Source organism: Streptomyces sp. NBC_01190 (assembly GCF_045039895.1).
Taxonomy (GTDB): domain Bacteria; phylum Actinomycetota; class Actinomycetes; order Streptomycetales; family Streptomycetaceae; genus Actinacidiphila.
The window spans coordinates 1696136-1926821 of record NZ_CP108580.1 but is presented as its reverse complement, the minus strand read 5'-3'; the positions used below and the strand labels follow the sequence as shown (position 1 = coordinate 1926821).

Below are 230686 nucleotides of genomic sequence, written 5' to 3'. Positions count from 1 at the left end.
CAGGATCACCTGCTGCCGCGCCGAGGTGAGGATGTCGGCGGACTCGGCCATGAAGTGCACACCGCAGAACACGATGTACTCCGCCTCCGGCCGGGCCGCCGCGTCCCTGGCCAGCTTGAAGGAGTCGCCGGTGACATCGGCGAACTCGATGACCTCGTCACGCTGGTAGTGGTGGCCGAGGATGAAGACCTTGCCGCCGAGGCGGGCCTTGGCGGCTCGGGCGCGCTCCACCAGGTCCGGGTCCGACGGCGCGGGCAGGTCTCCTGGGCAGTCCACCCCGCGCTCGCTGCGGGGGTCGGACTCCCGGCCGAGCAGGAGCAGTGCGAGCGGCGTGGGCTGGACGTCCAGCGTTTCTGTGGTGGTCACGGGCCCGTAGCCCTTTCTTTGGGACGCAGACCTTTTCGTCTACTTGACGCTATCTATGATAGCCCGTTTGCGTCAGATTGACGACACCGGTCGGGGGTGATGTGACGCATGCCGCGTGGCGCCGCGTTCTCGCCAACCTCAGCGAAGCCGAGAAGAGGCAGGAGGACCCGGCGGCCGCCTGTGGACAACCGTGGAGCGAGCGCGCGGGGGTGTGCGAGCATGGAGAGGCACGAGAGAGGCACAAGTCGGAGCAAACGCTCGATACGGCGCTCGACACACCCGCGCGGTATTGCGGGAATGAATCCGAGAGGGCCCTGGTTAGGCACGATTGACCAGCAGTCCGTACACCCCGGGAGAGAAGCAATGACGGTTCAGGACGAGACCACCACCAGCGACGGCATCCTCCTGTCCGCCGCCGCCGCCGAAAAGGTGAAGACCCTGCTCGAGCAGGAGGGTCGCGAAGACCTGGCGCTGCGGGTCGCGGTCCAGCCCGGCGGCTGCTCGGGCCTGCGGTACCAGCTCTTCTTCGACGAGCGGGCGCTCGACGGCGACGTCACCAAGGACTTCGGCGGCGTCAAGGTCGTCACCGACCGGATGAGCGCGCCCTACCTGGGCGGCGCCTCCATCGACTTCGTGGACACCATCGAGAAGCAGGGCTTCACGATCGACAACCCGAACGCCACCGGCTCCTGCGCCTGCGGCGACTCCTTCCACTGACGCTCGGGCTCCACCGGGGCCCGGGGCCGGTCAGGCCCCGGGACCGGTGAGCCGAAGGCGCCGGCGGCACACACAACGGCGCGGCACAACGCACAGGAAAGCGGCGGCACCCCCACCAGGTGCCGCCGCTTTTTGTGCGACAACCGATCACTGTCCCATGACCGGCTGCCCGTCCGAAGCGTCCACAACGGTCCGGTTACCCAGCGGCAGCGCCAACACCACCTTCTGGGTGAAACTACGGGCGATCATCGGACACATCTGGTGCTTGCCCTTGGGTACGGCCGTCACGGTCACCCGCACCTGAGCACCGGTCTCCGCGGCGGTCGTCGTATACGTGCTGCACAGACCACCCTCGAAGGTGACCGAGAGGGTGGCCCCGTCCGCCTGGTAACCGCTGATCGGCACCTTCTGGCCGGGCCGGCCGGGCTGACCGCCGGGCAGCGGGTTGGGCGGCTGCGCCGGTACGGCCGGCTTGCCAGGACCGCTCGGCGGCGTCGGGTCGACGGGCCGCATCGGGCCGCCCGGGTCGACCGGCACGCCGGGCCGTACGGGGGAGGGGCCGCCGGGGGCATCGGCCCCCGGACCGCCCGCGCCCGGACCGCCCGCGCCGACCTGGATGTACGCCGGGTCCACCGCCACCGCGGCCACCACCGTGGTGAGGTCCACGCCGGCCGGCGCGGTGGCGAAGAGCCACGACGGCACCAGCGTCTGGGCGCTCGACACGAACTGCGTCGACAGCCCGAACGTCGCGCCCCGCACCTCGACGGGATGGCCGCCCCCCGGCACACACGGCAGGGAGGTCGGCAGGGTCTTGTCCGTGCCGGGCCCGATCGGTGAGATCGGGGGCGCCGGCCGCGGCGCCACGCAGGACGACACGCCGTGGTCGGGCTGCTCGCCCGCCGAGGCGTTGAGCTGCCTGAACGCGGTCTCGGCGGCCACCACCGGATAGCTGGCGCCCTTGACGAGCGGGGCGAGCCGCCCCTGGCCCATGGTCAGGGTGCCGTCCGGGCCCACCTGGGCCGTGGTGGCCCAGCCATGGGTGGGCAGCCCGCCCACCACCGGATCGGCGGACACCATCCGCCGGTCGCCCACCGTCTGCGCCGCGTCGACCCGCGCGCCGGAGAGCCCTAGCCCGGCGAAGAGCGGAGCGGTCACCGCCTCGGCCCGCCCGGCCGACACGGGCGAGCTGCTCGCCGTATCGCCGGGGGCCGCGTTCCCGGGAGTCGTGGCCCCGGGAGCGGTGTTCGCGGGAGTCGTGGCCCCGGAGGCCGCGTTCCCGGACGACCGGGAGCTGCTGGAGCCGGCCGGGCCGGTGCCCGGCACAGGGCCTGGCACCGCCGCCGCCCCGTAACGGCTGTAGGTCCAGTCACCCGGCGCCGCCCGGCTCACCATCAGCACCGGGCCGCCGCCCGCCGTGGTCACCGTCCACGCCCCGGGCCCTGACACCGCCGGTCGTCCGCTCATGCCGAGCAGCTCGGCCAGCCGCTGGACCCGCGCCTGGTCCACCTGGCCGGTCGCCCGGTACACGGCTGCCGACCGCGGGCCCTTCGGCAGCGCGCCGGTGAGCTGATAGCCGGCCCCGCCCGCCGTGGTGGCGCCCGGGGCCGAGTCCACCGCCGGCCGGCCCCGCCCGTCGTCAAGCCGCAGCGGCGCCGGCCGGCTCGACGCCGCCCCGTCACCGCCGTCGTGGGCCGCCGCCACCCAGTACGCCCCGCCGCCACCGGCCAGCAGCACGGCGGCGGCCACCAGGCCCACCGTCAGCCTGGACCTGTGCCCGGCCCGGCCTCGGTCGGCCGCGCGACCGGCGCCGCCTTCCTGATCGCTGTGCGCGTGGTGCTGATCGTGCGCGCCGTGCTGACTGTGCTCGACGCCGTCGTTGTCGCGTTCGCTGTTCACCGCGTCCTCCTTCGGCTCCGTATACCGTCAGGTGCCGATAGGACGTGGCGACTCCGGATCCGGTTCCCTCGAAGTTCCCTCGAACGGATTCGAAGGACGAGCCAATCGGACGCGGTGGGCGGCCACCCCGGAGATCAGAAACGAGTCAGGCGGCTCAGGGGAGTAAGGCGACTCGTTTGGGGCGACATCGGGCGACTCAGTCGCCGTACTCCGACATCCCGTCCACCGCCCGCACCGAGGAAGGTGGCACAGTGATGCCGTGCAGACTGCCGGCCGGGACCACGGCCTGGACCTTCGGGGCCGGGCTGGTCCAGCGCTCCGCCATCTGCCGGCAGTCACCGATCAGCTCCGCCAGTGAATCCGGGTCGGTGAGCGGGGCGGCCGCGGCCGAGGCCTCCGCGGCGGTCGCGGACGTCGCGGCAGCCGGTGCGGCAGCCGGCCCGGAGGGGGCGAGCGGGACTGGCGGATAAGAGCTCATGACTCGACACTAGGTACGAGCCAGGACACGCAAAAGCCCTACTATCAGGTAGTTTCGCCGTGTCGTAGCCATCATCCCGCCGCGTCCATCACGCTTCCCAGGAGCCTTCGTCGTGCGTATCGCCGTCAGCGGATCCATCGCCACCGACCATCTGATGACTTTCCCCGGCCGGTTCGCCGACCAGTTGGTCGCCGATCAGCTCCACACGGTGTCGCTCTCCTTCCTCGTCGACGCGCTCGACGTGCGGCGCGGCGGGGTCGGCGCCAACATCTGCTTCGGGATGGGCCAGCTCGGCACCCGGCCCGTGCTGGTCGGCGCGGCCGGCAACGACTTCGCGGAGTACCGGGCCTGGCTGGACCGGCACGGCGTGGACACCTCCTCGGTCCGTATCTCCGAGGTGCTGCACACCGCCCGCTTCATCTGCACCACCGACCGGGACCACAACCAGATCGGCTCCTTCTACACCGGCGCCATGAGCGAGGCCCGGGAGATCGAGTTGCAGGCGGTGGCCGAACGGGTGGGCGGCCTGGACCTGGTGACCATCGGCGCCGACGACCCGGAGGCGATGATCCGGCACACCGAGGAGTGCCGCTCCCGCGGCATCCCCTTCGCCGCCGACTTCTCCCAGCAGATCGCCCGGATGGACGGCGACGACATCCGGGTCCTGGTGGACGGCGCCGCCTACCTCTTCAACAACGAGTACGAGAAGGGTCTGATCGAGTCCAAGACCGGCTGGTCGGCCGAGGAGATCCTGGACCGGGTCGGCACCCGGGTCACCACGCTGGGCCCGCAGGGCGTGCGGATCGAGCGCAAGGGTGAGGCCACCATCGAGGTCGGCACCGCGGAGGAGGAGGCCAAGGTCGACCCGACCGGCGTCGGCGACGGTTTCCGGGCCGGCTTCCTGTCCGGCCTGGTGTGGGGCGTCGGCCTGGAGCGCGCCGCGCAGATCGGCTGCATGCTCGCCACCCTGGTGATCGAGACGCTCGGCACCCAGGAGTACGAGCTGCGCAGGGGCCGCTTCATGGAGCGCTTCACCAAGGCGTACGGCGAGGACGCGGCCGCCGAGGTCCGCAAGCACCTGCCGGTCTGACCCGCCGGGGCCGGCCCACTCGGGCCGGCCCATTTTTCCGGTGCGGGAACCTGGCCGCCTAGGCCGTGTCTGGCAAATAGCGTCGTCCGCCCGCAGGGCGGGGCCCGCGGCGTCTGGTGCGTGCGCTCGCAAGGCGGAGGGTCGTCCTCGTAGTGGGCCTACTCGGACGACCCCGACAACGCAGCGAGCGTGCGTGCCAGACGCCGCGGGGCAGGCGGGATTTGTCAGACACGGCCTAGGCGCGGCGCCGGACGAGGTAGGCGGTGCCGCGTTCGGCCGGGCGTTCGCCGACGTACTCCTGTTGGCGCATCGCGCACCACGCCGGGATGTCCAGCCGGGCGGCCTCGTCGTCGGACAGTACGGTGATCAGGCCGCCGACCGGCACCTCGCCGATGACCCGGGCCAGGTCGATGACCGGGATCGGGCAGAGCTTGCCGAGCGAGTCCACCAGCAGACCGGCGGCCGGCTCCGTACCGCCCGCATCGCCGGGAGCGGCGGCGTCCGCCGTACCGCCGCCGGAGGCGCTCCCCGCCGCCGGCGCCCACGCTCCCTCCGGCGCCCCCAGCCGGCCCCGCACCTCGCCGACCACCCCCGGCAGCACCGCCAGGAACCGCGCCACGTCCTCCTCGCGCGTCCCCATCGGCAGTGACACCCGGACATTGCCCTCCGACAGCACTCCCATCGCCTTGAGCACATGGCTCGGCGTCAGCGTGCTCGACGTGCAGGACGAACCGGACGAGACCGAGAAGCCAGCTCGGTCCAGGCCGGTCAGCAGCGCCTCACCGTCCACGTAGAGGCAGGAGAAGGTGACCAGGTGCGGCAGGCGGTGCCGGTCGTGGCCCACCACCTCGACACCGGGGACGAGTTGCGGCACCCGGGTCCTGATCCGCTCCACCAGCGCGGACAGCCGGGCCGCCTCCGCCGCCGCCTCGGCCCGCACCGCCCGCAGCGAGGCCGCCGCCGCCACGATCGCCGGCAGGTTGGCGAAACCGGGCGCGCGCCCCGACTCCCTCTCGTCGGCGGGCTCCTGCGGCGCGAACCGCGTGCCCTTGCGCACCACGAGCAGCCCGACCCCGGGCGGGCCGCCCCACTTGTGCGCGCTGCCCGCGAGCAGCGACCAGGCGCCCGGCACCGGGCCCCACGCCAGCGACTGCGCCGCGTCCACCAGCAGCGGCACCCCGGCCGCCCGGCAGGCGTCGGCCACTTGGGCCACCGGCTGCACCGTACCCACCTCGTGGTTGGCGGACTGGAGACAGGCGAGCGCGGTGTCCTCGCGCAGCGCCGCCGCGAAGACCCCGGCGTCCACCAGACCGGTCCTGTCCACCCCCACCGAGGTGGTGTCGTACGGTTCGGCCGCATGGAGTACCGCCGAATGCTCCACCGCCGAGTGCACCAGATGGCGGCCGGTCCTGCGGCGTCCCGCGGCGGCCCCGGCCACCGCGGCGTGCAGTGCGCGGGTCCCCGAAGGAGTGAAGACCAACTCGTCCGGGCGACATCCGACGGCCTCGGCGGCGGCCTCCCGGGCCGCGTCGAGCAGCAGTCGGGCCCGGCGCCCCTCCCGGTAGAGCCTGGCCGGGTCCGCCCACCCCTCGTCCAGCGCGGCAACCAGTGCCTGACGTGCCACGGCGTGCAGCGGAGCGGCCGAGGCCATGTCGAAATAGGGCATGCCGGCACGCTACAACCCGGGCCCCGGGGAAGGCGGACAGCCGGCGGGTAGGGCCGCCGATGACCCCTGGCGAGTGGACTTCCCTACCTTCCGGGTGAGCCCCGGCGCGTTGGACCCCCTCCCCGCGTGGCCCCAAATAGCGTCCAGTAGGGTTTGGTCCGCATAAACATCCACACCTAATTAGCCCGCGCGCGGGCCGACCGACCAGCAGACGGCCGGAACACTCGTAACGCGCGGCCGAGACTCTCGGGAAGGCGCTACGTGAGTCCCAACGGCTCCGACCGCTCGTCGCGGCGCCCGATGCGGCGATGGCTGCCCCAGGCGCTGGCCGCGGGCCTGGTCCTTGCGACCGCCTCGGGTTGCTCCTACAAGGACTATCCCCGCCTCGGCATGCCCACCCCGGCCACGGAACAGGCGCCCCGGATCCTCGCCTTGTGGCAGGGCTCCTGGGCGGCCGCACTGGTGACGGGCATCCTCGTCTGGGGTCTGATCCTGTGGAGCGTGATCTTCCACCGGCGCAGCCGGACCAAGATCGAGGTTCCGCCGCAGACCCGCTACAACATGCCGCTCGAAGCGCTCTACACCATCGTCCCGATCATCGTGGTCTCGGTGCTGTTCTACTTCACCGCACGCGACGAGTCGAAGCTGCTGGACACCTCCAAGCATCCGCAGCACGTCATCAACGTGGTCGGTTTCCAGTGGAGCTGGGGCTTCAACTACGTCGAGAACGTGGACGGCGACCCGGCCACCCCGACCGGTATGCCGAAAGAGCTCTCCGAGATCCCGGCCAACAAGCTGCTGATGCCGCGCGGCGCCGAGGGCGTCTACGACTTCGGCACGCCGGCCAGCAAGAACCCGCAGACCGGCAACCCGGGGCCGACGCTCTGGCTGCCCAAGGGCCAGACGGTGCGCTTCGTGCTCACCTCACGTGACGTCATCCACTCCTTCTGGGTGCTGCCCTTCCTGTTCAAGATGGACGTCATCCCCGGCCACACCAACGTCTTCCAGGTGACTCCGAGCCGGCTCGGCACCTTCCGGGGCAAGTGCGCCGAGCTGTGCGGCCAGGACCACTCGCGGATGCTCTTCAACGTCAAGGTCGTGACGCCCGCCCAGTACCAGCAGCACCTCAAGGACCTGGCGGCGAAGGGCCAGACCGGTTACCTCCCGGCCGGCATTGCCACCACGGGCAACGCGAAGAACTCGGAGCCCAAGACCACATGAGCATTCTCAACGAACCGACGGGGGCGGCCCCCGTCGAGGACGACTCCTACGCCGACGAGATCCCGGTCCGGACCAGGAAGCCCGGTTCTGTGGTGATCCAGTGGCTGACGACCACCGACCACAAGACCATCGGCAGCCTGTACCTGGTGACGTCGTTCGTCTTCTTCCTCATCGGTGGCGTGCTCGCGCTGATGATGCGGGCCGAACTGGCCAGGCCGGGCAATCAGTTCCTGTCGAACGAGCAGTTCAACCAGGCGTTCACGATGCACGGCACCGTGATGCTGCTGATGTTCGCCACCCCGCTGTTCGCCGGCTTCACCAACTGGATCATGCCGCTGCAGATCGGCGCGCCCGACGTGGCGTTCCCGCGGCTGAACATGTTCGCCTACTGGCTCTACCTGTTCGGATCGCTGATCGCGGTCGGCGGCTTCGTCACCCCGCAGGGCGCGGCCGACTTCGGCTGGTTCGCGTACTCCCCGCTCTCCGACGCGGTGCACTCGCCCGGCGTCGGCGGCGACATGTGGATCATGGGTCTGGCGCTCTCCGGCTTCGGCACCATCCTCGGCGCGGTCAACTTCATCACCACGATCATCTGCATGCGCGCGCCCGGTATGACGATGTTCCGGATGCCGATCTTCTGCTGGAACGTGCTGCTGACCGCCGTGCTGGTGCTGCTGGCCTTCCCGGTGCTGGCCGCCGCGCTGCTGGCCCTCGAAGCCGACCGAAAATTCGGGGCCCATGTCTTCGACTCGGCCAACGGCGGGGCGCTGCTGTGGCAACACCTCTTCTGGTTCTTCGGCCATCCAGAGGTGTACATCATCGCGCTGCCGTTCTTCGGCATCATCTCCGAGGTCATTCCGGTCTTCAGCCGCAAGCCGATGTTCGGTTACATCGGTCTGATCGCGGCGACCATCTCCATCGCCGGCCTCTCCGTGACGGTGTGGGCGCACCACATGTACGTCACCGGCGGAGTCCTGCTGCCGTTCTTCTCCTTCATGACCTTCCTCATCGCGGTACCGACCGGTGTGAAGTTCTTCAACTGGATCGGCACGATGTGGAAGGGCTCACTGAGTTTCGAGACACCGATGCTCTGGGCCATCGGCTTCCTGATCACCTTCGCCTTCGGTGGTCTGACCGGTGTCATCCTGGCGGCGCCACCGCTGGACTTCCACGTCTCCGACTCGTATTTCGTGGTGGCCCACTTCCACTACGTGGTCTTCGGCACCGTGGTGTTCGCGATGTTCGCCGGCTTCCACTTCTGGTGGCCGAAGATGACCGGCAAGATGCTCGACGAGCGGCTCGGCAAGATCACCTTCTGGACGCTGTTCTTCGGCTTCCACGGCACCTTCCTGGTCCAGCACTGGCTGGGCGCGGAGGGCATGCCCCGCCGGTACGCCGACTATCTGGCCGCCGACGGCTTCACCACGCTGAACACCGTGTCGACCATCAGCTCCTTCCTGCTCGGTCTGTCGATCCTGCCGTTCCTCTACAACGTCTGGAAGACCGCCAAGTACGGCAAGAAGGTCGAAGTCGACGACCCGTGGGGCTACGGCCGTTCGCTGGAGTGGGCGACCTCCTGCCCGCCGCCGCGGCACAACTTCCTCACCCTGCCGCGGATCCGCTCCGAATCCCCGGCGTTCGACCTGCACCATCCGGAGATCGCCGCGGCCGAACTGCTCGCCTACCCGCCGAGCAAGTCGCTGGCCGGCGCGCCGAGCGGCACCAGCACGTCGGGTGACGAGGACATGGAGGAGGGCAAGTGAAGATCCAGGGCGTGATGTTCCTCGGCCTGTCCGCCTTCATCCTGGTCGTCGCCATTCTCTACGGCTTCTGGTCCAAGGAGCCGACGGGTACCACCGCGCTGTTCCTGGCGTTCGCGCTGACCTTGATGATCGGCTTCTACCTGTCGTTCACCGCTCGCCGGGCGGACGCCGGAGCCCAGGACCGGGAAGACGCCGACGTCGCGGACGACGCCGGTGAGCTGGGGTTCTTCTCCCCGCACAGTTGGCAGCCGCTCTCCCTGGCGACCGGCGGCGCGCTGGCCTTCCTGGGCATCATCTTCGGCTGGTGGCTGCTCTTCTTCTCGCTGCCGATAATCGTCTTCGGCCTCTTCGGCTGGGTGTTCGAGTACTACCGCGGGGACGACCGCACCCAGTAGCACGGTTCAGCGTTACGTTTCTCGCCGACAGGGGCGGGTCCGGCACCGTACAGGTGACCAGGCCCGCCCCTTCGCGTACGGCGCGGAGACACGCCGTAAGGAACACCCGTTTGCCCGCTTTCGCACCCGTTCGGCGCGCGGAGCCAGGCAGGCGTTCATAGCGTGATCGCATGAGTTACCTTCGCTTGAGTCATGGATCCCGGCGCCGGACGGCGCTGCGCTGCGCGCTTCTGGTCGCGCCCCTCGCGGTGGGGCTCACCGCCTGCAACGGCGACGGCAATCCACTGGCCGCGCCGCCCTACGACGCCCCCGCCAAGGTGGTGTTCGGGGCCACCGGCAGCGGCAAGGCGGACCCGGGCAGACCACTGGACGTGTCGGTCAAGGACGGCAGCAAGATCACCGACGTCACCGCCACCGACGCGGCGGGCCGCGCGGTACGCGGCGAACTCAGCGCGGACGGCAAGCGCTGGCACTCCACCGCCGCGCTCGCGGCCGGCTCGCACTACACCGTCCGGGTGAGTACCGAGAACTCCGACGGGCACCCGGGCCGCAAGGTCGTGGGCTTCGACACCACCTCGGCCTCGGCCGGACTGCATGTCACCTTCGGCCCCAAGGCCGGTACCTACGGCGTCGGACAGCCCCTCACCGCCACCCTGAACAAGCCCGTCAAGGACCGCGCGGCCCGCGCCGCGGTGGAGGGCAATCTGAGCGTCGCCTCGACGCCCGCGGCCGCGGCCGGGTCCTGGTACTGGGTGGACGACAAGACCCTGCACTACCGCCCCCGGGTGTACTGGCCCGCCAACGCCAAGATCACCGTCAGCAGCAACCTCAGCGGGGTCCGCGTGCAGAAGGGCCTCTTCGGCGGCGTCGACAAGCCGCTCACCCTGCACACCGGCGACCGCGTCGAGGCGATCACCGACGCCGCCACCGACCACATGACCTTCAAGGACAACGGCAAGGTGGTCAAGACGCTGCCGGTCACCACCGGAAAGCCGGGCTTCGACACGCGCAACGGCGTCAAGGTCATCCTGGAGAAGGAGGCGTTCCTCCGGATGACCAGCCAGAGCATAGGCATAGCCGCCGGCAGCGCCGACTCGTACGACCTGCCCGTCTACTGGGCCACCCGGGTGACATGGAGCGGTGAATTCGTGCACGCCGCGCCCTGGTCGGAAGGCTCCCAGGGCTCCGCGAACGTCAGCCACGGCTGCACCGGAATGAGCACCGAGAACGCGCACTGGTTCTTCGACCATGTGCGGCAGGGCGACATCGTCCGGGTCCTCAACAGCAAGGGCCCCACCATGACCCCCTTCGACAACGGCTTCGGGGACTGGAACCTCACCTGGGCCCAGTGGCAGAAGGGCAGCGCCCTGGGAGCCGGGGGCGCCGGAAGTGCCGGGGGTGCCAACGGAAGCAGCAAGACCGACCAGGTCCAGCCGCCCGCCTTCGACCCGGCCCGCCTCCACCCGCAGGACGTCTGACCGCCCCGCGCCCGCTCCGCCGCCGGCGTCGAGAGGCCGGCGGCGGAGGCGAGAGACACCTCAGCGGGTCGCGACCACCGCGGTGTCCGGCACGACCCGGCGGCGCAGCAGCGTCGCCAGCGTCTCGCTCAGCGCCACCGGGTCCACCGGGTGGGTGACCGCGGCGTCCGCCCGGCTCCACGTGGCCAGCCACGCGTCCTGCGGGCGGCCGATCAGCAGCAGGACCGGCGGGCAGCGGAAGATCTCGTCCTTCACCTGCCGGCACACCCCCATCCCGCCCGCCGGATTGGCCTCGCCGTCCAGCACACAGACGTCGATGCCGCCGCGCTCCAACTCCTCCAGGACCGCGGGGAGCGTCGCGCACTCCACGTACTCCACCGGGGGCAGGTCCGCGGCGGGCCGGCGGCCGACGGCGAGCCGGACCTGCTCCCGGGTGTTCGCGTCGTCGCTGTAGACCAGCACGGTGGCAGTCGCCTGCATCCTGGTGCCTCCTCGTCGGGCGTGCTCGTGAACGCGTTCTCAAGTGACTCGGATGCTACTCCCGCCGACCCCTCGCGGAGGAGGGTTCCGACCACCGGAAGATCCTCGCGGGAGGCCGCCCGACGCTCCGTCATCGCACCTCGCGCTGGGCCGTCCGGAGGCGGTGCCGGGCGGCTGTCCTCCGTTCGGGCGACCTGGTCACTAGGCCGGGCGGGTCCCGCTCAGGCATTGACACACCAAAGGGGACCCCCCGGAGTCAGCGCCAGATAAGGGACCGACATAATGTCGGACGTGGCGACAGCAACAGCAGTAGAAACCGGGCACGCGCACCCGTCGGTCAACCGGCCGAACCTCACCAGCGTCGGGACCATCATCTGGCTGAGTTCCGAGCTGATGTTCTTCGCGGCCCTCTTCGCGATGTACTTCACGCTCCGGTCGGTCACGGGTGAAGTCTTCTGGAAGGAGCACGCGCACGCGCTGAACGTGCCGTTCTCCGCGACGAACACCACGATCCTGGTGCTCTCCTCGTTCACCTGCCAGATGGGTGTCTTCGCCGCCGAGCGCGGTGACGTGAAGAAGCTCCGCTCCTGGTTCATCGTGACCTTCATCATGGGCGCGGTGTTCATCGGCGGGCAGATCTTCGAGTACACGAACCTGGTCAGGAAGGACGGGATCTCGCTCAGCTCCGACCCGTACGGTTCGGTCTTCTACCTGACCACCGGCTTCCACGGGTTGCACGTGACGGGCGGTCTGATCGCGTTCCTGCTGGTGCTCGGGCGAACGTACGCGGCCAAGCGCTTCACCCATCAGCAGGCCACCGCCGCCATCGTCGTGTCCTACTACTGGCACTTCGTCGATGTGGTCTGGATCGGTCTCTTCGCCACGATCTACCTGATCAAGTAGCCGGTCCCGGGCTCCGGGCAGCACCGGTCGGTCCGCGCCAGACACACCCAAAGCATCGACAAGAGATCCTGACACTCGGGGTAATCCGTGAAAAAGCTCTCCGCACGACGGCGCCACCCGCTGGCGGCGCTAGTCGTCCTATTCTTCGCGCTCGCGGCCACCGGGGGGCTGTACGCGGCGCTCGCGCCCGCGCCTGAGGCGCGGGCCGACGACTCGGCTCAGTCTCTTGCCATCGATCAGGGCAAGAAGTTGTTCTCCCTCGGCTGCGCGAGCTGCCACGGCATGTCGGGCCAGGGCAGCTCCGACGGCCCGAGCCTGGTCGGGGTCGGCGCCGCCGCGGTCGACTTCCAGGTCGGCACCGGCCGGATGCCCGCCCAGCAGCAGGGCGAGCAGGTCGTCGCGCACCCCGTGATCTACACCCAGGCGGAGATCGACCAACTGGCCGCGTACATCGCCTCGCTGGGTCCCGGCCCGGCCATCCCGGCCAAGAGCCAGTACAGCCCGTCCGGCGCCGACGTGGCCAAGGGCGGTGAGCTGTTCCGCAGCAACTGCTCCCAGTGCCACAACTTCGTCGGCAAGGGCGGCGCGCTGTCGGCCGGCAAGTTCGCGCCCAGCCTCAAGGGTGTAACGCCCAAGCACATGTACGAGGCGATGCAGACCGGCCCGCAGAACATGCCGTCGTTCCCCGACAGCACGATGCCGCAGGACACCAAGGCCGACATCATCGCGTACCTCAAGGCCGTCGACACCGCTCAGAGCCCCAACCCGGGCGGCTTCACACTGGGCAACCTCGGCCCCGTGTCCGAGGGCCTGTTCGGCTGGGTCTTCGGCGTCGGGACCCTGTGCTTCATCGCCATCTGGGTCGCCGCACGGACCACCAAGGCCAAGAAGTCATGAGCGAGACTGGACCCCACAACGACGTGTCAGAGAACCTGCCGAGCGAACACGGTGCCCACGGTGGCGGCGTAGCGACCACCAAGGACCCGTTCGCCAACCCCGGACTGCCGCCCCACGAGCACCGCCGCCAGGACATCGACGACAAGGCCGCCAAGCACTCCGAGCGAGTGGTGGCCGGTCTGTTCGTTCTCTCGATGCTCGGCACCCTCGGGTTCATCGCGAGCTTCGTGATCTTCCCGGTCGACAAGATCGTCTACATCTTCCCGATCGGCCACGTCAGCGCGCTGAACTTCTCCCTCGGCCTCACCCTCGCGGTGGCGCTCTTCTGCATCGGCGCGGGCGCCATCCACTGGGCCCGCACGCTGATGTCCGACGAGGAGATCACCGACGAGCGCCACCGGGTGGACGCCGACGACGAACTGCGCGAGAACGTCAGGCAGCAGTGGATCACCGGCGCCAAGGAGAGCGGCTTCGGCCGCCGCAAGCTGATCCGCAACACCATGCTGGGCGCCCTGACGCTCTTCCCGCTCACCGGCCTCTTCGTCCTGCGCGACCTGGGCCCGCTGCCGGAGAACAAGCTGCGGCACACCCTGTGGTCCAAGGGCAAGGTGCTGATCAACGTCAACACCAGCCAGCCGCTGCGGCCCGAGGACATCGCGGTCGGGTCGCTGACCTTCGCGCAGCCGCCGGGGATCCAGGAGTCCGACGACGACTTCCAGGAGCAGATCGCCAAGGCCGCCCTGATGATCGTGCGGCTCAAGCCGGAGGACATCAAGGACAAGCGCGAGGCCGACTGGGGCCACGAGGGCATCGTGGCGTTCTCCAAGATCTGCACCCACGTCGGCTGCCCGATCAGCCTGTACGAGCAGCAGACACACCACGTGCTCTGCCCCTGCCACCAGTCGACGTTCGACCTCTCCGACGGTGCCCGGGTGCTCTTCGGCCCCGCGGGCCACCCGCTGCCGCAGCTCCGGATCAGCGTCAACGCTGAGGGCAACCTCGTGGCGCTCGGCGACTTCGACGAGCCCGTCGGCCCTGCTTTCTGGGAGCGCTGATGAGTACCACCACCGACACCTCCACCCGGCGCCGGCCGACCAACCCCGGCGAGCGGGTCGCGGAGTGGACCGACGGGCGGCTCGGCCTCTACAAGCTGGCCAAGTCCAACCTGCGCAAGGTCTTCCCGGACCACTGGTCCTTCATGCTGGGCGAAGTCTGCCTCTACAGCTTCACGATCCTCATCCTCACGGGTGTCTATCTGACGCTGTTCTTCCACCCGAGCATGACCGAGGTCGTTTACCACGGCTCCTACACGCCGCTCCAGGGCGTCCGGATGTCCGATGCGTACGCCTCCACGCTGCACATCAGCTTCGAGGTCCGCGGCGGTCTGTTGATAAGGCAGATCCACCACTGGGCGGCGCTGATCTTCATCGGCGCGATGATCGTGCACATGATGCGCGTCTTCTTCACCGGCGCCTTCCGCCGGCCGCGCGAGATCAACTGGCTCTTCGGCTGGACGCTGCTCTTCCTGGGCATGTTCACCGGCTTCACCGGTTACTCGCTCCCGGACGACCTGCTCTCCGGTACGGGTGTCCGCTTCATGGAGGGCGCGGTCCTCTCCACGCCGATCGTCGGCACCTATCTGTCGATGTTCCTCTTCGGCGGCGAGTTCCCCGGGCATGACTTCGTGAGCCGGTTCTACTCGGTGCACATCCTGCTGCTGCCCGGTCTGATGGCCGGTCTGCTGGTCGCCCACCTGATCCTGGTGTTCTTCCACAAGCACACCCAGTTCCCGGGCGCGGGCAAGACCGAGAAGAACGTCGTCGGCGCTCCGCTGCTGCCGATCTACACCGCCAAGGCGGGCGGCTTCTTCTTCGTCGTCTTCGGTGTCATCGCGGCCGTCGCGGCCATCGCCACCATCAACCCGATCTGGGAGATCGGCCCCTACCGGCCGGACCAGGTGTCCACCGGCGCGCAGCCCGACTGGTACATGGGCTTCTCCGAGGGCCTGGTGCGAGTGATGCCCGGCTGGGAGATCAGAGGGTTCGGACACACGCTGGTCCTCGGTGTGTTCATCCCGCTGATGATCTTCCCGCTGGTGCTGGTGGCCATCGCCGTCTACCCGTTCATCGAGTCCTGGGTGACCGGCGACAAGCGGGAGCACCACCTGCTCGACCGGCCGCGCAACCGTCCGGTGCGCACCGCCTTCGGTGTGGCCTGGCTGACCGAGTACTTCGTGCTGCTGGTCGGTGGTGGCAACGACATCTGGGCCACCCACTTCCATCTGTCGATCAACTCGATCACCTGGTTCGTCCGCGGCAGCTTCTTCATCCTGCCGGTGATCAGCTTCTGGGTCACCAAGCGGCTCTGTCTCGGCCTCCAGCGGCGGGACCGCGACAAGGTGCTGCACGGCCGGGAGACCGGCATCATCAAGCGGCTGCCGCACGGTGAGTTCATCGAGGTGCACGAACCGCTCTCGCAGCAGCAGCTCTACGTGCTCACCGCGCACGCCCAGCCGAAGCCGATCGACCCCGGACCCGAGGTCGACGAGAACGGTGTCGAGCGGAAGATCAGTCCGGTCGCGCGGGTGCAGGCGAAGCTGTCGCGGGGCTTCTACGGGGAGCACAGCCAGATTCCGAAGCCGACGGCGGAGGAGTACGAGGAGATTACGAGCGGGCACGGTCACTAAGCCGCTCGCGCTGGCGTCACCAGAAAACCGGGCCGGGCCCGGGCACCCCATAAAGGGTGCCCGGGCCCGGCCCGGGGCGTTTGCCCGCTGTCGGTCGGTGGTCCGCCGCGGGTCGTTGGGGGCTGGGCGCGCGGTTCCTCGCGCCCCTACGGGGCGCCCCCTTGCGGGGGCTGGCTGGATAGGGTGGGCGGGCTGAGAGTGTGGCCCCCCTTTTTAGGTTCCAGGTTTTTCAGGAGCGTGACCCATGAGCGTTGTGAACCCCGCCGGAGGCGACCCCACGGCTCCGCGCTCGTGGCCCGACGTCCTGAGCACGCTGCTGGCCCGGCAGGATCTGAGCGGCGACGACACCGCCTGGGCGATGGACCGGATCATGCGCGGCGAGGCCACCGACGTGCAGATCGCCGGATTCGCGGTCGCGCTGCGGGCCAAGGGGGAGACCGTGGACGAGGTCTCCGGCATGGTCCGGGCGATGTACGAGCACGCCAACACCATCGAGGTGCCCGGGCCGACCGTGGACATCGTCGGCACCGGCGGCGACCGCTCCAAGACGGTCAACATCTCCACCATGTCCGCCATAGTGGTGGCCGGCACCGGCGCCAGAGTCGTCAAGCACGGCAACCGGGCGGCGTCCTCCGCCAGCGGTGCCTCCGATGTGCTGGAGAAGCTCGGCGTCAATCTGGACCTCACCCCCGAGCGGGTGGCCGAGGTCGCCGCCGAGGCCGGGATCACCTTCTGCTTCGCGGTGCGCTTTCACCCGGCGTTGCGCCATGTGGCCATCGCCCGGGGCGAGTTGGGGGTGGCCACCACCTTCAACTTCCTCGGCCCGCTGACCAACCCGGCGCGGGTACGGGCCCAGGCCACCGGTGTCGCCGATCTGCGGATGGCGCCGATCCTCGCCGGCGTCCTCGCCGAACGCGGCTCGTCCGCCCTGGTCTTCCGGGGCGACGACGGGCTGGACGAGCTGACCACCACGGCCACCTCCCAGGTCTGGGTGGTCAGGGAGGGCAAGGTCGAGCAGCGTGCCTTCGACCCCCGTGACGTCGGCATTCCGCTGGTGCCGCTGGAGGCGCTGCGCGGCGCCGACCCGGCGCACAACGCCGATGTGGCCCGCCGGCTGCTGGCCGGCGAGACCGGTCCGGTCCGGGACGCGGTGCTGCTCAACTCGGCGGCCGCGCTGGTCGCACTCAACCCCGGCAGCGGCACTCTGGAGTCCCAGCTCGCGGCCGGCCTCGAACAGGCCGCCACCTCCGTCGACTCGGGGGCGGCCGCCGCCGTACTCGACCGCTGGGCGGCGGCGACCCACGCCTAGCCGTACTTTTTCCCCCGGCTGTTCGGCCGGCTGTTCCGCCGGCCCGGCGGTCGGCGTCTGAGCCGATCGCCGGGCCGGGGGACCCGGCACCCCGTGCGAGGCGCTGTCCGTGTGGTGGACGGCGCCTTGCGCGCGCACGGGCATATGGCAGAATCCCTGGCAGGTCACGAGTGACAGCGCAAAGGCCCCGGCTCGCTGTCCGGCAACCCTCCGTCCGAGGTGGGGTGCCCCGGGTGAAGACCAGGCTGTGAGCAAGCAAGGCTCATAGCAAGCCGGACTTGGGGAGTTCTGTCATGACTGTGTTCAGCCCTGCCACCGATACCGCCCGCGAAAGCCGCGACGCCCGCGATAGCTGTCCGCCGCTGCCGGTGCTGGGACACGATGTGCGGGTCCCGCTGGTCACCGGCGGCGAAGTCGGCTACGCGGCACTCGACTACGCGGCGAGTGCCCCCGCCCTCCAGCGGGTCTGGGACGACGTGGCCGCGTACGCGCCGTACTACGGCAGTGTGCACCGGGGGGCCGGCTATCTCTCCCAGCTCTCCACCGATCTCTTCGAGCAGAGCCGGGCCACCGTCGCCGCGTTCCTCGGCTGCCGGCCCGACGACGAGGTGATCTTCACCCGGTCCACCACCGACAGCCTCAACCTGCTGGCCGCCGTGCTGCCGGCCGGCACCCAGGTCTTCGTCTTCGACAGTGAGCACCACGCCTCGCTGCTGCCCTGGCAGCGCGCCGAGGGCGCCCAGGTCACCTGGCTGACCGCCCCGCGCACCCCGGAGCAGGCCGTCGCCGCCCTCGACGTGGCCCTGCACGGCGCCCCCAAGGGGCCCAAGCTGGTCTGCGTCACCGGCGCTTCGAATGTCACCGGCGAGGTGTGGCCGGTACGGAAGCTGGCCGCCGCCGCCCACCGGCACGGCGCCCGGATCGTGCTCGACGCGGCCCAACTCGCCCCGCACCAGCCGGTGGACATCGCCGCGCTCGACGTCGACTGGGTGGCCTTCTCCGGCCACAAGCTCTACGCGCCCTTCGGCTCCGGCGTGCTGGCCGGCCGGCCCGACTGGCTGCGGGACGCCGAGCCGTATCTGGCCGGCGGCGGGGCAAGCCGCACGGTCGCCCGCCGCACCGACGGCGGCCTCGACGTCGAGTGGCACACCTCGGTCGCCGCCCGCCACGAGGCCGGCTCGCCCAATGTCATCGGTGCCTACGCCATCGCCTCGGCCTGTCGCGCGCTCACCGAGGCCGGTTTCGACCGGCTCATCGCCCGGGAGCGGCAGTTGCTGGCCCGGCTGCGGGCGGGACTGGCCGATATCCCCCAGGTGCGGGTGCTCTCCCTGTTCGGGGCTGACTCGGCCCGGGTCGGTGTGCTCTCCTTCGTCGTCGACGGCTGGAACAGCTCGCACTTCGCCGCGGCGCTCTCCGCCGAGTACGGCATCGGGGTCCGCGACGGCCTCTTCTGCGCCCACCCCCTGGTCCGTACGCTGCTCGGCGGCGAGCCGGACGAGCCCGGTGCCTGCGGAGCCCCCGACGCCGCGCCGGGCGAACGCTCCCTCAACGCGATCCGGGTGAGCTTCGGCGCGGGCACCCCCGACGAGCACATCACCCGCTTCGTCTCGGCGGTGACCACCCTGGTCAGGGACGGCGCCCAGTGGAACTACCGCACCGAGAACGGCCGCTGCGTCCCGTCCCGCGACTGACGACTCGGGACCGGCGGCTCAGCGCCCTCGGGGCCGCCGGTCAGGAGTCCAGGCCGATGGCGAAAGCCGCCTCCAGATCGTGCTGCGAGTAGGTGCGGAACGCCACATGCGTGTCCGTCGCCCGCACGCCCGGGATCTTGCTGATCCGGCCGGGGATGATGTCCGCGAGATCGTCGTGCTGGGCCACCCGGACGAGAGCGACGAGATCGTAGCCCCCGGTCACCGAGTAGACCTCGCTGACGCTGTCGAGCGCCGCGATCGACTCGGCGATCTCCGGAATCCGGTCGACAGACGTCTTGATGAGCACGATCGCGGTGATCACGGCTGGATATCTCCTTGGGTGGGCCCGATGACGAGGCTCACCTTACGCCGTGGCCGATAGCAGACCCATGCGCAGAAGAAGCCGAAGGCGAAGCCCACCACGTGGGCGAGATAGGCGACGCCGGGACCGCCGTGCGCGGTCCTGGCCGCCAGCCACTGGAGCACGAACCAGAAGCAGAGCACCGTCCACGCCGGGAAGCGCAGCGGGACGAAGAGGAGAAAGGGGAAGACACTGGTGACCCGGGCGGTCGGACAGAGGTAGAGGTAGGCGCCGAGCGCGCCGGAGATCGCCCCCGACGCGCCCACCAGGCTCCGGGTGTCGTTCGGGTGGCCGAGCGCGAAGCCGTAGGTGGCGAGGTAGCCGGCGGCCGCGTAGAAGAGGGCGAAGCGCGGCCGGCCCATCCGGTTCTCGACGTTGTCGCCGAAGACCCACAGGAAGAGCATGTTGCCGATCAGGTGCACCCAGCCCGCGTGCACGAAGAGCGCGGTGAGGACGGAGAGGAACGGCACCTTCGGATACGGGCCGGGGACCGGGCAGCCGGCCGGCAGATCGAGCCGGGCCGGAGGCAGCTTTCCGTGGAGGAGTTCGGCCGGAATGACTCCCCAGCGATCGAACCAGACCGCCTGCGCACACAGGCGCCCGGCGCCCGGCGCCACGCCGAAGCCGGCCGCCGGGCCCAGCACGAACGTCAGGGTGCACAGCCCGATCAGCGTGTACGTCACGACCGGCGGGCGATGCGCCGGCCCCACCGGGTCGAACTCGGACACCGGGCTGTTGTCGGACACCGGGATGACCATGGACCGATGATGACGGAACGGCTGTACCGGCCAAAGGTCGCCTCGCCGCAGCGCGGCGGACCGCTGAGGCCGTAGGGTAACCGGGACACACGCCCGTAGCCATACCCGTATGCCCGCGGAGAGCGACCGCCGAGCCGTGCGGAAGGTGCTGACCGCATTGACTCCCGTAGCCGGGGACAATGGGAGGACAGCAGCGGCGGCCGGAGGGATCGAAGGGGGCCGGGAGGGCGCCGAGGAACCGGACGGGAGTGACTGGTGGACGGTATCGGCGACGTTCCCGACGCCGCGGCGAGCGAAGGCGGTGCGGGCGAGCCCGCGCTGGACCGACCGCTGCCCGAAGGCGTACGGCACCGGGTCGTCGCCATCGCCGCGGACGCCTTCGGCGGCTTCACCTTCGGCGATCTGCCGGTGTCACTGCGGCCCTATGCCCGCTTCACCCCCTCCCGGCGGGTGCGGTACGCGGCCACCGCGCTCGCCGCCGCGCTGGAGTCCGACGCGGCCTTCCGGCTCAAGGTCGCGGGCAAGCTGCGCGAGGCCCAGCCCGAGCTGACCGGCGCCCTCGACGGCGGCACCCCGCCACCGGCCGCCGACCCGCTGGACGTGGCCGCCGCCGCCTATCTGCTGCGGCCCCCCGGCTGGGCGAAGCTGGTCGCCACGGCCGGCGAGGAGGCGCAGCGGGCCGACGCCGAGCGCGCCGACGAGGAGACGCTGCGCGAACTCGACCGGCTGCGCCACGAGGTCGAGACCCTGAACGCGCAGGCCCGGACGGAAGCGGTCAGGGCCCGTAGCGAACTCGACACCGTCCGTAAGGAGGGCGACGCGCTGCACCGCAAGCTGCGCGCCGCGCACAGCGATGTCCGCCGCGCCGAGGCCGCCCAGCGCAAGCTCCAGGCCGAACTCGACGAGGTGCGCGCCGCCGCCGACCGGGAGCGGGCCGCCGCCGAGTCCGAGGCCAGGCGGCTGCGGGCCCGGCTCACCGAGTCCGAGGCGGTGCTGGAGGCCGGGCGCCGCGCGGTGCGCGAGGGCCGCAGCGTCGAGGACGTCCGGCTGCGGCTGCTGCTCGACACGGTGCTCGACGCCGCGGCCGGGCTGCGCCGCGAACTCGCGCTGCCGCCGCGCGACACCCTCGGGGTCCGGCCGGCCGACACCGTGGACGCGGTGGCGCCCGGCCACTTCAGCGCCCGGGACATCGCCACCCGCGCGCTCTCCGAGACCGATCCCCAACTCCTGGACCAGTTGCTCGCGTTGCCGCAGGCGCATCTGGTGGTGGACGGCTACAACGTCACCAAGACCGGCTATCCGTCGATGCCGCTGGAGAAGCAGCGGCTGCGGCTGCTCGGCGGTCTCGCGGCGCTGGCCGCGCAGAGCGGCGCCGAGGTCACCTGTGTCTTCGACGGCGCCGATCTGGACATGCCGGTGCTGCTCGCGCCGCCGCGCGGGGTGCGGGTGCTGTTCAGCAAGGCCGGTGAGACCGCCGATGAGCTGATCCGGCGACTGGTGCGCGCCGAACCGCCGGGCCGGCAGATCGTGGTGGTCTCCGCGGACCGCGAGGTCGCCGACGGGGTGGCCAAGGCCGGCGCGCGTCCCGTCGCCTCCACGCTGCTGCTGCGGCGGCTGGCCCGGGTCTGACCAGCGTCGGCCGCCGCACGAGGCGGCGGCACGCCGGGCGCCCCCGGGCACCCCTCGGCACCCTCCCGAACACCCTTGCCCCGTCCCGCTGTTCACCACCGCCGCACGCGCCCCCGCGTCAACTCAGCGTCGACCCGCCCTCACCGCCCGTACGACCAACGTAAAGAAAGTGCGAAACGGTCGAGATTTTGCCTACAAAGATTTGAACCGATCACAGGAAGGTCACTAAGGTCAGGCGTCGAACCTCCGCGCAGTCGATCATCCAACCCGGATGGCGCTCGGGGACCGCCCGCCAGTGAACCGGTAGGCGGCTGAAGGAAGAAGGAGCTCGCCTTCGTGGCGTCCCACCGTCGTCCCAAGCCGGCAACCCGCACGCGCGTGACCGTGCTGACCGCGACCGCCGCAGCAGCGGTCGCCCTCTCCGCGCAAGCCGCGAACGCCGCCCCCGCCAAGCCCACCATCAAGGACGCCAAGACCAAGGTCGACGCCCTCTACTCGCAGGCGGAGCAGGCCACCGAGAAGTACGACGCGGCGAACGAGAAGCTGCATACCCTCCAGAAGGACGCGTCAAGCCTCCAGGACCAGGTCGCGCGGCAGCAGCAGCACCTCAACCAGCTCAGGGACGGTCTCGGCGCCATCGCCGCCTCCCAGTACCGCAGCGGCGGCATCGACCCGACGATCCAGCTCTTCCTCTCGGCCAACCCGGACACCTACCTCCAGCAGGCCACCGCGCTCGACCAGCTCGGCGCGCTCCAGGCCGGCGCGATGGAGCAACTCCAGGACGCCAAGCGGGAACTCGACCAGTCCCGCGCCGAGGCCACCGCCAAACTGGCCGACCTGCAGAGCACCCGCGCGGAACTCGCCAAGCGCAAGAGCGAGGCCAAGGACAAGCTGGCGCAGGCGCAGCAGGTGCTCAACACGCTCACCGCGCAGCAGCGGGCCGACATGCAGCTCCAGGACCAGATCGCGGCCAACCGGGCCAGCTCCCGGGTGAACCTCGGCGACGCCAAGGCCGCCACCGGGCGGGCCGGCGCCGCTTTCGCGGCCGCGCAGAACGAACTCGGCAAGCCGTATGTCTACGGCGCCACGGGCCCCGGGTCCTTCGACTGCTCCGGCCTCACCTCCTACGCCTACGCGCAGGCCGGTGTCTCCATACCCCGGACCTCGGAGGAGCAGGCCAACGCGGGCACCCGGATCTACTCGGAGTCCCAGCTCGGCGTGGGCGACCTGGTCATCTTCTACGGCGACTTCCACCACGTCGGCCTCTACGCGGGCAACGGGATGGTGCTGCACGCGCCGAAGCCGGGGGCCGTGGTGCGCTACGAGTCCATCGCCGACATGCCCTTCGAGTTCGGCGTCCGGATCTGAGGCGCCGAGTCCGCTGAGCCGTCCAGCCGCTGAGTCCGCTGAACCGGCTCGGCCCCCGGCCCGGGCAACGGGCCGGGCCCGGCCTACGGCGTACGGGTGACGGCATCCGAGGACGGCCGCCGGTCCGGCCGGTGTGACCTGCGAAGCGACCGATATCGGTCGTACGTACGGCCCGACGGTCTTTGTACTCTCCGCCATCGCGCGGCTACTGTCTGCCGCTGTGGCTTCCCATCGACGCTTTCCGCAGCCGGGTCTCGCGGCCCGCACCAGTCGCGTCACCGTGCTCTCCGCGGCGGCGGCGGCCACCGCGGCCCTGTCCGGCGGCGCCGCACAGCTCGCCGCCGCCGACCCGTCCGGCACCGCCCCGGGCCACACGGTCCAGCCGGACCGGCTCGGCCGGCTGGACCGGTTCTACCAGCAGGCCGAGCGGGCCACCCAGAAGTTCGACGCCGCCCAGGAGCACACCCACACGCTCCGGGCCGAGCTGACCTCGCTCCAGGAGCGGGCCGCCGCCGCGCAGCAGCGGGTCAACGACCTCCGTAACGAACTCGGCACCCTGGCCGCCTCCCAGTACCGCGCCGGCGCCATCGACCCCTCGCTCGCGCTGCTGCTCTCCGCCAGCCCCGCGGACTACCTGGACCGCGCCGCCCTCCTCGACCGGCTCGGCGACCAGCAGGCAGGCCGGCTCCGGCAGCTCCAGGACGCGGAAAGCCTCCTGATGCGGCAGCGCGACCAGGCCGCGGGCAAGCTGGCCCAGCTCCGGCAGGCCACGGCCGTGCTCCAGCAGCGGAAGAAGACCGTACAGCAGGCGCTCGCCGCCGCCCAGCGGATCCTCAACGCGTTACCGCGGGACGAGCGGGCCCACTTCGCTCCCGGCACGGCCGACCGGGCCTCCCGGGACCGCCCGCTCCCGGAGCTCGCCGATCTGCCGGCCTCCTCCGGCCGGGCCGCCCTCGCCGTCGCCGCCGCCCGCCGGGCGGTCGGCGCCCCCTATATGTGGGGCGGGGTCGGCCCCAACGCCTTCGACTGCTCCGGCCTGATGCTCTACGCCTACCGCCAGGCCGGCGTCTGGCTGCCGCGCACCTCCCAGGAGCAGATGAACGCCGGCCCGCACGTACCGCTCGACCAGGCCCGCCCCGGTGACCTGGTGATCTACCGGGGCGACGCCAGCCACGTCGGCATGTACGTCGGCGGCGGCCTCGTCGTGCACGCGCCCTACCCGGGCGCGCGGGTCCGGTACGACCCGGTCGGCATGATGCCGATCACCGCGGTCACCCGTCCGGCCGGTTGACCCGGCGCGGCTCCCGGGGCCGTACGATCGGGCGCGTGCCCACGGTGACCGCGCCGCGCTCCAGGGCCGCCGGCCGGGTCTGGGCGGCGGCCCTCATGGTGTGCGCGGTGGGCGGGGCGCTGCTCGGCGGCTGCGCGCCCGGCCGGCCCGGCCCGCCCGCGGCGGCCACCGCCACCACAACCGACAGCGCCACCGCCCGCGCACTGCGAGCCCTGCTCGACCAGCGGGCCGCGGCCCTGCTCCACCACGACCGGGCCGCCTTCCTGGCCGGAGTGGACCCGCGCGCCGAGCGGTTCAGGGCCCGGCAGACCGCGATGTTCGACGACCTCGCCGCCGTACCGCTCGCCGCCTGGTCGTACACGCTCGTCAGGACCGGTGCCTTCGCCCTGCCGGCGGCGGCCGACGGCACCCCGCGCGAGGCCGCCGAGGTGCGGCTCGGCTACCGGCTGACCGGCTACGACACCGAGCCGGTGGCGTCCACCGCCTATCTGACCCTCGCCCGGCGCGGCGGCCACTGGTACGTCGCCGGGGACGACGACGGCGTGCCCAGCGGCCACCGCACCGCCGTCCAGCTCTGGGACCAGGGTCCGGTCCACGTGGTGCGCGGCGCGCACAGCCTGGTGCTCGGGCTCGGCGACCCCGCGACGCTGCGCGGCTACGCTAAGGACGCCGACCGGGCGGTGCCCGAGGTGACCCACGCGTGGGGGACCGGCTGGCCCGGCAAAGTCGTCGTCGAGGCCCCCGCGACGCTCGACCAGGTCGCCGCGCTGCTCGACGCGCGAGCCGGCGACTACCGGGACATCGCCGCCGTCACCACCGGCGAACTCGGCGGCGACGCGCGGGCCCCGGCCGACCGGGTCATCATCAACCCCGCCGCCTTCGCGCAGCTCTCCGCCTTCGGCCGCCAGGTCGTCCTGACCCACGAGACCACCCACGTCGCGACCCGGCTCGCCACCACCACCCCCACCACCCCGCGGTGGCTCTCCGAGGGCATCGCCGACTGGGTCGCCTACCGCGACTCCGGCCGCACCGCGCCCGAGATCGCGCCCGAGCTGACGGCCGACGTCCGGGCCGGCCGGGTCCCCGCCGCGCTGCCCTCCGACGCCGGCTTCGCCGCCACCGCGACCGGCCTGGCCCAGGCGTACGAGGACGGCTGGCTCGCCTGCCGGATGATCGCCGACCAGTGGTCGCCCGGCACCCTCACCGCCTTCTACCGGGCGATGGCCAAGGGTGGCACGGTGGACGCCCGGCTGCGCGCGGCGGTCGGGCTGAGCCTGCCGGAGTTCACCGCGCGCTGGCGGACCTACGTGGAGGGGGAGTTGGGATGAGCGAGCCCGAGCGGGCCAAGGCGGCCGACAGGGCTGCGGGGGCGGAGGGGGCTGACGGCGCGGACCGGGTCGAGGGCGCCGACCGGGTCGACGGCGCCGATCCGGTTGAGGGCGTCGGCAGCGCCGAAGGTGCCGCTGACTTCACGCCCGAGCAGATCGCCCGCGGCCGGGCGCTGCGGCGCGGGGTGCTGCCGGTGGCCGCCGGCTCCTCCGCGGTGTCGCTCGCGCTGCCGCTCGCCCTCGGCCTCACCTCCGGCGGGGCGCGGCTGATCGGCGCCTTCGGGGACGGCTGGGCGGTGCGGGTGGTGGGCGCCGGGCTGACCCTGGTGCTGCTGCCGCTGCCGCTCACCCTGCCCCTCGCCGCCAGGGGCCGGGTGGTGCGGGCCCGGTTCGGCCTGGTCACCCAGGGGTGGGCCGGCTGGGCGCTCGACCAGGTGCGCGGTCTGCTGGTGTCCCTGCCGCTGATCCTCGGGGCGCTCTTCGCGGTGTACGCGTTGGCCGGCACCGCCCGCTGGTGGTGGGCCTGGGCGGCGCTCGGCGCGGCCGGCGTCACCTTCCTGCTCTCCTTCGCCGCCCCGCTCGTCTTCGAGCCGCTCTTCAACACCTTCACCCCGATGGAGCCGGGACCCGCCCGGGACAACCTGCTCGCGCTCGCCGCCCGGGACGGCGTGCCGGTCCGGGAGGTGCTGGTGGCCGACGCGTCCCGGCGCACCACCGCCCTCAACGCCTATGTCTCCGGCTTCGGCCGCACCCGCCGGATCGTCGCCTACGACACGCTGCTCAGCACCGCGTCGCCGCGCGAGGTGGAGTTGGTCGTCGCCCATGAACTGGGCCACGTGGTGCACCGCGATGTGCCGCGCGGTACCGCCTTCGGCGCGCTGGGGGCGGCCGCCGGGGTGTGTGTGCTGGCCGCCGTCGTCACCTGGTCGCCGCTGCTCGACCTGGCGGGCGTGGCCCGGTTCGCCGATCCGCGCTCCGCGTGGCTGCTCGCGGCGGCGGCCTCGGTCGCCGGCGCGATCGTGGGTCCCGCGGGCCGCGCGCTGTCCCGCCGGATCGAGCGCCGCGCCGACCTGCACGCGCTCGATCTCACCGGTGACCCGGCCGAGTTCATCGCGATGCAGCGGCGCCTGACCGTCGCCAACGTCGGCGACCCGGCCCCGCCGCGGCTGCCGCACCTGCTGCTGTCCACCCACCCCACCCCCGCCGCCCGGATCGCCGCCGCCCGCGCCTGGCGCCCGCCCGGAACCTGATCTGCGGTCAGGCGGTGGTGAGCGGGCCGCCGAGCGCCTCGGCCGCCGCCCCGGCGCCCGGGGCGGCGCTGCCCCGCGGCGGGACCGTCGCGCTCCACAGCCGGCGGCAGGCGAGCACGGACGCGGCCACCAGCAGAGCGTTGCGCGCGCCGAGCAGCGACACCCCCCAGCCGTCGCTGCGCGTCACATGGGCGAAGAACACCGGGAACTCCAGGGTGGTGAGGAAGACCGCCGCCAAAGTCAGCAGCACCGGCAGCCGCTGCACCGTCCCCCGCGCCGTCAGACACAGCGCGCCGACCCCGACCAGCCACACCATGTACTGCGGGCTGATCACCCGGGACGTCGTGGTGAAGACCAGCAGCGCGGCGAACCCCGCGTCGTACGGTGTCGCGGCGGCGAACGTACGGGCCCGCAGCCGCCACCACACCAGCCAGCCGCAGGCCGCCGCGCTCAGCGCGAGCGCCGCCGCGCTGACCGCGCCCACATACGGGCCGAGGAACTCCACCGAGCCGTAGTGCATCGTGGCCCGGCCGCGCCAGCCCAGATGCCGCCCCAGGTGGAAGACGAGCGCGCCCAGGGACTCCACCTCGGTGCCGCGGTCGCGCTGGCCGGCGAGGAAGGAGAAGGCGCCCCTCATCGTCACCGCGAAGAGCGCCGCCCCCGCCGCCGCCGTGCCCACCGCCGACAGCCAGGCCCATCGGGCGGCCCGGCCGCGCGGCGCCCCGATCAGCAGCAGCACCGGCCACACCTTGAGCAGCGCGCCGATCCCCGCGAGTACGCCCGCGACGGCGGGACGGCGCCGGAGCAGCAGCAGCGCGGGCACCGCCACCGCGGTCACCATCACGTCGTAGCGGGCGTAGACGATCGGACCGGCGAGCGCGACGCCGACCACCCACACCCACGCCCCGGCCGGTCGGCCCGGCCGCCGCCCGGCCAGGAGCAGCGCGGCCAGCACCACGGCGTCCGCCAGCAGCGCCAGACAGAAGAAGGCCGACGCATAACCGAGGAACGGCACCGCGGCCGGCGCCACCAGCGCCGCCGCGGCCCCCGGCGGGTACTGCCACGTCACGTCGCCGACCGGGAAGGAGCCGCCGCGCAGCACCGGATACCAGCCCGCGTAGACACCGGCCACGTCGTGCAGGACGACCTGGCCGGGAAAGCGGACCACCTGGAAGACGCAGAGCAGCAGCACGGCGCGCGTCGCCGCCCACCCGGCGACCGCCCGGCCCAGCTCGCCGATACGGGTATTCCTCACGTCACGCATCATGCTGGCCGCGGGCGCCGCGGCCCCGGACGGACGCGGCCCGCGCGGCCGGCCGGGTGAACCGGGCCCGCCGGGCGATCCGGGCCTCCGGGGGCCCGGAGGGTAGTGTCGACGGCGATGGACAAGACCCTGATCGTCACCAACGACTTCCCGCCCCGGCCCGGTGGCATCCAGTCCTTCGTGCACAGCATGGCGCTGCGCCTGGACCCGGGAAAGGTCGTGGTCTACGCCTCGACCTGGCAGGACGGCGCGGAGGCCGCCCGGTTCGACGCCCAACAGCCCTTCCCGGTGGTGCGGGACCGCGCCAAGATGCTGCTGCCCACCCCCCGGGCGACCCGCAGGGCCGCCCAACTGCTGCGCCAACACGGCTGTACCTCGGTGTGGTTCGGAGCCGCGGCGCCGCTCGGCCTGATGGCGCCTGCGCTGCGGAAAGCGGGCGCGCGGCGACTGGTCGGCACCACCCACGGCCACGAGGCGGGCTGGGCGCAACTGCCGGCCGGCCGCCAACTGCTGCGCAGGATCGGCGAGGGCACCGACACCCTCACCTATCTCGGCGAGTACACCCGCGCCAGGATCGCCGCCGCGCTGACCCCGGCGGCGGCCGGCCGGATGGTCCAACTGCCACCCGGCGTCGACGAGAAGACCTTCCACCCGGGCTCAGGAGGAGCGGTGGTGCGGGCGGCGCTCGGCCTCGGCGACCGGCCGGTGGTGGTGTGCGTGTCACGGCTGGTCCCGCGCAAGGGGCAGGACACGCTGATCCTGGCGATGCCGCGGATCCTGCGCGAACAGCCGGGCGCGGCGCTGCTGATCGTCGGCGGCGGACCGTACCGCGGCGAGCTGGAGCGGCTCGCCGAGCGCACCGGGGTCGCGGCGTCGGTCGTCTTCACCGGCGCGGTGCCCGCCGCCGAACTGCCGGCCCACTTCGGGGCCGGCGACGTCTTCGCGATGCCCTGCCGGACCCGGCGCGGCGGGCTGGACGTCGAGGGCCTCGGCATCGTCTACCTGGAGGCGTCCGCGACCGGCCTGCCCGTGGTGGCCGGCGACTCCGGCGGCGCCCCCGACGCGGTCCTGGACGGCGAGACCGGCTGGGTGGTCCCCGGCGGTTCCCCCGAACTCGCCGCGGACCGCGTGCTCACCCTGCTGCGCGACCCCGAACTCCGGCGCCGGATGGGCGATCGGGGCCGCCGCTGGATCGAGGAGTCCTGGCGCTGGGACCTGCTGGCCGACCGGCTGCGGCGGCTGCTGTGACCGCGGCGCGGCCCGGCCGGCGCGCTCAGCGCGCGTAGAGGAGTTCGATCTCGTCGGCGAAGTCGGCCAGCACGACATTGCGCCGCAGCTTCAGCGACGGTGTCATATGGCCCGACGCCTCGGTGAACTGACCGGTCAGCACGGTGAACCTGCGGATCGACTCGGCCCGGGAGACCGCCTCGTTGCCGGTGTCCACCGCGCGCTGGACCGCCGCCAGCAGGTCGGGGTCATCGGCGAGTTCGGCCGCGGTGCGGCCGGACTTGCGGTGCTGCTCGGCCCAGCGCGGCAGGAACTCCTCGTCCAGGGTGATCAGCGCGGCCACGAAGGGGCGCTGATCGCCGACCACCATGCACTCGGCGATCAGCGCGTTCGCCCGGATCCGGTCCTCGATCATCGCGGGCACGACGTTCTTGCCGCCGGCCGTCACGATGATCTCCTTCTTGCGGCCGGTGATGGTCAGATAGCCGTCCTCGTCGAGCGAACCGAGATCCCCGGTGTGGAACCAGCCGTGGGCCATCGCCTCGGCCGTGGCCGCCTCGTCGTTCCAGTAGCCGGAGAACAGGTGCTCGCCGTAGAGCAGCACCTCGCCGTCGTCGGCGATCCGTACCGTGGAGCCGGGCAGCGGCTGGCCGACCGTGCCGATCTTCGTCCGGTCCCAGGGGTTGAAGGAGGTGGCCGCGCACGACTCGGTGAGCCCGTAGCCCTCCAGGACGGTGAAGCCGATCCCGCGGTAGAAGTGGCCGAGCCGCTCGCCGAGCGGGGCGCCGCCGGAGATCGCGTGGGTGGCCCGGCCGCCGAGCACCGCCCGCAGCTTCGCGTAGACCAGCCGGTCGAAGAGCCGGTGCTCAAGCCGCAGCCGCAGCGCGGGACCCGACGGGGTGTCGAGCGCCTTGCTGTACGCGGTCGCGACGGCCGCCGCCCGGTCGAAGATCCGGCCCTTGCCGCCGGCCTGGGCGGTGGCCCGCGCCGTGTTGTAGACCTTCTCGAAGACCCGCGGCACCCCGAGGATCATCGTCGGCCGGAACGACTGGAGGTCCTCGGTCAGCGACGTGACGTCCGCCACGTGCCCCAGCCGGATCGGCGCCATCACGGCGGCCACCTCCACCAGCCGCCCGAAGACGTGGGCCAGCGGCAGGAAGAGCAGGATCGAGTTCTCGCCGGTGACGAAGAGCGGGCGGAGCCGCTCCACCGCGTTGCCGCACTCCGCGAAGAAGCTGCGGTGGCTCAGCACGCAGCCCTTGGGGCGGCCGGTGGTGCCCGAGGTGTAGACGATGGTGGCCGGGGTGTCGGCGCTGGCGTGGCCCGACCGCTCGTCGAGCACCGCGTCGGAGATGTCGGTGCCGGCCGCCCGGAGCGCCGCCACCACACCGGTGTCGATCCGCCAGACGTGCTTGAGCTGCGGCAGCCGCTCGCGTACCGCCTCCACCACGCTCTCGTGGCGCTCGGACTCGACCACCACCGCGACCGCGCCCGAGTCACCGAGGATCCACTCCACCTGTGCCGCCGACGAGGTCTCGTAGACCGGGACGGTGACCGCCCCCGCGCTCCAGATGGCGAAGTCGAGCAGCGTCCACTCGTAGCGGGTCCTGGAGATCAGGGCCACCCGGTCGCCCGGCTGCACCCCGGAGGCGATCAGACCCCGGGCGGCGGAGCGGACCTCGGCGAGGAAGCCGGCCGCGGTGATGTCCGTCCAGCCGCCGGCGGGGTCCTTGCGTCCTATGACGGGGGTGTCGGGATGCTGAGCGGCGTTGCGCCGGATCAGGTCCGTCAGGTTGCCGTCCGCGGGGACCTCGTACAGGGCCGGAAGGCTGAACTCACGCAAGGCGACTGCTCCTCATCGGTGCCACGGCGCACCCGGAGGGAAGGTGATGGACGGCGTGGACGTTACCCATCGGTAAGGCTCCGGCGGTAGAGGGGCCACAGCAGATGTTTTCAGCATCACACAGCAGGCGGAAACGCTGTAAGCGCTTCGCGCACAGTAGTCCAAGAGCCCGTGGTCGCCGTGCCGGGTCGGCGATAATGTGGACCTATGCGGGTGCATGTGGTGAGTGACGTCCACGGAGCGACCGAGGCGCTGGCCCGGGCCGGTGAGGGCGCCGACGCCCTGGTCTGCCTCGGCGACCTGGTGCTCTTCCTGGACTACGGCGACCATTCCCGGGGCATCTTCCCCGACCTCTTCGGTGTCGCCAACGCCGACCGCATCGTGGCACTGCGCACCGCCCGCCGCTTCGACGAGGTCCGTGACCTCGACCGCGAACTGTGGGCGGGACTCGACCGACGGGCCGTCATCGAGGGCGCCGTCCGCAAGCAGTACGCCGAACTCTTCGCCGCCTTCCCCACCCCGACCTACGCCACCTACGGGAACGTCGACATCCCCGGCCTCTGGCCGCAGTACGCCCGGCCCGGCACCACCGTGCTGGACGGCGCCACCGCGCGGATCGGCGACCGCGTCTTCGGCTTCGTCGGCGGCGGCCTGCCCACCCCGATGCGCACCCCCTACGAGGTCACCGAGGCCGACTACGCCGCCAAGGTCGCCGCCCTCGGCCCGGTGGACGTGCTCTGCTCGCACATCCCGCCCGCCGTCCCCGACCTCTGCTACGACACCGTCGCCCGCCGCTTCGAGCGCGGCAGCCAGGCGCTCCTCGACGCCATCCACGCGACCCAGCCGAAGTACGCGCTCTTCGGCCATGTCCATCAGCCGCTGGTGGCCAGGACCCGGATCGGCCGTACCGAATGCGTCAACGTCGGCCACTTCAACCACACGCACACCCCCTGGGTGCTGGAGTGGTGAAGGGCTCCGCCCGGCGCCGGCCGGCCGCCCCGGTGCGGGCCGCTGCCGCCCCGCGGCGGGTGCGGACCGGCGCGCCGGGGGCGCGGTAGCCTTCACCCGCAGCCAGCAGCACCGTTTCAGGAAGGCCAGGGCGATGGCGGAACACACGACGTCGAGCATCACGATCGAAGCGGGGCCGGACGCCGTCATGGGGGTCATCGCCGACTTCGACCGCTACCCGGAGTGGACGGGTGAGGTCAAGGAGGCACAGGTCCTCGGCCGCGACGAGGACGGCCGCGCCGAGCAGGTCCGCCTGCTGCTGGACGCCGGCGCCATCAAGGACGACCACACCCTCGCCTACCGCTGGATCGGCGCGCACGAGGTGCGCTGGTCGCTGGTGAAGTCCCAGATGCTGCGCACCCTCGACGGCTCCTACGCGCTCGCGCCGGTGGACGGCGGCGCCCGTACGGAGGTCACCTACCAGCTCACCGTGGACGTCAAGATCCCGATGCTGGGCATGATCAAGCGCAAGGCGGAGAAGGTCATCATCGACCGGGCGCTGGCGGGGCTGAAGAAGCGGGTCGAGTCGGGTCCCGAAGCGGCGGCGGCAGAGCCCGGCGCGAGCGGTTCGGGTGCCGATCCGGCGCCGGGCGGCACGGCGGGCGAGCCGGTGGCGCCCGGCACCGATGACGCGGCGGACCCCGCCGGGACGGCCGGCAAGACCGGCGAGTCGGTCTGACCGCGTGGCCTCGGTACGCACGCTGCTCGTCACCGGCGCCCCCGGCGCCGGCCGCACCACCGTCGCCGCCGCCACGGCGACCCGCGCCGCCCGCGCCGGCGACCGCGTTCTCCTGGTGACCGGCGACCGCGAGGGCGTCGAGGCGCTGCTGGCCGCCGGGTCCGCCCGGCGCGGGCCCTCGGGCGGCGCGGGGGCCGCCGGGGCGGCCGGTCCCGGGCATCCGGACCGGTCGGCCGCCACCGGGGCCGCTGGGGCCCGTGCAGGGGCGCCGCCGGGCGCCGGAGAGCCGGCGGGTGCGGTCTCGCGCGGCCCGGGGGCTTCTGAGGGCGCTGGGGACGCGGGAATGGCGGGTTCGGGCCGGCGTGGCCGGGCGGGCGGACCCGGATCCGGGCACGCGTTCGTGACCGGGGTGGTCGGGGCGCAGGTGGTCGGCGGGGTCGACGGGCTGTATGTCGCGGTGGTCGACAGCGCGGACGCCTTCAGAGACGGCATGCTCGACCTCCAGGACCGGCTCGGCAGCGTGCTGGGGCTGCTCGGGGCGGCGCCGCTCGACCCGGAGGAGCTGACCGCGCTGCCCGGCGCGGAGGCGCTCGCGCTGCTGCGGGTGCTGCGCCGCGCCGAGGTGACCGGGGACGGCTCCCCGTGGGACCTGGTGGTGGTGGACCTGCCACCGGTGCGGGAGGCGATCTCGCTGCTGGCCCTGCCGGAACAGCTCCGCCGGTACCTGTGGCGGCTGCTGCCCGCCGACCGGCAGGCGGCCCGCGCGCTGCGGCCGGTGCTCGCGCAGCTCGCCGGGGTGCCGATGCCCGCCGAGTGGGCGTACGCGGCCGCGGCCCGCGCCGATCGCGAACTCGCCGCCGTCCAGGCGGTGATCGAGGCCCAGGACACCGCCGTGGCGGTCGTGGTCGAGCCCGGTCCCGCCGCCGAGCGGACGCTGCGCACGGCCCGCACCGGACTCGCGCTCCACGGCCACCGGCTCGCCGCCGTCGTCGCCAACCGGCTGCTGCCCGCCCCGGCGCCGTCCGCCACGTCGGCGACCCCGGCGACCGACCCGTTCCTGGCCGGCCTCTCCAGCCGCCAGCAGGACCATCTCAAGGCGCTCGCCGACCAGTGCGCCGCCGACGGCGTACCGCTGCTCGAACTCCCGCACCTGGGGCGCGAACCCCAGGACCCGGCCGAGCTCGCCGTCGCCGTGCCGGCGGCCGAGGACCGGCCCGCCGAGCCCTGGACGGTGACCGAACGGCTCGCCGACGAGGGGCAGTTCGTCTGGACGCTGCCGCTGCCCGGCGCCGGCCGGCAGGGCCTTGACCTGGTCCGCCGCGGCGACGAACTCGTGGTGGACGCCGGTGGGTTCCGGCGGATCGTGCCGCTGCCCTCGGCACTGCGCCGCTGCGCGGTGGCGGGCGCGGCGCTGCGGGACGGGGCCCTGCGGGTGCGCTTCGCGCCCGATCCCGATCTCTGGCCGCGCTGACCGGCCGCACCGCGCCGACCCGCCCCGGGTGCCCTGACCCGGTTCCCGCGCGGGCCGTTCGGCGGGCCGGTCGGGTAACGTCGAAGGGGAGCCGAGGCAAAAAGAGCGGCAAACACCCGGAGCGCCCGTTTGGAGCGGATCATGAGCGAAGCCACGGACCGTCCTGACGCCGACGCGTGGGCCAAGGCCAGCGCGGAGGACATCGCAGCCGAGCACGCCCGCCGGCGGGCCGAGGGCGGCCAGGGACCGGGTGGCGCGGGGAGCGCGGGGGAGGAACTGCGCCGGCTCGCGGAGGCCGTCGGCGACGCCGTCACGGAGCGGCTGGGGGCGCTGGGGAACCCGGCCGTCCAGATGGCCGCGGAGAGTGTCATCTCGCAGGTGCGTTCCGTTGTCGAACCCATCGTGGAGCGCAACCCCGACGTCTTCGACCACCTCAGCGCCGCGGGGGCCGAACTGCTGGCCGCCTACCGCTCCGCGGTGACCCGGGCGGAGGCCCGCTGGACCTCGGAAGACAGCACCAAGCGTTCAACCGCTGAACACATCGACCTCGACTGACCCCTCCTCCGGTACGGTTCTCTTAGCGGGGATCGACCGAAAACTGAGGGACACATGGGACTCACCATCGGCGTCGACATCGGCGGCACCAAGATCGCGGCCGGAGTGGTCGACGAGGAAGGCTCGATTCTCGAGACCGTCAAGGTGCCGACACCGTCGACTCCCGAGGGCGTCGTCGACGCCATCGTGGAGGCAGTGCGCCAGGTCAGCACCGGTCACTCGATCGAAGCCGTCGGCGTTGGCGCCGCCGGCTACGTCGACGACAAGCGGGCCACCGTCCTCTTCGCGCCCAATATCAACTGGCGGCACGAAGCGCTCAAGGACAAGGTCGAACAGCGCGTCGAACTACCCGTGGTGGTGGAGAACGACGCCAACGCGGCGGCCTGGGGCGAGTATCGCTTCGGTGCCGGACAGGGCCACTCGGACGTGATCTGCATCACGCTCGGCACCGGTCTGGGTGGCGGCATCATCATCGGCAACAAGCTGCGGCGCGGCCGCTTCGGGGTGGCCGCCGAATTCGGCCACATCCGGGTGGTACCCGACGGTCTGCTCTGCGGCTGCGGCAGCCAGGGCTGTTGGGAGCAGTACGCCTCCGGGCGCGCGCTGGTCCGCTACGCACGGCAGCGGGCCCACGCCACCCCGGAGAACGCCGCGGTGCTGCTCGCCCTCGGCGACGGCACCCCGGAAGGCATCGAAGGCCGGCACATCAGCGCGGCCGCCCGCCAGGGCGACCTCGTGGCCATCGACTCCTTCCGGGAACTGGCGCGTTGGGCCGGCGCGGGTCTGGCCGACCTGGCCTCGCTCTTCGACCCCTCGGCGTTCATCGTCGGCGGCGGGGTGTCGGACGAGGGCGAGTTGGTGCTCGACCCGATCCGCAAGTCCTTCCGCCGCTGGCTGATCGGCGGGCAGTGGCGGCCGCACGCCCAGGTCCTCGCCGCGCAACTCGGCGGCAAGGCGGGTCTTGTCGGGGCAGCCGACCTGGCCCGACAGGGCTGACACAACCGGTGGAACGGATGGAGCGGACGGAGACGGGGCGTACGGAGTGACCGTGGAGAATCTGCCAGGCTCGGTAACCGAGCCCGACGGCTCGGCGATCGTCCGTGTGCTCAGTTACAACATCCGCTCCATGCGTGACGACACGGCGGCGCTGGCCCGGGTGATCCGTGCCTGCGCCCCCGATCTCGTGCTCGTCCAGGAAGCCCCGCGGTTCTTCCGCTGGCGCAAGGCGGCGGCGCGGCTCGCCGGGGCGACCGACCTGGTCTACGTCACCGGCGGCGCCTCCGCCGCCGGGCCGATGATCCTGTCCTCGCTCCGGGCGCACGTCGAACGCGCCGAGGACGTACTGCTGCCGCACACCCCCGGGCTGCACCAGCGCGGCCTGGCCACCGCGGTGCTGCGGATCGGCGGGGCCCGGCTCTCCGTGGTCAGCGCCCACCTCAGCCTCGACGCGGCGGAACGCTACGAGCAGGCAGGACTGCTGCTCGACCGCCTGGGCGGGCTCGGCGAGCCCTGCTCGATCGTGGGCGGCGATCTCAACGACCGGCCGGACGGCCGTTCCTTCGGCCGGCTCGCCGAGCGGCTCCAGGACGCCTGGGCGACCAAGCCGTGGGGCGGCGAGTTCACCTCGGTCCCGGAGCGGCCCTACCAGCGCATCGACGCGGTCTTCGCCTCCCCGGGGATCGAAGTCCTCGGCTGCGGCGTCCCGCACGCCCTGCCCGGCGTCACCCGCGACGACCTGCTCGCCGCCAGCGACCACCTCCCGGTCCTCGCGGCGCTCCGCGTTCCGGCAGCGGTCTAGGCCGTGTCTGACAAATCCGTCCCCCAGCTACCGCTGGGAGGTGCCCCCAGCCCCGCGGCCTCTGGCACGCACTCCCCCAGCTAACGCTGGGAGGTACCCCCAGCTGCGTTGTCGGGGTCGTCCGAGTAGGCCCACTACGAGGACGACCTCCCCCAGCTACCGCTGGGGGTGCCCCCACCGCCCTTGCGATCTGGGGGTACCCCCGGACGAAGTCTGGGGGAGCACCAGACGCCGCGGGCCCCGCCCTGCGGGCGGACGACGCTATTTGTCAGACACGGCCTAGCTCCGGCGCGATCTCCGCGCGACCCGCCACCGGACGGTGCCCGAGAGGCGCCCCGGCGCCGGGTGGTGCGCGGCGGACCGAGGAATCAGACCACCGCGCCGCCGCCGGGCAGGTCGTCGTCGTCCTCGCCGGTGCGCATCCGGGCCACCAGGGTGGCGAAGCCGCCGAGGAAGCCGCCGAGGCCCACCAGGACCACCCACCAGGTGAGTTCCATCTGGAGCAGGATGAAGGCGAGCAGCAGCAGCGGGCCGCCGATGACCGCGACCCAGGCGAACTTGGTGGTCACATCGGCGTCGGGCAGCGGTGGCGGCTCCGGCGGGACGAAGTGCTCGTCCTCGTCGTCCTCGGCCAGCTCGTAGTTGCGCGGGCCCGAGATGACCGGGTGCACGACGATGGTGCGGCTGGCGGGTGGCGGCGGCGCCGCCGGGTCCTTGCCGTCCCGGCTGTCCTTGGCATCCGTGACGTCCGTGACATCCGTGACATCGCCAAGGTCGCCGATGTCGCCCAGCTCACCGAAATCGCCGATATCACCGACGTCGGTGATATCCCTGCCGTTCTTGCTGTTTTTGCCGTTCTTGCCGCTCTTGTCGTTGTTGTCGGTGCGCGGCGTGACGTTCTCCGCCTCCGGCCAGGACGGTTCGACGCCCGGCTCCGGCTCCGCGTCGTACCCGGCGATCAGCGCGGCCCACGCCGCGTCGTCGTCGAGCGGCGGCCGGGCCGGCTCCTCCTGCGGGGCGGTCCCCTCTTCCTCGCGGTCAGCCACCGGCCGTACCCCCTTGGACCTTCGTGCCCGCCGAAGCGGACAGCCGCTGCACGAAGTCGTAGGACTCCGCGAAGATCTGCGGTGCGTCATGGTCGAGCGTCGCCACGTGATAGCTGCGCTCCAGCACCCGTTCGGTGACGTCCGTGGACGACACCCTGCTCAGCACCACCGCCGAGTTGGCCGGGTCCACCACATGGTCCACCCTGCTGCGCAGCAGCAGCAATGGCTGGGTCACCTGCGGCAGCGCCGCCCGGACGATCCCCCAGAACTTGCTCAGCGAGTGCACGGCTTGCAGCGGCGTGCGGTCGTACCCCATCTCATCGCCGCCCTCGGCCGCGATGTCGCTCGCGATGCCCGCGACCGACGGCACGAAGTGCCTGATCAGCGGGACCGCTCTGATCGCCGGGGTGTCGGCCCGCACCGACGGATTGACCAGCACGAGCCCGCTGATCGCGGTCCCGTGCTTCTCCGCCAGCCGCAGCGCCAGCGTGCCGCCCATCGACAGACCGGCCACGAAGACCCGCGAACACCGGTCGGAGAGCGCCAGCAGTTCCCGGTCCACCTCCGCGTACCAGTCCTGCCACCCGGTGATCCGCATGTCCTGCCAGCGGGTGCCGTGACCGGGCAGCAGCGGGACGGAAACGGTCAGGCCGCGCGCCGCCAGGTACTCGCCCCAGGGGCGCATGGCCCGCGGGGTGCCGGTGAAGCCGTGGCAGAGCAGGACGCCGGTCTCGCCGCCGTCATGGAAGTACGGTTCGGCTCCGGGCATGAGCGGCACCGTTGATCTCCTGTTCGCACGCGCGTACGGGGGTACACGCAGGGTCGGGAGTTCAGCGTACGCGGACCCGATACCTGGCGGTAAGCCCCGTCGGCGGTGCCGGACCGCGGCTGTGCTCGCTCCGCACCGGTCCGCACCGGTCCGTCGCGGTCCACGCGTCCACCGGACGCGTGGACCGCCGCGGACCGGGCAGCCGCCCTTGGCGTTAAGGTCAGTGCGTCGGCTCACAGGAGGATCGGTTGTTCTACGGCGCGATGAAGATCGTTCTCGGTAATCCCATCAAGGCCGCCTTCCGGCCCTGGGTGGAGGGCATCGAGAACATCCCGAGCGAAGGCCCCGCCATCCTGGCGAGCAATCACCTCTCCTTCTCCGACTCCTTCTTCCTGCCGGCCGTGCTCGACCGCCAGGTCACCTTCATCGCCAAGGCGGAGTACTTCTACTCCCCGGGTATCAAGGGCAAGTTGACCGCCGCCTTCTTCCGGGGCGTGGGCCAGGTCCCGGTCGACCGCTCGGGCGCGCGCGGGGCCGGCGAGGCCGCGGTGAAGAGCGGTCTCGCGGTGCTGGAGCGCGGTGAGCTCTTCGGCATCTATCCCGAGGGCACCCGCTCGCCCGACGGGCGGCTCTACCGGGGCAAACCCGGCGGTCTCGCCAGGGTCGCGCTCGCCTCCGGCGCACCGGTGATCCCGGTGGCGATGATCGACACCGAGAAGGTGCAGCCGCCCGGCACCGTACGGCCGAAGCTCTCCATCCGGCCCGGCATCCGGATCGGCAAACCGCTGGACTTCGAGCGCTACCGCGGCATGGAGAGCGACCGCTTCATCCTCCGTTCGGTCACCGACGAGGTGATGTACGAGATCATGAAGCTCTCAGGACAGGAATACGTCGACATCTACGCCACCGCCGCCAAGCGCCAGATCGCCGAGGCCGCGAAGGCGGCGGCCGAGAAGGACCAGGAACAGAAGCGGACCGGAAAGACCGGCGCCGACGACAGGACGCAGGAGCGATCGGGTACCTGACGGCGGGCGGGGCGGGACCGGCCGACGCGGGGCGACACGGGGGGCGCCGCCATGAGCACGAAGATGTCCGTGGAACAGCCGCTGTGGCGCGCCCTGCTCGCCTACCGCGTCCTGACGTGCGGCTATGTCGCCGCCCTCTACGCGCACTTATACATCGGCTCCGGTGACCACGCGATCGGGGGACTGCGTCATCCGCTGATCGGCGCCCTCTATGTCGCGGTGCTCATCGGGTGGTCGCTGGCCACCCTCGGCCGGCTCAGGAACGCCGAGCGCTGCACCTGGGCCTTTCTCGCCGTCGATCTCAGCGTGGCGCTCGGCGGCATCCTGCTCACCCGACTCGTCGACGACCCGGCGCGGATCGAGTCGGGGGCCTTCACCCTGCCGTCGATCTGGACCGCGGGATCGGTGCTGGCCTTCGCCGTGAAGGGCGGGTGGCGCTGGGCGGCGCTGGCCTCCGCGCTGGTCGCCGCCGCCGACCTGGCCGAACGCGGCACCCCCGGCCGGGAGACCCTGCACAACCTGGTGCTGGTGTGGATAGCCAGCCTCGCCATCGGCTGGGTGGTGGACATCGCCCGGGTCAGCGAGCGGACCCTGGCGCACGCGCTGCGGATCGAGGCGGCCACCCGGGAGCGCGAGCGGCTGGCCCGCGACATCCATGACGGGGTGCTCCAGGTGCTGGCGATGGTCCAGCGCCGGGGCCGGCAGGCCGGCGGCGAGGCCGCGGAACTCGGCGCGCTCGCCGGTGAGCAGGAGGCGGCGCTGCGTGCGCTGATCAGCGGCGTCCCACCGGCGCCGGCGGCCGCCGGGGACCCGGCGGCAGATGCTCCCGACGGTGGAGCCGCCCCCGGGCCGCTGGATCTGCGGTCGCTGCTCGCCGCCCACGCCTCCGCCGGCGTCACCGTCTCCTCGCCCGCCACCCCCGTACTCCTCGACCCGGCGGCCGCCGCGGAAGTGGCCGCCGCGGTGGCCGCCGCGCTGGACAACGTCCGCCGGCACGCGGGCGCCGGGGCGCGGGCCTGGATCCTGGTCGAGGAGGAGCCCGACGCGGTGCTGGTGACCGTGCGGGACGACGGCCCCGGCATCGCCGAGGGCCGGCTCGCCGCCGCCGAACGGGAAGGGCGGCTCGGGGTCGCCCAGTCCATCCGGGGCAGGCTGCGCGACCTCGGCGGAACCGCCGAACTCGATTCGGTGCCCGGACAGGGCACCGAGGTCGAACTGCGGCTGCCCCGGCGGCCCGCCGGATCCCACACGACGGGCGTTTCCGCTACGGCCGGCGCGTCACACGGACCGGACCAACGACGTACCCGGACCCGGATCGGGACGGTAGGCACCGAGGAGAAGGGCGGCGGCGAACGATGACGGTCGGTACAGCCGGGGAGAGCGGCACTGAGAAGCCGGTGACGGTGATGGTGGTGGACGACCATCCGATGTGGCGCGACGCGGTCGCCCGGGACCTCACCGAGGCGGGCCTGCACGTGGTGGCCTCGGCGGGGGACGGCCCGGAGGCGATCCGCCGGGCCCGCGCCGCCCGCCCCCAGGTGCTGGTCCTCGACCTCAATCTGCCCGGCGTCTCCGGGGCGCGGGTCTGCAAGGAGGTCGTCGGCCACGACCCCGCCGTACGGGTGCTGGTGCTGTCCGCCAGCGGTGAGCACGCCGACGTTCTGGAAGCGGTCAAATCCGGGGCCACCGGCTATCTGCTGAAGTCCGCGGGCCGCGACGAGCTGGTGGACGCGGTGCGCAGGACCGCGGTCGGCGATCCGGTCTTCACCCCGGGGCTGGCCGGCCTCGTGCTGGGGGAATACCGCAGGCTGGCGGCCGAGCCGCCGCGCCCGGCGGCCTCTGACGGACCCGCGGCGCCCCGGCTCACCGAGCGCGAGACCGAGGTGCTGCGGCTGGTCGCCAAGGGGCTGAGCTACAAGCAGATCGCCGAGCGGCTGGTCATCTCGCACCGGACCGTGCAGAACCACGTGCAGAACACCCTCGGCAAACTCCAGCTCCACAACCGCGTCGAGCTTGTCCGATACGCGATCGAACGGGGTCTTGACGTGAGCACCGAGGTGCGCGGGGACGGCGACATGTGACCCAAGTCACGCTAGCTTGGCGGAGGTTGCACATCCGGCACGGCTGGCTTGCGACGAAGGGAAGCACCCATGCGGGTCGGAGTTCTCACCGGCGGCGGGGATTGCCCCGGCCTCAACGCGGTGATCCGCGCCATCGTCCGTAAAGGCGTCCAGGAGTACGGCTACGGCTTCATCGGATTCCGGGACGGCTGGCACGGCCCCCTCGAAGGGGACACGGTACGGCTCGACATCCCCGCCGTCCGCGGCATCCTGCCCCGCGGCGGCACCATCCTCGGCTCCTCGCGCACCAACCCGCTCACGACGGAGGGCGGCGTCCGCCGGCTCAAGGAGAACCTGGCGAGCCACGGTGTGGACGCGCTCATCGTCATCGGCGGCGAGGACACCCTGGGAGTGGCCGCCGAACTCCACGCGCGGCACGGCGTCCCCTGCGTCGGCGTCCCCAAGACGATCGACAACGATCTGTCCGGCACCGACTACACCTTCGGCTTCGACACCGCGGTCAACATCGCCACCGAGGCCATCGACCGGCTGCACACCACCGCCGAGTCGCATATGCGGGTGCTCGTGGTGGAGGTGATGGGCCGGCACACCGGCTGGATAGCGCTGCACTCCGGGCTGGCCGGCGGCGCCAACGTGATCCTCATCCCCGAGCAGCGGTTCGACGTGGACCAGGTGTGCGCCTGGGTGCGGAGCCGCTTCACGATCCGGTACGCGCCGATCGTGGTGGTGGCCGAGGGCGCGATGCCGCGCGACGGCGACCTGGTGCTCAAGGACGGCACGCTGGACTCCTTCGGCCATGTGCGGCTGTCCGGGATCGGCGAATGGCTGGCCAAGGAGATCGAGCGGCGCACCGGCAAGGAGGCCAGGACCACCGTCCTCGGGCATGTCCAGCGCGGCGGCACCCCCAGCGCCTTCGACCGCTGGCTCGCCACCCGCTTCGGGCTGCACGCCATCGAGGCGGTACGCGACGGGGACTTCGGGAAGATGGTCGCGCTGAAGGGCACCCGGATCGTCCGGGTGGAGATCGCCGACGCGGTCGCCGCCGTGAAGACCGTCGACCCGGCCGACTACCAGGAGGCCGCGGTCTTCTTCGGCTAGCTAGGGCCTGTCGTCAGCCCGGTGGTGTCCGGCCTTCGGCGGGTCGGCGGTCAGCCGGAACATTACGTGTCATTCTCTTGGCCGTGCCGTGACCGACATGTCTTGCCGCAGACGATCTCGGGGTCCTATCCTCCCTGCACCCGGCTTGTCCGGCCGCTTCGTTTACCCCTTGAGCACGTCGAAGGAGCGCCCGGTATGGCGGGTGTGGCGAGCGGGCGCAGCGCGCCCGTACTGGCGGTCGCAGGCGGCACCGCATCCGGCAAGTCCACGCTTGCCGATGCGCTGGCGCTGCACCACCACGAGAGTGTCGGTCTGATCCATCTGGACGATTTCTACGTCCCCGCGCACGATCCGCTGCGCGGGGTACGGACGCTGAGCGTGACCGGCGCGGAGACGCTGGACTGGAACCATCCCGGCTCCATCGACGAGACCGCGGTGGCCGCCGCGATCGACGCGATGGCCGGCGCGGGTTCCTACCGGCTGGTCGTGGTGGAGGGCCTGTTCGCCCTCACCCTCGCGCCGGTGGTGGCCCGCGCGACCTGGCGGATCTATGTGGACACCCCCGACGACATCCGGCTGGCCCGCAAGATCCTGCGCAAGATCGCGGTGCAGCAGGATCCGGGTGTCTCGCTGCGCAACTACCTGACGCACGGGAGGGACCGGCATACGGAGTATGTCGCCCCCTCCCGGGACCGGGCGGATCTGGTGCTCGACGGCACCGTCTGCGAGGCCGAACTGCTGGCCGGGGTGCGCTGGCTGGTCGGCCCGGTCCTCGGCGGGCCGGCCGCCGTGAGCACGGTCGGTGCGGTCGGGCCGCTCAGTGCGGTCGGTCCGGTCGGCGCGGAACCGGTCGGCGCGTGACCGGCCGGCCGCTGACCGGTCGGCGCGTCGGCGGTCGGCGCGGAACCGCCCTCAGCCGGCGCCGACCACCGCGGCGAGCAGCTCGGCGACGATGGCCGGACCGCCCAGCGTCAGCACCGACTCCGGGTGGAACTGGACGCCCGCGAACCCCGGGCCGCGCAGCGCGTGGATGTCGCCGGTGCCGGGGTCGCGGCTCAGCTCCACCTGGCGCAGGTCGAGTTCCGCCGCGGTGGCCGCGTCGCAGCGGGCGGTGAAGGTGTTGTAGAAGCCGACCGTCTCGCGGCGGCCGAAGAGGTCGACGCTCTCCTGGGCGCCCTGCGCCGGATTCGCCTTGCGGACCAGGTCGAGGCCGAGTTCGGCGGCGAGCAGTTCATGGCCGAGACACACCCCGAGCAGCCCGTGGCGGTGGCCGGCCATCAGCTCGGCGGCCAGGGCCCGCAGCAGACGCATCTTGGGGTCGGCGGTGTCGGCCGGGTCGCCGGGTCCGGGGCCCAGCACCACCGGGCCCGGGTGGCTCAGCGCCGCCTCCCGCAGTCCCGGCTCGTCGTAGCGGCGCACCGTCACCGCGTGCCCGACCGAGCGCAGGACATGGGCCAGCATCGCGGTGAAGGTGTCCTCGGCGTCCACCACCAGTGCGGGCCGGGCCGCCGGGTCCACCGGGTGCCCGGTCTGCATCCGCAGCCAGAACGGGGCCAGGTCGGCCCGGCGGGCGTCAAGGGCGGCGCGCACCCGGATGTCGTCGGCCAGCTTGGGCCTGGGCCCCGCCGCGGCCCTGGCCGGCGCCGGCCGGACGCCCAGCGCGGTGAGCACCCCGGCGGCCTTGGCGTAGGTCTCCGCCACCTCCGAGCGCGGCTGCGAGCGGCGCACCAGCGTCGCCCCCACCGGCACCTTCAGCTCACCGCCGGGGGAGATGTCGGCGGTGCGGATCAGGATCGGCGAGTCCAGCGTCTGGGCGCCGCCCGCGTCCCGCCCGATCAGCGCCAGCGCGCCCGCGTAGTAGCCGCGGCCGCCGGGCTCGTAGCGCTCGATGACCCGGCAGGCGTTCTGCACCGGGGAGCCGGTGACGGTCGCGGCGAACATGCTGTCCCGCAGCACCTCCCGTACGTCCTTGGTGGACCGGCCGCGCAACTCGTACTCGGTGTGCGCGAGATGGGCCATCTCCTTCAGCCGCGGTCCGACCACGACCCCGCCGAGGTCGCAGATCGTGGCCATCATCTTCAGCTCCTCGTCCACCACCATGGTCAGCTCCTCCACCTCCTTGGGGTCGTTGAGGAAGGCCAGCAGCGATCCGGCGGTGGGCCCTGACTCCGGATAGCGGTAGGTGCCGCTGATCGGGTTCATCACCACGGTGCCGCCGGACATCCGCACATGGACCTCGGGGCTGGCACCGACCAGGGTGCGCGCCGGGGTGTGCACGACATACGTCCAGTAGGCGCCGCGTTCACCGCGCAGCAGCCGGCCGAACAGGGCCAGCGCCGCGTCCGGGCCGAAGTCCGGCACCGAGCCGCGGAAGGTGCGGCGGATGACGAAGTTGGCGCCCTCGCCGCGGCCGATCTCGTCCTCGACCACCCGCCGCACGATGCCTTCGTACGCCGCGTCATCCACGTCGAAGGCGCCGCCCTCGACCCGAACCCGCCGGCCGGGGAGCGCGGGCAGCACCTCGGCGAGCGGAAGCGCGTACGACTCCTCGGGCCGCAGCACGACCAGCGGGGTCCCGTCGTCGCGGACGTCGAAGCCGCGCTCGTGGATCTGCCGGAAGGGGATCAGGGCGAGGGCGTCGACCACCGGGGCCCCGGGAGCGGCGGGTGCCCCGGGTGCGGCGGCGGGCAGCGCGATGTCGGTGAGCCGGCCGGCCTCCTCGACGGGGCCGATCAGCACCTCGACGACACCCTCGGGGTGGCCGGGCGTCCTGCGGTGCAGCAGGGCGAACGGCGGGCAGCCGGGGGCGAGCAGGCGGGCCGTCAGATCGGCGGCGGTCGGCTGGGCGGGGGGTTGGGCGGGGGTGCGGGGCACGGCGGGTTCCTTCCGGGGAGTCCTGGGGGCAGCCCGGCCGGAAACGCCGAAGGCCGCCCCTTGGGGGCGGCCTTCGCGATGTTCGGTACGCGCGATCAGTGGGCCGCCGGAGGAGCGGTCCACCACCAGTTCCGGTTGGGCGTCTGGTGCGTCGGCGTGGTCATGGGCAGACCCTACCGCACGGGAAAGGCGAATCAGCGGTCCGAGCGGTCCGGAAGGTGGTCACAGGATGATGCTGTACTGGTTCCATCCGGTGCTGATGTTCAGGCCGCCGGAGAACGGCTTGGTCGCCACGCCGGTGCCCCGGTAGAGCGTCAGGGTGCCGCCGCTGCTGCGGGAGACCATGTCGGGCTTGCCATCACCGCTCACATCGCCGGTACCGACCAGCGCGGTGGCCGACTGCCAGCCGGAACCCACCGTGATCCCACCGGAGTAGAGCGCGGTCGCCTTGCCGGTGCCCCGGTAGAGGACCAGGTTTCCGGAGGTGTCGCGGGCCAGCAGATCGGGCTTGCCGTCGCCGCTGACGTCGCCGAGGCCGACCAGCGTGTTGTTCTTCTGCCAGCCGGAGCCGACCTGGACCCTCGCGCTGAACGGCGCGGTCGCGCTGGTCGTCCCCTGGTAGAGCCAGAGCTTGCCCGCGGTGTCGCGGGCCAGGAAGTCCGCCCTGCCGTCACCGGTACCGTCGCCGATCCCGGTGACGATGTTGTACGTGCTGCCGGAGCCGATCTTCACCGGTGTGGTGGCGAAGGGGGCCGACGGGTGGCCGCTGCCCTTGACGTACCAGAGGGTGCCGCCGGTGTCCCGGACCACCAGGTCGCCGGTGCCGTCCGCGTTCAGCGTGGTCAGCGGGGTCATCAGGTTGTACTTCTGGTAACCGGTGCCTATCCGGTAGCGGGAGAGGAACGCGGTCGGGCCCGTACTGCCGTCGCCGGTGCCCTGGAGCTGCCAGAGGGCGCCGGAGGAGTCACGGCCCACCACGTCGTGCCGGCCGGCGGTCGGCAGCGGGGCGAGCGAGGTCGCCGTGGCCACGTCGGTGGTCTTCACATAGGCGAGCCGGTGGTTGTAGCGCACCGGGTAGAACTGCGTGGTGCCGGTCACCAGGGTGTGGTCGCCGGGCGCGCTGTTGTCGAAGTTCTCGGCGTAGAAGTAGTCGCCGCTCACCGCGGGACCGGCCGGCACATAGCTCTGGCCCGCCGGGATGGAGTAGCTGGTCAGGCTGTCGTCGTTGTACGCCTGCACCGGCACGTCCGTGCCCGCGTACGCCGCCGACTCGGGATAGGCGCGGCCGTAGACCGGGATGGAGGTGCGGCCCGCGACCGGGGTGAGCACCGTCTGGGCACCGCTCACCGAGCTGAACTGGCCGCCCGGGTTGTAGAACCAGCCCTTCTTGCCGCCGTACCAGATCGCCGTCCAGTTGGTGGTCTGCTGCGCGACCACATAGCGGCCGCCGGCCACCACCTTGTCGCCCCAGTCCGGCCCCTCGGTGGTGCCGGCCGAGCCGTTGGTGTGCACATAGGGGTCGTTGAGCAGCGCGGCCGTGGTGGACGGCGACGCGTAGAGGTAGCCGAAATTGGTCGGATGCGCCGCCTGGGCCACCCCGCCGTAGCTGACCGCCGGCTGGTTGGCCGTGGTGTACGGCGGCACCACCCGGATCACCTGGCCGGCCCGCAGCGGGGCGCCGGCCCCGCCGGCCCCGGTCGCCGCGCCGAGCAGCGAGAAGTAGTGGTTCCAGTCCCAGTAGGGGCCCGGGTCCCAGTGCATGCCCGCCACATAGGTGTTCAGCGGGCCCGGCACCTCGTCGTGGCCGAAGACGTGCTCGCGGTCCAGCGGGATGCCGAGCCTGGTCGCCAGGTACTTCACCAGTTGCGCGGAGGAGTCGTACTGCGGCTCGGAATACCAGCTGCCGGCCTTGATCGCGTAGCCCTCGTGCTCGATGCCGACCGAGTGCATGTTGGTGGTCTTGTTGCCGGCGTGCCAGGCGGTGTCCTTGAGCGGCACGAGCTGGGTGACCAGGCCGTCCGAGGCGCGGATCAGATAGTGCGCGCTGGCGAAGGCGGTCGGGTCCTGGAAGCTGGTGATCGCCCCGGCGTAGGTGCCCTCGGTGTCGTGGATGACGATGGAGTCGATCTTCACCCCGTCGCCGGCCCCGTTGGTGCCGTCCGGCCGGTTGGTGACGTCGTAGTTGCCGTAGTTGGTCTTGTCGGTGCCGTTCTGCTTGAACGCGGCCGGTACGAAGTTGCAGTGCAGTGTGGTGGGGCACTGCGGCGTCGGGGTGGCGGCGGTGTCCGTCGGAACGGCGGTGGCCAGCGGGGCGTCGGCGACCTTCACCTCGCGCACGCCGGGCGACGCGGGCAGCTCGATCCGCTGGCCGTCGTCGGTGGTCCGGGCGGCGCCGCTCTGTATCGTCGCGAACACCCGGTCGGCGAAGAGCTGGGCGCCCTGGGTGTCGGTCGACTGGCTGTAGCGGGCGACCGCCGGGTACCAGCGGCCCGCGTCGTCGGGCAGCGAACCGTAGGCGTCCTTCTCGTACCGGGCGAGCAGCGCCGCCGCGCCCCGCACCGACTCCTTGCTGTCGTCGCGCAGGTCACCGCTCGACCGGTCGATCAGCTTGGCGGCGCTGTCCAGCGTGTGCAGCCGCGGGTCGGAGGTGTCGACCGCGCCGGCCTTCCTCAGCAGCGCGGCGTCCGGATGGAAGCGCTTGGTCCTGGCCGGGTCGCCGCTCTGGTTGAGCTCGTCGGTCGCCACGGCGGCGCTGGGCGCGGCCACATCGCCCGGGTTGACCTGGGTCAGCCCCATCACGTTGTAGTTGCCGGTGGTGCTCGGCCTGCCGTCGTGCGCGTCCCAGAGCGTCTGCCGGTAGGACACGGCCATCAGCACGCTCTGCGGGACCTTGAACTCCTTCGCGGCGGCGGCGAAGTCGCCCTGGAGCGCACTTGCGCCGGTCGCCTTGGCGTCGGTGCCGGAAGAGGGCGAGGCGATCGCGATCGTGCCGTAGGTGGCCGCGCCGGCCAGCACCACGGCGGCGGCCCCGTAGGCGATCAGCGATTTACCCCGGCGATGCCTGCTGCGTCTGCTGTGCGACATACGGGTGCCCCCCACGGGTCTGTGGCGCTCACTCGCGCCCCACCTCGGACGTTTGATTGTTCTGCCGTCGGCGGAGTCCGCCGGGAAGCGATGACGCTAGCAGCCGGCCCCACGGTTCCCGCGGCGGGGCACGTCTGCCCCACCGTCATGGCGGGCACTGTTCATCCGGACGCCATGTCTCACCCACTGGGCGGTCGCGCTGAGCGGTCCGCGCGACCCCGTAATCTTGGGGGGTGACCGTGAACGCAGAACTCCACCCCGGTGGCAACACCTGGCAGTCTCTTCCCGCGGCGCAGCAGCCCGAGTGGCCCGACCCCGAGGCTCTGCGCGATGTGCTCGCCGAGCTCTCCTCCTATCCGCCGCTCGTCTTCGCCGGCGAGTGCGACCAGTTGCGCGCCCGGCTGGCCGCTGTGGCCAAGGGGGAGGCGTTTCTGCTCCAGGGCGGCGACTGCGCGGAGGCGTTCGACGCCGTGGGCGCCGACCAGATCCGCAACAAGCTGAAGACGCTGCTGCAGATGGGAGCGGTGCTCACCTATGCCGCCTCGGTGCCGGTGGTGAAGGTCGGGCGGATCGCCGGCCAGTACAGCAAGCCGCGCTCCAAGTCGACCGAGACCCGCGGCGGGGTGACCCTGCCCACGTACCGCGGCGACTCGGTGAACGGCTTCGAGTTCACCCCCGAGGCCCGGATCCCCGACCCGCAGCGGCTCAAGCGGATGTACAACGCCTCCGCGTCCACCCTCAACCTGGTGCGGGCCTTCACCACCGGCGGCTACGCCGATCTGCGCCAGGTGCACGCCTGGAACCAGGACTTCGTGAAGTCCTCCCCCTCCGGCCAGCGGTACGAGGCGCTGGCCCGGGAGATCGACGGCGCGCTCAACTTCATGGCGGCCTGCGGCAGCGACCCCGCCGAGTTCCGGACGGTGGAGTTCTACGCCTCCCACGAGGCGCTGCTGCTCGACTACGAGTCGGCGCTGACCCGCACCGACTCCCGGACCGGCAATCTGTACGACGTCTCCGGGCACATGGTGTGGATCGGTGAGCGCACCCGGCAACTCGACGGCGCGCACATCGAGTTCGCCGCCCGGATCCGCAACCCCATCGGCATCAAGCTGGGCCCGGGCACCACCCCGGAGGAAGCGCTCAGTTACGTCGAGCGGCTCGACCCGGACCGCGAGCCCGGGCGGCTCACCTTCATCGTGCGGATGGGCGCGGACAAGGTGCGCGACAAACTGCCGACGCTGGTGGAGAAGGTCACCGCGTCGGGCGCGCGGGTGGCCTGGGTCAGCGACCCGATGCACGGCAACACCTTCGAGGCGGCCTCGGGCCACAAGACCCGGCGCTTCGACGACGTGCTCGACGAGGTGAAGGGCTTCTTCGAGGTCCACCACGGCCTGGGCACCCATCCCGGCGGTATCCACGTCGAGCTGACCGGTGACGACGTCACCGAGTGCGTGGGCGGCGGCGACGAGATCTTCGTGGACGATCTCCACCAGCGGTACGAGACGGCCTGCGACCCGCGGCTCAACCGCAGCCAGTCGCTCGACCTGGCGTTCCTGGTCGCGGAGATGTACCGGGGGCAGTGAGCGGCGTCGGCGCCCCGGTGCGCCGGCCGGGAGTCGTGGATCACCTCGGTCCGCGCCTCCCGCCGCTTTCCGCGGCGGTGTCCGTTGCCCCCGGCGCCGGCCCGCGGCTTCCGGGACCCCTCTCAGCCGTCCCGCAGCTCCTTGAGCAGCTTCACGTCCGCCGCCTGGCCCTCCGGACCGCCCGGCGTCTCGATCACCAGCGGTACGTTCGCCGTCGCCGGGTGCCGCAGGAGCGCGCCGAACGGGTCGGGGCCGATCCGCCCCACCCCGATGTTGGCGTGCCGGTCGAGATGCGAGCCGCACCCCGCCGTGGAGTCGTTGGCGTGGATCAGCCGCAGCCGGCCGGGCCCGGCCACCGCCTCGATCTCGTCCAGCAGCCGCGCCGCCCCGCCCGGTGCCACCAGGTCGTGCCCGGCCGCGTACACATGGCAGGTGTCCAGGCACAGCCCCACCCGGGGATGCCCGTCGAGCGCCGCCAGATACGGTCCGAGCTCCTCGGCGAGCGAGCACAGCGAGAAGCCCTGGCCGGCCGTCGACTCCAGCAGCAGCAGCGGGTCGTCGTCGTGCGTCAACTCGTCGAGCAGCGGCCGTACCCGCTCGCCGAGCTGGGCCAGCGCCACCTCGCGGGCCCGGCCGCCGGTCGCCGAGCCGGTGTGCACCACCACGCCCAGCGCGCCGATCGCGCGGGCCCGGCGCAGCGAGTGCCGCAGCGAGAGCACCGAGAGATCGACGGTGGCCTCGGTGTGCGAGCCGAAGTTGATCAGATAGGGGGCGTGCACATAGGCGGGCAGGTCCCGTTCGGCGCAGGCGGCGCGGAACAGCTCGTCCTGCCGGGGATCGCCCGGCGGGGTGGCCCAGCCGCGCGGGTTGGCCACGAAGACCTGGACGGCCTCGGCGCCGAGCCGGGCCGCATAAGCCAGGCCCTTCGCCGCCAGGCCTCCGGCGACCGGCACATGGGCGCCGACAGGATTGCGTACCGGCATCGGGTCAGCGCACCCACAGGGTGACGGTGGTGCCCTTGGGCGCCTGACCGCCGCCGTCCGGCGACTGGCTGAAGACCGTCTGGCCGAAGAAGAGGTTGATCACCCGGGTGTCGAAGCCGGCCGCCTTCAGGATCCGCTCGGCGTCGCCCTGCTTCTTGCCGGTCACCTCCGGCACGTCGAAGAGCTCCTGGCCCTTGGAGACCGTCAGCGTCACCGTGTCACCGGCGCCGAGGTCGCCGGTCGGGGAGATCGCGGCGACCGTGTCCTTGTCGGCCTGGTCGGAGAAGACCGGGTCGGGGGCGACCACCACCTTCAGCCCGGCGTCCGTCAGATCCTGCCTGGCGTCGTCCACCGGCTCGCCGACCACGTCCGGCAGATCGACCGGCGCGCCGCGCGAGACGGTGATCGCCACCGGGGTGCCGGGGGCGCGCTCGGCGCCGCCCGCCGGGTCGGTGGAGATCACCTGGCCGCCCGGTACGTCGTCGCTGAACGCCTTCTTGACGATGCCGGGAGCCAGACCCGCGCTCTTGAGTTCCTGCCGCGCGGCGGCCAGCGCGCGGCCCTTGACGCCGGGCACCCGCACCTGCCGCGGGCCCTTGGAGACGGTGAGCGTCACGGTGCCGTTGCCGCGGACGCGCTTGCCCGGAGCCGGGTCGGTGCCGATCACGCTGCCCCGCGGCACGGTCAGCGAGAAGTCCAGCCGCACCTTGGTGTCGAGACCGGCCGACGACAGCTTCCGCTCGGCGTCGGCCCGCGGCAGCGCGAGCACACCGGGCACCCTGGTGAACTGGCCGTCACTGACGTACCAGACGCCCGCGCCGATGCCGAGCAGGGCGAGCAGCACCAGCGCCACGGCGATCGGCCCGCGGCGGCCCGGCCGGGGCCCGCGCCGGCGTTCCGGGGCGCCGGGCGGCGGGGGCGGCGGCATCACGAGCCGGCTGGTCCGGTTGAGCTGGGTGGTGGTGTCGTCACCCCCGCCCGTGCCGAAGTCGGCCCCGGTCCCGTACGGCGGCGTCGCCGTCGGCAGCGGGAGGACCCCGGTCGGGTCCTCCGAGCCGGCCGCGGCCGGGGCGGCGGCGCCGAGCACGGCGCCGGGCCGGTCGGTGGGCGGGCCGTCCAGTTGCCCGGCGGTCAGAGTGCCCCGCACCGCCCGCACCTCGGCCAGCAGCTCCACCGCGTCGGCCGGCCGCGCCAGCGGATCACGCTCGGTGGCCCGGGCCACCAGGCCGTCCAGGGCCGGCGCCAGGCCGGGAAGCGCGGCGGACGGCGCCGGCATCGGCTCGTTGAGGTGCTGGTAGATCACCTGCATCGGGGTGCCGCCGCCACGCGGCTTCCGGCCGGTCAGCGACTCGTAGAGCACCACACCGCACGCGTACACATCGGTGCGCGGGTCCACGGTGCCGAACTCGATCTGCTCGGGAGCCAGATACGAGACGGTGCCGAGCAGCGCGCCCGCGCCCGTGACGCTGGTCTGGGTGTCCACCGTGCGCACCAGGCCGAAGTCGGCGACCTTGACCCGGCCGTCATCGCCTATCAGCACGTTCTCGGGCTTCATGTCCCGGTGGATCAGCCCGGCCCGGTGCGCGGCGCCCAGCGCGGCCAGCACGGGTTCGAGGATGTCCAGAGCGGCCCGCGGTTGCAGCGCGCCGCGCTCGCGCAGCACGTCCCGCAGGGTGCAGCCGGCCACGTACTCCATCGCCAGATAGACGTAGGTGCCGTCCGTGCCCTGGTCGAAGACCCCCACCACGTTCGGATGCGCCAGCCTGGCGACCGCCTTCGCCTCGCGGATGAAGCGCTCCACGAAGCCGGTGTCGGCGGCGAGCCCGGGGTGCATGACCTTCAGCGCGAGCACCCGGTCGAGGCGGGTGTCCACGGCCCGGTAGACCGTGGCCATCCCGCCGACCGCGATGCGGCTCTCGACCCGGTAGCGCCCGTCGAGAACCTGTCCGACAAGAGGGTCATGCACGCTGGTGTCCACGACGCCCGATTCTACGAGCCCGGCCGCCGTGGTCCCCTGGTCCGTCCCCGCACTGTGTCCTCCTCGTGGCGTTCCGGAACCAATCCGTGACGTGCCCGCCGCCGGGCGGCGCGGGCACGGGCGGCGGGTCAGAACGCCGGGCGTTCCGGGTCGAGCGCGGCCGTCCCCGCGGCGGGGGAGGAGGCGAGGGCGTGGTGGCGCGGCGGGATCCGGCCGGCCCGGTGGGCGAGCCGGCCGGCCGCGACCGCGTGGCGCATGGCGCGCGCCATCAGCACCGGGTGCCGGGCGCGGGTGACGGCGGAGGCGAGCATGACGGCGGCGCAGCCGAGCTCCATCGCCTGGGCGGCGTCGGAGGCGGTGCCGGCGCCCGCGTCGAGGATGACCGGCACGCCCGCCCGCTCGGTGATGAGCTGGAAGTTGTGCGGATTGCGGATCCCGAGGCCGGAGCCGATGGGCGAGCCGAGCGGCATGATCGCGGCGCACCCGACATCCTCCAGCTTCCGTGCCAGCACCGGGTCGTCGCTGGTGTACGGCAGCACCGTGAAGCCGTCGTCGACCAAGGTCTCGGCGGCGTCGAGCAGTTCCACCGGATCGGGCAGCAGGGTGCGCTCGTCCGCGATGACTTCCAGCTTCACCCAGTCGGTGCCCAGCGCCTCCCGGGCCAGCCGGGCGGTCAGCACCGCCTCGCCCGCGGTGAAGCAGCCGGCGGTGTTCGGCAGCACCCGGATGCCGTGCCGGGCCAGCACCGACAGCACGGACCCCTTGGTGGCCGGGTCGAGCCGGCGCATCGCCACCGTGGTCAGCTCGGTGCCCGAGGCCAGCAGCGCCTCTTCCAGCACCTCCAGGCTGGGCGCCCCGCCGGTGCCCATGATCAGCCGGGCGGCGAAGACTGCGTCGCCGATCCACAGCGGGTCGTCGCCGCCCGCCGCGGTCCCGGCCGGCCCGGTGATCTCGCTGGTCGCGGTCATCGCTCAGCCCCCCTGCGCGGCGGTGAGGATCTCGACCCGGTCGCCGTCGGCGAGCACGGCGGCCGGCCACCCGGTGCGCGGCACCACCGCCTCGTTGAGCGCGGCGGCCACCCCCTTGTGGGCGGTCGTCAGCGTCGCGACCAGCGCGGCCAGGGTGCACGGCGCGGTCAGCTCCCTGCGTTCGCCGTTGAGCAGCACGGTGATCGTCATACCGACTGCTCCTGCCGTACGAACCGGGCCGCGGTGAAGGGCGCAGCGTAGTCCGGGAGTTCGCCGGAGGTCAGCAGATCGGCGAGCGCGTCGCCGGTGACCGGGGTGAGCAGCACACCGTTGCGGTGGTGCCCGGTGGCGAGCAACAGCCCGTCGAGCGCGGTGGGGCCGAGCAGCGGGGCGTTGTCGGGGGAGCCGGGACGAAGCCCGGCGATCATCTCGGTGAGCGGCAGTTCGGTGATGCCGGGCACCAGCTCATGGGCGTCCCGCAGCAGTTCGTAGACGCCGCCGGCGGTGACCGTGGTGTCCCAGCCGAACTCCTCGCTGGTCGCGCCGAGCACCAGCTCGCCGTTCTCGCGCGGCACCAGATAGACGTGGCTGCCCCGTACCACCGCCCGGACCGTACGGGACAGGAAGGGCCCGTGGCCGGCCGGTACGCGCAGCCGCAGGATCTGGCCCTTGACCGGGCGGACCGGCGGCAGCACCTCGTCGGGCAGGCCAGGGAACCGGCCGCTCTCGCTGCCCGCGGCCAGCACCGTGCGGTCGGCGCCGATCACCCCGCCGTCCGCCAGCAGGGCGCCGGTGACCGTGCCACCGCCGTCACCGGATCGGATGACCCGCACCACCGGCGAGCGGTGGAAGGCCACCCCGGCGAGTTCGGCGGCCCGCAGCAGCGCGGCGGCGAGCCGGCGGGGATCGACCTGGTGGTCGCCGTCCACCCGCAGGCCGCCGCGGACACCCGGCGCGAGCAGCGGTTCCAGCCGGCGGCACTCCCGGCCGCTGAGCCAGTGCGCCGACAGGCCGAGGGTGAGCTGGAAGGCGTGCAGATCGCGGAGCTGGGCGCGGTCGTCGGCGTCCAGGGCGACCGCGAGGGTGCCGCAGGGGCGGAAACCGGTGTCGAGGCCGGTCAGTTCGGTGAGCTCGGCGACGAAGTCCGGGTAGCGGGCCGCCGAGGCGAGGTTGAGGTCGAGCAACGCCTGCTCGCCGTACTGGAGTTCGGTGACGGCCGCGAGCATGCCGGCCGCGACGTGGGTGGCGCCGCCGCCGGGGTCGGGGTCTGCGACCGCGGCCGACAGACCGCGCTGGGCCGCCCGCCAGGCGGTGACCAGGCCGATCAGCCCGCCGCCGATCACCAGGACGTCGTGTCCTCGGGTGCGTCGGGCCCCGTGCACAGGGGTGGACATCGTGAGTGCGTCTCCCTTCGCCGGCATGACCCGGATCAGGTTCTTACGGTCGGCGACCGCCCAGTCGCCCTCTCAGCCCGGTACGCCCGGGCTCCCGCGCTTCTCCCGGCACCTTATCGCCTCGCCCCCGCGGCCCCCGGCGGGCCCGGCGGCCGGGCCCGGCGGCGCACGGCCGGAAACTCCGATCGGCCACGGATCGGCCGTCCCCGGAGGACCGCGGAGGAATACGGTGGGCGGGTGAGCGACGACGTGGTGATCGTGGGGGCCGGGATGGCCGGGGTGCAGACCGCGGTGGAGTTGCGGCGGCAGGGGTGGCGCGGTGCGATCACCCTCCTCGGCGACGAGCCGCACCCGCCCTACGACCGGCCGCCGCTGTCGAAGGCGGTGCTGCTCGGCACCGAAGGCACCGAACCGGTGGACATCCGCTTCGATGTGGACTTCGACGCGCTGGGGGTCGAACTGCGGCTCGGCGTGCGGGCCGGGTCACTGCGGACCGAGGCGAAGGAACTGGTCACCGACGGGGGCCCGGTGCCCTACGACCGGCTGGTCCTGGCGACCGGCGCGCACGCCGTGGCGCTGCCCGGCACCGCGGGCGTGCCGGGGGTCTATCCGCTGCGCACCCTGGACGACGCCTCGGCGCTGCGCCCGGTGCTGGCCGCGGCGGTGCCCGTCGTCGTGGTCGGGGCCGGCTGGATCGGCGCCGAGTTCGCCACCGCGGCCCGCCAGGCCGGCTGCGAGGTGACCGTGGTCGAGGCGGCCGACCGGCCGCTGGCGGGGGTGCTGCCCGCGTCCGTCACCGCCCCCATGCGCGGGTGGTACGCCGAGGCCGGGGTGCGGCTGCGGACCGGCACCGCGGTCGCCGCCGTGGAACCCGGCGCGGTGCTGCTCGCGGACGGCAGCCGGCTTCCGGCCGGGGCCGTGGTGGTGGGGATCGGCGCCCGCCCGGCCGGCGCGTGGCTGGCCGGCTCCGGGGTCCGCCTCGACCCGGCGGGCGCGGTGCTCGCCGACGACCGGCTGCGTACCAGCGCCCCCGACGTCTTCGCGGTGGGCGACTGCGCCTCCTTCCCGTCGGCCCGCTACGGCCGGCGGCTGATGATCCACCACTGGGACAACGCGGTGCAGGGGCCGCGGACCGCCGCGGCCAACCTGCTGGGCGGCGACGAGCCGTACGATCCGGTGCCGTACTTCTGGTCCGAGCAGTTCGGCCGCTTCGTGCAGTACGCGGGCCACCACACGGCGGGCGACACGATGCTGAACCGCGGCGACCCGGCGGACCCGGCCTGGTCGGTGCTGTGGCTGCGGGACGGCGTCCTGGTGGCGCTGCTGGCGGTGGGCAGACCGCGGGACATGGCGCAGGCCCGCAAGCTGATCGCCAGGTCCGCCGCCCTCGACCCGGCCCGCGCGGCGGACCCGGCTCTGCCGCTCAAGGAGACCGCCGGCTGATGCCCCGGTCGGCGTCGTGACGCGGCGGTTGTCGGTGACAGGTGGCACGCTTGGCTCGTGACTGTTTTCTCGTCGGTTGACGCACACATTGACGCTCTTGTCCCCTCCTGGCTCACCCTGCCGGAGGTGGCCGAGCGTCTCGGCCTCGAAGTGACCCGGATCCGGCCGCTGATCAAGGAAGGGCAACTCCTGGCGGTCCGCCGCGGTGAGAACAAGGTGCTGATGGTGCCGGGCGACTTCCTCGGTGAGGGGAAGATCATCAAGGGGCTGTCCGGCACCCTGACCGTCCTCAAGGACGACGGGTTCACGGACGATGAGGCCCTGGAGTGGCTCTTCACGCCCGACCCGACCCTGCCCGGCACCCCCGTCCAGGCGTTGCGGGAGAATCGCGGGACCGAGGTGAAGCGCCGCGCCCAGGCGCTCGCCGTGTAGGCCGCGATCCGCGCCCCGGCCGCCGCCGGCGGCCGGGGCACCCTGGGGGAGCCATGACCCGGCAGACCACCACCGAGCGCCGGCGGCTCGCCGACGCCCGGCTCTACCTGTGCACCGACGCCCGCGTGGAGCGCGGTGACCTCGCCGCCTTCGCGGACGCCGCGCTCGGCGGCGGGGTGGACATCATCCAGCTCCGCCACAAGGGCATCGAGGCCCGGGAGGAACTCGCCGCGCTGGCCGTGCTGGCCGAGGCGTGCCGGCGGCACGGCAAACTGCTCGCCGTCAACGACCGGGCCGACGTGGCGCACGCCGCGGGCGCCGACGTGCTCCACCTGGGGCAGGGCGACCTGCCGGTGCCCGCCGCCCGCGCCCTGCTCGGCGACGAGGTGCTGATCGGCCGCTCCTGCCACGCCGAGGCGGAGGTCCGCGCCGCGGCCGCCGCGCCCAATACGGACTACTTCTGCGCCGGCCCGGTCTGGCCCACCCCCACCAAGCCGGGCCGTACGGCCCCCGGCCTCGACCTGGTGCGCTACGCCGCCGGGATCGGCACCGACCGGCCCTGGTTCGCCATCGGCGGGATCGACCTGGGCAACGTACGGCAGGTGCTGGACGCGGGCGCCCGGCGGATCGTGGTGGTCCGGGCGATCACCGAGGCGGCCGACCCCGGCGCCGCCGCCGCCGAGCTGGCGAAGGCCGTCCGCTCGCACCAGCCGTGAACCGGACGGGCCAGTGGTGAACCGGACGGGCGGCGGGGGCGGCCGCCCAGGACCGGCCGCCGCGATGTCCGCGGAGTGGACGTTATCCGGCCGGAAGACGGCGCATCGCCTCGTGTGGTCACCCACGGTCGCCGCCTGCGGTTAGCCTGCATACATGGCCCTGGGTACTCCCTCCACGCGCACCGACCGAGCCCTCACCATTCGTGAGCTGCTCGCTCGCGGGGAACGCTCGTACTCCTTCGAGTTCGCCGCGCCCCGGACGGAGAAGGGTGAGCGGACGCTGTGGAAAGCGATCCGCCGGATCGAGGCGGTGGGTCCGACCTTCGTCTCGGTCACCTACGGCGCCGGCGGCTCCTCGCGGGACGGCACCGTCCGCGCCACCGACCGGATCGTCTCGGACACCACGCTCACGCCCTGCGCGCACCTGACCGCCGTCAACCACTCGGTCGCCGAGCTGCGCAACATCATCGGCCAGTACGCCGACGCCGGGATCCGCAACATCCTCGCCATCCGCGGCGACCCGCCCGGCGACCCGCTCGCCGACTGGATCCCGCACCCGCAGGGCCTCACCTACGCCGCCGACCTGGTCCGGCTGATCAAGGAGTCGGGGGACTTCTGCGTCGGCGTCGCCGCCTTCACCGAGATGCACCCGCGCTCCACCGACCCGGCGGCCGACACCCGGCACTTCGTCGACAAGTGCCGGGCCGGCGCCGACTTCGCGATCACCCAGATGTTCTTCGACGCCGAGGACTACCTCCGGCTGCGCGACCGGGTGGACGCGGCGGGCTGCGACGTGCCGATCATCCCCGAGGTGATGCCGGTTACCAACGTCCGGCAGATCGAGCGTTTCTCGCAGCTCGGCAACGCGCCCTTCCCGCCTGACCTGGCCGCGCGCATCCTGGCCGTGCGGGACGACCCGGCGGCGGTCCGGGCGATCGGCATCGAGTTCACCACCGAGATGTGCCGGCGTCTGATGGCCGAGGACATTCCCGGGCTCCACTTCATTACTCTTAACCACTCCACCGCATCGCTGGAGATCTACGAGAACCTCGGGCTGCATCAGCGGGCGGCGTGACTCCCAGATGAGGAAGTGGGCACATGGGCTACTCGGTGCTGTATGTCGCGTTCGGCATCGTCGCGCTGTGGCTGCTCGGTGAGGTGCTGCTCCAGTACAAGGCGCGGCTGCGGTGGCGGCTGCTCGCCTTCACCGGGTTCATGGGAGTGGTCGGCGGCGTCGCGCTGCGCCAGGTGGTGGTGATCGTCCTCGGGGCGCTCGCCTTCGGCGCCGGGCAGAGCCTGGTCACCCTCTCCTACAAGCGCGGCTTCTCCACCGGCTGGGCGGTCGGCGGCCGGCCCGGCTCCAGCCGCCGCCGCAGGGGGCACGGCGCCGCCGGCCCGGAGCCGGTGCTCGAAGTCGGCCCGGTCGAACCGGAGTCGGCCGCCGCCGGGGCAACCGGTATCCCTGGCAGCTCCGGCGCCGCCGGCGCCGCCACGGCCCGCGAGCGGGACGCCGAAGTGCTGGCCGCCCAGCGGGCGATCGCCGACGAGAGCGAGACATCGGTCTTCCAGCCGGTGCCGATGCACGACGACAGCGGCGAATACCCGCTCTACGACGGCCAGTCCTCGTACACCCCCGATCCGTACACCAGCGGTGGCTACGAGGGCTACGGCGCCCAGGGCTACCCGAGTTGGAACGGCGAGCCCCACCCGGCCGCGGCCGGCTACGACCAGCAGCAGTCGGGCTGGGGCTCAGGACAGGCCTACGTGGGGCAGGGCTACGGCTACGAGCAGGGCCAGGGCGGCTACCAGGACCAGCAGCAGCCCGCCGCGGCCTCCTACGACGGCTACGGCAACGGCTACGGCGGCTACGACACGTACGGCCCGCAGGCCGGCGGGACCGGTGACTGGACTCCGCAGCCGCACCCCCAGCACACCGAACCCGCCCACCAGGGCGGCCCTTCGGGCCCTTCGCAGCAGGGCGACGGCTACGGCTACGGGGCCTACGACAGCTACGACCCGCAGGCGCAGCCGTACATCCCCCAGCAGCAGAACCAGTCCCCCTACGAGCAACACGCCCAGCAGCCCCAGCACGACCAGCACAGCCAGCACGACCAGCAACCCCAGCACGACCAGCACGCCCAACCCCAGTACACGGCCGAACCGTCGGAGTACGCGGACCCGTACGACCCCTACCGGTACTGACCGGCCGCGCCGCCGGGCCGTCGGCGCCTCACCGGCTCAGCCGGGGCGCGGCCACCGCCGGCGCCTCACCGCCGGGCCGCCAGCAGCGACGGCAGCCGGGCCGCGGCGGTGCCGAGGCCGCTCGGGGTGAGCCCGCGCGCCGAGCCGGAACCGCCGGGCGCGAGCGCCGCCACCTGCGGGAAGTCCCGCAGCAGCGTCGCCTCCTTGTACCGGTCGCAGCCCTCGTGCCAGGTGAGGATCCCGGCCAGCCAGTCCCGCAACTCCTGGGCGTAACCGGCCAGTACCGTACGCGCCGCCGCGTCCAGGTCGAACTCCTCGAAGAGGGCGGGCAGTTGAGCCTCGGTGATGTGCTGGAACTCCCGCATCCTGGCGGCCATCAGATCGCCGACCACCCCCATAGCCTCCTGCGGCCCGCAGTCCAGGAAGTTCTGCACCACCAGCACCGCGTTGTGGATCTCGCCCTCGAACTCGATCTCCTTCTGGTATGAGTACACGTCGTTGATCAGACAGGCGAAGTCGGCGGCGGCGGTCTCCATCGCCCGCACCGGACGCGACCGGTAGATCTCCTCGGACAGCGCGTTCCCGTGGCCGAGCCGGGACAGACTCATCGTCAGGTCCGAGCCGAAGGTCATCCGGCGCATCTCGATGTAGTCCACCGGGTCGGGGACCCGGTTCTGCTTCTGGTTGGCCAGCTCCCACAGCCAGCTCTCGCACATGTCCTCGATCGAGGTGCGGAACTTGCGGCGCGCGCCGTGCCCCATCGGGCCCGCGGTGCGGCGCCACAGGTCGGCGAGCGAGCGCTCCAGCGCCGTCAGCGGCGGCGGCATCGCGCTCGCGTCCGCGTCCAGCGGCATGAACAGCCGGAACCGGTCGGTGGTGAGCCGGGCCGCCGTCAGGTCGCCGCCGCGGCCGAAGACGACCGGGTAGTAGTCGTCGCCGTACGTGCCCCAGGTCAGCCAGTCGGTGGTCAGGTCGAGGCCGTCCGGCTCGGCGCCGGGATGGATGCCGGCGGCGCACAGCGCGAAGTCGTACCCGACGAGCTTCTGCTCGTTCCACAGCCCGCCGGGCACCGGGAAGCCCGGTTCCGGGTCGAGCAGGCCCATCCGCTTGGCCCACGCCCTGTTGTGCTGCCGGGCGGCGTCCAGATGCGGGCTGAGCGTGGTCTCGAACGGCATCGGGATCGCCGCCCGCTCGACCCAGCCGACCCGCTGGTACGGGAGATGGCCGAAGGAGCGCGCCCGCTGCGGCATCGTCGCGGCGAGCGAGCCGAGGATCCGCGCGGCCGACGTGCCGAGGCCGGTCGGACCGTTCAGCACGCCGGTGGCTCCGGGGCCCTCGGTCGCGCCGTTCATGTACCGGCCGGAGCGCAGGTGCCATTCATGGCCGCCGGACTGCCAGTCCTGGAGCCCCTTGACGTAGGCGAAGACGTCCGCCCGCTCCTCCGGTCCGAGGCCGTACTGCCGGAAGAGCGGCTCCACCTCGGTGAGCGCGGTGTGCTCGAACTGCTGGAGCCGGGAGGTCAGCAGGTCGTTGACCCGGTCGGCGGCCTCCTGGGTGCTCAGCCCCAGGAAGTGTTCGAGCACCAGCACCGCGTTGGCCAGCTCGCCCTCCTCCTCGGTCTCCCGCTGGTACGAGAAGAGGTCGTTGCGCAGGTGCACCCCGTCGGCGAAGGTGTCGCGCAGCACCCGCATCGGCCGGCTGGCGGCGATCGCGTCGGGGACCTCGGCGCCGGCCGCGTGCTCGATCAGATTGGCCGACCAGGGGGCGCCGCCCACCTTGCGGCGCATCTCGATGTACTCGATGGGGTTGGAGATCCGGCCCGCGCTGATGTTGGACAGCTCCCAGAGGGACTCCTCCAGCAGATAGTGGGTGCTCTCGTGGAAGCGGCGCCGCCACCCTTCCGACATCACCGGCACGGTCCGCGCCCACAGGTCCGCGAGGCCCGCCTCCACCTGGTTGGTCGGCTCGGGCACCGGCCGGCCGAGATCCACCGGCATGAAGGCGGTCAGCCGGTCGAGGTACTCCTTGGCGCCCGCCATGTCCTGGGTGCGCTTGAAGATGTCGAGGAAGTGGTCGTCGAAGAAGAACACCCACACGTACCAGTCGGTGACCAGGTCGAGTTCGGGACCCGACGCGTCGGGGTGGGTGTAGGCGCACAGCAGCGCGTAGTCGTGGGAGTCGAAGTCCGACTCCTCCCAGATGCCGGACCCCTCGATCATCATCAGGTCGCGGGCCCAGGCTTTGGAGTGCTCTCGGGCCCCTTCCAGGTGGGGATTGAGCCGCGCCGGGTACGGCACGTAGAACCGGGGCAGTTCAAAGGGCTGCGGCATTCCGTAGGGCCTTCCGCTCGGCGATCACCAGCCGGTCCGACGCTAGGCGGGCCCTGGGCGTACCGGCGGTGCGCCCAGGGCCAAACCCTCCGATCGGTTGAATTAGGGCGATCCGCCGATTAAGGATCTTGAGTGCGGGTTGGGGCGCCGGAAGCGGCGGGGGCCTGGTATCGAGACCGGCCGGTCCCGGGCTGTCCGGGGGCCGGGCCGTTCAGCGGCTGCCGCCGGGGCCGCCCGCGATCAGGTCCGCGACGATCGCGCCCGCCATGCCGGCGTGCGGCAGTCCGCCGCCCGGGTGGGCCCAGCCGCCGACGACGTACAGACCCGGCAGGGCGGAGCGGTTGGCGGGCCGCAGCAGGGCGCCCTCCGCGCCGGCCAGCGCGGGCGCCGGCACCGAGCCGCCCGGCGCCCCGGTCTCCCGCTCGGTGTCCGCCGGTGTCCGCACCCGGCGCCACAACTCCCGCTCGCGCAGGGACGGTACGGCCGCCTCGGCCACCGCGACCATCCGCGCGGCGAAGCCCTCCGCCGCCCCGGGGGCGGCCCAGTCCACCGTCCCGTCGACGGGACGGCCGCCGCCCGGCGCGTGCCTCGGCACGGTGGCGGTCAGCGTCAGCGCCTCATGGGCGTCGTCCGGGCGCAACTCCGGGTCGTCCGGCCGCAGTACGGTCACGGTGATCCGGCCGGCCAGCGGATCGCCGGCGTCAGCGGCCGCCGCCCCCAGCGCCCCGCGGTGTCGGTCCCCGGGCGCGAACACCCAGTCCAGGGCGCCCTCCCGGTCCGCCGCGTGCACCACCGTACGGTGGGCGGTGCCGGCCGGGCGGGCGCCGCGCAGCGCCATGTGGACGGTGCAGCGCCCCGGTTCGCCGCTCGGCCCGGGACCGGCCGCCGGGCCGCCGGGACCCGCGGGCAGCACCCCGGCCGCGATCAGCGCCGGCAGCGGCGCCCCCGCCACCACCAGATCCGCCTCGGACCGGCTGCCGTCGGCCAGTTCGACCCCGGCGGCGCGGCCGTCCTTCGCCAGCAGCCCGGTCACCGCCACACCGAACCGGAACTCCACCTGCCGCGCCAGGCACCGCTCGTACACCGCGTCGGCCAGCGCCCGCAGCCCGCCGCGCACGTACCAGACCCCGAACGTGGCCTCCAGATAGGGCAGTACGGCCGCTGAGCCGGGCACTGTCCGCGGATCCAGGCCGTAGTCGACCGGGTAGCTCTCCAGCAGCGCGGCGAGCCGCGGATCGCCCAGCTCGGCGGCGGCCACCCGGGCCAGCGAAGGGGCGCCGCGGCGGAAGAGACCGCGCCGGGCGACCGCCGGATAGGGATCGGCGGCCGGCACCGGGGCGTTGCCGACCGCCTCCTCCAGCAGCGGGCGGCGGGTGGCCTCCCACGCCTGCCTCGCCCTGGCCAGCACATCGCTCCAGCGCACCCCGCTGCCGGGCCCGAAGGCCGCGTCGAGCGCCTCGATCACCCCGGAGCGGGACGCGTTCGGCAGGGACACCTCGGTGCCGTCGGCGAAGAGATGGCGGCTCGCCGGGTCCGCCTGGGTCAGCCCGACGGTCGCCTCAAGGCTCTCCCGGCCGGTCTTCACGAAGAGATCCCGGTAGACGGCCGGCAGCAGCAGCAGACCGGGCCCGGTGTCGAAGGCGAAGCCGCCCTCGGCGAACCGGCCCACCGCGCCGCCGTGGGAGGCCGCCCGCTCGTGCACCACCACCTGGTGGCCGCCGGTGGCCAGCCTCGCCGCCGTCGCCAGCGAGCCCATACCCGCGCCGATCACCGCAATCCGTGCCATGGCAGGGACTGTAGCGGCGGAATGGCCCTCAGGTCGGCGCCGGGGTGCCCCGCCCCGGGTCGGCCCCGGGACCGGCCCGGCGCTCGCGGCGGCGGCGCAGGAAGCGGCGGATCCGCGAGAAGAGGAACCCCACCACCGTCAGGCCCAGGGCGAGCAGCACCGCGGCGATGATCGCCGCGGGCACCGGGTGGAAGAGGGCGAAGACGATGATCCCGGAGACGCCCAGATCCTCGGCCAGGCTCACCACGATGTTGCTGAACGGCTCCGGCGAGGTGTTGACCGCCATCCGCGTCCCGGCCTTGACGAGATGGCTGGCCAGCGCGGTGGAACCGCCCACCGCGCCCGCCGCCGCCTCGGGCAGCGAACCGTTGTGCCCGGCCAGCAGGGCCGCCACCACCGCGCCGGCCACCGGCCGCACGACGGTGTGCACGGAGTCCCACGCGGTGTCCAGATACGGGATCTTGTCGATCACCGCCTCGCACAGGAACAGCACGGCGGCGACCGCGATCACCTCGGGCCGCTGCAACGAGGCCGGCACCTCGTCGGTCACACCGGTCGCGCCCAGCACGCCGAGCAGCAGGACCACGGCGTAGGAGTTGATCCCACTGGCCCAGCCGCTGGTGAACACGAGCGGAAAAACCGACATGCCAAGCACTCTATGGGCCGGGGGCGCGCCAACGGCTCTCCGTTGCCTGGCTGTTGCCGTCCTGGTGCCGAGCCGCGGCGGTCGCGCCCGGCCCGCCCGCCGCGCTTGCCGCGCTTGCCCCGGCCGGTTCCGCGGGGCGGCCGGGCAGCAGCCGCGACAGCGCCTCATGCACCTCGTCGATGCTGCGCTCGGGCTGGAACGCCTGCCAGTCGAGCGCCGCCACCAGCACCATTCCGAAGAGCGCGGCGGCGGTCAGCGGCGCGTCCACCTCGCCGGCGAGCTCGCCCGCCGCCACCGCCTCGACCAGGGCCTTCTCCACGACGGCGACCGCCTCCTGCCGGACCCCCAGCAGGGTTTGCCGCCAGGCGCGGTTGGGCCGCCACAGCTCGGCGACGTAGAGCTGGGTGTACGACGGGTGGCGGACGATGAAGACGAGGCCGGCCCGGATCATCGCGTCCAGCGCGTCCACGTGCGAGCCGCCGCGCGCCTCGACCCCGGCGGCGGCCCGGCGCAGCGCGTCGGTGAGCAGCGCCACCCCGTGCCTGAGCAACTCCTCGAACAGGTCGTTCTTGCTGGCGAAGTTGTAGTAGACGGTCCCCTTGGCGACCCCGGCGCGCTCGGCGATCTCATCGACCGTGGTGGCGGAGAAGCCCTGCTCGGCGATGAGGGTGACGGCGGCCTCGTAGAGCTTCTGCCGGGTGGCCTGACGTCGTGCGGTGGTCATGACCTTGATTCTGCCTGGCCGAGCGGGGGCGCGTTTCCGGGGCAATTTTGCGGCATGTCGCGGTTTGTACGTGGAGGGTGGGCGTCTGTGCAGGTCAGCGGCGGGTCAGTGGCGGATCGGCGGCGGGTCAGTGGCCGGTCGGTGGCCGGTCGGGGCCTGGCGGGAGCTGATTGTCAGTGGTCGCCCGCACTATGGGCAGACGGAGACAAGGAGGTTCGTCATGGCAGTCCCGCTCAGCGACATCCATCCCGTACTGCGCCGCGTCGCGGCGTCGCCCGCCGCTCTCGACCTGCTCACCCAGGCACACCTCGGCCTTGAGGAGGCCGCCGCGCTGGAGGCTCCGCACGAGCGGTACGCCACCGCCCATCTCGCCGCCCTGCGCACCGCGGCCGCGGTGCTCGCCGTCCGGGCCCAGCCCGAGGAGACCACCAAGCGCCGGCGGCGCATCCGCACCGCCTGGGAGGTGCTGCCCGAAGTCGCCCCCGAACTCGCCGAGTGGGCCGCCTTATTCGCGGCCGGCGCGGCCCGGCGGGCCAGGGCCGAGGCGGGCATAGCCGGCGCGGCCACCGCTCGCGACGCGGACGACCTGGTCCGCGCCGCCGCGATGTTCCTGCGCCTGGTCGAGCGAATCCTCCTCCTCCTCCAGCCCGAGCAGGGGCGGCCGCCGCTGGGCCGGGTCTGACGGGCAGCGTCGGCCGCCCGGCGGGCGGGGCCCGCGGCGGCCGAACGGCCTCTGCCCGGACTCCTCCGGGGGACACCCGCCGGGCGCCGTCCGGGCGCACCGCCGGATCGCCCGGCGGGGCACCCGACGTGAGCTGGGGGAGTGCGGGCCCGGGTGTTGTGGGGCCGGGGGCGCCTCCCAGCGGTGGCTGGGGCGGGATTTGTCAGACACGGCCTAGAGTTGGCGGCGTCCTAGCTCTGTTCGTCGTGCATTGCCGTCCGCGAGGAGACCCGTCCGTCATGTCCCGTCAAGGAGGGGTGGACCCGTTGGGGCCACGAGCCGGTCTGCGTACCGCTGTGGTCTGGGAGGTGCTGCGGGACGTGCTGGAGCGGCGGGCCAAGGCCGCGGACCGGGAGGCGCTCGATGTGCTGGACACCGGCGGCGGCACCGGCGTCTTCGCCGTCCCCGTCGCCAGGCTCGGCCACCGCGTCACCGTCGTGGACCCCAGCCCCGACGCGCTCTTCGCGCTGGAGCGGCGGGCCGCCGAGGCGGGGGTCACCGACCGGGTCCGGGGCGTGCAGGGCGACACCCACGGACTGCTGGACGTCATCGAGCCCGCCGACTACGACGTGGTGCTCTGCCACGGCGTCCTGGAGTACGTGGACGACCCGGCGGAAGCGCTGCGGAACGTCACCGGGGCGCTCCGGCCGACCGGCGCCCTCAGCCTGCTCGCCGCGGCCCGCGGCGGCGCCGTGCTGGCCCGCGCGCTCGCCGGGCACTTCGCGGAGGCCCGGCACGCCCTGGGCGACCCGCACGGCCGCTGGGGCGAGGGCGACTCCCTGCCCCGGCGCTTCACCGCCGACGAGCTGACCCGGCTGGTCGGCGAGAGCGGGCTGCGGGCCGCCTCCGTGCACGGGGTGCGGGTCTTCGCCGACCTGGTGCCCGGCGTGCTGGTCGACACCGAGCCGGGCGCGCTCGACGCGCTGCTGCGGCTGGAGCTGGCGGCGGCCGAGGAGCCCGGCTTCCACTCGATCGCTACCCAGCTCCACGTGCTCGCCGAGCGCGGCTGACGCCACCCCTCGCGAGCCGCCCCGACCGGCCGGTCAGGGGAGTGGGTCACAGGGCCCCCACCGCCGTATTCCTGACCGTATGCTGGCATGACGCGGTGGCTGACGGGGAAGGAGAGCCCCGTTGGATTGACGCAAAGGGGCGGGTTTCACGGGGGCGATTCCCTGCCTATCCTGGGAAGGGTCGGAACGGTCGTTTTTCAGCGACCGACGAGTAGGAGGTCTCCGTGCCGCTCTCGGAGCACGAGCAGCGCATGCTCGAGCAAATGGAGCGAGCGCTGTACGCCGAAGATCCCAAGTTCGCGTCGGCGCTTGAGGGGAACGGGCTGCGCACGTACACCCGCCGTCGCGTCTATCTGGCGGTGGCCGGCTTCCTGGTCGGGATCGGGCTGCTCATGGGCGGCATGATCGCCAAGCAGCCGTGGATCGGCGTGCTGGGTTTCCTGGTGATGCTGGTGGGTGCGGTGCTCGCGGTGACCGGCTGGCGTCGCGCGACTCGTCCCGGTGAGCAGCCGCCCGTCGCCCAGCAACCGGTCCGCCGTATCGGCCGCCGGCAGCAGCAGCAGCCGCGCCGCGGCAAGGTCATGGACCGTATCGAGGAGCGCTGGCAGCGGCGCCGGGACGAACAGCAGGGCCACTGAGGCGCCACCGGCCCACCCCGCACAGCACAGCGAAGGGGCGCGGATCTCTCCCGAGATCCGCGCCCCTTCGCCCACCCCGGACCACCCGCGCCGCGGCGAGTCCCCCCGCGGCCCCTTCGCCGGGTCTGCCCCGGGCCTCCCGCGCCTCCCGCCCGACGGATTCCCCCTTGTCCCCCCCTGTCCCCCCCGCGGGGTAGGGGCGGGGACAAGGGGGAATCCGTCGGGGCCTGCCGGGGCCGGGGGCGGCCGGCTGGACGGGGGCCTTTCGCCAGGACCGGCCGGGGGCCCGGGTCTGCGGGTGGGGGCTACTGCTGGGGGACCTGGCGGTGGAAGAGGCGCCGCACCGGGGCGGTGATCCGGTGGGTCGCCAGCGCGAAGCGCTCCGCGGCGGCCGTCCAGCGCGCCGAGAGGGACCACAGGAGCCGCACCGAGGAGCGGGGGAGGAGCGTCGCCCGCAGCCGGGCGCCGCGCCCGGCGGAGTGCCGCAGACCGGCCCGCACTCGCTGAACCTCGGTCGCCAGCCCCGGCACGGGCCGCGGCTCGGGCGCGTAGAGCGCCTGCTCGACCGCGGTCGCCAGCGCGCCCACCGCCTCCGCCGCGGGACCGGTCAGCCCGCCCGCCAGCACGAGGCGGGTCGCCGCCTTCCGCGGGGTCTCGGAGTCGTCGGGCAGGATGCCGTAATCCCAGGCGGTGTCGACCACCTCGCGCCAGGCCGGCAGGGCGAGCCCCCCGGGGCCCGGTCGTCTGCCGGGCGGCGCCGATCCGCCGCCGGATCCGCCGCCGGATCCACTCGCGTCCGCCGGTGACCAGCGGCCGGTCGGGGTGGGTCCGTCGGCCGCGGTGGGCCGGCCGCTGAGCCGCCCGGCCCGTACCCGCGACCGCCAGTAGGTCGGCGCCGCCAGCAGCAGCGCCACCAGCACGGCGGCCACCGCGGCGAGCAGCAGCCAGCCCGCGGCGAAGCCGCCGCCGCCCGGGCCGCCACCGCCGCCCGCCGCCGCGGCGGCGCAGTCACCGGTCGGCGCCCGGTTCTCCGGGGCGCACGTGGCGGGCGCGGAGGTGGCGGGCGCCGGGGTGGCGGTGGCGCCGTGCGGCGCCTGGTCCGGCTGGTCGGAGCCGCCGCCGGACGGGGTGGCCTGGGTGTAGGAGGGGGGCGTGCCGCGGTAGGGGGTGGGCTCGAACCGGGTCCAGCCGATGCCCTCGAAGTACAGCTCGGGCCAGGCGTGCGCGTCCTTGAGGCTGACCGACATCAGGCCGGCCGCGTTCTGGGTGCCCGGGGTGAAGCCGATCGCGACCCGGGCGGGTATGTCCAGGGTGCGGGCCATCGCCGCCATGGTGAAGGCGAAGTGGACGCAGAAGCCTTCCTTGGTCTGGAGGAAGCGCGCGATCGCGTCGACCCCCGAGCCCGCCTTGGCGTCGGTGCTGTAGACGAACTGCCCCGAGGTGAAGTACTTCTGGAGCAGCAGCGCCCGCTCGTAGTTGTTGGTCGCCGACTTGGTGACGGCCCTCGCGGTCTGCGCGACCACCGGCGGCAGCGAGCCGGGCACCTTGGTGTACTGCTCGGCGATCCGCCCGGTGGGCGGCGGCGCCGCCGCCAACTGCGCCGCGGTCGGCTCCAGTTGCATGCTCGTCACCGAGTAGCGCTCACCGGACACCGTCTGGCCGTGCTGCCCGACGACCATCCGGCCCTCGGGTTCGAACCGCCAGTCGCCCGGCGCCTGCACGCTCAGCGCGGGGAACGGCATCGGCAGCAGTCCCTGCCGGTAGTCGTCGTCGGCCTTGATCTGGGTGACCACCGGCTTGTACTTCAGATCCACCGACTGCCCCTGCGGCTTCGGCAGCACCTGGGGAATGTCCTCGGCATCCTGCCGGGACGGGGACCACTCGGCGCCGTCGAACTTGTCCAGCGCCGCAATCCGCAGGTACATCCCGGTCAGATCGGTGGAGTTGGTGTGATAGGTCAACACCTCCTGATCCTCGGGCTGGTTGAGGTCGTCCTGGAGGGCCGCCACCAGATTGACGGCGGCGGCGCCGCCGCGCCCGCCGCCGCCGTTGCCGCCGGCGCGGCCCGTGGTGTCCAGCAGCCCGCTGCCCAGCGAGGGCAGGATCAGCGGTGCCAGCAGTGCGATGCCGAGCGCCGTCGCCCCGATCCGCCGTCCGGTACGGACCGGCGCCGACGCCGCACCGCCGGCCGTCGAGGCCGAGCCGCCCGCCCAGCTGTTGGCGGGCGCGGCGCCGCCGAAGACCCGGCCCCAGCGGGAGATCCGGTCCCGGCCCTCGGCGAGCAGCAACAGCAGATAACCGGCCGCCGCCACCAGGAAGTACAGCCACTGGGCGCCGCCGTCGGCGAGTCCGGCGGCCACCGAGTACAGCGCGAGCAGCGGCAGTCCGGCCGGGGCGGCGCTGTTGTACGTGACGGCTATCGCGTCCACCGCGAGCGCGATCACCAGCACACCGCCGACGAGCAGCATCCGGATGCCGGGGGTGACCGGCGCCGGAATGGTGAAGTCGCCCACGTCGGTGAGGCCGCCGCGCACCAGGTCGCCGAGCTCCCGCAGCGCGTTCGGACCCGGCAGGAGACCGCCCACCGCCCGGTCGGAGGCGAACATCACGGTCAGCACCAGCAGCGACACCAGCGCCTGGGCCAGCACCGTCAGCGGCCGGGCCAGCGGCACCCGGCGGGCCGCGGCGCCGATCCCGGACTGCACGCACACGCACAGCAGGGCGCGGAAGATCCAGCCGCTCGGACTGGCCAGGGGCAGCAGTGAGCAGGCGGCCATCATCGAGGCCGCCGCCGCACACAAGGTCAGCCGTGCCCGTCCGCTCATGCCGTCGCCCCCGCCTCGCGCTGTTCCTGCTGGGATTCCTCCAGGGACCGGTAACGGTCCACGTGCTGCCACAGATCGGTGAGCGTGTCCCCGGCGCGCACCGCGACGATCGTCCAGCCGCTCTCCCGCAGGATCCGGATCGCGGCCGCGGTGCCGTCCGGATCCTCGACGGGCTCGGCCGGACCGGCGCCGGGCGCCGGACCGGGGTACGGCTCCGGGCGGGCCGCGCTCTCCCGGGTCAGCCAGGCGTCACTGTCCAGGACGAAGGCGACCGCGCCGCCGGCCCGCTGCCGCATCCGGCCCACACTGGCCGCGTCCCGCAGGTCCATGTCGCCGATGAAGGCCACCAGCAGACCCTCGGTGCCCGACCGCAGGACGTCATACGCCGCCGACAGCTCCTCGGTCTCGGAGTGGTCCACCACCGCGAGGGTGTCGAGCAGCACCCCGGCCATGTCGCTGGAGTCGCCGGCGAAGCCGGTCGCGCCGTCGGGTCCCGGCACCGTGGTGCCGTTGTCGGTCAGCAGCCGGACCGAGAAACCGCGCTCCAGCATGTGGGTGGCGACCGAGGCGGCCCCGGAGACCGCCCACTCGAAGGCCGAGTCGGGCCCCGAGCCGTAGTAGGCGATCCGCCGGGTGTCCAGCAGGACGGTGCAGCGGGCCCGGTTGGGCTGCTCCTCGCGGCGCACCATCAGCTCGCCGTACTTGGCGGTGGACCGCCAGTGCACCCGGCGCAGGTCGTCGCCGTGCCGGTAGCCGCGCGGGATCACGTCGTCGTCACCGGCGAAGGCCGGCGCCCGGCTGTGGCTCTCCCCGTAACCGGACGACTCGCCGGCCAGCCGCACCGCCGGCAGCGCCTCGACCTTGGGCACCACGGTGAGCGTGTCGAAGGCGCTGAAGGAGCGGGTCAGCTCGCACATGCCGAAGGGATCGGTCAGCCGCAACTGGAGCGGGCCGAGCGGGTACCGGCCGCGCAGGTCGGAGCGGACCCGGTAGGACACCTCGCGATGGCCGCCCGGCTCCACCCGGTCCAGCACGAACCGCGGCCGGGGACCGAGCACATACGGCACCCGGTCCTGGAGCATCAGCATGCCGGTGGGCACCCGGGAGACGTTGTCCACCCGCAGATGGACCCGGGCCTCCGACATCGCGGGCACCCGGGACGGCGCCAGCCGGCGGCTGCCGGCCACCCGGTAGCGGGTGCGGTAGAGCACCGCGACACACACCAGCGGCAAGGCCGCGAGCAGCAGTCCGACCCGCAGCAGATCGGACTGCCCCAGCACGTAGCTGCACACCGCGGCGGCCACCCCGGCGGCCACGAACGACCGGCCGCGGGTGGTGAGTCCGGCCAGCGCGGTACGGAACCCGCCGCCCTGCTGGGCGCCGCCCGGCGGGGCGCCCGCCGGGCCGGCGGGCGGCACCGGGGCGGTCATCACAGGCTCCGGCTGCCCGGTGTGCCCTGCGGGCGGGCGGGATGCCGGGGCCAGGAGCCGCCGGACGGGTCGGGCACCGCCACCCGCTGCACGATCTCGGCCACCACCTGCTCGGGGGTGCGCCGGTTCAACTGCGCCTGCGCGGTGGGCAGCAGCCGGTGCGCGAGCACCGCGCCGGCCAGCGCCTGCACGTCGTCGGGGAGTACGTAGTCCCGGCCGTCCAGGGCCGCGGACGCCCGGGCCGCCCGCACCAGGTGCAAGGTGGCCCGGGGCGAGGCGCCCAGCCGCAGGTCCGGGTGGTTGCGGGTGGCGCCGACCAGGGTGACCGCGTAGCGGCGGACCCCCTCCGCGACGTACACCTGCCGCACCGCCTCGATCAGTTTGACGATCTCATGGGCGTGCGCGACCGGCTGGAGGTCGTCCAGCGGGGAGACCCCGCCGTGCATCTCCAGCATCTTCAGCTCGGAGTCCGGGCTCGGGTAGCCGATGGAGACCCGGGCGGTGAAACGATCCCGCTGCGCCTCGGGCAGCGGATAGGTGCCCTCCATCTCCACCGGGTTCTGGGTGGCGATGACCATGAACGGGCTGGGCAGTTCGTAGGTGGTGCCGTCGACGGTGACCTGGCGCTCCTCCATGGACTCCAGGAGCGCCGACTGCGTCTTGGGGGAGGCGCGGTTGATCTCGTCGCCCACCACGATCTGGGCGAAGATCGCGCCCGGCTTGAACTCGAAGTCGCGCCGCTGCTGGTCGAAGACGCTGACGCCGGTGATGTCCGACGGCAGCAGGTCCGGCGTGAACTGGATACGCCGGACCGAACAGTCGATCGAACGGGCGAGGGCCTTGGACAGCATGGTCTTGCCGACACCGGGCACATCCTCGATCAGAAGATGCCCTTCGGCGAGCAGGACGGTCAGCGCGATGCGTACGACCTCCGGCTTGCCTTCGATCACGCTCTCCACGCTGCGGAGCACGCGCTCCGCGGTCGCGGTCAGATCGTTCAGGCGTGCTCGTGGGTCAATGGTCGTCACCCGGTACTCCTCGGCCTGTTTCTCGGGACTCGGTCATCCCTGGACCGGCCCTCCCCGCAATGAGCAGCGTCTATCGAGCGCAGACGTGCCGCACCCGCATTCTTCCCTTACGCGGCGGTCCACGTCACTCGCCTGCCGTTACTGAGTCGTGATTTCCCTCAGCAGCCCGCTGTGCACGTCGAAGACGAAGCCTCGCACGTCGTCGGTGTGGGCCAGGAACGGAGAGGTGCGAACCCGGGCCATGGACTGCCTGACGTCCTGATCGACATCGGCGAACGCCTCGACCGCCCAGGTGGGCCGCTGTCCCACCGTGCGCTCCAGTTCGTTACGGAAATCCTCGGTGATGCTCTGGAGACCGCAACCGGTGTGATGGATGAGTACGACCGAACGGGTGCCGAGGGCGCGCTGGCTGATGGTGAGTGAGCGGATGGTGTCGTCGGTGACCACCCCGCCGGCGTTGCGGATGGTGTGACAGTCGCCCAACTCCAGGCCGAGCGCTTTGTGCAGGTCGATGCGTGCGTCCATACAGGCGACGACCGCGACTTTGAGCACGGGTTTGGCGTCCATGCCCGGGTCGTGGAACGCCGCGGCGTAGCGTTGGTTGGCTTCGACGAGCCGGTCGGTGACGGAAGCGGTCTGGGTGTGCCCGGCCGGTGACGCGCCCGACTCGACGGGGGCGGGGCCGCTGGCAGATATCGACATGTCAATGACGGTATCTCGTGACCTTGTGCCATGGCTGGACTCGCCAGGACCTGATCTCGTTGACCGTGGGGCACAGTGGAGTAAAGTGGCGCGAAGTGGTCCGTCTGCGGGAGGAGGGCCGGGTCATGGCGTTCCTCGGCTTCCTGGGGACCTACACCCCTCGGCTGGACGACAAGAACCGGCTGGTGCTGCCCGCCCGGTTCCGCGAGCCGCTCGCCGACGGCCTGGTGATCACCCGCGGGCAGGAGCGCTGCCTGTGCGTATGGCCGGTGGCCGGCTTCAAGGCCGCCACCGAGCAGCTCTCCGCCGCCCCGCTCACCTCCAAGTCCGCCCGGGACTACGCGCGGGTGCTCTTCGCCGGGGCGCACGACGAGGTGCCGGACAAGCAGGGCCGGGTGACGGTGCCGCAGCCGCTGCGGGAGTACGCCGGGCTGGTCCGCGACTGTGCGGTGATCGGCGCCAACACCCGGGTGGAGATCTGGGCGGCCGATGCCTGGGAGGGCTATCTGGCGGCCCAGGAGGAGACCTTCTCTGCCCTGTCGGAGGAGGCCCAGCCCGGATTAGTGTGATCTTGACCCCCGCGGTCCGCACGGTCCCCGGGCGGCCACCCGGTCCGCCCGCACGGACGTACGGCCCGGCCTCCTCCCGCTCCCGCCCCGGCTTCCGCCGGCATCACTTCCCCGGTGCCAGGGGAGCGTCGCCGCAGAGCGGGTGGGGACCAGGTTCTACGTCCCGAAACCAGAAGTTAGGCCTCCATGAGCGACCCGTCCCCGCCCGCGCAGCCACGGCACGTCCCCGTGATGCTCCGGCGCTGCCTCGACCTGCTGGCGCCCGCGCTCGCCGAGCCGGCCGGCGCCTCCGTCGCCGCCGACGGCAGCGGACCGGTCGTGGTGGACCCCACCCTCGGGCTCGGCGGCCACAGCGAGGCGCTGCTCACCCGGTTCCCCGCGGTCCGGCTGATCGGCGTCGACCGCGACCAGGAGGCGCTGAAGCTCTCCGCCGAACGGCTGGCCCCCTTCGGCGACCGCGCCACCCTCGTCCACGCGGTCTACGACGAGCTGCCCGAGGTGCTGGGGCGGCTGGGGGTGCCGCGCGTCCAGGGCATCCTCTTCGACCTCGGGGTCTCCTCCATGCAGCTCGACGAGGCCGACCGCGGTTTCGCCTACGCGCAGGACGCGCCGCTCGACATGCGGATGGACCAGGCGGCCGGGATCAGCGCGGCCGAGGTGCTCAACACCTATCCGCCGGGTGAGCTGGTCCGGATTCTGCGGGCCTACGGCGAGGAGAAGTTCGCCCGCAAGATCGTGGACGCGGTGGTCAAGGAGCGGGCCCGCGAACCCTTCACCACCAGCGCGCGGCTGGTCGAGCTGATCCGCGAGGCGCTGCCCCAGGCGGCCAAGCGCACCGGCGGCAACCCCGCCAAGCGCACCTTCCAGGCGCTGCGGATCGAGGTCAACCGTGAGCTGACGGTCCTGGAGCGGGCGGTGCCGGCCGCGGTCGCCGCACTCGCGGTCGGTGGCCGGATCGCCGTCCTGTCGTACCAGTCGCTGGAGGACCGGCTGGTCAAGCAGGTCTTCGCGGCCGGCGCCGCCAACACCGCGCCGCCCGGCCTGCCCGTCGTCCCCGAGCGGTACCAGCCGCGGCTCAAACTCCTCACCCGCGGCGCCGAGGTGCCGACCGAGGACGAGCTGACCGAGAACCGCAGGTCCGCGCCGGCCAGGCTGCGGGCCGCGGAACGCGTCCGGGAGGACGTCCGATGAGCGGCACCGGCCGGCCGGGCGAGCGCGGCGAGCCCCGGCGCGGCAGCCACGGCAAGGACGAGGTGGGCAGCGGCCGCCCCTGGTCCCCGGCCGACCGCCCGGCCCCCACCGGCCGCACCCGCGACACCGCCCCGCCCCACCCGAGCGCCCCGCCCCCCGCCGCGGGCCGCCAGGACCGGGACCGTAGTGACCGGGCAGACCGCCGGGACCGTACCGAGCGGGCTGACCGCCCGGACCGGGACCGTATCGACCGGGCTGACCGCCCGGACCGGGAGCGTACTGACCGGCCGGACCGTACCGACCGGGGTGCGCGCTCCGACTCCTCCGACCGCTCCCGGCACCTCGGCTCAGCGGTGCCCGGCCGGGGTGCCGGCCCGGACCCTGCCGGGCGGCGGCCCGTGGCGCCCCGCCGGGGCGCCGTGCCCGGGCCGGCCGGCGGCGGCGCGACGGCCGGGCGGGCCGGCGCCGGGTCGGCGGAACGCGGCCGGTGGGCGACCATCGGCGGCGGTCTCGGCCGGCTCGGGGCGATGCGGGCTCCGGGCGGCCCGGGGGGGCCGGCCGCCGCGCGGACGCCGTTCGTCGTCCTCGTCGTGACCCTGCTCGCCGGCGGCCTGATCTCCCTGCTGCTGCTGAACTCCGCCGTCAACCGGGACTCCTTCGAACTCAACAAGCTCCAGAAGGACACCACCGGGTACACGGACGAGCAGCAGGAGCTCCAGCAGGAGGTGGACGGCTACTCCGCCCCGGAGGAGCTCCAGCGCCGGGCCCAGCAGCTCGGCATGATCCCCGGCGGCAACCCGGCCTTCCTCAACCTCGACGGCACCGTCCGCGGCACCCCGGACGCGGCCACCGGGCCGCCTCCGCCGCTGCCCAGCACCACCCAGCCGAGCCAGCCGGCTGAACCGATCCAGCCGATCCAGCCGACCGCCACCCCCTGACAGGTGACCGACGTGAACCGCCAGCTCCCGCAGGCCCGCGCCCGGAGGACCCCACGGTGACCGATCCGCGCCGCCCCCGCGACGAAGCCCCCCGCCGCCGCCCCGGACCCCGCCCGGCCGCCGGCGGCCCGGCGCGGCGGCCGAGCGGAACGCCCAGGGCGCCCCGCCCCCGCGTCCCCGCCGGGCCGAAGCTGGTCCGGCTCGGCAGGCCGCGGCCCCGGCTGCGGATGGTCGGGGTGGCGCTCACCCTGGTGATGGCCGCCTTCGTCGTCCGCCTGCTCCAGGTCCAGGCCGTGGACGCGTCCAGCTACGCCGCCAAGGCCGCCGTCAACCGCTGGGTCACCCATGAGCTGATCGCCGACCGGGGCACCATCACCGACCGCTCCGGGGTCGATCTGGCCACCACCGTGGACGCCTTCGACATCACCGCGGACCCGTACCTCTTCACCTACGCGCAGACCAAGGTGAAGGACGCCCCGCAGCAGGCGGCGCAGCTCCTCGCGCCGATCGTCGGCGGCGACGCGGCCACGATCGCCCGCCGGCTCGCCACCCCGGGATCGCGCTACCAGGTCATCGCCCGCGAACAGCCGCCGCAGGTCTGGAACCAGATCAAGGACCTCAAGTCCGCCTTCGCCGACAAGGCCGAGGAGCACGAGGGCGCGGACGTCATGGCCGGCATCTTCGACGAGCCGCACACCAAACGCGTCTACCCGGCCGGCGACCTCGCGGCCGGTGTCATCGGCTTCGTCAACGCCGAGGGCCAGGGCGCGGGCGGCATCGAGTCCATGCTCAACCAGCAGCTCGCCGGCACCAACGGCAAGATCCGCTACGCCCAGTCCAACGGCCGCCAGGTCCCCACCGCCGGCAGCCAGGAGCAGCCCGCCGTGCCCGGCTCCACCGTGGAACTGACGCTGGACCGGGACATCCAGTGGGCCGCGCAGAGCGCCATCACCGCCCAGGTGCAGAAGTCCAGGGCCGACCGCGGCTACGTCATCGTGCAGGACTCCCGCAGCGGCCAGGTGCTGGCCATGGCCGACGCGCCCGGCTTCGACCCCGGCGACCTCGCCCACGCCAACGCGTCGGCGCTCGGCAACGCCGCCATGCAGGACGCCTACGAACCCGGCAGCGTCAGCAAACTGATGTCGATGGCGGCCATACTGGACACCGGCACCGCCACCCCCACCACGCAGGTCACCGTGCCCGGCACCCTGCCGCGCGCCGACCGGGTCTTCCACGACGACGTGGACCACGGCACCTGGTACCTGACCCTCAACGGGGTGCTGGCCAAGTCGAGCAACATCGGCACCATCCTGGCCAGCCAGCACCTGGGCGCGACCCAGCCGCAGGCCAACCAGGTCCTCTACTCGTACCTGCGGAAGTTCGGCATCGGCCAGCCGACCGGGATCGGCTTCCCCGGCGAGACGCCCGGCATCCTCGCCAAGCCGCAGGACTGGAACGCCTCCCAGCAGTACACCATCCCCTTCGGCCAGGGCCTGTCGGTCAACGCGCTCCAGGCGACGTCGGTCTACTCGACCATCGCCAACGGCGGGGTCCGGGTCGAACCCTCGCTGATCCGCGGCATCACCGGGCCCGACGGCCGCTTCGTGACCGCCGACCCGCCGCAGCGGACCCGGGTGGTGAGCGCGGGGACCGCCAAGACGCTCTCGCAGATGCTGGAGTCGGTGGTCGGCAACGAGCAGGGCACCGGCATCAACGCCCGGATCGACGGCTACCGGGTGGCGGGCAAGACCGGTACGGCCAACCGGGTGGACCCCAAGACCGGCCGCTACAAGGGCTACACCTCGTCCTTCCTCGGCTTCGCGCCCGCCGACGACCCCCGGGTCACCGTGTCCTGCGTCATCCAGAACCCGACCCAGGGCAGCTACTTCGGCGGCTCGATCTGCGGTCCGGTCTTCCAGCAGGTGATGGAGTTCGCGCTGAAGAGCCTTGACGTGCCCCCGTCCGGAAAACCCGCCCCGAACCTGCCGATCGACTTCGACCCCGGCCGGCCGTCGGCCACTACCGCGTCCGCCGCCACGTCCACGTCCACGTCCGCCACCACGTCCGCGACCACCGCCCAGGGGCAGTGACCATGGGCGGCCGGCCTCCCGGCTCGGGGCCCGGAGCGCGCTCCGGCGCGCGGCCCGGCCGGCCGGGAGCCGCGGCCGCCCGAGACCGCGACCCGCGCCGCCGCCCACCGGCCCCTTTTGGCCCGCACCCCGGCCCGCCCGGTAACCTCACCGCCGTGCCCACAGCTGATCAGTCCACCCTCACCCAGCCACCGGGCGCGCCGCGCCCGACGCGCGTACGCCCCAAACCGCTCGCGGGTCTCGCCGGCCGGCTCGGCGCCCAGGCGCCGGACCGGCCCGCCATGATCACCGGCATCACCCATGACTCGCGCGCGGTGCGCCCCGGCGACCTCTACGCGGCCCTGCCCGGCGCCCGTTTCCACGGCGCGGACTTCGCCGCGCAGGCCGCCGAGGCCGGCGCCGCCGCCGTGCTCACCGACCCGGCGGGCGCCGAGCGCGCCGCCGCCGCGGGATTGCCGACGCTGATCGTGGCCGACCCACGGGCCGTGCTGGGCGGCCTGGCGGCCGCCGTCTACGACGAGCCGGGCGAGGCCATGCTGCGGATCGGCATCACCGGCACCTCCGGCAAGACCACCACCTCGTACCTGGTGGAAGGCGGCCTGCGAGCCACCCGGGAGGGCGCCACCGGCCTCATCGGCACCGTGGAGACCCGGATCGGCGACCAGCGCCTCAAGAGCGAGCGGACCACCCCGGAGGCCACCGACCTCCAGGCGCTGTTCGCGGTGATGCGCGAGCGCGGCGTCGAATCGGTGGTGATGGAGGTCTCCAGCCACGCCCTGGTCCTCGGCCGGGTGGACGGCGCGGTCTTCGACGTGGCCGTCTTCAACAACCTCAGCCCGGAGCACATGGAGTTCCACTCCGGCATGGAGGACTACTTCCAGGCCAAGGCGCGGCTCTTCACCCCCGCCCACAGCCGCCTCGGCGTGGTCAACGCCGACGACGCGTGGGGCCGCCGGCTGGTCGCCGAGGCCGGCGTCCCGCTGATCACCTACTCGGCCGAGGGCCGGCTCGACGCGGACTGGCGGGCCGAGGACATCAGCGCCGGACTGCACGACAGCCGCTTCACCGTGCTCGGGCCCAAGGGCGAGCGGGTCAGCGCGGTGGCGCCGCTGCCCGGACCCTTCAACGTCGCCAACACCCTGGCCGCGATCGCCGCGCTGGCCGCCGCCGGCCTCGACCCGCAGGCGGCCGCCGACGGTGTCGCCCGGGTGCCCGGCGTGCCGGGCCGGCTGGAGCGGGTGGACGCCGGCCAGCCCTACCTCGCGGTGGTGGACTACGCGCACAAGACCGACGCGGTGGAGTCCGTCCTGCGGGCGCTGCGCGCCACCACCGACGGCCGGATCCACGCGGTGCTCGGCTGCGGCGGGGACCGGGACCAGACCAAGCGCGGGCCGATGGGCGCGGCCGTCGCCCGGCTGGCCGACACCGCCGTACTGACCTCGGACAACCCCCGCTCGGAGGACCCGCTGGCCATTGTGGCCGCGATGCTGGCCGGAGCCGTGGGCGTCCCGGCGGAGCAGCGCGGGCATGTCGTCGTCGAGCCCGACCGGGCCGCCGCCATCGCCACCGCCGTCGCCCGGGCGCGACCCGGCGACATCGTGCTGGTGGCCGGCAAGGGCCATGAGCAGGGCCAGGACATCGCCGGAGAGGTACGCCCCTTCGACGACCGCGAGGTGCTGCGCGCCGCGATCGAGAAGGACCGGAGCCAACCGTGATCCCCCTTACCCTCGCCGAGATCGCACGCGCGGTCGGCGGGAAGACGTACGACATACCGGACAGTGACCTGACCGTCACCGGACCCGTGGTGAAGGACTCCCGCGAGGTGCTGCCCGGCTCGCTCTTCGTGGCGTTCGCCGGCGAGCGGGTGGACGGGCACGACTACGCCGCCCAGGTGATCGCCGACGGCGCGGTCGCCGTGCTGGCCGCCCGCCCGGTCGGCGTGCCCGCCATCGTGGTCGACGACGTCCAGGCCGCCCTCGGCGCGCTCGCCCGCCATGTCATCGGGCGGCTCGGCGTGACCGTGGTGGCCCTGACCGGTTCCGCGGGCAAGACCAGCACCAAGGACCTCATCGCCCAGCTCCTGGACAAGGTCGCGCCCACCGTGTGGACGCCCGGTTCCCTCAACAACGAGATCGGGCTGCCGCTCACCGCGCTCACCGCCGACGAGCACACCAGGAACCTGGTGCTGGAGATGGGCGCCCGCGGCCCCGGCCACATCCGCTATCTGACCGGCCTGACCCCGCCGCGGATCGGGCTGGTGCTCAATGTCGGCTCCGCGCACATCGGGGAGTTCGGCGGCCGGGAGCAGATCGCCCAGGCCAAGGGAGAACTGGTCGAGGCGCTGCCCGCCGCCGCCGACGGCGGGATCGCGGTGCTCAACGCCGACGATCCCCTGGTCAGCGCGATGCGCACCCGTACCAGGGCCCGGGTGGTGCTCTTCGGGGAGAGCGAGCGGGCCGAGGTCCGCGCCGAGAATGTCCGGCTCAGCGACCGGGGACAGCCGATCTTCAGCCTGCGCACCCCCACCGGGTGCGCCGACGTGACCTTGCGCCTGTACGGTGAGCATCACGTGTCGAACGCGCTCGCCGCGGCCGCCGTCGCCTGTGAACTCGGCATGCCTGTCGGGGAGATCGCCGCTGCGCTCTCCTCGGCCGGTTCGCTCTCGCACTGGCGGATGGAGGTCACCGAGCGGCCCGACGGCGTGACGGTCATCAACGACGCCTACAACGCGAACCCCGAATCCATGAAGGCTGCTCTGCGCGCACTGGCCGCGATGGGCAGGCCCGCTCAGGCTCGGGGGGGCCGTACGTGGGCGGTGCTCGGCGCGATGGCCGAACTCGGCGAGCACGCGCTCACCGAGCACGACGCGGTGGGGCGACTGGCCGTTCGGCTCAACGTCAGCAAGCTCGTGGCCGTGGGCGGTACCGAAGCCGCCTGGCTGCAAATGGGCGCCTATAACGAGGGTTCGTGGGGTGAGGAGTCGGTGCACGTGTCCGACGCGAAGGCGGCGATCGACCTGTTGCGCAGCGAGGTGCGCCCGGGCGATGTCGTGCTGGTGAAGGCATCGAGGTCGGTGGGCCTCGAATCCGTCGCCTTGGCGCTGGCCGGGGCGGTGTCCGGTGATCCGGGCGGCTTCGGTGGCCGCGAGGGTCGCGAGGGTGCCGCGCGATGAAGCAGATCCTCGTCTCCGGCGTTCTCGGGCTCTTCCTCTCACTGATCGGCACACCGCTGCTGATCCGCCTGCTGGCCCGCAAGGGCTACGGGCAGATGATCCGGGACGACGGCCCGAAGGGCCACCACAGCAAGCGCGGCACCCCCACCATGGGCGGTATCGCCTTCATCCTGGCCACCGTGATCGCCTACGCGGTCACCAAGCTGATCACCGGCGACAAGCCGACGATGTCCGGCGTGCTGGTGCTCTTCCTCACCGCCGGGCTCGGCCTGGTCGGCTTCCTCGACGACTACATCAAGATCGTCAAGCAGCGCAGCCTCGGCTTGCGGGCCAAGGCCAAGATGGCCGGGCAGCTCATCGTCGGCATCGCCTTCGCCGTGCTGGCGCTCAACTTCCACGACTCGCGGGGCCAGAGTCCGGCCTCCACCAAGCTCTCCTTCACCACCGACTTCGGCTGGTCGATCGGCCCGGTGATCTTCGTGATCTGGGCGCTCTTCATGATCCTGGCCATGTCCAACGGGGTGAACCTCACCGACGGCCTGGACGGCCTGGCCACCGGCGCCTCGGTGATGGTCTTCGCCGCCTACACGATCATCGGTGTCTGGCAGTACGGGCAGTGGTGCGGCGCGCCGGTGAGCGCCAACGGAGCCTGTTACGAGGTGCGCGACCCGCTCGATCTCGCGGTGGTGGCGGCCGGCCTGACCGGCGCCCTCTTCGGCTTCCTGTGGTGGAACACCTCACCGGCCAAGATCTTCATGGGCGACACCGGCTCACTGGCGCTCGGCGGCGCGCTCGCCGGACTGGCGATCTGCTCCCGCACCGAGCTGCTGCTCGCCATCCTCGGCGGCCTCTTCGTCCTCATCACCATGTCGGTGATCATCCAGGTCGGCTCCTTCCGGCTCACCGGCAAGCGGGTCTTCCGGATGGCACCGCTCCAGCACCACTTCGAGCTCAAGGGCTGGAGCGAGGTCCTGGTCGTGGTCCGGTTCTGGATCATCCAGGGCATGTGCATGGCCGTCGGCCTCGGCATCTTCTACGCCGCCTGGGTCGCCGCCTCATGACGGCCGCCGACGAGCTCAAGGGCGCCGCGGTCACGGTGGCCGGCCTCGGCGTGTCCGGAGTGCCCGCCGCCAAGGCGCTGCACACCCTCGGCGCCCAGGTCACGGTGGTCAACGCCACCGCGGGCGACAAGCAGTGGGCCGAGGCGGCCGAACTGGAGGCACTCGGCATCGCCGTACGCCTCGGTGACGCCGCAGCGGAGTTGCCGGGCGGTACCGAGCTCGTCGTCACCAGTCCCGGCTGGAAGCCGGCCACCCCGCTGTTCGCCGCCGCCGCCGAGCGGCACATCGAGATCTGGGGCGATGTGGAACTCGCCTGGCGGCTGCGCGGCCCGGGCGCGGCGCCCTGGCTCGCGGTCACCGGCACCAACGGCAAGACCACCACCACCCGGATGCTCGCCGCCATCCTCGGCGCGGCCGGGCTGCGGACCGCCGCCGTCGGCAACATCGGGGTCTCCCTGCTGGACGCGGTCCTCGGCGAGCAGCGGTACGACGTGCTCGCCGTCGAACTGTCCAGCTACCAGCTCCACTGGGCGCCCAGCATCCGCCCGCACTCCGCCGCCGTGCTCAACCTGGCGCCCGACCACCTCGACTGGCACGGCTCCATGGCGGCGTACGCCGCCGCCAAGGGCCGGGTCTACCAGGGCAACCAGGTCGCCTGCGTCTACAACACGGCCGAGCCGGAGACCGAACGGCTGGTCCGCGAGGCCGACGTGGAAGAGGGCTGCCGGGCGGTCGGCTTCACCCTGCAAGCCCCACGTCCCTCGGAACTCGGCCTGGTCGAGGGCCTGTTGGTGGACCGCGCCTTTGTCCCCGACCGGCAGGGCACCGCCCAGGAGCTGGCCGCGACCGCCGACGTCCAGCCGTCGGCGCCGCACAACCTCGCCAACGCGCTGGCCGCGGCTGCGCTCGCCCGCGCCTACGGGGTCGAACCGGCCGCCGTCCGCGAGGGCCTGCGCGCCTTCAAGCCCGACGCCCACCGGATCGCCGAGGTCGCCACGGTGGCCGACGTGACCTGGGTCGACGACTCCAAGGCCACCAACACCCACGCCGCGGCGGCCTCGCTGGCCTCCTACGAGTCCATCGTCTGGCTGGCCGGCGGCCTCGCCAAGGGCGCCACGTTCGACGAACTCGCCGCCCGCGCCGCCGACCGGCTGCGCGCGGTGGTGCTCTTCGGCGCGGACCGGGCGCTGATCCGCGAAGCCCTGACGCGACACGCCCCGCAAGTGCCGGTGGTCGAGCTGGACCGGACCGACACTGGGGCGATGTCCGCCATCGTCGACGCGGCCCGGGAGCTGGCCCGGCCGGGCGACACCGTGCTGCTGGCCCCGGCCTGCGCCTCGATGGACATGTTCGCCAACTACAACCAGCGCGGGGAGCTGTTCGCCGCGGCGGTCCGGGCCCTGCCGGACGCCGCGGACCAGTCCTAGCCGGCACTCCCGCGCGGTGCGCCGGCGCGGCGCGCCGATGGAGGGGACGCAATGACGGCAGACCGTTCGACGGCCGTGGCGCGGTACGGCGGTGCCACCGCGCCGGCCCCCGCCGCACCCGGGCTCTCAGCCTGTTCCGGGCTCTTCGCCGTTCCCGGGCACTTCGCCGGCCCGCCTGGAGCCCGCCCGACCGGCGCCCTCGCGGCGGGGGTGGGCGCGTGACGGCCGACCGCCCCACCCCGCGCGGCGGCGAGCGCCGCGTCCCCCGCCGGCCGCCGGCGGAGGCCGCCCGCGGCGGGGCGGCGGGAAGCGCCGCCGCACGCCGAACCGCGGAACCGCGCCCGCGTCCCGCCGTCACTTCCCGCGGCGAACCGCGCGCGGTCGCTCCGCGCGGCGAACCGCGCGCCGCCGCCCCCGCCGCCAACCGGTCCCGCGGCGCCCGGCTGCCGCTGCGGCCCGCGCCCAGGACCGGCGGGCCGAGCGCGCTGCGCGGCGCCGCCCGACTGCCGGCCCGGCTGCGCGCCGCCTGGGACCGGCCGCTCACCGCCTACTACGTCATCCTCGGCGCCGGACTGCTGATCACCGTCCTCGGACTGGTGATGGTCTACTCGGCCTCGCAGGTCCTCGCCCTCCAGTACGGACTGCCGTCCACCTTCTACTTCCGCAAGCAGCTCCTCGCCGTCGCCATCGGCGCGGTGCTGCTCTGGTTCGCGGCCCGGATGGGCATCCGCTTCCACCGGGCGCTGGCCTACCCGCTGCTGCTCGGCGCCGTGTTCCTGATGTGCCTGGTGCAGGTGCCGGGGATAGGGCAGACGGTCAACGGCAACACCAACTGGATCTCCATCGGCGGCCCCTTCCAGCTCCAGCCGAGCGAGTTCGGCAAACTGGCGCTCGCCCTGTGGGGTGCCGACCTGCTGGCGCGGAAGAACGACAAGAACCTGCTGGTCCAGTGGAAGCACCTGCTGGTCCCGCTGGTCCCGGTCGCCGTCCTGCTGCTCGGCCTGATCATGCTCGGCGGCGACATGGGCACCGCCATGATCCTCACCGCCGTCCTCTTCGGCATGCTCTGGCTGGCCGGCGCCCCCACCCGGCTCTTCACCGGAGTGCTGGCCGGCGCCCTGGCGCTGGCCGCCCTGGCGATCGCCACCAGCCCCAACCGGATGGGACGGCTGCGCTGCATCGGCGCCACCGACCCCGACCACGGCTGCTGGCAGGCCGTGCACGGCATCTACGCGCTCGCGTCCGGTGGCTGGTTCGGCTCCGGTCTCGGCGCGAGTGTGGAGAAATGGGGTGAACTCCCCGAGCCCCACACCGACTTCATCTTCGCCGTGACCGGCGAGGAACTGGGCCTGGCGGGCACACTGTCGGTGGTGGCCCTCTTCGCGGCACTAGGCTACGCGGGTATCCGCGTGGCCAGCCGTACGGAGGACCCCTTCGTCAGGTTCGCAGCGGGGGGTGTGACCACCTGGATCACCGTCCAGGCCGTGATCAACATCGGTGCGGTGCTCGGCCTGCTGCCGATCGCCGGGGTCCCGCTCCCGCTGTTCTCCTACGGAGGTTCGGCCATCCTGCCGACCATGTTCGCGATCGGGCTGCTCATCTCCTTCGCCAGGAACGAGCCCGGGGCGCGAGCCGCGCTGGCCGTGCGGGGGCACAACAACCCCCTGACCGGGGCAGTCAGACGGACGATGCGACGGCGCGCCAGACGGCGGCTGTCCGGAGAGCGGTGAATGACGGTGCATGTCGTACTCGCCGGCGGGGGGACCGCCGGCCACATCGAGCCGGCGCTCGCGCTCGCCGATGCCCTGCGCAGGCAGGACCCGACCACGGGGATCACCGCGCTCGGCACCGAGAAGGGCCTGGAGACCAGGCTGGTGCCCGAACGCGGCTATGAACTCGCCCTGATCCCCGCCGTACCGCTGCCCCGCAGGCCCACCCCGGAACTGATCACCGTGCCGGGCCGGCTGCGCGGCACCATCAAGGCCGCCGAGCAGATCCTGGAACGCACCAAGGCCGACTGCGTGGTGGGCTTCGGCGGTTACGTGGCGCTGCCCGGCTATCTGGCGGCCAAGCGCCTCGGGGTGCCGATCGTGGTGCACGAGGCCAACGCCCGCCCGGGCCTGGCGAACAAGATCGGCTCCCGCTACGCCCACGCGGTCGCCGTCTCCACCCCGGACAGCAAGCTGCGCGACGCCCGCTACATCGGCATCCCGCTGCGCCGCAGCATCGCAACCCTGGACCGGGGCGCCGTCCGCCCCGAGGCCCGGCACGCCCTCGGCCTCGACCAGAACCTGCCCACCCTGCTGGTCTCCGGCGGCTCCCAGGGCGCCCGGCGGCTCAACGAGGTGATCACCGCGGTCGCGCCGCGGCTCCAGCAGTCCGGTGTGCAGATCCTGCACGCGGTCGGCCCGAAGAACGAACTGCCGCAGTCCGACAACATGCCCGGCATGCCGCCGTACCGCCCGGTGCCGTACCTCGACCGGATGGATCTGGCGTACGCCGCCGCAGACATGATGCTCTGCCGGGCCGGCGCCATGACGGTCGCCGAACTCTCCGCCGTCGGGCTGCCCGCCGCCTATGTGCCGCTGCCCATCGGCAACGGCGAACAGCGGCTCAACGCGCAGCCGGTGGTCAAGGCCGGCGGCGGTCTGCTGGTGGACGACGCCGAGCTGACCCCGGACTGGGTGCTCAGCCATGTGCTGCCCGTACTCACCGATCCGCACCGGCTCTACGACATGTCCCGCGCCGCCGCCGAGTTCGGCCGCCGCGACGCGGACGACCTCCTCGTCGGCATGGTGTACGAGGCGGTGGCCGCGGGGCGGGCACGATAGGACCGTGGCCGCGAGGGCGTCAACACACGGGAGGTCCACGTGACCGGATCGGGGACCGGATCGACGACCGGCGCGAGGACCGGATCGAGCGCCGGATCGAGCGCCGGATCGAGCGGGGCCGGCGCGGGTGCGGACACCGCCGCGGCCGGCCGGATCCGCGGGGTGCGGCGCCCACCGCGGCGGCGGACCCTGCTGATCGGGCTGGCCGCCCTCACCGTGCTGATCGGCGGCGGCACCTGGGCGGTCTACGGTTCCCCGTTGTTCCGTGCCACCGGCGTCTCGGTCGGCGGGGCCCGTGAATTGACGCGGGCCCAGATCGAGCGGGCCGCCGCCGTACCGCTCGGCGGCGCGCTCGCCTCGGTCGACACCGGCGCCGTACGTCAACGGCTGCTCACGGCACTGCCGCGGCTCGCGACCGCGGACGTGGCGCTCTCCTGGCCGCACACCGTCTCCGTCCAGGTGACCGAGCGGGAACCGGCCGCCGTACTGGCGAGCGGCGGCCGGTTCACCGAAGTCGACCGGGGCGGGGTGCGTTTCGCCACCGTCGACCGGGCCCCGGCCGGGGTGCCGCTGGTGCGACTGGCGCCGGCGCCCTCCGCGAGCCTGCGGCATTTCGGCACAACGCGCCTGCTCCAGTCGGCGATTGCGGTCGCCGGCGACCTCCCCCGGGCGCTGCACGGTCAGGCGACCGCCATCCGGGTGCGTTCCTACGACGGTGTCACCGTCGAGCTCAGCCGGGGGCGTTCGGTGGTGTGGGGGAGCGCTCAGCAGGGCGCGTTGAAGTCGGCCGTGCTCACCGCGCTGATGAAGGCCGAGCCGCACGCCACGCACTTCGATGTCAGCGCGCCCACCGCCCCTGCCGCGTCGGGGAGTTGACATACGGTCCGTCCGGGGCCGCAAGGTGTGCGACCCTGGCTCCAGGGCCTACCGCGTGATCACATAGGGTGAAAAGAAAAACGGTAGGTTCGGCGTGTTCGTTGAACCGTCACTGCTTGTCGACTTAGTGTCCTGTCCCAAGAGAACACGTGGGACAGGCATACTGGTAACCCTAAACCTTACGGTCAGGGTTGAGAACGGCACCGGCGAGCCACCGACCGTCCCACACGATTCGTAATCGAGGCGAGAGGGCTTCGACGTGGCAGCACCCCAGAACTACCTCGCAGTCATCAAGGTCGTCGGCATCGGCGGCGGTGGTGTCAACGCCATCAACCGGATGATCGAGGTCGGTCTCAAGGGCGTCGAGTTCATCGCGATCAACACCGATGCACAGGCCCTCCTGATGAGCGACGCCGACGTCAAACTCGACGTCGGCCGTGAACTGACCCGTGGCCTCGGCGCGGGCGCCAACCCCGATGTCGGCCGCAAGGCCGCCGAAGACCACCGCGAGGAGATCGAAGAGGTGCTCAAGGGCGCCGACATGGTCTTCGTCACCGCGGGCGAGGGCGGCGGCACCGGTACCGGTGGCGCCCCCGTGGTCGCCAACATCGCCCGCTCGCTGGGTGCCCTGACCATCGGTGTGGTCACCCGCCCCTTCACCTTCGAGGGCCGTCGCCGCGCCAACCAGGCCGAGGACGGCATCGCCGGACTGCGGGAAAACGTCGACACGCTGATCGTCATCCCCAACGACCGGCTGCTCTCCATCTCGGACCGCCAGGTCAGCGTGCTCGACGCCTTCCGCTCCGCCGACCAGGTGCTGCTCTCCGGTGTCCAGGGCATCACCGATCTGATCACCACCCCCGGTCTGATCAACCTGGACTTCGCCGATGTGAAGTCGGTGATGTCCGAGGCCGGCTCCGCGCTGATGGGCATCGGCTCGGCCCGGGGCGACGACCGCGCGGTGGCCGCCGCGGAGATGGCGATCTCCTCGCCGCTCCTGGAGGCGTCGATCGACGGCGCCCGCGGTGTGCTGCTCTCCATCTCCGGCGGCTCCGACCTCGGTCTCTTCGAGATCAACGAAGCCGCCCAACTGGTCAGCGAGGCCGCGCACCCCGAGGCCAACATCATCTTCGGCGCGGTCATCGACGACGCGCTCGGCGACGAGGTCCGGGTCACCGTGATCGCGGCCGGCTTCGACGGCGGCCAGCCGCCGCCGAAGGGCTCCCGCGACCGGGTGCTCAACCCCTACCCGGCGCGCGACGAGACGCCGAGCGGCAACGCGCAGGCCGACAGCCCGCGCCCCGCCCCGGCCTTCGACGGGATCGGCAGCCTGCCGGCCCCGGCCGAGCCGGAGCGGGAACCGGTCGCGGAAGCCCCCGCGCCCCCGGTACACCCGCATGTGCCGCCGGCCCGCCCCTACCAGGAGACGGCCGCCGAGGAACTCGACGTGCCGGACTTCCTGAAGTGACCGAACAGCAGTGATAGGGCATCGCACAGCAGTGGGCGGCGCGCACTTCGCCTTCACCGACCGGTGGGGCGGGGTGGGCGCCGTTCCGCATGACAGCCTCAACCTCGGCGGCGCGGTCGGCGACGACCCGGCCGCCGTGCGCGTCAACCGGGAGCTGGCCGCGAAGACGCTCGGCCGCGACCCCGAACGAGTGGTCTGGATGAACCAGGTGCACGGCCGGGACGTCGCCGTGGTCGACGCCCCCTGGGGCGACCGCCCGGTGCCGGCCGTGGACGCACTGGTGACCAGCCGCTCCGACCTCACCCTCGCGGTGCTCACCGCGGACTGCGTACCCGTACTGCTCGCCGACGCCGAGGCGGGGGTCGTCGCCGCGGCGCACTCCGGCCGGCCGGGACTGGTCGCCGGAGTGGTGCCGGCCGCGCTCGAAGCGATGGCCGCCCAGGGCGCTGACCTCGCTCGGATCATCGCCTTGCTCGGGCCCTCGGTATGCGGCCGGTGCTATGAAGTGCCCGCGGCGTTGCGGGACGAGGTGAGCGCCGTCGAGCCCGAGGCGTACGCCGAGACGAGTTGGGGTACGCCCGCGCTCGACATCAGCGCCGGCGTACGCGCTCAACTCGCGCGCTCCGGCGTTCGGGTGGCAGCGGGACCGAACGTCTGCACGCTGGAGTCGACCGATCACTTCTCGTACCGGCGTGAGGGCACCACCGGCCGGCTCGCGGGCTATGTCTGGCTGGACGAAACCGATACCGCCGACACTTTCGCTGACGTATCGGGCGGAAGCCGGTGAACGACCCCAGAGCCGCCCAACTCGCCGCGAATCTTGCCGCGGTGGAAGACCGGATCACCACCGCGTGCGTGGCCGGCGGCCGCAAGCGCGAGGACGTCACCCTGATCGTCGTCACCAAGACCTATCCGGCCTCCGACGTCCGGCTGCTCGCCGAACTCGGGGTGCGGAACGTGGCGGAGAACCGCGACCAGGACGCCGCCCGCAAGGCGGCCGAGTGCGCCGGCCTCCCGTTGAGCTGGCACTTCGTCGGGCAGTTGCAGACCAACAAGGCTCGTAGCGTTGTCAGATACGCTGATCATGTGCATTCCGTCGACCGACTCCGGTTGGCCGGCGCGCTGTCCGGCGCGGCCACCGCCGCGGGACGCGAGCTCGGCTGCCTGGTCCAGGTCGCCCTTGACGCCGAGTCAGGCGCCAGGGGCGAGCGGGGCGGGGTGGCACCCGAGGAGGTCGGGGAGGTCGCCGACGCGATCGCGGCCGCCGACGGGCTGCGGCTCGACGGTGTGATGACCGTCGCGCCGCTGGCCGGAGCGTACGCGGGACAACCTCGCGCCGCCTTCGACCGGTTGATGGAAATCTCGGCCCGCCTGCGGGAGACTCATCCGGCTGCGAACATGGTCTCGGCAGGGATGAGCCAGGATCTCGAGCACGCGGTGGCGGCCGGAGCGACACATGTACGCGTCGGTACGGCGGTGCTCGGAGTCCGTCCGCGGCTCCGGTAACGTCACCAAACAGTCGGACCACAGCATAAATATGGTGTGACGGTCGTCCCAGCGGCGGCCGAGTACCGCAACCCCGCTGAGAGGACGCAGAGCATGGCCGGCGCGATGCGCAAGATGGCGGTCTACCTCGGCCTCGTGGAGGACGACGGGTACGACGGACCGGGGTTCGACCCGGACGACGAATTCGAGCCCGAGATGGCCACACCGCCGAGCAGCCGGACCGCTCCGGAGCCCGAGCGGGCACCCCGGCGCCAGCACATCCCGGCGCCGGTCCAGCACCAGCCGGCGCAGGACGAGCCGCCGCGGCTCGTGCACCCGCCGGCGCCCCGCGAACCGCGGATCGCCCCAGTGGCATCCATCACACCTGATCGTCACAGCCTGGAGAAGAACGCACCGGTGATCATGCCCAAGGTCGTGTCAGAGCGCGAGCCCTACCGGATCACGACACTCCACCCCCGGACCTACAACGAAGCCCGTACCATCGGGGAACACTTCCGCGAAGGAACCCCGGTGATCATGAACTTGACCGAGATGGACGACACGGACGCGAAGCGACTTGTCGACTTCGCGGCGGGTCTGGTGTTCGGTCTCCACGGGAGCATCGAGCGGGTGACGCAGAAGGTCTTTCTGCTCTCGCCTGCTAACGTCGATGTCACGGCGGAAGACAAAGCCCGGATCGCCGAGGGTGGGTTCTTCAACCAGAGCTGAACCAACCGCTACCGCAAGACCCGGCCGCGAGGCCGACGAGCAGGGGAGAGGGAAGGCGCGATGGACATCGCACTCCAAGTGCTGTGGGTCGCACTTGCGTGCTTCTTCGCCGTCCTGCTTTTCCGATTGGTGATGGATTACGTCTTCCAGTTCGCCCGAGCATGGCACCCTGGGAAGGCGATGGTAGTGGTCCTGGAGGGCACCTACACTGTCACCGACCCGCCACTCAAGCTTCTACGGCGGTTCATCCCGCCGTTGCGTCTCGGGGGCGTGGCGCTCGACTTGTCCTTCTTTGTACTGATGATCATCGTGCTCATCCTGCTCGACGTACTGAAGGGCTTGCGAGGATGACCGGTGCGGGCTCCCGATATGTCGACGATCACGTTGAGGTGAAGAGATGCCGCTGACCCCCGAGGATGTTCGGAACAAGCAGTTCACGACCGTCCGCCTCCGAGAAGGCTATGACGAGGACGAGGTCGACGCCTTCCTCGACGAGGTAGAGGCCGAGTTGACCCGGCTGCTGCGGGAGAACGAGGACCTGCGGGCCAAGCTGGCCGCGGCGACCCGGGCCGCCGCGCAGAACCAGCAGCAGGGCATGCGCAAGCCGGAACAACAGGATCGGCCGGTACCCGCCGCCATATCGGGCCCCCAGCCGGTGCAGCAGCAGATGCCCCAGCAGCAGATGGGTCCGCCCCAGTTGCCTGGTGGAGCTCCGCAGTTGCCGGCTGGACCGAGCGGCCAGCAGGGTCAGGGCCCGATGGGTCAGCACCCGATGCAGCAGCAGGGTCACCCCATGCAGGGGCCGCCCGGAATGCAGGGCCCGATGCAGGGTCAGGGCCCGATGGGTCAGCACCCGATGCAGCAGCAGGGTCACCCCATGCAGGGGCCCCCTGGAATGCAGGGCCCGATGCAGGGTCAGGGCCCGATGGGCCAGCACCCCATGCAGCAGCAGGGGCCGATGCAGGGCCAGGGCCCGATGGGTCAGCACCCGATGCAGCAGCAGGGTCCCGGCGGCGACAGCGCGGCGCGCGTACTGTCGCTCGCCCAGCAGACCGCCGACCAGGCCATCGCCGAAGCGCGGTCCGAGGCCAACAAGATCGTCGGTGAGGCACGCAGCCGCGCGGAAGGCCTGGAGCGGGACGCCCGCGCCAAGGCGGACGCGCTGGAGCGGGACGCGCAGGAGAAGCACCGCGTCGCCATGGGTTCGCTGGAGTCGGCCCGGGCCACGCTGGAGCGCAAGGTCGAGGATCTGCGCGGCTTCGAACGCGAGTACCGCACCCGGCTGAAGTCCTACCTGGAGTCCCAGCTCCGTCAGCTGGAGAACCAGGCGGACGACTCGCTCGCCCCGCCGCGTACGGCCCCGCCGTCCGCTCCCTCGCTGCCGTCCGCGTCCTCGATGAGCGGCTCGATGGGCAGCAGCTCGATGAGCGGCATGGCACCGGCCGGCGCGGGTGCCATGGGGCACAACGGGTCGGGTCCCTCCTACGGTGGGGGCCAGGGCATGGGGCACAACCCCGGTCCGACCTACGGTGGCCAGCAGCAGATGTCGCCCGCGATGACGCAGCCGATGGCTCCGGTCCGGCCGCAGGGGCCGGCGCCGTTGCAGCAGGCGCCGACGCCGATGCGGGGATTTCTGATCGACGAGGACGACAACTAGCCGCTGGCCGCTGGGCTCACCGGTGAAGGGGCCGCGCCCCGGGGTTCATCCCCGGAGCGCGGCCCCTTCGGCGTTCCCCCGCCCCTTGCGTGCCTCCGGCCCGCCACCTGCCTCCGGCGCTTCACCGGAGTGCCCCGAAGGGGCGCGAGGAACTGCGCGACCAGCCCCGGACGACCGGCTGACCGTCACCGGAGCGAAGGGGCAGTTGCTGTCGTATCCGGCCACCGGCCGGTGACCGGTTGCGCGCGCCGTTCCTCGCGCCCCTTATAGGTGCCCTTCGAAGGCTGCTCCGCCGGGGGTTACGCCTTGTGGAGGTGGAAGGTCAGGCCCAGGGGGGTGTCGGTGAAGGCGGAGCCGAAATCGGGGGTGGGGGCGCCCTCGGCGAAATCCGTGGCCAGCACCTCCTCGGCGATGAGCGGCGCGTGGGCCGCGAGGGCCGCCGCCAGCTCCGGATCGCTCGCCGCGTACCGCACCGCGATGCGGTCGGCGACGTCGAGCCCGCTGTTCTTGCGGGCCTCCTGGATCAGCCGGATCACATCGCGGGCGAGTCCGGCCAGCCGCAGCTCCGGGGTGATCTCCAGATCGAGCGCCACCGTCGCGCCGGAGTCGGAGGCGACCGACCACCCCTCGCGCGGGGTCTCGGTCACGATGACCTCCTCGGGCGCGAGGGCGACCGTCTCCCCATCGACCTCCACGCTCGCCGTGCCCTCCCGCAGCGCCGCCGACAGCGCCGCCGCGTCGGCCGCCGCCACGGCCGCGGCGACCGCCTGCACCCCCTTGCCGAACCGCCTGCCGAGCGCCCGGAAGTTGGCCTTCGCGGTGGTGTCGACGAGCGAGCCGCCCACCTCGGCGAGCGAGGCCAGCGCCGAGACGTTCAGCTCCTCGGTGATCTGGGCCCGCAGCTCCGCCGACAGGGCGTCGAAGCCCGCCGCGGCGACCAGCGCCCGGGACAGCGGCTGCCGGGTCTTGACCGCGGACTCCGCCCGGGTGGCGCGGCCCAGCTCCACCAGCCGCCGTACCAGTCGCATCTGTTCGGCGAGCGCCGGGTCGATCCGGTCGTGGTCGGCCACCGGCCACGAGGCGAGGTGCACCGAGTCCGGCGCGTCCGGGTCCACCGGCGCCACCAGGTCCTGCCAGACCCGCTCGGTGATGAACGGCACCAGCGGCGCCAGCAGCCGGGTCACCGTTTCGAGCACGTCGTGCAGGGTGCGCAGCGCCGCCGCGTCGCCCTGCCAGAACCGCCGCCGGGACCGCCGCACGTACCAGTTGGAGAGGTCGTCCACGTAGGCGGAGAGCAGCTTGCCGGCCCGCTGGGTGTCATAGGACTCCAGCGCGTCGGTGACGTCCCGCACCAGCGCGTTCAGCTCGCCGATCAGCCAGCGGTCGAGCAGCGGACGGTCCTCGACCGCCGGATCGGCGGCGCTCGGCGCCCAGTTCGAGGTGCGGGCGTAGAGCGCCTGGAAGGCGACGGTGTTCCAGTACGTCAGCAGGGTCTTGCGGACGACCTCCTGGATGGTGCCGTGGCCCACCCGGCGGGCCGCCCACGGCGAACCGCCCGCCGCCATGAACCAGCGGACCGCGTCGGCGCCGTGCTGGTCCATGAGCGGGATCGGCTGGAGGATGTTGCCCAGGTGCTTGGACATCTTGCGGCCGTCCTCGGCGAGGATGTGGCCGAGACAGACCACGTTCTCGTACGCGGACCGGTCGAAGACGAGCGTGCCGACCGCCATCAGCGTGTAGAACCAGCCGCGGGTCTGGTCGATCGCCTCGGAGATGAACTGCGCCGGATAGGTCCGCTCGAAGACGTCCTTGTTGCGGTACGGGTAGCCCCACTGCGCGAACGGCATCGACCCCGAGTCGTACCAGGCGTCGATCACCTCGGGCACCCGCGTCGCGGTCGCCGAGCAGGTCGGGCAGGCGAAGGTGACCGCGTCGATGTAGGGGCGGTGCGGATCGAGCCCCGACTGGTCGGTGCCGGTCAGCTCGCCGAGTTCGGTGAGCGAGCCCACACAGGTGAGGTGGCCCTCCGGGCAGCGCCAGATGGGCAGCGGGGTGCCCCAGTAGCGGTTGCGGGACAGCGCCCAGTCCACGTTGTTGTCGAGCCAGTCGCCGTAGCGGCCGTGCTTGACGCTCTCCGGGTACCAGTTGGTCCGCTCGTTCTCCCGCAGCAGCGCCTCCTTGACGGCGGTGGTGCGGATGTACCAGGACGGCTGGGCGTAGTAGAGCAGCGCGGTGTGGCAGCGCCAGCAGTGCGGATAGCTGTGCTCGTACGGCACATGCCTGAAGAGCCGGCCGGCCGACTGGAGTTCGGCGACCAGCGCCTCGTCGGCCTTCTTGAAGAAGACGCCGCCGACCAGCGGCACGTCCGGCTCGAAGGTGCCGTCGGGCCGCACCGGGTTGACCACCGGCAGGCCGTACGCCCGGCACGCCTTGAGGTCCTCCTCACCGAAGGCGGGGGACTGGTGGACGAGGCCGGTGCCGTCCTCGGTGGTGACGTACTCGGCGTTGAGCACGAAGTGCGCGTCCGGGATGTCGACGAAGGAGAACGGCCGCTCGTACGTCCAGCGCTCCATCTCGCGGCCGGTGAAGGTCGGGCCGGTCGCCGCCCATCCCTCGCCCAGCGCCTTGCCGAGCAGCGGCTCGGCGACGACGAGCCGCTCGGTGCCGTCGGTGGCGACGACGTAGGTGACGTCCGGATGCGCGGCGACGGCGGTGTTGGACACCAGCGTCCACGGGGTGGTCGTCCACACCAGCAGCGACGCCTGGCCGGCCAGCGGTCCCGAGGTGAGCGGGAAGCGGACGTAGACCGACGGGTCGACGATCGTCTCGTAGCCCTGCGCCAGTTCGTGGTCGGACAGGCCGGTCTGGTCGCGCGGGCACCAGGGGGCGACCCGGTAGTCCTGGACCAGCAGGCCCTTGCCGAAGATCTGCTTGAGCGACCACCACACGGACTCCACGTACTCCGGGTCCATGGTCCGGTAGGCGTCGTCCAGGTCCACCCAGTAGCCCATGCGCGTGGTCAGCTCGGCGAAGGCGTCGGTGTGCCGGGTCACCGAGGCGCGGCACCTGGCGTTGAACTCGGCGATGCCGTACGCCTCGATGTCCTGCTTGCCGGTGAAGCCCAGCTCCTTCTCCACCGCGAGCTCGACCGGCAGGCCGTGGCAGTCCCAGCCGGCCTTGCGGGTCACATGGTGGCCCTGCATGGTCTTGAAGCGCGGGAAGACGTCCTTGAAGACGCGGGCCTCGATGTGGTGGGCGCCGGGCATGCCGTTGGCGGTGGGCGGCCCCTCGTAGAACACCCACTCGGGGCGGCCCTCGGTCTGCTCCACCGAGCGGGCGAAGGTGTTGCGCTCGCTCCACAGGGCCAGCACCTCGTGTTCGAGGGCGGGCAGATCGATCTGGGCGGGTACCTGGCGGTACTGCGGCTGACGCGGCTGGGTCATCAGGGTTCTTCCTCCGGCGGACGCTTGTCGCTTGTCGCGTACTTCCGTCGGAGGGACGAGAGCGAGCGCTCCCGCGGTACCACCCTCCTTGGCGGTGCCGCACGTCCCTACGGACGCCACCGCCCCCTCATTGGGGTCGCGAGGCCGGGTCTACGGTCCGCCGGGGCCTCGTACGCCTCCCGCGGGCTTTCCTCCGGCGGCTCCGGGGTGATCTTCGCACCGCGCACACCCCCGGGCTTCCACCGTCCCCGGGTCGCTGTGGGCTGCGTGCGGCGCTACTCGTCCCATCGACGCCTTTCGCTCGGCCCAGTGTACGGCGCCGTTGGGAACGGAGCCGACCGGTTATACGGTGGAGCTTGGACCCGAATGGCGGCTTTCCGGCATGGTCGGGCCGGTGTGCCGGAATACCTCTCGGTGAGCTGGGCACAACGGATGGAGACCTGTCTGCCCCGGTCGGCGGCTCGATGAAGAGCCGGGCCGCGAGCGCCTTGGATACTCCAGAGCACCCCCAGAATCCGCGGAATCCGGCATCATCCGGCACCATTCGGCATCATCCGGCAAAATCGTGAGAACGCGCCGAAATCGTCGCAACCGCCAGAAGCGGGAAATCCGCGAGGAACTCGCGCGCGGCGAAGCAGGCACCGGCGGAGCACGCGCCGGTCAGGACGGCACCGGCCAGCGCGGCCGGCGCCGCGAAGAAGACAGGAGCCCGCAAGGTGGCAGCCAAGAAGACCGTGGCCCAGTCGGCCGCGACATCGGGGTCCCCGGTCCCCGCCGCCGGTACCGCGGCGCAACCGGGCACGCTGGCCGTACTCCCCGGCGAGGAGCCGTGGACCCCCCAGGAGGTCGAGGAGGCCCGCGCCGAGCTGCTCTCCGAGGTCGAACGGCTCAAGGCCGAGCTGGCCTCGTCGGAGGCGGCGGTGGCCGGCCTGATGCGGGACTCCGGGGACAGCGCGGGCGACGAGGCCGACACCGGCAGCAAGAACATCACCCGGGAGTACGAACTGGCGCTGGCCAACAACACCCGGGAGACGCTCGGCCAGGCCGACCACGCGCTCGGGCGGCTGGACGAGGGCACGTACGGCCTCTGCGAGGTCTGCGGCAACCCGATCGGGAAGGCCAGGATGCAGGCGTTCCCGCGGGCCACCCTCTGCCTGGACGACAAGCAGCGCCAAGAGCGGCGCTGAGCGCGCTGCCCGCCGTCCGGGCGTCCCCGCTCCGGAAAGCCGCCCGCGCGGCCCCGGCTCCGGCCGGGGCCTGGTCGGGTCCGGCCGGGACGAGGGCCGGTACGGAGCGAGGGCCGTTCATTCGTGTTCCGCCGGAGCCGGGACCAGCGCGGGGATCGGCCGGCGGAGCCCTCCGGGAGCCGGTGCCGTACCCTCGTCAGAGTCAGGTCTCGGTGTCAGGATCCGGCCTGGCGGCACGGACCACAGGGGCTGAGGAACTCACGTGACGGAAGCGGAGCGCACCATCACCACACCGGACTCGGCTGACCGGCCGGCGGAGCCCGCCGAGCCCGCGGCGGAGCCGGCCGCGACGGTCGCGGAGCCCGGCGGCGGGTCCGAAGCCGGTACCGGGATCGAGGACGGCGCCGGATCCGAGGGCGGTGCCGAGGACGGCGCGACGGCCGAAGGCCGGCCGGCCGGGGCCCACCGACGGCAGGTCGCCGTGCTGCTCGGTGTCGCCGTGCTCGCCTACCTGCTCGACCTGCTCTCCAAGATCTGGGTCGTGCACAGCCTGGAGCACCACGACCCGATCGACATCTTCGGCCACTACCTGCGGCTGGACGCGATCAGGAACGCCGGCGCCGCCTTCGGCCTCGGCCAGGGCATGACGATCGTCTTCACGGTGATCGCGGCCGGCGTCATCGTGGTGATCGCGCGGCTCTCCCGGCGGCTCCACAGCCTGCCCTGGGCGATCGCGCTCGGCCTGCTGCTCGGCGGCGCCTTCGGCAACCTCACCGACCGCCTCTTCCGCGCGCCCGGCAGTTTCCAGGGCCGGGTGGTGGACTTCATCGCCCCCGAGCACTTCGCGGTCTTCAACCTCGCGGACTCCGCGATCTGCTGCGGCGGCGCGCTCATCGTGCTGCTCTCCTTCCGGGGCGTGGACCCGGACGGCAGCAAGCACCAGGACTGAGGGCCCATACTCGATCAGGTGAGTACGCTTCCCGAAGTCCGTTCCCTGCCTGTCCCCGATGGCCTGGAAGGCGAGCGCGTCGACGCCGCCATCGCCCGTATGTTCGGTTTCTCGCGGACCAAGGCCGCCGAGCTGGCCGCCGCGGGCAAGGTCTCCATCGACGGCGCCCCGGCCGGCAAGTCGGAGCGGGTGCAGGGCGGGGCGTGGCTCGAAGTCGAGATGCCCGCGCCGGCCGAGCCGGTCCGGATCGTCGCGGAACCCGTCGAGGGCATGGAGATCGTCCATGACGACGACGACGTGGTGGTCGTGGTCAAGCCCGTCGGGGTCGCCGCCCACCCCAGCCCCGGCTGGACCGGCACCACCGTGATCGGCGGCCTGGCCGCGGCCGGCTACCGGATCTCCACCTCGGGCGCCGCCGAGCGCCAGGGCATCGTGCACCGTCTCGACGTCGGCACCTCGGGGCTGATGGCGGTGGCCAAGTCGGAGCGGGCGTACACGCTGCTCAAGGCGCAGTTCCGCGACCGGGTGGTGGACAAGCGCTACCACGCCCTGGTCCAGGGCCACCCGGACCCGATGAGCGGCACCATCGACGCGCCCGTCGGCCGCCATCCCCAGCACGACTACAAGTGGGCGGTCACCGCCGACGGCAAGCCGTCGGTGACGCACTACGACCTGATCGAGGCCTTCCGCTCGGCGAGCCTGCTCGACATCAAGCTGGAGACCGGCCGCACCCATCAGATCCGGGTGCACATGTCCGCCCACCGCCACCCGTGCGTCGGCGACCTCACCTACGGCGCCGACCCGACGATGGCCAAGCGGCTCGGGCTGACCCGGCAGTGGCTGCACGCGGTACGGCTCGGCTTCGAACACCCCGCCTCCGGCGACTGGGTCGAATTCGCCAGCGGCTACCCGGCCGACCTCCAGCACGCGCTGGACACCGTGCGGGAGGACAGCCAGTGACCGCACCCGCCACCGCGCCCGCCGCGGAAGGACCCGGCTCCCTCGCCCCCAGGATCGTGGCGGCCGACGACCCGGCGGGGATGGCCGCGGTGCACGCGATCCGGCACGAGGTCTTCGTGGTGGAGCAGGCGGTGCCCGCCGAGATCGAGTGGGACGGCGGTGACGGCAAGGACGGCCGGGCGGTCCACGTGCTGGCGGAAGGCGCCGGCACCGGCCGGCTGCTGCTCGGCGCGGACGCCGCGGGCAAGAACGGCGGCGACCCGGGCACCGCGGTGCTCGGCCGGCTCGCGGTGCTGCGGAGCGCCCGCCGCGGCGGCGTCGGCGCCGCCCTGGTGCGCGCCCTGGAGGACGAGGCGCGGCGGCTCGGCCTGGCCGGTGTCTATCTGGAGGCCCAGGTGCACGCCGTGCCGTTCTACGAGCGGCTCGGTTACCGCGCCTACGGACCTGAGTTCATGGACGCCGGGATCGCGCACCGGGCGATGCGGCGGGAGTTCGCACCACCGGCCTGAGCGGCGAAATTCAGCGGACCGACCGGCGATTGACGGCCGCCCGCCGTAATGGACATGGCAGGCTTACGCAGTGGATCAGCTCGCCCTCTTCTTCGTCCTCAGCCTGGCGGCCATCGTCATGGTGCCGCTGGCCGAGCGGCTGAAGCTGCCCGCGCCGGTGCTGATGACCATCTTCGGCGCGGTGCTCGCCCTGATCCCCCAGGTGCCGAACGTCGACGTCAACCCGGATCTGATCCTGCCGGTGCTGCTGCCCCCGCTGCTCTACGCGGCCGTCCAGCGCACCTCCTGGCGGCAGTTCGCCGTCAACCGGCGGCCGATCCTGCTGCTGGCGGTGGGACTGGTCTTCATCACCACCGCGGCCGTCGCCTATGTCGCCGACACGCTGGTGCCCGGCATCTCACTCGCCGGCGCCTTCGCCCTCGGCGCACTGGTCGCGCCGCCCGACCCGGTGGCCGCGACCGCGGTGGCCGGCTCGCTCGGGCTCCCCCGCCGGATGGTCTCCATCCTGGAGGGCGAGGGGCTCTTCAACGACGTCACCGCCATCGTGCTCTACCACGTGGCGGTCGCGGCGGCGGTCTCCGGTGAGTTCTCAGTGCCGCACGCGGCACTGGAGTTGCTGCTCAACGCGGTGGTCGCGGTCGTCATCGGCCTCGCGCTCGGCTGGGGCGCCAACAAGCTGATGGCGGTGGTCGGCGACCCCACGCTCCAGATCGGCCTGTCGCTGCTGGTGCCGTTCGCCTCCTACGCGCTCGCCGAGGTGCTGCACGGCTCCGGGGTGCTCGCGGTGCTCACCACCGCGCTCTTCCTCGCCGAGCACGCCTTCGAGGCGGACGACGTGCAGGCCCGGCTGGTGGGCAACACCTTCTGGACGATCGTCGACACCCTCATCACCGGTATCGCCTTCGGTCTGATCGGCCTCGAACTGCACAACGTGTTCAGGGTCGGTTCGGCCCCGCAGGGTTCGATGCTCTCGCACGCGGCCCTGGTGGTGGCCGTGGTGGTCGGGATCCGGCTGCTCTACCTGCTGCCCGCCTCCTGGATCGCCCGGCGGCTGCACACGGCGCGGGACGTGGACGAGGACATCCCGATGAGCTGGCGGGAGACGATCACCATGTGGTGGTCGGGGATGCGCGGAGTCGCCTCGGTGGCGCTGGCCCTGGCGATCCCGCTCACCACCCACCACGGCACGCCCTTCCCGGCGCGCCAGGAACTGCTCTTCATCGCCTTCGTGGTGGTGCTCGCCACCCTCGTCATCCAGGGCCTCACCCTGCCCGTGCTGGTCAAGCGGCTCGACGTGGGCCGCGACACCGAGGCCGAGCACGACCTCGAAGCCGCCCTGGCCATCCGGGCGATGACCGCGGCCAGGGCCCGGCTGCGGGAGATCGAGCGCAACGAGGACCTGGACGAGGAGCTGTCGGAGATACTGCACCGCCGGGCGTTCGAGGTGGGGGCCAGGATCTCGCCGGACATCGTGGAGGTGGAGCGGCGGGGCAGCCACGCCCGCCGGCTGGCCCGGATCAGGGCGTTGCGCCACTTCCAGGAGGAGTTGCTGTCCGCTGCCCGGCACGAGGTGCTCTCGGCCCGCAGCGAACCCGGTCACGACCCGGAGATCGTGGACCGGGTGCTGCGCCACCTCGATCTGCGGTCGATGCGCGGGCTGTGACCGGTCAGCGGGCGCCGGGTCCCGGGCCGAGGTCGCTGGAGTCCGGCATCGGCGCCATGCCCCGCTGCTGGCCGGCCGAGGCGTGTCCCGGCGCGGCCGCGGTGTTGATCCGCGGCAGCGCGTAGGGGTGCTCGCAGCGTAGCCAGTCGATGAGCTGCTCGCGCACGATGCAGCGCAGATTGAAGATGTCGTCGGCGTCCTTGGCGGTGACCAGCGCCCGCAGTTGGATGGTGGTCGGGGTGGTGTCGATCACCACCAGGCCCCACGCCCTGCGGTCCCACTCCGAGGCCTGTTCGAGCACTTCGAGCAGCCGTTTGCGCATCGCGTCCACCGGCGTTGAGTGATCCAGGTGGAAGAAGACCGTGCCGGTCATCCGCGGATCGCCGCGCGACCAGTTCTCGAACGGCTTGCTGGTGAAGTACGACACCGGCATGGTGATCCGCCGCTCGTCCCAGGTGCGGACGCTCAGATAGGTCAGGGTGATCTCCTCCACCAGACCCCACTCGCCGTCCACCACCACGGTGTCGCCGATCCGCACCATGTCGCCGAAGGCGATCTGGAGGCCGGCGAAGAGGTTGCTCAGCGTGGACTGCGCGGCGACACCGGCGACGATGCCGATGATGCCGGCCGAGGCCAGCATCGAGGCGCCGACGGTCCGCAGTTCGGGGAAGGTGAACAGCATCGAGGCGACCGCGATCACACCGACGACCGCGGTGAAGATCCGCTGGATGAGGGTGAGCTGGGTGCGCAGCCGGCGGATCTTGGGGACGCTGCGCGAGGTGGCCGCGTACTGGGCGTAGACCGAGTCGTTGGCCGCGGCCGCGATCCGCACCACCAGCCAGGCGGAGGAGGCGATCAGCACCAGGGTGAGCGCCTGCCCGATCTGCCCGGCGTAGTGGGCGACGTGCGTCGCCCGGTAGGCGCCCCGGATCAGCCCGCCGCACAGCACGAGCTGCAACGGCAGCCGGCAGCGGCGCAGCAGTCCCCACAGCGGTGTCTCCGGATGGCGGGCATCGACGGACCGCAGTGACCGGTCGACCAGCCAGCCGACGATCAGGGTCAGTACGACTGCCGGACCGATCACCAGGATCGGTCGCAGCGCGCTCTCCATGGACGCCTCGCTTCCGTTTCTACGGCTGTGTGCCGCCGGGGTTCAGGACTCCGGCCCCGGTCGTCCGGTATCCGGTCGTAGGGCACCATGGTTCGTGCCCGTCCGATGAGAGGAAGTCCCGTGACGATCATGCTGTTCCACAGCGCCTACGGTCTGCGGCCCGCGGTGTCCGCCGCCGCCGACCGGCTGCGGGCGGCCGGGCACGAGGTGCACGTACCCGACCTCTACGACGGGCGCACCACCGAATCGATCGAGGACGGCCTGGCGATCCGTGACGAGATCGGCCGGGACGAACTGCTGCGCCGCGCCGTCATCGCCGCGGCTCCCCACTCGGAGCGGGGCCTGGTCTACGCCGGCTTCTCGCTCGGCGGCTCCATCGCCCAGAATCTGGCACTCGGCGACGACAAGGCCCGTGGCCTGCTCCTCCTGCACGGTACATCGGATCTGACCGACGACGCGGCCACCGAGGTCCCGGTCCAGCTCCACGTCGCGGAGCCGGACCCGTTCGAGACGGACGACTGGCTCAACGCCTGGTACCTGCGGATGCGCAAGGCCGGGGCGGAGGTGGAGATCCACCGCTACCGGGGCGCCGGCCATCTCTACACCGATCCCGGGCTGCCCGATCACGACGCGGAGGCGACCGAGCGCACCTGGGCGATCGCGCTGGACTTCGTCGCCGATCTCTGACCCGGCCGTCGGCCGGGTGCGGGGGAGGGCCGGCGCCCGCCGAGCGGCCCGCGGACGCGCGTCGGCCGCCGGGCCCCGATGGCGGGTCCGGCGGCCGAGTGGCGGCGATTTGTCCGATGCGGCTGACGTGTCCGATGCGGTTGATACGGGTGATCGGCGGGTGATCGGCGTTGGATCAGGCCGTGATCACTTCACGAGGTCGGCCTCGATGTTGGACATCACCGTCGCCGCGTCCACACCGATCACCGACACCTGCTTGCCGTTGAGCATCACGGTCGGCGTGCCCGTGACGCCCTTGGAGTTGTCGAACTTCTTGCTCATCGTCAGCGCCCACTTGTCGTAGGTGCCGTTCTTCACCGCGTCCGAGAACTTGGCGTTGCCCTTCAGCGCCGGGATCTTCTGCGCCAGCGCGATCAGGTGGTCGGCGCTGTTGAAGTCGTCCTTGGTCTCGTCCGGGTGCACGGCCTTGGAGTAGAGCAGCGTGTGGTACTGCGAGAAGGCGTCCGTGGACACGTTCAGCGCGGCGCCCAGCGCGCTCAGCGCCTTCTTTGAGCCCGACCCGCCCTGGCCCTTGTCCAGGAAGGTGCCGAAGGTGTACGAGATGTTGTACTTGCCGTCCTTGGCGCCCTGGACCACCTGGTTTCCGGCCGCCTGCTCGTACGCGGCGCAGATCGGGCAGCGCATGTCCTCGTACTCGAGCAGGCTGTTCTTGTTCTTCGGGTCGCCGACGATCACCGTCGTCCCGTCGGTGCCCGAGGTGTTGGCCGGCTTGACCAGCGGCTTGTTCGCCGCGTCCGACCAGTAGCTGGGCTTGTTCATCTGGTTGACGGCGACGGCCACGCCGCCGGCTATCGCCAGCAGCGCGACCACGCCGCCGCCGACCAGCAGCTGGCGGCGGACCTTGGCCCGCTTGGCCTCCTTCTCCCGCTGGAGCCGCAGCCGCTCGCGGGCGGCTTCCTTGCTGGCCTTGCTGTTCCTGGTGCTCATGACTGGGTTCTCCATGGGTGTACGCGTGGGTGGTGCCGGCGGTGTCGCGGTCTACAGAGCGACCGGAACCGGCGGACCACGGCGTACCACGGCATGCAGCAGCGGGCGGGCGGGCCGAGCGCCCGCGACGCCACGGGTGGCCGCGGCGCCGACCCGGCGCGGCGGCGCGCCGAGCCCGCCGCGGACCGCGGCGAACGCCAGCAGGGGGGGGAAGGCGGCGGCGCCCATCGCGCGCAGCACCCGCTGCGCAGCGGCCTCGCCGCGGCCGAGCCACCATGCGGCCAGCAGGCCGACCGTCATGTGCGCGGCGAGCAGCAGCCACGGCAGGGCGACCGACGGCACGTGCTGCGCCGCCTGGCCGCCGGGCACGGTGGCGAGCCCCCCGCCGACCTGCGCGCCGACCTGCCCGCCGTGGCAGAGCACCACCTCGTGGAAGGACCGCCAGGAGCCGGTGACCGGGCCGCCGGAGGGCCCGTAGCAGGATTCCCGGCCGGCCGTGAACAGCGTGTCCAGCGCCAGCTCCAGGGGCACCATGAGAGCGGCGATCGACCAGAAGCCGCGCTCCCGGCCGCCCAGCAGATACGCGAGCGCGAACACCCCGGCGAAGGCGCCGGCCACCGCGGTCAGCGGCAGCGGGCTGCGCGCGAGCAGCACATGGGAGGTGGAGGAGAGTGTGACGCAGAGCGCGGCGAACAGGGCAGCGCGAACTGCCCTCAGCCGCGGTCGTATCTCCTCCATGGCGCAGAGTGTGCCACGACAGACCGTAGGCGCGGCCTAAAGGTCGGGTAACGGATGGGGCGGAGGGTTCTTTCAATGGGCCGCGCACCGGCGGTGTCTCGGTCGTGTCGGCCGTGTCGGCCGGGTTGGCCCGGTTGGCCGGGTCGGCCGACGTCGGCCGACCCGGCCCATTCGGCGGGGGCGCCCGGCGTGCGCGCGGGTGTGATGTCCGCCTCCTCCGTGGCGGGTGCGGGTGCGGGTCGCGCGGCGCGGAACCGGCGGGAAACCGGCGCGAAGTGCGGGCGCGTCCGGCGGCGTTGCTCCTATCACCGGCCCTGCGACCGACCTCGCGGCCGAGCTTGCGACCGGCTTGACCGGCCCTACGGCCCCCGACCGTACGACCGCGGGGGCGCCCCGAAGGACACCCCCGCGTCGTTCGCCACGTGATCCGCGCCGCCGGTGTGACAGGCGGACGCGGTGGATCAGTTGTGGCCGAAGCGCTGCTTCTGCTTGCGCGGGGCCTGCGTGGCGGCGGGCATCCCGTGCTCCTCGGCGCCCGGGTTGCGCGGGGCGTCCTGCGAGTCCGGGCGCTGGCCGGCCCGCTGACCCTGCTGGTCGCGCTGCTCGTGCTGATCCCGCTGACGGTTCTGGTTCTTGTTCTTCGCCACGGTCGTGCCTTCCTGGTGTGGGGGGTGTTGAGGCCGACCGGCCGCCAAGGGCCGAGGGGGCCGCCATCAGACTCACACGACACGACAAAGCGCGCATTTCGGGTAATTGGCCACGTGGTGACCACGACGGCGGCCGAGAAAAAGTGACGACCGCCACGCCGAAGATCGCGTTCGAGGTCATAACCCCCGAGCATTCGGGCAGACTCGGGGGACATCGCGGGGAGAACCCTGGGTAATACAGTGCCGGGGGGCGACCGGAAGAGGTGCAACATGGACCGCTGCGTCGTCCTGGTGGACGCCGGATATCTGCTGGGCGCAGCGGCGAGCCTGCTGGCCGGTGAACCATCACGTTCCCGGATCCTGGTGGATCATGCCGGCGTGGTCGCCGGCCTGCGCAAACGCGCCGAGGAGGAGACCGGACAACCGCTGCTGCGGATCTACTGGTTCGACGGCGCACCCGATCGGGTTCCGCAACCGGAGCACCGCAGGCTGCGGGTGATGCCCCGGGTGACGGTACGGCTCGGCGCGCTCACCCGGACGGACGGCCGGTGGGCGCAGAAGGGCGTCGACGCCGCCATGCACGCCGAGCTGTCGGAACTGGCCCGCAACCGGGCCTGCTCCGACGTCGTCCTGGTCACCGGCGACGGCGATCTGCTGCCCGGCATGATGTCCGCCAAGGAACACGGCGTCGCCGTCCATCTGTGGGCCGTCCAGGCCGCCGACGGGGACTACAACCAGTCCGAGGACCTGGTGGCCGAGGCCGACGAGCGGCGGGTGCTCGACCGGGAGTGGATCACCGCCGCGATCCGGGCCCGCGACGTCAGCGGGGCCTGCCCGCCGCCCGGACCCCGGCCGGAGATCCGCCCCGAGATCGCGGCGATCCTGTCCGCCCCGCTCCCGGAGTCGGCGAGCGCGGCGCCGGAGAGCCAGCACGCCTCCCACCCCGTGCACGAGGGGCACCCGGCGCACGCCGGCCACCCCGGCCACGCCATCAACACGGCCGACCCGGTGAAGAACGGCTCCGGGCCGGGACCCGGCGCGATCACCGCCCCCAACAAGGGCGTCACCGTGCCCACCCCCAAGGACCTGGCCGGGCTCGGCCGCCCCACCCACACCGCGTCCCCCGGGTCTCAGCCGGCGCCCAGCGCCACCCTGCGCTGGTCCTCCGACAAGGGCTGGACCGACCGCGGCACCGGCACGGACCTGCCCGACACCAGCGGGCTGCCCACCCTCGCCCAGGTCACCACGGCGGAGCAGCGCTGGGCCGATCGCGAGGCCGACATCACCGCGGTCAGCGGCGACCCCTACGAGGTCGGGCAGGTGTTCGCCCGCCGCTGGATCGCCCGGGTCAACGACGCGAGCCAGCTCCAGCACCTCTCCTCGCACTATCCCCGGGTGCCGCACCGCATCGACGGTGAGCTGCTCAGATACGCGGCCCGCTTCGGGCTGCTCGCCCACAAGGACGACCAGATCGACGAGCACGACCGGTACGCGATCAGGGCGGGTTTCTGGCGCGAGGTCGAGGGGCGGGCGCCCTCCGACGCCGCGCCTGACGGTGGCTGAGCCGGCCGGCCGGGGCCGGCGGGTGATCCGCCCCGGCCGCCGCTCCGGACGGCGCTATGCCCGCTCCGGGGCCAACCCCGTTTGGCCGACCGGCGGGCCCGGCGCGTACGCTCGGTCCTCGTGAGCACCGGCACGGAGGAAACGGCGCCCCCGGCGGTCGGCACCAGCCGCGATGCGGCGTGCACCGTACGTGGTCTGATCAGGACGTATCCAACCGGTCCAGCCGGTCCATCCGGTCCTCCTGGCTCATCCGGTCCGGCGCGTCCGACCCTGCGCCGCCGGGGCCCGCGGTCCGCCGCGCCGCCGCTACGGGCCAACGACGGCATCGACCTCGACGTCGCCCGCGGTGAGATCTTCGGCATCCTCGGCCCCAACGGCGCCGGCAAGACCACCCTCGTCCGCCAGCTCACCGGGCTGCTCCGGCCCGACGCCGGCTCCATCGAACTCCTCGGCCACGATCTCGTCCGCCACCCCGACCGGGCCGCCCGGCTGATCGGCTACCTCGGCCAGGAATCCACCGCGTTCGACGAGTTGACGGTCGCGCTGGCCGCCGAGACCACCGGCCGGCTGCGCGGGCTCGACGCGGCCGCCGCGCGGGCCGCCCGCGACGCCGTACTCGACGAACTCGACCTCGGGGCGCTGGCCGGGCGCCCGCTGAAGAAGCTCTCCGGCGGCCAGCGCCGGCTCGCCTGCTTCGCCGCGACCCTCGTGGGCGCGCGGCCGGTCCTGGTGCTCGACGAGCCCACCACCGGCATGGACCCGGTGGCCCGGCGCGCCGTCTGGGCGGCGGTGGACCGGCGCAGGAGCGAGAGCGGGACCACGGTGCTGCTGGTCACGCACAACGTCATCGAGGCGGAGACGGTGCTTGACCGGGTCGCGGTGCTGGACCGGGGGCGGGTCATCGCGTCGGACACGCCGGCCGGGCTGCGGGCCCTCGTCGCCGACGAGGTGCGGCTCGATCTGGTGTGGCGGTACGACGCGCCGGTCGATCTTCCGGCGGTGGCCGAGCTGCGGTCGCTCGCGGAGGTCGCCGGGCGGCGCTGGACGCTGCGGCTTCCGCAGGAGCGGGCGCGGGCGGCGGTCGCCGAGGTCACCGGGGGGCCGGCTTTCGCCGCGCTCGACGATTTCACCTTGGCGGTGCCGAGCCTTGAGGACGTGTATCTGGCGCTGGGCGGGCGGGGGAAGGGGTTGACCAAGGCATGAGGCGGCCTGCGGCGCTGAGCCCGGTATGCGTCCGGCCGTCCTTGGCTGCCGGTCTGTCGTGGCTGGTCGCGCAGTTCCCCGCGCCCCTGGGTTCGCTCATCTGTACGTCGTCTTTGGGTGCCGCGCCGTCGGGGTTGCTCGCGCAGTTGCCCGCGGCCCTGACGGGGCGCTCGACCCCTGCGAGGGGTGCCCCAAAGGGGCGCGGGGAACTGCGCGACGAGCCACGACGGTGGCGCGGGTTCGAGATGGGCGGAAGCGAGACGGCGGGGGAAAGACGGTGGGCATGATTCTGCGGCCCGTGACAGAGGAGCTGGGGCCCGCTGCGGGCGCGGCCACCGCGCCCGCCCCGCCGCAAACCCCGCTCGCCCCCAGGGCCCGGCTGTGGCCCGCGTTCGGCGCCGTCTACCGCGCGCAGCTCTCCCGGGCCCGGGTCGCCCGGATCCCGCTGCTGTTCGTAGCCACGTTCCAGTCCGTCGGGATCATGGTGATGATGCGCGGCGTCGTGGCCGCAGGCGACGGCGAGGCGGCCCGCGCCGTCGTCGCCGGGTCGAGCGTCCTCGTCGTGGCCTTCGTCGCCCTCAACCTGCTCGCCCAGTACTTCGGCCAGCTGCGGGCGTCCGGCGGCCTCGACACCTACGCCACCCTCCCCGTACCGCCCGCCTCCGTCGTGCTGGGCGCCGCCGCGGCGTACGCCTCCTTCACCGTGCCCGGCACCCTGGTCACCGCCGTCACCGGCTGCGTGCTGTTCCACCTCGCCTTCGCCAACCTGTGGGTGCTGCTCGTGGTCATCCCGCTGGCCGGCGCCGCCCTCTCCGGGCTCGGCGCGGCCCTCGGGCTGCTGGCGCCGCGCCAGGAGATCGCCACCCTGCTCGGCCAGCTCGGCATGTCCGCCGCGCTGCTGCTCGGCGTACTGCCCCCGTCCCACCTGCCCGCGCCCGTCACCTGGGCGCGGGACGCGCTGCCGTCCACCTACGGCGTGGAGGCGCTGGCCCGCACCTTCGCCGGTGGCGGCGGCACCGACTGGGCCGCGGTCGGCGCCGATCTCTCGGTGTGCGCAGCGGTCGGTGTGATCTCGCTGGCCGTCGCCACCTGGGCCTATCGCAGGGCGGCCTGCCGATGACGCGCCCGCTTCCCGCACCTGGCACGATGGGCTGGTGACCGCTCCCCTGACTCCGCACGATCAGCCCTTTGCGCCGTATCCCGGCGGCGACACCGGCCCCGGTGACGCCGGCGGCGGGCGCGAGCGGCTCGGCCGCGAACTCGGCAGGGGGGCTCTTGTCGCGGTGCTCGTCGCGGTCGGCGGGATCGCGCTCGGGCTGCTCTGGCTGTGGCTTTCACCACGTATCCCGATGATCTCCGACGGCCAGGCCGTCTACCTCAAGGACACCGAGGGCGAGGAGGCGATCGGCGGGGACGGCACCTTCGTGCTGATCGCGGCCGGGCTCGGCGTCCTCAGCGGCCTGCTGGTCTTCTGGCGCGCCCGCACCGGCGGTGTCGCGGTCGTTCTGGGCCTCGCGCTCGGCGGCGCGCTGGCCGCGGTCATCGGCTGGCGGCTCGGCGTCTGGCTCGGCCCGACCACCGACATCGTCGCCCACGCCAAGCAGGTCGGCCCGAAGGTGGTCTTCGACGGGCCCCTGGAGCTGCGGGCGAAGAGCGCCCTGGTCGCCTGGCCGGCCGCGGCGATGCTCACCCATCTCTGCCTGACCTCGGCGTTCCCGAGGCACTCCGACGACACCCCCGGCCCGCCGCCCCCGCCGGACTGGCACTAGCCCCGGGAGGGGGACTGGCCTCCCGCGCGGCCCCCAGGGATCCCCAGGGACCCTAGGCCCGGCCGATCGGGGCGGTGGTCGCCGCGGCGAGGCGGATCAGGTCGGCCGGGGGCAGTTCGAGTTCGAGGCCGCGTTTGCCCGCCGAGACGAAGATCGTCGGGAAGGCCAGGGCCGAGGCGTCGACGACGGTGGGAAGCGGCCGGCGCTGGCCCAGCGGGGAGATGCCGCCCCGTACGTAGCCGGTGGTGCGTTCGGCGGCGGCCGGGTCGGCCATCGCGGCCCGCTTGCCGCCGGCGGCGGTGGCGAGCGACTTCAGGTCGAGGCTGGTGGAGACCGGGACGAGCGCTACGGTCAGCGCGCCGTCGACCTCGGCGACGAGGGTCTTGAAGACCCGCTCGGCCGAGGTGGCGAGCGCCTGGGCCGCCTCCTCGCCGTAGGACAGCTCGGACGACGGGTCGTGCTCGTAGGCGTGGACGGTGAAGGGGATGCCCGCTTTCTCCAGGGCGACCGTGGCGGGCGTGCCGCCTCCCGCGCGGGACTTCTTGGCCACCTTCGCTTCCCTCTTCCCCTCGTGCCCGGCTTCGCGGGCACCCCCGGCAAAACCGCGGCCTTTCCGGACGCTCCGCGGGCCTGACCGTCGGTCAGTTCGCGCAGGTCGGCTGCTGGGTGAGTTCCACCGCGGGCAGCGACGGCAGCTTGTCGATCAGCGCGGTCTCCCGCCGCAGCAGCCGCAACTCCGCGGCGAGCCGGGCCGCCGTGTCGGTCGCCTCCAGGAACCCCTGCTTCACCGGGAGTTCGGCGATCACCGCGGCGGCCACCAGATAGGAGAGCACCGTCGGGTCGTCGGGGAAGTCCTGCGCGGCCAGGCTCCGTTCGCGCGCGCCGGCCAGCCGCTTCTGATACGTGCCGAAGGCCTGCGTCACCTGCCCGGTGAGGGCCCCGGCGCCGCTGCCCGGGTCGTCCGGCAACTCCTCGATCTCACCGGTCAGATAATCGCCCTCGGTGTCCACCGACAGCAGCCGGAACCGTACCGTGCCGGTCGCCATCAGTTCGTAGCCCTCGTCACGCTCGGCGATCCCGGCCGCCTCCGCGATACAGCCATAGCCGTAGAGCGCGGTCATCGGGTCGTCGCCGAGGCCCGCCATCGGCCCGGTCGGGCCGCCGTCCTGTCCGGTCGGGGCCACATCCTGACCGTTTCTGATCGCCACCACGCCGAAGCGCCGCGGCGCGTCCTCGGGCAGGGTCAGCAAGTCGCCCACGAGGGCGCGGTACCGGTCCTCGAAGATGTTCAGCGGCAGCACCAGGCCGGGGAAGAGCGCCGAGCTGAGCGGGAAGAGCGGGAGGCGATCGGTCACAGTGAGCCAGGGTACGGGCATGGTGGCCACCGACGTCACCCGCTGTACGCGGTGGCGCGCACTGAAGGACAATGCGCCGGACTATGAACCCCGACGGAGCAGCCGGGACGCCCCCGCCGCCGCCGTCGTCGCCAGCATCCAGCCCAGCAGGGTCAGCGCGGAGGCCACCCACTGGCCGACGCCGACCTCGCGCCAGGCGTTGTCCTGGCCGAGATCGATCACCGGCAGCAGCAAGTCCAGGGCGTAGAGCGCCGGGCTCCAGTGCGGCACATAGCCGCTGTCCGCCGGTCGCGGGGTGTGGTGCGCGGCGAAGTAGAGCGCGCCCAGCGCCCACAGCACCGCCATCCAGACCGCTGCGCGGCCCGGCCGGTAGCCGTACCCCACCGTGACGTCCTGCGCCCAGCCCCACAGCCGGCCCGCGATCGGCAGCGTCTCCCGGCGCCGCCGCTGCTTGGCCAGCAGCACCTCGCGCGCCTCGGCGTCCTCACCGCCGCCGCGCAGCGCGGTGGCCAGCCTCTCGTACGGCTCCGGGCTGTACTCCGGGGTGGCCGCCCGCAGCCAGGCGATCCTGGCCCGCAGCGGGAAGGCCTCGCGCGGCACCACCCGGTCATAGGAGAAACCGGAGAGGTGCAGCCGGCCGGCCCCGGGCCAACCGCCCGGCGCGTCGGCCAGCTTGCCGATGACGGCGCCGGTCAGCGCCACCGCGCCGGTCGGCGGCCGGCCCGGGGTGAAGCACAGCTCCGGGGTCTGCAACCGCCGCATCGACACCTGCTGGTCGTCGGTGAGCCGGAAGTGCGCCTGATTGATGATCACCGCGTTGCCGATCCGGCCGTCGTCCAGCCGGAGACCGCCCTCGCAGACGAAGTCCCGCCGCTCGACGCGGCCGCCCGTGGTGGCCCGGCCCGCGCTCAGATAGAGGGTGTGCTCGATCTGGATCCGGGCCGCGTTGAGCGCGGTGCGGTCCGCGGGGTTGCGCAGCCGGCCGCCGCGCAGACTCAGCCGGCCGCCGATCCGGGCGCTGCGCAGGCTGAACTCCCCGTCCACCTCGATCATTTCGGCGTCCACGTCTTGACCGACCACCAGCCCGTCGGCGGCTATCGCCCGGCTGTGCGTGCCGCTGCGCACGATCAACTGGTTGAGCAGCAGATCGGTGCCGATCTGCGCGTCGGTCATCCGTATCCCGCCGGTCACCAGGCACTGCGGCAGATGGAGGTCGCCGGTGACCTGGAGCCGGGCCGCCTCGAGCCGGGGTATCAGACAGCGCACCAGCCGCATGCTGCCGGCCCGGCACTCCGGCATCAGCACCTGCTCGTCGAAGCGGCAGCCGTCGAGCTGGACGTAAGGAGTGACGGTGCCGCCGGCCAGCGTCAGCCGGCCGCTGATCCGCACACCGGCCAGTTTGAGCGCGGAGACCCGGCCCGGCACCGGCGGCGGCGGGTCGAGCAGCAGCTCGGCGATGGCCTGCGCCCGCACGGTCCTGGTGGCCGGCCACGGCGGGCCGGCCAGCGAATCGTCCTCGTCGGCCTGCCCGGTGCGCAGGTCGCAGGTGCGCCCCGCCCGGAAGGCGCGCCACATGCGCTGCTCCACCTGCGTCCAGTCCCGCGGTGGTGTCCGCTCCGCCGGATCGGCCATCTCGACCCCTTCCCCCGTGTTCCCCCGTGTGCCCCGGAATCCCGGTGTCCCCGGAATCCCGGCGTGCCGCGTGTTCCCCGCGTCGCCAGTGCCGCCTGCGCTGCCGGCGGCACCTGTGTCGCCTGTGTCGCCTGCGTCGTCCGTGCCGCCCTGTGCCACCTGAGCCGCCCCCGTGCCGTGTCGGCGGGTGTGCGTTGGGCTACACGCTATCCGGTGGGTCCGACACGGGGCGGGCTCCTCGTATCACGGAGTGGAACCGCGGACCGGCCGCGGTGTCCGGGTCTCTACACTTGGCCGCGTGATCTCCCGAATCGATCTGCGCGGTGCCGCCTTCCCGGTGGACGGCATCGACCGCGACCTGCTGCCCCGGGCCGAGTTCGACGTGGAGGCCGCGCTCGACACCGTGCGGCCCATCTGCGAGGACGTACGCCATCGGGGCACGCGAGCCGTCATCGAGTACGGGGAGCGGTTCGACGGGGTGAGCCTGGAGCGGCTCCGGATCCCCGAGGCGACCCTGGAGGCCGCCCTGAAGGCGCTGGACCCGGCGGTCCGCGCCGCGCTGGAGGAGTCCGTCCGGCGGGCCCGGCTGGTCCACCGCGAGCAGCGGCGTACCGACGTCACCACCCAGGTCGTGCCCGGCGGCACCGTCACCGAGAAATGGGTGCCGGTGGAGCGGGTCGGGCTGTACGTACCGGGTGGTCTCGCGGTCTACCCGTCCTCCGTAGTGATGAATGTGGTGCCCGCTCAGGAAGCCGGCGTCGAGGGGATCGCGGTCGCCTCACCGCCGCAGAAGGAGTTCGACGGGCTGCCGCACCCGACCATCCTCGCCGCCTGCGCGCTGCTCGGCGTGACCGAGGTCTACGCGGCCGGCGGCGCCCAGGCGATCGCCATGTTCGCGTACGGCACCGACGAGTGCCGCCCGGTCAGCCTGGTCACCGGCCCCGGCAACATCTATGTGGCCGCGGCCAAGCGGCTGCTCAAGGGCCGGATCGGGATCGACGCCGAGGCCGGCCCCACCGAGATCGCGATCCTCGCCGACGCCTCCGCGGACGCCGGCCTGGTCGCCGCCGACCTGATCAGCCAGGCCGAGCACGACACGCTGGCCGCGGCCGTCCTGGTCACCACCTCGGCCGAGCTGGCGGACGCCGTGGACCGGGAGCTGGCCGACCAGGTCGCCGCCGCCCGGCACCGGGAGCGGATCACCGCCGCGCTCGGCGGCCGGCAGTCCGCCACCGTCCTGGTGGACACCGTCGCCCAGGGGCTCGAAGTGGTCGACGCCTATGCCGCCGAGCACCTGGAGATCCACACCGAGGACGCGCCGGCCGTCGCCGCCCGGGTGCGCAACGCCGGCGCCGTCTTCGTCGGCCCGAACAGCCCGGTCTCCCTCGGCGACTACTGCGCCGGCTCCAACCACGTGCTGCCCACCGGCGGCTGCGCCTGCCACTCCTCCGGTCTGTCGGTGCAGTCCTTCCTGCGCGGCATCCACGTGGTGGACTACTCCCGGCAGGCGCTCGCCGAGGTCGCCCAGCACGTGCTGACCCTCGCGGAAGCGGAGGACCTGCCGGCCCACGGCGCCGCGGTGGCGGCGAGGTTCGGCGGCGTCGGCCGGTTCGCGTCCGGCCCGGTGGTGTGACGATGACCGGGATCGACGACCTGCCCATCAGGGACGAACTGCGCGGCCAGTCGCCTTACGGCGCGCCGCAGCTCGATGTGCCGGTGCGGCTGAACACCAACGAGAACCCCTATCCGCTGCCCGAGGCGCTGGTCGCCCGGATCGCCGAACGGGTGGCCGAGGCCGCCAGGAACCTCAACCGCTACCCCGACCGGGACGCCGTCGAGCTGCGCACCGGTCTCGCCGCGTATCTCACCAGGACCGCGGGGCACCGGGTCGGTGTCGAACAGGTGTGGGCGGCCAACGGCTCCAACGAGATCATCCAGCAGCTGCTCCAGACCTTCGGCGGACCGGGCCGGACCGCGATCGGCTTCGACCCGTCGTACTCGATGCACGCGCTGATCTCCCGGGGCACCGGCACCGGCTGGCTCGCCGGGCCGCGCGACGCGGACTTCACCGTCGACACGGCCACGGCGGCCCGGGCGATCGCCCGGCACGCACCCGACGTGGTGTTCATCTGCTCGCCCAACAATCCGACCGGCACCGCGGTGGCCGCCGACACCGTACGCGCGCTCTACGACGCCGCCCAGGCCGCCAAGCCGTCCATGGTGATCGTGGACGAGGCGTACGGTGAGTTCTCGCACCGGCCGTCGCTGCTGCCGCTGATCGAGGGCCGCCCCAACCTCGTGGTGACCCGCACCATGTCCAAGGCGTTCGGCGCGGCCGGGCTGCGGGTCGGCTATCTGGCCGCCGACCCGGCGGTGGTGGACGCCGTACAGCTCGTCCGGCTGCCGTACCACCTGTCCTCGGTCACCCAGGCGACCGCGCTGGCCGCGCTGGAACACACCGACACCCTGCTCGGTTACGTCCAGCAGCTCAAGGCCGAGCGGGACCGGCTGGTGGCCGAGCTCGGCGCCATCGGTTACGAGGTGACCGAGTCCGACGCCAACTTCGCGCAGTTCGGCCGGTTCGCCGACAGCCACAGCGCCTGGCAGGCGTTCCTCGACCACGGGGTCCTGGTCAGGGACAACGGCGTGCCCGGCCGGCTGCGGGTCACCGCGGGCACCCCGGCGGAGAACGACGCCTTCCTGGACGCCGCCCGGACCGTCCGCAAAGAACAGCACGTCGAGGCACCGAGCACCGAGGAGTCCGCATGACCCGCGTGGGCCGCGTGGAGCGCACCACCAAGGAGACATCCGTCGTCGTCGAGATCGACCTGGACGGCACCGGTGAGGTCGCCGTGTCCACCGGCGTCGGCTTCTACGACCACATGCTCGACCAGCTCGGCCGGCACGGCCTCTTCGACCTCAGTGTGAAGACCGAGGGCGATCTGCACATCGACACCCACCACACCATCGAGGACACCGCGCTCGCGCTGGGCGCCGCCTTCAAGCAGGCGCTCGGCGACAAGGTGGGCATCTACCGCTTCGGCAACTGCACCGTCCCGCTGGACGAGTCCCTCGCCCAGGTGACCGTGGACCTGTCAGGACGCCCCTATCTGGTGCACCGCGAACCGGAGAACCTGGCGCCGATGATCGGGACGTACGACACGACGATGACCCGGCACATCCTGGAGTCCTTCGTCGCGCAGGCGCAGATCGCGCTGCACGTCCATGTCCCGTACGGGCGCAACGCCCACCACATCGTGGAGTGCCAGTTCAAGGCGCTGGCCCGGGCGCTGCGTTACGCGAGCGAGCGCGATCCGCGCGCCGCGGGAATTCTGCCGTCTACGAAGGGCGCGCTGTGAACAAAGGGTCTTCCCTCTTCATCCTGCTGGGGCTGTTCCTGCTCGGCGGGGTCTACTCGTTCTGGAAGCAGAAGCAGTCCAAGAGCGTCATCGCGCTGCTGGCGATCGGCTCCGTGATGGCGGTCGTCGCCGGGCTGCTGCAACTGTAGGGGCCGCACAGATGACTGGCACGACCAAGAGCGTGGTGGTGCTCGACTACGGGTTCGGCAACATCCGGTCCGCGGAGCGCGCGCTGGCCAGGGCCGGCGCCGAGGTCGAGGTCACCGCCGACTACGACCGGGCGATGAACGCCGACGGGCTGCTGGTGCCCGGCGTCGGCGCCTTCGCCGCCTGCATGGCCGGGCTGAAGTCGGTACGCGGCGAGTGGATCGTCGAACGCCGGCTGGCCGGCGGGCGCCCGGTGCTGGGCATCTGCGTCGGGATGCAGATCCTCTTCGCCCGCGGCATCGAGCACGGTGAGCAGACCGAGGGCCTGGACGAGTGGCCCGGCACCGTGGAGCCGCTGCGGGCCCCCGTGGTGCCGCACATGGGCTGGAACACGGTGCGGCGCCCCGAGGACTCCCGGCAGTTCGCCGGTCTGGACGACGACGCCCGGTTCTACTTCGTGCACTCGTACGCGGTACGCGACTGGGAGTTCAGCGGCCACAACAACGCCATCCGGCCCCCCAAGGTCGCTTGGACCATCCATGGCGAGCCCTTCGTGGCCGCGGTGGAGAACGGCCCGCTGTGGGCCACCCAGTTCCACCCGGAGAAGTCCGGGGACGCGGGGGCGCGGTTGCTGGCCAACTGGCTCGGCACGCTCTAGTTTTGCCCCGCCCCGTGTCGACCGACCGCATGGCCGGTTGGCCGGTCGGCCGTATGGCTGCTTGACCGTATCGCCGGTTGGCCGTATAGCCGCTTGTCCGCTTGATTGCTTGACCGCCCGCCCCCGTCAGGACCGAGGACCCCATCGCGATGACCCAGCTCGAACTCCTCCCCGCCGTCGACGTCAGGGACGGCCAGGCCGTCCGGCTGGTGCACGGCGAGTCCGGTTCCGAGACGTCGTACGGCGAACCGCTCGCCGCGGCGCTCTCCTGGCAGCGGGCCGGGGCCCAGTGGCTGCACCTGGTCGACCTGGACGCTGCCTTCGGCACCGGCGACAACCGGGCGCTCATCGGCGAGGTGGCCCGCACGATGGACATCAAGGTGGAGCTCTCCGGCGGCATCCGCGACGACGACACCCTGGCCGCGGCGCTGGCCACCGGCTGCACCCGGGTCAACCTGGGCACCGCCGCGCTGGAGAGCCCGGAGTGGGTGGCCAAGGTGATCGCCGAGCACGGCGACAAGATCGCGGTCGGCCTCGATGTCCGCGGCACCACCCTGCGCGGGCGCGGCTGGACCCGCGACGGCGGGGACCTCTACGAGACGCTGGCCCGGCTCGACTCCGAGGGCTGCGCCCGTTACGTGGTCACCGACATCGCCAAGGACGGCACCCTTCAGGGCCCCAACCTGGAGCTGCTGCGGAATGTGTGCGCGGTCACCGACAAGCCGGTGGTCGCCTCCGGCGGTGTCTCAAGCCTGGACGACCTGCGGGCGATCGCCGGTCTGGTGCCGGCGGGTGTGGAGGGTGCCATCGTCGGAAAGGCGCTCTACGCGAAGGCGTTCACTCTCGAAGAAGCCTTGGAGGCAGTGTCACGATGACCGGCAACCCTGGTGTGCGCCGTGAGAAGTCCGGCAGTCCGTGGGAAGAGGCGATCGGTTCCGCCCGGGCGGTGGCGGCGGGTGACCGGGTGATCGTGGCCGGCATGATGCCCGACCCGGTGGACGGCCCGGTGCCCGGCGAGGACGAGCCGTACGAGCAGACGCTCAGCGCCTTCCGCAGCGCGCTCGCCGCGCTGGAACCCTTCGGCCTGGACGCGAGCAGTGTGATCCGTACCCGGATGTACCTCAGCCACGCCCGCGACTGCGACGAGGTGGGCCGGGCGCACCTGGAGCTCTTCGGCGCGGTGCGGCCGGCCGCCACCATGGTGGTGGTGGCCGGGTTCAGCGACTCCCGGGTGCTGGTCGAGGTGGAGATCGAGGCGTTCCGGGGGACGGCCGAATGACGCTCGCGATCCGGGTCATCCCCTGTCTGGACGTGGACGCCGGCCGGGTGGTCAAGGGCGTCAACTTCCAGAACCTGCGGGATGCCGGCGATCCGGTGGAGATGGCGAAGCTCTATGACGCCGAGGGCGCCGACGAGCTGACCTTCCTGGACATCACCGCCTCCTCCGGTGACCGCGAGACCACCTATGACGTGGTGCGGCGCACCGCCGAACAGGTCTTCATCCCGCTGACCGTCGGCGGCGGGGTGCGCAGCGCCGAGGACGTCGACAAGCTGCTGCGGGCCGGCGCCGACAAGGTGGGCGTCAACACCGCGGCCATCGCCAGGCCCGAGTTGATACGGGAGATCGCCGAACGCTTCGGCCGGCAGGTGCTGGTGCTCTCGGTGGACGCCCGGCGGACCCCCGAGGGCACCTTCGAGGTCACCACCCACGGCGGCCGGCGCGGCACCGGCATCGACGCGGTGGAGTGGGCGCACCGGGCGGCCGAGCTGGGGGTCGGTGAGATCCTGCTCAACTCGATGGACGCCGACGGCACCCGGGACGGCTACGACACCGAGATGATCGCGGCGGTCCGCAAGCACGTCTCGGTCCCGGTGGTCGCCTCCGGCGGGGCCGGCAAACTCGCCGACTTCCCGCCCGCGGTCGACGCCGGCGCCGACGCGGTCCTGGCCGCCTCCGTCTTCCACTTCGGCGACCTCCGCATCTCCGAGGTCAAATCCGCCCTCCGCACCGCCGGCCACCCCATCCGCTGACCCGCCCGCTCCGTAAGGCACGGCCCGGCCTGTGGACGGGGGTCAGATGCCGAGTTTGGCCGTTGTCGTCTTGGACACCGCGGTCTCGTCGCCTTCGATCTCGACCTTCGCCGCGGACTGGCGGCCGGAGAGGAAGATGGTGAGCTCGCTCGGCTCGCCGGTCACCGTCACCACCGGGGAACCCTTGTGGGCCACCACGGTCTGGCCGTTGGGGCGGCGCAGTACCAGGCCCACCGGGGCCCGGCGGCCCATCAGCCGGGCGCCGCGCTCCAGCCTGCTCCACAGCGCGTCGGCGAAGACCGGGTCCACGGTCCGCGGTGTCCACTCCGGGGCGGCCCGCCGTACGTCCTCGGTGTGCACATAGAACTCGACGGTGTTGGACATCTCGTCGATCTGCTTGAGGGCGAAGGGCGAAAGCCGCGGCGGGCCGCTCCTGATGAGCTGGATCAGCTCCTCGTACGGCTTCGCCGCGAACTCCGACCTGACCCGCTGGAGCCGGGGCGCGAGCTGCGGGATGATCTGCCCGACCGCCGCGTCGCCGCGCCGCTCCCGGACCACCACATGCGCCGCCAGGTCCCGGGTCGTCCACCCGTCACAGAGGGTCGGGGCGTCGGGACCTGACCGCTCCAGCAGGTCGGCGAGGAGCAGACGTTCACGCTGAGCATGGGTTGACATACCGCCAGGTTAGTTCCCCGGCGCGTCGTTCGTCCGCTCCTCACCCGACCGGTTCAGCCGATCTTCTTGTAGAGCTTCACCCCGTTGGAGCCGTTGTTGCGGGTCAGCGAGCAGGTGACCGTCTTGCGGTTCTGCAGCTCATAGGTGACCAGCTTCGGGAACAGCGCGTACGGGTAGTAGAGCTTGCCGTCGGCCGGCAGGTGCTTCTTGGCGTCGGCGGTGCACAGGTTCAGCGCCTTGGCCTGGATCTCCTGGTCGCTGGCGAAGGTGCCGGACAGCGTCTCGTTCGCCACCACCTCGGCGTCGTGCGCGGCGGAGCAGGTACGGGTGGTGACCTCGTCCACGGTCTTGGTCAGCGTCGGCGCGTCGAAGCACTTGCCCGGGGCCAGCACCACGTACGGCACCAGCTTCTCGGTCGGCGTCGGGGTGCCCGTCGCGTCGTCGCTGGGCAGTCCGGTCGGCAGATCGAGCGTCGGCTCGTCCGAGGGAAGGTCGAAGGAGGGCGTCGGCAGCGACGGGCTGGAGAGGTCGGGACCCGTCGTCGGCGGCGCGCTCGCGCTCGGCTTGCCGTCGGCGGTGTTCTTGTCGTCGCTCTTCCCCGAGGCCACCACCACGCCGCCGATGATCGCGCCGACCACCACGATCACGCCGACCGCGATCCAGGCGTTGCGCTTGCCGTGGTTCGGCGGCGGGGGAGGCGGGTAACCGCCCTGGCCGGGCGGCGGATAGCCGTAACCGTAGGCGGGATCCGGCGGGTTGCCGTACCCGCCGGGCGGCCCCTGCTGGCCGTAACCCTGACCGTAGCCCTGGCCCTCCCGCGGATAGCCGCCCTGCTGCGGGTAGCCGTAGTTCTGGTCGCCTTGCTGGGGCTGGCCGTAGCCCTGGCCGCCCTGGGGGTAGCCGCCCTGCTGCGGGTAGCCGTAGTTCTGTTCGCCCTGTTGGGGCTGGCCGTAGCCCTGGCCGCCCTGCTGCGGGTAGCCGTAGTTCTGTTCGCCCTGCTGGGGCCAGCCGTAGCCGGGACCGCCCTGTTGGGGCCTGCCGTAAGCACCGTCGCGGCCGTCGTCCGGCGGCGGGGGAGGGCCGAAACCTTGGGGAGGGCCGTAGCCGCCGCCCTGGTCCGGAGGCGGCGGAGGATCATTTGACGGCGGCGGAGGAAAACCCATGCACGCAGGATGCCCCATACGGGTGACAACGGCGAGCGAACATAAAATGACCAACAACTCGCTTGTCTGATCTGACAGTTATTGGACCCCCTTGCGGCTTTTCTCGTTGTCGGTGATCGGCGGCAGAATGGACCGCATGCCCGCGACCTCTCTCGACCCCACGATCGCCGCCCGCCTCCGGCGCAATCCCGACGGCCTGGTGCCCGCCATCGCCCAGCAGTACGACACCGGTGAGGTGCTCATGCTCGGCTGGATGGACGCCGAGGCACTGCACCGGACCCTGACCACCGGCCGCTGCACCTACTGGAGCCGCAGCCGGCGGGAGTACTGGGTGAAGGGTGACACCTCGGGGCATGTGCAGCAGGTGAAGGCGGTGGCCCTGGACTGCGACGGCGACACCCTGCTGGTCCAGGTCGACCAGGTGGGCGCCGCCTGCCACACCGGCGACCGGACCTGCTTCGACGCCGACGTCCTGCTCCCCGCGCAGGGAAAGTAGGGTCGGGCGCCATGGACCTCGAAACCTTCCGCAAACTCGCGGTCGACCGCCGGGTCATCCCGGTCAGCCGCCGTCTCCTCGCGGACGGCGACACCCCAGTCGGCCTCTACCGCAAGCTGGCGGGCGAGCGGATGGGCACCTTCCTGCTGGAGTCGGCGGCCGGCGGCTCGCACACCGTGGGCAGCGGCGGCGGGCCCTCCTGGTCCAGGTACTCCTTCATCGGGGTGCGGTCCGCCGCCACCCTGACCGTGCTCGACGGGCAGGCGCACTGGCTCGGCACCCCGCCGGTCCACGTGCCGGTCGACGGCGACCCGCTCGCCGCGCTGCGCGCCACCGTCGACGCCCTGCACACCCCGCGCGACCTGGTCGACGGAATGCCGCCCTTCACCGGCGGCATGGTCGGCTATCTCGGTTACGACATCGTGCGCCGGCTGGAGCGGATCGGCGAGCACGGCCGCGACACGCTGCACCTGCCCGAACTGACGATGCTGCTCACCTCCGACCTCGCCGTGCTCGACCACTGGGACGGCAGCGTGCTGTTGATCGCCAACGCGATCAACCACAACAACGAGGACAGCGGCGTCGACGAGGCGTACGCCGACGCGCTCGCCCGGCTCGACGCGATGACCGCCGACCTGGCGAAGCCGATGCCGACCGCGCCGGCCACCCTGCCGGAGTCGGTGGAGGTCGGATACACCGCCCAGTGGGGCGGCGAGGACTTCATGGCCGCCGTCGAGGACATCAAGGAGCGGATCAGGGCGGGCGAGGCCTTCCAGGTCGTGCCCTCGCAGCGGTTCGAGACGCCCTGCGAGGCGAGCGCTCTCGATGTCTACCGGGTGCTGCGGGCCACCAACCCGAGTCCGTACATGTATCTGCTGCGCTTCCCCGGCGGGGAGGACGGCCGCGCCGGCTTCGATGTCGTCGGGTCGAGCCCGGAGGCACTGGTCAAGGTCGAGGACGGCCGGGCCCTGCTGCACCCCATCGCCGGCACCCGGCCGCGCGGCGCCACCCCGCAGGCCGACACCGCGCTCGCCGAGGAACTGCTCGCCGACCCCAAGGAGCGCGCCGAGCACCTGATGCTGGTCGACCTCGGCCGCAACGACCTGGGCAAGGTGTGCGAGCCGGGCTCCGTCGAGGTGGTGGACTTCATGTCGGTGGAGCGCTATTCGCATGTGATGCACATCGTCTCCACCGTCACCGGGAAGGTCGCCAAGGGCCGTACCGCCTTCGACGTGCTCACCGCGTGTTTCCCGGCCGGCACGCTCTCGGGCGCGCCCAAGCCGCGCGCCCTCCAGATCATCGAGGAGCTCGAGCCGGTACGGCGGGGTCTGTACGGCGGCTGCGTCGGCTATCTGGACTTCGCCGGCGACTCCGACACCGCGATCGCGATCCGTACCGCGCTGCTGCGGGACGGCACGGCGTACGTCCAGGCGGGGGCGGGGATCGTCGCGGACTCCGATCCGGCGGCGGAGGACACGGAGTGCCGCAACAAGGCGGCGGCGGTGCTGCGGGCGGTGGCGACGGCGAACGCGATGCGGACGGCGTTCTGAGCGAATTCTGAGCGGGCTCTGAGCGAGTTTTGATCGAGGGAGCGGGAGGGCGGGGCGGCCACCGACGGCCGCCCCGCCCTCGTCCTTGGGTCGGCAGAGGGTCCGGCGATGGGGCACCTGATGTCCCTGCTACGCCCAGTGACGGGCGGGGTGGTTGTTGCACGGTATGCCGGGCAGGGGCATGACAGCAATAAGCATGCATAAATCTATGTCGGCGCGTGGTCCGAGGCCCCGCCGGAAGAGGTGGCCCACGCAGGGGCGATGATGGACCGATGACCGACGCCTCCGCACCCAGCGCGGCCCCCGACCAGGCGCCCCCTCCGGTGGCACCCGCACCGGAGCCGTCCCCTGCGGCGCCCAAGCCGGAGCCGGCGGCGACCGCGGCCGAGGGGGAGCTGTCCGCGGGGCAGGGGGCCGAGGGTGCCGCGCGGCGGCGCGCGCTGCGGGCGTTGGCGGTCGCGTTGCCGCTTGGTGCGCTCGGGGCTGCGCTGGTGCTCTTCGCGATGAGCAAGACATGGACGCGCGGTACCGCGTTCGCGGCCGGCCACCAGGTCTCCGTGCACGCCACCGGCAGCCAGAGCACCGCGCTGCCGGGCGCGCTCGCCCTCGTCGGCCTCGCCGCCCTCGTCGCGGTCTTCGCGGTACGACGCTTCGCCCGCCATGTCGTCTCCGGGCTGCTCGCCCTCAGCGGGGCCGGCGTGATCGCGCTCGCCCTCAGCCGCCGCGGCGACCACGGCGCCGTGGACGCCGCCGCCCAGCGGGCCGCCAGCCTCACGCACGCCACCGCCTCGCACGTCAGCGGCACCTCGTGGCCGCTGGTCGCGGTGGCCGGCGGCCTGCTGCTGCTCATCGCGGGGCTGCTCGCGCTGCGTCACGGGTCCCGTTGGCCGGCCATGTCCAGCCGCTACGACCGGGCCGGCGGCGAGCGGCCGGCGCCGCGTCGGCGGGCCCCGGCACCGCTGGACCCCGACCGCCCCGAGGACTTGTGGAAGGCGCTCGACCGGGGTGAGGACCCCACCGCTCCCGCTTCCCGCTGAGGGCCCGCCGCAGGCCCGTGCCGCCTGTCCCGCACTCCTTTCCGAACGCTCTGCCCGACCACCCCCAGTGCGCGGGGCACCGGACGGACGCGCAACAATGGGACGTGAAGTGGGAGGCGGAAGAAGCCCCCTGTCGAGAGCATCGGGAGCAGTCATGGCGGCCACGCACGACCACGGACACACGCCTGCCGCCTGGACCGGCGTGATCATCTCCTTCATCGGCTTCTGCGCCGCGGGCGGGTTCATGGTCGCCGCGGAGCCGGTCGGTTTCTGGGTGTCCATCGGCCTGATCCTGCTCGGCCCGATCGTGGGCGGCGCGATGAAGATCATGGGCTTCGGCGCCAAGCCGTCCGCGGACCTCCTGGCAGCCCGCAGGGACGCGGCCAACGCCGAACAGGAAGCGCCCCGCCCCACCGCCAACGCGTAGCCCTTACGGGCGGTACCGGGATCGGGGGGCGTGCAGGCCGGTTTCTCGGGTGGCGGTCGCCGGTGGCTGGGCGCGCAGTTCCTCCCCCAGAGCTTCGCCTGGGGGTACCCCCAGCGCCCCTCAACTCGCCGCCCGGCGTCTGCCGACCTCGCTGGATGGGCCCGAAGACCTACGGGGCCCCGTCAGGGGCGCGGGGAACTGCGCGAGCGACCACAGCGGACCGGCACCCCGGGAACGGACCGTCACCCCCACGGCGCACCGCCCATGGCACCCCCCGCTCCTTCCGGAGACAATCACCCCGTGAGCCCGCCCCCCGACCCCGTCCCCGTAGGGGACAAGACAAGCTCCAAGCGGCTCACCCCACACCGCGCCCCGCGCAGCCGCTGGCGACGCCTCGCCCCCCTCCCCGCCCTCGGCGGAACCCTCGCCGCGTTCGGATACGTCGCCACCGTCGATCCCAACACCCCCGGCCACTACCCGCTCTGCCCCCTCCGCTACTACACCGGCGTGTACTGCCCCGGCTGCGGCGGCCTGCGCAGCGCGTACGCCATCGCCCACGGCCACCTCCGCACCGCGCTCGAATGCAACGCCCTCGCCGTCGCCGGATTCCTGCTCCTCGCCGTCGCCTGGGCGGCCTGGTCCGCCGCCGCGCTGCGCGGCAAACCCTTCGCCCCGACCCTTCGCCCCGGGTACCGGAATCTGGCCATCGCCCTGGTCGTGGCCTTCACCGTTGTCCGGAATCTGCCCTTCGGCGGGTTTCTCGCGCCCTGAGCCCGGCCCGGCCCCGAAGACCGAGCACCCGACATTCACGCAGGTCACAAGAGCGCGATCCACCGGATGCGGGTACTCCGCCCACCGCCCGATACCATCGGAGATGCCGGTGGTAGCCACCGCTGGCTTGATCATTTCGCTGTTCGACCCGGCCGAAAGGGGAGTTCCCGCGTGAGTGTGCTCGACGAGATCATCGACGGAGTCCGAGCCGACCTCGCGGAGCGACAGGCCCGGGTCACCCTCGACGATCTCAAGGCACGGGCCACCCGCGCACGGGACGCCAAGGACGGGGTCGCCGCCCTGCGCGGCGAAGGCGTCACGGTGATCTGCGAGGTCAAGCGGTCGAGCCCGTCCAAGGGCGCGCTCGCGGCGATCGCCGACCCGGCCGGCCTCGCCGGCGAATACGAGGCGGGCGGCGCCGCGGTGATCAGCGTACTCACCGAGCAGCGCAGGTTCGGCGGGTCGCTCGCCGACCTGGAAGCGGTCCGCGCCAGGGTCGACATCCCCGTGCTCCGCAAGGACTTCATCGTCACCGCGTACCAGCTCTGGGAGGCCAGGGCGTACGGCGCGGACCTCGCGCTGCTGATCGTCGCGGCCCTCGACCAGTCCGCCCTCGTCTCGCTGGTGGAACGGGCCGAGTCCATCGGGCTCACCCCGCTGGTCGAGGTGCACGACGAGGAGGAGGCCGCCCGCGCGGTGGACGCCGGCGCCCGCGTCATCGGCGTCAACGCGCGCAACCTCAAGACCCTCGAAGTGGACCGCGGCACCTTCGCCCGGGTGGCCCCGGCGATCCCCGACCACATCGTCAAGGTCGCCGAATCCGGCGTCCGCGGCCCGCACGACCTGATCGCGTACGCCAATGACGGCGCCCACGCCGTACTCGTCGGCGAGTCCCTGGTCACCGGCAAGGACCCGCGCACCGCGGTCGCCGACCTGGTCGCCGCCGGCGCCCACCCGGCCCTCCGCAACGGCCGCGACTGACCCCGGGCCGCCCGGGCCGCCCGGCTAACCCGAGCGGAGCGACCCGCTAGACTCCGACCCATGCCCATCGCCGCTCGCCTCGCCCCCGGTTGCCGCCCCCGCGGCTGCCGTGCGCCGGCCAGGCGCGTGCTGGGGCGGCGGGTGCGGTACGTGATCGGGTGCGAGCCCGGCCAGGTGAACGGCAGGCGATGGCGCCGCGGCTGATCCGCGACCACCGCCCGCCGGCGCTCTGACGGCGCTCCGACGATCCGGCGATCCAGCCGGTACGTCGGATTCGGCCGATCCAGTCGAACCAGTTGATTCGGCCGATCCAGCCGATACGCCGATGCCCTCCGGCGGGTGCGGCCCATGCCCAGCCACTGACGACACCTGCCAGGGACCACCCATGCCAGAAAAGCCCGAGTATTTCCTGCCCGATCCGGAAGGCGCCGTCCCCGACTCCTCGGGGTACTTCGGAGCCTTCGGCGGCAAATTCATCCCGGAGGCGCTGGTCGCCGCCGTGGACGAGGTCGCCGTCGAGTACGAGAAGGCCAAGTCCGACCCCGCGTTCACCGCCGAGCTGAACGACCTGATGGTCAACTACGCCGGCCGGCCGAGCGCCCTCACCGAAGTGGCGCGGTTCGCCGAGCAGGCCGGCGGCGCACGCGTCTTCCTCAAGCGGGAGGACCTCAACCACACCGGCTCGCACAAGATCAACAATGTGCTGGGCCAGACCCTGCTCACCCGGCGGATGGGCAAGACCCGGGTCATCGCCGAGACCGGCGCCGGCCAGCACGGCGTCGCCACCGCCACCGCCTGCGCCCTCTTCGGCCTCGACTGCACCATCTACATGGGCGAGATCGACACCGAGCGGCAGGCGCTCAACGTCGCCCGGATGCGGATGCTCGGCGCCGAGGTCATCGCGGTGAAGTCCGGCAGCCGCACCCTGAAGGACGCCATCAACGAGGCGTTCCGGGACTGGGTGGCGAATGTCGACCGCACGCACTACCTGTTCGGCACGGTCGCCGGGCCCCACCCGTTCCCGGCGATGGTCCGCGACTTCCACCGGGTGATCGGCGTCGAGGCCCGGCGGCAGTTGCTGGAGCGGACCGGGCGGCTGCCCGACGCCGCGGTGGCGTGCGTCGGCGGCGGCTCCAACGCGATGGGGCTCTTCCACCCCTTCCTGGCCGACACCGGGGTGCGGCTGGTCGGCTGCGAACCGGCCGGACACGGCGTGGCGACCGGCGAGCACGCCGCCACCCTCACCGAGGGCGAGCCCGGCATCCTGCACGGATCCCGGTCCTATGTGCTCCAGGACGACGAGGGCCAGATCACCGAGCCGTACTCGATCTCGGCCGGCCTCGACTATCCGGGCGTCGGCCCCGAGCACGCCTATCTGAAGACCACCGGCCGCGCCGAGTACCGGGCCGTCACCGACGACGCCGCCATGCGGGCGCTGCGCCTGCTGTCCCGTACGGAGGGCATCATCCCCGCCATCGAGAGCGCCCACGCGCTGGCCGGCGCGCTGGAGGTCGGCCGCGAACTGGGCGCCGACGGCCTGGTCCTGGTCAACCTCTCCGGCCGCGGCGACAAGGACATGGACACCGCCGCCCGCTACTTCGGCCTGTACGAACCGACCGGCGACGTCGACGAGGAGCACGAGGTGGCGGCGAAATGAGCGCGCGTACGACCGAGAACGAGAACACGGGCGCGATCGGTAACGCCGCCCTGCTCGACGAGACCCTCGCGGCCGCCAGGGCGGAGGACCGGGCCGCGCTCGTCGCCTATCTGCCGGCCGGGTTTCCGACCGTGGACGGCGGGATCGAGGCGGTGAAGGCGGTCTTCGAGGGCGGCGCCGACGTCGTCGAGGTCGGGTTGCCGCACAGCGACCCGGTGCTCGACGGACCGGTGATCCAGACCGCGGACGACATCGCGCTCAAGAACGGCGTCCGCATCGCCGACGTGCTGCGGACCGTACGGGAGGGGCACGCCGCCGCCGGCAAGCCGGTGCTGGTGATGACGTACTGGAACCCGGTCGACCGGTACGGCGTCGAGCGGTTCGCCGCCGAGCTGGCCGAGGCGGGCGGCGCCGGCTGCATCCTGCCCGACCTGCCGGTGGAGGAGTCCGAGCTGTGGCGCAAGGCCGCCGAGCAGCACGGCCTGGCCACCGTCTTCGTGGTGGCGCCCTCCACCCGCAATGAGCGGCTCGGCACGATCACCGCGGCCGGCTCCGGCTTCGTCTACGCCGCCTCACTGATGGGCGTCACCGGCACCCGGGTGAGCGTCGGGGCGCAGGCCGCCGACCTGGTCCGGCGCACCCGCGCCACCACGGAGCTGCCGGTCTGTGTGGGGCTCGGCGTCTCCGACCCGGAGCAGGCCGCCGAGGTGGCCGGCTTCGCCGACGGCGTCATCGTCGGCTCGGCCTTCGTCAAGCGGCTGCTCGACCACGGTGACGACCTCGCCGCCGGGCTCACCGCCGTACGGACGCTCGCCGCCGGACTCGCCGAGGGCGTCCGCAAGCGCGGCTGATCACCTGGCCGGCTCATCCGGCGTCACCCCGGGGACGGATTCTTGTCACCCCGGAGGGCGAAAAACGGTGTGGGGAGACGCTGAGTGCCTCCCCACACCGTTTCCAGGGGCGTGAGCCCAAGGAACCGTGACGGAAAACGCAGCGCCCGCGAGGCGCTCCAGGAACAGCGCGCCAAGGAGAGGAGCCAGGCCAGGCGGAAGCGGACGGTGATCGTGGCGAGCGCGGTCGTCGGCGTGCTCGCCGTCGGTGCCGTGATCGGGGTGGTCGTCTCCGACCAGGGCGGCAGCGGCGGCGGCACCGACGCGGCCGGCGCGGTGAGCGCGCCGAAGGGTGCCGTCGGCAAGGACAAACTGGTGATCCCGGTCGGCGCCGCCAACGCCCCGTCGACCCTGACCATCTACGAGGACTTCCGCTGTCCGGCCTGCGACTCCTTCGAGAAGTCGTTCACGCCGACCGTCCACGGTCTGGAGGACAGCGGCCAGATGCGCACCGAATACCACCTGGTGACCCTCATCGACGGCAATCTCGGCGGCTCGGGGTCGCTGACCGCCGCCAACGCGGCCGCGTGCGCCCAGGACCAGGGAAAGTTCCGGCCCTACCACGACGTCCTGTACAGCAATCAGCCGGAGGAGCAGAAGGACACCTTCGCCGACAAGAAAACCCTGCTCCGCCTCGCCGACCAGGTGAAGGGGCTGCGGACGCCGGCGTTCGACGCGTGTGTGAACAACGGCACCCATGACAGTTGGGTGAAGCGCTCCAACGACGCCTTCAACACCTCCGGCTTCGACGCCACGCCGACCATCCTGCTCAACGGCAAGAACGTCTTCAGCAGCAAGAGCGCGGTGCTCACCCCTGACTCGCTGAAGAAGATGGTCCAGAGCGCGAACAAGGGCAAGCAGCCGGGGAAGGTCACCCCGACCCCCTCCTGAGGCCGCGGCCCTCTTCCTGGGGGCGCCGGACCCCTCCTGACAGTGACCGAAGTTATCCAGCCGTAGCCGGGCGGGTTGTCGCAGTACCCGCCCGGCAGGGTAGCGTCGGACATTGCCATGGAACTCGCATTCATTCCCAGCCCCTCGCACGGTGTCGTCCACCTCGGACCCATCCCGCTGCGCGGCTACGCGTTCTGCATCATCGTCGGCGTCTTCGTCGGGGTCTGGCTCGGCGGCAAACGCTGGATCGACCGCGGCGGCAAGGCCGGCACGGTGGCGGACATCGCGGTGTGGGCGGTCCCGTTCGGCCTGGTCGGCGGCCGTCTCTACCATGTGATCACCGACTACGAGCTGTACTTCACCCATGGCAAGGACTGGGTCGACGCCTTCAAGATCTGGCAGGGCGGCCTGGGGATCTGGGGCGCGATCGCGCTCGGCGCTCTGGGCGCCTGGATCGGCTGCCGCAGGCGGGGGATCGCGCTGCCGGTCTACGCGGACGCCATCGCCCCCGGTATCGCGTTCGCGCAGGCCATCGGCCGCTGGGGGAACTGGTTCAACCAGGAGCTCTTCGGCCGGCCCTCGACCCTGCCGTGGGCGCTGAAGATCGACCCGGCACACCGGCCCGTCGGCACCCCCGGTGACGGCACCTACCAGCCGACGTTCCTCTACGAGTCGCTGTGGTGCGTCGGGGTGGCGCTGCTGGTGATCTGGGCCGACCGCCGCTTCAAGCTGGGCCACGGGCGCGCCTTCGCGCTCTATGTCGCCTCCTACACGGTCGGCCGGTTCTGGATCGAGTACCTGCGGGTGGACGACGCCCACCATGTGCTGGGGCTGCGGCTCAACGACTGGACGGCGATCGTCGTCTTCGTCAGCGCGATCGTCTACTTCGTGCTCTCCGCCAAGTACCGGCCCGGCCGTGAGGTGGTCGTCGAGCCCGAGGGCTTGGTGGCGGCGGATTCGGCGGATTCAGCCGCGACTGGGGATTCGGCGGAGACCGTGGACGCGGCCGCTCGCCCGCAGGCGGATACGGCTGTGGATGCGGCCCCGGATGCGGGCGTGGATTCGGACGTGGACGCGGCGGCCGACCCGGCTGCCGCTGCGGAGCCGGGTGAGCCCGCCGAGCCGAGCGGATCGAGCGGCGAGCCCGAGGTGAACCTCGACAAGGCCGAGCCTGTGGCGGCCGCGGAAAGCGCCGAGGAGCACTCCTCGTCCCCCTCCGGTAAGCGGAACTGATCTACATACCCGCAGGTCAGGTCAGCCTTTCCTTGCTGGCGGCCCGGTGGAATCGTGCGTACGGTCGAACCCGTTGTGCTGAGGCGGGTGGCGCTGGGCTGCCCTGGAAGGGGTGGACCGGATGACCGCGCTCGTTGAGGGGATCGCCGAGGGGACCCCGGTCGAGGAGAACGCCGCCAAGCCCTACCACGTGTCCCACCACTCGCACCGCGATGTCAGCGGCGGCTGGCTGCGGCCCGCGGTGTTCGGCGCGATGGACGGTCTGGTCTCCAACTTCGCCCTGATGACCGGCGTGGCCGGCGGCGATGTGTCGACCCGTACCGTCGTGGTGACCGGCCTCGCCGGACTCGCGGCCGGCGCCTTCTCGATGGCGGCCGGCGAGTACACCTCGGTCGCCTCCCAGCGGGAGCTGGTCGAGGCCGAGCTGGACGTCGAGCGGATCGAGCTGCGCCGCCACCCCGAGGACGAGATGCGCGAGCTGGCCGAGCTGTATGTGTCCCGCGGCGTGGAGCCGGGGCTGGCGCACGAGGTGGCCCGGCAGCTCTCCGCCGACCCCGAGCAGGCGCTGGAGATCCACGCCCGCGAGGAGCTGGGCGTCGACCCGGGCGACCTGCCCTCACCGGTGGTGGCCGCCGCCTCGTCCTTCGTCTCCTTCGCCCTGGGCGCGCTGCTGCCGGTGCTGCCGTATCTGCTGGGCGCCGGCACCCTGTGGCCCGCGGTGCTGCTGGCCCTGGCCGGACTCTTCGGCTGCGGCGCCGCGGTCTCCCGGGTGACCGCCCGCTCCTGGTGGTACGGCGGCCTGCGGCAGCTCGCCCTGGGCGGCGCGGCCGGCGGGATCACCTTCGTGCTCGGCACCCTCATCGGCGGCGCCGTAGGCTGACGATCAGGCCGACGCCCCCGCCGGCTGACCGGATCCGACCCGATCCCCGGCTGATTCGGGCGTCGTGTTTCCTCTTCGTTTCGGATCGCCGTCCACGGGGCATCACTCGGTAACGCGTCGGCAGAGCCGCGAGGCCGCGTCGCAGGAGTCACGAAACCCTCCACCATGTGATGGCCTGAACTGATCCCTCCACCTCCGCAAACGTCCACATACTGGAACCACTCATCCACTTCTCGAACATTCGGCCATCATGTAACCTGCACGAAATCGCAGAGGGCCAACGTCGTCCCTGTTGCGCATGCCTATGACAGGCGATGCATATCAGCCAGAGACGACGACGGGAGAGCCATGCGTTCGCGTTCCGCGTTCATGGACGGGCGCCCCGCCCCGCAGGGGATGTACGACCCCCGCAACGAGCACGACGCCTGTGGTGTCGGCTTCGTGGCCACCCTCACCGGCGAGGCGAGCCATCACCTCGTCGACCAGGCGCTCACCGTCCTGCGCAACCTGGAGCACCGAGGTGCCACCGGCGCCGAACCCGACTCGGGTGACGGCGCGGGCATCCTGCTCCAGGTCCCGGACGCCTTCCTGCGCGGTGCCGCCGGATTCGAGCTGCCCGCCGCCGGGCAGTACGCGGTCGGCCTCGCCTTCCTGCCCCAGGAATCCGACGACCGCGGCAAGGCCGTCGACACCATCGAGCGGATCGCCGCCGAGGAGGGGCTGACCGTACTCGGCTGGCGCGAGGTGCCGACCGACGCCAGTTCGCTCGGCGCCACCTCCCGCTCCACCATGCCGCACTTCGCCCAGCTCTTCATCGGCGACGAGGCGGGCCGGCGCGCCGGCATCGAGCTCGACCGGCCCGCCTTCGTGCTGCGCAGGCGCGCCGAGCGCGAGGCCGACGTCTACTTCCCCTCGCTGTCCGCCCGGACGATCGTCTACAAGGGCATGCTCACCACCGGTCAGTTGGAGCCGTTCTTCCCCGATCTGTCCGACGAGCGGTTCGCCAGCGCCATCGCCGTGGTGCACTCCCGCTTCTCCACCAACACCTTCCCGAGCTGGCCGCTCGCCCACCCGTACCGCTTCGTCGCGCACAACGGCGAGATCAACACGGTCAAGGGCAACCGCAACTGGATGCGGGCCCGCGAGTCGCAGCTCGCCAGCGAACTGTTCACCGCGGCCGGCAGCCGGTTCGAGCGCGGCGACCTGGAGCGGATCTTCCCGATCTGCTCGCCCGGCGGCTCCGACACCGCCTCCTTCGACGAGGTGCTCGAACTGCTGCACCTGGGCGGCCGGTCGCTGCCGCACAGCGTGCTGATGATGATCCCGGAGGCCTGGGAGAACCACGACTCCATGGACCCCGAGCGCCGCGCCTTCTACCAGTACCACTCCACCCTCATGGAGCCCTGGGACGGCCCGGCCTGCGTCACCTTCACCGACGGCTCGCTGGTCGGCGCGGTGCTCGACCGCAACGGCCTGCGCCCGGGGCGCTACTGGGTGACCGACGACGGGCTGGTCGTCCTCGCCTCCGAGTCGGGCGTGCTCGACATCGCCCCGGCGAAGATCGTCCGCAAGGGCCGTCTGCAGCCCGGCCGGATGTTCCTGGTCGACACCGTCAGCCACCGGATCGTCGAGGACGACGAGATCAAGGCCGGCATCGCCGCCGAGAACCCGTACGCCGACTGGCTCGACGCCGGGCTGATCAACCTCGCCGACCTGCCCGAGCGTGAGCACATCGTGCATACCCACGCCTCGGTCAGCCGCCGCCAGCAGACCTTCGGCTACACCGAGGAGGAGCTGCGGGTCCTGATCGCCCCGATGGCCAGGACCGGCGCCGAACCGATCGGCTCCATGGGCACCGACTCGCCGATCGCCGCGCTCTCCGAGCGGCCCCGGCTGCTCTTCGACTACTTCACCCAGTTGTTCGCGCAGGTCACCAACCCGCCGCTGGACGCCATCCGCGAGGAACTCGTCACCTCGCTGGTCTCCACCATCGGCCCGTCCGGCAATCTGCTGGAACCGAGCCCCGCCTCCTGTCGCAACATCACCCTGCCGTTCCCGGTGATCGACAACGACGAGCTGGCCAAGCTCATCCATGTCAACGCCGACGGCGACATGCCGGGGCTGAAGGCCGCCACCCTCTCCGGCCTCTACCGGGTGGCCGGCGGCGGCGAGGCGCTCGCCGCCCGGCTCGCCGAGATCTGCGCCGAGGCCTCCACCGCGATAGAGGACGGCGCCCGGCTCATCGTGCTCTCCGACCGGCACTCCGACGCCGAACAGGCGCCGATCCCGTCGCTGCTGCTCACCTCCGCCGTGCACCACCACCTGATCCGCACCAAGCAGCGCACCCAGGTCGGCCTGCTCATCGAGGCCGGCGACGTACGCGAGGTGCACCACGTGGCGCTGCTCATCGGCTACGGCGCCGCCGCCGTCAACCCCTACCTCGCCATGGAGTCCGTCGAGGACCTGGTGCGGGCCGGCGCCTTCCTGCCCGGCGGGGAGCCCGAGGCGGCGATCAGGAACCTGATCAAGGCGCTCGGCAAGGGCGTCCTCAAGGTCATGTCCAAGATGGGCATCTCCACCGTCGCCTCCTACCGCGGCGCCCAGGTCTTCGAGGCGGTCGGCCTGGACGCCGACTTCACCGACACCTACTTCCACGGCACCGACAGCAAGATCGGCGGGGTCGGCATCGAGGTGATCGCCGCGGAGGTCGCCGCCCGGCACGCCAAGGCGTATCCGGCCTCCGGCATCCCCGCCGCCCACCGCCGGCTGGAGATCGGCGGCGAGTACCAGTGGCGCCGCGAGGGCGAACCGCACCTGTTCGACCCGGACACCGTCTTCCGGCTCCAGCACGCCACCCGCACCCGGCGCTACGACATCTTCAAGCAGTACACCTCGCGGGTGAACGAGCAGTCCGAGCGGCTGATGACGCTCCGCGGCCTGTTCGGCCTGAAGACCGAGCGCCCGCCGGTCCCGCTGGAGGAGGTCGAGCCGGTCGCCGACATCGTCAGGCGGTTCTCCACCGGCGCGATGTCCTACGGCTCGATCTCCCGCGAGGCGCACGAGACGCTCGCCATCGCGATGAACCAGCTCGGCGGCAAGTCCAACACCGGCGAGGGCGGCGAGGACGCCGAGCGGCTCTACGACCCGGCCCGGCGCAGCGCCGTCAAGCAGGTCGCCTCCGGCCGCTTCGGCGTCACCAGCGAGTACCTGGTCAACGCCGACGACATCCAGATCAAGATGGCCCAGGGCGCCAAGCCCGGCGAGGGCGGCCAGCTCCCGGGCCACAAGGTCTACCCGTGGATCGCCGGCACCCGGTACTCCACCGCCGGGGTCGGCCTGATCTCGCCGCCGCCGCACCACGACATCTACTCCATCGAGGACCTCGCCCAGCTCATCCACGACCTGAAGAACGCCAACCCCAGGGCGCGGGTCCACGTCAAGCTGGTCTCCGAGGTCGGTGTCGGCACCGTCGCGGCCGGCGTCTCCAAGGCGCACGCCGACGTGGTGCTGATCTCCGGGCACGACGGCGGCACCGGCGCCTCGCCGCTCACCTCGCTCAAGCACGCCGGCGGCCCCTGGGAGCTCGGCCTGGCCGAGACCCAGCAGACGCTGCTGCTCAACGGCTTGCGGGACCGGATCGTCGTCCAGACCGACGGCCAGCTCAAGACCGGCCGCGACGTGGTGATCGCCGCGCTGCTCGGCGCCGAGGAGTTCGGCTTCGCCACCGCGCCGCTGGTGGTCTCCGGCTGCGTCATGATGCGCGTCTGCCATCTGGACACCTGTCCGGTCGGCGTCGCCACCCAGAACCCGGTGCTGCGCGAGCGGTTCAGCGGCAAGCCCGAGTTCGTCGTCAACTTCTTCCAGTTCATCGCGGAGGAGGTCAGGGAGATCCTCGCCGAACTCGGCTTCCGCACCCTGGAGGAGGCCGTCGGCCACGCCGAGCTGATCGACGCCGGCCGGGCCGTCGACCACTGGAAGGCGCAGGGCCTCGACCTCGCCCCGCTGCTGTACGTTCCGGAACTGCCCGAGGGCACCGCGCTGCACCGGGTCACCGTCCAGGACCACGGCCTGGACAAGGCGCTCGACAACGAGCTGATCCGGCTCGCCGCCGAGGCGCTGGAGACCGGCGCGCCCGTCCGCGCCCAGGTGCCGATCCGCAACGTCAACCGCACGGTCGGCACCATGCTCGGCCACCAGGTGACCAAGAAGTACGGCGGCGCCGGTCTGCCCGAGGGCACCATCGACATCACCTTCACCGGCTCGGCCGGTCAGTCCTTCGGCGCCTTCCTGCCCAGCGGGATCACCCTGCGGCTCGAAGGCGACGCCAACGACTACGTCGGCAAGGGCCTGTCCGGCGGCCGGATCGTGGTCCGCCCCGACCGCGGCGCCGACCACCTCGCGGAGGAGTCCACCATCGCGGGCAACACCATCGCCTACGGCGCCACCGGCGGCGAGCTGTTCCTGCGCGGCCGGACCGGCGAGCGCTTCTGCGTCCGCAACTCCGGCGCGACGGTGGTCGCCGAGGGCGTCGGCGACCACGGCTGCGAGTACATGACCGGTGGCCGGGCCGTCGTCCTCGGCTCCACCGGGCGGAACTTCGCGGCCGGCATGTCCGGCGGCATCGCCTACGTGCTCGACCTCGACCCGGCGGCCGTCAACCGCGGCATGGTCGAGATCGAGGCGCTCGACGCCGACGACATCACGTGGCTGCACGATGTGGTGCGCCGCCACTTCGAGGAGACCGGCTCCACCGCCGCCGAGCGGCTGCTCGGCGACTGGGGCGGCGCCCTCACCCGCTTCGGCAAGGTCATGCCGAGGGACTACAAGGCAGTGCTCGCCGCCAAGAACGCCGCCGAGCAGGCCGGACTCTCCGAGTCCGAGACCACCGCCAAGATGATGGAGGCGGCAAATGGCTGACCCCAAAGGCTTCCTCACCACCCCCCGGGTCGGAGCGCCGACACGTCCGGTCGAGGAGCGCAGGCAGGACTGGAACGAGGTCTATGTTCCCGGTGGGCTGCTCCCGATCATCAGCGAGCAGGCCGGGCGCTGCATGGACTGCGGCATCCCCTTCTGCCACAACGGCTGTCCGCTGGGGAACCTGATCCCCGAGTGGAACGACTACGCCTGGCGCGGTGACTGGACCGCCGCCAGCGAGCGGCTGCACGCCACCAACAACTTCCCGGAGTTCACCGGGCGGCTGTGCCCGGCGCCGTGCGAATCCGCCTGTGTGCTCGGCATCAACCAGCCCGCCGTCACCATCAAGAACGTCGAAGTCACCATCATCGACAAGGCGTGGGACAACGGGGACGTCACCCCGCAGCCCCCGGACCGGCTCTCCGGCAAGACCGTCGCCGTCATCGGCTCGGGCCCGGCCGGCCTCGCCGCCGCCCAGCAGCTCACCCGGGCCGGGCACACCGTCGCCGTCTACGAGCGGGCCGACCGGATCGGCGGACTGCTGCGGTACGGGATCCCCGAGTTCAAGATGGAGAAGCGGCACATCAACCGGCGCATCGAGCAGATGCGGGCGGAGGGGACCAAGTTCCGTACGGGTGTGCAGATCGGCACCGACCTGGACGCGGCGAACCTGGCCAAGCGGTACGACGCGGTGGTCATCGCGGCCGGCGCCACCCAGTGGCGGGACCTGCCGGTCGAGGGCCGGGAACTGACCGGCGTGTACCAGGCGATGGAGTATCTGCCGCTCTCCAACAAGGTGCAGGAGGGTGACTTCGTGGCACCGCCGATCACCGCGGAGGGCAAGCATGTCGTGGTCATCGGCGGCGGCGACACCGGCGCGGACTGCGTCGGCACCGCCCACCGCCAGGGCGCGCTGTCGGTGACCCAGTTGGAGATCATGCCGCGGCCGACCGACGATCGCCCGGCCCACCAGCCGTGGCCGACCATGCCGATGGTCTACAAGGTCACCTCGGCCCACGAGGAGGGCGGCGAGCGGGTCTACGCGGTCAACACCGTGCGGTTCACCGGTGACGAGAACGGCCACGTCAAGGAACTCCACCTGGTCGCGGTGGAATTCGTGGACGGCAGGTTCGTCCCCCAGGAGGGAACCGAACGGGTCATCCCGGCCGACCTGGTCACCCTCGCGATGGGCTTCACCGGCACGGACCAGGGCAACGGCCTGATCGAGCAGCTCGGCCTCCAGCTGGACGCCCGCGGCAACATCGCCCGCGACGGCTCCTACGCGACCAACGTCGCCGGCGTCTTCGTCGCCGGCGACGCCGGCCGCGGCCAGTCCCTCATCGTCTGGGCCATCGCCGAGGGCCGCTCCGCCGCGAAGTCCGTCGACACCTACCTCACCGGCCTCCCCTCCTCCCTCCCCGCCCCCATCGCCCCCACGGACCGCCCCGTCACCGTTTGATCCTTTTGACGCCGTGCTCGCACCGGACTCCGTCCGGCGGGGGGTGAGGTCGGGGGATTGCCGGTGAACCACCGGCTCACGTTCGTCCCGCACAACGGCGTGCGGTACGCAAGCAAGCGCCCGCCCCACCCCGACCAAGGAGGCGGGCGCTTCGCCATTGCCCCGAACGGCGACGGGTGAACCCTTTGGGGTGGGTCGGTGGCCGCTCGGCGACATCGGCCGGGTACGGCGCGTACGCTCGACCGCACGGGGAGGTGTGTCCATGGCCGAGCCCGCGGAACCGGGAGAGCGGACCGTCCCAGGCGGCCCGATCGTGCACGGGTTCCCGCACATCGCCACGGTCCAGGCGGCGCTCACCGCGCTGTACCGGCGGCTGTCACCCGACGGCGTGGCCAGGTTCGCCGCGAGCGTGCACCCGGAGCTGGTGGACTTCCCCGACGACGAGGACCTCTATCTGGGCGCCCAGCGGGTCGCGCGGGTCATGGTGCAGCACTTCCGGCTGCCGGACGCGCGGATGGTGGTCGGCTTCCGGGACATGGTGCACGCCGGCAACGTCGAACTCGCCGCGGGTCCCGAGTACTTCATCGAGCTGCACGCGCGGTTCCGGGCGGACCGGCGCGATGTCGGGGCGGCGCTGGCGCACGAGGTGATGCATGTCTGGCTGCACCGGCTGGGGCTGGAGTTCCCCGGCACCCGGGACAACGAGATCCTGACCGACACGGCGGCGGCGTATCTCGGCGCGGGCTGGCTGCTGCTGGACGCGTACCGGGAGGAGGCGGCGATCCGCGGTGAGCGGCTGATGATGTCGGCGCACAAGCTGGGGTATCTCACGCCCGAGGAGTTCGGGTATGTGCTGGCCAAGCGGGCGATCGCCTTCGGCGACGACATCGAGCCGTGGTTCCGCAGTGTGCGGGCGCGGGAGGCCTACCGGGTGGGGCTGGCGCGGGCGCGGGCGGATCTGCGGCGGCCGCCGCTGGCCGCGGCGGGGTGGGCGGCGCGGCGGCGCTACGCGAAGGACCGCAGGGGCGGTGTCGCCGGGGAGGGGTACTCCTTCGACCGGGCGGGCGGCTCCGCCGGGCTGCGGGTCAGCTTCGCGTGTCCCACGTGTCACCAGCGGATCCGGTTGCCGTGCGGGGGGAGGGTGCGGGCGAGGTGCGGGGTGTGCGGGGTGGTTTTGGAGTGCGAGGCGTAGCTTTTTTCCGGGATAAGCGGCTCGGGCTGTGACCCCCGCGCGGGTGGTCGTGGCTGGTCGCGCGGTTCCCCGCGCCCCTGGGGGGCTTGGGTTGTACCTCGCGTGCGGGTGCGTTGTGGCTGGTCGCGCGGTTCCCCGCGCCCCCGGTGCTGGCGGAGTGGGAGCGCGAGCTCTACGACCGCACCGCCACCGCCACCGCCACCGCCACCGCCAGCGCCGTCGCCGACGCCGTCGCCGACGCGCCGCCCACGCCCGTGCACCGGGAACTCGCCGACGGCGACCGGCTGGACTGGGGCGCCGGCGCCCGCGTGCCGCACGTCCCCGGGCACACCCCCGGCAGCATCGCCGTGCACCTGCCGGAGCAGGGCGTGCTCTTCACCGGGGACACCATCGCCAGCCGGGCGGGCCGGCCCATCCCGGGGGTGTTCAACACCGACCGGGTCCAGCTCGCCGCCGCCTGCACCAGGCTCGCCGCGCTCGACATCGGCACCGCTCTCTTCGGCCACGGCGAACCGCTCACCGGTGACGCGGGCGCCGCCCTCCGCGCGGCCGCGCCCTGACCCGGGAGCGCCGCCCCGATCCCGGCGGGCCGCGGCCGAATCGCCCGGGCGCCGCGGTCGCGATCCGTCCGATCCTGGCCCCGGCCCGCACCCAGCCGTCCGTGATCAGCGCTTTTCCGGTCAGAAATTTGTATCGCAGGACCGGCGACGTGGGGCAGCATGAACGACATGCCTGCTCTCACCCGCGCGGAGGCGCAGACTCGCGCCCGCGACCTGACCGTCCAGCACTACGCGATCGACCTCGACCTCACCAGGGGAGAGGAGGTCTTCGGGTCGACCACCGTCATCCGCTTCACCGCCGAGCGCGCCTGCGACACCTTCGCCGAGGTGCGGCCCGCCGCCCTGCACCGGGTGACCCTCGACGGCGCCGCGCTCGACCCCGCGCTGCTCGCCGACAACCGGCTGCCGCTGACCGGTCTCACCGCGGGCGGGCACGAACTGCGCGTCGAGGCAGACATGCGTTACTCCCGCACCGGCGAGGGCATGCACCGCTTCACCGATCCGGCCGACGGCGAGGCTTATGTCTACAGCCAGCTCTTCATGGAGGACGTGCAGCGCGTCGCCGCCGCCTTCGACCAGCCCGACCTCAAGGCCGTCTTCGACGTCGAGGTGACCGCCCCGCAGGAGTGGACCGTCCTCGGCAACGGCGTGGCGACCCGCAGCGCGCCCGGCCGCTGGAAGCTGGCCACCACCCCGCCGCTGGCCACCTACTTCCTCGCGGTGGCCGCCGGGCCCTATCACTCGGTGCGCGGCGAGCACGCCGGCCTGCCCTTCGGTCTGCACTGCCGCCGCTCGCTGGCCGGTCAACTGGACCAGGACGCCGGGGAACTCTTCGACATCACCTTCCGCTGCTTCGACCGCTACCACCAACTCTTCGACGAGCCCTACCCGTTCGACTCCTATGACCAGGCGTTCGTGCCCGAGTTCAACGCCGGCGCGATGGAGAACCCCGGCCTGGTCACCTTCCGCGACACCTTTCTGCACCGCTCGGCCGTCACCCCCAAGGAGGCGCAGTTCCGGGCGGTGGTCATCGCGCACGAGATGGCCCATATGTGGTTCGGCGACCTGGTCACCCTGCGCTGGTGGGACGACATCTGGCTGAACGAGTCCTTCGCCGAGTACATGGGCTACCAGGTCGCCTCCGAGGTGACCCGCTTCACCGGCACCTGGGTCGACTTCGCGGTGACCCGCAAGGCCTGGGGTTCGGATTCCGACCAGCGCTCCTCCACCCACCCGGTGGCCCCGGACCCGGAAAGCGTGGCCGACACCGCGTCCGCGCTCAACAACTTCGACGGCATCTCCTACGCCAAGGGTGCCTCCGCGCTGCGCCAGCTCGTCGCGTGGCTCGGCCAGGAGGACTTCCTGACCGGGATCAACGCGCACTTCGCCCGGCACCGCTTCGGCAACGCGACCCTCGCCGACTTCATCGACTCGCTGGCCGGCGCCACCCAGCGCGACCTGCCCGCCTGGGCCGACGCGTGGCTGCGCACCACCGGCGTCGACACCCTCACCCCGACCGCGTCGCCCGCCCCCGGCGGCTGGCGGCTGGAGGTCACCCACACCGGCGGCCGCCCGCACCACGTCACCATCGGGCTCTACGACCGGGCCGCCGACGATCCGCGCCGGCTGGTCCTCCGCGACCGGATCCCCTTCGACCTCACCGCGACCGCCGCGGTCGGCAAACGCGACCTCGACGGCACCAGGCCCGATGTGATCCTGCTCAACGACGGCGACCTGTCGTACACCAAGGTCCGCTTCGACGACCACTCGTGGGAGGCGATCGCCGACACCCTGTCGACGCTGCCCGACCCGCTCAGCCGGGCGGTGATCTGGCGGACCGTCCGCGACCAGGTGCGCGACGCGCGGACCGCGCCCGCCGACTACCTCACCCTGGTGAACCGCCAGCTGCCCGCCGAGACCGACCCGTTCGTGGTCGAAGGCGTCCTCGGCTTCGCCCGCTCCGTCGCCGACCGCTTCCTGGCCTCCGCGCTCCGGCCGGCCGCGCTGACCGCACTCGCCGCCACCAGCCGCGCGCTGCTGGCCGAAGGCCCGCGGGAGACCCGGCTCAGCGCGGTCCGCACCCTCGTCGACTCGGCCGTCACCCCGCAGGACGCCGCCGAGTTGCGCCGCTGGTACGACGAAGGGGCCGTCCCCGGCTGGCACGTCGACCCCGAACTGCGCTGGACGCTGCTGCTGCGGCTGACCGTACTGGGCGCCGCCGACGCCGCCGAGATCGACGCCGAACGGGAACGCGACCCCAGCGCCAAGGGCCTGGAAGGCGCCGTCCGTTGCCGGGCGGCGCTGCCCGACGCGGCGGCCAAGGCCGCCGCCTGGCAGTCGATGTTCCACGACGACTCGCTGTCCAACTACCTGTTCACCGCCACCGCCCAGGGCTTCTGGCATCCCGAACAGAGCGACCTGGTCCGCGCCTTCGTGCCCCGTTTCTGGCCGGACGCCGCCGCCCTCGCCGCCCGCCGCGGCGCCGCCCTCGCCGAAGCGGCCGGGCGGTTCGCCTTCCCGGCCACCGCTGTTGACGCCGAGACCCTGGCCGAGGGCCGCAAAGCCCTCACCGATCCCTCGCTCACCCCGGCGCTGCATCGCTACCTCGCCGACCAGCTCGACGACCTGGAGCGGTCCTTGCGGGTGCTGGCGGCCTTCGGCGGCTGACGGGTCCGCGCCGGTCCGCACCCGGTCCGCGCCGGTCCGCACCGGGTCGTCCGGCGGGGTGGCGGCCCACGCCGGTCGGTAAAGCGGGTGATACGACGGGCGTACCGGTGCTGGCGCGGCCGGTACGTTCCCATTCGGCGAAGTCGTCGTTGAACATGGCGAGTCAGCGACAACGCCGAACGGTGAGGACCGCCCATGCCGATGCCCGCTCTCGCCGGAGGACGACAAGGGGTGGCTGATTTACGACCCCTGGTGGACGCCGCGCTCGCCGCTCTCGCCGAAGGGGCGCGCGGCCGCGGGGGAGCGGTGCCCGGCGGTGGCCCCGAGGCGGTGGCCGCCGCCGTCGGGGCGACCCTCGGCGAGGCGCTGCCCGTCGACGGCCGCGGTGAACGCGAAGCCCTGCACACCCTGGTCCGGATGCTCGCCCAGGGCGCGGTCGACCCGGCGGAGCCCAACTGCGCGGCTCATCTGCACTGTCCGCCGCTGGCCGTCGCGGTCGCCGCCGACCTGGCGGTCTCCGCGCTCAACCCCTCCATGGACTCATGGGACCAGGCGCCCGCCGCCACCGAACTCGAGGCCCGGGTCACCGCGGCCCTCGCCGGACTCGTCTTCCCCGACCTGCCGGCCCCCGACGCTCTGGTCACCACCGGTGGCACCGAGGCCAACCAGCTCGCGCTGCTGCTCGCCAGGGAGCGCGCGGCCGGCGGCCCACCGGTGCAGGTGGTGTGCGGGGCCGCCACCCACCACAGTGTGCGCCGGGCCGCCTGGCTGCTCGGCCTGCCGCACCCCGTCGTGCTCGACACCCCCGCCGGTGTGCTCGACCCGGCCGCCGTCGCCGAGGCGCTCGACGACCTCCCGGTACGCGCCCTGGTGGTGGCCACCGCGGGCACCACCGACACCGGGGCCATCGACCCGCTGCCGGAGATCGCCGCGACCGTCGCCCGCCACCTCGCCGAACTCCATGTGGACGCCGCGTACGGCGGTCCACTGCTGTTCAGCCGGCGCGAGGCGGCCCGGCTCGACGGCGTTCAGTCCGCCGTGTCGGTCACGCTGGACCTGCACAAACTGGGCTGGCAACCGGTCGCGGCCGGCCTGCTCGTGGTCCCCGACCGCGGCGCCCTGCGCCCGCTCGACCACCGGGCGGACTATCTCAACGCCGCCGACGACACCGACGCCGGCCTGCCCGATCTGCTCGGCCGCTCACTGCGCACCACCCGCCGCCCCGACGTCCTCAAGATCGCCGTCACCCTGCGCGCGCTCGGCCGGGAAGGCATGGCCGCGCTGGTCGACGCGGTGTGCGACCACGCCCGGCTGCTCGCCGCCAAGGTCACGGCGCATCCCGGGCTGGTCCTGTACGGGCAGCCGACCATCAGCACGGTGCTGTTCCGCCCCCGGGACGCCACCGACGACGAGGTGGCCGAGGTGCGCCGCCGCCTGCTCTTCGAGGGCCGCGCGGTGCTCGGCCGGGCGAGCGCGGGCGGCCGGCTGTGGCTCAAGGCGACCCTGCTCAACCCGTATCTGCGGCCGGAAGACCTCGACGCGCTGCTCCAGCTCACCATGGAAGGCACCACCGCCCGATGAACCCTCCGACACCACCGATGCCCGCGCCCGCCCCCGAGCCCGGTCCCGTACTCCCGCCGGCGGCGCCGCCCGTCCCGCCGGTCACACCGCCCGTGGCCACGCCGCTGGCGCTCGACATCGTGGTCACCGCCCCACCCCACGAGATGACCGAGCCGGCCGAGCCGGCCGCGGTGGAAGAACCCGCCCCCGCACTCGCCCCGGCCGGCCCCCCGGCGCCCCGGCCCGGCGCCGACGTGCCGTACGACCTGCTCGGGATCGGCGTCGGCCCGTTCAACCTGTCGCTGGCCGCGCTGGCCGACGGCATCGAGGGGCTCACCACCGCCTTCTACGACCAGCGGGCCGCCTTCCACTGGCACCCCGGGCTGCTCATCGACGGCGCCACCCTGCAAGTGCCCTTCCTCGCCGACCTGGTGACGCTCGTCGACCCGGCCAGCCGCTGGTCGTTCCTGAACTGGCTGAAGAGCCGCGAGCGCCTCTTCCCGTTCTATTTCGCCGAACGCTTCCACGTCCACCGCGCCGAGTACGACGCCTACTGCCGCTGGGTCGCCGAGCACCTGCCCAACACCCACTTCCGCCAGCAGGTCGACTCGGTGGGCTGGAACCCGGCCCGCGCCCGCTTCGAGATCGACCACACCCGGCTCGACGAGAACGGCGAGGCCGAGGCGCTGGGCCGCACCAACGCCCGCCACCTGGTCATCGGCGTCGGCACCGAGCCGCACGTACCGGAACCGCTGCGCCCGCTGGAGGAGACCCCGACCGTGCCGGTGGTCCACTCGGCGCACTACCTCGACAACCGCGAGCGGCTGCTCGCCGCCGACCACATCACCGTCGTCGGTTCCGGCCAGTCCGGCGCCGAGGTCTTCCTCGACCTGCTGCGGGCCCGGCCGGCCGGCCGCGAGCGCCTCACCTGGCTGGCCCGCACCCCCGCCTTCGCCCCCATGGAATACAGCAGGCTCGGCCTCGAACACTTCACCCCCGACTACACCCGCTACTTCCACGGGCTGCCGGAAGAATCCCGCGACCGCCTGCTGCCCCGGCAGTGGCAGCTCCACAAGGGCATCGACCACGACACGATCACCGCGATCCACCAGGAGCTGTACCGCCGGACGCTCGACGGCGGCTGGCCGGACGCCGTCCTCACCCCCGGCGTGACCGTCCGCACGGCCGGCCGGATCGGCACCCAGAGCATCGAGCTCCATCTGGAACACGCCGATCAGGGCACCCGCACCCGGCTGATCACCAGCGCCGTGGTGCTCGCCACCGGCTACCGGGAACGCCCGGTCGACCGGCTGCTCGCCCCCCTGGACCCGTACATCAAGAAGGACGGCTCGGGACGGCCGAAGATCGACGCCCGGCACCGGATCGAACTCGACCGAACCGTCACCGGGCGTGTCTACGTCCAGCACGCCGACCGCCACACCCACGGCGTCGGCGCGCCCGACCTGGGCCTGGCCGCCTGGCGGTCAGCGGTCGTGCTCAACGACCTCACCGGACTGCTCACCGGCGCCGAGCACTATCCGCTGCCCGCCAGGACCGCCTTCACCACCTTCGGCCTGGACGGCGCCGCCGTCGGCGACGTCCCTACCCGAACAGCGGCACTCCGGCGCGGGTGAGCCGCCACTGGTCGCCGCCGAACTGCGCCGGGTCGATCGTCCCGTGGGCCTGCACCCAGGCGATGATCGTGTTGCGGATCTCGTCGGAGGTGGACCACACCGACTGGGCGGCGGCGACATGCGGATAGTTGCTGCCGCCGCTCGACCGGTAGTTGTTCACCGCCAGCACGAACCGCGCGGCCGGATCGACCGGGACCCCGCCGGCCGTGAGCGCGGTGATCCGCGAGCCGACCGGCTGGGCGATGTCGATGTCGTACGAGACCCCGCTGAGCACGTCGTAGCTGTAGTCCGGGGTCTTGTTGGCGTTGGTGAGCTGGCTGACGTCGACCGGCGCGTCCGGCGCGGTCTGCACGAAGTAGGCCGCCGACCACTCCAGGTAGTCCTTGACCTGGGCGCCGGTGAGGATCTTCGCGTCCAGGGTGTTCTCGTACACATACAGCCCGGCCACATCCCGCAGCGACACCTGACCGGCCGGGATGGCGGCGGTCCGCGAGAACGGCGACGCCTCGGAGAGCACCGGCAGCGACGCGTACGCGGTGCCGGCGAGCGCGGCCTTGACCGTCTCGGCCTGCACCAGGTTGATGAAGTCGATGATCGGGGTGTCCTTGTAGGTGGACTCGGCCGCCGACATCGCGGTGGTGCACGTGCCGACCACCTGATTGACGTAGGCCACCACCTTCTGGTGCTCGTCCCTGACCAGCTTGGCCACCGCCGGGTCCTCGGCGACCGTGTTGGCGTTGCGGACCTCGGCGGTCACCGAGGAGACCAGCCAGCACCCCCGGTCCAGCGCCAGCTCGATGTCGAAGACGCTCAGCCGCATCCCCCACATCAGCGGCTCGGAGAGCACCACGGTCTTGCCGGTGGCCTCGTTGGTGACCAGCGTCTGCGGCCGCTCCACATGGGTGTGGCCGACCAGGATCGCGTCGATCCCGGGGACCTGCGCGGCCACCAGCGAGGAGGCGTTCTCCGGGTAGGGCACCGCGTCACCGTAGGAGGTGCTGCCGTCCAGGCCGGAGTGGTCGGTGCATATCACCACGTCGCAGCCGAGCGCCCGCAGCTTCGGTACGTAGATCTTCGCCTGCTCGACCAGGCCGGGGAAGGCCATCTTGCCCTGCACATTGGCCTTGTCCCACACCGCGATGCCCGGGTTGGTGAGCCCCAGGACGCCGATCTTGACGTCGGGGGCGCCCTCGACCCGGATCGTCTTGACCAGATAGGGCGGGAAGGCCGGCTTCAGCGTCTTGGCGTCGACCGCGTTGGCGGCCAGCAGCGGGAAGTCGCACTGCTCCTGGAAGGCGCGCAGCAGCGGGATGCCGTAGTTGAACTCATGGTTGCCGAGCGCCGCCGCGTCGTACTTCAGGTGGTTCATGGCCAGCGCCATCGGATGGCGGGGGCCCCTGCGGGCGCCGGTGATCGGCTCGACCCGGGCGTAGTAGTACGAGAGCTGGGTGCCCTGGATGATGTCGCCCGCGTCGATCAGCAGGGTGCGGTCGTGGCCCTTCTCGGCGCGCGCCTGCTCGACGAGGGTGGCGATCTTGGCCAGGCCGATGTCGTTGTGGGTGGCGTCGTCGTACTCGGCGTTGGTGAAGTAGTCCCAGTTGAGCGCGTGGCCGTGCAGGTCGGTGGTGCCGAGCACCCGGAGGCTGAAGGTCTTCGGGTGATGCCCGTGGCCGTGGTGCCCGGCGGACCGCTCGGGCCCGGTGGCCGCGGCGGCCGGCGTGGCCACCGCACCGGCGGCCCCGGCCAGTGCGACGCCCGCGCCGGTGGCGGCGGAGCGGTTGATGAAGTCCCTGCGATTGAGGGGCATCTGGTCTCCCGGTGAGGGTGGGGGTGGCGCAGGAGTGGGTACGACGCGCGTAGATTCTGGCCCACCGGGCCCCTCCCGCGACACCCCCTTCCGCTGCCCCGTGTCCGGGTAAGCGGCGCGAGCGGCCACCGAGGGTGACCGGACTGCTCATCGGAGCGGACTGCTGCACACTTCGACACTTGTCAACAAGCGTTAATCCAGCCGTCGTTGGAGAGTTGCCGCCCCCGCATTCCCTACCAACGAGTAGGTCATACTCTCGATACATGCGCCGAGCCAAAATTGTCTGCACCCTAGGGCCTGCCACCGACTCGTACGACCAGATCAAAGCGCTGGTCGACGCCGGTATGGACGTAGCCCGCCTGAATCTGAGCCACGGGTCGTACGCCGAGCACGAGGACCGCTTCCGACGCGTCCGCAAGGCCGCCGACGAGACCGGCCGCAGCGTCGGCATCCTGGTCGACCTTCAGGGTCCGAAGATCCGGCTCGGCCGTTTCGCCGAGGGCCCGGTACTCCTTGAACGCGGTGACGAGTTCACCATCACCGCCGACGACATCGACGGTGACCAGCAGATCTGCGGCACCACCTACAAGGGGCTGCCCGCCGACGTCGCCCGCGGCGAGCGCATCCTGGTGGACGACGGCAGGGTCACGCTGGAGGTCACCGATGTCGAGGGCCCCCGGGTGCACACCATGTGCATCGAGGGCGGCATGATCTCCGACAACAAGGGGCTGAACCTCCCCGGCGTCGCCGTCTCCGTCCCCGCGCTCTCCGAGAAGGACATCCGCGACCTGCGCTGGGGCCTGCGGATCGGCGCCGACGTCATCGCGCTGTCCTTCGTCCGCTCCGGCCGCGACATCCTGGACGTGCACCGGATCATGGACGAGGAGGGCCGGCGGGTGCCGGTCATCGCCAAGGTCGAGAAGCCGCAGGCGGTCGACAACCTCGACGACATCGTCGCGGCCTTCGACGGCGTGATGGTCGCCCGCGGCGACCTCGGCGTGGAGATGCCGCTGGAAGCGGTGCCGCTGGTCCAGAAGCGCGCGGTCGGCCTGGCCAGGCGCAACGCCAAGCCGGTCATCGTCGCCACCCAGATGCTCGACTCGATGATCGACAACTCCCGCCCGACCCGCGCCGAGGCCAGCGACGTCGCCAACGCCGTCATCGACGGCACCGACGCGGTGATGCTCTCCGGCGAGACCAGCGTCGGCAAGTACCCGATCGAGACGGTCAAGGTGATGTCCCGGATCATCGTCGCCGCCGAGGAGCACATCCTCGCCGACGGCCTGCCGCCGCTCACCGACCAGAACAAGCCCCGCACCCAGGGCGGCGCCGTCGCCCGCGCCGCCGCCGAGATGGGTGACTTCCTCGGCGCCCGCTTCCTGGTGGCCTTCACTCAATCCGGTGACACGGTACGGCGGCTGTCCCGCTACCGCTCGCCGATCCCGGTGCTCGCCTTCACCCCCGAGCCGGCCACCCGCTCGCAGCTCAGCCTGACCTGGGGCGTGGAGAGCTTCCTCGGCCCGACGGTGCAGACCACCGACGAGATGGTGCAGCAGGTGGACGAGCAGTTGCTGCGGATCGGCCGCTGCAAGAAGGGCGACGTCGTGGTGATCACGGCCGGTTCGCCGCCCGAGACGCCCGGTACGACCAACATGGTGCGGGTTCACCACATCGGTGAGGACGATTCGCCCAAGTAGCAGCCTCGATCAGTGGTCGGCCAGTGGTCGGCCAGTGGCCGACCGGGTCGACCGGCAGTCGGCCGGCGGCCGACCGCACCGTGCCCCCGTTCCGGCCCCGCCGGCGGGGGCACCGCCATGTCCCGGATCGGTACCGGGCCGGACAACCGGCAATCCGCAGGCAATTAACGCTCTGTAACCTGGACGCAATACGGATTCAAAGATCCAGCCGAGGCGGCCGTCCCCCTCGTACATCAGTCCAAAGTGGCGGAATTCCGGCGGATGACCTGATGAAAGCTCAGGAGAAGCTCAAATGCTCCGACTTGGCATAACAAGACAGTCACACTCTTCCCCACACCTCTGCCTCACCCCCCTTGACACGCCTAGAGTCACTGCCAGTCACCGCGCCACCGGATTAGTCAGTTCGGGTTCCAGCGCACGACTCGGTCGCTCATCAGAGTCGGCCGCGCCAGGCGAAAGGACTGATTGTGCGACACCGTTCCTTGCTGATAATGACCTCCGTGCTTGCCACCGGAGCCCTCACTCTCACGGCCTGCGGCTCCCGCAGCGACGACAAGGGCAGCGGGGACAGCAGCGCCAGCACCGGGACCGGCGGCGCTAAGACCACCGTCGTCATCGGCGTCGACGCACCGCTCACCGGCGCCAACTCCGCCACCGGTCTCGGCATCCAGTACGGCGTGCAGATCGCGGTCGACGACGCCAACGCCAAGAACCTGGTGCCCGGAGTGACCTTCAAGGTCAAGGCGCTCGACGACAAGGCCCAGCCCGCCACCGGCCAGCAGAACGCCACCGCGTTCGTCCAGGACAACTCCGTGATCGCCAGCGTCGGCCCGCTGAACTCCGGCGTCGCCACCTCGATGCAGCAGGTGTTCGCGACCGCCAACATGGTGGAGATCTCGCCGTCGAACACCAACCCGGCGCTCACCCAGGGCCCCAAGTGGAACACCGGCACCGAGGTCCGTCCGTTCAAGACGTACTTCCGTACCGCCACCACCGACGCCAAGCAGGGCGGCTTCGCGGCCGACTACGCGGCCAACACCCTGAAGAAGAAGTCCGCGTTCGTCGTCGACGACAAGCAGACCTACGGCGCCGGCCTGGCCGCGATCTTCAAGGACAAGTTCAGCGGCCTCGGCGGCAAGATCGCCGGCACCGACCACGTCAACACCGGTGACACCGACTACAACACCCTCGTCACCAAGATCAAGAGCTCGAAGGCCGACCTGCTCTACTACGGCGGCCAGTACGACGAGGCCGAGCTGATCACCAAGCAGCTCAAGGCCGCGGGCGTCAACATCCCGCTGTTCGGCGGTGACGGCATGTTCTCCGACACCTACATCCAGACCGCGGGTCCGGCCGCCGAGGGCGACCTGGCCACCTCCGTCGGTGTCCCGGTCACCACCCTGCCGGCCGCCCAGACCTTCATCCAGACCTACAAGTCCAAGGGCTACCCCGGCGACTACGGCACCTACGGCGGTTACTCGTACGACGCCGCCACCGCCATCATCAAGGGCGTCAAGGCCGTCATCGACGCGAACGGCGGCAAGCTGCCCGCCATCAGCGACGCCCGCGCCAAGCTCGTCGACGCGGTGCAGAAGAGCGACTTCGACGGCATCGCCGGACACGTCTCCTTCGACCAGTACGGCGACACCACCAACAAGCAGCTCACCGTCTACCAGGTGAAGAGCGGCAAGTGGGCGCCCGTGAAGAGCGGCACCTACAACGGCTGATCAGCACACCAGCGTCACCCCAGGCCGCGCGGCCGGTCATCCCGGCCGCGCGGCCCGCCGCTTATCTCGACCCTTCTCACTCCCGCCCCTCTTTTCGACCCCTTCTCCACCCCTTTTCGACACCTTCTCAACCTTGTTCGACCTCTTCTCAACCTCGCTCGACCCCCTTCCTCAGCGTCCCCCGCTCCCCAGCGACATGGAGGCCATGCGGTGCACACCCTGCCGCAACAGCTGGCCAACGGGCTGTTCCTCGGCTCGATGTACGGGCTCATCGCCATCGGCTACACGATGGTGTACGGCATCGTCCAGCTCATCAACTTCGCCCACGGCGAGATCTTCATGACCGGCGCCTTCGGTGCGCTCACGGTCTGGACCAACCTTCCCGACGGCACCAGCATCTGGCTCGCCCTGCCCCTGATGCTGGCCGGCGGCGCCATCGTGGCCGTACTCATCGCGATGGCCGCCGAGCGCTTCGCCTACCGGCCGCTGCGCGGCGCGCCCCGGCTGGCACCGCTCATCACCGCCATCGGCCTCTCGCTGGCACTCCAGCAGGCGATCTTCGTCTGGTACCCGGGCGCCGACAACGCGAAGAACTTTCCCCAGTTGGGCACCCACCCCTACCACCTGGGCTCCATCAGCATCCAGCGCGGTGACATCTTCCTCATCTCCGCCGCCGTGATCTGCATGGTCGGCCTCGCCGCCTTCGTCCGGACCAGCCGGACCGGGCGCGCCATGCAGGCCACCGCCCAGGACCCCGACACCGCGCAGCTCATGGGCATCGACACCAACCGGATCATCGTCATCGCCTTCGCCATCGGCGGCTTCTTCGCCGCCGTCGCGGGTCTCGCCGACGGCCTCAAGTACGGCCAGATCAAGTACGACATCGGCTTCCAGGCCGGCCTCAAGGCGTTCACCGCTGCGGTGCTCGGCGGTATCGGCAACATCTACGGCGCGATGCTCGGCGGCCTCGTCCTCGGGGTGGCCGAATCCTGCGCCTCCGCGTACATCTCCAACATCCCCGGGATGTCCCAGCTCGGTGGCGGCGGCTGGGCCAACGTCTGGGCGTTCGTCCTCCTCATCGTCGTGCTGCTGGTCCGGCCGCAGGGCCTGCTCGGCGAGCGCGTAGCGGACAGGGCGTGATCACGACATGACCGATCTCCCCGTCACCGCGGCGGCGCCCGTCACCACGACCGCGCCGGACGACAGCCGGCGCACGGCCCCGTTCATCCCGGTGCCGCAGGCCGCCGCCCGCCTCGCCACCCTGGCCGGCGTCATCGCCACGATCGCCTCGACCTTCCTGTCCTGGACCTACACGACCGACTTCCCCGGCGACCTCACCGTCAGCGGCTACCCCGGCGGACTCCAGGTCCTCACCCTCATCGGCGCCATCCTCACCGGCGTCATCGCGCTCGGCGCCTTCCGGGTGCCCGGCCTTTCCTGGCTCAACCCCAGCCGGTCGCAGAACTCCGTGCTGCTGCTGGCCGTCGGGACCTTCGCCACCACCTGGTACACCGTGATCGCCATCGCGGAAGAGCTGGGCGGCATCGCCAACCTCGACCCCGGCGGCTTCGTCGCCGCCATCGGCAGCCTGCTGCTCCTGCTCGGCGCGCTCGCCCTGCCGATCGACCGGCACCCCGAGGACCCGGCCGCCACCGAGCACTACGAACTCGGCTGGTTCGTCGACAAGGGCTTCGCCGTCGGCGCGTACCGCTTTCTGCGCACGCTGCGCCTCAACCACCGTGAGCTCCGGGTCGGCGACCCCCGCAAGCTCAACCCGTGGTTGCAGCGGCTCGCCATCGTGGTGGTCTTCGCCCTGGGCCTGAAGATCCTCACCTACGGCATCGCCACCGACTACACCGAGATCTTCATCGGCTATCTGCTGATCATCGCCTTCGGTTTCTGGGGGCTCAGCGCCGCCGGACTGCTCCGCCAGTTCCAGCAGCTCACCCAGGCCAACCGCGCCTTCTCGGCCGGCGTCGGCGTGCTCACCGCCATCGCCTATCCGTTCGCCCAGAACAACGAGCACTGGGCCAACCTCGGCGTCAACATCCTGATCTTCGGCACCGTCGCCCTCGGCCTCAACATCGTGGTCGGCCTCACCGGACTGCTCGACCTCGGCTATGTCGCCTTCCTCGGCGTCGGCGCCTACGCGGCGGCCCTGGTCTCCGGGTCCCAGTTCTCCGTCTGGTCCGGGGTCCATTTCCCGTTCTGGGCCGCGGCCCTCACCGGCATGGCCGCCGCGCTGGTCTTCGGCGTCCTCATCGGCGCCCCGACCCTGCGGCTGCGCGGTGACTACCTGGCCATCGTGACCCTCGGCTTCGGAGAGATCTTCCGTATCGCGGTGCGGAACCTCGACGGTGTCTCAGGGCCGAAGCTCACCGGCGGCCCCAACGGCATCTCCCAGATCCCGGACCTCTCCATCTTCGGGTACAACCTGGGCCAGGCGCACGCCGTCGGCTCCTTCACCCTCGGCCGGTTCGCCAACTACTACCTGCTGATGCTGCTCATCACCGTCATCGTGGTGCTGGTCTTCACCCGGGCCGCCGACTCCCGGATCGGCCGCTCCTGGGTCGCCATCCGCGAGGACGAGACCGCCGCCACCGCGATGGGCATCAACGGCTTCCGGGTCAAGCTGATCGCCTTCGCCCTCGGCGCCTCGCTCGCCGGACTGGCCGGCACGGTCAGCGCGCACGTCACGTACAGCGTGGTGCCCGACCCGTATGTGTTCGCCGGATCGACCCCGCCCAACTCGGCGTTCCTGCTGGCCGCGGTGGTCCTCGGCGGCATGGGCACGGTCAGCGGCCCGATCCTGGGCGCGGCCCTGCTCTATCTGATCCCGGAGAAGCTGGCCTTCATCCAGCGCTACGAACTGCTCGCGTTCGGCGTCGCCCTCATCCTCATCATGCGCTTCCGGCCCGAGGGCATCATCGCCAACCGGCGCCGCCAGCTCGAATTCCACGAGGACGAGGCGCTCATCCCCAGTCAGCGGCCACTCGGCGACGACACCGTCCCCGCCAGCACGGCAGGGGCGTGAGAGACACCATGACCACCACCAGCACCCCAGCGCCCGTGCCCGCCCAGACCCCCGGCAACGGTCCGCTGCTCCAGGCGACCGGCGTCATCATGCGCTTCGGCGGTCTCACCGCCGTCCGCGACGTCAGCCTCACCGTCAACAGTGGTGAGATCGTCGGACTGATCGGGCCCAACGGCGCCGGCAAGACGACGTTCTTCAACTGCCTCACCGGGCTGTACGTCCCCACCGAGGGCACCGTCGCCTACCGCGGTACCGTGCTGCCTCCCAAGCCGCACCTGGTCACCAAGGCCGGCATCGCCCGTACCTTCCAGAACATCCGGCTCTTCGCCAATATGACGGTGCTGGAGAACGTCCTCGTGGGCCGGCACACCCGCACCCGCGAAGGACTCCTCTCCGCCCTCATCCGCGGCCCCGGCTACCACCGGGCGGAAGCGAAATCGCGCGAACGCGCGATGGAACTCCTGGAGTTCACCGGACTCGCCGACAAGGCCGACCTGCTCTCGCGCAACCTGCCCTACGGCGAGCAGCGCAAGCTGGAGATCGCCCGGGCGCTGGCCAGCGAACCGGGGCTGCTGCTGCTCGACGAGCCCACCGCCGGTATGAACCCCCAGGAGACGCGGGCCACCGAGGAACTCGTCTTCGCCATCCGGGACCAGGGCGTCGCCGTCCTGGTCATCGAGCACGACATGCGGTTCATCTTCAATCTCTGCGACCGCGTCGCCGTGCTCGTCCAGGGCCAGTTGCTCGTCGAAGGCACGTCCGACGTCGTGCAGAGCGACGAACGTGTCATCGCCGCCTACCTCGGTGAGCCGATCGCCGGGCAGGACGAACCGGCAGGTGAACCGGCAGACGCACCGGCAGCGGAGGAGCCGCCAGGGGCCGAGCCGGCCCGGGCCGACGACGAGCAGCAGGAGAACGACCGATGACCGCACTGCTCGAAGTCGAAGACCTCCGGGTCGCCTACGGCAAGATCGAAGCCGTCAAGGGCATCTCCTTCTCGGTCGAAGCCGGCCAGGTCGTCACCCTCATCGGTACCAACGGCGCCGGCAAGACCACCACGCTGCGGACCCTCAGCGGCCTCCTCAAGCCCATCGGCGGCCGCGTCGTCTTCGACGGCAAGGTCCTCACCCGGGTCCCGGCGCACAAGATCGTCGCCCTCGGACTCGCGCACTCCCCGGAAGGCCGGCACATCTTCCCCCGGCTGACCATCGAACAGAACCTGCAACTCGGCGCGTTCCTGCGCAAGGACGCCGCCGGCATCACCAAGGACATCGAGCGCGCCTACGAGCTCTTCCCCATCCTCGGCGAGCGCCGCCGGCAGGCGGCCGGCACCCTCTCCGGCGGCGAGCAGCAGATGCTCGCCATGGGGCGCGCCCTGATGTCCCAGCCCAAACTGCTGATGCTCGACGAGCCCTCGATGGGCCTGTCGCCGATCATGATGCAGAAGATCATGACCACCATCGTGGAGCTCAAGGCCCAGGGCACCACGATCCTGCTCGTCGAGCAGAACGCCCAGGCCGCGCTTTCGCTGGCCGACCAGGCACACGTCATGGAGATCGGCAGCATCAAGCTCTCCGGCACCGGACAGGAACTCCTGCACGACGAGGGCGTCCGCAAGACGTACCTCGGCGAGGACTGAGCCGCCTGACCGCACGAAAGGGCCCGCACCCCCTGGGGTGCGGGCCCTTCGGCGTGCCGGGCGGACCGGCCGGGGCCGGCCTTATTTCTCGGCCACCTCGTCGATCACGGCCTGAGCTACCGCCTGCATCGACATACGCCGGTCCATCGACGTCTTCTGGATCCACCGGAAAGCCGCCGGCTCGGTCAATCCGTACTTGGTCTGCAACACGCTCTTCGCCCGGTCGACCAGCTTCCGCGTCTCCAGCCGCAAGGACAGATCGGCGATCTCGGCCTCCAGCGTCCGCAGCTCCTGGAATCGGCTGACCGCCATCTCGATGGCCGGCACCAGATCGCTCTTGGTGAACGGCTTCACCAGATACGCCATCGCCCCCGCGTCCCTGGCCCGTTCGACCAGTTCCCGCTGCGAGAAGGCGGTGAGCATCAGCACCGGCGCCAATTTATCGGCGGCGATCCGCTCGGCGGCCGAGATACCGTCGAGCACCGGCATCTTCACATCCAGGATCACCAGATCCGGCCGCTGCTCCTCGGCCAGCTTCACCGCGGTCTCCCCGTCCCCGGCCTCACCGACGACGGAGTAACCCTCCTCCTCCAGCATCTCCTTCAGATCCAACCGGATCAGCGCTTCGTCCTCGGCGATGACGACGCGCGTCGTCACCGGCGGGACATGCGACTTCTCACCCTCCGCCCGCGCAGGTGGCTCCGCCTGCGGCGGCTGCTCGTCGTGGGGGCTGGCGGACTCATCGGGGGCGCTCACGGTGCTCCTCGGTTCATGACGGGACCTGCCCCTAGAGCCTACCCAGGTCCGCTAGGGCGTGGGGCGTGGAGGTAGTAGGCTATCCTCTGTTTCAAGGGGCCCCGGTAGCCCAATTGGCAGCAGGCAATGGATTCAAAACCCATACAGTGTCGGTTCGAGTCCGACCCGGGGCACATTCCCTTCAATTCGAAGGTCAGCGTCGCTTTTCCCGTCCAGAGCCGTTTTGCATTCCCCTTTTCCGGGTGCCGGATGCTCCGGTCTCCGGTGGCTCCCGTTGCTCCGGTTTCTGGCTGCTCCGGGTCTGTCGACGACCTGTGCGTACCTCGGATCGCTTTTCCCTACGCTGTCGCCGTCGTCGCACCGGTAGCTGTGGTCGGCCGCAGCATGCACGTCAGGCGGGCCGTACAGACGCGTTTGCCGGCCTCGTCGGTGATGACGACCTCATAGGTGGCCGACGAACGGCCGCGGTGGACAGGGGTGGCGGTGCCGGTCACGGTGCCGGAGCGGACGCTGCGGTGGTGGGTGGCGTTGAGGTCGACACCGACCGCGATCTTGGTGGGGCCGCCGTGCAGCATCGCGCCGACCGAGCCGACGGTTTCGGCGAGCACCGCGGAGGCGCCGCCGTGCAGCAGCCCATAGGGCTGAGTGTTCCCCTCGACCGGCATCACGCCGACCACCTTGTCGGGGCCGGCTTCCAGGATCCGGATTCCCATGCGATCGCCGAGATGGCCGCCGGAGAAGAGAGCCGGCAGGTCCATCCCGAGATCGGCGTACTGCTGGAGGATCTCCCGGGGGAACGCGGTGGCGGTCTGCTCGCCCATCTGGTGCTCCGATCATTCTCTGCTGTTGGGAACAGGGTTCTATCCGACGCGTGCGGTCACGCCTTCGGCGGGTCCGGGTGCTCCAGGCGGATCGGCACGGACTTGGACGCCGGGGTGTTGCTGGTGTCGGCGGTGTGGTCGAGCGGTACCAGCACATTGGTCTCGGGGTAGTAGGCGGCGGCGCAGCCGCGCGGCGTGGGGTAGTGCACCACCCGGAAGCCGTCGGCGCGGCGCTCGGTGCCGTCGGTCCACTCGCTGACCAGATCGGCGTAGTCCCCGTCGGCGAAGCCCGCCTCGGCGGCGTCGTCGGGGTGCAGGAGCACCACCCGGCGGCCGTCCTTGATGCCGCGGTAGCGGTCGTCGAGGCCGTAGATGGTGGTGTTGTACTGATCGTGGGAGCGGAGGGTCTGGAGCAGCAGCCGGCCCTCCGGCACCGCGGGGTATTCCACCGGCGCCGCGGTGAAGTTGGCCTTCCCGGTGGCGGTGGGGAAGGTGCGGCTGTCGCGGGGGGCGTGCGGCAGGGTGAAGCCGCCGGGGTGCCGGACCCGGGCGTTGAAGTCGTCGAACCCCGGGATCACCCGGGCTATCCGGTCCCGCACCAGGTCGTAGTCCCGCTCGAAGTCGGCCCAGGGGACCGGGCTTTCCTCGCCGAAGACGGCCCGGGCCAGCCGGGAGACGATCGCCGGTTCCGAGAGCAGATGCGGGGAGGCGGGGGTGAGGCCGCCGTGGGAGGCGTGCACCTTGCCCATCGAGTCCTCGACGGTGACGAATTGGGGGCCGCCGGCCTGCTGGTCCCGCTCGGTCCGGCCGAGGGTCGGCAGGATCAGCGCGTGGGCACCGGTGACCGCGTGCGAGCGGTTGAGCTTGGTGGAGACATGGACGGTGAGGCGGGCCCGGCGCATGGCCGCCTCGGTGACGGCGGTGTCGGGGGAGGCGGCGACGAAATTGCCGCCCATGGCGAAGAAGACCTTCGCCTCGCCGTCCCGCAGCGCGCGGATGGCGCGAACCACGTCGTAGCCGTGGCCGCGCGGCGGGGCGAAGCCGAACTCCTTCTGGAGCGCGTCGAGGAATTCGGCGGCCGGGCGCTCGAAGATGCCCATGGTGCGGTCGCCCTGGACGTTGGAGTGGCCGCGGACCGGGCAGACCCCGGCGCCCGGTCGGCCGATGTTGCCGCCGAGCAGCAGGAAGTTGACCACTTCGCGGATGGTGGGGACGGCGTGCTTGTGCTGGGTGAGGCCCATCGCCCAGCAGACCACGACGCTGCCGGCGTTCCGCACCAGGGCGAAGAACGCGTCGATCTCGGCGCGGCTCAGTCCGGTGGCGCGCAGCACCTCGTCCCAGTCGGTGGCGAGGGCGGCGGCCCGGTAGTCCTCGAAGCCGTGGGTGTGGGCGGCGATGAAGTCGCGGTCGAGCGCGTCGGCCTCGATGAGGAGCCGGCCGAGCGCGCGGAAGAGCGCCTGGTCGCCGCCGAGCCTGATCGGGAGGTGCAGATCGGTGAGCGCGGTGCCGGGCCCGACGAGGCCGGCCGGGGTCTGCGGGTTGCGGAAGCGCTCAAGACCGGCTTCCGGCAGCGGGTTGACGCTGACGATCGTGGCGCCGCCGCGCTTCGCCTTTTCCAGCGCGGAGAGCATCCGGGGGTGGTTGGTGCCCGGATTCTGTCCGGCGACGATGATCAGCTCGGCCCGGTGCAGGTCCTCCAGGTGGACGCTGCCCTTGCCGACGCCGATCGTCTCGGTGAGGGCGGACCCGGACGACTCGTGGCACATGTTGGAGCAGTCGGGCAGGTTGTTGGTGCCGAGTTCGCGGGCGAAGAGCTGGAAGAGGAACGCGGCTTCGTTGCTGGTCCGGCCCGAGGTGTAGAAGACGGCCTCGTCGGGGCTGTCGAGCGCGGCGAGTTCGGCGGCGATCAGCCCGAAGGCCTCGTCCCAGCCGATCGGCCGGTAGTGGGTGGCGCCCTCCGGGAGGTGCATCGGCTGGGTGATGCGGCCCTGCTGTCCGAGCCAATAGCCACTGCGGTCGGCGAGATCGGCGACCGGGTGGGCGGCGAAGAACTCGGGGCCCACCCGGCGCAGGGTGGCTTCCTCGGCGACGGCCTTGGCGCCGTTCTCACAGAACTCGAAGGTGTGCCGGCGGTCGTCCTCGGGCCAGGCGCAGCCGGGGCAGTCGAAGCCGTTCTTCTGGTTGACCTTGAGCAGGGTGAGGACGCTGCGCCGGGCGCCCATCTGCGCGCCCGCGATCTTCGCGGTATGGCCGATCGCGGGCAGCCCCGCGGCGGCGTGCTTCGGCGCACCGACGTGGGGTGCGTCCTGTACGGGGTCGCCGACCGGCGGTTTCTTCACCATGCGTTCGATCCTGTCACGGTGGGTGGGCGGATGGTGGGGCGGTTGTGGACAACTGTCGTGGCCGCCCGTTGTCGTACCCGCGTGGGAGGATCGGGGACGTGGCAGAGAAAGCATCGAATACGTCTACCGTCCGGCCCGAACGTTCCGACCGTCCGCGGCTGCTGCTGCTCGACGGGCACTCGCTGGCGTACCGGGCGTTCTACGCGCTGCCGGTGGAGAATTTCACCACCGCCACGGGTCAGCCGACCAACGCGATCTACGGCTTCATGTCCATGCTCGCGAACACGTTGCGTGACGAGAAGCCTACGCACCTGGCGGTGGCGTTCGACGTCTCCCGCAAGACCTGGCGGTTCGACGAGTACCCGGAGTACAAGGCGACGCGGTCGAAGACACCGGACGAGTTCCGCAGCCAGGTGGAGCTGATCGGCGAGCTGCTCGACGCGATGGCGGTGCCGCGCTTCGCGGTCGACGGCTTCGAGGCGGACGATGTGATCGCCACCCTCGCCACCCAGGCCGAGCGGCTGGGATACGAGGTGCTGATCGTCACCGGCGACCGGGACGCGTTCCAGCTCGTCTCGGACCAGGTGACGGTGCTCTACCCGACCCGGGGCGTCTCGGAGCTCACCCGGTTCACCCCGGCGAAGGTGGTGGAGAAGTACGGACTCACGCCCCGCCAGTACCCGGACTTCGCCGCGCTGCGCGGCGACCCGTCGGACAATCTGCCCGGCATCCCCGGGGTGGGGGAGAAGACCGCCGCCAAGTGGATCTCCCAGTTCGGGTCGTTCGCCGAGCTGTGCGAGCGGGTGGAAGAGGTGAAGGGCAAGGTGGGCGAGAATCTGCGGGCCCACCTCGACGCGGTGAAGCTCAACCGCCGCCTCACCGAGCTCGACCGCGGGGTGGCGCTGTCCGCCACCGCCGAGCAGTTGGGCCGGGAGCCGTACGACCGGACGGCGCTCGTCGGCGTGCTCGATGTGCTGGAGTTCCACAACCCCAATCTCAGGGAGCGGCTCTTCGCGGCCGACCCGGGCGCCGCGGAGGAAGCGGCGGTGATCGCCGAGGGCGTCGCCGTCGACGGCACCGTGCTGGCACCGGGCGAGCTGCCCGAGTGGCTCGCCGGACACGCGGCGCGACCGCTGGGGCTGGCCAGCGTCGACAGTTGGGAGCTGGGCGGCGGCAGCGTGACCGCGGTGGCGCTCGCCTCGGCCGAGGACGCGGTCTGGTTCGACCCGGCGCGGGTGGACGAGGCCGACGAGAAGGCGTTCGCCTCCTGGCTGGCCGACAAGGACGCCCCGAAGGTGCTGCACAACGCCAAGAACGTGATGCGGGTCTTCGGCGAGCACGGCTGGCGGGTCGACGGCATCGAGATGTGCACGGCGCTCGCCGCGTATCTGATCAAGCCGGGACGCCGCTCCTTCGCGCTCGACGTGCTCTCGGTGGAGTACCTCGGCCGGGAGCTGGCGCCGGCCGCCGACGCCGAGGGGCAGTTGGCGTTCGGCGAGGAGGACGAGGGCGAGGGCGCCGCCGCCGCGTCGCTGATGACCCAGGCCCGCACGGTGCTCGACCTGGGCGAGGTGTTCGCCGGGCGGCTCCCCGAGGTGGGGGCGATGGAGCTGCTGCACGACGTGGAGCTGCCCACCTCGTCGCTGCTGGCCCGGATGGAGCGGGCCGGCATCGCCGCCGACCGGGCCCATCTCGAAGGGCTCACCCAGCAGTTCGCCGCGGCGGTGGCGCACGCGGTGTCCGAGGCCCACGCCTCGGTCGGCCACGAGTTCAATCTGGGGTCGCCGAAGCAGCTCCAGGAGGTCCTCTTCGGTGAGCTGGCGCTGCCGAGGACGAAGAAGACCAAGACGGGTTACACCACCGACGCGGACGCGCTGGCGTGGCTGGCCGGGCAGACCGACCACGAGCTGCCGGTGATCATGCTGCGCCACCGGGAGCAGGCCAAGCTCCGCGCCACGGTCGAGGGCCTGGTGAAGTCCATCGCGCCCGATGGCCGGATCCACACCTCCTTCAGCCAGACCGTCGCCGCGACCGGCCGGCTGTCGTCGACCGACCCCAACCTCCAGAACGTGCCGGTCCGTACCGACGAGGGCCGGGCGATCCGGCGCGGCTTCGTCGTCGGCGCGGGGTACGAGTCGCTGCTCACCGCCGACTACAGCCAGATCGAACTGCGGGTGATGGCCCATCTCTCGGAGGACGAGGGCCTGATCGCGGCGTTCACCTCCGGCGAGGACCTGCACACCACGGTCGGCTCCCAGGTGTTCTCGGTGGCCAGGGACCAGGTGGACCCCGAGATGCGCCGCAAGATCAAGGCGATGTCGTACGGACTGGCGTACGGGCTGTCGGCGTTCGGGCTGTCGCAGCAGCTGGGCATCGAGGCGGGCGAGGCGCGGGCGCTGATGGAGACGTACTTCGAGCGCTTCGGCGGCGTGCGGGACTATCTGCGCCGGGCGGTGGAGGAGGCCCGCGGCATCGGTTACACCGAGACGCTGCTCGGCCGGCGCCGCTATCTGCCCGATCTCACCAGCGACAACCGGCAGCGGCGGGAGATGGCCGAGCGGATGGCGCTCAACGCGCCGATCCAGGGCTCGGCGGCGGACATCGTGAAGATCGCGATGCTGCGGGTGGACGAGGCCCTGGTGCGCGAGGGGCTCACCTCACGGATGCTGCTCCAGGTGCACGACGAAATCGTGCTCGAAGTCGCCCCGGGGGAGCGGGAGAAGGTGGAGCAGCTGGTGCGCCGCGAGATGTCGGGGGCGTATCCGCTGCGGGCACCGCTGGATGTCTCGGTGGGTGTCGGCTCGGACTGGGAGTCGGCCGCGCACTGACGGCGCCGGGCCGGCCGCACCGCGACGGCCGGCCGGCCCGCGGCGTGCGGGCCGGCGCTCCCGGCGCTCCCGGACCCGGGCGGTGGAATCCCTGGGTGAACGGGCCGCGTCCCCGCGGTGAAGGCTCCTCGGGGGCGCACCGGATCGTCGGTTATTGCGATGATTCGTACCCTGTGTATTGCCGCCGGAGTGTGGTCCGGGCAGTGAAGTTGCCGTAGGGTCAATCGAGTTGTCGCGCCGGGACGCGCGCGCATCTCGTACGTGGGAGGGACCGCGATATGTCGGCGCGGCGGTACGGCCGGAGGCTCCGCAGGACAGCGACCGGGACGGCGGTGGCCGCGGCTGCCATGGCGGCGCTCAGCGCCTCACAGGGGCCGGGGTTCTTCCCGGTGGCCCATGCGCAGGCGGCGACGCAGGACCAGCAGCAGGTCGCTGACACCCCGCAGGGCGGTCCGGCGATCGACGGCGGCTCGCCGTACTTCACCCAGGTACCGCCGCTGAACAGCCCCACCGGCCCCTTCGCCCCGGTCGCCCCCGGCGGTGCGCCCGGCGGCGGTGTCGTCACCGTGCCCGGCGGCGGCGCGAGCCTGCCGACCACCGTGCTCGCCGCCTACCAGCGCGCCGAGGCGTCGCTGGCCGAGAGCGAGCCAGGCTGCCATCTGCCCTGGCAGTTGCTCGCCGCGATAGGCCAGGTCGAGTCCGGCCAGGCCCGCGGCGGCGCGGTCGACGCCAACGGCACGACGTACTCCCCGATCCTCGGCCCTGTCCTCGACGGCAACGGCTTCGCCGACATCACCGACACCGACGGCGGTGCCTTCGACGGGGACGCGGTCCACGACCGGGCGGTCGGCCCGATGCAGTTCATCCCCCTCACCTGGGAGACCTGGGGCGCCGACGGCAACGGCGACGGGGTGCGCGACCCCAACAACGTCTACGACGCGGCGCTGGCGGCCGGCCGCTATCTGTGCGCCGACGGCCGTGACCTGGCCGTGCCCGCCGACATGGACCGGGCGATCCTCGGCTACAACCACTCGCAGGCGTATCTGGACCTGGTGAAGTCCTGGTACGAGCACTTCGTGGCGGGCGGCGCCGTCACGGTGCCCGACCGCACCGGCACCCCCGGCCCCGGCGTGACCCCGCCGCCGGACCCCGGCACGCCGACGCAGAAGCCGACCCCGTCCACCAGCCCGTCGGCCTCGCCGTCCCCCTCCACCTCTCCTTCGGCGCCGGCGGGCGGCACCACGTCGCCCTCGCCCACGGCGACCCCGACCGGCACGCCCACCGGTACGCCGACCACCAGCCCCACGGGCGGCCCGAGCGGCGACCCCACCACCGGTACGCCGTCGCCGAGCGACTCGCCCACCGACACCCCGACCCCGGGCTGCCCCACCGACACGCCGAGCCCGAGCGACTCGCCCACCGACACCCCGGCCCCCACGGTGACGCCGACCCCGACGCCCACCGAGACCACGCCGGACCCGTGCGCCACCGACACCCAGACCCCCACCCCCTCGCCGTCCGACACGGCCGGTGCGGCAACGGGTGCCGCGCTGACCGCGTCCTGACGCGGCGCACCGCCCCCGGACCGGCCCGGCAGCCGGACCGGGATCCGTCCGGGGACGCCCCGGGGATCCGGTCCGGTCAGGGCCGGCGGGTGTTGGTACGGCGGGTCGGTACGGCGGTGGCCGGGTCCTCCGGCCACGGGTGTTTCGGATAGCGGCCGCGCAACTCGGCCCGTACCGACCGATATCCCTCGCGCCAGAAGGACGCCAGATCCGCGGTGACCGCCGCCGGCCGACCGGCGGGTGACAGAAGGTGCACCAGCACCGGCACGCCCGCCACCCTCGGGGTCTCCCGCAGGCCGAAAAGCTCCTGGAGCTTGACCGCCAGCACCGGCTGCTCCCCGCCGTAGTCGAGCCGGATCCGCGAACCGCTGGGCACTTCGAGCCGTTCCGGGGCGAGTTCGGCGAACCGCGCCGCCTGGCCGCCCGCCCAGGGCAGCAGCCGGGTCAGCGCGGCGCCCGCGTCCACCCGCGCCAGATCGGCCCGGCGGCGGGCCGAGCCGAGTTCAGGGCCGAGCCACTCCTCGGCGCGGGCCAGCAGCGCGCCCTCCGCCACGTCCGGCCACGGCTCGCCGAGCACCCGGTGCAAGAACGCCAGCCGCTGCCGTACGTCGTGGGCGTCGCGGGACCAGCGCAGCAGCCCGGTGCCCTCCGCGGTGAGCCCCTCGACCAGCGCGGCCCGTACCGCGGCCAGGTCCGGCGTCCGCAGCGGCGCCGCCGCCAACTCCACCGCGCCGAGCTTCTCCACCCGGCGGGCCACCACATCGCCGTCGCGCCAGCGCACCTCCTCGTACGCCGTCAGCAGCCCGCCCGCCGCGGCCCGCGCGGTGCCCTCGTCGATCACCGCCGCGACCCGGACCCGAGCGGACGCCCGGCCCACCCCGCGGTCGGCGACCGCCACGGCCACCCACTCCGCGTCCCCGATCCCGCCGGCCACCTCGGCCGCCGTGCCGCCCACCATCAGATACGCGCCCGGTCCGCGCCGCCGCGCCACCCGCTCCGGGAAGGCCAGTGCGACCACGAGCCCGGCCGCCACGTCGTCCGTGACGCCGCCCGACGCCCGGCCGCCTCTCGGTCCGCCCGCCGGCCCGCTCGCCGATCCGTCCGGCGTGTCCGGCGTGTCCCCGCGCAGCGCCGCCGCCAGCCGCCGCGCCTCCGCGCGCCAGCGGACCGCGTAGGGGTCGGTGCCCCGGCGCGCGGTGTGCCAGGCGGCGGTCAGATCCGAGCCGTAGGAGGAGGGGAGTTCCTCGGAGAGCAGCGCGGTGATCTCCGCCGCGCGGGCGGCGCCGGTGTCGGGCACCGCGTCGAGGAGCGCGCGGGCCAGCCGGGGGTGGAGACCGAGACGCGTCAGGCGGCGGCCCCGGTCGGTGGCGCGGCCCCCGTCGTCGACCGCGCCGAGATCGTGGAGCGCGGCGCGGGCGGCGGCGAGGGCGCCGGGCGGCGGGGCGTCGAGAAGGGCGAGGCCGGCCGCGTCCGGATTCCCCCAGCAGGCGCTCCGCAGAGCGAAGGCGGTGAGGTCGGCGAGGGCGATCTCGGGCGCGGGCCTGGCCGGCCGCCGCGCGTGCTCGGCCTCGGACCAGCAGCGGTAGACCGTGCCGGGACCCTCGCGTCCGGCCCGCCCGGCGCGCTGGTCCGCCGCGGCCCGTGACGCGCTGACCGTGGTGAGCGAGCCCAGCCCCCGCGCGTGGTCCATCCGCGGTTCGCGGGCCAGACCGCTGTCCACCACGATCCGTACGCCCGGCACGGTCAGGCTGGATTCGGCGACCGATGTCGCCAGCAGCACCCGGCGCCGCTCCCCGGGGGCGAGCGCGGCGTCCTGCACGGCGGCGGGCGCCTGCCCGTGCAGCCGCAGGACATCCGCGGCGAGGCCGCTACCCAGCATCCCCGCGACCCGGGCGATCTCCCCGGTGCCGGGCAGGAAGCACAGCACATCGCCGTCGTGCTCGCGCAGCGCCCGCCGTACGGTGGCGGCCACATGGTCGAGCATCGCCGGATCGACCCGCATACCGTGCGGCGGCCGTACCGGCCCGGCGGGCGCGGCCCACTCCACGGCCACCGGGTGGAGGACGCCGGCCGCCTCGACCACCGGGGCGTCGCCGAGCAGCTTCGACCAGGCCGCCGTGTCGGTGGTGGCGGACGCGGCGACCAGCCGCAACTCCGGCCGCAGCACCGCCCGTACATCCAGCAGGAAGGCCATCGCGGTGTCCGCGTCGAGATGCCGCTCATGGCACTCGTCCAGGATCACCGTGCCCACACCGGCCAGTTCGGGGTCCCGTTGCAGGCGTTGCAGCAGCACACCGGTGGTGACCACCTCGACGGCGGTGCGGGGCGAGACCGACCGCTCCCCCCGTACGGTGAAGCCGACGGTCTCGCCCACCCGTTCGCCGAGCAGCCAGGCCATCCGCCGGGCGGCGGCCCGCGCCGCCATCCGGCGGGGTTCCGCCACCAGCACCCGGCCGCCGGTCGCCTCGGCGATCAGCAGCGGCACCAGCGTGGTCTTGCCGGTGCCGGGCGGGGCGGCGAGCACCGCGCAGCCGCGGGTCCGCAGCGCGTCGAGCAGGGCCGGCACGGCCGGGGCGACCGGCAGGCTCCGCGCCTCGGCCCGCAGGGCGCGCAGCGGGCCGGTGATACCCGGGACCGCCGGCGCCGCCGGGTCCGGCGCACCGCTCACCGCGGCGCCCCGGTGCTCATCGCGGCCACCCCGGCCACCCCGGCCGCGGTCAGCGAGAGCGGCGCCGAAGCCCCGGTGCGCGGGCGCCGTCCCGGTCCGCCGCCGCGGGGAAGCCTCACTCGGCGACGCAGACGAAGATCGCGGTGCCGGGCAGCAGCCGGCCGCGCAGCGGGGACCAGCCGCCCCACTCCTGCTCGTTCCACTCCGGCCACTCCGGCTCGACCAGGTCGACCAGCCGCATCCCGGCCGCCGCGATCTCCCGTACCCGGTCGCCGAGGGTCCGGTGGTGCTCGACATAGACGGCGAGGCCGCGGTCGTCCTGCTCCACGTACGGGGTGCGGTCGAAGTAGGAGGCGACGGCGGTCAGACCCTCGGGGCCCGGCTCGTCGGGGAAGGCCCAGCGGACCGGGTGGGTGACCGAGAAGACCCAGCGCCCGCCGGGCCGCAGCACGCGCCGGACCTCGCGCTGGACGCGGGCGGTGTCCGCGACGAAGGGGAGCGCCCCGTAGGCGGAGCAGGCCAGGTCGAAGGAGGCGTCGGCGAAGGGCAGCGACCCCGCGTCGGCCTGCACCAGCCGGACCGGACCGCCCGGCGCCTCCGTACCCGCCGCGTGCTCCTCGCCCGTCGCGTGGTCCGCGTGATCCTGATTTTCCTGGCTTCCCTGGCTTTCCTCGCTGATCCGCCGGGCGTGCTGCAACTGCCGCCGCGACAGGTCGAGCGCCACCGGCCGCGCGCCCTGCGCGGCCAGCCAGCGCGAGCACTGCGCGGCGCCGGCGCCGATCTCCAGCACCGCCTGGTCCTTGAGCCCGGCCACCGGTCCGAGCAGCCCGGCCGCCGCCTCGTCCAGCCCCTCCGGGCCCCACACGAAGCGGGCGTCGCCGAGGAAGTCGCCGTGCTCCACCTGGTAATCGTCGGCGTTGCGGTCCCACCAGTGACGGTTGGCCCTGCTGCTCTCCGTGCCACCGGCAATACGACGGGTAGCTTCGGGTTCCGGTCCTTGGATCATCGCGGCTGTCGTCGTACTCTCTGGGAGGACCTCTGGGTGGACGAGTTGCGGCCGGTTTGGTCCGTTATGCGCGTGGTGCGCTCTTCGTGCATTGACCGTGCCCTGCTGCCCCCGTATGCTACAAGTTGCGCTGCGAGCCTGCGCGCCTCAGACAGAGCAGGCCGTGCTCGGAACTGTTGCAGACCTCTCGGCCCCCGTGGCTGTCCGGAATTCGGCAGGAGCGAAAAGGGTTCCCGGCGTAGCAGTACCTACGACTTACTGTCCGTACCGGAGTCCTTTCCCTAATGACGAGCAGCACCGAGGCCCCTCGTACCACCCCGCAGGTGGCGGTCAACGACATCGGCAACGAGGAAGCCTTCCTCGCCGCGATCGACGAGACGATCAAGTACTTCAACGACGGCGACATCGTCGACGGCGTCATCGTGAAGGTCGACCGGGACGAGGTCCTGCTCGACATCGGTTACAAGACCGAAGGTGTCATCCCCTCCCGCGAACTCTCCATCAAGCACGACGTCGACCCCAACGAGGTCGTCGCCGTGGGCGATGAGATCGAGGCCCTGGTTCTCCAGAAGGAGGACAAGGAAGGGCGCCTGATCCTCTCGAAGAAGCGTGCGCAGTACGAGCGCGCGTGGGGCACGATCGAGAAGATCAAGGAAGAGGACGGCATCGTCACCGGTACCGTCATCGAGGTCGTCAAGGGTGGTCTCATCCTCGACATCGGCCTGCGCGGCTTCCTGCCCGCCTCGCTGGTGGAGATGCGCCGCGTGCGCGACCTCCAGCCCTACGTGGGCAAGGAGCTCGAGGCGAAGATCATCGAGCTGGACAAGAACCGCAACAACGTGGTCCTGTCCCGCCGTGCCTGGCTGGAGCAGACGCAGAGCGAGGTCCGCCAGACCTTCCTCACCACCCTGCAGAAGGGCCAGGTGCGCTCCGGCGTCGTCTCCTCCATCGTCAACTTCGGTGCGTTCGTGGACCTCGGCGGTGTCGACGGTCTGGTGCACGTCTCGGAGCTCTCCTGGAAGCACATCGACCACCCCTCCGAGGTCGTCGAGGTCGGCCAGGAGGTGACGGTCGAGGTCCTGGACGTCGACATGGACCGCGAGCGCGTCTCCCTGTCGCTGAAGGCGACCCAGGAAGACCCGTGGCAGCAGTTCGCCCGGACCCACCAGATCGGCCAGGTCGTCCCCGGCAAGGTCACCAAGCTGGTGCCGTTCGGCGCGTTCGTCCGGGTGGACGAGGGCATCGAGGGTCTGGTGCACATCTCCGAGCTGGCCGAGCGCCACGTGGAGATCCCGGAGCAGGTCGTCCAGGTCAACGACGAGATCTTCGTCAAGGTCATCGACATCGACCTGGAGCGGCGCCGCATCTCGCTGTCGCTCAAGCAGGCCAACGAGTCCTTCGGCGCCGACCCGGCCTCGGTCGAGTTCGACCCGACCCTCTACGGCATGGCCGCGTCGTACGACGACCAGGGCAACTACATCTACCCCGAGGGCTTCGACCCCGAGACCAACGACTGGCTCGAGGGGTACGAGAAGCAGCGCGAGGAGTGGGAGGGCCAGTACGCCACGGCCCAGACCCGCTTCGAGCAGCACCAGGCGCAGGTCATCAAGTCCCGCGAGGCCGACGAGCAGGCGGCCGCCGAGGCCGGCAGCGCCGCGCCCGCGCCGGCCTCCGGTGGCGGTTCGTACTCCTCGGAGTCCGATGACACGTCCGGCGCTCTCGCCTCCGACGAGGCCCTCGCGGCCCTCCGTGAGAAGCTCGCGGGCGGCCAGTCCTGATCCAGGACGCCGACCGACATCCGCGGCCCGCACCCCCGTCCTGGGGGTGCGGGCCGCGGTGCGTGGTGTGACGGCGCAGGGCCATCAGCGGGGCCGGTTACCACCCCTTCGGGTGCGGCCGCGGGGAATGGCGGGCAAGCTCCGTTCGTTGTCCGTGACAAGAGCGAGGAGGACGATCACCGTGCTGGATCCGCAAGGACTGTACGAGTACGTGCCGGGCGGGGCCGAAGCCGTCGACGAGGCGGTCGGTGACGCCGGCCCGGTGCTGCTGTACTACTTCGAGGGGTACATGGACGCCGGCGAGACCGGTGAACAGATCACTCGCCATCTGCTGGACCGGCTGGACAACCAGCTCATCGCCAGCTTCGACGCGGACCGGCTGATCGACTACCGCGCCCGGCGGCCGCTGATGACCTTCGAGCGGGACCACTGGTCCGCCTACGAACCGCCGGAGATCGACCTCTATCTGGTCCGTGACTCCACCGGCACGCCGTTCCTGCTGCTCGCGGGCTCGGAGCCCGATGTGGAATGGGAGCGGTTCAGCGGCGCGGTGCTCCAGGTCGTCGAGCGGCTGGGAGTGCGGCTCGCCATCAACTTCCACGGCATCCCGATGGGTGTCCCGCACACCCGCCCGGTCGGCCTGACACCCCATGGCAACCGGGTGGACCTGATGCCGGGTCACCGGGCCTGGTTCGACGAGGCCCAAGTGCCGGGCAGCGCAGCCTCGCTGATCGAGCTTCGGCTCGCCGAGTCCGGCCGTGACGTGCTCGGGGTCGCCGCGCATGTGCCGCACTACCTGGCCAGGTCCCCGTATCCGGACGCGGCCCTCGCGGTGCTGGAGACCATCACCGCGGCCACCGGCCTGGTGCTGCCGGACATCGCCAACGCGCTGCGCAACGAGGCGCACACCGTGCGCGTCGAGATCGACCGCCAGGTGGCCGAGGGCGACAGCGAGCTGGTGTCGGTGGTGCGCGGCCTGGAGAGTCAGTACGACGCGGTGGCCGGCTCGCAGAGCCGCGACAATCTGATCGCCGAGCCCGTCGACCTGCCCTCGGCCGACGATCTCGCGGCGGAATTCGAACGGTTCCTCGCCGACCGGGAGGACGACGGCCGCTGACCGACGGTTGCTGAGGGCGGCACGGTCACGGGGGACCGGGTGGATCCAGCGGGTCCGCTCGGGCGGCGAATGCCCCCGTTCGGGGGGTCGGGAAAGCGCCAATCCGGTGGATTCCGCTCCGCTGCCTCAGCAGCCGCCGGCTCGTTCGGCCAGGGTGCGCCACGCCGCCCGCACCTGCGGTTCCAGCGCCTCCAACGGTCCGTCGTTGTCGATGACGAGATCGGCGACGGCGAGCCGCTGCTCGCGGGTGGCCTGCGCGGCCATCCGGGCCCTCGCGTCGTCCTCGCTCATACCGCGCAGCCGGACCAGGCGGTCGAGCTGCGTGTCCGGTGCCGCGTCGACCACGACGACCAGGTCGTAGGCGGCGGCCAGGCCGTTCTCCGTCAGCAGCGGCACATCGTTGACCACGATCGCCGAGGGGGCCGCGTGCTGCCGCAACTCGGCCGACCTGCGCCCCACCAGCGGGTGCACGATCGCGTTGAGCGCCTTGCGGCGGTCCTCGTCGGCGAAGACGATCGCGCCGAGCGCCGGCCGGTCGAGGCTTCCGTCGGCGGCCAGCACTTCCGGGCCGAACTCGGCCACCACGGCGGCCAGCCCCTCGGTACCCGGCGCGACGACCTCGCGGGCGATCCGGTCCGAGTCGACCAGCACCGCCCCATAGGACGCGAAGAGCCGGGCCACCTCGCTCTTCCCGGCCCCGATACCCCCGGTCAGCCCCACACTCAGCATGTCCGACAGCCTAGAGGGTGCGCCCCGGGCCACGCGGCGGGCCTGCCCGCCCTGGCGGGGCCGCTCCCGGTGGGCGGCGGAATGTGGTTGCCGCGGTACGTGTTGGGTATCTTTGACCAGACGATCCGTCGTCAACCGTGCCCCGATCCAGGGAGGCGGCCTTGCCCAAAGGGACACCGGAAACCCACGTCATCGACTTCCGCGCCGCGGAGCAGTTGCTCGCGGCCCGTGACCCGCGCGGCGCCGTCAAGCTCCTCGACACCGTGATCGCGGCCCACCCGGAGAACACCGCGGCCCGGCTGCTGCGCGCCCGCGCCTTCTTCGCCGCCGCCCAATTGCGCCCGGCCGAGCTGGAGTTCCAGATCGTGCTGGAGCGCGAGCCGGACAACGCCTTCGCCCACTTCGCGCTCGCCCGCACGCTGGAGCGGGCCAATCGGGCCGACGAGGCGCTGCGGCACTTCCGGCTGGCCGCCGCGCTCGACCCGCGCCCCGATTATCTGGCCGCCGCCCGCTTCGACCCGAGCTGAGCGGCGGCCTCCCGCCGGGCGAGGTCGGCCGCTGGACGGATCCCGGTGGCCGGTCCCGGCATCGCCGGGAGGGGGGCGCAGGGCGGCGGCAGGTCGGCGTGGGAGGCCGCGCGGCGGCGGGCTGCTCGGCGGGAGGACCCCGACGAGGCGGGCGGCACGGCGACGGGTGGCGGGAAGGCCTCGGCGCGGAGGCGGGTGGCGCGGCTCAGAAGAGCGGCGCCGGCAGCACGCCCTCCAGTGCCAGCAGCGACCTCTTGATCTCCAGGCCGCCGCCGAAGCCCCCTATGCCCCCGCCGCTCTCGATCACCCGGTGACACGGCACGACCAGCGGCAGCGGATTCGACCCCATCGCCACCCCCACCGCGCGGGCGGCGTGCGGCTCCCCCACCCGATCGGCGAGGTCCTGGTAGGCGACCACCGAGCCGTACGGCACCCCCGTGGCCAGCTCCCGCAGCACCCGGCGGTTGAAGCCGGTGATCAGCGACCAGTCGAGCGGCAGCGAGAAGTCACGCAGCGTGCCCGCGAAATACGCCGCCAGCTGCTCGGCGACCGGCGCGAGCCGCCGCGCGTCCGCCACCGGGCCCCGCCCCAGCCGCCGGCCGGCCGCCTCCAGCGTCCGCTCCACCGTCGCCTCGTCGGCCCGGAGACCCACCAGGGCGAGCCCCAGCTCGGTCCCGGCCAGCAGCAGCGGCCCGATCGGCGCGTCCACCACCGTCCAGGCGAGACTCGCCGGGCCCACCGGGTCCGCCGCCCCCATCGGGCCCGCCGCCTCCGCCGCATCTGCCGAACCTGTTGATTGCCTCACACCCGCCAGCCTAGGGGGAGGCTACGACAGTGCCCGCCACCCCGGCGTCCACGACCGAATGTCAGTGGCTGGTCGTACCTTGGAGACATGCGCCCTGTATCAGACATCGAACGCAGTGTGGCGCCTTTCGAGGTCGTCAGTCCCTTCCAGCCCAGCGGTGATCAGCCGACCGCGATCAACGACCTTGAGCGCCGCGTCCGGGCAGGTGAGCAGGATGTGGTGCTGCTCGGCGCTACCGGTACGGGCAAGTCCGCCACCACTGCCTGGATGATCGAACGGCTCCAGCGACCCACTCTGGTGATGGCGCCGAACAAGACCCTGGCCGCCCAGCTCGCCAACGAGTTCCGCGAGCTGCTGCCGAACAACGCGGTCGAATACTTCGTCTCGTACTACGACTATTACCAGCCCGAGGCGTACGTCCCGCAGACCGACACGTACATCGAGAAGGACTCCTCCATCAACGAGGAGGTCGAGCGGCTGCGCCACTCCGCCACCAACTCCCTGCTCACCCGCCGGGACGTGGTCGTGGTCGCCTCCGTCTCCTGCATCTACGGCCTGGGCACCCCGCAGGAGTACATCGACCGCATGGTCCGGCTCAACGTCGGGGACGTCATCGACCGGGACCAGTTGCTCCGCCGGTTCGTCGACATCCAGTACACCCGCAACGACCTGGCCTTCACCCGCGGCACCTTCCGGGTGCGCGGCGACACCGTGGAGATCTTCCCGGTCTACGAGGAGCTGGCCGTCCGGATCGAGATGTTCGGCGACGAGATCGAGGCGCTCTACACCCTGCATCCGCTGACCGGTGAGGTGATCACCGAGGACCGCCAGATCTACGTCTTCCCGGCCAGCCACTATGTCGCGGGCCCGGAGCGGATGGACCGGGCGGTGGCCGGCATCGAGAGCGAGCTTGAGGAGCAGCTCGCCCTGATGGAGAAGCAGGGAAAGCTGCTCGAAGCCCAGCGGCTGCGGATGCGCACCACCTATGACATCGAGATGATGCGCCAGGTCGGCACCTGCGCCGGCATCGAGAACTACTCCCGGCACATCGACGGCCGTGGCCCGGGCAGCGCGCCCGACACCCTGATCGACTACTTCCCCGAGGACTTCCTGCTGGTCATCGACGAGTCGCACGTCACCGTGCCGCAGATCGGCGCGATGTACGAGGGCGACGCGTCCCGTAAGCGCACCCTGGTCGACCACGGCTTCCGGCTGCCGTCCGCGCTGGACAACCGGCCGCTGAAGTGGGAGGAGTTCCAGAAGCGGGTGGGCCAGACGGTCTATCTGTCGGCGACCCCCGGCACCTATGAGCTCTCCCGCGGCGAGGGAGTGGTGGAGCAGATCATCCGGCCGACCGGGCTGGTGGACCCCGAGGTGATCGTCAAGCCCACCGAGGGCCAGATCGACGACCTGGTGCACGAGATCCGGCTGCGCACCGAGCGGGACGAGCGGGTCCTGGTCACCACCCTCACCAAGAAGATGTCCGAAGACCTCACCGACTACCTGCTGGAGCTCGGCATCCGGGTCCGCTATCTGCACAGCGACATCGACACCCTGCGCCGGGTGGAGCTGCTGCACGAGCTGCGGGCCGGTGAGTACGACGTGCTGGTCGGCATCAACCTGCTGCGGGAGGGCCTCGACCTCCCCGAGGTGTCCCTGGTGGCCATCCTCGACGCCGACAAGGAGGGCTTCCTCCGCTCGGGCACCTCGCTGATCCAGACCATCGGCCGCGCCGCCCGTAACGTCTCGGGCCAGGTGCACATGTACGCCGACCGGATCACCCCGGCGATGGAGAAGGCCATCGACGAGACCAACCGCCGGCGCGAGAAGCAGGTCGCCTACAACAGTGAGCGGGGACTCGACCCGCAGCCGCTGCGGAAGAAGATCGCCGGCATCCTGGACTCCTTCGCCCTGGAGGACGCCGACACCGAGGAGCTGCTCGGCTCCGGCCGGCAGCGCTCGCGCGGGAAAGCGCCGGTGCCGGGGCTGTCCGCCAAGTCGAACGGCAAGCGGGCGGCGAAGGGCGGGCTGCCCGCCGAGGAACTCACCGACCTCATCACCCAGCTCACCGACCAGATGCACGCGGCCGCCGCCGAGCTCCAGTTCGAGGTCGCCGCGCGGCTCCGGGACGAACTCGGCGAACTCAAGAAGGAGCTGCGCCAAATGCGTGAGGTCGGGATGGCCTGATGGGGCGCGGGGGGCGTGCGGGACGTGCGCTGGGCCAACGGGGGGACGGCGCCCGGCCGGCGGCAGGGAATCGGCCATGAATCGGCGGAAACCTCCTGACGTCGAACCGGGATACCGCCGGGCCTCGTCTTGTTAGTGTCGGGGCACCAACGGCACACGTGGTGACGGGTGAGAGGGGACAGCGCGTGACGGTCAATATGACCAAAGGTCAGAAGATCAGCCTGAGCAAGGCTGACGGGGGATCACTGACCGCGGTCAGGATGGGGCTCGGCTGGCAGGCCGCGCCGCGCCGCGGGCTCTTCGGCAGCCGCACCCGGGAGATCGACCTCGACGCCTCCGCGGTGCTCTTCGCCGACAAGCAGCCGGTCGACGTGGTCTTCTTCCAGCACCTCACCAGCGACGACGGCTCGGTCCGCCACACCGGGGACAACGTGGTCGGCGGCGCCGGCCAGGGCGGCGACGACGAGTCGATCCTGGTCGACCTCGGGCGGGTGCCGGTGCATGTCGACCAGATCGTCTTCACGGTCAACTCCTTCACCGGTCAGACCTTCGCCGAGGTGCAGAACGCGTTCTGCCGGCTGGTCGACGAGACCAACGGCCAGGAGTTGGCCCGTTACACCCTCACCGGCGGCGGCGCGTACACCGCGCAGATCATGGCGAAGGTGCAGCGCGGCCAAGGCGGCTGGTCGATGACCGCGATCGGCACGCCGGCCAACGGACGGACCTTCCAGGACCTGATCCCGGCCATACTGCCCGCGCTCTGACCCGGGGCGGCACCGGCCGGACGCCCCGGCTGTCCCGCCGCCCCCGACCGGCCGTGGACCGGCCGACGGACCCGCCCACCACCGACCAGCGGGCCCGGCCGACCAGGACCGATCCACGCGTCCACGGCCGGCCGACCACTGACCCGGCACGGCAGACACCAGGAACAACACCAGGAACAAGAGAACACGAAGACGGGAACGGGGGCGGCGGACATGGGCGCCGAACTGGTCCGCGGGCAGAACCATCCACTGCCCGGCAACCGGTGGGAGATCCGGGTGTCGGCAGGTACCCCGGTCGTGGCCGCGGTCACGCTCGGGGACGAGCAGGGCCGCGTCCTCCGCGACCTGGGGGCGCCGCCGGGCGCCGGGGCCGCGGCTGGGGCTGGCGCCGGGACCGGGGCGTCGCACCCGGGGGCGGGCGACGCCTGGCTGGCCCACCCCGGTACCCCCCGCGTCCCCGGCGTCGAGGTGCCCCGGCAGGCGGCCGCCGACCACGCGCTGGTGCTGGACCTCGGCGCGCTGCCGGAGCCGGTCCGCCGGGTACACGTCCTGCTGGCGCTCCCCACCGGACCGCGGGGCGGACCCGGTGACTTCGGCGCGGCCCCCGCTCCCCGCCTGGCGGTCACCGCCCCGGACGGCGACACGGCGGCCGGCTTCACCATCACCGGGCTCGGCCCGGAGACGGCCCTGCTGGCGCTGGAGCTGTACCAGCGGCAGGGCGTCTGGAAGGTGCGCGCGGTCGGCCAGGGGTACGCCGACGGGCTCGCCGCGCTGCTGCTCGACCAGGGCGTGGCCGAGGCGGTGGCGCTGGCCGGGGAGATTCACGCGGCGGCCGACCCGGAGCGGTCCCGTGCGGGCGCGGTGCTCGCCCAGGGGGCGCCCGCCGCGTCCGTCCCGGCGGAGGGGGCCGGTGCCGCCGCGTCCGTGACGCCGGCCGCCGCCGGTCGGACGGCCGCCCCCGGGCCGGCCGCCACGTCCGCCGCCGCGCAGGCTCCCGCTCCGACCGCTTCGACCACCTCGGCTGCCGCCCCTGCCGGGCAGGCCCCCGCCCCCGCCGCCTCGGCTCCGATGCCCGCCGCCGGGGACACCGGCACCGGCGTCGACTACCGCCACCCCCGGCGCCGTACCGCCGCCGCGCAGGCGCCCCGCACCCGTGGCGGGACACCGCCCGCGCGCTCCGGCTCCCCGGCCGGCACCCCGCCCCAGCCGGTGCCGGCCCAGGCGTCGCACGCGCCCGCGCTTCCCGCACAGGTCCCGCCGGTCGCCGGGTACGACCCGCCCGCGCCGCCGGACCCGCCCGCCGCGCCCGTTCTGCCGACAGATCCAGACGACGCTCCACCGGTCCCGCTCGCCGGTGAAGCCTCCGGCTGGACCATGGAGGAGCGGCTGCACAACCAGATCTGGGGCATGTTCGAGGACCTGGCCCGTACGGTGGCGGCCTATCGCGGCGCGGCGGACTTCGCCGAGTCCCGTTACGACCAGGAGATGGACCGGCTGCTCGCCGACCCCCGGACCCGGAACGGCCTCGCCGCGGAGGTGGCCAGGGACGATGCCCAGCTCAAGCAGGCCGAGCTGGTGGACCAGGCCAGGGCGGTGCTCGACCGCGACCTCGCCCAACTGACCGCCGAGGCCGAGGCGGTGGAACCCGCGCTGCCGCCCGCTTTCGCCGGCTGGGAGAACCCGGTGTGGCATGCCTACCAGGTGCCGGCCGAGCGGCCGATGGCGGTGCGGCTCGGTAGCCTCACCCTGCCCGAGGCCCCCGAACTGCGGATTCCGCTCCTGGCCCGGCTGCCGCTCGACCGCGGGCTGTGGCTCGACACCGCGGAGGACGGCCGGGGCGCCTTGGCGGTCGCGGTCGCCGTCGCCGCCCGGCTGCTCGCCTCGTACCCGGTCGGCGGTTTCGCGGTGAACATCCTGGATCCGGCCGGCTCCGGCGCGGCCGCGCTCGCCGCGCTGTACGCGGCGGGCGCCCCCGTACTACCGCCGCCCGCCGCCGGAGCCGAGGGGGTCAGCCAGCTGCTCGACCGGCTGACCGACCGGGTCGACCTGTTGCAGATGGCCGCGCGCGGGGGAGCGCCGGACGCGCTGCCGGCCGGCTTCGACACCGCCGGGCGGCTGCTGATCGTCAACGCGTTCCCGTACGGCTTCGACGACCGGGCCGTCACCCAACTGCGCTACCTCGCCGACGAGGGGCCCGCGGTGGGGGTGCATCTGCTGATGGTGGCCGACAGGGCGGACGCCGACCGGTACGGGCCGGTGCTCGACCCGTTCTGGCGGTCGCTGCTGCGGCTCACCCCGAACCCCAGTGACCACCTCGCCGACCCCTGGGTGGGGCACGTGTGGACGTATGAGCCGGCGCTGGTGCCGCCGGGCAGCCAGGTGCTCGGCCGGGTGCTGCGGCAACTGTCGGCGGCGGGCCCGGCGTTCGGCCCCTGAACCGGTCGGCGTGGCGCGCCCATTGCCGAGCCTTTACGATGAGGACCGCACTGACCAGCGGACTTGGCACGCATTTTACTATCCCTTGGTGATTCGTGTACCTTCTAAGAACCGACGAATCACCGGAGGATCCGTGGATGTCTCCCTCGCCGTATGGGCGCTCACCATCGCCGGGCTGGGTGCCCTGATCGGCGCCGACTTCCTGATCGGCCGCACCCCGCACGACGTGTCCGTCCGCGAGGCCGGAATCTGGACCGCGGTGTGGATCGTGCTCGCCGGGCTCTTCGGTCTCGGCCTGCTGCTCTTCGGCGGGGGTGAACCGGCCGGCCAGTTCTTCGCCGGATACATCACCGAGAAGTCGCTCAGCGTCGACAACCTCTTCGTCTTCGTACTGATCATGGCGAAGTTCGCGGTGCCGTCGCCGTACCAGCAGCGGGTGCTGCTGGTCGGTGTGCTGATCGCGCTGGCGCTGCGGACCGTGTTCATCGCGGCCGGCGCGACCATCATCGCCAGCTTCTCCTGGGTGTTCTTCATCTTCGGCGCCTTCCTGATCTGGACCGCGTGGAAGCTGATCAAGGAGGCGCGGGCCGACGAGGAGGAGTCGGAGTACGAGGAGAACCGGCTGCTCAAGGCGGTCGAGAAGCGGGTGCCGGCCACCGACCGATACCACGGCACCCGGCTGTTCGTCATGGAGAACGGCAAGCGGCTGATGACCCCGATGCTCGTGGTGATGCTCGCCATCGGCACCACGGACGTGCTGTTCGCGCTCGACTCCATCCCGGCGATCTTCGGGCTCACCCAGGACCCGTACATCGTCTTCACCGCCAACGCCTTCGCGCTGATGGGCCTGCGCCAGCTCTACTTCCTGATCGGCGGCCTGCTGAGGAAGCTGGTCCACCTGTCGTACGGGCTGTCGGTGATCCTCGGGTTCATCGGGGTGAAGCTGGTGCTGCACGCGCTGCACGAGTCCGGGGTGCATGTGCCGGAGATCTCCATCCCGGTCTCGCTCGGGGTGATCGTCGCGGTGCTCGCGGTGACGACCGCCACCAGCCTGATCGCCACCCGTCGGCAGGCCGCGGCCGACCGGGAGCAGCGCGAGAAGCCGCGCGTCGACGCCTGAGCTTTCGGGTGAGCCGGGCGGGCGTCGAAGCCCGGCCCTCCGCCCGGCCTCTCGCGTGGCCCTTCGCGTGAACCGGGCGCTCGCCGGTGCCGCCGGCGGGGGTGCGCGCCGGGCGGCGGTGGCCGAGGGACTACCGTGGCCCCGGTAACGGACGGTTCACGCGGAAAGGCGCCGATGTGGCGGGCACCCTCGCTCTCCCCGAGCTGACCGGGCCACGGTTCCTCGACACCTGGCAGTTCGACGGTTGCGCGCTCGCCGCCGTCCTGCTGCTCGGCGGGGCCTACGCGTACGGGGTGTGGCGGCGGCTGCGCGCGGGGGAGCGGTGGCCGCTGTGGCGGAGCGCGGCCTTCTACGTGCTGGGCCTCGGCACACTGGTGTTCGCCACGATGTCGTCGCTGGCGGTCTACGACCAGGTGCTGTTCTGGCCGGCCGCCGTGCAGAACATCCTGCTCGACCTCTTCGCCCCGCTCGGCCTCGCGCTCGGCGACCCGCTGGCGCTGGCCTCGCCCACCGGCCGCCTCCACCGGGCTGTCAGCTCCCGGGCGACCCGCTTCCTGACGTATCCGCTGGTCAGCTCGGTGCTGGTGCTCGCCTCCGAGCTGACGATCTACTTCACCCCGTACTTCGCGCACGCGCTCGGCGATCCGCTGGTGCGTCAGGTGATGCACCTTCAGCTGCTGCTCACCGGCTCGCTGTTCGTTCTGCCCATGCTCAGCCGCCAGGAGCTGCTGCCCCGTTGGTGCAGCCACCCCGTGCGCGCGGCGCTGGTCTTCTTCGACGGGCTCTTCGACTCGGTGCCCGGCATCGTCGTCATGACCAGCGGCACGCTGGTGGCCGGCCACTGGTACACCGCCCACCCCCGGACCTGGGGGCCCTCGGTCGAGCACGACCAGAAGCTCGGCGGCGGTCTGATGATCACCCTCGCGGAGCTGGTCGCGCTGCCCTTCCTGCTGATGGTCTTCTTCGAATGGTGGCGAGCCGAGCGGGACCGCACGGCGGCCCTCGACGCCCACCTGGACCGCGAGGCGGCCGCCCACCCCCTCCCGGACTCCCCGCCCCCGCCGAACTCCGCAACCCCGGCGGCCACCTCGACCGCCACCCCTTCCGTCCCCGCAGCCCCCTCACCCCCCGAGATGACCCGCCCATGGTGGGAGACGGACCAGGGCGAGGTCGGCATGCGCATGCGCGGCGAATCCTGACCCCCACCCCCACCCCCACCAGCCGCCCCCGAGCCCCCGACAAAGCCGCCGCCGTAGGGTCAGGGCTGGGCGGTGAAGGCCGCCGTAACGTCCTCACCAGCCGCGGGATTGCCACGCGGGGAGGTGGGGGCGTTCGGTGCCGAGGGTGGTGTCGTGGCCGTGGCCGGGGTAGATCCAGGTTTCGTCGGGGAGGGTGGCGAAGAGCTTGGTGGTCACGTCGTGGAAGAGGGAGGCGAAGGCCGCGGGGTCGGAGCGGGTGTTGCCGACGCCGCCCGGGAACAGCTAAGCGTCACAGCGGATAATATGTCAAGGTGACCGTTTGCTGGTTGTATGCGCGCATCAGCGACGACCCCAAGGAGCAACGGCGGGGCGTCGAACGGCAGTTGAACGATCTGCGGGCCCACGCGAGGAAGCACGGGTGGGAAGTCGTGGGGGAGTTCACCGACAACGACATCAGCCCCCACAAGGACGAGGAGCGCCCCGGTTACGACCAGGTCATCGCTGCCGTTCTGGAGGCGATGCCTGCTCTTTCGTGCGCCGGACAGCAGGACGTTCTCCTCGGTTATCACCCCTCAAGGGTGTGGCGTAGGCGTGTGGAACGGGCGCAGGCAATCGAGGACTTGCGGCGGGCGAAGGCGTGCGTGGCGTTCGAGTCCGGCGGGTTCTACGACATGACGAAGGCCACGGAGCGGTCGCAGCTCTCCCAGCTCGGCGAGTCCGACACCTTGGAGTCGGAGATCAAAGCGGAGCGGGTCGCGCGTGAGGCCCTGGCCCGCGCTGAGGAAGGCCGCGCGAACGGTGCCGTGCAGTACGGGTGGCGCCGCGTCTACCAGCACGACCGGAAAGGCGTCGTCATCGGCTTCGATGACGTAGAGGACGACGCTGCCCGGGGTCGTAGATACCGAATGCTTCGGGCCGGTCGGTGGTGTGGGTCCAGATCGACGGCTGGTTGGGCATCGTGGGCGGCTGCGGGAGGTAGTTGTCGCCGAGGATCACGGGAAACAGGCCCGATACGTACCCTTCGGCGCACGCGAGGGCTCCCGCGACGCCATCGGCCTGCTCCTGGACTCGGTAGGTGTACCCGGAGCCGAGGAGCTGAGCGAACCCTCCGATGTTCTCGCCGCCGGTCACGATGAGGATGTCGTCACAGCCGAGGGCGCGGTGGGTCCGGATGGGCTGGTAGATCATTGGCTGGTCGTACACAGGCAGGAGGTGCTTGTTCACAACGCGGGTGGCGTCCCCGAGGCGTGTTCCGTGGCCTCTGGCGAGGATTACGCCGCGCACAGGACCGCCTCCCAGATGGCGATGTTGCTTTCGATGGTTTGGGTGCGTGCCCATTCCCGTGCGGCGGTTCCCATTTCTTTGCGGAGCGCCTCGTCCTCGATGAGCTTCCGCAAGAAGACACCCCATTCGTGATCCCTTTTGACGAGAAATCCGGTGACGCCGTGCTGAATGCTGCGGGCGTAGGGTCCGCAGTCGGACGCGACCATGGGAATTCCGAGGGCGGCTACTTCCCGGAACTTCACGTCGCTGTTTGCCTGGTTGAAAAGGTGCGGGCGCAGCGGCGCGACGGCAATGTGGTAGTCGATGGCCCGGTAAAAGGCTTCGACGTTCTCGATCCAGGGCGTGAAACGGCATCGGTTGCGGGGGAGACGAATCCACGCGGCGTAGTCACTTCCGATGACATGAAATTCGGTGTTTGGCTGGCGATCGAGGACACGGCGTAGGTGTGAGCCGACTTCCGCGAAGTCCATGTGGTGGGTGCCGGAGCCGCCCCATCCGATGGTGACGATGCCGTCCTGCCGCTGCGGCGCGGTGTGGTCGAGGAGCCACGCCGGGGTGTGGTTGGGCACTATGTGAACGTTCGGGTTGTACAGGCGCATCCGCTCCGCGAGGGGCTCGGTCGACACGGTGACAGCGTCGGCGACTTCAATGTTTCGCCGGAGGTTGTCACGGATTTCCGGTCGTCCGAAGAATTCGAAAGCTGCGCGGCTTCCGTGGTCGACGTTGAGGAGGTCGTCGTCGAGTTCGTAGATGAGCCGGTGCCGGCCAGCGCGGGCGAGGTTCTGCCACCGTTCGGTGGGCTTCGGCAGGGTGACACGCTGCCCGATGACGACCGCGTACGTGCCGTAATTCTCGGGCATCCGCGTGTGATGCCATGTTCGGTATCCGAGGGCGCTCAGGCAGTCGAGGGGCTGGCTTATGCGGTAGTACCCGCATCCGGCATTGTCGGCGCGCCAGCCGAAAACACTCACGCTCACTGGTTTTCTCGATTCTTGTTTCCTCCTTTCATGGTAGGCGCGACTAACGACACTCGTGCTGCTGCGTACTGAGCCCGGTTGTAGCAAAGGGCTGCGGACCGTCAGGAGCCTGGGGCAGAATTCCGGCGTGGACGCAGCATGGGTGGGGATCGTGGGGGTGGCGCTGGGTGGCGTCCTCGCGGGCGCAACAGGGGTGGCGACCAGTCTGATCAGCGCACGCCTTGCCAAAGCACAGATAGCCGCTCAGCAGGATGAAGCAGTCCGTCTGCGGCGCTTTGAGAGCTTGAAGGAACGCCGTGAGCCCCGGCAGAAGGCGTACGCCGAGTTCCTCGATCACGCACAGGCGGCCATTGCCAGCCTGACCCTTCGTGGTCAGGTCGGTGCGGAGATGAGCGATCTCGGCCAGGCGCGCGCTGTCATCGCTGTGCTCGGACCGCAGCCAGCGAAAGAAGCGGCTACAGAGGTGGTTCGGGCGATCATGGAGGCGGCGGGCAGGCTGCGCACTGCGGAGGGTATCGCCAACCGCTCCGGCCTGCTCAGCAGCCTCGGGGAGCTTCTGGAGGATTTCACCGAAGTCGCGCAGCGTGCGCTGGAGGACTCCGGGGAGGGGCCGCAGCCCATCCGCTCAGGAGAGCCGCCGCATCCGTCAAGTGAGGAGTAGGGATGGATGAAGCGTGGGTGGGGATCGCAGGTGTGGCCGGCACTCTCTTTGGCACGCTCGGCGCGAGCTGGTTCGGGATCCGCCAAGCGCGCGGGCAAGCTGCCGAGGCACGGGCCGAGGCCGAACGGCAGAGGCAGTTCGAGAGCGCAAAGGACCTGCGGGATGTCCGACGACAGGCGTACGCCAAGTACCTCGGGCAGGTGCACCGGGAGAACGACGCCCTCGATGCGTTCTCGAGCACGGCGAGTGGAGCGATCCGTCCGAGGAGATCATGCCGATTCTCGAACGACTGGACCGCATGTGTGCCGAGTTGACGATCTTCGGGCCGCAGCACGTAGCGGACGCAGCCCGCGACATCGTCAATGCTTTCGCACGGCTCGGACAAACCCCCCTGGAGGGCGAAACCCCGCCGAGCATTCTGATCCCGAAGCGGATCGACGAGTTCGTGCGGGCCGCCGGGGCAGCGGTCGCGGGCATCCCCGTCTGGCGGTTCAGGCTGGAAGTGGCAGATCCACCAGCATGACCGCACGGGGGGAGTCGGGGAACGGCCTGCGGCCCGCGCCCGGTTCCGGGAGAATCCGGCCGTGGACGCAGCAACAGCAGGAGTCATCGGTACGGCGGTCGGTGGTGGCCTGGCGCTGCTGGGCTCGATAACCACCGGCTTCTTCGGGGCACGGCAGACGCGGGCACAGCTCGCCTCTCAGGAGAAGGAAGCTGCCCGGCAGAGGCGCTACGAAAGCCTGGTGGAACGTCGCACCACCAGGGCGAAGGTCTTCGAGGACTTCATGCGTGAAGCCCAGGGGTTCACCGAGGCGATCTCGGGGACCATCGCCACGGCCAAGCGCACCAACTACCCGCACCAGGTGGTTCCGAGTTCTTCCCCGGTTACGGCATTGACGAGGGCGAATACCTCTGTCGCCATCCAGGGCCCCGAGACGGTCGCGGTCGCGGCTGACGCCGTCCTCATGCTGCTGGTGCAACTGGCACAGATGACGTTCACGCCCGGACCTGGGGGGAACGAGCCGCGCGTGATGGAGCTGTTCTCCCGACTCAGCCAGTTCCTGTCGCAGTTCACCGAAGCCGCCCTTGAGGCGCTCGAAGACCACGGCGGGGAACCGTCAGCCGAGGGGTAGTTCCGCGATCGTCATGGCGAAGGTGGGGGAGTCGGAGAATGGGCTGCCCCACTGCCCTGCCCTGGCGCGTCCTCGGCGGGCGCAGCGGTATTGACCCGTGTGGCCCGGATGAGTGACCGTCGTAGAAGTCCGTAGAAACCGAGGGGATGGGGAACAGCCATGACGCTACGGTTCATCGCGAAAGACCCGAACACCAACGGTGACAATTGCCCGACCGTGTGGGTAGACGCCGATACGAACGAGCTGGTCATCCAGGGGTGGAAGGCGGATGACAGCACCGAACGGGAATGCCTGGAGACGGGTGCCATCCCGGACACCGAAGCTGTCGTGCGACTGCCCGCCCGCATGGTGGCAGCCATCAGGGAGGCATGTGATGTCGCAGACGGTTCCGCCGTTCGCTGACCTGCTGGCGGGGTGCCGCTCGTCAGCCGTCCACCTGGAGACCCGGGATGTCTACGGCGTCGCCGACGAGGACGAAGACTTCGCGGCCTGGAAGGCGGGCCGCAGGCACACACCGGAGACCCGCACGGAATGGTGGAACGCCTTCCATGACTCGGTCTTTCAGGCCGTGGCCCGTGGCGTCTCCGTCCGCCGAGCCCGCGTGGTCTCCGAGCCCGTTACCGGCTACATCCGGTACGAGCACGCGAGCACCTTCCAGAACCTGATGGCAGGCGAGGACGTCCGCTGGCTCCCGCGCCGACTGGCCTCGGACCTGCTGATCCCGGGCAATGACTTCTGGGTCTTCGACGACACCCTGATCCGCTTCGGGCTCTTCTCCGGGGACGGCGCCTTCGTTGGACACACCCTGTCCGATGATCCCGACGTCATCAAGAACGTGTCCGGCGCGTTCGAAAGCGTCTGGGAACGCGCCATCCCGCATGAGCGCTACACGATCTGACCTGCTGAAGAACCGACATGTCCGAATCACCATCAGCCGCCGTTCAAGCTGCTCGGCACCAGCTCGCCGTCCGTCTCCGTGAGATCCGGAAGGGGGCGGGGCTGACGTCCACCGAGCTTGCGCGGCGGCTGGAGTGGTACCCGTCGAAGGTCTCCCGCATCGAGCACGCCCGCACCCCACCGTCGGTGACGGATATTCGGGCCTGGTGTGGGGCTTGCGACGCCACGCGCGAAGCCGATGACCTTGTTGCCTCAGCGCAGTCCGCCGACTCCCTGTACGTCGAGTGGAGGCGGGTTCAGCGCACGGGACTCCGGCAGCTCCAGGAGGCCCGCACGGAGCTGTACGAGCGCACCGGTTTTTTCCGGGTGTACTGCTCCAACGTGATCCCTGGCCTCTTCCAGACGCCCGCCTACGCCACTGCGCTCCTGTCTTCCATCGCGCGCTTCCACCGTGCTCCCGACGATGTGGAGGACGCCGTCACGGCACGCATGGAGCGCTCCCGGGTGCTGTTCACGGGCGGTAGGCGATTCGCGGTGCTGGTGGAGGAGTCCGTTCTGCGGTCCCGGATCGGCGACTCTTCCACGATGGCCGGCCAACTGGGTTACCTCCTCACTTTGATGTCGGCCCCCTCAGTCAGCCTGGGCATCATCCCGTTTGCCGCTCCCCGCCCGGTCTGGCCGTTGGAGACCTTCAACGTTTTTGACGACGCCCGCGTCCACGTCGAGCTGCTGTCGGCGGCCGTGAAGGTGACCGCGCCGAGCGAGGTGGAGCAATACATCAGGGCCTACCGCGAGTTGGGCACCGCGGCGGTCTTCGGGGCGGCTGCTCGGGAGCTGATCACTAACGCCATTAACTCACTCGGGTAACCGCCGTAGAAATCCGTAGAAACTCGTTGAGGCGCGTGAGCCCTGGTCCCTACGGTCGGCTGACACCGACTCGCACCGACCGAGGTCCTGATGACTGTGAGCCCAATCGTTGGATGCCGCAGGAACCGCCCCCACGTTCGACAGGCCGACGAAGACGACGTGACACCCCGACGGCCGACAGGACGAGCCATGCGCGACAGCTTCGAACCCATCCTCATGACGGTCCGGACCGTCCCGAACGCCGTGGGCCACCCCGGGTACTCGGTGACGCTGCGCCGGGAGGACACCAGCGCCGACTACGCCCGGCGGCTCGCCCGGATCGTCCTCGGGACGTGGGGCCTGGACACCCTCATCGACGACGCGGCCCTCGTCGTGACGGAACTGGTCGCAAACGCGATCCGTCACACCGACGGGAATCTCATCGTCGTGCGGCTCCTTCGCCCCGCGATGGCCCTGATCCGCGTCGAGGTAGTCGACGGGTCTCCGCATGCCCCCCGTATCCGGGAGACAGGACCGGACGACGAACACGGCCGGGGCTTGCTCCTCGTCAACGTCCTCACGAGCCGCTGGGGCACCTCCACCACCCCCGAAGGGAAAGTCGTGTGGGGCGAATTGACAAGCGAGGCCTCGGCATGACCGACCGCATAGGCGCCTGGGTCGGTGACCTCGTCCACGACCCCGTCGCGGGGCGGGACGCGACCCTCTCGGACGTCCACAGTGACGGCACGCACCTGCTGCGCCCCCGCCTGGGTCCGGGCGGCTGGACCGCCGAAGACCCGAAACGGCTCCGCATCATCACCAAGCGAACCGACCGCACCGACTGGTAATCCCCGAACCGCCCTGGGACCGCACACCGGGGCGCCTGTCCCACCAGGGCGGCAACCCGTGGGACGGGCCGATCCCCGGCCCCTCTCCTCCTCTCTCGGGGTCGGGGATCACCAACGCCCGCTCCGGTCCTGTGATGGCTCCCCCGTACCGGAGCGGGTCCACCCCTGGAGCGACCTGTGACCGACTACGGCCGGATCGAAGCGACCCTCGCCGGATACGACTATGCCCTCGGTGACTGCTTCCGCTGCATCCGCACCGAGGTGCAGGTCGCCCACATCGGGGACATCACCAGCCCCGACGCTGTGACTCCTTTGTTTGCGTGCCGCTGGTGCATCGAGGCCCTGGTCGTCATGCACGACCGCGCCCATGAACCCCTCGGACGCATGTACGTCGACACACCGCGTGAGCATCCCTACTGACCCACGGAGTTCCCCGTGCGTACCCGTTCCTTGTTCTTTGCCCTGCTGACGTTTCTGCTGCTGGTCGTGGTCGGCTGCTCCGCCGACACAGCACCCCCCAGCCGCCCGGCCCCGCGCCCTACCCCATCAGCCGGCACTCCCACGGTGAGGGACACCGCGTCCCTTATTACTAGGGGGACGTCGTGCGCGAAGGCCCGCGCTGTTCTCGACGGGATACAGACGCCACTGGGGCTCCTCGATGACGGCGGGACTCCTATCACCTGGGCGGATGAGCTGCGGGCGGCTGGGAAGCGTCTGGGCGCCCTGGGGAGCATCACTCCGGCCCCGGTCGGCACGTTCGAGGCGGGGTTGTCCTCGGACCTCGATCGCCTGACCGCTGCCCTTGACGCGAAGGAGAACGGCGCGGTCGCCCCGACCGCGGACGTCATCCACAACCGGATCAAGAACCTCACCTACCAGTGTCAGGCCCGTTGACACCGGCCTGAAAATGACATAGCCGTGATTAACAGTTGGTCCGACCCTCGCGGGACACTGTTCCCACAGGCCGAACGGGTGGCCCACGAGGGAGAAACGATGGAAGCGAACTACGACCGCACCTGGGAGTACCGGTTCTACGACGAGAGCGGGCTCATTACGGCTGGCGACTATCCGCCGGGCATCGACGGGCTGGACAGCGACGAGCAGGCGTGGCGCGCCGCCGACCTGTTCAAGCGGGAGAACGGGATCATTGTGTCCCGCATCGAGCGCCGCAAGGCCAACGACACCTGGGAGAACGTCCCGGTGCTGTAGGTGAGGAGGGCCCCCGGCGCCGGGGGCCCTCCTCGTTCCCTCTGCTACTTCACGTCGCGCTCGTCGTCCTCGACTTCCACCGTGTCTTCCAGGGGCTCTCCGGCGGTACACGCCGCCAGCTCCTCATCCGTGAGGGAACCACCGTTGACGGGGATCACCTCGATGAGGAACCGGCCCCCCATGAATTTCGCGTCCGGACCGCGCAGGCAGTCGGCGAGCTTCCCCGCCATGTCCGACTCGGTGAACTTCTTCGCGGGCTGCGGGTCCGCGACCTTGCCCAGGTCCCGGGCGAGCTTCGCCCCGGTCACGAGGTTCGGGGAGCCGTACCGCTCCTCGATCTGCTCCGACCCCCGCTCGCACGCGGAGACCATGCCCATCGGGGTGCGGTACGACCACACGGGCTTGTCCGGGCAGCGGCGCCCGTGCCACGAGCAGTACCCCTCATGCGCGGGGCTGATCACCTTGTGAAGAGACGGTTCGAACGGGAGCCGTTCCAGGGGGACGACGGGCGTCTTCCTCCCCGGCAGAGGCTTCCCTGCCTGCCGGTCGTTCCCCCGGTCGTTCCTGCTGTTGTTGGTGCTGTCGGTCACTGCCTTCTCCTTTGTCGTTCGGGAGGAGGCCCTGACCGGATCTACCAACCGCGCTCGCGCCATTCACCGAGGTGAGGGCGTTCGTCGCCGAGCGTGGTGTCGTTTCCGTGCCCCGGGTAGACCCACGTCTCGTCCGGCAGAACAGCGAAGATCTTCTCTTCGAGACCGCCGATCAGGGACGTGAAGTCCGCCGGGTTTGTTGTCCGTCCAGGACCCCCGGGGAAGAGGCAGTCGCCGGTGAAGACGTGCGGGTGGCCGTGCGGGTCGTCGTAGACGAGGGCGATGCTGCCCGGGGTGTGGCCGACGAGGTGGCGGGCGGTGAGCCGGACCCCGCCGAAGGCGATGGTGTCCAGGTCGTCCACCGGGGTGGCGGTGGGGACGGGGATGCCGGCCGCGTCCTCGCGTCCGGCGTAGGTGCGGGCGCCGGTGGCGGCCACCACGGCCGGGAGCGCCTGCCAGTGGTCGCCGTGCTGGTGGGTGGTGACCACGGACCCGATACCGTCCCCGCCGATCACCTCCAGCAGGGTCTCCGGCTCGGCCGCCGCGTCGATCAGGAGCTGCTCGTCGGTGGCCCGGCAGCGCAGCAGATACGCGTTGTTGTTCATCGCGCCGACCGCCACCTTGGTGATGATCAGGTCCCTCAGCTCGTGTACGTCGGGCGCGCCGCCGACGGTCACCTCTCCCGTGTACGCCATGGCGCCAGCCTAGCCGCGCCCGCGCCCGGGATACCGCGCGTTCCCCGGGCCACACGATCGGGTGAAGATGGCCGCGCGGTTCTCTAAATCGAATGCACGTGCTATACGCTCGATCTGTCACCGAGCAAGACCAACAACCGTTCAGGAAGAAATGCCGTGCGCGCCCCGTTTAGGCTGTCTGGGGGGTACGGACCGATGGACGACTCCACCACACCCCCGTTCTATGAAAGGTGCGCACTGGCGTGGCCGATCGACTCACCATCCGTGGGGCTCGAGAGCACAATCTGCGGAACGTCTCACTCGACCTCCCCCGGGACGCACTCATCGTGTTCACGGGCCTGTCGGGTTCCGGCAAGTCGTCACTGGCTTTCGACACGATCTTCGCCGAGGGCCAGCGCCGTTACGTCGAGTCGCTCTCGTCCTACGCTCGGCAGTTCCTGGGGCAGATGGACAAGCCCGACGTCGACTTCATCGAGGGCCTGTCACCGGCCGTCTCGATCGACCAGAAGTCCACGTCCCGCAACCCCCGCTCCACCGTCGGCACCATCACCGAGGTCTACGACTATCTGCGGCTGCTCTTCGCCCGGATCGGCAAGCCGCACTGCCCCGAGTGCGGCCGCCCGATCTCCCGGCAGTCGCCGCAGGCCATCGTCGACCGGGTGCTGGAGCTGGAGGAGGGCACCCGCTTCCAGGTCCTGTCCCCGCTGGTCCGCGAGCGCAAGGGCGAGTTCGTCGACCTCTTCCGCGACCTCCAGACCAAGGGCTTCAGCCGGGCCCGGGTGGACGGCGCGACCATCACGCTCACCGAGCCGCCCAAGCTCAAGAAGCAGGAGAAGCACACCATCGAGGTGGTGGTGGACCGCCTCACCGTCAAGGAGAGCGCCAAGCGCCGCCTGACGGACTCGGTGGAGACCGCGCTCGGCCTCTCCGGCGGCATGATCATCCTGGACTTCGTCGACCTGGCGGAGGACGACCCGCAGCGCGAGCGGATGTTCTCCGAGCATCTTTACTGCCCGTACGACGATCTGTCCTTCGAGGAGCTGGAGCCGCGCTCCTTCTCCTTCAACTCCCCGTTCGGTGCCTGCCCGGACTGTTCCGGCATCGGTTCCCGGATGGAGGTGGACCCGGAGCTGATCGTCCCGGACCCGCAGAAAACGCTGGACGAGGGCGCCATCGCGCCCTGGACCGGCGGCATGACCAAGAGCTACTTCGACCGGCTGATCAGCGGCCTCGCCAAGGACCTGGGCTTCCGTACCGACATCGCCTTCGCCGCGCTGCCAGCGCGGGCCCGCAAGGCGCTGCTCCAGGGCCACAAGACCGAGGTCCGTATCTCGTACAAGACCCGGTACGGCCGGGAGCGTGCTTACAACGCGCAGTTCGAGGGCGCGATCCCGTTCGTCAAGCGCCGCTACCAGGACGCGGAGAGCGACTCCGCCCGGGAGCGCTTCGAGGGGTACATGCGGCAGGTCCCCTGCCCGACCTGTCACGGCACCCGGCTGAAGCCGATCGTGCTCGCGGTGACCGTGCAGGACAAGTCGATCGCCGACATCGCCGCGATGTCGATCAGCGACTGCGCCGAGTTCCTGGGCGCCATGAAGCTGAACGCCCGGGACAAGCAGATCGCCGAGCGGGTCCTCAAGGAGGTCAACGAGCGGCTGAGGTTCCTGGTCGACGTCGGCCTGGACTATCTGTCCCTCAACCGCGCCGCGGGCACCCTCTCCGGCGGCGAGGCCCAGCGCATCCGGCTCGCCACCCAGATCGGCTCCGGCCTGGTCGGTGTGCTCTACGTGCTGGACGAGCCGTCCATCGGTCTGCACCAGCGGGACAACCACCGGCTGATCGAGACACTGGTACGGCTGCGCAACCTCGGCAACACCCTGATCGTGGTCGAGCACGACGAGGACACCATCAAGACCGCCGACTGGGTGGTGGACATCGGCCCCGGCGCCGGTGAGCACGGCGGCAAGGTGGTGCACTCCGGTTCGCTCAAGGATCTGCTGGTCAACGACGAGTCGCTGACCGGCCAGTATCTGTCCGGCAAGCGCTCCATCCCCACACCCGGCGTGCGGCGGCCCATCGACCTCGGGCGGCAGCTCACCGTGCACGGCGCGCGGGAGCACAATCTGCGGGACATCGACGTGTCCTTCCCGCTGGGTGTGTTCACCGCCGTCACCGGGGTGTCAGGATCGGGCAAATCCACGCTGGTCAACGACATCCTCTACACCCATCTGGCCCGTGAGCTGAACGGCGCCCGCAAGGTGCCCGGCCGGCACACCCGGGTGGACGGCGACGACCTGGTGGACAAGGTGGTCCATGTCGACCAGTCGCCGATCGGCCGCACCCCGCGCTCCAACCCGGCCACGTACACCGGCGTCTTCGACAATGTCCGCAAGCTCTTCGCGGAGACGGTGGAGGCCAAGGTGCGCGGCTATCTGCCCGGCCGGTTCTCCTTCAACGTCAAGGGCGGCCGCTGTGAGAACTGCGCGGGCGACGGCACCATCAAGATCGAGATGAACTTCCTGCCGGACGTCTATGTGCCGTGCGAGGTGTGCCACGGGGCCCGGTACAACCGGGAGACCCTGGAGGTGCACTTCAAGGGCAAGTCCATCGCCGAGGTGCTGGACATGCCGATCGAGGAGGCGCTGGAGTTCTTCGAGGCGGTGCCGAACATCTCCCGCCATCTGCGCACCCTGGACGAGGTCGGCCTCGGGTACGTCCGGCTCGGCCAGTCCGCGCCGACCCTCTCCGGCGGTGAGGCGCAGCGCGTGAAGCTCGCCTCCGAGCTGCAGAAGCGGTCCACCGGACGCACGGTGTACGTGCTGGACGAGCCGACCACCGGTCTGCACTTCGAGGACATCAGCAAACTGATCAAGGTGCTGTCCGGTCTGGTCGACAAGGGCAACTCGGTGATCGTCATCGAACACAACCTGGATGTCATCAAGACCGCGGACTGGGTGATCGACATGGGTCCCGAGGGTGGCAACGGCGGTGGTCTGGTGGTCGCCGAGGGCACCCCGGAGCAGATCGCCGGTGTCACGGCCAGTCATACCGGAAAGTTCCTGCGCGACATCCTCGACCCGGAGGGGGTCGCCGACGCGGCCGGTCCCGCGCCGCGCAAGCGGGCCGCGGCGAAGAAGGCGGCTCCCCGCAAGCGGGCGGCGGCCGGCAAGGCGTGAGGGTGAGGCGGGGGCGGGGGCCGGGACGATCGGACAGGTTCGGGACGTAAGGTACGGATCGCCGGATCCGCTCAACCGTCCCGCACCCCGCCCGAACGTATCGCTGGAGCGTCATGTCCACTCAGCCGTCCACCGAACCCCTGACCGAACCGCCGGCCCGCCCCCCGACCCAGCCGCCGACCGAACCGCCCGCCCCGTCGCCGGCTGCCGGAACCGCCGCGGGGTCGCTGCCGGGGACCACCGAGGGGTCCGGCTCCGGGCCTGCTTCCGCGCCCCGGTCCGGCCCCGCCGCAAAGACGCGCCGGACCGTGCTGCGGGGCGTCGCGCTGGCCGGGGCGGCCGGCGCGGTCGGGGCGGGGCTGGCCGCCTGCGGCGGCAAGACCGGTTCGTCGGCGAAGGGACCCGCCCAGCCGGTGGAGCTGGGTCCCACCGCCGAGGTCCCGGTGGGCGGCGCCAAGCTGTACCGGGACGACAAGGTCGTGGTCGCACAGCCGCGGCCGGGCACCTTCACGGCGTTCAGCGCGGTCTGCACCCACCAGGGCTGTGTGGTCGACTCGCTGGACGGCACCACGGTCTCCTGCCCGTGCCACGGCAGCCAGTTCGACGCGGAGACCGGCGCGGTCGTCCAGGGCCCGGCGATCAAGCCGCTGCCCGCCGTCCCCGTCACGGCGGCCGGCGGCAAACTCACCGCCGGACCCGCCCGCTAGAACCCACCGGAACCAGGTACCCGAACCGCCCCGGGGAACCGCCCGACGGAAGCGCCCACGACGGTGGCCCGGCCGCCGTGGGGCCGCTCTGTTGTCAGCCGCCGCCAGTAGGGTGGAACCATGGCAGACCCCAGCAGCTATCGACCGCAGCCGGGCCAGATCCCCGACTCTCCCGGGGTCTACAGGTTCCGGGACGAGCACCGCCGGGTGATCTATGTCGGCAAGGCGAAGAGCCTGCGTCAGCGGCTGTCCTCGTACTTCCAGGACATCACCAATCTGCACCAGCGCACCGCCACCATGGTCACCACCGCGGCCTCCGTGGAGTGGACGGTGGTCTCCACCGAAGTGGAGGCGCTCCAGCTCGAATACAGCTGGATCAAGGAGTACGACCCGCGCTTCAACGTCAAGTACCGCGACGACAAGAGCTATCCGTCGCTCGCCGTCACCATGAACGAGGAGTACCCCCGGGTCCAGGTGATGCGCGGCCCCAAGCGCAAGGGCGTGCGCTACTTCGGTCCTTACGCCCACGCCTGGGCGATCCGCGAGACCGTCGACCTGCTGCTGCGGGTCTTCCCGGTACGCACCTGCTCCGCCGGGGTGTTCAAGCGCTCCCGGCAGATCGGCCGCCCCTGCCTGCTCGGTTACATCGACAAGTGCTCGGCCCCCTGCGTCGGCCGGATCAGCGCCCAGGAGCACCGCGAACTCGCCGAGGAGTTCTGCGACTTCATGGCCGGCCACGCCGGCACCTACCTCCGCCGGCTCGAACAGCGGATGAAGGAGGCCGCAAGCGCCATGGAATACGAGCAGGCGGCCCGGCTGCGGGACGACATCGAGGCGCTGCGCCGCGCCATGGAGAAGAACGCGGTGGTGCTCGCCGACGCCACGGACGCCGATCTGATCGCGATCGCCGAGGACGAACTCGAAGCGGCCGTGCAGATCTTCCACGTCCGCGGCGGCCGGGTGCGCGGCCAGCGCGGCTGGGTCACCGACAAGGTGGAGGCGGTCAACACCGCTGACCTGGTCGAGGACGCGGTCCAGCAGCTCTACGGCGAGGAGAGCGGGGACGCCGAGCAGTCCGGCGGCAGCGGCGGTGTGCCCCGGGAGGTGCTGGTCCCGGTGCTGCCCGAGCCGGCCGCACCGCTCGGCGCCTGGCTGAGCCAGCGCCGCGGCTCCCAGGTGAGCCTCCGGGTGCCGCAGCGCGGCGACAAGAAGGACCTGATGGCCACCGTGCAGCGCAACGCGCAGCACGCACTGGCCCTGCACAAGACCAAGCGGGCCTCCGACCTGACCACCCGGTCCCGGGCCCTGGAAGAGATCGCCGGCGCGCTCGACCTGGAGACGGCACCGCTGCGTATCGAGTGCTTCGACATCAGCCACCTCCAGGGTGACGACGTGGTGGCGTCGATGGTGGTCTTCGAGGACGGGCTGGCCCGCAAGAGCGAGTACCGCCGCTTCCAGATCAAGTCCTTCGCCGGCCAGGACGATGTGCGCTCGATGCACGAGGTGATCTCCCGCCGCTTCCGCCGCTTCCTCCAGGAGCGGCAGCGCACCAGCGAGTGGGAGGAGGAGCTGGGCGGCGGCGACAACGGCTTCGGCCACACCGGCTCAAGCGGCCCCACCGGCTCAAGCGGCCCCGGCGCCGCCACCGGGTCCGGCGGGAGCGGATCGAGCGGCCCGGTCGGACCGGATGACGACATCGCCGGCGGGCCCATCGACCCCGACACCGGCCGGCCGCGCAAGTTCGCCTATCCGCCGCAGCTCGTGGTGGTCGACGGCGGCCAGCCGCAGGTCGCCGCGGCCCGCCGGGCGCTCGCCGAGCTGGGTATAGACGACGTCGCGGTCTGCGGCCTCGCCAAAAGGCTCGAAGAGGTGTGGCTGCCGGACGAGGACGACCCGGTGATCCTGCCTCGTACGAGTGAAGGGCTCTATCTGCTCCAGCGGGTCAGGGACGAGGCCCACCGCTTCGCCATCAGCTACCAGCGGAGCAAGCGCTCCAAGTCGATGAAGGCCGGCGCGCTGGACGACGTGCCGGGCCTCGGTGAGACCAGGAAACAGGCCCTGGTCAAACACTTCGGCTCGTTGAAGCGGCTGCGGTCGGCGACGATCGAGGAGATCTGCGAGGTCCCGGGGATCGGCCGCCGTACGGCGGAGACGGTCGCCGCCGCCCTGGCAGCGGCGGCCCCGGCCGCACCCGCGGTGAACACCGCGACCGGAGAGATCATCGAAGAGGACGACGGGACACCGGCCCCGCCGGCAGAGCTCCCGTCCGAACATCGGGGGAACAGCGCATGAGCGAGCAGGACGAACGGCAGGACGAACATCCCCGGGACGAGCACGGCACGCCCGGGCCCGACGCGATCGAGCACGCCCAGCAGCGCGCCGAGCAACACGATGCTCAGCAGCAGCACCAGCACCAAGAGCGCGACGCCCAGCAGCACGAACTGGACGCGACCGACCTCACCGGCGGCGGCCCGGCCGAGGCCGCGGACCCCGTGCCGGAACCCGAACTCGTGATCATCTCCGGCATGTCGGGGGCCGGCCGCAGCACCGCCGCCAAATGCCTGGAGGACCTGGGCTGGTTCGTGGTGGACAATCTGCCGCCCGCGCTGATCCCCACCATGGTCGACCTCGGCGCCCGTTCGCAGGGGAACGTGGCCCGGATCGCGGTGGTGGTCGACGTCCGCGGCCGGCAGTTCTTCGACAACCTGCGCGAGTCGCTCGCCGACCTCGCCACCCGGGGCATCAAGCGCCGGGTGATCTATCTGGAGGCCTCGGACGACGCGCTGGTGCGCCGCTTCGAGTCGGTCCGCCGCCCGCACCCGCTCCAGGGCAGCGGCCGGATCGTGGACGGCATCGCCGCCGAGCGCGACCTGCTGCGCGAACTGCGCGGTGACGCCGATCTGGTGATCGACACCTCCAGCCTCAACGTGCACGAGCTGCGGGCCAAGCTGGACGCCCAGTTCGCCGGCGACGAGGAGCCGGAACTCCGCGCCACCGTCATGTCGTTCGGATACAAGTACGGGCTGCCCGTCGACGCCGACCTGGTGGTGGACTGCCGCTTCCTGCCGAACCCGCACTGGGTGCCGGAGCTGCGGCCCTTCACCGGGCTCAACGACGAGGTGGCGCAGTATGTGTTCAACCAGCCCGGCGCCAAGGAGTTCCTCGACCGGTACGCCGAGCTGCTGCACATCATCGCGGCGGGCTACCGGCGCGAGGGCAAGCGCTATGTGACGATCGCCGTCGGCTGTACGGGCGGCAAGCACCGCAGCGTGGCGATGTCGGAACGACTCGCGGCACGGCTCGCGGCGGACGGAGTGGAGACGGTGACGGTGCACAGGGACATGGGGCGCGAGTGATCAAGACGGGTCGGCGGGGGCGCCGGGGCGTGGGCCGCCGCTCCGGGGTGCCGCCGAAAGTGGTCGCCCTGGGCGGCGGCCATGGGCTGGCCGCCTCGCTGGCCGCGCTGCGGCGGATCACCGGGGATCTGACCGCGGTGGTCACCGTCGCCGACGACGGCGGCTCCAGCGGCAGGCTGCGCACCGAGATGGGCGTGCTGCCGCCCGGTGACCTGCGCAAGGCGCTGGCCGCCCTGTGCGGTGACGACGAATGGGGCAGGACCTGGGCCAAGGTGATCCAGCACCGCTTCGTCAGCAGCGGCGATCTGCACGGCCACGCGGTCGGCAACCTGCTGATCGTCGCGCTGTGGGAACAGCTCAACGACGAGGTGGCCGCCCTGGAATGGGTTGGCCGGCTGCTCGGCGCGCACGGGCGGGTGCTGCCGATGTCCGCGGTCCCGCTCGACCTGCACGCCATCGTGCGCGGCCACCACCCGGAGCGGCCGGACGAGATCTCCACCGTCCGCGGCCAGGCGACCGTCGCGCTCACCCCGGGCGAGGTGATCGAGGTCCAGGTGGTGCCGGCCGACCCGCCGGCCGTGCCGGAGGCGGTGCAGGCGGTGCTCGACGCGGACTGGGTGGTGCTCGGCCCCGGCTCCTGGTTCTCCTCCGTCATCCCGCACCTGCTGGTACCGGAGTTGGCCGACGCGCTGATGACCACCAGGGCCCGCCGGGTGCTCACCTTGAACCTCGCGCCGCAACCCGGAGAAACCGACGGATTTTCTCCGCAGCGTCACTTGGAGGTTTTGGGGCGACACGCCCCTAAACTCACCATCGACGTGGTTCTCGCCGACGAGGCCGCCGTACCCGATCGCGACAGCCTCGCCGAGGCCGCGGAGCGCTTGGGGGGTACGGTCGAGCTGGCCCCGGTCGCCGCCCCCGACGGGCCGCGGCACGACCCGGAGTTGTTGGCCGCCGCGTATGACCGGATTTTTCGTATGCGTGGAAGGATCGGCCCATGGCGATGACGGCAGCGGTGAAGGACGAGATCTCCCGGCTTCCCGTCACCCGGACCTGCTGCCGCAAGGCGGAGGTCTCGTCGATCCTGCGCTTCGCGGGCGGCCTGCACCTGGTGAGCGGGCGGATCGTGATCGAGGCGGAGCTGGACACCGGGATCGCGGCCCGGCGATTGCGCAAGGACATCCTGGAGATCTTCGGGCACTCCTCGGACCTGGTGGTGATGGCGCCCGGCGGGCTGCGCCGCGGCAGCCGGTACGTGGTCCGGGTGGTGGCCGGCGGCGATCAGCTCGCCCGGCAGACCGGCCTGGTGGACGGCCGCGGCCGGCCGATCCGCGGGCTGCCGCCTCAGGTGGTCTCCGGCGCCACCTGCGATGCCGAGGCGGCCTGGCGCGGCGCGTTCCTCGCCCACGGCTCGCTCACCGAGCCCGGCCGCTCCTCCTCGCTCGAGGTGACCTGCCCCGGGCCGGAGGCGGCGCTGGCGCTGGTGGGCGCGGCCCGCCGGCTCCAGATCCCGGCCAAGGCCCGTGAGGTGCGCAACGTGGACCGGGTGGTGGTCAGGGACGGCGACGCGATCGGCGCGCTGCTGACCCGGCTGGGCGCCCATGACTCGGTGCTGGCCTGGGAGGAGCGGCGGATGCGCCGCGAGGTGCGGGCCACCGCCAACCGGCTCGCCAACTTCGACGACGCCAACCTGCGCCGCTCGGCCCGGGCCGCGGTGGCGGCCGGCGCCCGGGTGCAGCGCGCGCTGGAGATCCTCGGGGACGACGTACCCGAACATCTCGCCGCGGCCGGCCGGCTGCGGATGGACCACAAGCAGGCCTCGCTCGAGGAGCTGGGTTCGCTCGCCGAGCCGCCGCTCACCAAGGACGCGGTGGCCGGCCGGATCCGCCGGCTGCTGGCGATGGCCGACAAGCGCGCGTCCGACCTGGGGCTGCCCAGCACCGAGGCCAATCTGACCGATGAGATGGTCGGCTGATCTGCTGATCGACTGATCGCAGCGCGGGGGCGCCGTCGCCGGGACACCGCGCCCAGCGGGAAAAACACCCCGCGCCCACCGGAGACGGCGCCCGCGCCCGCGCCGTCCCCCGACGGACGAATGTTCGGGGAATTTCCAGTGGCTCCCCGGGGCCGCAGCACCGAACGGCGGTACTCCCGTCGGCGGGCGCGGGCCACGACGGCTGTCGTCATCACCGTCCGTGACCGTTACTCGCGGCCTCCCGACCCCTCCCGGCCCCCTCCCGGCCCCCTCTCGGCCCCCTCTCGGCCCCGCCCGGCGCCACCCGGCCCCGCCCGGCGCCACCAGGTTCCCGGAGCCCCCCCGCCCGCTGCCTGCGGCGACGCGCGCGGGGGGCCGCTACCCGGGCACAGTTCAGTCGGGCTTCAGCAGTCCTTGGGAGGCTGACCGGTGTCACCTGGAACACCCGGGCGCGGTAGGGTCGTGGGTGGTCGGGGACATCCCATAATTCGCAGCCGGAGAGGGACTCCGGCGAATGAGCGAGGAGATCGGTTCGTGACGATCCGGGTAGGCATCAACGGCTTTGGCCGCATCGGTCGTAACTTCTTCCGCGCCGCCCTGGAGCAGGGCGCGGACATCGAGATCGTGGCTGTCAACGACCTGGGTGACACCGCGACCACGGCGCATCTGCTGAAGTACGACACCATCCTCGGCCGCCTCAAGGCCGAGGTGACCAGCACCGCCGACACCATCACGGTGGACGGCCACACCATCAAGGTGCTCGCCGAGCGCGACCCCGCCGCCATCAAGTGGGGCGAGCTGGGCGTCGACATCGTGATCGAGTCGACCGGTATCTTCACCAAGGCCGCCGACGCGGGCAAGCACATCGCGGGCGGTGCCAAGAAGGTCATCATCTCGGCGCCCGCCAGCAACGAGGACATCACCATCGTGATGGGCGTCAACCAGGACGCGTACGACCCCGCCAACCACAACATCATCTCCAACGCCTCCTGCACCACCAACTGTGTGGCGCCGATGGCGAAGGTGCTGCTGGAGAACTTCGGCATCGTCAAGGGCCTGATGACCACGGTCCACGCGTACACCAACGACCAGCGGATCCTGGACTTCCCGCACAAGGACCTGCGTCGCGCCCGCGCCGCCGCCGAGAACATCATCCCGACCACCACGGGCGCCGCCAAGGCCACCGCGCTGGTCATCCCGCAGCTCAAGGGCAAGCTCGACGGCATCGCGATGCGCGTGCCGGTCCCCACCGGCTCGGTCACCGACCTGGTGGTCGACCTCGAGCGCGAAGTCACCAAGGACGAGGTCAACGCCGCGTTCCTGAAGGCCTCCCAGGGTCAGCTCAAGGGCCTGCTCGAGTACACCGAGGACCCGATCGTCTCCTCGGACATCGTCAACTGGCCGGCGTCCTGCACCTTCGACTCCTCGCTGACCATGGTCCAGGGCAAGACCGCCAAGGTCATCGGCTGGTACGACAACGAGTGGGGTTACTCCAACCGTCTCGTCGACCTCACGGTCTTCGTCGGCGGCCAGCTCTGAACGCGTAATCACCGCATCAGCCACCGCACAGCGAGGTGAGCGAAAGGTGAGCAACAGGGTCCGGACGAGCGCGGCGACGCGCCGTCCGGGCCCTGTTCGCGTGACCACCGCACGGAAGCGGCCCCATGGGGGGCCGGTTCCGTCGCGTCGCCGTGCAGACCCGTACTCACAGGAGACCCGAAGATGAAGACGATCGACGATCTGATCGCCGAAGGGCAGGTCGCGGGCAAGCGGGTGTTCGTCCGCGCCGACCTCAACGTCCCGCTCGACGGCGAGACCATCACCGACGACGGCCGGATCCGTGCCGCCGTTCCGACCATCACCAAGCTCGCCGGCGCGGGCGCCAAGGTGATCGTCGCCTCGCACCTGGGCCGCCCCAAGGGCGCGCCCGACCCCGCCTTCTCCCTCGCCCCGGTCGCCGCCCGGCTCGGCGAACTGCTCGCGGCCGAGGTCGCGTTCGCCGCCGACACCGTCGGTGACAGCGCGCGGTCCACCGTGGACGGGCTGGCCGACGGCCAGGTCGCGCTGCTGGAGAACCTGCGCTTCAACGCCGGCGAGACCAGCAAGGACGACGCCGAGCGCGGCGCCTTCGCCGACCAGCTCGCCGCGCTGGCCGACGCGTACGTCGGTGACGGCTTCGGCGCGGTGCACCGCAAGCACGCCTCGGTCTTCGATCTGCCGGCCCGGCTGCCGCACGCGGCCGGCGGGCTGATCGCCACCGAGGTCGGTGTGCTGCACAAGCTCACCGAGGATGTCGCCCGCCCCTACGCGGTGGTGCTCGGCGGCTCCAAGGTCTCCGACAAGCTCGGGGTGATCGACCACCTGCTGGAGAAGGCCGACCGCATCCTGGTCGGCGGCGGCATGGTCTTCACCTTCCTCAAGGCCCAGGGGTACGAGGTCGGCAAGAGCCTGCTCCAGGAGGACCAGATCCCGGTCGTCACCGAGTATCTGGAGCGGGCCAAGGCCAAGGGCGTCGAGTTCGTGCTGCCGGTGGACGTCATCGGCGCCACCGAGTTCCCCGACCTGAAGACCAAGGCCCCCGCCTCGCCGGTCACCGCCGCGGTGGAGGCCATCCCGGCCGATGTGCTGGGCCTGGACATCGGCCCGGAGTCCCGCAAGCTCTTCGCGGCCAAGCTGGCCGACGCGGCCACCGTCTTCTGGAACGGCCCGATGGGTGTCTTCGAGCACCCCGACTTCGCCGACGGCACCCGGGCGGTCGCCCAGGCGCTGATCGACAGCCCGGCCTTCACCGTGGTCGGCGGCGGCGACTCGGCCGCGGCCGTCCGCATCCTCGGCTTCGACGAGAACGCTTTCGGCCATATTTCCACCGGCGGCGGCGCGAGCCTGGAGTACCTGGAGGGCAAGACGCTGCCCGGCCTCGCGGCCCTCCAGGACTGAAGCCCACGAAGCCCCGAAGAGCATGGAAGGCTGATCGAACCGTGACAGAACAGACAGCACAGACCGGACATACCGAAGCGGCTTCCCGTACCCCGCTCATGGCGGGGAACTGGAAGATGAACCTCAACCACCTGGAGGCCATCGCCCAGGTCCAGAAGCTCGCCTTCGCCCTCACCGACAAGGACCACGACGCGGTCGAGGTCGCGGTCCTGCCCCCCTTCACCGACCTGCGCTCCGTGCAGACCCTGGTGGACGGGGACAAGCTGCGGATCAAGTACGGCGCCCAGGATCTGTCCGAGCACGACTCCGGCGCCTACACCGGCGAGATCTCCGGCGCCATGCTGGCCAAGCTGAAGTGCGCCTACGTCGTCATCGGGCACTCCGAGCGGCGCCAGTACCACGGCGAGGACGAGCCGGTCGTCAACGCCAAGGTCAAGGCCGCCCACCGGCACGGCCTCACCCCGATCCTGTGTGTCGGCGAGGGTCTGGACGTCCGCAAGGCCGGCCGCCAGGTCGCCCACACCCTGGCCCAGCTCGACGGCGCCCTGAAGGACGTCCCCGCCGCCGAGGCCGCCACCACCGTCATCGCCTACGAGCCGGTCTGGGCGATCGGCACCGGCGAGGTGGCCACCCCCGAGGACGCCCAGGAGGTCTGCGGGGCGATCCGCGGCCGCCTCGCGGAGCTGTACGACCAGGCGCTCGCCGACGGCGTACGGATCCAGTACGGCGGCTCGGTCAAGTCGGGCAATGTGGCCGCGATCATGGCCCAGCCGGATGTGGACGGCGCCCTCGTCGGCGGCGCCGCACTGGACGCCGAGGAGTTCGTCAAGATCGTCCGCTTCCGCGACCAGTGAACTCAAGGGCACGGTGAAGTACCCTGGCGGGGCCGTGGCGGTGCGCTCGTACCGTCCGGCCCCGTGTCGTAGTCATGTGACGCCGTCGTGTAGTCGAGAGAGTTGGTCCAGCCGTGGTCATCGGGTTCTCCATCGCCCTCATCATCTTCAGCCTGCTGCTTCTGCTGCTCGTGCTGATGCACAAGGGGAAGGGCGGCGGCCTGTCGGACATGTTCGGCGGCGGCATGCAGTCCACCGTCGGCGGCTCCTCGGTGGCCGAGCGCAACCTCGACCGGATCACCGTGGTCATCGCCCTGCTGTGGTTCGCCTGTGTCGTGGTGCTCGGCCTGGTGATGAAGTTCCAGAAGTGAGCGAAGGGCGCGGCTTCGCCGCCGCCGCGTGAAGCGCGGCATCGGCCGATACTCCAGCGATAACTGACGCTCCGTCGCACACCCGACTTATCATGGAACGACCCCTTGGGATACCGTGCCCTTTCCCGCCAGGCGCGGGTGAACCGGTCTCCGCACGCAGGGGCGACCTCGCAGCACCATCACGCAGGGAGTTACGACCGTGGCAAGTGGCAACGCGATCCGTGGCAGTCGGGTCGGAGCGGGGCCGATGGGAGAGGCCGAGCGCGGCGAGTCCGCGCCCCGGCTGCGGATCTCCTTCTGGTGCTCCAACGGGCACGAGACCCAGCCGAGCTTCGCCAGCGACGCGCAGATCCCGGAGACCTGGGACTGCCCCCGCTGCGGCTTCCCGGCCGGGCAGGACGAGGAGAACCCGCCGGCCCCCCCGCGCACCGAGCCGTACAAGACGCATCTGGCGTATGTGCGGGAGCGGCGGTCGGCAGCCGACGGCGAGGCGATCCTCGCCGAGGCGCTGGCCAAGCTGCGCGGCGAGATCTGAGCCGCTCCGTCGAGGTCGGCTCGGGTCGGCGGCTCAGGCTCCGCCCCGAAGATGTCTCAGAAGACGCCCTCAGAAAGACGCCCTCGGAGGACGCCCTCCGACGACGCCTCCGGAGGGCCAGGCGGCCGGGTCAGCCCCGGCGGCGCGGCCGGGCGGCGTGGCCTTCGGCGATGTGCGACGTCAAGGCGATCGACGCGGTCGCCCGCTCGTAGGTGAGCTGGGCGACCCTCGCGTACAGGCAGTCGACGATCAGCAGTACGGAGTGCCGGGTGCCGAAGTTGCCCCGGCGGAAGCTGGTCTCGCCGGAGAAGGACGTCAGGGTGATGTCGGCGGCCTGGGCGATCGGTGAGCGCGGATCACCGGTGACCGCCACCGTGGTGGCACCGCGGTCGGCGGCCAGCCGCAGCGGCTCCAGCGCCTCACGGGTGGCCCCCGAGTGCGAGAGGGCCACCACCGCGTCGGAGGGCGTCAGCAGGGCCGCTGAGACCTCCGCGGCGTGCACCTCGGTCCAGGCGTGGGCGGCGCAGCCGATGCCGTAGAGCCGGGCCTGGGTCTCATGGGCGACGATTCCGGAGCCGCCCACCCCGTAGACATCGATCCTGCGGGCCCTGGCGAGGGCCTGTGCGGCTCTTTCCAGCGCTTCGCGGTCCAGCAGCTCGGCGGTGTGCCGCAAGGCCCGCAGATCGGCTTCCGCGACCACCCCGATGACATGCTCCAGATCGTCCGCCGGGCCGATCCGCGGGCCCAGCGCGGCGCTCGGCGGTTCCGCGGCCGCCGCCCGGCCCTGCTCCTGGGCGAGCTCGATCAGCAACTGCTGGTAGGACTCAAGACCGAGCGCGCGGCAGAAGCGGGTCACGGTGGCCTGCGAGGTGCCGGTGCGGCGGCCCAGCTCGGCGGCGGAGCCGTGGGTGGCGGCGGCCGGGTCGGCCAGCACCAGCTCACCGACCTTGCGCAGCGAGCCGGACATCCGGGGGAGTTCGGAGCGGATCAGGGCCGTGATCATGACCACTCCTCTCGTCGGGGTCGCGCGGCGGGTTGTGCCCGGATGAATCTATCAACCACGATGCTTGTCGATGAATGAAATCTACAGCCAGCCATTGGTGGTCGGCATCGACGCGGGCGGTACCCGCAGCCGGGCGTCCCTGGAAGCCGCGGCGCCGGGCGGCCCGGTGCTCGGGCACGGGACCGGCGGCCCCGGCAACGCGCTCAGCGTCCGCCGGGCCGACCTCACCCGGCATCTGACCGAGGCCATCGCGGCCGCGGTGCCGGCCGCCGCCAGGAGCCGGGTGGTGGCGGCCTTCGGCGGCTTCGCCGGCGCGGCCGCCGGGCTCGGCCCCGAGCGGGGGCAGGGGCTGGCGCTCTCCTGCCTGGCGGACGCCCTCGCCGCCAACGGCATCACCGGGGCCAGGACCGACGTCGGCGGCGACACCGAGGTGGCGCTGGCCGGCGCCCCGGGCGCGCCCGGCGACGGCCTGGTCCTGATCGCCGGGACCGGGGCCATCGCGGCCCGCCTCGCCGGGCGCCGCCGCACCGCGGTCACCGACGGCCACGGGTGGCTGCTCGGCGACGAGGGCAGCGGTTTCTGGCTCGGCGGCCACGCCGTCCGGGCCGCGCTGGAGGCCCTGGACGGCCGCGGGCCCTGGACCTCGCTGGTGGCGAGGGTGACCGCGCACTACTTCCCGGCAGGTGAGCCGGTGCCGGGGGTGCGGCTGCCGGCCGGGCCGCCCCGGCGGGAGTGGGACTTCGAGGCGTCGCACGGTCTCGCCGAGGGCATCGTGGTGCGCGCTTACGGGGAGGCACCGGCCCGGCTGGCGCTGCTCAGCCCGGTGGCGGTGGCCGCGGCGGGCGAGGGGGACCCGGTGGCGCTGCGGCTGCTCGACCGGGCGGCGGAACTGCTCGCCGCGACCGTGCGGTCCCTGGCGCCGCGGCCGGGTGAGCCGCTGGCGACCACCGGCGGCCTGCTCGGTCCTGAAGGGCCGCTGCTGGGCCGGGTCACCGTCCTGCTCGCCGATCTCGACCTGCGGATCTTCCCGGTGGCCGACGGTTCGGGCGGCGCCGCCGCCCTGGCCCGCGCGCTGCTGTGACCCGCGGGGCGGCGCCGCCCGTGCCGCCGGGTACCGGCCTTGACGTCCCTCTCGGTTCATTGTTTCATCGAAGCGAGCTGTTCTCGGCTCAACCAACCGAAGATCGCGACCTTCGCAAAGGAGCCCCCGGCATGGGCGACGCACAGATCAACCAGATCAACGGCGCGGCCTTCGCCGACGTCGGGCGGGCCGCGGTCGAGCGGGCCATCGCGGCCAACAAGGACGGCGTGGCCGCCGCCGGACGGCTGGTGGCGGAGAGCGTGGCGGCCGACGGAGTGATCCACGGCTTCGGCACCGGGCACTCGCAGGCGACCGTGCTGGAGATCGTCGGACGGGCCGGGGGCCTCATCCCCACCAACCGGATCGGGCTGACCGACCTGGTGCTCCGCGGCGGCGCGGACCGGGCGATCCTCGACGACCCGCTGCTCGAACGCTCCCCGGGACTGGCCCGCAAGCTCTACGAACTGGCCGCCCCGCGCCCGCAGGACGTCTTCGTCATCGTGTCCAACTCCGGTGTCAACAACTCGATCGTGGACATGGCCCTACAGGTCAAGGAGGCCGGGCACCCGCTGATCGCGCTGACCTCGCTCGCGCACACCCGGGCGGTGCCCGCGCTGCACCCCAGCGGGCGGCACCTCGCCGACATCGCCGACGCCGTGCTCGACAACTGCGCCCCGGCCGGCGACGCGATCCTGCCGCTGCCGGACGGCGGCGCCCTGTGCGGGGTCTCCACCATCACCTCGGCCCTGCTGGTGCAGATGGTCGTCGCCGAAGCGGTGGGCCGGCTCACCGCCGAGGGCGGGACGGCCCCCGTCTACATCTCCGCCAACCTGCCCGGCGGCCACGAGCGCAACGCCGTACTGGAGGAGCACTACGCCGGCCGGCTGCACCGCAACGGCTTCTGACACCCGGCCCATCCGACCGGGCCGCACCAGATCTGACCTGACCTGCCCCCAACCGGCCTGCCCCAACCGGCCGGACCCGACCGGCAAGTACGCGCCGCCCCGCATGACCGGCAACAGCGGCCCGGCCGGCGCGCCCGGTCTGACGGGTCTGACCGGGCTTGGCGGGGCTTGACCGCCGGGTGCGCGGGCCGCCCCGCCCGACATTCCCGACCCGCCGCCGCCTTCGTCGAAGACTCACCCCTCGGCGCGGGCCCACCGGATCTCGTTCCGCCGGATCCTCCATTAGTTTGGACTCGCAGCGAGGACGAGGAGAAGTGGACTGATGTCCGAAACCAACGCGCACGCCGCCACCCGTCTGGACCAGCGGCCCGAGTGGCACGCGCTCGCCAAGCACCGCCAGGAGCTGGCAGACGCGCATCTACGGGACCTGTTCGAACGGGACCCGGAACGCGGCAGTCGCTACACCCTCCAGGTCGGCGATCTCCACCTGGACTACTCCAAGCATCTGGTCACCGACGAGACACTGCGGCTGCTGCGCGAACTGGCGTCGGCGACCGGTGTGTTCGAGCTCAGGGACGCGATGTTCGCCGGTGAGCGGATCAACCTCACCGAGGACCGCGCGGTGCTGCACACCGCGCTGCGCGCCCCGCAGTCCGCGACCATCAGCGTCGACGGACAGAACGTCGTACCCGGTGTGCACGCCGTGCTCTACAAGATGTCGGTCTTCGCCGACCGCATCCGCAACGGCGAATGGACCGGCCACACCGGCAAGCCGATCAAGAACATCGTCAACATCGGCATCGGCGGCTCCGACCTGGGCCCGGCGATGGCGTACGAGGCGCTGCGCGCCTACACCCACCGCGACCTGACGGTCCGTTTCGTCTCCAACGTGGACGGCGCCGACCTGCACGAGGCGGTCCGGGACCTGGACGCGGCCGAGACGCTCTTCATCGTCGCCTCCAAGACGTTCACCACCATCGAGACCATCACCAACGCCACCTCGGCCCGCGACTGGCTGCTCACCCAACTGGGGGCCGACACCTCGGCGGTGGCCAAGCACTTCGTGGCGCTGTCCACCAACGCGGAGAAGGTCGCCGAGTTCGGCATCGACACCCAGAACATGTTCGAGTTCTGGGACTGGGTCGGTGGCCGCTACTCCTACGACTCCGCCATCGGCCTGTCGCTGATGGTGGCGATCGGCTCCGAGGCGTTCCGCAGCATGCTGGCCGGATTCCATCTGGTCGACGAGCACTTCAGGACCGCGCCGCCGGAACGGAACGTGCCGCTGCTGCTCGGCCTGCTCGGCGTCTGGTACGGCGACTTCCACGATGCCCAGGCGCACGCGGTGCTGCCGTACAGCCACTACCTCAGCCGGTTCACCGCGTACCTCCAGCAGTTGGACATGGAGTCCAACGGCAAGTCGGTGCAGCGCGACGGCACGCCGGTCAACTGGCAGACCGGCCCGGTGGTGTGGGGCACGCCCGGCACCAACGGGCAGCACGCGTACTACCAGTTGGTGCACCAGGGGACGAAGCTGATCCCGGCGGACTTCATCGGCTTCGCCCGGCCGCTCGCCGAACTCGGCGAACTGGCCGGCCAGCACGACCTGCTGATGGCCAACTTCTTCGCCCAGACCCAGGCGCTCGCCTTCGGCAAGACCCCGGAGGAGGTCCGCGCCGAAGGTGTCCCCGAGGAGCTGGTGCCGCACAAGACCTTCCGGGGGAACCACCCCACCAGCACGATTCTCGCCACCGAGCTGACCCCGTCGGTCCTCGGCCAGCTCGTCGCCCTCTACGAGCACAAGGTGTTCGTCCAGGGCGCGATCTGGAACATCGACTCCTTCGACCAGTGGGGCGTCGAACTCGGCAAGGTGCTGGCCAAGCGGGTGGAGCCGGCCCTCACCGAAGGCGCCGACGTCCCGGGCCTCGACCCGAGCACGAAGGCGCTGGTCGCCACGTACCGCTCGCTGCGCGGCCGCTGAACCGCTGAACCCGCTGAACAGGCGAGGGGGCCGGGAGGACATGTCCTCCCAGCCCCCTCGGCCGTCGGTGCGATCGCCGCGGTGCTGTCCTACGAGGAGGTCGCCGGATAGAGCTGCGGCGGCAGCTTGGCCGCCGCGTCCCGGTCCAGCAGCCACAGCGTGCGAGAGCGGCCGTAGGCACCCGAGGCGGGCGCCTGCACCTCACCGGGCCCGGAGAGCGCGAGCGCCACCGCGCCCGCCTTGTCCTCGCCGGCCGCGAGCAGCCAGACCTCGCGGGCCGCGCGGATGGCCGGCAGGGTCAGCGAGATACGGGTCGGCGGCGGCTTGGGCGAGCCGTGGACACCGATCACGGTACGGACCGACTCCCGCACCCCCGGATGCTCGGGGAAGAGCGAGGCCACATGGGCGTCGGGGCCCACCCCCAGCATCAGCACGTCGAAGGACGGCACCTGGCCGTGGTCCTCGGGCCTGGCGGCGGCCGCCAGTTCCGTGGCGTAGGCCGTGGCCGCCGCCTCCACGTCGGAGCCGAACTCGCCGTCGGACGGGGCCATCGGATGGACCCGCCGGGGATCGAGCGGCACCGCGCCGAGCAGCGCCTCCTCGGCCTGGGTGACATTGCGCTCCGGGTCGCCGTCCGGCAGGAAGCGTTCGTCGCCCCACCACACGTCGAGGTGCGCCCAGTCCACCGCGTCCCTCGCCGGGGATTCGGCGAGGGCGGCCAGCAGCGCGTTGCCGTTGCGCCCGCCGGTGATCACCACCGAGGCGGTGCCCCGGGCGGCCTGGGCGTCCACGATCTTCGTGATCAGCCGGGCCGCCGCGGCGCGCGCCATCAGTTCCTTGTCCCGGTGGACGACCACCTGCGGGGTGCTCACTTGGCGGTCTCCGCCTTTCTGACGGGGGTGGCCGGGGACGCCTTCTTGGCCGCGACGGGCGCGCCCTCCTTGTCCCCGCCCTTGGCGCCGCCCCCCTGGACCCGGTCGACCAGGTGCTTGACACCGAAGGCCACCGTGCTGCGGTATATGTCGTCGGGGTCCAGCCGGCGCAGCTCCTCGGCGAGCAGTTCCGAGGTCTCCCGCCGCTTCAGTGCCACATGGCGGTCCGGCTGTCCGGGCATCTCCAGTACGGCGAGCCGCCCGTCCGGGCGGTCCAGGCAGACATCGCCGTCGGCGGTGAGCAGCCGGACCGCGGTGATGCCAGGACCGTCGGTGACCTTGCGGGACACCTCCACCCCGAGCCGGTCCGCCAGCCACAGGGCCAGCAGCTCCGTACTGGGGTTGTACGCCTCGCCCTCGACGCCCGCCGAGGTGATCTTGGAGTGCCGCTGGTCGAGGGCGGCGGCCAGCATCGAGCGCCACGGGGTGATCCGGGTCCAGGCCAGGTCGGTGTCGCCGGGCGCGTAGGTGGCCGCGCGGTCGGCGAGCGCGCCCACCGGGTCCTCGGCGGCCGCCGCGTCGGTGATCCGGCGCTGGCCGAGCGAACCCAGCGGGTCGACGGCCGGGTTCTTCGGGCCGTTCTCCGGCCACCAGACCACCACCGGGGCGTCCGGCAGCAGCAGCGGCAGCACGACCGATTCGGCGTGGTTGGCGAGCTCGCCGTGCATCCGCAGCACGACCGTCTCGCCGGTGCCCGCCTCGGCGCCGACCAGCACCTCGGCGTCGAGCCGGGCCAGTGCCCGGTCCCGCGGCGAGCGGCCGGGGCGCTTGATGACGACGATTATCCGCGACGGGTGCTCACGGGACGCCTCGCCCGCCGCCTTCAGCGCGTCATAGGCGCTGCCCTCGTCGGTGACGATGACCAGGGTCAGCACCATGCCGACGGCCGGGGTGCCGATGGCCCGCCGCGCCTGGATCAGCGCGTTGTTGATGCGCGAGGACGTGGTGTCCGTCAGATCGATCTTCATGGCCGGCGCCAGCTCCTGCCGTCTCGTGCGAGCATCTCGTCAGCCTCGGCCGGGCCCCAGGTGCCGGCCGAGTACTGGGCGGGCTTGCCGTGCTTCTCCCAGAACGCCTCGATGGGGTCGAGGATGAGCCACGAGAGCTCGACCTCCTGGTGGCGCGGGAAGAGGTTGGCGTCACCGAGGAGCACATCCAGGATGAGCCGCTCGTACGCCTCCGGGCTGGATTCGGTGAAGGACTCGCCGTAGGCGAAGTCCATCGTGACGTCCCTGACCTCGGTCGTGGTGCCCGGCACCTTGGAGCCGAACCGCACGGTCACGCCCTCGTCCGGCTGCACCCGGATGACCAGGGCGTTCTCGCCCAGCTCCTCGGTGGCGCCGGACTCGAAGGGCAGATACGGGGCCCGCTTGAAGACCACCGCGATCTCGGTGACCCGGCGGCCGAGTCGCTTGCCGGTGCGCAGGTAGAACGGCACACCCGCCCAGCGCCGGTTGTTGATCTCCAGCTTCACGGCGGCGTAGGTGTCGGTCTTGGACTTGGGGTTGATGCCCTCCTCCTCCAGGTAGCCGAGCACCTCCTCGCCGCCCTGCCAGGCGTGCGCGTACTGGCCGCGCACGGTGTGCTTGCCGAGGTCGTCGGGGAGCACGACCGCCCCGAGCACCTTGAGCTTCTCCGCGGTGAGCGCCTTCGGGTGGAAGGAGCCGGGCTCCTCCATCGCGGTCAGCGCCAGCAGTTGCAGCAGGTGGTTCTGGATCACGTCACGGGCGGCGCCGATGCCGTCGTAGTACCCGGCGCGACCGCCGATGCCGATGTCCTCGGCCATGGTGATCTGCACATGGTCCACGTACGACCGGTTCCAGATCGGCTCGAACATCGTGTTGGCGAACCGCAGCGCCAGGATGTTCTGCACCGTCTCCTTGCCCAGGTAGTGGTCGATACGGAAGACCTCGTTGGGCGGGAAGACGTCGTGCACGATCTGGTTGAGCTGCTGCGCGCTCTCCAGGTCGTGGCCGAACGGCTTCTCGATGACGGCACGCCGCCACGCTCCGTTGCTGCCGTCGGACAGCCCGTGCTTCTTGAGCTGCTCCACCACGTTGGGGAAGAACTTCGGCGGCACCGAGAGGTAGAAGGCGAAGTTGCCGCCGGTGCCGCGCGCCTTGTCCAGGTCCTCGATGGTCGCCTTGAGCTGCTCGAACGCCTTGTCGTCGTCGAAGTCGCCCTGGACGAAGCGGCAGCCCTCGGCGAGCTGCTGCCACACCTCCTCACGAAAAGGGGTGCGGGCGTGCTCCTTGACCGCGTCGTGGACCTCTTCCGCGAAGTCCTCGTTCTCCCAGCTGCGGCGGGCGAAGCCGACCAGGGCGAAGCCCGGCGGCAGCAGCCCGCGGTTGGCCAGGTCGTAGACCGCCGGCATCAGCTTCTTGCGCGACAGGTCACCCGTCACACCGAAGATGACCAGCCCGGACGGGCCCGCGATCCGCGGCAGCCGCCGGTCCAGCGCGTCCCGCAGCGGATTGTGGGCCTGGGCGGGGGTCTCGTCGACGTACTCGCTGGTCACTCAGGCCTCCGAGGACTGGGCGAGGCGTTCGAGCTCCGCCTTGGTGGAGCCGAGCAGCTCGGTCCACGCCTGCTCGAACTTCTCCACGCCCTCGTCCTCCAGTACCCGCACCACGTCGTCGTAGGACACCCCGACGGAGGCGAGCGCGTCGAGATCGGCGCGGGCCTGCTCGTAGGTGCCGCGGATGGTGTCGCCGGTGATCTCCGAGTCGGCGGCGGCTTCCAGCGTCGCCTCCGGCATGGTGTTCACCGTGTTGGGCGCGACCAGCCCGGTGACGTAGAGGTCGGCCGGGTAGGCCGGGTCCTTGACACCGGTGGACGCCCACAGCGGACGCTGCTTGTTGGCGCCGGCCCGCTCCAGGACGGCCCAGCGGTCCGAGCTGAAGACCTCTTCGTACGCCTGGTAGGCGAGCCGGGCGTTGGCGAGTGCCGCCTTGCCCTTGAGCGCCTTCGCCTCGTCGCCGCCGATCTTCTCCAGCCGCTTGTCGACCTCGGTGTCCACCCGGGACACGAAGAACGACGCGACGGAGTGGATCTTCGACAGGTCGAGGCCCGCAGCCTTGGCCTTCTCCAGCCCGGAGAGGTACGAGTCCATCACACCGTGGTACCGCTCCAGGGAGAAGATCAGCGTCACATTGACGCTGATGCCCCGGCCGATGGTCTCGGTGATGGCCGGCAGGCCCGCCAGGGTCGCCGGGATCTTGATCAGCGTGTTGGGGCGGTCCACCAGCCAGGCGAGCTGCTTGGCCTCGGCGACCGTGGCCTTGGTGTTGTGCGCCAGCCGCGGGTCGACCTCGATGGAGACCCGGCCGTCCTGGTTGCCGGTCGCGTCGAAGACCGGGCGGAGCACGTCGGCGGCGTCCCGGACGTCCGCGGTGGTGATCATCCGGATGGCTTCCTCGACGGTGACCCGCCGGGCCGCCAGATCCGAGATCTGGGTGTCGTAGCCGTTGCCTTCGGCGATCGCCTTCTGGAAGATCGACGGATTGGTGGTCACTCCCACCACGTGCTGCTGGTCGATGAGCTCGGCAAGGTTGCCGGACGTGATGCGCTTGCGCGACAAGTCGTCCAGCCAGATCGCTACGCCTTCGTCGGAGAGGCGCTTGAGTGCGTCTGTCATGAGATCTGCATCTCCTACTAATCGTTTACTAGCGTCAGCGGTCTACGGCGTCGAGAGATTCCCGGGCCGCTGCGGCCACCGCTTCCGCGGTGAACCCGAACTCACGGAAGAGCAGCCCGGCGTCAGCGGAGGCGCCGAAGTGGTCAAGACCCACGATGCGGCCGGCGTCGCCCACGAAGCGGTACCAGGTCAGCCGCACGCCGGCCTCGACGGCGACCCGCGCCTTGACCGAGGGCGGCAGCACGCTGTCGCGGTATGCCTGGTCCTGCTCCTCGAACCACTCCACACACGGCATCGACACCACCCGGGTGGGCACGCCGGCCGCCTGGAGCTGCTCGCGCGCCCCGACCGCGAGCTGCACCTCGGAGCCGGTGCCGATCAGGATCACCTGCGCCGGGCCGTCCTCGGCCTCGAAGAGGACGTAGCCGCCGCGCGCGGCGTCGTCATTGCGCTCGTAGGTCGGCACACCCTGGCGGGTCAGCGCGAGGCCGTGCGGGTGGCCCTTGCCGAACTCCTTGGTCCAGCGCTTGTGGATCTCGCGCCAGGCGACGGCGGTCTCGTTGGCGTCGGCCGGCCGGACCACGTTGAGGCCGGGGATGGCCCGCAGCGAGGCCAGGTGCTCCACCGGCTGGTGGGTCGGGCCGTCCTCGCCGAGGCCGATCGAGTCGTGCGTCCAGACGTACGTCACCGGCAGGTGCATCAGCGCGGAGAGCCGTACCGCGTTGCGCATGTAGTCGGAGAAGACCAGGAACGTACCGCCGTAGGCCCGGGTGTTGCCGTGCAGCGTGATGCCGTTCAGCTCGGCGCCCATCGAGTGCTCGCGGATGCCGAAGTGGATGGTGCGGCCGTAGGGCTTCGCGCCGGGCAGCGGGTTGCCCTCGGGGAGGAACGAGGAGTTCTTGTCAAAGGTGGTGTTGTTCGAGCCGGCCAAGTCGGCGGAACCGCCCCACAGTTCGGGGATGACCGCGCCCAGCGCCTCCAGCACCTTGCCCGAAGCGGCCCGGGTGGCGACGGACTTGCCCACCTCGAAGGCCGGTACGTGGTCCTCCCAGCCCTTGGGGAGTTCGGCCGCGGCGACCCGGTCGTAGGTCGCGGCGTGCTCGGGGTTGGCGTCCCGCCAGGCGGCGAACGACTTCTCCCACTCGGCGCGGGCCGCGCGGCCGCGCTCACCGACCGCCCGGGTGTGGGCGATCACCTCGTCGGCCACCTCGAAGTGCTGCTCCGGGTCGAAGCCGAGGACGCGCTTGGTGGCCGCGACCTCCTCCTCGCCCAGCGCGGAGCCGTGCGCGCCGCCGGTGTTCTGCGCGTGCGGGGCGGGCCAGGCGATGATCGAGCGGGCCGCGATGAACGAGGGACGCGCGGTCTCGGCCTGCGCCGCCTTCAGCGCCGCGTACAGCGCCTCGGGGTCGAGGTCGCCGTTCTCCTTGGGCGCGACCCGCTGGACGTGCCAGCCGTACGCCTCGTACCGCTTCAGGGTGTCCTCGGACACGGCCGTCTCGGTGTCGCCCTCGATGGAGATGTGGTTGTCGTCCCACAGCAGTACGAGGTTGCCGAGCTTCTGGTGGCCCGCCATCGAGGACGCCTCGGCGGAGATGCCCTCCTGGAGGCAGCCGTCACCGGCGATCGCCCAGATCGTGTGGTCGAACGGCGAGGTGCCGGGAGCGGCGTCCGGGTCGAACAGGCCGCGCTCGTAACGGGCCGCCATCGCCATGCCCACCGCGTTGGCGACACCCTGGCCCAGCGGCCCCGTGGTGGTCTCCACCCCGCGGGTGAGGCCGTACTCCGGGTGGCCCGGGGTCTTGGAGCCCCAGGTGCGGAAGGCCTTCAGGTCGTCGAGCTCCAGGCCGTACCCCGCCAGGTAGAGCTGCGTGTAGAGGGTCAGGCTCGAATGCCCGGCGGAGAGTACGAAGCGGTCCCGGCCGACCCAGTCGGCGTCCGCCGGATCGTGCCGCATGACCTTCTGGAACAGCAGATAAGCGGCGGGAGCCAGGCTCATGGCCGTGCCCGGATGGCCGTTGCCGACCTTCTGCACGGAATCCATGGCCAGGACGCGGACGGTATCGACGGCCCGCTCATCCAGATCGGTCCACTCAAGGTCTGTGGTGGTCGGCTGCTTGCTCACCCTGGGTCAGGGCTCCTCTCCAACATGTTGAAAAGCGCCGGTGACGGTTGCCTACCCGACGTGGCCGAGCCTACCGCCGCAGCACACGCACCTTTTGATCCTGCCCCGGTCCTGTGTGCTGCGCCGCCCGAACGCCGTGAACGACTGGTTAACCGGCCGTCTACAGCCGTCGCCGCGCCCTTGCGTCCGGCAAGGGTGAGGGTGCCGGACTCCGCCTGTGAGCGGCTTGGGGGCGGCAGGTCAGCGGCATGTCAGTGGCTTGGGGCCGGCGTGAGCGGCACGTACGCGGTCCGCGAGCGGCTGACGGGCGGCCGGTAAGCGGGGGACACGGGCGACCCCCGGGGAAAGCCGGGTATTCCCTACCTCTACAGTGGCGTGGTAAGCGCAAGCCTTCCTCGGCCCCGCAACCGCTCACCGCGTCGGCGGCCGGTGCTTGCTGGACTCATCTCTCTTGGGGTGTTCGTGACGGCCGTCGAATCCCGACCCGCAGGGGTCCTCGGATCGGGTCCAGGTCATCGGCCGTTCGGGGCCCGTGTCATGGGGTTCGTGGCGCTGACCAAGCCGCGCATCATCGAGCTGTTGCTCATCACGACGGTGCCGGTGATGTTCCTGGCGGCGGGCGGGGTGCCCGATCTGTGGCTGGTGCTGACGACCGTGGTCGGCGGCTATCTGTCGGCCGGCGGCGCCAACGCGCTCAATATGTACATCGATCGCGACATCGACGCGCTGATGCACCGCACCGAGCGGCGTCCGCTGGTCACCGGGCTGGTCTCGCCGCGCGAGGGGCTGGTCTTCGGGATCACCCTCTCGGTTGTCTCCACGGTGTGGTTCTGGACCCTGGTCAACCCGCTGTCCGCGGTGCTCTCGTTGACGGCGATCCTCTACTACGTCTTCGTCTACACGCTCGGGCTCAAGCGCCGCACCGCGCAGAACATCGTGTGGGGCGGGGTGGCCGGCTGCCTCCAGGTCTTCATCGGCTGGTCGGCGGTGCGGGACGAGTTGGGGTGGGCGCCGTTCGTGCTCTTCCTCGTCCTCTTCTTCTGGACGCCGCCGCACTACTGGCCGCTGTCGATGAAGGTCAAGGACGACTACGAGCGTGTCGGGGTGCCGATGTTGCCGGTCGTGGCGGGCAATCAGGTGGTGGCCCGGCAGATCGTGCTCTACAGCTGGGTGATGGTGATCACCTCGATGGCGCTGTGGTGGCCGCTCGGCGTCACCTCCTGGTTCTACCCGCTGGTGGCGGCGGCGCTCGGTGCCTTCTGGCTCAAGGAGGCGCACGGGCTGCACGCCCGCGCCAAGGCGGGTGTCTCCGGCGCGCAGCTCAAGGAGATGCGGCTGTTCCACTGGTCGATCACCTACGCCACGCTGCTCTTTGTCGCGGTGGCGATCGACCCCTTCCTCCATTAGCCGCGGAGCCGCTGCGCTGAGCTTGGGCCGAGAAGAGGCGCGGTGCTTTCCCGGGCGGGTTACCCGCGGGTAGCATCGGGGGATGGTCGAGAGCAGCGAAGAGCGGGCCGAGTCCGGGACCCAGGCAGGGAACAAGCGGGCGCGCTGGGCCGAGGGACGTGAACTCCGGCGCGTCGGGCGGCTGGCGCGGCGGATCGAGGCGTTCTCACGGCGGCACGGCGGCGGAGCCGAGGCGAGCGTGCTGTACCTGGGGGAGCGCGGCGCGCGGATCGTGCTGGTCGCGGCGAACGGCGACTGGGGCGACCTGGTGGCGCCCAGCCACGCGCTCGCCGTCCGCGCGGTGGAGCGTGCCGGCGTGCCGGTCCACGAAGACCTCACCGGCGAACTCGCCGCCAGGATGCGCACCGGCGGTTACGAGTGGAAGCGGATGGCCGGAATCCAGATCGGCGGGCACGCCAACACCTGACGGCCACCTCCACCGTTAGGACCCATGGCAGGGTCGTGACGGACGACGAGGCGGCGAAGGGCGGCGGATGGCCGGGGCGCGGTGGGCGCGGACACACCTGGTGGACGCTTACTGCCACGGGGTCGATCCCGGGGACCTCGGGCTGGGCGCCTTCGAGGCGCGGCTCCCCGGCGCCGCCGCGGCGGGCACCACCCTTTTCGACAGCCCCATCGGCTTCGCGGTGCGCCGCTGGTGCCCGCCGCTGCTCGGCCTCGAACCGCACTGTCCGCCGGCCCGCTATCTGGCCCGCCGCCGTGAACTGGGCGCCTATGAGGCGACCCGGCGGCTGCTGCGCGGCACCGCCATCACCGACTACCTGGTCGACACCGGTGAACCGGGTGGCCTCACGCCGCCCAAGGAACTCGGCGCGGCGGGCGCGGCGGCCGCGTACGAGATCGTCCGTCTGGAACCGCTCGCCCAGCAGGTCGCCGACACCTCGGGCACGGTGGACTGCTTCCTGGCGAATCTCGCCGAGGCGATCCATGGCGCCGCGCTGACGGTGGCCGGCTTCTCCTGCGGGGACGGCGCGGGAGCCGGCCGCGGCCGGCATGCCCGGCCGGGGCCTTCGGGGGCGGCGGACGAGGGCTACGGAGGCGCTGACGGCGGTCACGCCGGTGACGGCGACGGCCGCGATGACGGCGGCTTCGGCCGCTTCGGGATCGGCAGGGCCGACGCGGCGTCCGCCGGGTTCGCCGCGCTCTCCGGGCTGCCCGGGTTCGCCGGCTCCCCGGGGTCGGGCGACACGGGCGCCGCGGGCTTCTCCGGACTCCCGGGCTTCGCGGACTCCTCCGCGCCCCCCGGCTCTTCCGGCTGGACCGATCCCGAACCCGTTCCGTACGGCTCCGGCCGGGGATACGGCACCCGGCCGCCGGATCCGGTGGAGGTGCGGTACGCCGCCGGGCGGTGGCTCGGTGGCCGGCCGGTGGGCGGGCGGCCGACCGATCCCGTACTGCTGCGCCATCTGCTGTGGCACGCGGTCGCCACCGGACTGCCGCTGCTGCTCAGGCACCACCCGGCCGGGCCGGGACCGCTGGCGGGCGTCGACTTCCTGCGCGCCACCGCCGGACTCGGCACGGACGTGGTGCTGGTGCCGGGACCGGCGCACCAGGCCGCCGCGGCGGACCTGGCCGCCGCGCTTCCGCATGTCTACGTGGCCCTCGGCACCGACCCGGCCGCGGTGCTCGCCCGCGCCCCCTTCGGCAAGGTGCTCTACGCCAGCGGGGCGGTCGGCCTGCCCGAGCTGTACGTCACCGGCACCCGCGGCTTCCGCACCGCGCTCGACCGGCTGGTCGGGGAGCGGGTCGGCGCGGGGGAGTGGTCAGCGGCGGACGGAGAACGGGTCGCCGCTCTCGTCGCGGAGGGGAACGCGCGCCGGGTCTACCGGCTGCCGCCGGCCACCGGGAGCCGCCTCCCGCACCCCCGCTTCCCCTTCGCCGACGGCGGGTTCTGACCCGCCCGGCTCGCTCAGCGGCCGCTCGCGGAAGGAGAGCACCACCCGCAGCACCGCGATCCAGATCAGCGCGGCGCCGAGCATGTGCAGACCCACCAGGACGATCGGCAGTCCGGTGAAGTACTGGACGTAGCCGATGACGCCCTGGGACATCAGCACCAGGAAGAGGTCCCTGGTCCGGCGGCGCGGCCCGATCGGCGCGTCCACCGCCCGCAGCACGAACCACAGCGCGGCGGTCAGCCCGACCACGACCCAGGCGAAGTCGGCGTGCAGCTGCGCGATCGTCTTCCAGTCGATGGGGACGCGCCGCACGTCGCGCGAGTCACCGGGGTGCGGCCCCGCGCCGGTCACGATGGTGCCCACCGCGATCAGCACGGCGCTCGCGGCGGTGAGGAGCTGGCCCAACTGCCGTACCGGCTTGCCGACCAGCGGACGCGGCGAGGCGTCGCCTTCCGCGGCCCGCTGCCAGGTCAGTACGGCGACGGTGATCAGCGCGGCCGAGAGCAGGAAGTGGGTGGAGACCACATACGGGTTGAGGTCGGTGAGCACCGCCACGCCGCCCCAGACCGCGTTGGCGACCACCACCCAGAACTGCGCCCAGGCCAGCCGGTACGGACCCCGGCGGAGCGGTTTGCCCGCCCGTACGGCCACGATGGCCCAGCCGACGGCGGCGCACAGCACGTAGGTCAGCATCCGGTTGCTGACCTCGATGGTGTGGTGGATGCCCATCTCACGGGTGCCGAGCAGGCTGTCGCCGTTGCAGGTGGGCCAGGTCGGGCAGCCGAGCCCCGAGCCGGTGAGCCGGACCGCGCCGCCGGTCACCACGATGACCACCGACATGACCACGGCGGAGAGCGTCGCCCGGCGGACCGTCACCGGTCGCGGGGTCCACCGGGCGGCGATGAGGGCGAACGGGTTTCGCGCGATGGCGGGCAGCTTCGGCACGGGCCCATCGTAGGCGCCCACCTTGTGCACGGTTTCACGAGGGGCTGCGAGGGGGCGCCGAGGCCGGGCGCGTGGGTGCGAGCGGGCCGGCCGGTGAGCGGCAGCTCACTCCCAGCGGAAGAAGCGGGCGGCCGCGGCCAGTGCGACCACCGCCCATACGGCGAGGATCCCCAGATCGCCCCAGGGCATCCCGGCGCCCTGCTGGAGCACGTCCCGCAGCCCGTCCGACAGCGCCGAGATCGGCAGCAGTTCGAGCACCGACCGCACGCCGCCGGAGAACTTGTCCATCGGCACCAGCACCCCGCCGCCCACCAGGAGCAGCAGGAAGACCAGGTTCGCTGCGGCCAGCGTCGCCTCCGCCCGCAGGGTGCCGGCCATCAGCAGCCCGAGTCCTGAGAAGGCGGCGGTGCCCAGCGCCAGCAGCAGCACCACCGCGAAGGGGTTGCCGTGCGGGGACCAGCCGAGCGCGAAGGCGATCACCGTCAGCAGCACGATCTGGAGCACCTCGGTGACCAGGACGGAACAGGTCTTCGCGGCCATCAGCGCCCAGCGCGGCAGCGGCGAGGCGCCCAGCCGCTTGAGGACGCCGTAGCGCCGTTCGAAGCCGGTGGCGATGGCCTGTCCGGTGAAGGCGGTGGAGAGCACGGCGAGGGCCAGGACGCCCGGGGTGAGGAAGTCCACCGCCTTCCCCTTGCCGGTGTCCACGATGTCGACCGAGCTGAAGAGGAGCAGCAGCAGAGCCGGGATCACCACGGTGAGCAGTAGCTGCTCGCCGTTGCGCAGCAGCAGCTTGGTCTCCAGCAGTGCCTGCGCCCGGATCATCCGCCGCAGCGGGGCGGCCCCCGGCGCGGGAGCGAAGGCGCCGGCGGCGTAGGCGGCCTCGGCCCCAAGGGTCGTCTCACTCATACCCGCGGCTCCTTGCCGGTCAGCTCAAGGCTGTTGTCTTCCGGGGGGCGACCCCCCGTGCCCCCGCGTGTTCCGGGGTTGCCCTGTCTCATACCCGCGGCTCCTTGCCGGTCAGCTCAAGGCTGTTGTCTTCCGGGGGGCGACCCCCCGTGCCCCCGCGTGTTCCGGGGTTGCCCTGTCTCATACCCGCGGCTCCTTGCCGGTCAGCTCAAGGCTGTTGTCTTCCGGGGGGCGACCCCCCGTGCCCCCGCGTGTTCCGGGGTTGCCCTCTCTCATACCCGCAGCTCCTTGCCGGTCAGCTCAAGAAATACGTCCTCCAGGGTGCGGCGCTCCACCGCGAGGTGGTCCGGCATGACGCCGTTCTGGGCGCACCAGGAGGTGACGGTGGCCAGGAGTTGGGGGTCGACCTTGCCCTCGATGCGGTAGTTGCCCGGGGTGGACTCGATGGCGGCGGTGTCGGCGGGCAGCGCCTTGAGTAGGGAGGGCAGGTCCAGACCGGGGCGGCCGGAGAAGCGCAGGGTGTTCTCGGCGCCGCCGCGGCACAGCTCCTCCGGGGTGCCGGCGGCGATCGCCCGGCCGCTGTCGATGATCACCACCTGGTCGGCGAGCTGCTCGGCCTCGTCCATGAAGTGGGTGGTGAGCACGACCGTCACCCCGTCCGCCCGCAGCTCCCGGACCAAATCCCAGGTGGCGTGCCGGGCCTGCGGGTCGAGGCCGGCGGTGGGCTCGTCGAGGAAGACCAGCTCGGGGCGGCCGACCACGGCCATCGCCAGCGCGAGCCGCTGCTGCTGGCCGCCGGAGAGCCGGCGGTAGGTGGTGCGGCCGCAGGATTCCAGGCCGAGCCGTTCGATGAGCAGCGCGGGGTCGACCGGGTCGGCGTAGAGCGTGGCGGTGTGCCGGAGCATCTCGACGGCCCGCGCGCCGGGGTAGACCCCACCCGATTGGAGCATCACCCCGATACGGGGCCGCAGCAGCGCCCCCTGCGCGGCGGGGTCGAGGCCGAGCACCCGGACGGCGCCGCCGTCGGGCCGCCGGTAGCCCTCGCAGATCTCGACGGTGGTGGTCTTGCCCGCGCCGTTGGGACCGAGCACCGCGGTGACGCCGCCGCGCGCCACGGTCAGGTCGAGGCCGCCCACCGCGGTCTTGGCGCCGTACCGCTTGACCAGACCGGTCACCTCGATCGCGGGCTCGTTTCGCATGCGGCCGAGTCTAGGGAGCCGCGGCGGAACCGGCGGCGGCAGGGCGGCCTGCGTCGTCCGCCGCGTCGTCCGGCACGTCGTCCGATGAGTGTCAGCTTAGGTAACCCTTAGTGACGTAGCCCACCGCGATGGCGGATGGTGTCGCTTGCCGGTCCTCAAAGAATTACGCAACAATGGGCTTGTGAAATACCTGGATGGCGCTGCCCCAGTGGCCGCGGACGAGCAGACGACCGGGGAGCGGCGCACCCGCACCCGGGTCGCCCGCTCCATCCTGGACCACGGCCCGTCCACCGCCGCCGACCTCGCCGAGCGGCTCGGCCTCACCCAGGCCGCGGTGCGCCGCCATCTCGACGCGCTCTGCGCGGAAGACATGGTGGAACCGCACGCCCAGCGGGTCTACGGAAGCCGGGGCCGCGGCCGTCCCGCCAAGGTCTTCGCGCTCACCGACTGCGGCCGCGACGCCTTCGACCAGGGGTACGACCAGCTCGCCGCCGACGCGCTGCGCTGGATCGCCCAGTCGGCCGGCGGCGGCGCCGACGGGCAGGCCGCGGTCTCCGCTTTCGCCCGGGCCCGGCTCGCCGCCCAGGCCGAGCGCTATCGCGCGGCCGTGACGGCGGCGGCCCCGCAGGACCGGGCCAAGGCCCTCGCCGCCGCCTTGTCGGCGGACGGGTACGCTGCTACCGCGCGCAGTGCTCCCGCCCGGCGTGGTGCGGGGGGACCCCCGGCACCGGCCGGAGAGCAGCTCTGCCAGCACCATTGCCCGGTGGCTCACACCGCCGGGCAGTTCCCGCAATTGTGCGAGGCGGAGGCCGAGGTCTTCTCCGAGCTGCTCGGGACCCATGTTCAGCGGCTGGCCACCATCGCCCATGGCGACGGGGTGTGCACCACGTTCATCCCTCGGGCACACCAGCCGGCGGCGGACCGCGCGTCACCGCAAGACCCCGCACCACGGCCGGACCCCGTATCACCGCGAGACCCCGCACCACCGCAAGACCACGCTTCAGCACCAGCCCACGCATCAGCCAGTACGTCCGGGAGGAAACCCGCATGACTGCTCCCACGGAGACCACTCACCCGGAGCTCGAAGGCATCGGCACTTACGAGTACGGCTGGGCCGACTCGGACGCGGCCGGCGCCGCTGCCAAGCGCGGCCTGTCCGAGGACGTCGTCCGCGACATCTCCGGAAAGAAGTCCGAGCCGGAGTGGATGCTGAAGCTGCGGTTGAAGGGGCTGCGCCTCTTCGGCAAGAAGCCGATGCCGACCTGGGGCTCCGACCTCAGCGGTATCGACTTCGACAACATCAAGTACTTCGTGCGGTCCACCGAGAAGCAGGCCGAGTCCTGGGAGGACCTGCCGGAGGACATCAAGAACACCTATGACCGGCTGGGCATCCCGGAGGCCGAGAAGCAGCGCCTGGTCGCCGGTGTCGCCGCCCAGTACGAGTCCGAGGTCGTCTACCACCAGATCCGCGAGGACCTGGAGGAGCAGGGCGTCATCTTCCAGGACACCGACACCGCGCTGCGGGAGCACCCGGAGCTCTTCCAGGAGTACTTCGGCACCGTCATCCCGGCCGGCGACAACAAGTTCGCCTCGCTGAACACCGCGGTGTGGTCGGGCGGCTCCTTCATCTACGTGCCGAAGGGCGTGCACGTGGAGATCCCGCTCCAGGCCTACTTCCGGATCAACACCGAGAACATGGGCCAGTTCGAGCGGACGCTGATCATCGTCGACGAGGACGCGTACGTCCACTACGTCGAGGGATGCACCGCGCCGATCTACAAGTCGGACTCCCTGCACTCCGCGGTGGTCGAGATCATCGTGAAGAAGGGCGGCCGCTGCCGCTACACGACCATCCAGAACTGGTCGAACAACGTCTACAACCTGGTCACCAAGCGCGCCGTGGCGTACGAGGGCGCGACCATGGAGTGGGTCGACGGCAACATCGGCTCCAAGGTCACCATGAAGTACCCGGCGGTCTATCTGATGGGCGAGCACGCCAAGGGCGAGACGCTCTCCATCGCCTTCGCCGGCGAGGGCCAGCACCAGGACGCCGGCGCCAAGATGGTGCACATGGCGCCCAACACGTCGTCCAACATCGTCTCCAAGTCGGTGGCGCGCGGCGGCGGCCGTACCTCCTACCGCGGTCTGATCGAGATCGGCGAGGGGTCGACCGGCGCCAAGTCCAACGTGCTGTGCGACGCGCTGCTGGTGGACACGATCTCCCGCTCCGACACCTACCCCTATGTGGACGTCCGCGAGGACGACGTGTCGATGGGTCACGAGGCGACCGTCTCCAAGGTCTCCGACGATCAGATCTTCTATCTGATGAGCCGCGGCATGACCGAGTTCGAGGCGATGGCGATGATCGTGCGCGGCTTCGTCGAGCCGATCGCCAAGGAACTCCCGATGGAGTACGCGCTGGAACTGAACCGGCTCATCGAGCTCCAGATGGAAGGCTCGGTCGGCTGACCGCCGCCCCACCGATCCGCGACGACGTCACGACGAGAAAGCAGTAACGACAAGCGATGGCTGAGAACACCCCTGCGGGCAGCACCACGGACGGTGCCATCACGGTGGGGCAGCCGGTGGCCCAGCCCGCCGACGCCCGGGTCAGCGCGGCCGCGTCCTTCGACGTGGCCGACTTCCCGGTCCCCAGCGGGCGCGAGGAGGAGTGGCGCTTCACTCCGCTGGCCCGGCTCCGCGGTCTGCACGACGGCACCGCGGAAGCCACCGGCGGCGCCCTCCGCCGGGAGGTGACCGTGCCCGAGGGCGTCACCATGGAGACCGTGGACCGGGACGACCCCCGGCTCGGCCGGGTGGGCAAGCCCGTCGACCGGGTGGCCGCCCAGGCGTACAGCTCCTTCGAGAAGGCCTCGGTGATCAGTGTCCCCAAGGACACCGTGCTCGCCGAACCGGTGCGGATCGCCGTGCACGGCCAGGGCGGTGTGGCCTACGGCCACGTGGTGATCGAGGTCGGCGCCTTCGCCGAGGCCGTGGTGGTCCTCGACCACACCGGGGACGCCGTGGTCGCCGCCAACGTCGAGTACGTGATCGGCGACGGCGCCAAGCTCACCGCGGTCTCCGTGCAGGACTGGGACGACACCGCGGTGCACGTCGCCCAGCACACCGCGCTGATCGGCCGGGACGCGAGCTTCAAGTCGGTGGTGGTCACCTTCGGCGGCGACCTGGTCCGGCTGCACCCCCGGGTGGTCTACGGCGGGCCCGGCGGCGAGGCCGAACTCTTCGGCCTGTACTTCACCGACAAGGGCCAGCACCAGGAGCACCGGCTCTTCATCGACCACGACACCCCGCACTGCCGCTCCAACGTCGCCTACAAGGGCGCGTTGCAGGGGCAGGACGCGCACGCGGTGTGGATCGGCGACGTGCTGATCCGGGCCAGCGCCGAGGGCACCGACACCTATGAGCTCAACCGCAACCTGGTGCTCACCGACGGCGCCCGGGTCGACTCCGTGCCCAACCTGGAGATCGAGACCGGTGAGATCGTCGGCGCCGGCCACGCCTCCGCGACCGGCAGGTTCGAGGACGAGCAGCTCTTCTACCTCCAGTCCCGCGGGATCCCGGCCGACGAGGCCCGCCGCCTGGTGGTCCGCGGCTTCTTCGGCGAACTCGTCCAGCAGATCGGCCTGCCCGATCTGGAGGAGCGGCTGATGGCGAAGATCGACGCCGAACTGGAGGCATCCGTCTGATGACCACCGAGGCGTCCTTCGTACGTGTCTGCGCGCTGAGCGAGCTGGTGGACGACACGCCCCGCCGGGTCGAGATCGGCGAGGTGCCGGTCTCCGTGGTCCGCACCGAGGGCGAGGTGTTCGCGATCAACGACATCTGCTCGCACGCCAACGTCTCGCTCGCCGAGGGCGAGGTCGAGGACTGCCAGATCGAGTGCTGGCTGCACGGCTCCAGCTTCGATCTGCGGACCGGCAAGCCGTCCGGACTGCCCGCCACGCGGCCCGTCCCCGTATACCCCGTCAAGATCGTTGGGGACGACGTGCTCGTCTCCGTCACCCAGGAGTCCTGAGTCACCCATGGCAACGCTTGAAATCCGAGACCTGCACGTCACCGTCGAAGCCGACAACTCCACCAAGGAGATCCTCAAGGGCGTCGACCTGACCGTCAGGCAGGGCGAGACCCACGCCATCATGGGCCCCAACGGCTCGGGCAAGTCCACCCTGGCGTACTCGCTGGCCGGCCACCCCAAGTACACCGTCACCAGTGGCACCGTCACCCTCGACGGGGAGGACGTGCTGGCGATGACGGTGGACGAGCGCGCCCGCGCGGGCGTCTTCCTCGCCATGCAGTACCCGGTCGAGATCCCCGGCGTGTCGGTCTCCAACTTCCTGCGCACCTCCGCCACCGCCATCCGCGGCGAGGCCCCCAAACTGCGTACCTGGGTGAAGGAGGTCAAGGAGACGATGCAGCAGCTCCACATGGACCCCGCCTTCGCCGAGCGCAACGTCAACGAGGGCTTCTCCGGCGGTGAGAAGAAGCGCCACGAGATCCTCCAGCTCGAACTGCTCAAGCCGAAGGTCGCGATCCTCGACGAGACCGACTCCGGCCTGGACGTGGACGCGCTGCGCATCGTCTCCGAGGGCGTCAACCGGGTCCGCGAGAGCGGCGAGGTCGGCACCCTGCTGATCACGCACTACACGCGCATTCTGCGCTACATCAAGCCCGACTTCGTGCATGTCTTCTCGGCCGGCCGGATCGTCGAGTCCGGCGGCGCCGAACTCGCCGACAAGCTGGAGGAAGAGGGCTACGAGTCCTATGTGAAGGGTGGCGCTTCCGCGTGACAACGAGCTCGTTTGGCGGTCGGGTCCTGCCCGGCCTCCTCGACACCGAGGCGATCCGCAAGGACTTCCCGGCCCTCGACCGGCTGGTCCACGACGACCGCAAACTGGTCTACCTGGACAACGCGGCGACCTCGCAGAAGCCGCGCCAGGTGCTCGACGCGCTGAACGAGTTCTACGAGCGGCACAACGCCAATGTGCACCGCGGTGTGCATGTGCTCGCCGAGGAGGCCACCGCGCTCTACGAGGGCGCCCGCGACAAGATCGCCGCCTTCGTCAACGCGCCGAGCCGCGACGAGGTGATCTTCACCAAGAACGCCTCGGAGTCGCTGAACCTGGTGGCGAACATGCTCGGCTGGGCCGACGAGCCGTACCGGGTGGACCGCGAGACCGAGATCGTCATCACCGAGATGGAGCACCACTCCAACATCGTGCCGTGGCAGCTCCTCTCGCAGCGCACCGGCGCCAAGCTGAAGTGGTTCGGCCTCACCGACGACGGCCGGCTCGACCTGTCCGACATCGAGCAGGTCATCACCGAGAAGACGAAGATCGTCTCCTTTGTGCTGGTCTCCAACATCCTCGGCACGGTCAACCCGGTCGAGGCCATCGTGCGCCGCGCCCAGGACGTCGGCGCGCTGGTGCTGATCGACGCCTCGCAGGCCGCCCCGCACATGGTGCTCGACGTGCAGGCGCTCGGCGCCGACTTCGTGGCCTTCACCGGCCACAAGATGCTCGGCCCGACCGGCATCGGCGTGCTGTGGGGCCGCCAGGAGCTGCTGGAGGACCTGCCGCCCTTCCTCGGCGGCGGCGAGATGATCGAAACCGTCACGATGCACTCCTCGACCTACGCGCCCGCGCCGCACAAGTTCGAGGCCGGCACCCCGCCGATCGCCCAGGCCGTCGGTCTGGGCACCGCGGTGGACTATCTGACCGCGATCGGCATGGACAAGATCGCCGCCCATGAGCACGCGATCACCGAGTACGCGCTGAGCCGGCTGCGGGACGTGCCCGAACTGCGGATCATCGGCCCCACCACGGTCGAGGACCGCGGCGCCGCGATCTCCTTCACCCTCGGTGACATCCACCCGCACGACGTGGGGCAGGTGCTGGACGAGCAGGGCATCGCGGTGCGCGTCGGACACCACTGCGCCCGCCCGGTCTGCCTGCGCTACGGAATTCCGGCGACCACGCGAGCGTCGTTCTATCTGTACTCCACTCCGGCCGAGGTCGACGCCTTGGTCGAGGGGCTGGAGCAGGTACGGAACTTCTTCGGCTGATGGTGGTGACGCGGTGAAACTGGATTCGATGTACCAGGACGTGATCCTGGACCATTACAAGCGCCCGCACGGGCGCGGCCTGCGGGACGGCCAGGCCGAGGTGCATCACGTCAACCCGACCTGCGGTGACGAGATCACCCTGCGGGTGCGGATGGACGGCACCGTGATCGGCGACGTCTCCTACGAGGGCCAGGGCTGCTCCATCAGCCAGGCGAGCGCGTCGGTGCTCAACGAGCTGCTGGTCGGCAAGGAGGTCGCGGAGGCGCAGCGGATCCAGGAGACCTTCCTGGAGCTGATGCAGTCGCGCGGCCGGGTCGAGCCGGACGACGCGATGGAGGAGGTGCTGGAGGACGCGGTCGCGTTCGCCGGCGTCTCCAAGTACCCGGCGCGCGTCAAGTGCGCGCTGCTCAGCTGGATGGCCTGGAAGGACGCGACCGCGCAGGCGCTGTCCGGCGCCCCCGCCGACGGCACCACTGGTAAGGAGACCGCATGACCGACAACACCGAGGTCGCCCTCAAGCCGGCCTCCGAAGAAGAGCTCCGCGAGGCGCTCTACGATGTCGTCGACCCCGAGCTGGGCATCGACGTCGTCAACCTGGGCCTGATCTACGGCATCCACATCGACGACACCAATGTCGCCACCTTGGACATGACCCTTACCTCGGCGGCCTGTCCGCTCACCGACGTGATCGAGGAACAGGCCAGGTCCGCCACCGAGGGCATCGTCAACGACCTCAAGATCAACTGGGTCTGGATGCCGCCGTGGGGCCCCGACAAGATCACCGACGACGGCCGCGAGCAGCTCCGCGCGCTCGGCTTCAACGTCTGATCGCTCCTCAAACACCGGGCGGCCACCGCGCGTTGCGCGGTGGCCGCCCGCTGCTGTTCGCCTCAGGGGCGCTTGCCGTACGCCGGGAGTTCCCTTGTACGGCACAGCCTTCTCGTCGGCATTCGCGCCGCCCGGCCGAATGGACCGAGCCGCCGACGAAAGGCACCCACGTTGCGAGTCCGTGTTGTTCATGGTGTCCACAGTGTTCATGGCGTTCACGGTGTTCATGGTGTTCGTGTCGCTCCGTCCGTACGCGGGACGGGTCTCACCGCGCTGGCCGCCGGTTCGGCGCTGCTGATGGCCGGGGTGGGCATGGTCGGCCCCGCGCACGCCGCGAGCTACGGCACACCGAAGATCTCGCTCTCCGCGTCCTATCTGTCGGGCGCGGTCGGCGCCACCGGCGACCCGACGGTCACCGTGACGATCAGCCAGAGCGGGGCGGACGCCTCGGCGCTGACGGTGACCGCCGCCAAGACCAGCAAGTCGTCGGTCGCGGCGACCTCGGACGTCACCGCCACCGGCAGCGGCGGCGCCCGTACCGTCGCGGTGACCGCGCACGCCCAGGGGTACACCGACCTGACGCTCCAGGTCACCGGGCTCGGCGGCAAGACCGCCAGCAAGGTGCTGCACTACGCGGCCTCGCCCGCGGTGCGGTTCGCCGCCGACAGCCGCTATCTGACCGGCGCGAGCGACGCGTCGGCGGCGGTCGACGTCGGCGGCGGCTACATGGTGGTGGCCAACGACGAGGACAACACCCTGCGGCTCTACAGCCGCGCCGCCTCCGGCGCCCCGGTGAAGACCTGGGACCTCGACGACGCCCTCGACGCGGACAAGGAGGTCGACATCGAGGCGGCCACCCGGGTCGGCGACACCGTCTACTGGACCGGCTCGCTCGGCAACAACAAGGACGGCGAGTACAAGGCGGACCGCAACACCGTCTTCACCACCACCGTCTCCGGCTCCGGCGCGTCCACCTCGCTGACCTTCGGCAAGGCCTACCACAAGCTCCG

Annotated in this window: 200 protein-coding genes, 1 tRNA gene, 5 pseudogenes and 2 riboswitches (2 of these 208 cut by a window edge); of the genes and pseudogenes, 147 read left to right on the top strand and 59 right to left on the bottom strand. The window is 71.9% G+C overall.

Annotation, left to right across the window (positions count from 1 at the left end):
* Positions 1–366: the 5' end (the start) of a quinolinate synthase NadA gene (gene nadA / locus OG519_RS08205; RefSeq protein WP_405580606.1), read on the bottom strand. The gene continues 807 nt to the left of window position 1, outside the view; only the first 366 of its 1173 coding nucleotides appear in the window; it begins with the start codon at positions 364–366; its stop codon lies beyond the left edge, outside the window.
* A gap of 363 nt (positions 367–729) precedes the next feature.
* On the opposite strand from nadA, the gene OG519_RS08200 reads away from it, so the two are divergent.
* Positions 730–1083: a HesB/IscA family protein gene (locus tag OG519_RS08200; protein ID WP_405580604.1), complete on the top strand. Its 354-nt coding sequence runs from the start codon at positions 730–732 to the stop codon at positions 1081–1083.
* Between the two features lie 147 nt (positions 1084–1230).
* Here the strand turns inward: OG519_RS08200 and OG519_RS08195 are convergent, their stop codons facing one another.
* Both OG519_RS08195 and OG519_RS08190 read right to left on the bottom strand, forming a co-directional pair.
* The gene (locus OG519_RS08195; protein ID WP_405580601.1) at positions 1231–2979 is read right to left on the bottom strand and encodes a hypothetical protein; all 1749 of its coding nucleotides are present in this window, start codon (positions 2977–2979) and stop codon (positions 1231–1233) included.
* Between the two features lie 196 nt (positions 2980–3175).
* Positions 3176–3457 carry a hypothetical protein gene (locus tag OG519_RS08190; protein WP_405580599.1) on the bottom strand — a complete coding sequence of 94 codons (282 nt, stop codon included), beginning with the start codon at positions 3455–3457 and terminating at the stop codon, positions 3176–3178.
* Between the two features lie 112 nt (positions 3458–3569).
* Between OG519_RS08190 and OG519_RS08185 the strand changes: the two genes are divergently transcribed.
* Positions 3570–4547 carry a carbohydrate kinase family protein gene (locus tag OG519_RS08185; RefSeq protein WP_405580597.1) on the top strand — a complete coding sequence of 326 codons (978 nt, stop codon included), beginning with the start codon at positions 3570–3572 and terminating at the stop codon, positions 4545–4547.
* Positions 4548–4782: 235 nt separating this feature from the next.
* Here OG519_RS08185 and OG519_RS08180 read toward each other — a convergent pair whose 3' ends face one another.
* Positions 4783–6213 carry a cysteine desulfurase/sulfurtransferase TusA family protein gene (locus OG519_RS08180; protein ID WP_405580595.1) on the bottom strand — a complete coding sequence of 477 codons (1431 nt, stop codon included), beginning with the start codon at positions 6211–6213 and terminating at the stop codon, positions 4783–4785.
* Positions 6214–6474: 261 nt separating this feature from the next.
* Between OG519_RS08180 and OG519_RS08175 the strand changes: the two genes are divergently transcribed.
* The 4 genes from OG519_RS08175 (at position 6475) to OG519_RS08160 (ending at position 11070) form a co-directional block, all read left to right on the top strand.
* Positions 6475–7434, top strand: coding sequence for a cytochrome c oxidase subunit II (locus OG519_RS08175; protein ID WP_405580592.1), 960 nt, complete (start codon positions 6475–6477; stop codon positions 7432–7434).
* Positions 7431–9197, top strand: coding sequence for a cytochrome c oxidase subunit I (ctaD, locus tag OG519_RS08170; protein ID WP_405580589.1), 1767 nt, complete (start codon positions 7431–7433; stop codon positions 9195–9197). The genes OG519_RS08175 and ctaD overlap by 4 nt, the downstream gene beginning before the upstream one ends.
* Entirely contained in the window at positions 9194–9592 is a 399-nt protein-coding gene (locus tag OG519_RS08165; RefSeq protein WP_405580586.1) for a cytochrome c oxidase subunit 4, read from the top strand. The genes ctaD and OG519_RS08165 overlap by 4 nt, the downstream gene beginning before the upstream one ends.
* A 185-nt stretch (positions 9593–9777) precedes the next feature.
* Positions 9778–11070 (top strand): Ig-like domain-containing protein, encoded by a 1293-nt coding sequence (locus OG519_RS08160; RefSeq protein ID WP_405592563.1) that lies wholly within the window; start codon positions 9778–9780, stop codon positions 11068–11070.
* A 60-nt stretch (positions 11071–11130) separates the two neighbouring features.
* Here OG519_RS08160 and OG519_RS08155 read toward each other — a convergent pair whose 3' ends face one another.
* A complete protein-coding gene (locus tag OG519_RS08155) occupies positions 11131–11550 on the bottom strand; it encodes a hypothetical protein (protein ID WP_405580583.1) in 420 nt (139 codons plus the stop codon).
* 282 nt (positions 11551–11832) lie between these two features.
* Here OG519_RS08155 and OG519_RS08150 point away from each other — a divergent pair, with 282 nt between their 5' ends.
* From OG519_RS08150 to OG519_RS08125, 6 genes are all read left to right on the top strand, one after another.
* Positions 11833–12453, top strand: coding sequence for a heme-copper oxidase subunit III (locus tag OG519_RS08150; RefSeq protein WP_093743019.1), 621 nt, complete (start codon positions 11833–11835; stop codon positions 12451–12453).
* Between the two features lie 87 nt (positions 12454–12540).
* Positions 12541–13350: a c-type cytochrome gene (locus tag OG519_RS08145; RefSeq protein ID WP_405580580.1), complete on the top strand. Its 810-nt coding sequence runs from the start codon at positions 12541–12543 to the stop codon at positions 13348–13350.
* Positions 13347–14405 carry a Rieske 2Fe-2S domain-containing protein gene (locus OG519_RS08140; RefSeq protein WP_405580578.1) on the top strand — a complete coding sequence of 353 codons (1059 nt, stop codon included), beginning with the start codon at positions 13347–13349 and terminating at the stop codon, positions 14403–14405. Before OG519_RS08145 ends, OG519_RS08140 begins: the two co-directional genes overlap by 4 nt.
* A complete protein-coding gene (locus OG519_RS08135; protein WP_405580575.1) occupies positions 14405–16036 on the top strand; it encodes a cytochrome bc complex cytochrome b subunit in 1632 nt (543 codons plus the stop codon). Before OG519_RS08140 ends, OG519_RS08135 begins: the two co-directional genes overlap by 1 nt.
* A 244-nt stretch (positions 16037–16280) precedes the next feature.
* Positions 16281–17345 carry an anthranilate phosphoribosyltransferase gene (gene trpD / locus OG519_RS08130; RefSeq protein ID WP_405580572.1) on the top strand — a complete coding sequence of 355 codons (1065 nt, stop codon included), beginning with the start codon at positions 16281–16283 and terminating at the stop codon, positions 17343–17345.
* 162 nt (positions 17346–17507) lie between these two features.
* Positions 17508–17625, top strand: a riboswitch (SAM riboswitch).
* A 13-nt stretch (positions 17626–17638) separates the two neighbouring features.
* Positions 17639–19036, top strand: a complete 1398-nt coding sequence (locus tag OG519_RS08125) for an aminotransferase class V-fold PLP-dependent enzyme (RefSeq protein ID WP_405580569.1) — start codon at positions 17639–17641, stop codon at positions 19034–19036.
* A 40-nt stretch (positions 19037–19076) separates the two neighbouring features.
* Here OG519_RS08125 and OG519_RS08120 read toward each other — a convergent pair whose 3' ends face one another.
* On the bottom strand, positions 19077–19358 hold the full coding sequence (locus tag OG519_RS08120) for an Lrp/AsnC family transcriptional regulator (protein WP_405580566.1): 282 nt from the start codon (positions 19356–19358) through the stop codon (positions 19077–19079).
* The gene (locus tag OG519_RS08115; protein ID WP_405580564.1) at positions 19355–20155 is read right to left on the bottom strand and encodes a rhomboid family intramembrane serine protease; all 801 of its coding nucleotides are present in this window, start codon (positions 20153–20155) and stop codon (positions 19355–19357) included. The genes OG519_RS08120 and OG519_RS08115 overlap by 4 nt, the downstream gene beginning before the upstream one ends.
* Before the next feature lie 252 nt (positions 20156–20407).
* Between OG519_RS08115 and OG519_RS08110 the strand changes: the two genes are divergently transcribed.
* The 5 genes from OG519_RS08110 (at position 20408) to OG519_RS08090 (ending at position 27021) form a co-directional block, all read left to right on the top strand.
* Positions 20408–21784: an NYN domain-containing protein gene (locus OG519_RS08110; RefSeq protein WP_405592561.1), complete on the top strand. Its 1377-nt coding sequence runs from the start codon at positions 20408–20410 to the stop codon at positions 21782–21784.
* Positions 21785–22120: 336 nt separating this feature from the next.
* On the top strand, positions 22121–23152 hold the full coding sequence (locus OG519_RS08105) for an NlpC/P60 family protein (protein ID WP_405580561.1): 1032 nt from the start codon (positions 22121–22123) through the stop codon (positions 23150–23152).
* Positions 23153–23372: 220 nt separating this feature from the next.
* Complete coding sequence (locus tag OG519_RS08100; RefSeq protein ID WP_405580558.1) at positions 23373–24443, top strand: NlpC/P60 family protein; 1071 nt, start codon at positions 23373–23375, stop codon at positions 24441–24443.
* A 95-nt stretch (positions 24444–24538) separates the two neighbouring features.
* Complete coding sequence (locus tag OG519_RS08095) at positions 24539–25771, top strand: hypothetical protein (RefSeq protein WP_405592559.1); 1233 nt, start codon at positions 24539–24541, stop codon at positions 25769–25771.
* Positions 25768–27021 (top strand): M48 family metalloprotease, encoded by a 1254-nt coding sequence (locus tag OG519_RS08090; protein WP_405580555.1) that lies wholly within the window; start codon positions 25768–25770, stop codon positions 27019–27021. The genes OG519_RS08095 and OG519_RS08090 overlap by 4 nt, the downstream gene beginning before the upstream one ends.
* Before the next feature lie 7 nt (positions 27022–27028).
* Here OG519_RS08090 and OG519_RS08085 read toward each other — a convergent pair whose 3' ends face one another.
* Complete coding sequence (locus OG519_RS08085) at positions 27029–28285, bottom strand: glycosyltransferase 87 family protein (protein WP_405592557.1); 1257 nt, start codon at positions 28283–28285, stop codon at positions 27029–27031.
* 117 nt (positions 28286–28402) lie between these two features.
* Between OG519_RS08085 and OG519_RS08080 the strand changes: the two genes are divergently transcribed.
* Complete coding sequence (locus OG519_RS08080; RefSeq protein ID WP_405580552.1) at positions 28403–29533, top strand: glycosyltransferase family 4 protein; 1131 nt, start codon at positions 28403–28405, stop codon at positions 29531–29533.
* Between the two features lie 25 nt (positions 29534–29558).
* On the opposite strand, the gene OG519_RS08075 is transcribed toward OG519_RS08080, so the two are convergent.
* On the bottom strand, positions 29559–31355 hold the full coding sequence (locus tag OG519_RS08075; RefSeq protein WP_405580550.1) for an AMP-dependent synthetase/ligase: 1797 nt from the start codon (positions 31353–31355) through the stop codon (positions 29559–29561).
* A 207-nt stretch (positions 31356–31562) separates the two neighbouring features.
* Between OG519_RS08075 and OG519_RS08070 the strand changes: the two genes are divergently transcribed.
* From OG519_RS08070 to OG519_RS08045, 6 genes and pseudogenes are all read left to right on the top strand, one after another.
* Positions 31563–32324, top strand: a complete 762-nt coding sequence (locus OG519_RS08070) for a metallophosphoesterase (RefSeq protein ID WP_405580547.1) — start codon at positions 31563–31565, stop codon at positions 32322–32324.
* A gap of 133 nt (positions 32325–32457) precedes the next feature.
* A pseudogene (locus tag OG519_RS08065) lies at positions 32458–32904 on the top strand (SRPBCC family protein); the annotation flags it as partial.
* Between the two features lie 142 nt (positions 32905–33046).
* Positions 33047–34513, top strand: coding sequence for an ArsA family ATPase (locus OG519_RS08060; RefSeq protein ID WP_405580544.1), 1467 nt, complete (start codon positions 33047–33049; stop codon positions 34511–34513).
* A gap of 141 nt (positions 34514–34654) precedes the next feature.
* Complete coding sequence (locus tag OG519_RS08055; protein ID WP_405580541.1) at positions 34655–35068, top strand: DUF5304 family protein; 414 nt, start codon at positions 34655–34657, stop codon at positions 35066–35068.
* Positions 35069–35122: 54 nt separating this feature from the next.
* Positions 35123–36064, top strand: a complete 942-nt coding sequence (locus OG519_RS08050) for an ROK family glucokinase (RefSeq protein ID WP_405580538.1) — start codon at positions 35123–35125, stop codon at positions 36062–36064.
* A 52-nt stretch (positions 36065–36116) separates the two neighbouring features.
* Positions 36117–36866 (top strand): endonuclease/exonuclease/phosphatase family protein, encoded by a 750-nt coding sequence (locus tag OG519_RS08045; protein WP_405580535.1) that lies wholly within the window; start codon positions 36117–36119, stop codon positions 36864–36866.
* A 368-nt stretch (positions 36867–37234) separates the two neighbouring features.
* Here the strand turns inward: OG519_RS08045 and OG519_RS08040 are convergent, their stop codons facing one another.
* Complete coding sequence (locus OG519_RS08040; RefSeq protein ID WP_405580532.1) at positions 37235–37912, bottom strand: hypothetical protein; 678 nt, start codon at positions 37910–37912, stop codon at positions 37235–37237.
* Complete coding sequence (locus tag OG519_RS08035) at positions 37905–38690, bottom strand: alpha/beta hydrolase (protein WP_405580529.1); 786 nt, start codon at positions 38688–38690, stop codon at positions 37905–37907. The genes OG519_RS08040 and OG519_RS08035 overlap by 8 nt, the downstream gene beginning before the upstream one ends.
* A gap of 239 nt (positions 38691–38929) precedes the next feature.
* Between OG519_RS08035 and OG519_RS08030 the strand changes: the two genes are divergently transcribed.
* The 5 genes from OG519_RS08030 to OG519_RS08010 all read left to right on the top strand — a co-directional run bounded on the left by OG519_RS08030 (position 38930) and on the right by OG519_RS08010 (position 43746).
* Positions 38930–39706 carry a lysophospholipid acyltransferase family protein gene (locus OG519_RS08030; RefSeq protein WP_405580526.1) on the top strand — a complete coding sequence of 259 codons (777 nt, stop codon included), beginning with the start codon at positions 38930–38932 and terminating at the stop codon, positions 39704–39706.
* Positions 39707–39757: 51 nt separating this feature from the next.
* Positions 39758–41065 carry a MacS family sensor histidine kinase gene (gene macS / locus OG519_RS08025; RefSeq protein WP_405580523.1) on the top strand — a complete coding sequence of 436 codons (1308 nt, stop codon included), beginning with the start codon at positions 39758–39760 and terminating at the stop codon, positions 41063–41065.
* A complete protein-coding gene (locus OG519_RS08020; protein WP_405580521.1) occupies positions 41062–41787 on the top strand; it encodes a response regulator in 726 nt (241 codons plus the stop codon). Before macS ends, OG519_RS08020 begins: the two co-directional genes overlap by 4 nt.
* Before the next feature lie 69 nt (positions 41788–41856).
* On the top strand, positions 41857–42885 hold the full coding sequence (locus OG519_RS08015; RefSeq protein ID WP_405580518.1) for a 6-phosphofructokinase: 1029 nt from the start codon (positions 41857–41859) through the stop codon (positions 42883–42885).
* 195 nt (positions 42886–43080) lie between these two features.
* Positions 43081–43746 carry a uridine kinase gene (locus OG519_RS08010; RefSeq protein WP_405580515.1) on the top strand — a complete coding sequence of 222 codons (666 nt, stop codon included), beginning with the start codon at positions 43081–43083 and terminating at the stop codon, positions 43744–43746.
* Between the two features lie 51 nt (positions 43747–43797).
* On the opposite strand, the gene OG519_RS08005 is transcribed toward OG519_RS08010, so the two are convergent.
* Both OG519_RS08005 and OG519_RS08000 read right to left on the bottom strand, forming a co-directional pair.
* Positions 43798–45759 carry an anthranilate synthase family protein gene (locus tag OG519_RS08005; RefSeq protein WP_405580512.1) on the bottom strand — a complete coding sequence of 654 codons (1962 nt, stop codon included), beginning with the start codon at positions 45757–45759 and terminating at the stop codon, positions 43798–43800.
* A 222-nt stretch (positions 45760–45981) separates the two neighbouring features.
* Positions 45982–48843 (bottom strand): N-acetylmuramoyl-L-alanine amidase, encoded by a 2862-nt coding sequence (locus OG519_RS08000; protein WP_405580509.1) that lies wholly within the window; start codon positions 48841–48843, stop codon positions 45982–45984.
* Between the two features lie 233 nt (positions 48844–49076).
* Between OG519_RS08000 and OG519_RS07995 the strand changes: the two genes are divergently transcribed.
* A complete protein-coding gene (locus tag OG519_RS07995) occupies positions 49077–50426 on the top strand; it encodes a class II 3-deoxy-7-phosphoheptulonate synthase (RefSeq protein WP_405580507.1) in 1350 nt (449 codons plus the stop codon).
* A gap of 122 nt (positions 50427–50548) precedes the next feature.
* Here the strand turns inward: OG519_RS07995 and OG519_RS07990 are convergent, their stop codons facing one another.
* From OG519_RS07990 to thiO, 5 genes are all read right to left on the bottom strand, one after another.
* Positions 50549–51409: a deoxyribonuclease IV gene (locus tag OG519_RS07990; RefSeq protein WP_405580504.1), complete on the bottom strand. Its 861-nt coding sequence runs from the start codon at positions 51407–51409 to the stop codon at positions 50549–50551.
* A gap of 4 nt (positions 51410–51413) precedes the next feature.
* Positions 51414–53387: a Stk1 family PASTA domain-containing Ser/Thr kinase gene (pknB, locus tag OG519_RS07985; protein ID WP_405580501.1), complete on the bottom strand. Its 1974-nt coding sequence runs from the start codon at positions 53385–53387 to the stop codon at positions 51414–51416.
* Between the two features lie 128 nt (positions 53388–53515).
* Positions 53516–54355, bottom strand: a complete 840-nt coding sequence (locus tag OG519_RS07980) for a thiazole synthase (protein WP_405580498.1) — start codon at positions 54353–54355, stop codon at positions 53516–53518.
* A gap of 3 nt (positions 54356–54358) precedes the next feature.
* Positions 54359–54565: a sulfur carrier protein ThiS gene (gene thiS / locus OG519_RS07975; protein WP_405580495.1), complete on the bottom strand. Its 207-nt coding sequence runs from the start codon at positions 54563–54565 to the stop codon at positions 54359–54361.
* Entirely contained in the window at positions 54562–55749 is a 1188-nt protein-coding gene (gene thiO, locus OG519_RS07970) for a glycine oxidase ThiO (RefSeq protein ID WP_405580492.1), read from the bottom strand. Before thiO ends, thiS begins: the two co-directional genes overlap by 4 nt.
* A riboswitch (TPP riboswitch) is annotated at positions 55745–55857 on the bottom strand. It overlaps the preceding gene by 5 nt.
* 129 nt (positions 55858–55986) lie before the next feature.
* Between thiO and OG519_RS07965 the strand changes: the two genes are divergently transcribed.
* The 5 genes from OG519_RS07965 (at position 55987) to OG519_RS07945 (ending at position 60542) form a co-directional block, all read left to right on the top strand.
* Positions 55987–57192: an NAD(P)/FAD-dependent oxidoreductase gene (locus tag OG519_RS07965; protein WP_405580490.1), complete on the top strand. Its 1206-nt coding sequence runs from the start codon at positions 55987–55989 to the stop codon at positions 57190–57192.
* A 57-nt stretch (positions 57193–57249) separates the two neighbouring features.
* Positions 57250–57624: an Rv2175c family DNA-binding protein gene (locus tag OG519_RS07960; RefSeq protein ID WP_405580487.1), complete on the top strand. Its 375-nt coding sequence runs from the start codon at positions 57250–57252 to the stop codon at positions 57622–57624.
* 53 nt (positions 57625–57677) lie between these two features.
* The gene (thiE, locus tag OG519_RS07955; RefSeq protein WP_405580484.1) at positions 57678–58340 is read left to right on the top strand and encodes a thiamine phosphate synthase; all 663 of its coding nucleotides are present in this window, start codon (positions 57678–57680) and stop codon (positions 58338–58340) included.
* Between the two features lie 154 nt (positions 58341–58494).
* Positions 58495–59415, top strand: a complete 921-nt coding sequence (metF, locus tag OG519_RS07950; protein WP_405580482.1) for a methylenetetrahydrofolate reductase [NAD(P)H] — start codon at positions 58495–58497, stop codon at positions 59413–59415.
* A gap of 23 nt (positions 59416–59438) precedes the next feature.
* Complete coding sequence (locus OG519_RS07945; protein WP_405580479.1) at positions 59439–60542, top strand: hypothetical protein; 1104 nt, start codon at positions 59439–59441, stop codon at positions 60540–60542.
* Between the two features lie 65 nt (positions 60543–60607).
* Here OG519_RS07945 and OG519_RS07940 read toward each other — a convergent pair whose 3' ends face one another.
* From OG519_RS07940 to OG519_RS07925, 4 genes and pseudogenes are all read right to left on the bottom strand, one after another.
* On the bottom strand, positions 60608–62872 hold the full coding sequence (locus tag OG519_RS07940; protein WP_405580476.1) for a germacradienol/geosmin synthase: 2265 nt from the start codon (positions 62870–62872) through the stop codon (positions 60608–60610).
* Between the two features lie 211 nt (positions 62873–63083).
* Entirely contained in the window at positions 63084–64658 is a 1575-nt protein-coding gene (locus tag OG519_RS07935) for a phytoene desaturase family protein (protein ID WP_405580474.1), read from the bottom strand.
* Between the two features lie 28 nt (positions 64659–64686).
* A complete protein-coding gene (locus tag OG519_RS07930) occupies positions 64687–65304 on the bottom strand; it encodes a DUF4126 domain-containing protein (protein WP_405580471.1) in 618 nt (205 codons plus the stop codon).
* A 136-nt stretch (positions 65305–65440) separates the two neighbouring features.
* Positions 65441–66028 (bottom strand): annotated as a pseudogene (locus OG519_RS07925) (TetR/AcrR family transcriptional regulator); the annotation flags it as partial.
* Positions 66029–66248: 220 nt separating this feature from the next.
* Between OG519_RS07925 and OG519_RS07920 the strand changes: the two are divergent.
* From OG519_RS07920 to OG519_RS07910, 3 genes are all read left to right on the top strand, one after another.
* A complete protein-coding gene (locus OG519_RS07920; RefSeq protein WP_405580469.1) occupies positions 66249–66710 on the top strand; it encodes an SAV_6107 family HEPN domain-containing protein in 462 nt (153 codons plus the stop codon).
* A 278-nt stretch (positions 66711–66988) separates the two neighbouring features.
* Positions 66989–67759, top strand: coding sequence for a methyltransferase (locus tag OG519_RS07915; RefSeq protein ID WP_405580467.1), 771 nt, complete (start codon positions 66989–66991; stop codon positions 67757–67759).
* Between the two features lie 224 nt (positions 67760–67983).
* Complete coding sequence (locus OG519_RS07910) at positions 67984–68397, top strand: DUF3040 domain-containing protein (protein WP_405580464.1); 414 nt, start codon at positions 67984–67986, stop codon at positions 68395–68397.
* Positions 68398–68702: 305 nt separating this feature from the next.
* Here OG519_RS07910 and OG519_RS07905 read toward each other — a convergent pair whose 3' ends face one another.
* The 4 genes from OG519_RS07905 to OG519_RS07890 form a co-directional block, all read right to left on the bottom strand.
* Positions 68703–71222, bottom strand: coding sequence for a DUF3488 and DUF4129 domain-containing transglutaminase family protein (locus OG519_RS07905; protein WP_405580461.1), 2520 nt, complete (start codon positions 71220–71222; stop codon positions 68703–68705).
* Complete coding sequence (locus OG519_RS07900) at positions 71219–72652, bottom strand: DUF58 domain-containing protein (RefSeq protein ID WP_405580459.1); 1434 nt, start codon at positions 72650–72652, stop codon at positions 71219–71221. Before OG519_RS07900 ends, OG519_RS07905 begins: the two co-directional genes overlap by 4 nt.
* Positions 72652–73680, bottom strand: coding sequence for an AAA family ATPase (locus OG519_RS07895; RefSeq protein WP_405580457.1), 1029 nt, complete (start codon positions 73678–73680; stop codon positions 72652–72654). The genes OG519_RS07900 and OG519_RS07895 overlap by 1 nt, the downstream gene beginning before the upstream one ends.
* Before the next feature lie 138 nt (positions 73681–73818).
* Complete coding sequence (locus OG519_RS07890) at positions 73819–74382, bottom strand: beta-class carbonic anhydrase (protein ID WP_405580454.1); 564 nt, start codon at positions 74380–74382, stop codon at positions 73819–73821.
* Positions 74383–74507: 125 nt separating this feature from the next.
* Between OG519_RS07890 and mraZ the strand changes: the two genes are divergently transcribed.
* From mraZ to OG519_RS07805, 17 genes are all read left to right on the top strand, one after another.
* Positions 74508–74951: a division/cell wall cluster transcriptional repressor MraZ gene (mraZ, locus tag OG519_RS07885; RefSeq protein ID WP_405592555.1), complete on the top strand. Its 444-nt coding sequence runs from the start codon at positions 74508–74510 to the stop codon at positions 74949–74951.
* Positions 74952–75137: 186 nt separating this feature from the next.
* A complete protein-coding gene (gene rsmH / locus OG519_RS07880; RefSeq protein ID WP_405580452.1) occupies positions 75138–76142 on the top strand; it encodes a 16S rRNA (cytosine(1402)-N(4))-methyltransferase RsmH in 1005 nt (334 codons plus the stop codon).
* Positions 76139–77080 carry a hypothetical protein gene (locus OG519_RS07875; RefSeq protein WP_405580450.1) on the top strand — a complete coding sequence of 314 codons (942 nt, stop codon included), beginning with the start codon at positions 76139–76141 and terminating at the stop codon, positions 77078–77080. The genes rsmH and OG519_RS07875 overlap by 4 nt, the downstream gene beginning before the upstream one ends.
* Positions 77081–77136: 56 nt before the next feature.
* Positions 77137–79170, top strand: coding sequence for a peptidoglycan D,D-transpeptidase FtsI family protein (locus OG519_RS07870; RefSeq protein ID WP_405580447.1), 2034 nt, complete (start codon positions 77137–77139; stop codon positions 79168–79170).
* A gap of 155 nt (positions 79171–79325) precedes the next feature.
* On the top strand, positions 79326–80885 hold the full coding sequence (locus tag OG519_RS07865) for a UDP-N-acetylmuramoyl-L-alanyl-D-glutamate--2,6-diaminopimelate ligase (RefSeq protein ID WP_405580444.1): 1560 nt from the start codon (positions 79326–79328) through the stop codon (positions 80883–80885).
* Positions 80882–82342 (top strand): UDP-N-acetylmuramoyl-tripeptide--D-alanyl-D-alanine ligase, encoded by a 1461-nt coding sequence (gene murF / locus OG519_RS07860; RefSeq protein ID WP_405580442.1) that lies wholly within the window; start codon positions 80882–80884, stop codon positions 82340–82342. Before OG519_RS07865 ends, murF begins: the two co-directional genes overlap by 4 nt.
* The gene (mraY, locus tag OG519_RS07855) at positions 82339–83403 is read left to right on the top strand and encodes a phospho-N-acetylmuramoyl-pentapeptide-transferase (protein WP_405580439.1); all 1065 of its coding nucleotides are present in this window, start codon (positions 82339–82341) and stop codon (positions 83401–83403) included. The genes murF and mraY overlap by 4 nt, the downstream gene beginning before the upstream one ends.
* Positions 83400–84830 (top strand): UDP-N-acetylmuramoyl-L-alanine--D-glutamate ligase, encoded by a 1431-nt coding sequence (gene murD, locus OG519_RS07850; protein WP_405580436.1) that lies wholly within the window; start codon positions 83400–83402, stop codon positions 84828–84830. The genes mraY and murD overlap by 4 nt, the downstream gene beginning before the upstream one ends.
* A 443-nt stretch (positions 84831–85273) precedes the next feature.
* Positions 85274–86560, top strand: a complete 1287-nt coding sequence (ftsW, locus tag OG519_RS07845; protein ID WP_405592553.1) for a putative lipid II flippase FtsW — start codon at positions 85274–85276, stop codon at positions 86558–86560.
* Between the two features lie 6 nt (positions 86561–86566).
* On the top strand, positions 86567–87661 hold the full coding sequence (murG, locus tag OG519_RS07840; protein WP_405592551.1) for an undecaprenyldiphospho-muramoylpentapeptide beta-N-acetylglucosaminyltransferase: 1095 nt from the start codon (positions 86567–86569) through the stop codon (positions 87659–87661).
* A 39-nt stretch (positions 87662–87700) separates the two neighbouring features.
* The gene (locus OG519_RS07835; protein WP_405580433.1) at positions 87701–88537 is read left to right on the top strand and encodes a cell division protein FtsQ/DivIB; all 837 of its coding nucleotides are present in this window, start codon (positions 87701–87703) and stop codon (positions 88535–88537) included.
* A 259-nt stretch (positions 88538–88796) separates the two neighbouring features.
* Positions 88797–90005 (top strand): cell division protein FtsZ, encoded by a 1209-nt coding sequence (gene ftsZ / locus OG519_RS07830; RefSeq protein WP_405580431.1) that lies wholly within the window; start codon positions 88797–88799, stop codon positions 90003–90005.
* Positions 90006–90015: 10 nt separating this feature from the next.
* Positions 90016–90792: a peptidoglycan editing factor PgeF gene (gene pgeF / locus OG519_RS07825; protein ID WP_405580429.1), complete on the top strand. Its 777-nt coding sequence runs from the start codon at positions 90016–90018 to the stop codon at positions 90790–90792.
* Complete coding sequence (locus OG519_RS07820) at positions 90789–91511, top strand: YggS family pyridoxal phosphate-dependent enzyme (RefSeq protein ID WP_405580426.1); 723 nt, start codon at positions 90789–90791, stop codon at positions 91509–91511. The genes pgeF and OG519_RS07820 overlap by 4 nt, the downstream gene beginning before the upstream one ends.
* 93 nt (positions 91512–91604) lie before the next feature.
* Positions 91605–92219, top strand: coding sequence for a cell division protein SepF (locus OG519_RS07815; protein WP_405580423.1), 615 nt, complete (start codon positions 91605–91607; stop codon positions 92217–92219).
* 60 nt (positions 92220–92279) lie between these two features.
* Positions 92280–92570, top strand: coding sequence for a YggT family protein (locus OG519_RS07810; RefSeq protein ID WP_405580420.1), 291 nt, complete (start codon positions 92280–92282; stop codon positions 92568–92570).
* 46 nt (positions 92571–92616) lie between these two features.
* Positions 92617–93876: a DivIVA domain-containing protein gene (locus OG519_RS07805; RefSeq protein ID WP_405580417.1), complete on the top strand. Its 1260-nt coding sequence runs from the start codon at positions 92617–92619 to the stop codon at positions 93874–93876.
* Positions 93877–94175: 299 nt separating this feature from the next.
* Here the strand turns inward: OG519_RS07805 and ileS are convergent, their stop codons facing one another.
* Complete coding sequence (gene ileS, locus OG519_RS07800; protein ID WP_405580414.1) at positions 94176–97319, bottom strand: isoleucine--tRNA ligase; 3144 nt, start codon at positions 97317–97319, stop codon at positions 94176–94178.
* A gap of 550 nt (positions 97320–97869) precedes the next feature.
* Positions 97870–98046, bottom strand: a complete 177-nt coding sequence (locus OG519_RS07795; RefSeq protein WP_405580411.1) for a hypothetical protein — start codon at positions 98044–98046, stop codon at positions 97870–97872.
* Here OG519_RS07795 and OG519_RS07790 point away from each other — a divergent pair.
* The 5 genes from OG519_RS07790 (at position 98036) to OG519_RS07770 (ending at position 102587) form a co-directional block, all read left to right on the top strand.
* Positions 98036–98506, top strand: coding sequence for a TraR/DksA family transcriptional regulator (locus OG519_RS07790; protein WP_405580409.1), 471 nt, complete (start codon positions 98036–98038; stop codon positions 98504–98506). The two genes, OG519_RS07795 and OG519_RS07790, sit on opposite strands and share 11 nt — an antisense overlap.
* A 262-nt stretch (positions 98507–98768) precedes the next feature.
* The gene (lspA, locus tag OG519_RS07785) at positions 98769–99455 is read left to right on the top strand and encodes a signal peptidase II (protein WP_405580406.1); all 687 of its coding nucleotides are present in this window, start codon (positions 98769–98771) and stop codon (positions 99453–99455) included.
* A gap of 18 nt (positions 99456–99473) precedes the next feature.
* On the top strand, positions 99474–100415 hold the full coding sequence (locus OG519_RS07780; protein ID WP_405580403.1) for an RluA family pseudouridine synthase: 942 nt from the start codon (positions 99474–99476) through the stop codon (positions 100413–100415).
* An 80-nt stretch (positions 100416–100495) separates the two neighbouring features.
* The gene (locus tag OG519_RS07775) at positions 100496–100924 is read left to right on the top strand and encodes a GNAT family N-acetyltransferase (protein ID WP_405592549.1); all 429 of its coding nucleotides are present in this window, start codon (positions 100496–100498) and stop codon (positions 100922–100924) included.
* A 70-nt stretch (positions 100925–100994) separates the two neighbouring features.
* A complete protein-coding gene (locus OG519_RS07770; protein WP_405580400.1) occupies positions 100995–102587 on the top strand; it encodes a Na+/H+ antiporter in 1593 nt (530 codons plus the stop codon).
* Between the two features lie 4 nt (positions 102588–102591).
* On the opposite strand, the gene OG519_RS07765 is transcribed toward OG519_RS07770, so the two are convergent.
* Complete coding sequence (locus tag OG519_RS07765; RefSeq protein ID WP_405580397.1) at positions 102592–103698, bottom strand: mechanosensitive ion channel family protein; 1107 nt, start codon at positions 103696–103698, stop codon at positions 102592–102594.
* Positions 103699–103827: 129 nt separating this feature from the next.
* Between OG519_RS07765 and OG519_RS07760 the strand changes: the two genes are divergently transcribed.
* Positions 103828–104385, top strand: a complete 558-nt coding sequence (locus OG519_RS07760; protein WP_405592547.1) for a dienelactone hydrolase family protein — start codon at positions 103828–103830, stop codon at positions 104383–104385.
* A gap of 186 nt (positions 104386–104571) precedes the next feature.
* Here OG519_RS07760 and OG519_RS07755 read toward each other — a convergent pair whose 3' ends face one another.
* From OG519_RS07755 to OG519_RS07745, 3 genes are all read right to left on the bottom strand, one after another.
* Positions 104572–105372 (bottom strand): thioredoxin domain-containing protein, encoded by an 801-nt coding sequence (locus OG519_RS07755; RefSeq protein ID WP_405580395.1) that lies wholly within the window; start codon positions 105370–105372, stop codon positions 104572–104574.
* 51 nt (positions 105373–105423) lie between these two features.
* Positions 105424–106110 carry a hypothetical protein gene (locus OG519_RS07750; RefSeq protein WP_405580392.1) on the bottom strand — a complete coding sequence of 229 codons (687 nt, stop codon included), beginning with the start codon at positions 106108–106110 and terminating at the stop codon, positions 105424–105426.
* A 461-nt stretch (positions 106111–106571) separates the two neighbouring features.
* Positions 106572–106757, bottom strand: a complete 186-nt coding sequence (locus tag OG519_RS07745; RefSeq protein ID WP_405580389.1) for a hypothetical protein — start codon at positions 106755–106757, stop codon at positions 106572–106574.
* Between the two features lie 270 nt (positions 106758–107027).
* Here OG519_RS07745 and OG519_RS07740 point away from each other — a divergent pair, with 270 nt between their 5' ends.
* From OG519_RS07740 to OG519_RS07725, 4 genes are all read left to right on the top strand, one after another.
* A complete protein-coding gene (locus tag OG519_RS07740) occupies positions 107028–108320 on the top strand; it encodes an NYN domain-containing protein (protein WP_405580386.1) in 1293 nt (430 codons plus the stop codon).
* Between the two features lie 120 nt (positions 108321–108440).
* Positions 108441–109523 carry an ABC transporter ATP-binding protein gene (locus OG519_RS07735; RefSeq protein WP_405580384.1) on the top strand — a complete coding sequence of 361 codons (1083 nt, stop codon included), beginning with the start codon at positions 108441–108443 and terminating at the stop codon, positions 109521–109523.
* 283 nt (positions 109524–109806) lie between these two features.
* A complete protein-coding gene (locus OG519_RS07730; RefSeq protein WP_405580382.1) occupies positions 109807–110643 on the top strand; it encodes an ABC transporter permease in 837 nt (278 codons plus the stop codon).
* A gap of 34 nt (positions 110644–110677) precedes the next feature.
* Complete coding sequence (locus tag OG519_RS07725; RefSeq protein ID WP_405580379.1) at positions 110678–111292, top strand: ABC transporter permease; 615 nt, start codon at positions 110678–110680, stop codon at positions 111290–111292.
* Between the two features lie 52 nt (positions 111293–111344).
* Here OG519_RS07725 and ybaK read toward each other — a convergent pair whose 3' ends face one another.
* The 3 genes from ybaK to OG519_RS07710 form a co-directional block, all read right to left on the bottom strand.
* Positions 111345–111842, bottom strand: a complete 498-nt coding sequence (gene ybaK / locus OG519_RS07720) for a Cys-tRNA(Pro) deacylase (protein WP_405580376.1) — start codon at positions 111840–111842, stop codon at positions 111345–111347.
* 91 nt (positions 111843–111933) lie between these two features.
* Positions 111934–112668 (bottom strand): LON peptidase substrate-binding domain-containing protein, encoded by a 735-nt coding sequence (locus OG519_RS07715; protein WP_405580374.1) that lies wholly within the window; start codon positions 112666–112668, stop codon positions 111934–111936.
* Positions 112669–112728: 60 nt separating this feature from the next.
* Entirely contained in the window at positions 112729–114279 is a 1551-nt protein-coding gene (locus OG519_RS07710) for an oxidoreductase (protein WP_405580371.1), read from the bottom strand.
* 298 nt (positions 114280–114577) lie between these two features.
* Here OG519_RS07710 and hisD point away from each other — a divergent pair, with 298 nt between their 5' ends.
* From hisD to hisF, 8 genes are all read left to right on the top strand, one after another.
* Entirely contained in the window at positions 114578–115912 is a 1335-nt protein-coding gene (gene hisD, locus OG519_RS07705) for a histidinol dehydrogenase (protein WP_405580368.1), read from the top strand.
* Positions 115913–115914: 2 nt separating this feature from the next.
* Positions 115915–117048 (top strand): histidinol-phosphate transaminase, encoded by a 1134-nt coding sequence (locus OG519_RS07700; protein ID WP_405580366.1) that lies wholly within the window; start codon positions 115915–115917, stop codon positions 117046–117048.
* Complete coding sequence (gene hisB, locus OG519_RS07695; RefSeq protein WP_405580364.1) at positions 117045–117638, top strand: imidazoleglycerol-phosphate dehydratase HisB; 594 nt, start codon at positions 117045–117047, stop codon at positions 117636–117638. The genes OG519_RS07700 and hisB overlap by 4 nt, the downstream gene beginning before the upstream one ends.
* Complete coding sequence (locus OG519_RS07690; protein WP_405580362.1) at positions 117635–117787, top strand: hypothetical protein; 153 nt, start codon at positions 117635–117637, stop codon at positions 117785–117787. Before hisB ends, OG519_RS07690 begins: the two co-directional genes overlap by 4 nt.
* A gap of 11 nt (positions 117788–117798) precedes the next feature.
* Positions 117799–118443: an imidazole glycerol phosphate synthase subunit HisH gene (hisH, locus tag OG519_RS07685; RefSeq protein WP_405580359.1), complete on the top strand. Its 645-nt coding sequence runs from the start codon at positions 117799–117801 to the stop codon at positions 118441–118443.
* Between the two features lie 149 nt (positions 118444–118592).
* Positions 118593–119318 carry a bifunctional 1-(5-phosphoribosyl)-5-((5-phosphoribosylamino)methylideneamino)imidazole-4-carboxamide isomerase/phosphoribosylanthranilate isomerase PriA gene (priA, locus tag OG519_RS07680; RefSeq protein WP_405580356.1) on the top strand — a complete coding sequence of 242 codons (726 nt, stop codon included), beginning with the start codon at positions 118593–118595 and terminating at the stop codon, positions 119316–119318.
* On the top strand, positions 119315–119722 hold the full coding sequence (locus tag OG519_RS07675) for a Rid family hydrolase (RefSeq protein WP_405580353.1): 408 nt from the start codon (positions 119315–119317) through the stop codon (positions 119720–119722). Before priA ends, OG519_RS07675 begins: the two co-directional genes overlap by 4 nt.
* Positions 119719–120474 carry an imidazole glycerol phosphate synthase subunit HisF gene (gene hisF / locus OG519_RS07670; RefSeq protein WP_405580350.1) on the top strand — a complete coding sequence of 252 codons (756 nt, stop codon included), beginning with the start codon at positions 119719–119721 and terminating at the stop codon, positions 120472–120474. Before OG519_RS07675 ends, hisF begins: the two co-directional genes overlap by 4 nt.
* Positions 120475–120516: 42 nt before the next feature.
* Here the strand turns inward: hisF and OG519_RS07665 are convergent, their stop codons facing one another.
* Together OG519_RS07665 and OG519_RS07660 are read right to left on the bottom strand one after the other, a co-directional pair.
* A complete protein-coding gene (locus OG519_RS07665) occupies positions 120517–121149 on the bottom strand; it encodes a TIGR03085 family metal-binding protein (protein ID WP_405580348.1) in 633 nt (210 codons plus the stop codon).
* A gap of 53 nt (positions 121150–121202) precedes the next feature.
* Positions 121203–122312, bottom strand: a complete 1110-nt coding sequence (locus OG519_RS07660) for a hypothetical protein (protein ID WP_405580345.1) — start codon at positions 122310–122312, stop codon at positions 121203–121205.
* A 136-nt stretch (positions 122313–122448) separates the two neighbouring features.
* Here OG519_RS07660 and hisI point away from each other — a divergent pair, with 136 nt between their 5' ends.
* The 19 genes from hisI to OG519_RS07565 all read left to right on the top strand — a co-directional run bounded on the left by hisI (position 122449) and on the right by OG519_RS07565 (position 147111).
* Complete coding sequence (hisI, locus tag OG519_RS07655; protein WP_405580343.1) at positions 122449–122808, top strand: phosphoribosyl-AMP cyclohydrolase; 360 nt, start codon at positions 122449–122451, stop codon at positions 122806–122808.
* Between the two features lie 11 nt (positions 122809–122819).
* Complete coding sequence (locus tag OG519_RS07650; protein ID WP_405580341.1) at positions 122820–124358, top strand: anthranilate synthase component I; 1539 nt, start codon at positions 122820–122822, stop codon at positions 124356–124358.
* A 272-nt stretch (positions 124359–124630) separates the two neighbouring features.
* Positions 124631–125395, top strand: a complete 765-nt coding sequence (locus OG519_RS07645) for a TIGR02234 family membrane protein (RefSeq protein ID WP_405580338.1) — start codon at positions 124631–124633, stop codon at positions 125393–125395.
* A 154-nt stretch (positions 125396–125549) separates the two neighbouring features.
* Complete coding sequence (locus OG519_RS07640; protein ID WP_405580335.1) at positions 125550–125822, top strand: HGxxPAAW family protein; 273 nt, start codon at positions 125550–125552, stop codon at positions 125820–125822.
* 300 nt (positions 125823–126122) lie between these two features.
* On the top strand, positions 126123–126593 hold the full coding sequence (locus tag OG519_RS07635) for a DUF2752 domain-containing protein (protein WP_405580333.1): 471 nt from the start codon (positions 126123–126125) through the stop codon (positions 126591–126593).
* Positions 126594–126764: 171 nt separating this feature from the next.
* Positions 126765–127574, top strand: coding sequence for an indole-3-glycerol phosphate synthase TrpC (gene trpC, locus OG519_RS07630; RefSeq protein WP_405580331.1), 810 nt, complete (start codon positions 126765–126767; stop codon positions 127572–127574).
* A 60-nt stretch (positions 127575–127634) separates the two neighbouring features.
* Positions 127635–127778: a tryptophan biosynthesis modulator TrpM gene (gene trpM / locus OG519_RS07625; protein WP_405580328.1), complete on the top strand. Its 144-nt coding sequence runs from the start codon at positions 127635–127637 to the stop codon at positions 127776–127778.
* A 181-nt stretch (positions 127779–127959) separates the two neighbouring features.
* Positions 127960–129231, top strand: a complete 1272-nt coding sequence (gene trpB, locus OG519_RS07620; RefSeq protein ID WP_405580325.1) for a tryptophan synthase subunit beta — start codon at positions 127960–127962, stop codon at positions 129229–129231.
* Positions 129228–130082: a tryptophan synthase subunit alpha gene (gene trpA / locus OG519_RS07615; protein WP_405580322.1), complete on the top strand. Its 855-nt coding sequence runs from the start codon at positions 129228–129230 to the stop codon at positions 130080–130082. Before trpB ends, trpA begins: the two co-directional genes overlap by 4 nt.
* A 111-nt stretch (positions 130083–130193) precedes the next feature.
* Entirely contained in the window at positions 130194–131012 is an 819-nt protein-coding gene (locus OG519_RS07610) for a DsbA family protein (RefSeq protein WP_405580319.1), read from the top strand.
* 117 nt (positions 131013–131129) lie between these two features.
* Complete coding sequence (gene lgt, locus OG519_RS07605; RefSeq protein WP_405580317.1) at positions 131130–132245, top strand: prolipoprotein diacylglyceryl transferase; 1116 nt, start codon at positions 131130–131132, stop codon at positions 132243–132245.
* 121 nt (positions 132246–132366) lie between these two features.
* Positions 132367–133125 carry a VIT1/CCC1 transporter family protein gene (locus OG519_RS07600; RefSeq protein WP_405580314.1) on the top strand — a complete coding sequence of 253 codons (759 nt, stop codon included), beginning with the start codon at positions 132367–132369 and terminating at the stop codon, positions 133123–133125.
* Between the two features lie 348 nt (positions 133126–133473).
* Complete coding sequence (gene gltB, locus OG519_RS07595; protein ID WP_405580312.1) at positions 133474–138042, top strand: glutamate synthase large subunit; 4569 nt, start codon at positions 133474–133476, stop codon at positions 138040–138042.
* Positions 138035–139498, top strand: a complete 1464-nt coding sequence (locus tag OG519_RS07590; protein WP_405580310.1) for a glutamate synthase subunit beta — start codon at positions 138035–138037, stop codon at positions 139496–139498. The genes gltB and OG519_RS07590 overlap by 8 nt, the downstream gene beginning before the upstream one ends.
* A 262-nt stretch (positions 139499–139760) precedes the next feature.
* Positions 139761–140690, top strand: a complete 930-nt coding sequence (locus OG519_RS07585; RefSeq protein ID WP_405580307.1) for a hypothetical protein — start codon at positions 139761–139763, stop codon at positions 140688–140690.
* Between the two features lie 86 nt (positions 140691–140776).
* A complete protein-coding gene (locus tag OG519_RS07580; protein ID WP_405580304.1) occupies positions 140777–141250 on the top strand; it encodes an MBL fold metallo-hydrolase in 474 nt (157 codons plus the stop codon).
* A gap of 168 nt (positions 141251–141418) precedes the next feature.
* The gene (pepN, locus tag OG519_RS07575) at positions 141419–143917 is read left to right on the top strand and encodes an aminopeptidase N (RefSeq protein WP_405580301.1); all 2499 of its coding nucleotides are present in this window, start codon (positions 141419–141421) and stop codon (positions 143915–143917) included.
* Between the two features lie 195 nt (positions 143918–144112).
* On the top strand, positions 144113–145498 hold the full coding sequence (locus tag OG519_RS07570) for a pyridoxal phosphate-dependent decarboxylase family protein (RefSeq protein ID WP_405580299.1): 1386 nt from the start codon (positions 144113–144115) through the stop codon (positions 145496–145498).
* Positions 145499–145641: 143 nt separating this feature from the next.
* Entirely contained in the window at positions 145642–147111 is a 1470-nt protein-coding gene (locus tag OG519_RS07565) for a lysine N(6)-hydroxylase/L-ornithine N(5)-oxygenase family protein (RefSeq protein WP_405592545.1), read from the top strand.
* On the opposite strand, the gene OG519_RS07560 is transcribed toward OG519_RS07565, so the two are convergent.
* Entirely contained in the window at positions 147080–148918 is a 1839-nt protein-coding gene (locus OG519_RS07560; RefSeq protein WP_405580297.1) for a bifunctional metallophosphatase/5'-nucleotidase, read from the bottom strand. The genes OG519_RS07565 and OG519_RS07560 overlap by 32 nt on opposite strands.
* A gap of 263 nt (positions 148919–149181) precedes the next feature.
* On the opposite strand from OG519_RS07560, the gene pyk reads away from it, so the two are divergent.
* The 6 genes from pyk to OG519_RS07530 all read left to right on the top strand — a co-directional run bounded on the left by pyk (position 149182) and on the right by OG519_RS07530 (position 157015).
* Positions 149182–150615 (top strand): pyruvate kinase, encoded by a 1434-nt coding sequence (gene pyk, locus OG519_RS07555; RefSeq protein ID WP_405580295.1) that lies wholly within the window; start codon positions 149182–149184, stop codon positions 150613–150615.
* A gap of 491 nt (positions 150616–151106) precedes the next feature.
* Positions 151107–152342, top strand: a complete 1236-nt coding sequence (locus OG519_RS07550; RefSeq protein ID WP_405580293.1) for a branched-chain amino acid ABC transporter substrate-binding protein — start codon at positions 151107–151109, stop codon at positions 152340–152342.
* A gap of 210 nt (positions 152343–152552) precedes the next feature.
* Entirely contained in the window at positions 152553–153482 is a 930-nt protein-coding gene (locus tag OG519_RS07545; RefSeq protein WP_405580290.1) for a branched-chain amino acid ABC transporter permease, read from the top strand.
* A gap of 7 nt (positions 153483–153489) precedes the next feature.
* Positions 153490–155376 (top strand): branched-chain amino acid ABC transporter permease, encoded by a 1887-nt coding sequence (locus OG519_RS07540; protein ID WP_405580288.1) that lies wholly within the window; start codon positions 153490–153492, stop codon positions 155374–155376.
* A gap of 8 nt (positions 155377–155384) precedes the next feature.
* Positions 155385–156302, top strand: a complete 918-nt coding sequence (locus OG519_RS07535; protein ID WP_405580285.1) for an ABC transporter ATP-binding protein — start codon at positions 155385–155387, stop codon at positions 156300–156302.
* Positions 156299–157015 (top strand): ABC transporter ATP-binding protein, encoded by a 717-nt coding sequence (locus tag OG519_RS07530; protein WP_405580282.1) that lies wholly within the window; start codon positions 156299–156301, stop codon positions 157013–157015. The genes OG519_RS07535 and OG519_RS07530 overlap by 4 nt, the downstream gene beginning before the upstream one ends.
* Positions 157016–157096: 81 nt before the next feature.
* Here OG519_RS07530 and OG519_RS07525 read toward each other — a convergent pair whose 3' ends face one another.
* Positions 157097–157672, bottom strand: coding sequence for an ANTAR domain-containing response regulator (locus OG519_RS07525; RefSeq protein WP_405592543.1), 576 nt, complete (start codon positions 157670–157672; stop codon positions 157097–157099).
* A gap of 197 nt (positions 157673–157869) precedes the next feature.
* Between OG519_RS07525 and OG519_RS07520 the strand changes: the two genes are divergently transcribed.
* Positions 157870–157944: transfer RNA gene (locus tag OG519_RS07520), tRNA-Leu, on the top strand.
* Between the two features lie 165 nt (positions 157945–158109).
* Here OG519_RS07520 and OG519_RS07515 read toward each other — a convergent pair.
* Positions 158110–158592 (bottom strand): PaaI family thioesterase, encoded by a 483-nt coding sequence (locus tag OG519_RS07515; protein ID WP_405580279.1) that lies wholly within the window; start codon positions 158590–158592, stop codon positions 158110–158112.
* 56 nt (positions 158593–158648) lie between these two features.
* Positions 158649–160934 carry an FdhF/YdeP family oxidoreductase gene (locus OG519_RS07510; RefSeq protein WP_405580276.1) on the bottom strand — a complete coding sequence of 762 codons (2286 nt, stop codon included), beginning with the start codon at positions 160932–160934 and terminating at the stop codon, positions 158649–158651.
* A 98-nt stretch (positions 160935–161032) separates the two neighbouring features.
* Here OG519_RS07510 and polA point away from each other — a divergent pair, with 98 nt between their 5' ends.
* Positions 161033–163762: a DNA polymerase I gene (gene polA, locus OG519_RS07505; RefSeq protein ID WP_405580273.1), complete on the top strand. Its 2730-nt coding sequence runs from the start codon at positions 161033–161035 to the stop codon at positions 163760–163762.
* A gap of 278 nt (positions 163763–164040) precedes the next feature.
* The gene (locus tag OG519_RS07500) at positions 164041–165327 is read left to right on the top strand and encodes a lytic transglycosylase domain-containing protein (protein ID WP_405580271.1); all 1287 of its coding nucleotides are present in this window, start codon (positions 164041–164043) and stop codon (positions 165325–165327) included.
* Positions 165328–165403: 76 nt separating this feature from the next.
* On the opposite strand, the gene hrpB is transcribed toward OG519_RS07500, so the two are convergent.
* Complete coding sequence (hrpB, locus tag OG519_RS07495) at positions 165404–167941, bottom strand: ATP-dependent helicase HrpB (protein WP_405592541.1); 2538 nt, start codon at positions 167939–167941, stop codon at positions 165404–165406.
* A gap of 169 nt (positions 167942–168110) precedes the next feature.
* Positions 168111–169001, bottom strand: coding sequence for a class I SAM-dependent methyltransferase (locus OG519_RS07490; protein ID WP_405580269.1), 891 nt, complete (start codon positions 168999–169001; stop codon positions 168111–168113).
* Positions 169002–169285: 284 nt separating this feature from the next.
* Between OG519_RS07490 and rpsA the strand changes: the two genes are divergently transcribed.
* A complete protein-coding gene (gene rpsA / locus OG519_RS07485) occupies positions 169286–170779 on the top strand; it encodes a 30S ribosomal protein S1 (protein WP_405580266.1) in 1494 nt (497 codons plus the stop codon).
* A 181-nt stretch (positions 170780–170960) separates the two neighbouring features.
* On the top strand, positions 170961–171896 hold the full coding sequence (locus OG519_RS07480) for a proteasome assembly chaperone family protein (protein WP_405580263.1): 936 nt from the start codon (positions 170961–170963) through the stop codon (positions 171894–171896).
* Between the two features lie 126 nt (positions 171897–172022).
* On the opposite strand, the gene coaE is transcribed toward OG519_RS07480, so the two are convergent.
* Positions 172023–172625, bottom strand: a complete 603-nt coding sequence (coaE, locus tag OG519_RS07475) for a dephospho-CoA kinase (RefSeq protein ID WP_405580260.1) — start codon at positions 172623–172625, stop codon at positions 172023–172025.
* A gap of 161 nt (positions 172626–172786) precedes the next feature.
* Here coaE and OG519_RS07470 point away from each other — a divergent pair, with 161 nt between their 5' ends.
* Positions 172787–173152 carry a tetratricopeptide repeat protein gene (locus tag OG519_RS07470; protein WP_405580257.1) on the top strand — a complete coding sequence of 122 codons (366 nt, stop codon included), beginning with the start codon at positions 172787–172789 and terminating at the stop codon, positions 173150–173152.
* A 205-nt stretch (positions 173153–173357) separates the two neighbouring features.
* Here the strand turns inward: OG519_RS07470 and OG519_RS07465 are convergent, their stop codons facing one another.
* Positions 173358–173909, bottom strand: coding sequence for a methylated-DNA--[protein]-cysteine S-methyltransferase (locus tag OG519_RS07465; protein ID WP_405592539.1), 552 nt, complete (start codon positions 173907–173909; stop codon positions 173358–173360).
* A gap of 135 nt (positions 173910–174044) precedes the next feature.
* Here OG519_RS07465 and uvrB point away from each other — a divergent pair, with 135 nt between their 5' ends.
* From uvrB to OG519_RS07440, 5 genes are all read left to right on the top strand, one after another.
* Positions 174045–176144, top strand: coding sequence for an excinuclease ABC subunit UvrB (gene uvrB / locus OG519_RS07460; protein ID WP_405580254.1), 2100 nt, complete (start codon positions 174045–174047; stop codon positions 176142–176144).
* Positions 176145–176329: 185 nt separating this feature from the next.
* The gene (locus OG519_RS07455) at positions 176330–176908 is read left to right on the top strand and encodes a TerD family protein (protein WP_405580252.1); all 579 of its coding nucleotides are present in this window, start codon (positions 176330–176332) and stop codon (positions 176906–176908) included.
* Positions 176909–177121: 213 nt separating this feature from the next.
* Positions 177122–179344 (top strand): TerD family protein, encoded by a 2223-nt coding sequence (locus OG519_RS07450; RefSeq protein WP_405580249.1) that lies wholly within the window; start codon positions 177122–177124, stop codon positions 179342–179344.
* Between the two features lie 133 nt (positions 179345–179477).
* Positions 179478–180464: a TerC family protein gene (locus OG519_RS07445; protein ID WP_405580247.1), complete on the top strand. Its 987-nt coding sequence runs from the start codon at positions 179478–179480 to the stop codon at positions 180462–180464.
* 176 nt (positions 180465–180640) lie between these two features.
* Entirely contained in the window at positions 180641–181663 is a 1023-nt protein-coding gene (locus tag OG519_RS07440) for a cytochrome c oxidase assembly protein (RefSeq protein ID WP_405580244.1), read from the top strand.
* 93 nt (positions 181664–181756) lie between these two features.
* On the opposite strand, the pseudogene OG519_RS07435 reads toward OG519_RS07440, so the two are convergent.
* A pseudogene (locus tag OG519_RS07435) lies at positions 181757–181945 on the bottom strand (MBL fold metallo-hydrolase); the annotation flags it as partial.
* A 29-nt stretch (positions 181946–181974) separates the two neighbouring features.
* Here OG519_RS07435 and OG519_RS07430 point away from each other — a divergent pair.
* Positions 181975–182442: pseudogene (locus tag OG519_RS07430) on the top strand (recombinase family protein); the annotation flags it as partial.
* Positions 182443–182515: 73 nt separating this feature from the next.
* On the opposite strand, the gene OG519_RS07425 reads toward OG519_RS07430, so the two are convergent.
* Positions 182516–183001, bottom strand: coding sequence for a sugar phosphate nucleotidyltransferase (locus OG519_RS07425; protein WP_405580241.1), 486 nt, complete (start codon positions 182999–183001; stop codon positions 182516–182518).
* Positions 182935–183918 carry a glycosyltransferase family 4 protein gene (locus tag OG519_RS07420; RefSeq protein ID WP_405580238.1) on the bottom strand — a complete coding sequence of 328 codons (984 nt, stop codon included), beginning with the start codon at positions 183916–183918 and terminating at the stop codon, positions 182935–182937. The genes OG519_RS07425 and OG519_RS07420 overlap by 67 nt, the downstream gene beginning before the upstream one ends.
* Positions 183919–184051: 133 nt before the next feature.
* On the opposite strand from OG519_RS07420, the gene OG519_RS07415 reads away from it, so the two are divergent.
* The 11 genes from OG519_RS07415 to OG519_RS07365 all read left to right on the top strand — a co-directional run bounded on the left by OG519_RS07415 (position 184052) and on the right by OG519_RS07365 (position 189518).
* On the top strand, positions 184052–184585 hold the full coding sequence (locus tag OG519_RS07415) for a hypothetical protein (RefSeq protein ID WP_405580237.1): 534 nt from the start codon (positions 184052–184054) through the stop codon (positions 184583–184585).
* A gap of 271 nt (positions 184586–184856) precedes the next feature.
* Positions 184857–185108, top strand: coding sequence for a hypothetical protein (locus OG519_RS07410; protein ID WP_405580234.1), 252 nt, complete (start codon positions 184857–184859; stop codon positions 185106–185108).
* A gap of 61 nt (positions 185109–185169) precedes the next feature.
* Positions 185170–185718, top strand: coding sequence for a hypothetical protein (locus OG519_RS07405; RefSeq protein ID WP_405580231.1), 549 nt, complete (start codon positions 185170–185172; stop codon positions 185716–185718).
* A gap of 159 nt (positions 185719–185877) precedes the next feature.
* A complete protein-coding gene (locus OG519_RS07400) occupies positions 185878–186120 on the top strand; it encodes a hypothetical protein (protein ID WP_405580228.1) in 243 nt (80 codons plus the stop codon).
* On the top strand, positions 186092–186616 hold the full coding sequence (locus OG519_RS07395; RefSeq protein WP_405580226.1) for a DUF6879 family protein: 525 nt from the start codon (positions 186092–186094) through the stop codon (positions 186614–186616). Before OG519_RS07400 ends, OG519_RS07395 begins: the two co-directional genes overlap by 29 nt.
* Before the next feature lie 17 nt (positions 186617–186633).
* Positions 186634–187482, top strand: a complete 849-nt coding sequence (locus OG519_RS07390) for a helix-turn-helix domain-containing protein (RefSeq protein ID WP_405580224.1) — start codon at positions 186634–186636, stop codon at positions 187480–187482.
* A gap of 189 nt (positions 187483–187671) precedes the next feature.
* Positions 187672–188118 carry an ATP-binding protein gene (locus OG519_RS07385; RefSeq protein ID WP_405580221.1) on the top strand — a complete coding sequence of 149 codons (447 nt, stop codon included), beginning with the start codon at positions 187672–187674 and terminating at the stop codon, positions 188116–188118.
* On the top strand, positions 188115–188309 hold the full coding sequence (locus OG519_RS07380) for a hypothetical protein (RefSeq protein ID WP_405580219.1): 195 nt from the start codon (positions 188115–188117) through the stop codon (positions 188307–188309). Before OG519_RS07385 ends, OG519_RS07380 begins: the two co-directional genes overlap by 4 nt.
* 177 nt (positions 188310–188486) lie before the next feature.
* Entirely contained in the window at positions 188487–188729 is a 243-nt protein-coding gene (locus tag OG519_RS07375; protein WP_405580216.1) for a hypothetical protein, read from the top strand.
* A 144-nt stretch (positions 188730–188873) separates the two neighbouring features.
* Positions 188874–189203 carry a hypothetical protein gene (locus OG519_RS07370; RefSeq protein WP_405580213.1) on the top strand — a complete coding sequence of 110 codons (330 nt, stop codon included), beginning with the start codon at positions 188874–188876 and terminating at the stop codon, positions 189201–189203.
* Between the two features lie 99 nt (positions 189204–189302).
* Positions 189303–189518, top strand: coding sequence for a hypothetical protein (locus OG519_RS07365; RefSeq protein ID WP_405580211.1), 216 nt, complete (start codon positions 189303–189305; stop codon positions 189516–189518).
* Between the two features lie 44 nt (positions 189519–189562).
* On the opposite strand, the gene OG519_RS07360 is transcribed toward OG519_RS07365, so the two are convergent.
* Both OG519_RS07360 and OG519_RS07355 read right to left on the bottom strand, forming a co-directional pair.
* Positions 189563–190108, bottom strand: coding sequence for a hypothetical protein (locus OG519_RS07360; RefSeq protein ID WP_405580208.1), 546 nt, complete (start codon positions 190106–190108; stop codon positions 189563–189565).
* A 41-nt stretch (positions 190109–190149) separates the two neighbouring features.
* Positions 190150–190803 (bottom strand): MBL fold metallo-hydrolase, encoded by a 654-nt coding sequence (locus tag OG519_RS07355; RefSeq protein WP_405580205.1) that lies wholly within the window; start codon positions 190801–190803, stop codon positions 190150–190152.
* 242 nt (positions 190804–191045) lie between these two features.
* Here OG519_RS07355 and uvrA point away from each other — a divergent pair, with 242 nt between their 5' ends.
* The 11 genes from uvrA to OG519_RS07300 all read left to right on the top strand — a co-directional run bounded on the left by uvrA (position 191046) and on the right by OG519_RS07300 (position 204693).
* The gene (gene uvrA, locus OG519_RS07350) at positions 191046–193979 is read left to right on the top strand and encodes an excinuclease ABC subunit UvrA (RefSeq protein ID WP_405580202.1); all 2934 of its coding nucleotides are present in this window, start codon (positions 191046–191048) and stop codon (positions 193977–193979) included.
* A 113-nt stretch (positions 193980–194092) separates the two neighbouring features.
* On the top strand, positions 194093–194686 hold the full coding sequence (locus OG519_RS07345; RefSeq protein WP_405580200.1) for a Rieske (2Fe-2S) protein: 594 nt from the start codon (positions 194093–194095) through the stop codon (positions 194684–194686).
* Positions 194687–194806: 120 nt separating this feature from the next.
* Positions 194807–196978, top strand: coding sequence for an excinuclease ABC subunit UvrC (gene uvrC / locus OG519_RS07340; RefSeq protein WP_405580197.1), 2172 nt, complete (start codon positions 194807–194809; stop codon positions 196976–196978).
* Positions 196975–198042, top strand: coding sequence for an RNase adapter RapZ (rapZ, locus tag OG519_RS07335; RefSeq protein WP_405580194.1), 1068 nt, complete (start codon positions 196975–196977; stop codon positions 198040–198042). The genes uvrC and rapZ overlap by 4 nt, the downstream gene beginning before the upstream one ends.
* A complete protein-coding gene (gene yvcK, locus OG519_RS07330) occupies positions 198039–199049 on the top strand; it encodes a uridine diphosphate-N-acetylglucosamine-binding protein YvcK (RefSeq protein ID WP_405580192.1) in 1011 nt (336 codons plus the stop codon). The genes rapZ and yvcK overlap by 4 nt, the downstream gene beginning before the upstream one ends.
* Positions 199040–200017 carry a DNA-binding protein WhiA gene (whiA, locus tag OG519_RS07325; protein ID WP_405580190.1) on the top strand — a complete coding sequence of 326 codons (978 nt, stop codon included), beginning with the start codon at positions 199040–199042 and terminating at the stop codon, positions 200015–200017. The genes yvcK and whiA overlap by 10 nt, the downstream gene beginning before the upstream one ends.
* A gap of 534 nt (positions 200018–200551) precedes the next feature.
* On the top strand, positions 200552–201556 hold the full coding sequence (gene gap / locus OG519_RS07320) for a type I glyceraldehyde-3-phosphate dehydrogenase (RefSeq protein ID WP_405580187.1): 1005 nt from the start codon (positions 200552–200554) through the stop codon (positions 201554–201556).
* A 183-nt stretch (positions 201557–201739) separates the two neighbouring features.
* Positions 201740–202954 (top strand): phosphoglycerate kinase, encoded by a 1215-nt coding sequence (locus tag OG519_RS07315; protein WP_405580184.1) that lies wholly within the window; start codon positions 201740–201742, stop codon positions 202952–202954.
* Between the two features lie 98 nt (positions 202955–203052).
* Entirely contained in the window at positions 203053–203808 is a 756-nt protein-coding gene (gene tpiA, locus OG519_RS07310; RefSeq protein ID WP_405592537.1) for a triose-phosphate isomerase, read from the top strand.
* Positions 203809–203921: 113 nt separating this feature from the next.
* Positions 203922–204158 (top strand): preprotein translocase subunit SecG, encoded by a 237-nt coding sequence (gene secG / locus OG519_RS07305; protein WP_405580181.1) that lies wholly within the window; start codon positions 203922–203924, stop codon positions 204156–204158.
* A gap of 199 nt (positions 204159–204357) precedes the next feature.
* Positions 204358–204693: an RNA polymerase-binding protein RbpA gene (locus OG519_RS07300; RefSeq protein WP_073497103.1), complete on the top strand. Its 336-nt coding sequence runs from the start codon at positions 204358–204360 to the stop codon at positions 204691–204693.
* A 130-nt stretch (positions 204694–204823) separates the two neighbouring features.
* Here OG519_RS07300 and OG519_RS07295 read toward each other — a convergent pair whose 3' ends face one another.
* Entirely contained in the window at positions 204824–205696 is an 873-nt protein-coding gene (locus OG519_RS07295) for a MurR/RpiR family transcriptional regulator (protein WP_405580178.1), read from the bottom strand.
* Positions 205697–205766: 70 nt separating this feature from the next.
* Between OG519_RS07295 and OG519_RS07290 the strand changes: the two genes are divergently transcribed.
* From OG519_RS07290 to pgi, 3 genes are all read left to right on the top strand, one after another.
* The gene (locus tag OG519_RS07290; RefSeq protein ID WP_405580176.1) at positions 205767–206777 is read left to right on the top strand and encodes an N-acetylglucosamine kinase; all 1011 of its coding nucleotides are present in this window, start codon (positions 205767–205769) and stop codon (positions 206775–206777) included.
* Between the two features lie 131 nt (positions 206778–206908).
* On the top strand, positions 206909–207682 hold the full coding sequence (locus OG519_RS07285) for a sugar isomerase domain-containing protein (RefSeq protein ID WP_405580174.1): 774 nt from the start codon (positions 206909–206911) through the stop codon (positions 207680–207682).
* A gap of 322 nt (positions 207683–208004) precedes the next feature.
* Positions 208005–209663, top strand: a complete 1659-nt coding sequence (pgi, locus tag OG519_RS07280; protein ID WP_405580171.1) for a glucose-6-phosphate isomerase — start codon at positions 208005–208007, stop codon at positions 209661–209663.
* An 89-nt stretch (positions 209664–209752) separates the two neighbouring features.
* Here the strand turns inward: pgi and pgl are convergent, their stop codons facing one another.
* The 5 genes from pgl to tkt are packed head-to-tail and all read right to left on the bottom strand — an operon-like array spanning position 209753 to position 216354.
* A complete protein-coding gene (gene pgl / locus OG519_RS07275) occupies positions 209753–210493 on the bottom strand; it encodes a 6-phosphogluconolactonase (RefSeq protein WP_405592535.1) in 741 nt (246 codons plus the stop codon).
* 38 nt (positions 210494–210531) lie between these two features.
* Positions 210532–211563 carry a glucose-6-phosphate dehydrogenase assembly protein OpcA gene (opcA, locus tag OG519_RS07270; RefSeq protein ID WP_405580168.1) on the bottom strand — a complete coding sequence of 344 codons (1032 nt, stop codon included), beginning with the start codon at positions 211561–211563 and terminating at the stop codon, positions 210532–210534.
* Positions 211560–213113 carry a glucose-6-phosphate dehydrogenase gene (zwf, locus tag OG519_RS07265; RefSeq protein WP_405580165.1) on the bottom strand — a complete coding sequence of 518 codons (1554 nt, stop codon included), beginning with the start codon at positions 213111–213113 and terminating at the stop codon, positions 211560–211562. Before zwf ends, opcA begins: the two co-directional genes overlap by 4 nt.
* A complete protein-coding gene (tal, locus tag OG519_RS07260; RefSeq protein WP_405580162.1) occupies positions 213114–214232 on the bottom strand; it encodes a transaldolase in 1119 nt (372 codons plus the stop codon).
* Between the two features lie 34 nt (positions 214233–214266).
* Entirely contained in the window at positions 214267–216354 is a 2088-nt protein-coding gene (gene tkt / locus OG519_RS07255; protein WP_405580160.1) for a transketolase, read from the bottom strand.
* A 456-nt stretch (positions 216355–216810) separates the two neighbouring features.
* Between tkt and OG519_RS07250 the strand changes: the two genes are divergently transcribed.
* From OG519_RS07250 to OG519_RS07240, 3 genes are all read left to right on the top strand, one after another.
* Positions 216811–217761 carry a heme o synthase gene (locus tag OG519_RS07250; RefSeq protein ID WP_405580157.1) on the top strand — a complete coding sequence of 317 codons (951 nt, stop codon included), beginning with the start codon at positions 216811–216813 and terminating at the stop codon, positions 217759–217761.
* A gap of 82 nt (positions 217762–217843) precedes the next feature.
* The gene (locus OG519_RS07245) at positions 217844–218227 is read left to right on the top strand and encodes a hypothetical protein (protein WP_405580154.1); all 384 of its coding nucleotides are present in this window, start codon (positions 217844–217846) and stop codon (positions 218225–218227) included.
* A gap of 67 nt (positions 218228–218294) precedes the next feature.
* On the top strand, positions 218295–219716 hold the full coding sequence (locus OG519_RS07240; protein ID WP_405580152.1) for an amidohydrolase: 1422 nt from the start codon (positions 218295–218297) through the stop codon (positions 219714–219716).
* Here the strand turns inward: OG519_RS07240 and OG519_RS07235 are convergent.
* The 3 genes and pseudogenes from OG519_RS07235 to OG519_RS07225 all read right to left on the bottom strand — a co-directional run.
* Positions 219690–220661 (bottom strand): annotated as a pseudogene (locus OG519_RS07235) (COX15/CtaA family protein); the annotation flags it as partial. The gene OG519_RS07240 and the pseudogene OG519_RS07235 sit on opposite strands and share 27 nt — an antisense overlap.
* Before the next feature lie 105 nt (positions 220662–220766).
* Complete coding sequence (locus OG519_RS07230; RefSeq protein ID WP_405580149.1) at positions 220767–221567, bottom strand: ABC transporter permease; 801 nt, start codon at positions 221565–221567, stop codon at positions 220767–220769.
* A gap of 272 nt (positions 221568–221839) precedes the next feature.
* Positions 221840–222766, bottom strand: a complete 927-nt coding sequence (locus OG519_RS07225; RefSeq protein WP_405580147.1) for an ABC transporter ATP-binding protein — start codon at positions 222764–222766, stop codon at positions 221840–221842.
* Positions 222767–222956: 190 nt separating this feature from the next.
* On the opposite strand from OG519_RS07225, the gene OG519_RS07220 reads away from it, so the two are divergent.
* The 9 genes from OG519_RS07220 to OG519_RS07180 form a co-directional block, all read left to right on the top strand.
* Entirely contained in the window at positions 222957–223817 is an 861-nt protein-coding gene (locus tag OG519_RS07220; protein WP_405592533.1) for a helix-turn-helix transcriptional regulator, read from the top strand.
* Positions 223814–225235, top strand: coding sequence for a Fe-S cluster assembly protein SufB (gene sufB, locus OG519_RS07215; RefSeq protein WP_405580144.1), 1422 nt, complete (start codon positions 223814–223816; stop codon positions 225233–225235). The genes OG519_RS07220 and sufB overlap by 4 nt, the downstream gene beginning before the upstream one ends.
* A gap of 56 nt (positions 225236–225291) precedes the next feature.
* Positions 225292–226473 carry a Fe-S cluster assembly protein SufD gene (gene sufD / locus OG519_RS07210; protein WP_405580142.1) on the top strand — a complete coding sequence of 394 codons (1182 nt, stop codon included), beginning with the start codon at positions 225292–225294 and terminating at the stop codon, positions 226471–226473.
* Positions 226473–226802: a non-heme iron oxygenase ferredoxin subunit gene (locus OG519_RS07205; RefSeq protein ID WP_405580140.1), complete on the top strand. Its 330-nt coding sequence runs from the start codon at positions 226473–226475 to the stop codon at positions 226800–226802. Before sufD ends, OG519_RS07205 begins: the two co-directional genes overlap by 1 nt.
* A gap of 7 nt (positions 226803–226809) precedes the next feature.
* A complete protein-coding gene (gene sufC / locus OG519_RS07200; protein WP_405580138.1) occupies positions 226810–227574 on the top strand; it encodes a Fe-S cluster assembly ATPase SufC in 765 nt (254 codons plus the stop codon).
* Between the two features lie 26 nt (positions 227575–227600).
* Positions 227601–228848, top strand: a complete 1248-nt coding sequence (locus OG519_RS07195; RefSeq protein ID WP_405592531.1) for a cysteine desulfurase — start codon at positions 227601–227603, stop codon at positions 228846–228848.
* 13 nt (positions 228849–228861) lie between these two features.
* Positions 228862–229341 (top strand): Fe-S cluster assembly sulfur transfer protein SufU, encoded by a 480-nt coding sequence (gene sufU / locus OG519_RS07190; protein WP_405580137.1) that lies wholly within the window; start codon positions 228862–228864, stop codon positions 229339–229341.
* Positions 229338–229676, top strand: coding sequence for a metal-sulfur cluster assembly factor (locus OG519_RS07185; protein ID WP_405580134.1), 339 nt, complete (start codon positions 229338–229340; stop codon positions 229674–229676). Before sufU ends, OG519_RS07185 begins: the two co-directional genes overlap by 4 nt.
* A gap of 297 nt (positions 229677–229973) precedes the next feature.
* Positions 229974–230686: the 5' portion of a hypothetical protein gene (locus tag OG519_RS07180; RefSeq protein ID WP_405580131.1), read on the top strand. 613 nt of this gene lie beyond the right edge of the window; only the first 713 of its 1326 coding nucleotides appear in the window; the start codon lies at positions 229974–229976; the stop codon falls past the right edge of the window.

Bases quoted from the DNA above. Each gene is read 5' to 3' on its own strand.
- OG519_RS08200 (WP_405580604.1), top strand. From the start codon at position 730: ATGACGGTTCAGGACGAGACCACCACCAGCGACGGCATCCTCCTGTCC.
- OG519_RS08190 (WP_405580599.1), bottom strand. From the start codon at position 3,457: ATGAGCTCTTATCCGCCAGTCCCGCTCGCCCCCTCCGGGCCGGCTGCC.
- OG519_RS08180 (WP_405580595.1), bottom strand. From the start codon at position 6,213: ATGCCCTATTTCGACATGGCCTCGGCCGCTCCGCTGCACGCCGTGGCA.
- ctaD (WP_405580589.1), top strand. From the start codon at position 7,431: ATGAGCATTCTCAACGAACCGACGGGGGCGGCCCCCGTCGAGGACGAC.
- OG519_RS08155 (WP_405580583.1), bottom strand. From the start codon at position 11,550: ATGCAGGCGACTGCCACCGTGCTGGTCTACAGCGACGACGCGAACACC.
- OG519_RS08150 (WP_093743019.1), top strand. From the start codon at position 11,833: ATGTCGGACGTGGCGACAGCAACAGCAGTAGAAACCGGGCACGCGCAC.
- OG519_RS08140 (WP_405580578.1), top strand. From the start codon at position 13,347: ATGAGCGAGACTGGACCCCACAACGACGTGTCAGAGAACCTGCCGAGC.
- OG519_RS08135 (WP_405580575.1), top strand. From the start codon at position 14,405: ATGAGTACCACCACCGACACCTCCACCCGGCGCCGGCCGACCAACCCC.
- trpD (WP_405580572.1), top strand. From the start codon at position 16,281: ATGAGCGTTGTGAACCCCGCCGGAGGCGACCCCACGGCTCCGCGCTCG.
- OG519_RS08125 (WP_405580569.1), top strand. From the start codon at position 17,639: ATGACTGTGTTCAGCCCTGCCACCGATACCGCCCGCGAAAGCCGCGAC.
- OG519_RS08115 (WP_405580564.1), bottom strand. From the start codon at position 20,155: ATGGTCATCCCGGTGTCCGACAACAGCCCGGTGTCCGAGTTCGACCCG.
- OG519_RS08095 (WP_405592559.1), top strand. From the start codon at position 24,539: ATGGTGTGCGCGGTGGGCGGGGCGCTGCTCGGCGGCTGCGCGCCCGGC.
- OG519_RS08090 (WP_405580555.1), top strand. From the start codon at position 25,768: ATGAGCGAGCCCGAGCGGGCCAAGGCGGCCGACAGGGCTGCGGGGGCG.
- OG519_RS08085 (WP_405592557.1), bottom strand. From the start codon at position 28,285: ATGCGTGACGTGAGGAATACCCGTATCGGCGAGCTGGGCCGGGCGGTC.
- OG519_RS08080 (WP_405580552.1), top strand. From the start codon at position 28,403: ATGGACAAGACCCTGATCGTCACCAACGACTTCCCGCCCCGGCCCGGT.
- OG519_RS08070 (WP_405580547.1), top strand. From the start codon at position 31,563: ATGCGGGTGCATGTGGTGAGTGACGTCCACGGAGCGACCGAGGCGCTG.
- OG519_RS08055 (WP_405580541.1), top strand. From the start codon at position 34,655: ATGAGCGAAGCCACGGACCGTCCTGACGCCGACGCGTGGGCCAAGGCC.
- OG519_RS08050 (WP_405580538.1), top strand. From the start codon at position 35,123: ATGGGACTCACCATCGGCGTCGACATCGGCGGCACCAAGATCGCGGCC.
- macS (WP_405580523.1), top strand. From the start codon at position 39,758: ATGAGCACGAAGATGTCCGTGGAACAGCCGCTGTGGCGCGCCCTGCTC.
- OG519_RS08020 (WP_405580521.1), top strand. From the start codon at position 41,062: ATGACGGTCGGTACAGCCGGGGAGAGCGGCACTGAGAAGCCGGTGACG.
- OG519_RS08015 (WP_405580518.1), top strand. From the start codon at position 41,857: ATGCGGGTCGGAGTTCTCACCGGCGGCGGGGATTGCCCCGGCCTCAAC.
- OG519_RS08010 (WP_405580515.1), top strand. From the start codon at position 43,081: ATGGCGGGTGTGGCGAGCGGGCGCAGCGCGCCCGTACTGGCGGTCGCA.
- OG519_RS08000 (WP_405580509.1), bottom strand. From the start codon at position 48,843: ATGTCGCACAGCAGACGCAGCAGGCATCGCCGGGGTAAATCGCTGATC.
- OG519_RS07990 (WP_405580504.1), bottom strand. From the start codon at position 51,409: ATGCCGGTACGCAATCCTGTCGGCGCCCATGTGCCGGTCGCCGGAGGC.
- OG519_RS07980 (WP_405580498.1), bottom strand. From the start codon at position 54,355: ATGACCGCGACCAGCGAGATCACCGGGCCGGCCGGGACCGCGGCGGGC.
- thiS (WP_405580495.1), bottom strand. From the start codon at position 54,565: ATGACGATCACCGTGCTGCTCAACGGCGAACGCAGGGAGCTGACCGCG.
- thiO (WP_405580492.1), bottom strand. From the start codon at position 55,749: ATGTCCACCCCTGTGCACGGGGCCCGACGCACCCGAGGACACGACGTC.
- thiE (WP_405580484.1), top strand. From the start codon at position 57,678: ATGACCCGGCAGACCACCACCGAGCGCCGGCGGCTCGCCGACGCCCGG.
- metF (WP_405580482.1), top strand. From the start codon at position 58,495: ATGGCCCTGGGTACTCCCTCCACGCGCACCGACCGAGCCCTCACCATT.
- OG519_RS07945 (WP_405580479.1), top strand. From the start codon at position 59,439: ATGGGCTACTCGGTGCTGTATGTCGCGTTCGGCATCGTCGCGCTGTGG.
- OG519_RS07940 (WP_405580476.1), bottom strand. From the start codon at position 62,872: ATGCCGCAGCCCTTTGAACTGCCCCGGTTCTACGTGCCGTACCCGGCG.
- OG519_RS07935 (WP_405580474.1), bottom strand. From the start codon at position 64,658: ATGGCACGGATTGCGGTGATCGGCGCGGGTATGGGCTCGCTGGCGACG.
- OG519_RS07930 (WP_405580471.1), bottom strand. From the start codon at position 65,304: ATGTCGGTTTTTCCGCTCGTGTTCACCAGCGGCTGGGCCAGTGGGATC.
- OG519_RS07920 (WP_405580469.1), top strand. From the start codon at position 66,249: ATGGCAGTCCCGCTCAGCGACATCCATCCCGTACTGCGCCGCGTCGCG.
- OG519_RS07915 (WP_405580467.1), top strand. From the start codon at position 66,989: ATGTCCCGTCAAGGAGGGGTGGACCCGTTGGGGCCACGAGCCGGTCTG.
- OG519_RS07905 (WP_405580461.1), bottom strand. From the start codon at position 71,222: ATGAGCGGACGGGCACGGCTGACCTTGTGTGCGGCGGCGGCCTCGATG.
- OG519_RS07900 (WP_405580459.1), bottom strand. From the start codon at position 72,652: ATGACCGCCCCGGTGCCGCCCGCCGGCCCGGCGGGCGCCCCGCCGGGC.
- OG519_RS07890 (WP_405580454.1), bottom strand. From the start codon at position 74,382: ATGTCGATATCTGCCAGCGGCCCCGCCCCCGTCGAGTCGGGCGCGTCA.
- mraZ (WP_405592555.1), top strand. From the start codon at position 74,508: ATGGCGTTCCTCGGCTTCCTGGGGACCTACACCCCTCGGCTGGACGAC.
- rsmH (WP_405580452.1), top strand. From the start codon at position 75,138: ATGAGCGACCCGTCCCCGCCCGCGCAGCCACGGCACGTCCCCGTGATG.
- OG519_RS07875 (WP_405580450.1), top strand. From the start codon at position 76,139: ATGAGCGGCACCGGCCGGCCGGGCGAGCGCGGCGAGCCCCGGCGCGGC.
- mraY (WP_405580439.1), top strand. From the start codon at position 82,339: ATGAAGCAGATCCTCGTCTCCGGCGTTCTCGGGCTCTTCCTCTCACTG.
- murD (WP_405580436.1), top strand. From the start codon at position 83,400: ATGACGGCCGCCGACGAGCTCAAGGGCGCCGCGGTCACGGTGGCCGGC.
- OG519_RS07815 (WP_405580423.1), top strand. From the start codon at position 91,605: ATGGCCGGCGCGATGCGCAAGATGGCGGTCTACCTCGGCCTCGTGGAG.
- OG519_RS07810 (WP_405580420.1), top strand. From the start codon at position 92,280: ATGGACATCGCACTCCAAGTGCTGTGGGTCGCACTTGCGTGCTTCTTC.
- OG519_RS07805 (WP_405580417.1), top strand. From the start codon at position 92,617: ATGCCGCTGACCCCCGAGGATGTTCGGAACAAGCAGTTCACGACCGTC.
- ileS (WP_405580414.1), bottom strand. From the start codon at position 97,319: ATGACCCAGCCGCGTCAGCCGCAGTACCGCCAGGTACCCGCCCAGATC.
- OG519_RS07775 (WP_405592549.1), top strand. From the start codon at position 100,496: ATGGCCGCGGTGCACGCGATCCGGCACGAGGTCTTCGTGGTGGAGCAG.
- OG519_RS07765 (WP_405580397.1), bottom strand. From the start codon at position 103,698: ATGGAGAGCGCGCTGCGACCGATCCTGGTGATCGGTCCGGCAGTCGTA.
- OG519_RS07760 (WP_405592547.1), top strand. From the start codon at position 103,828: ATGCTGTTCCACAGCGCCTACGGTCTGCGGCCCGCGGTGTCCGCCGCC.
- OG519_RS07755 (WP_405580395.1), bottom strand. From the start codon at position 105,372: ATGAGCACCAGGAACAGCAAGGCCAGCAAGGAAGCCGCCCGCGAGCGG.
- OG519_RS07750 (WP_405580392.1), bottom strand. From the start codon at position 106,110: ATGGAGGAGATACGACCGCGGCTGAGGGCAGTTCGCGCTGCCCTGTTC.
- OG519_RS07740 (WP_405580386.1), top strand. From the start codon at position 107,028: ATGGACCGCTGCGTCGTCCTGGTGGACGCCGGATATCTGCTGGGCGCA.
- OG519_RS07730 (WP_405580382.1), top strand. From the start codon at position 109,807: ATGATTCTGCGGCCCGTGACAGAGGAGCTGGGGCCCGCTGCGGGCGCG.
- OG519_RS07715 (WP_405580374.1), bottom strand. From the start codon at position 112,668: ATGCCCGTACCCTGGCTCACTGTGACCGATCGCCTCCCGCTCTTCCCG.
- OG519_RS07710 (WP_405580371.1), bottom strand. From the start codon at position 114,279: ATGGCCGATCCGGCGGAGCGGACACCACCGCGGGACTGGACGCAGGTG.
- OG519_RS07700 (WP_405580366.1), top strand. From the start codon at position 115,915: ATGACCGGGATCGACGACCTGCCCATCAGGGACGAACTGCGCGGCCAG.
- hisB (WP_405580364.1), top strand. From the start codon at position 117,045: ATGACCCGCGTGGGCCGCGTGGAGCGCACCACCAAGGAGACATCCGTC.
- hisH (WP_405580359.1), top strand. From the start codon at position 117,799: ATGACTGGCACGACCAAGAGCGTGGTGGTGCTCGACTACGGGTTCGGC.
- priA (WP_405580356.1), top strand. From the start codon at position 118,593: ATGACCCAGCTCGAACTCCTCCCCGCCGTCGACGTCAGGGACGGCCAG.
- OG519_RS07675 (WP_405580353.1), top strand. From the start codon at position 119,315: ATGACCGGCAACCCTGGTGTGCGCCGTGAGAAGTCCGGCAGTCCGTGG.
- hisF (WP_405580350.1), top strand. From the start codon at position 119,719: ATGACGCTCGCGATCCGGGTCATCCCCTGTCTGGACGTGGACGCCGGC.
- OG519_RS07665 (WP_405580348.1), bottom strand. From the start codon at position 121,149: ATGTCAACCCATGCTCAGCGTGAACGTCTGCTCCTCGCCGACCTGCTG.
- OG519_RS07660 (WP_405580345.1), bottom strand. From the start codon at position 122,312: ATGGGTTTTCCTCCGCCGCCGTCAAATGATCCTCCGCCGCCTCCGGAC.
- hisI (WP_405580343.1), top strand. From the start codon at position 122,449: ATGCCCGCGACCTCTCTCGACCCCACGATCGCCGCCCGCCTCCGGCGC.
- OG519_RS07650 (WP_405580341.1), top strand. From the start codon at position 122,820: ATGGACCTCGAAACCTTCCGCAAACTCGCGGTCGACCGCCGGGTCATC.
- OG519_RS07645 (WP_405580338.1), top strand. From the start codon at position 124,631: ATGACCGACGCCTCCGCACCCAGCGCGGCCCCCGACCAGGCGCCCCCT.
- OG519_RS07640 (WP_405580335.1), top strand. From the start codon at position 125,550: ATGGCGGCCACGCACGACCACGGACACACGCCTGCCGCCTGGACCGGC.
- trpM (WP_405580328.1), top strand. From the start codon at position 127,635: ATGCCCATCGCCGCTCGCCTCGCCCCCGGTTGCCGCCCCCGCGGCTGC.
- trpB (WP_405580325.1), top strand. From the start codon at position 127,960: ATGCCAGAAAAGCCCGAGTATTTCCTGCCCGATCCGGAAGGCGCCGTC.
- trpA (WP_405580322.1), top strand. From the start codon at position 129,228: ATGAGCGCGCGTACGACCGAGAACGAGAACACGGGCGCGATCGGTAAC.
- lgt (WP_405580317.1), top strand. From the start codon at position 131,130: ATGGAACTCGCATTCATTCCCAGCCCCTCGCACGGTGTCGTCCACCTC.
- OG519_RS07600 (WP_405580314.1), top strand. From the start codon at position 132,367: ATGACCGCGCTCGTTGAGGGGATCGCCGAGGGGACCCCGGTCGAGGAG.
- gltB (WP_405580312.1), top strand. From the start codon at position 133,474: ATGCGTTCGCGTTCCGCGTTCATGGACGGGCGCCCCGCCCCGCAGGGG.
- OG519_RS07590 (WP_405580310.1), top strand. From the start codon at position 138,035: ATGGCTGACCCCAAAGGCTTCCTCACCACCCCCCGGGTCGGAGCGCCG.
- OG519_RS07585 (WP_405580307.1), top strand. From the start codon at position 139,761: ATGGCCGAGCCCGCGGAACCGGGAGAGCGGACCGTCCCAGGCGGCCCG.
- pepN (WP_405580301.1), top strand. From the start codon at position 141,419: ATGCCTGCTCTCACCCGCGCGGAGGCGCAGACTCGCGCCCGCGACCTG.
- OG519_RS07570 (WP_405580299.1), top strand. From the start codon at position 144,113: ATGCCGATGCCCGCTCTCGCCGGAGGACGACAAGGGGTGGCTGATTTA.
- OG519_RS07565 (WP_405592545.1), top strand. From the start codon at position 145,642: ATGACCGAGCCGGCCGAGCCGGCCGCGGTGGAAGAACCCGCCCCCGCA.
- OG519_RS07560 (WP_405580297.1), bottom strand. From the start codon at position 148,918: ATGCCCCTCAATCGCAGGGACTTCATCAACCGCTCCGCCGCCACCGGC.
- pyk (WP_405580295.1), top strand. From the start codon at position 149,182: ATGCGCCGAGCCAAAATTGTCTGCACCCTAGGGCCTGCCACCGACTCG.
- OG519_RS07550 (WP_405580293.1), top strand. From the start codon at position 151,107: ATGACCTCCGTGCTTGCCACCGGAGCCCTCACTCTCACGGCCTGCGGC.
- OG519_RS07540 (WP_405580288.1), top strand. From the start codon at position 153,490: ATGACCGATCTCCCCGTCACCGCGGCGGCGCCCGTCACCACGACCGCG.
- OG519_RS07535 (WP_405580285.1), top strand. From the start codon at position 155,385: ATGACCACCACCAGCACCCCAGCGCCCGTGCCCGCCCAGACCCCCGGC.
- OG519_RS07530 (WP_405580282.1), top strand. From the start codon at position 156,299: ATGACCGCACTGCTCGAAGTCGAAGACCTCCGGGTCGCCTACGGCAAG.
- OG519_RS07515 (WP_405580279.1), bottom strand. From the start codon at position 158,592: ATGGGCGAGCAGACCGCCACCGCGTTCCCCCGGGAGATCCTCCAGCAG.
- OG519_RS07510 (WP_405580276.1), bottom strand. From the start codon at position 160,934: ATGGTGAAGAAACCGCCGGTCGGCGACCCCGTACAGGACGCACCCCAC.
- OG519_RS07500 (WP_405580271.1), top strand. From the start codon at position 164,041: ATGTCGGCGCGGCGGTACGGCCGGAGGCTCCGCAGGACAGCGACCGGG.
- OG519_RS07490 (WP_405580269.1), bottom strand. From the start codon at position 169,001: ATGATCCAAGGACCGGAACCCGAAGCTACCCGTCGTATTGCCGGTGGC.
- rpsA (WP_405580266.1), top strand. From the start codon at position 169,286: ATGACGAGCAGCACCGAGGCCCCTCGTACCACCCCGCAGGTGGCGGTC.
- coaE (WP_405580260.1), bottom strand. From the start codon at position 172,625: ATGCTGAGTGTGGGGCTGACCGGGGGTATCGGGGCCGGGAAGAGCGAG.
- OG519_RS07465 (WP_405592539.1), bottom strand. From the start codon at position 173,909: ATGGGGGCGGCGGACCCGGTGGGCCCGGCGAGTCTCGCCTGGACGGTG.
- uvrB (WP_405580254.1), top strand. From the start codon at position 174,045: ATGCGCCCTGTATCAGACATCGAACGCAGTGTGGCGCCTTTCGAGGTC.
- OG519_RS07450 (WP_405580249.1), top strand. From the start codon at position 177,122: ATGGGCGCCGAACTGGTCCGCGGGCAGAACCATCCACTGCCCGGCAAC.
- OG519_RS07425 (WP_405580241.1), bottom strand. From the start codon at position 183,001: ATGGGCACGCACCCAAACCATCGAAAGCAACATCGCCATCTGGGAGGC.
- OG519_RS07410 (WP_405580234.1), top strand. From the start codon at position 184,857: ATGCCGATTCTCGAACGACTGGACCGCATGTGTGCCGAGTTGACGATC.
- OG519_RS07400 (WP_405580228.1), top strand. From the start codon at position 185,878: ATGACGCTACGGTTCATCGCGAAAGACCCGAACACCAACGGTGACAAT.
- OG519_RS07395 (WP_405580226.1), top strand. From the start codon at position 186,092: ATGTCGCAGACGGTTCCGCCGTTCGCTGACCTGCTGGCGGGGTGCCGC.
- OG519_RS07390 (WP_405580224.1), top strand. From the start codon at position 186,634: ATGTCCGAATCACCATCAGCCGCCGTTCAAGCTGCTCGGCACCAGCTC.
- OG519_RS07385 (WP_405580221.1), top strand. From the start codon at position 187,672: ATGCGCGACAGCTTCGAACCCATCCTCATGACGGTCCGGACCGTCCCG.
- OG519_RS07380 (WP_405580219.1), top strand. From the start codon at position 188,115: ATGACCGACCGCATAGGCGCCTGGGTCGGTGACCTCGTCCACGACCCC.
- OG519_RS07365 (WP_405580211.1), top strand. From the start codon at position 189,303: ATGGAAGCGAACTACGACCGCACCTGGGAGTACCGGTTCTACGACGAG.
- OG519_RS07355 (WP_405580205.1), bottom strand. From the start codon at position 190,803: ATGGCGTACACGGGAGAGGTGACCGTCGGCGGCGCGCCCGACGTACAC.
- OG519_RS07345 (WP_405580200.1), top strand. From the start codon at position 194,093: ATGTCCACTCAGCCGTCCACCGAACCCCTGACCGAACCGCCGGCCCGC.
- uvrC (WP_405580197.1), top strand. From the start codon at position 194,807: ATGGCAGACCCCAGCAGCTATCGACCGCAGCCGGGCCAGATCCCCGAC.
- rapZ (WP_405580194.1), top strand. From the start codon at position 196,975: ATGAGCGAGCAGGACGAACGGCAGGACGAACATCCCCGGGACGAGCAC.
- whiA (WP_405580190.1), top strand. From the start codon at position 199,040: ATGGCGATGACGGCAGCGGTGAAGGACGAGATCTCCCGGCTTCCCGTC.
- OG519_RS07315 (WP_405580184.1), top strand. From the start codon at position 201,740: ATGAAGACGATCGACGATCTGATCGCCGAAGGGCAGGTCGCGGGCAAG.
- tpiA (WP_405592537.1), top strand. From the start codon at position 203,053: ATGGCGGGGAACTGGAAGATGAACCTCAACCACCTGGAGGCCATCGCC.
- OG519_RS07295 (WP_405580178.1), bottom strand. From the start codon at position 205,696: ATGATCACGGCCCTGATCCGCTCCGAACTCCCCCGGATGTCCGGCTCG.
- OG519_RS07290 (WP_405580176.1), top strand. From the start codon at position 205,767: ATGAATGAAATCTACAGCCAGCCATTGGTGGTCGGCATCGACGCGGGC.
- OG519_RS07285 (WP_405580174.1), top strand. From the start codon at position 206,909: ATGGGCGACGCACAGATCAACCAGATCAACGGCGCGGCCTTCGCCGAC.
- pgi (WP_405580171.1), top strand. From the start codon at position 208,005: ATGTCCGAAACCAACGCGCACGCCGCCACCCGTCTGGACCAGCGGCCC.
- pgl (WP_405592535.1), bottom strand. From the start codon at position 210,493: ATGGCGCGCGCCGCGGCGGCCCGGCTGATCACGAAGATCGTGGACGCC.
- opcA (WP_405580168.1), bottom strand. From the start codon at position 211,563: ATGAAGATCGATCTGACGGACACCACGTCCTCGCGCATCAACAACGCG.
- tal (WP_405580162.1), bottom strand. From the start codon at position 214,232: ATGACAGACGCACTCAAGCGCCTCTCCGACGAAGGCGTAGCGATCTGG.
- OG519_RS07245 (WP_405580154.1), top strand. From the start codon at position 217,844: ATGGTCGAGAGCAGCGAAGAGCGGGCCGAGTCCGGGACCCAGGCAGGG.
- OG519_RS07240 (WP_405580152.1), top strand. From the start codon at position 218,295: ATGGCCGGGGCGCGGTGGGCGCGGACACACCTGGTGGACGCTTACTGC.
- OG519_RS07230 (WP_405580149.1), bottom strand. From the start codon at position 221,567: ATGAGTGAGACGACCCTTGGGGCCGAGGCCGCCTACGCCGCCGGCGCC.
- OG519_RS07225 (WP_405580147.1), bottom strand. From the start codon at position 222,766: ATGCGAAACGAGCCCGCGATCGAGGTGACCGGTCTGGTCAAGCGGTAC.
- sufB (WP_405580144.1), top strand. From the start codon at position 223,814: ATGACTGCTCCCACGGAGACCACTCACCCGGAGCTCGAAGGCATCGGC.
- sufD (WP_405580142.1), top strand. From the start codon at position 225,292: ATGGCTGAGAACACCCCTGCGGGCAGCACCACGGACGGTGCCATCACG.
- OG519_RS07205 (WP_405580140.1), top strand. From the start codon at position 226,473: ATGACCACCGAGGCGTCCTTCGTACGTGTCTGCGCGCTGAGCGAGCTG.
- sufC (WP_405580138.1), top strand. From the start codon at position 226,810: ATGGCAACGCTTGAAATCCGAGACCTGCACGTCACCGTCGAAGCCGAC.
- OG519_RS07185 (WP_405580134.1), top strand. From the start codon at position 229,338: ATGACCGACAACACCGAGGTCGCCCTCAAGCCGGCCTCCGAAGAAGAG.